Genomic DNA, 224,230 nt, shown 5'->3' on the forward strand with positions numbered 1-224,230 from the left:
TAGCCACCGAACGCACCTGCACCAAGCTGGCTCTCGTGAGTCGGGCCATCATTGTTCAGGCTGCTGTTGTACCAGCCGGTGTCGTGGAACTGAGACCAGCCCAGTTTACCACCTGCATACCAGGTATTATCTTTCGGAGCGGCCTGCGCTACGGTAGCGAAGCCAGCCAGTGCCACTGCAATCGCGATAGCTGTCTTTTTCATTTTTTGCGCCTCGTTATCATCCAAAATTCGCCATGAAAATCTCAATCGAGAATCACGGTTAAATCCTTCACCGGGGGGCGTGGTCAAATATAAATCTACCGATATCTTCGGCTTAGGCCGAGCACCCCTGGCGATGTAAAGTCTACAACGTAGCTGCAAACTTACAAGTGTGAAGTCCGTCAGGCATATGAAAAAAAAAGTTCCGTATACCGATTATTTAACAATTTCTGAACGAAATTTGTGCAATAAAATTAAGAAGAACCGCACCAGACAAGCCTTGCCGCCGTTTTGGACGATGGAACTAAAAGCGCATCTTAAGGTCGAAAAAAATTCCAGGAAAACTCTTAAATTTGCTCAGTGATACAAATTTGAGTGAATTTTTAGCCCTGAAAGTTGTCCTCTGCGGTAAGAATCCTGGCGAACCGGGCGCATGATAAAGCCGATCGCATTGCCTTCTTCTGCCGCTTCGGTGAGGCGAAAATGTTCCTGCTCCGTCAATTCGTCTGATAACCATCCAATCACCACGCTGTAATTCCCTGTACGTAATGCCCGGATCATCGACTCAACCGTATCGCAAGGAGAGAGTTGATTAATTTGCATGACCTTCGTCAGCGGCAGGCCTGCAGACTGAACCCATTCCCGGCTTAGTTTCTGCTGCGGCGTCAGCCAGAGCTGCCAGCGCGATTGCTGACCAAGCTGCTGCAAGAGCGGCAGTAACAGAAGTTGGGTCAACAGGGGCTGGTCTTCACGATAAACCACTTCACTGATAAGCCCTGTCGAAACACGCCCGACGGCGTTCTGTGCGACATCGCCAGCGGTAGAAGAGAAAGATGTTGAGCGATTTGCATAGCCTGAAGTGTACATAATCATTCCAGCCCTGTAGTTACTGTATGAATATACAGTAACCCCTGTATGCATAAAGATCAACCTCAATTTCGGAAAGCGACTCGCAAAATTCATTCATTCCTGGCGAACCTGAAAAAATCATCTTGCTCATCGGCAATAAGTTGCCTATTTTCCTGTTAACGGATCCGTTAGTAAGAAATGTCGTCGTTAATATCTGATTTTTAATGGAAATATCATGAAAAAGATATCTTATGAACGGATTTATAAATCCCAGGAATACCTCTCTCCATTAGGAGAAATTCATCATCGTGCGCTTTTTGGTGGCTATACCCTGGCCGTCGATGAGGCGGTGTTTGCCATGGTGTCAGACGGTGAGCTTTACCTTCGCGCCTGTGAGGAAAGTGCGAAGTACTATGTAAAAAACGGATCCTCCTTTTTGACCTTAATGAAACGCGGCCGGCCGATCCTTCTCAACTATTATCGTGTGGATGACGGTCTCTGGCAGGACAGGGAGCGGCTGCTTCAGCTTTCCTCTTACGCGCTTAATGCCGCGCGTAAAGAGCGCATACAACGCTACCAGCGAAACCGGCTAAAGGATCTGCCCAACCTGACTTTTCAGCTGGAAGTGCTGCTCTGTGAAGCCGGGATTACCAACGAAGATACCCTCCGGTCGCTGGGAGCCAGAACGAGCTGGCTAAAGCTGCGGGCAAAAAATAAAGCGCTCAGTATCAAAGTACTGTTTGCCCTGGAAGGGGCGATTGAAGGCCTGCATGAAGCGGCACTCCCGGCGGAAATTCGCCGGGAGCTGACGGAGTGGTTTAATGCGCTGCCTGAGCCACAGGAGAATCGCTCCTCCAGGTAGCGATTTGCTGTTGCAGTCGGCAAATTTCTGGCAGCAGAGCGATAAGCAGACCAATCTGCTGGAGAACCAGCGGCGCTTTGCTGTCGTTTCCTGGGTCAAGATGCGCAATCCGTTGAGCCAGTTCATCCAGCGCCTGCTGGACACGCGGTTGATCGGCTGGGCGGTGATGTAGCGCATCATCGACATAGCAGACAGCATCATCCAGCAAGGCAAGGATGCCCGGGTTTGTCAGTTTTTCGCGGTGGGCACCGAGCGTTGAGATATAGCTGGTGAAGGTATGGTTCAGGCACAGCAGGCGGAAAGCCGTTTCACGAATTTCTGCCGTGGCGCGCGGCTCCGTTGACATATTAGAGACTACGGAAGCCAGTTCAGCATCGCTGTTATGCGCATCACGTCGGGCAATGCGGTAAGCCAGACGGTTATCGCGTCCCTGGTGGTACTGTTCAAGAATGGCATCCAGATAGCGGCAGTTGGCATTCATCGCCCTGTCCAGGACGCGCGGCAAATTACGAAAACGCCAGTCGGGCCAGATAAAACTCACTGCCGCCCAGGCGATAGCACAGCCGAGCAGCGTATCGATCACGCGGGGCAGGGCAACTTCAAACCCTTCGCCCAGCAGATTAAAGCAGAGTAGCACCAGCAGGGTGATGAACATCGTCGCGTGGGCGTACTGCACATTACGAAAGGCGAAGAACAGCACCCCGGTGATTACGATGAGGATCAGCTGGCCTTCCACCGAGGGCACAAAATAGAGCACCGGTAGCCCGATTGCGACCCCCACCAGCGTGCCGATAATACGCAGCGCCAGGCGGTGTCGGGTGGCGTTATAGTTCGGCTGGCAGACGAACAGGCTGGTCAGCAGGATCCAGTACCCGTGGTGTAAACCGGTGATCTGGATAAAGGCGTAGCCCACGCACAGCACCAGCGACATGCGTACCGCATGGCGAAACAGGGCAGATTCCGGCGTAAAGTTTCGGCTTAGCCGGAGCCACATATCGCTAAAACTGTGCACGCTGTCATCCGCGAGCTGACTGTCCGCCTCATTGCCCGGCAGCGCCATGGCCTGTTCAGACTCAATCGTTGCCAGCTGAGCATCAATCGCCCGCAGGTTATTGAGCAAAAATCCCAACGCTTTAATGTGCTCCGGCGACGTTCCGCTGGCTCGCACGCGGTCAATTGCCGCATCAAGATGGCTGAACACGCGTTCAAAGCGTGGATCGTGTTGATAAGGCGTGCGCAGCAGAATGGAGCGCGCCAGCTGCTGGCACGCCTGGGACTGCATGGAAAGCAGACGCTGGAAGCGGAACATAACGTCGCTGTAGCGAAACTTCTCGCGCAGGGCCGCATACTGAACATGAGACGAGCTGGCGCGTTCATGAATATCCTGAGCGGCAAAGTAATAGTGCAGCGTTCTGCGCGTCCCTCGCTGGCCACGGTCGCCGCGAAGCCGGGTAAGCAGCGACGCTTTTGTCTGGTTAAGCGTGGCGACAAGCTGGCCGTTCGCCAGAGCCAGATCGTAGAGCGGAGCCTGGCTCTCCTCTTCGATATCCGGGTCAAACAGCCGGGATTTGAGCTCAAGATAGTGGGCCAACTGCTCGTAACTGCGGGCAAGGTTATCCTGCAGAGGACGAACCGGGAAGATCAGATGGCCGGTTAACGTCAGCAGGTTATACCAGATGGCCCCCAGCAACAGCAGTACAGGCTGCTGATACCATTGGTCGTAAAGTGACACCCCCAGCATGGTGTAGATGGCAATCAGCAGGGCGCCAAACGCGATGGTGGCATAGCGCTGCCCCAGCCCACCCAGCAAAATAAACCCGCTGGTGGAAAGCGTAAGGCCTAAAGCAAACAGCCACGGCCACGGGAACAGCAACTCCACGGACGCGGAGGCAATAAAAAAGCAGACAAGGGTGATGACCAGGTTGCGCAGACGCCCGGCAAGGCGATCGTCGAGATCCGCCAGCGCTCCCGCAACCACCCCCAGCGTGAGCGGAATGGTGAGCTTGACATCGTTCAGCCACCACGGCAGCGCAACCGTGCCGCAAAGTGCGATAAAAATCCTGACGTTATAGAGCCAGGAGCTGTTCCAGGTGTAACGGCGAAGCAGTGGGCTTAGCATAGACGCGGCCAGTCCTTAATCACTGAAAACGACGACGTGCATTCGCTTCACGCGCCGCCTGGGCCACTTCGACCGGAACTACCCTGCGCCCGACAGGCCACAGAGCGATGGCGGCGATCTTAAAGTTCGCGATCCCCACCGGAATACCAATGATTGTGATGCACTGCGCAATACCGGCAAAAATATGCATTACGCACAGCCACCAGCCGAAGAAAATCAGCCACAGAATGTTCAGCACGGTTCCGCCCGTGTTCATCAGCGCGCTTTTATTCTCCGGGTTCAGTTCGTCAACGTGAACCGCTTCATTCCCGTAAGGGATAAAGGAGAGTTTGGTGATTTCCCAGCAGGAGCGGGTCAGGGGAAGCGTAAAAATCAGGACGATGCTCACCAGGGTGGCAAAAAGCCAGGAAAGGGTGGTGGCAAAACCGCCCAGCACAAAATTCAACACATTCAGAACGGTACGCATAAACCCTCACTTCCTTTCGATAAAATTAACGCCCAATGATTGTAACGTTTTTTTAGGCTGGAGCACCTTAAAACTGGCAGTTAAACTATCAGGCAATCATCTCTTCGTGGATCCGGCTGGATATGGAACTGAAAGCAACTTCAATGGGCAAACGCCTGGCGCAACACCCTTACGACAAGGTTGTCCTCCTCAACGCGGGAGTAAAGGTCTCCGGTGAACGCCACGAATACCTCATTCCGTTCAATCAACTCCTGGCCATCCACTGCAAACGCGGGCTGGTATGGGGCGAACTGGAGTTTGTGCTCCCTGCAGATAAAGTCGTACGTCTTCACGGTACGGAGTGGGGCGAAACCCAGCGTTTTCATCATCATCTGAACCAGCTCTGGCAGCAGTGGAGTCACGATATGAGCGTGATAGCCGCACAGGTCCTGCAGCAGGTGCTGAGTGATATCGCGCAGAGTAATGCCCAACAAACGTGGCTGACCCGTCAGCAGACCGCCGGTCTGCAGCAAAAAATCAGGCAGGCGCTGACGGCGCTGCCGTTACCGGTGACGCGTCTCAATGAGTTTGATAATTGCCGTGACGCCTGGCGACAGTGTCAGGCCTGGCTGAGCGACGCAGACAAGAGCCGGCTGGCGCATAACCAGGCGTGGACTGACGAAATGCTCACCCGCTATGCCGATTTCTTCAGTACGGTGGAGTCGTCGCCGCTGAATCCTGCCCAGGCTCGCGCCGTGGTTAACGGCGAACAATCGCTGCTGGTGCTCGCGGGGGCCGGGAGCGGCAAAACGTCCGTACTGGTCGCGCGGGCGGGGTGGTTGCTGACAACGGGCGAGGCCGTCGCCGATCAGATCCTGCTGCTGGCGTTTGGTCGCAAGGCGGCGCAGGAGATGGACGAACGCATTCAGGAGCGTTTGCACACCCGGGATATTACCGCCCGAACCTTCCATGCCCTTGCCCTGCACATCATTCAGCAGGGCAGCAAAAAAGTCCCTTCCATCAGTAAACTGGAAAACGACACCCAGGCGCGTCAGGCCCTGTTTATTAAGGCGTGGCGGCAGCAGTGCAGCGAGAAAAAAGCGCAGGCGAAAGGGTGGCGACAATGGCTGGAAGACGAGCTCAACTGGGACGTGCCGGAAGGCAGTTTCTGGCAGGATGAAAAGCTGGCGCGACGGCTTGGCTCGCGTCTCGACCGCTGGGTGAGCCTGATGCGCATGCACGGTGGAACGCAGGCTGAGATGATTGAGAGTGCGCCGGAGGACATCCGCGCGCTTTTTTCAAAGCGGGTCAAACTGATGGCGCCGCTGCTGAAAGCCTGGAAAACGGCGCTGAAGGAGGAAAACGCCGTCGACTTCTCAGGCCTGATCCATCAGGCCATCATCATTCTGGAGAAGGGACGCTTTGTCAGCCCGTGGAAACATATTCTGGTTGATGAGTTCCAGGATATCTCTCCGCAGCGTGCCGCGCTGCTTTCGGCGTTACGGGCGCAAAATAAACATACCTCTCTGTTTGCCGTAGGGGATGACTGGCAGGCCATCTACCGCTTTAGCGGCGCGCAGCTTTCACTGACCACCGCGTTCCATCACTATTTTGGCGAAGGCGATCGCAGCGATCTGGATACTACCTACCGCTTTAACTCCCGAATTGGCGAAATTGCGAACCGCTTTATTCAGCAGAACCCCCATCAGCTGGCCAAGCCGCTTAATAGCCTGAGGGCGGGAGATAAAAAAGCCGTAACCCTGCTGGCGGAAGACCAGCTTGAGCCGCTGCTGGACAAACTCAGCGGCTACGCAAAGCCAGATGAACGTATTCTGGTACTGGCGCGTTATCACCATCTAAAACCTGCGGCGCTGGAGAAGGCGGCGACTCGCTGGCCGAAGCTGCAGCTTGATTTTATGACCATCCACGCAAGCAAAGGCCAGCAGGCCGATTACGTCATTGTGGTCGGGCTGAAAGAGGGGAGCGATGGGTTCCCGGCCCCTGCCCGTGAGTCGGTGATGGAAGAAGCATTACTGCCGGTACCGGAGGATTTCCCGGATGCCGAAGAGCGGCGTTTGCTGTACGTGGCGATCACCCGCGCGCGTCATCGCGTGTGGCTGCTGTTCAACAAAGAGGAGCCGTCAGTATTTGTCGATATTCTGAAGAGTATTGATGTGCCGGTGGCGCGCAAGCCGTAGCGGGATTGCCGGGTGGTGGCTTCGCCTGACCCGGCCGACAAAACTCGTTGGCCCGTGCAAGCGTAGCGCCGCCGGGCATAACGCTACTTCAGTCTCTCGGAAAGATAACGCTGATAATCCGGGATGAGAATTTCAACCGGCGAGTTGAACTGCGGTGATTCAATGATGAAATCCGCCGTCGACAGGTTTGTCGCCACCGGAATATTCCAGACGGTGGCAAGACGCAGCAGCGCTTTCACGTCCGGGTCATGCGGAACCGCATTCAGCGGATCCCAGAAGAAGATCAGAACATCAATTTTCCCCTCAGAAATCTGTGCGCCCACCTGCTGATCGCCACCCATCGGGCCGCTCAGCATGGCGTTCACCTCCAGACCCGTTTCGCGGTGGATAAGGTTACCGGTGGTGCCCGTCGCCGAGAGGGCGTGCTTTTCCAGCAAGGACTGATGGCGACGAACCCAGTTAAGCAGCATTTGTTTACAGTGATCGTGCGCAACCAGCGCAATGTGCTTGCGTGCCGGTAATGTGCGTGTTGTCAGTTCCATAATCATATCCATCAGGTTAACTGGCTACACGATGACGGGAACCGCCTGATGCTGCAAGAGAAAGGCGAAAAAAATGTGGCTTACGACGAAGGTTGTTGCTTCACCCACTGTAAAAAGCGGGCTCGCGTGTCGGGATCGGCCTGCTGAAACCAAAATTTCAGGCGTTGTTCTGTCAGCGTCTGGGATTGAGGGGGGATCACATCCAGCTCTGAGACGCCGGACAGCAGTGTACTGTCGTCAGCCATCATGGAGGCAAACCGGGGCAGCGAGGCGCGCTTACCCGCTTTGTTATAGGCTTGCGTTGCGGCCTCATAATCTGTGCCCGTCGATGACGACGTCAGCGCCAGAATATCCAGCTTCACCGGGATCGGGGTGGCATCGCCATCCACCAGTTCCACACGCGGCGAGGCGTCAAACGTCGCCGACTCTTTTTCTGTTTCCAGACGCGGCAACGTAAAGTTCACCTGGCTTACCTGCTGGGTGTTAAAGCTCATAATCAGCGGAGGAGAGAGGTACGTTCGTTGTTCATGATTAGCAAGGCGGATGGTTTTTTCCACCCGGAACACCACCTGATGAGGGCCGTTATCCAGTTCGATGCTGTCGGCACCGCGTAATAACGAACTGGAGACTTTTTTCCCGTCCAGCACCAGCAGGTCAATGTCAGAAGAAAGCCGCAGCGTGGTTGCAAAAACGCAAACCGGCATCACTAACGCAATCACAGCAGTGGCAAGGCCGGCTTTCATAGGGGCTCCTGTTTACGTTCGCTTACCGCGATAATGTATCTAAATTTGTCGATAATCATGTTTACTAACATATAGACATATTCTGGCCTTTTGCTCTCATACATCTGTATGGGATGGATGGTTGAGATGTGCGCTTTGACATACACTTGTTAAAAAGCCAGGAGGAAAAGCATGAAAGAGAATGATATTGCCGAGATTTTGACGTCCACACGCACCATTGCGCTGGTGGGGGCGAGCGATAAACCGGATCGTCCAAGCTATCGGGTAATGAAGTACCTTCTCGATCAGGGCTACCATGTTATCCCTGTGTCACCAAAAGTGGCCGGTAAGACCTTGCTGGGCCAGCCAGGATACGCCACGCTAAACGACGTACCGGAAAAGGTGGATATGGTGGATGTGTTCCGTAATTCCGAGGCTGCATGGGGCGTGGCGCAGGAGGCCATTGCCATCGGTGCGAAAACGCTGTGGATGCAGTTAGGCGTTATTAACGAACAGGCTGCGGTGCTGGCGCGCGAGGCGGGGCTGAAGGTAGTGATGGACCGCTGTCCGGCGATTGAAATCCCCCGGCTGGGGCTGACAAAGTCATAAAAAAAAGCCCGTTATCGGGCTTTTTTTACACGCTTAGTTCCGCAGGCGCGGAGCCTGTAACTGTTTGCGGATAGTCTGAGCCAGTTCATCCATCGTGGGTTGCTCCGGATGCTCATCCTGCAATTCACTGCTTAGCTGCGCCTCAGCAAGATAAGTATGGACGGGTTGTCCATCATCACCTTCCATCACCACATGGTACCAGGGTGCGGCGCGAAGCTCTGCGTTCACCGCCAGCTCATCCGCCGACGGTTCATCAAGGGAATACTCCGGGTCGATATCCACGACCACACCCAAATACCCGAGCAAAGTGTGGCGGACCTGCTGGCCGATACCGAATTTGCTGGCAATCATAGTCACCTCCCGGGAAACACTACTTACACTCTATGTGCGGGCAATATTTCTCTTTTCAAGTTACATGACGCGACAGGCAAACCCTTTCAGATACAGCCCTTCCGGGTAGGTAGCGATCACCGGGTGATCGGCTGCCTGACGGAACTGCTCTATAAATTGTACATCACGACCAGCATCTATTGCGGCATCGGCGATGATTTTCTGAAATAAATCTGTGGTCATCAGTCCAGAGCAGGAGAAGGTGAGCAGCACGCCGCCTGGGTTCAACAGCTGAATGGCCAGCATGTTGATATCTTTATAGCCGCGGCAGGCACCCATCAGCTGGCTTTTGTTCTCCACAAACTTGGGCGGATCCATCACGATAACGTCAAACTTCTCACCCTGATCGCGATATTTACGCAGCAGTTTGAAGACGTCGTCGCGAATGAATTCGGCTTTGCTCAGATCCAGCTTGTTCAGCTCGACGTTCTGTTTTGCCACATCCAGCGCTTCCTGAGACGTATCCACGCTCACCACCTGCGCGCAGCCGCCCATTAAAGCCGATACCGCAAAGCCGCCGGTGTAAGAGAAGCAGTTGAGCACGCGTTTGTCGGCAACGTACTGACGCGTGGCCAGACGGCTGTCACGCTGGTCGAGGTAATAGCCCGTTTTATGACCACCCTGAATATCCACCAGCAGCTTCATGCCGTGTTCTTCGATAGGCAGCAGGGCAGGCGGCAGTTCGCCGGTCACCGGACCCTGGGTCAGTTCCATTCCCTCTTTTTTACGCACAGCCACATCGCTGCGGTCATAGATGGCGCACTCCGGGAACAGAGACTGCAGGGCGCTTATCAGCGCGGCGCGCTGGTATTCCGCCCCAGCGCTCAGTAACTGCAGGACCAGGAAGTTACCGAAGCGGTCAATGGTCACGCCCGGCAGACCGTCGGACTCTCCGGCAATCAGGCGGTAGCTGTCCAGACCATCGCGTTTGGCCAGCCAGTCGCGCCACTGCTGCGCCTGCTGCAAACGACGCACGAAGAAGTCGATATCGATGGTTTCATCTTTGTCGAAGGTCCAGACGCGCGCGCGGATCTGGGAGGCTGGCGAGTAGGCGCCTCGTGCTAACCATTTCCCCTGATGGTCAACAATATCAATGGTTTCACCGAGGCTGGCTTTACCTTCCATACGGGCAACCGCGCCGGAAAAGACCCAGGGATGACGGCGCAGTAATGACTTCTCGCGCCCTTTGGCCAACACTAAACGTACACTCATAATTTGCTATTCTGTCGATTCAAGAAAATGGCCGCCATTTTCCCGAGTTCGCCGGGGAAATGCAACGCGCCAGACGGATAAGGAGAAGGAAGATGTCAAAAGTCTGCACTATCGCCTGGGTTCACGGCGTCGTTCAGGGCGTGGGCTTCCGCTACAGCACGCAGCGCGAGGCCGTTCAGCTTGGGCTAACGGGATATGCGCGAAACATGGATGATGGCAGCGTTGAGGTGGTCGCCTGTGGCGAGGCAGAGCAGGTTGAAAAACTGCTGGCGTGGCTGAAAGCGGGTGGGCCGCGCAGTGCCCGGGTTGATAAGGTCTTAACCGAACCGCATCAACCCGGCCGGGAATACATGAACTTCGGTATTCGCTACTAAATGCATTTCACCGGTTTAGGCAGGCCGGCAATTTTGGTGGCCTGTTTGGCCGGGCCTTTCGGGAACAGACGATACAGATAGCGGCTGTTGCCTTTCTCTTCACCGAATTTATTGGCCATGGCTTTAACCAGCATCCGGATAGCCGGAGAGGTATTGAATTCGAGATAGAACTCGCGCACAAAGCGCACCACTTCCCAGTGCTCAGGGGAGAGCGCGATCGCCTCTTTTTCTGCAATCACTTCCGCCAGCGCCTCGCTCCACTGGTGGCTGTCTTTCAGATAACCGTCGTTATCGGTTTCGATCTCTTTACCTTCAAAGCTCAACATAGTTATTCACGCATCAGTCAAAAACCGCCGCAGTGTACCAAAAAACAAAGCCCCGCATAAGCGGGGCTCGGTACACAACACTCTGGCTTAATCCCGGCTGGCGAAGCCCAGGATGCTCAGCAGGCTGACGAAGATGTTGTACAGCGACACATACAGGCTCACGGTGGCGCGGATGTAGTTGGTCTCACCGCCGTGAATGATGTTGCTGGTTTCATACAGGATCGCGCCGGATGACAGCAGGATAAACACCGCGCTAATCGCCAGGTGCAGGGCAGGGAGCTGCAGGAAGATGTTAGCCACCATACCAATCAGCACCACCACGATACCTGCCATCAGCATACCGCCGAGGAAGGACATGTCCTTGCGGGTGGTTAGCACGTAGGCGGAGCAGCAGAAGAACACCAGCGCGGTGCCGCCCAGCGCCATACCGATCACATCACCCATGCCGGCAGACAGGTATGCGTTCAGGATTGGCCCCAGGATATAACCCAGGAAGCCGGTAAAGGCGAACGCGGAAAGAATACCGACCGGTTTGTCAGCGGTTTTGTAGGTCAGGAACATCAGACCGTACATCCCCACCAGCGTCAGGATCAGCCCCGGAGACGGCAGCATCAGCACGGTGCTGGCGGTGGCGGTGATCGCCGAAAACGCCAGCGTCAGGCTGAGCATAAAGTACGTATTGCGCAGCACCTTGTGGGTGCTGAGTAGCGATGTGCGGTCGCGTGAGGAAGTAATTATACGATCCATGAGTCACTCTCTTATGACAGATGTAATTAACGGAAAGAATAGGAAACGGCGCGCCAGTCTCAAAGTGGTTTTACCCATCTTTACTCAGCAGGTTAGCGCCGGAGTTGGTTATTTCTTCTGCAAAAAGACGTTTCATCAGTATGAACAGCGGTTTGGCACAATTAATCAGATCAAGCTCTTATAGGTTACTGAAAAATATTGCCTTATTACCATAAGGCCGCTAAGAGTTATTTCCGGATCGTCACAAAACAGACAATAAGGCGAAGGAAATGAAACCACAAACACGCATTCACTTTACACTCTCTTTACTGGCGGCCGGGATCCTGTGCGCCAGCACGGCAACCTGGGCGGCTAACGTGCCGGCAGGAACGCAGCTGGCCGATAAGCAGGAACTGGTCAGGAATAACGGAAGTGAACCCGCTTCGCTCGACCCGCATAAAGTCGAAAGCGATGTCGAATTCAATATTATCAGCGATTTATTCGACGGGCTGGTCAGTGTCTCCCCGGCGGGTGAAATCCAGCCACGGCTGGCGGAAAAATGGGAGAACAAGGACAACACCGTCTGGACGTTCCATCTGCGTCCGGGCATCACCTGGAGCGACGGTACCGCCATCACCGCGGAAGATATCGTCTGGAGCTGGCAGCGACTGGTCGATCCAAAAACCGCCTCACCGTATGCCAGCTATCCCGGAAGCATGCTTATTGTCAACGGTAATGAAATTGCCGAAGGCAAAAAAGCGCCCGATACGCTGGGCGTGAAAGCCATCAATGACACCACGCTGGAAGTCACGCTTTCGCAGCCTAATGCTGCTTTCCTGGCGATGCTGGCACACCCGTCTCTGGTGCCGATAGATAAAGTCCTGGTGGGGCGTTTCGGCGATAAGTGGACCAAGCCCGAGCACATCGTCAGCAGCGGCGCCTATAAGCTGTCCTCATGGGTAGTTAACGAACGCATTGTGGCGGAGCGTAACCCGCGCTACTGGGATAATGCCCATACCGTGATCAACAAGGTGACATATCTGCCTATCACCTCCGAGGCGGCTGATGTGAACCGCTATAAAGCGGGAGAAATCGATATTGTCTACACGGTGCCAGTCAACCAGTTCGCCCAGCTTAAGAAAACGCTGGGCAGTCAGTTGGATGTCTCTCCGCAGCTTGCCACCTACTATTACGAATTCAACACCGCCCGTCCGCCGTTCAACGATGCGCGCGTGCGTAAGGCGCTCAATATGGCGCTCGATAAAGACATCATCGCAGATAAAGTGATGGGGCAGGGGCAGCGTCCGGCGTGGCTTATCAGCCAGCCGGACATTGGTGGCGTTAAGTTACAGAACCCGGATTACGCCAGCTGGCCGCGGGACAAACGAATTGCCGAGGCGAAAAAACTGCTCGAAGAGGCCGGGTATAACGCCAGCCATCCACTGAGTTTTAATCTGCTGTATAACACCTCTGAAACGCACCAGCGTATCGCGATTGCTGCCAGCTCAATGTGGAAGAAAAATCTCGGCGTCGAGGCGAAGCTGCAGAACCAGGAGTGGAAAACCATGCTCGATACCATGCACACCCATAACTTTGACGCGGTGCGCTACGCCTGGATTGCCGATTATGATGATGCCTCCACGTTCCTGAATAACTTCCGTACCGGGGATAGCCAAAACACCACGCAGTACAGCAATCCTGAGTACGATCAAGCGCTGGTGAATGCCGCGAAGTCGAAAACGGCACAAGAGCGCGGTAAGTTTTATCAACAGGCAGAGGATTTGCTGGGGCGTGATGTGCCGGCGATCCCTGTCTATCACTACGTTCGTACGCACCTGGTGAAGCCGTGGGTGGGGGGATTCACGCCGGATAAGCTCGGGTACTACTACACGAAAGATATGTACATCAAAAAACACTAAGGCAATCGCTGGATATTATGCTGGCAAAATGGCCAATATGTTGTCTATTCAACCGATTAAACGTAATTTGGCTATTTTTAAAGCGAACGAATGCGCGTGCTCTTTACAGCCTGCGGTGAGGTGTTTATAGTTCGCCTCAATTAGGAAGCGTGGCCGAGCGGTTGAAGGCACCGGTCTTGAAAACCGGCGACCCGAAAGGGTTCTAGAGTTCGAATCTCTACGCTTCCGCCAAATTCGAAAACCCTGCGATAGCAATATCGCAGGGTTTTTTGCTTTGGCTCTACACCTCCGCCATGCCACCCATGTTGTAGCCGATCGTCATCCCGGCGTCTGCCCTGTAGACGCTCGCTTTGACACACCAGGTTTGCTCGATATTTTCAGGGGTGAGCACTTCCGCAGGCGCGCCCGTGGCCGCGATACGCCCGGCCTTCAGAAGGATCAGCCGCTGGCAGTAGTTAGCCGCCAGATTGAGATCGTGCAGCGCCACCACCACCGTAAGAGGCAGTTGCGATATAAGTCGCATCAGCTCCAGCTGGTGCTGAATGTCCAGGTGGTTTGTCGGCTCATCAAGCAGCAACACCCGGGGCTGCTGTGCCAGCGCTCGCGCTATCTGGGTTCGCTGACGCTCCCCACCAGACAGTTGCTGCCACCGCCGCTGGCGTAATCCGCATAGCCGCATGAGGCTAATCGCCTCTTCCACCGCCACATCATCATCGCGAGTGCTTCTCTGAAACGCCTTCCGGTAAGGCGTACGTCCCAGCCGCACGATTTCCTCGACGGTCAGTTCTCCCTCAACGTCGGCATGTTGTGGGACGAAAGCTAACTGCCGCGCGCGCGTTTTTAACGGCATCACGCTAAGCGACGTGCCATTAAGCGCGACGCGTTCACTGTGGTGTGGAAACAGCCCGGCAAGACAGCGTAACAGCGTTGATTTGCCCGAGCCGTTTGGCCCTAACAGGCCGACAATCTGCCCGGATGACAGGTCGAGATCGATATCCTCAAGCACTGTCTGTGCTTGTCGGGTCACACTTAACCCGGAGACGGAAATATTCATGGATGCTCCTTCCGGTTTTGATAAAGCAGCGCCACAAAGACAGGTGCGCCCACCAGTGCCGTCACCACGCCGATGGGAAGCACCTGGTGCACAATCAGCGTGCGTGACACGACATCGGCCAGGATCATAAAGTGCGCGCCGATAAGAAACGTCAGCGGGATCGTGCGGCGATGGCCCGGACCGCTGAGCATGCGCGTCACATGAGGAATGACCAGACCCACAAATCCCACTGCGCCTATGGCACTGACCAGGGTTGCGGTGACGAACGCGCAGGTCAGCAACAGGATAATTCGTACGGCGGTCACCGGAATCCCGAGGGTGGTAGAGACCTCGTCTCCAAAGGTAAAGGTGTCCAGCGCCTGCGAAAAGAGGCATACCATCAGCAGGCCCGTCAACGTAACGGCCAGCGCCAGCAGCGCGTCTGGCCAGCGCACACCGCTCAGGCTGCCCATTAACCAGAACATAACGCTACGCGACTGCTCGGCATTGGCGGAGGTGCTGACGATATACGCGGTCATGGCGTTGAAGAGCTGTGTGCCCGCAATGCCTGCCAGCAAAATGCGCGACGGGCTTGCGCTCATGCCGTTTGTAATCAACATGATGAGCGCAAAAGCGGCGCAGGCGCCAACAAACGCACCGCTGCTCACGCCAATCACGCTCCCCCCGATACCGAGCAGCATCACGCAGACGGCCCCCAGCGAAGCGCCTGCTGAGATGCCCAGCAGATAGGGCTCCGCCAGGGGGGTGCGCAGTATTGACTGGAGCACCAGCCCGCACAGCGCCAGGCCGCCGCCGCTGCAAGCAGCCATTAATGCGCGGCTCATGCGGTACTGCCAGACGATGCCTTCCTCGGGTTGCGGCAGAACGTATGCAGTCAGCCCAAGACCATTGAGGATCGCTTTTCCGGTAACGGCATACGATACCGGCATATCGCCGATACTCGCGGCAAAGACCAGCATCAGCGGCAATGCCACGGCGCCTGCCGCCATTAACCCCTGCTGGCGGCGGGGAGAAGATACATGACTCATTATTCGCCCTGGAATGAAGCCAGCCGATCGCTGATAAGCTCAACCGCGTCGACGTTACGCAAAGAAGGGTTTAACGACATTGCGGGCACCACAATAATCTGATTATTCCTGACCGCCGGAATGTTTCTTGTCACCGGATCGCGTCGTAAAAAGGCCTCTTTTACCGCGGCGTCATCGGCAGGGTAGAGCCTGCGTGACATCTGAGCGATGACGATAACGTCTGGCTGCATTTGGGCAATATGTTCCCAGGTGACAGCGGGCCATTCATCATGCGAATCAATAACGTTCTTTAACCCCAGCGTGCGGCTGATCCAGCCAGGTGCGCCGTAATTCCCTGCCACCCAGGGATCGCCATTCAGGCGGCTGCTTGAAAACCAGAAGACAACCTTCAGGGGTTTTGCTGAGATGCGCGCCTGCGCTTTCTGAATCCGTTCTGTCAGCTCACGATTGAGCTGCTCGCCGCGCGCGGGAACATCAAAGATGGCGGCCAGGTCTGTGACTTCGTGTTTTATTTCTGCCAGTGAAAACGGCGTGCTCCGTGCTCCGTCAGCGTTTGAGGTTGCCGTCACCGTTTTGTCCGTGCAGTCGGCAGGGGAGATCCACGTCTTAATCCCCAGGGATGCAAACTGCTCGCGTGTTCCCACCTCGCCCTGCGGGCCAATATGCCAGTGATACTGAGCGAGGACGAGTTCCGGTTTTTGTCCCACCACGGCTTCAAAAGAGGGGGAGTTATCCGCAAGCCGGGGGAGTTTTTTTCCGGCATCAGCCAGCGAATCCGGGAGTTTGCCGAACCAGACTGAGGTTGCGGCGACAGATTTTTCCAGCCCCAGCGCGAGCAGCAATTCCGTTTCATGCTGACCCACGGTAACGACGCGCTGTGGCGCTTGTGTAAAGGTCTGCCTGACGCCGCAATTTTCAATCGTCAGCGGGTAAGTTGTTGCTGCAAACGTGGCTGGTGCCATGGCCAGCAGTACTGTCAGTAATAACCCTTTTTTCAGAAGCATAAAAATCAATCCCAAATTGTTATGTTATAACATAATACATATATTGTGATTGAGCGCAACACGCTGCCTGCCTGACATTTGCCGGTGCCTGTAATGAGAGGGAAACTTCATATTCAGATTAACGTCGCCGAAGTGAGTCATGACGCCAGAGGGCGGGGTGATGGTGAGCAAGTGTAACTTTATGCAATTTCACGCTTTACATCATGCTCAGAGATGTTTATAGTGCGCCTCACTTTGGAAGCGTGGCCGAGCGGTTGAAGGCACCGGTCTTGAAAACCGGCGACCCGAAAGGGTTCTAGAGTTCGAATCTCTACGCTTCCGCCAAATTCGAAAACCCTGCGATAGCACTATCGCAGGGTTTTTTCGTTTTACAGCCCAATCACCAGCTCAGCGGAATGACTTCTTGAGCAACACAGCGCCACATGCGGGTTCGGGGCGTTTTTCTCTGCCTCTGACTGTACGCTGTCCCGGTGATCCACCACGCCGTCAATCACCGGTGTCAGACACGCACCGCAGATCCCCATCTCGCAGGAGAGCGGTACGGCCACACCGTTTTCCTGCAGCACCTGGGCAATAGTTTTATCAGCGGGCACAGGCCAGCGCTCTCCGGTGGAGGCCAGTTTAACCGTGAAGATCTCGCCACTTTCAGCGCCGGTATCAGGCGCAGCGGGTTGAAACGCCTCGCTGTGGATCGTGGCGCCATCCCAGCCTTTCGCCGTCGCCACCTCACGTACTTTTTCCATAAACCCGGCCGGGCCACAGACCCAGGCGTGAAGACCCGCCGCGGCCACCGGGATATGCTCTGCCAGCAACGTGCGCGGGCTGGTGGTATGGATAACGCATTCGCCGTGCTTCAGCTGCGCCAGCTCGCGGGCGAAAGCCGCGCTTTCAGCGTGTTTGACATAATAGTGCAGAGTGAACGGGGTTCCGGCTGCTTCCAGCTGCAGGGCCATGGCATACAGTGGCGTAATCCCGATCCCCGCAGCCAGCAGCAACACCCGTTCGGCCTCCTGCAGGGCAAATAGATTGCGCGGCGCGGAGATCAGCAGCGTCTGACCGGGACGCAGCGTCTCATGAATATAGCGCGACCCGCCGCGCGAGGCGGTTTCCCGGCCCACGCAGATCAGATAGCCTTCACTCCCGCATGGGCCGGTCAGGGAATACTGACGTATAACCCCGCAGGGCAGATGCACGTCGATATGCGCACCGGGCTGCCACTCAGGCAGCGCTTCACCGTTTTCCGCCACCAGCCTGACGGCGAGGCTTTTGTTCCCCTGACGCCACAGCCCGTCGACGATAACGCTTAAGATATCACTCATGACAGCCCTCCATCAGACCAGGAAAAACGCGCCAAAACCCATCTTTTTCAGCCCCCGGCGATAGGCAATCGAGCTTTTATCCGCGGGAATATGGGCTTCAAGGGTCAGATCCAACGGCAAACTTTCCGGGCGCTGGGTCTCGACCATCAGGCGGTCTTCCTCAAAAATCCGCAGGTTAAAGGCATGCACCTCTTCCACCGGGATATGCAGGTCAAAGTTGCGCGCAATCGGGGCAAACATGCGGGTGACGCGTGACGAGACCGGCGACGCGGCGTTCATGATCACCAGCCGGGATTCACCCGGAAAATGGATCGTCAGGGTGGCGGTAAACGGCAAATGCATTTCAAAATGGCGCAGCCACTGGAAGCCTTCCGGCGCCTGCACATCAGCGCTGGCGGGATAATTGCTCACCGAACTCCAGTAGTCCGCTACAAAACCAAACGGTGTTTCCTGTGGCTGATAGGTCGGGACGAGCTGGTTATCCGGGTCCGCAAAGGTGCTGGTGTGGATCCACGCAAAATGCGCCACATCCAGAAATCCTTCCACCTGGCGGCCAGCGAAGCCATTTACCTCAAACGCCGGACAGTTGATCTGCTGAAAGCCGTCGTCATCCCAGTGCGGCATGGTGGGCAGCGGCATCGGGTTGTCGGGGTCAAACGCCAGACACGTCCAGATCAAGCCAAAGCGCTCCTCCACGGCGTAGTTAATCAGGTTCAGCTTCGCCGGTACCGGCTGGTCGGGGCTGGAGGGAATACGGTTGCAGCGGCCATCTTCCCCGAAGCGCAGGCCATGGTAGGGGCAGATAATCCCGTGCTCATCATGAAAGCCCAGCGTCAGCGGCACGCCGCGATGCGGACAAACGTCGCGGGCGACCACGACCTGGCCGTTCACGCGGTAGATAACCAGCGCTTCGTCCAGCAGGGTCGCCTTAACCGGCGCCGCGCCAATGTCGCAGGCGCGCGCAACCGGATGCCAGCACTTTGCCAGACGCAGCCAGTCCTCTGGCTCAAACGTGCAATGGGCGGGTGGTACAGGTGCTTTATTCATGTGTATTCCTCTTACGTTCAGCCTAATGGTCCGCCCTGAATGGTGTCGCACAAACCGTTGATAATGCGCTCCCCGGTCTCCTCTCTCAGCTCCTGATACCAGGCTCTGGTTAACGCCATATCTTTACCGTGCGTGACGTCACAGCGCTTGCGAGCCTTCAGCACCATGTCGCGTACCCGGTCACAGCGCAGGGCTTCGTACTGCCGCAGCGCCAGAGTAATGTTGTGGTTTTCGCGCAGACAATCACCCAGCACCACCGCATCCTCCAGCGCCGCGCAGCCGCCCTGGCCGATATCCGGCGTGGTGCTGTGCGCCGCATCGCCGAGCAGCGCCACGTGGCCGCGTACCAGGCTGTCGAAGGGCTCAATGTCGTGGATTTCTATGCGGTTGGTGGTATTCGGATCCAGCGCGGCGATCAGCTTCTGCACCGGCGGCGCCCAGCCGCGGAAGTAACCCGTGAGATCGGCTCTGAGGGTGGTGCGATCTTCCGCCAGACCGAGGGGAAGCGGGACATCAAAAAAGAAATAGAAGCGGCCACCGGAGACGGGCATCAGCGACACACGCTTGCCTTCTCCCACGAACGTGGTCCACTGGTGGGCGGGGGCAATCTCTTCATCAATCTTCACCAGTCCGTTCCAGTTAACGTAACCGGCGTAGCGGCGCTCGGGGGTATACCCCAGCACGTACGGGCGCACCGCCGAATGGCTGCCGTCGGCGGCAATCAGAAAATCGCCCGTCGCCGTGCTGCCGTCGGTAAATGTTACGCTGACGCCAGCATCATCTTCCCGGACGTGTTCGACGCGCTTGCCGAACTGCACCCGCTCGCGACCCCAGAAGTCCAGCATCTCGCGCTGCAGTTCAGCGCGCGAGACGGGGCAGGGGCGTCCCCCGGTGCGCTCCACCAGCGGGGCCAGGCTAAAGCGGGTCAACGTGTCGCCGCGCCGGTGATCCTTGTAGGCCATAAAGCGCATTGGCCCGCCGTATGTCTCAATGATGTCGCCCATGCCGAGGTGCTGCATGCATTTCACCCCGTTGGGCCAGATGGAGATGGCCGCGCCAACGGGTTTGATCTCTTTTACTGCTTCAAACACGGTACAGTCGATGCCCGCCTTTTCCAGCGCGACAGCGGCGCTCAGGCCACCAATGCCCGCACCAATGACGATTGCTTTCATGCTTCTCTCCTTTTGCCGGGTGTCATTAACATCAGCAATTTGCGTACCAGGCTGCAGAGTGCGGTAAAGGGCGTTGTGGGAGGGATGTTTGCACTGCTAAGGTGCGTTATCGCGGTGGGAATGCCTTTTTATGAATCAATAATTTCCGGTTTAGGGATCAGGAATCAACTGTTTCAGGCCTCAGGCAAGAGTGGCGTGTTTTGTGCAATGTTCAGGGACGATGATGACACGGGAGGAACCATGATAACGCTGGACGATTTTAATTACCGGAGTCACGAAGAGGTGCTTACGCTATTACACCCTTGCGTGGCCATTCCCGGCTGGGCCGAGGCGCTGGTCGCCGGGCGGCCTTATCCGAGCCGGGAGGTTTTGTTTAACGCGGCCCAGGCGCTGACGAAAAGCTGGGATGAACACGCGCTCACGCAGGCCCTGAGCGCGCATCCGCGCATCGGTGAGAAGCCCATGGGCACGCAGGCGGAGGCGGCGCTGTCGCGTCGGGAGCAGGGAGCGGTGAATCATGATGATGCCCGGCTTGCTGAGGCGTTACGGGCAGGCAATGCCCGCTACGAAAGCCGTTTCGGGCGCGTCTTTCTGATCCGCGCCAAAGGCCGCAGCGGGGAGGAGATCCTGCAGGCCCTGAACGCGCGGCTGGAAAACAGCGATGCGCAGGAGGTGCAGGCCGCACTGGATCAGCTGCGGGAAATTACCTTATTACGACTGGAAGGAGTCATTGGCGCATGAGCACGCTCAGTACACATATTCTGGATATCTCGACGGGCAAACCCGCGCAGGGGGTGACGGTACGTCTTGAACAGGACGCGGAGATCATCGCAACTGGCGTGACCAACGCGCAGGGCCGCATCACCGAATTTGTTCCCGTCCTGCCTGCGGGCCGCTATCGGCTGGTGGCCGAGACTGGCGCCTGGTTTAGCGAAACGGGGCGCGACACGCTCTATCCCTGCGCGCAGATTGATTTTCTTATAGGCGAAACGGCAGATGAGCACTTCCATCTGCCGTTTGTGATTGCCCCTGGCGGCTGGTCAACCTACCGCGGCAGCTGACCACACTGGCTCGCCGTTGACCCAGGTTTGGCTGATATTACGCTCGTCGCCCAGGGTCATCAGCACAAACAGTTGCTCGTAGATATCCTTGCAGCGCCCGCTACGCAGGCGCTGCAGCGGGGTGACGGCCGGGTCGATCACGATAAAATCGGCCTCTTTGCCTGGAGCGAAATTGCCAATTTTGTCATCCAGACGCAGGGCATGCGCGCCACCCAGCGTGGCATGATAAAAGGCCTCGCTGGCGCGCAGGCGATAGCTCTGCAACTGACCCACCTTGTAAGCTTCCCCCAGCGTGCGCAGCATACTGAAGGTGGTACCCGCGCCGACGTCGGTGCCGATACCCATCCGCACCTTGTGCTGCCAGCAGGCGGGTAACCGAAACAGCCCGCTGCCAAGAAACAGATTGGAAGTAGGACAAAACGCCACCGCCGATCCGGTGTCGTGCAGGCACTGCCACTCGCTGTGGTGCAGATGGATCCCGTGAGCAAACACGCTGCGCTCGCCGGTGAGGCCGTAGTGGTGATAGACATCCAGATAACGTTCATGCTCCGGCCACAGGTCATTAACCCAGGCCACTTCGTTCGGGTTTTCGCTCAGATGGGTCTGCAGCCAGGTGTCCGGAAACTCCTCTCTGAGTAAATGCACCGCCGCCAGCAGTTCCGGTGATGAGGTGGGCGCAAAGCGTGGCGTAATGGCATACCCCAGCCGTCCATGGTGGTGCCAGCGCTGGATTAGATCCCGCGTCTGCTGGTAGCTCTGTTGTGCCGTTTCGGTCAGGTAGTCCGGGGTGTGCCGGTCCATCATCACCTTCCCGGCGATCAGGCGCATATTCAGGCGCGATGCTTCGGTAAACAGCGCATCCACCGATTGCGGATGCAGTGTGCAAAACACCAGTGCGGTGGTAGTGCCGTGGCTCACCAGTTGATTTATGAAAAATTCTGCAATCTCTTTTGCGTAGCTCTCGTCGGCAAACTGGCTCTCCACCGGAAACGTATAGGTGGTCAGCCACTCCAGCAGTTGCTCGCCGAAGGCGCCGATCATCTCGGTCTGCGGGTAATGAACGTGGGTATCGATAAAGCCGGGCAGCAGCAGTTTGCCGCGCAGGTCGGTGTAACCCTTGTGCGGGTCAAGATATTGCTCTCCATCCTGCCAGGCCATGAGCGCCACGATTTTCCCGTGGTAAATAAACAGCAGGCCGTCCTCCTGGTAGCGCGCATGTTCGGCAATCAGGTCTGCGCTGTCGCAGACCCGGGCGATATCGAAAAATGCACCGCGTATCGCAGTCTGGTAATCCATCACGGCTCCTGTCTGATTGTTTGCGTGGCCTCGCGTGCCGTGAAGTGAGCGGCGGACGCCACTTCGCGCTCTTCGCGCGCCAGCCAGCGGTAGGTTACCCCGCCAAGGAACACGCCAATGAACCAGCTAAAGTTTGCCACCTCATGCAGCGCCGGGATGAAGCTTATCACCAGCCCGACGGCAACCGAGGGGATCAGCGCGCCGATGGCTTTCGGGTTAAAGCCGTTGCGGTACCAGTATTTCCCTTCTGGCGTGTCATCGAACAGGTCGTCCACGGATACCTTGCCACGCTTAATCAGGTAGAAATCGGCAATCAGGATACCGAACAGCGGACCGATAAACGCCCCCAGCACATCCAGGGTGTAATGAATAAGCTCCGGGGAGTTAAACAGGTTCCACGGGGTTAACAGGATCGAGCCGACGGCGGCAATCATTCCCCCGGTGCGGAAGCTGATTTTCTGCGGGGAACAGTTAGAGAAATCAAACGCCGGGGAGACGAAGTTGGCCACGATGTTAATCCCGATGGTGGCGGTGATCATGGTCAACAGACCAATCGCCACCGCCAGATCGTTGCCCACGCGGCTGACGGTTTCAATCGGGTCGGTGATCATGCGGCCAAACAGCGACTGGGTACCGGAGACAATCACCACGGTCACGATGGAGAACAGCAGGAAGTTAAACGGCAGGCCCCAGCGGTTGCCGCGGCGGATTTCCCCCATGCTTTTGCCGTAGCGGGAGAAATCACCAAAGTTGAGCAACGGGCCTGAGAAGTAGGAGACCACCAGCGCCGTGGCGGTGATCATCTGCCAGGTCTGCTCGCCTGCGCTCAGGGATTTGCTGGCGAGGGTAAAGGAGATCCCGTCGAATCCGGTCTTGTATACAATCCATCCTGCCAGCGCCAGCATCACCACATACACCGCCGGGCCGGCGATGTCGATAAAGCGCTTGATGGCATTCATGCCGTGCCAGAAGACCATTGCCTGCAATACCCACATAATGGCAAAGCAGACCCAGCCCAGGTGCGACAGTCCGAGGAACGCGCCGGTGGTGAGCGACGAGAGCGACGGCCAGAACTTCAGCGCCACCAGCATCAGGGCGTTAGCGGCCAGATAGGTCTGAATGCCGTACCACGCAAAGGCGATAAGCCCGCGGATCACCGCCGGAATGTTCGCCCCGAACACACCAAAGGCCTGACGGCTGATCACCGCATACGGCACGCCCGCCATCTGGCTCGGTTTCGCCACCAGGTTGGCACACAACTGCACAATGCAAATTCCCACCAGCAGGCAGAGCAACACCTGCCAGCTTGCCAGCCCGAGCGTAAAGAAGCTCGCGGCGACCACGTATCCCCCCATGCTGTGGACGTCGGACATCCAGAAAGAAAAGATGTTGTACCAGCTCCAGTTCTGGTCACGCGTCGGTGCCAAATCCTCATTGCAAAGCCGTGGGCTGTATACCGCACCGGAATCAGTGGCCGTACCGTGTTGCATATTTTGTCTGTTTGGCATGAAACCTGCTCCTGTGAATGAAAACCCGTTGAGTGGGAGTGCAGACGGTGTTGCAGGATCCAGGCCAAAATAATAAATCTTGTATGCAATATTTTATTTTTATGTATACGATTCGATAGCGAAAAGTAAAAAGTGGAGTGGTTAATGAACAACGTGAACAGTCTGCACGCCGCGCCAGACCTGCAAGACAAAGACGAATCCATCTTTCAGGCGCTGATGACCGCGATTGTCGAACATCAACTGCTGCCGGGAAGCAAATTGCCGGAAGAGGCGCTGGCGGAGGTCTTTGGCGTGAGTCGTACGGGCATCCGTAAGGTGCTGCAGCGACTCGCCGCTGTGCAAATGGTCACCTTAACGCCCAAACGTGGTGCACACGTTGCCAGCCCGACGGTCGAAGAGGCCCGGCAGATCTTCCGCACCCGCGCGCTACTGGAGGTCGCCAATCTACCGGACGTGCTGGCGCACTGTCAGCCGCCGCATCTGGCCGCGCTGGCGTCAATCATCCGTCAGGAGCAGCAGGCGCATGAGGCTTACGACGGCCCGGCGGCGATCCGCCACTCCGCAAATTTCCATATTCAGCTGCAGGCCATCTCCGGCAATCAGGTCCTGACGGAGATGGTGACCCGCCTGAGTCAGCGCTCCTCGTTGGTGATTGCCACCTGGGGTGCGCCGTGGCGTCAGGGGTGTCGCTGCAATGACCACGAACAGCTTGTGGAGCTGCTGCGTCAGAAAGCGCTGCAACCCCTCAGTGATGCCTTAATGCACCATTTTGAACACATCGTCGCCAGCCTCTGTTTCGAACGGGCAGGTGAATGCCTGCCCGATTTTGCCCGCCTGTTCGCCAGCCACAAGGAGTCGTAATGTCGTCTGTCCGTATACAAGTCATTAATCCCAATACCAGCCTCGCAATGACGGAAACCATCGGCGCGGCCGCCCGCGCGGTGGCTGCACCGGGCACGGAAATCCTCGCGGTCTGCCCCAGTGCGGGTGTGCCCTCAATCGAAGGCCATTTTGATGAAGCCATTGCCGCCGTGGGTGTCCTTGAGCAAGTCAAAAAAGGCAGAGAGCAGGGGGTGGAAGGGCACGTGATTGCCTGCTTTGGCGACCCAGGGCTGCTGGCCGCGCGCGAGCTGGCGCAAGGGCCGGTTGTCGGCATTGCCGAAGCCGCGATGCACATGGCCACGCTGGTGGCGACGCGCTTTTCCATCGTCACCACGCTGCCGCGCACGCTGATTATCGCCCGTCATCTGCTGCAGCAGTATGGCTTTCAGGATCATTGCGCGGCCCTGCACGCGATTGATCTCCCGGTGCTGGCGCTGGAAGACGGCAGCGGCCTGGCGCAGGAGAAGGTGCGCGCGCGCTGTATACAGGCCCTGAAAGAGGATGGCTGCGGCGCCATCGTGCTGGGCTGTGGCGGGATGGCAACGCTCGCCCAGGAGCTGACGCGCGAGCTGCACGTGCCGGTGATCGACGGCGTCAGTGCGGCGGTGAAGATGGTGGAATCGCTGGTGGCGCTGGGGCTGTCAACCAGCAAGCACGGGGATCTGGCCTTCCCGGAGAACAAACCCTTAAGCGGACATTTTCAGGCATTGAATCCATTTTAATTTTTGGGGGGTGGCAATGGGGCTTTTTGAAGAGGGTTATCCGCGGGATCTGCGTGGCTACGCAGGCAACCCGCCGCATGCGCAGTGGCCGAATCAGGCACGCATCGCCGTGCAGTTTGTGCTCAATTATGAAGAGGGGGCAGAAAACCACGTCCTGCACGGCGATGCCGGGTCGGAACAGTTTCTCTCGGACATCATTGGAGCGGCCAGCTATCCCGACAAACACATGTCCATGGACTCCCTGTACGAATACGGCAGCCGCGCCGGGTTCTGGCGAATTCATCATGAATTTCAGAAACGTGGCCTGCCGCTGACGGTCTTTGGCGTGGCGATGGCGCTGGCGCGTCACCCGGAGATTGTCGCGGCGATTAAGGCGGCGGATTACGACGTGGTCAGCCACGGCTGGCGCTGGATCCACTATCAGAACATGGATATCAACCAGGAGCGGGAACATCTGCACAAAGCGGTGCACGTGCTGACCGATCTGTTTGGCAAGCCGCCTACGGGCTGGTACACCGGGCGCGACAGCCCCAACACGCGCCAGCTGGTGGTCGAGCACGGCGGTTTTGACTACGACAGCGACTACTATGGCGACGACTTGCCCTTCTGGACGGAAGTGGCCTGCAGCGATGGCAGCCATAAACCGCACCTGATCGTGCCCTACACGCTGGACGCGAACGACATGCGCTTCGCCACCGCCCAGGGGTTTAATACCGCCGAGCAGTTTTATACTTATCTGAAAGACAGCTTTGACGTGCTGTATGAAGAGGGTGAAAGCGCGCCGAAGATGATGTCCATCGGCATGCACTGCCGCCTGCTGGGGCGTCCGGGCCGTTTTCGCGCGCTACAGCGGTTCCTTGATTATGTGCAGGAGCACGAGCGGGTGTGGGTTTGTACCCGCCAGCAGATTGCTGACCACTGGCGGGACGTGCATCCGTTTCAGAAATAGCGGTGTCGTATTGTGCCGGGTGTCGGCTGCGCCTTACCCGGCCTACAGCACCCGCAGGGTATACGGGACATTGCAGGCCCGGTAAGCGCAGCGCCACCGGGCAGGTTTTTCAGCGTTACACCATCACACTCACCTGTGCCGCAACAATGCGCCACCCGTAAGCAAACCGCACCCACGTCTGCTGCTGGCGGCCAATGCGTTCCGTCCCCTCGCGGGTAAATTCGGTGCTGCACACCGCGTAATCTTCTCCGAAGGTGGTGATCACGGTATTGCGCAACGTCCGCTGCAGCCCGGCGGAGGGGCGCGCCGCCCGAAAGGCGCGGATTTCATCAATGCCGTAGAGGTTTTCCCCCGCGCCCAGTCGCACCGTGTTTTTGTCGTGCCAGAACAACTCATCCAGCACCGCAATGTTGTTGCTCACCAGCGCATCTTCATAGCGATAAAACGCGGCCGTGACGTCCGCCATCACCCAGGGAAGGTTAATGTCGTCGTGATTCATCATTGTGCCATCTCCGCAGGACGGGCATCGGTTATCCCGCTCGCTTCCAGGACCCGCGCCACGCGCAGGCAGGCTTGTTCATTAAACGGTGCTGCGATGAGTTGCAGACCAATCGGTGCCCCCTGGGCGGTGCGTAGCGGAACGGTGGTGACGGGCAAACCCAGAAATGAAATCGGCTGCGTCAGCATCCCCATGCTGGCGCGCACCGGCAGTGGCTCGCCGTTAATCTCCATGGTCTGCTCGCCAATCGTCGTGGCGCTGCGCGGGGTTGCCGGGGCGATCAGCACGTCGGCCTGCTCAAACAGCGCTTTACAGGCCTGTCGGGCGTGGGCGCGAAAACGCTGGGCCTGAATATACCAGGCGGAAGGGATCATTGCCCCAGCCAGCAGGCGTTCGCGGGAGTGTGGTTCAAAACGCTCCGGTTCACGGCGAAGTGACGGCAGGTACTGGTTCCCCCCTTCGGAGGCGCTGATGATAAACGCGGCAGAGCGGGACAGCGCGGCTTCAGGGAACTGCAACTCCTCCTGGACGTCAAGAGCACGTGCCGCGCGCGCGACGGCTTCCCGGGCGTCGTCGTTACACCACGTGCTGAAATAGCCCCCGAGGACGGCGCAGCGCAAACCATCCAGACCGCGATCGAGCAAAGGCCGCGTCTGCTCGCGGGAGGACTCTGCCTGAAAAGGGTCGCTGGTGTCTCGCCCCTGTAGCGCATCGTACACGGACGCCAGATCGCACACCCGGCGGGCAAACGGCCCGATATGATCGAGACTGGCGACAAACGGGTGGCTGCCGGAGCGTGACAGGCGGCCAAAGGTCGGTTTTAAGCCATAAATTCCGCACAGGGACGCCGGGACGCGAATCGACCCGTTGGTGTCGGTACCCAGTGAAAAATGGACCAGCCCGGCGGCGACGGCGGCGGCAGAGCCACCGGAGGAGCCGCCTGCAATGCGCGTCAGATCGTGCGGATTACGCGTGGCGCCGTAGTGGCTGTTTTCCGTGGTAAAGCCGTAGGCATAGGCATCCATATTGACCATCCCGGACAACAGTCCTCCCGCGCTGCGTAGCTGGCGAACCGCAAAGCTGTCTGCGCTGGCAGCGGTTCGCTTGCTGAACAACTCGGCTCCGGCGAGGGTGGTGTGCCCGGCCACATCAAACAGGTTTTTTACCGCGTAAGGCACGCCCGCCAGCGGCGGCAGGGGGCGCTTTTCCCGGCGCAGGGTGTCGATATTTTCTGCCTCGGCCAGCATCCGCGCTTCGGTAACCGCCGTCCAGGCGTTGATCTGCGGGTTGATGCGCGCAATATCTTCCAGCGTCTGACGGGCGATCTCGCGGGCGCTTAACTCGCCTGCAGTCAGTGCCTGCTGGATCGCGCTGATACTCATCTCGTGTAGCCTCATGCTTTGTATACTCCTGCGATCTCCAGACGGTCATCAAGCGGCAGCGCCATCAGCGGGGCGGCCATGGCGGCAATGCGGCTAAACTGCTGCTGAAGCTCCGCGCGGCGGGCGTCATCCAGCTCAACGCCCAGCACGGCCTCCATCTGCGCCAGGTAGGCATGCCAGTCAGGTTGTTGTGTTGTCATGGTTTTCTCCTCAGTATCCGGCGGCGGCGCCGTTGCTGCGCGGGTCGAACGCGCCTTCAAACAGCCCGTTCGGGTGGCGGACAATCGCGCCCGCGTGGCCCATGGCTTCGCTAAAGTCCGGGAAGATCTCCACCTCGTGACCCAGCGCCTGCAGGCGTGCGATCGTTTCAGGGGAAAACCGACCTTCCACCTTTAAGGTGTCTGAGCTTTGTCCCCAGGTGCGCCCCAGCAGCCAGCGCGGACGGGAGATGCTCTCCTGCAGCGGCAGACCCTGCACCACATAGCGGGTAAAGAGCGTGGCCTGAGTTTGCGGCTGGCCGTCACCGCCCATGGAGCCGTAGACCATCACCCGTCCGTCGTTCAGACGCGCCGCGGCCGGGTTCAGGGTATGGAACGGCTGTTTGCCCGGCGCGAGAGCCAGAAGATGTGCGGGATCGAGGCTGAACGACGCCCCCCGGTTCTGCCAGACGATACCCGTATCCGGGAGCACCACCCCGCTGCCGAACTCGTGATAAATGCTCTGGATAAACGACACGGCCAGGCCGCTGTTATCCATCACCCCCATCCACACCGTATCGCCAGGGCCTTTGCCGGTGCCCCACGGCGCGGCATGGTTATCGTCAACCCGGTCGGCGAGCGCCTGAAGCGCCGCAGGATCCAGCAGGCTCTGGATATCGGTTTTCAGCTCGCGCGGGTCGGTGATGTGGGCATCGCGCAGGCCAAAGGCCAGTTTGGTGGCTTCCACAATGCGGTGCACTGTCCCGGCGTCGTCGGCATCGGCCATCGCCAGACGGTCGGTGATGCCGAGGATCGCCAGCGAGACCAGCCCCTGCGTCGGTGGGGCGAGGTTCCAGACCTCACCCTGCTGATGCGCTAATTTCAGCGGCGTGGTGCGCCGGGCGACATGCGCGTTCAAATCCGCCAGCGTAATGGGCAGGCCGAGCGTCTCCATCCCACGGGCCAGACGCGCCGCCAGCGGACCGCGATAAAAACTCTCCAGACCCTCTTCGGCAAGTTGCGTCAGCGTGGAGGCCAGCGCCGGTTGATAAAACCGGCTGCCGACCTCCGGTGGTTTGCCGTCTACCAGCCAGGTTTCTGCGAAGCCGGGCAGGTCTTTCAGTTCGTCGAATTTACTGGCGGTGGCAGTGGCCTGCGAGGCCGTGACCGGCGTGCCATTGCGGGCATAGTCAATGGCATCTGCCAGCAGGCGCGTCAGCGGCAGGGCGTTGCCCGTCAGCGCGTGTGAGACTTTAAGCGCCTCCGCCCAGCCACTGACGGTACCCGCCACGGTCAGCGCCGCACGGGGGCCGCGGTGGGGGATGTGCGCCAGATCGCCATAGGCGGCAAGCGTCGCCAGCGATCCCGCCGCGCCGCTGGCATCGATGGCAATCGGTTCGCCGCCGGGGGGCACGATAAGCCAGAAGCCATCGCCGCCCAGGCCATTCATATGGGGATAGACCACGGCAATGGTGGCCGCTGCCGCGACCATCGCTTCAATCGCGCTACCGCCATCGCGCAGCACAGACAGCGCGCTCTGGCTGGCAAGATGATGGGAGGCAACCGCCATTCCGTGTACGGAGACATTACTTTGCATGAACAGTCCTCATAACCCTGAAAGTCACAAGGCGCTGCAAAAGCTGTTCCAGGTATGAAAGAAAAGTTTCATGTCATCCCGGCTGATAAGCTGGCATGCTTAATGAATAGAGAGCGAGAGATGAAACAAACGTTACAGAGGCGTTATGGAACAGCTTGATGAACGACTGAAAGCACAATACGCGTCACTGTCGCCGCAGGAGCAGCGGGTGGCGGATTTTATTTTCGATCACTTCGACGACCTGATCAGCTACAACAGCGCCGAGCTGGCACAGCTGAGCGGGGTGTCGAAAGCCACGGTGAGCCGCCTGTTTAAGCGTCTGGGCTATGAGAAGTATAAGGACATGCGCGATGAGCTGCGTACCCTGCGCCAGAGCGGTATGCCGCTGACGGACAACCGCGACGCGGTGCAGGGCAATACGCTGCTGGCGCGTCACTATAAGCAGGAGATGGCTAACCTGACCCAGTGGGTGAATGCCCTGGATGCCCGGCAGTTTGCCGACGCGATGGCGTGCATGGTTAAGGCGAAGCGCATCGTCATTATAGGGATGCGTAATGCCTATCCCGCGGCGCTGCACCTGCGTCAGCAGCTATTGCAGGCGCGCGGGCAGGTGCTGGTGTTGCCGCAGCCCGGTCAGAGCCTGAACGAAGAGCTGGTGGATCTCACCCCTGACGATCTGGTGGTGATGATGGCCTTTCGTCGCCGACCGCGCATTATCCGCCCGCTGCTGCAGCAGCTTCAGAGCAGTGGTATTCCGGTGCTGCTGATGTGCGAGCCGCAGGCGCACAGCCTGTTTCCGCTGGCGAGCTGGCAGCTCTGCGCTCCGCTGGACAGCGTCTCAGCCTATGACAGCTACGCCTCGGTCAATAGCCTGATCAACCTGCTGGCAAACGCCTTCCTGCATGAAATCCTCGATAAAGGCCGTCCGCGCATTCATGAGATCGCCACCCTGTATCAGCACCTGGACGAGCTCGAACAACGATAATGGGGCATCGGTGTGGTGCTTTGCATTGAAATGGTGCAGTGAGGCGGGGCGAAAAAGAGACAGCTTTTTCGCCCCGCCTTTGTTTTATCAGGCTTTACAACAAAATCCCGCGTTTCGCTTTATCTGGCACATTAGTTGCAAAATCCAATTCAAAGAATCTTTTGTTTCATGTTAACGTTACGGGGAAGCACCATGAAAAAATTGTTGATTGCACTGGCCGGGGCCATCTGTCTGCTCACTAACCTGTCGGCAAAGGCGGACCAGCTTCAAAATATTGAAAAACGCGGCACCATTCGCATTGCCGTGCCGCAGGATTTCCCGCCGTTTGGCTCGGTCGGAACCGATCTGCAGCCGCAGGGCTATGACATCGATATGGCGCGTTATCTGGCCAAACAGATGAAGGTCAAGCTGCAACTGGTCCCGGTGACCAGCGCCAACCGCGTGCCGTATCTGCAAACCGACAAAGTTGACCTTGTCATTTCAAGCCTCGGTAAGAATGCGGAACGTGAAAAGGTGATCGATTTCAGCCGCGCCTATGCGCCGTTCTTCCTCGGGGTGTTTGGCCCGAAAGGCGCAGAGCTGAAAGATGCCGCCGCCCTGAGCGGTAAAACCATCGGCGTGACGCGTGGCGCGGTCGAGGACATGGTGCTGACCAGCCTGGCGCCGAAAGACGCAGACGTAAAACGCTATGAGGACAACAACACCACGCTGTCGGCGTATCTTTCCGGACAGGTGCAGTATGTGGCCACCGGCAACCTCGTGGTGGCGGCCATCTCACGCCAGAACGCGGAGAAAGCCCCGGTGCCGAGCTTTATGCTGAAAGATTCTCCGTGCTTTATCGGGCTGAAGAAAAATGAACCGGCGCTGAAGGCGAAAGTGGATGCACTGATTGAACAGGGTATTAAAGACGGCACCCTGAACGGCTTCTCTGAGCAGTGGCTCAAGGCGCCGCTGCCGGCAAGCCTTGGCGTGTAAGGCAATGACAGAGCAACTCCATTTCTCTGAGCTCTGGCCGCACTGGCCGGCGCTGCTGGCCGGGCTGTGGGTCACCATCCAATTGACGGTGATGGCGACCCTGGGCGGTCTGACGATTGGTATTTTCGGGGCGGCCATTCGCAGCGTGCGGGCGACATGGTTTAGCCGGATCTGGGGCGGTTACGTGGAGATTATCCGTAACACGCCGTTTGTGGTGCAGCTGTTTTTTATCGTCTTTGGCCTGCCCAATATGGGGCTGAAGATGACGGCGGGTGAGGCGGCACTGCTGGCGATGGTGATCAATCTGGGCGCGTACAGCACGGAGATTGTCCGGGCGGGCATTCAGGTAACACCCAAAGGGCAGTGGGAGGCCGGACGCGTGCTGGGGCTGACCCGCACCCAGACCTTCATTCGCGTGGTGTTACCGCCTGCGCTACAGCGTATTTATCCGGCGCTGGTGAGCCAGTGCATTATCGTGATGCTCGGCTCGTCGGTGGTGTCGCAGGTCTCGTATGAAGAGCTGACCTTTGCCGCCAACCTGATCCAGTCCAGAACGTTTCTGAGCTTTGAGGTTTATCTGGTGACAACCGGGATTTACTTAGCGCTGTCGATTACCCTGCGTCAGCTGATGATGGCGGCAGGACGCAAATGGCTGGGGGTACAGGCATGATGACCACCTTTACCGACTGGGACATTATTCGCAACCTGCTGCTGGCCGGGCGCTGGACGATACTGCTGTCGCTGGTGGCGTTTGTCGGCGGCGCGGTGGTGACCCTGCCGCTGCTGCTGCTGCGCCTCACCGGCGGACGACTGATCATGCGCCTGATCCGCGGCTATATCGAACTGTTTCAGGGTACACCGCTGCTGATGCAGCTATTTCTGGCGTTCTTCGGCGTGGCGCTGTTCGGCATCGATGTCTCGCCATGGACCGCCGCATCGCTGGCCCTCACGTTCTACACCAGCGCGTTTTTGCTTGATATCTGGTTTGGCAGCATTCGCGCGCTGCCCAAAGGGCAGTGGGAAGCGTCGCGCTGTCTGGGGCTGACCTTTGGCCAGACGCTTTATCGGGTGGTCGCGCCGCAGGCGTTGCGGATTGCGATTGCGCCGACGGTCGGTTTTGCCGTCCAGGTGATTAAGGGCACGGCGCTGGCGTCAATCATCGGCTTTATCGAGCTGACCAAAGCCGGGACGATGCTCACCAATGTCACTTATCAACCGTTTAAGGTCTTTGCGCTGGTGGCGCTGGGCTACTTCATTCTGTGTTATCCGCTGTCGCGTTACAGCCGTTATCTGGAGACTAAATTCAATGCCTCTCATCACCATTAATCAGGTGCAGAAGTACTACGGCGATAACCATGTCCTGAAGGGGGTCGATCTCGATATCGACATGGGCCAGGTGATTTCGATTATCGGGCGCAGCGGATCCGGCAAAAGCACCCTGCTGCGCTGCATCAACGGTCTGGAAGGGTATCAGGACGGCAGCATCAAGCTTGGCGGCATGACCATTACCGACCGGGATTCCCAGGCGCGTGAAATCAGCCGCTCGGTCGGGATGGTGTTCCAGAACTTTAACCTGTTCCCGCACATGACGGCGCTGGAAAACGTGATGCTCGCCCCGCGTCGGGTGCTGAAGAAAAGCGCCGCCGAATGCCGGGCGCTGGCGCAGCAGATGCTGGAGAAAGTCGGCCTCGGCGATCGTCTGGATTACTACCCGTCGAGTCTCTCCGGCGGCCAGCAGCAGCGCGTGGCAATTGCCCGTGCGCTGGCGATGTCGCCAAAAGTCTTACTTTGTGACGAGATCACCTCCGCGCTCGACCCGGAACTGGTGGGCGAAGTGCTTAAGGTGCTGGAGCAGCTGGCAGCAGAAGGGATGACCCTGATTCTCGTGACCCATGAAATGAATTTTGCCCGCGAAGTGGGCGACCGCGTGGTGTTTATGCACCAGGGGAAAGTCTGGGAGCAGGGCGACAGCAAAACGCTTTTCGCTAACCCGCAGACCACCGAACTGAAGCAGTTCATCTCCTCCGTGCGCGGCCTCAACTGATAAGGACTTAACAATGGATATCGCTCAATTTCCGCAACTTAATCCGCCGCAGCGTCTGCTGATGGGGCCGGGGCCGATCAACGCCGATCCGCGCGTGCTGCGCGCCATGTCGAGCCAGCTGATTGGTCAGTACGACCCGGCGATGACCCACTACATGAACGAAGTAATGGCGCTCTATCGCGGGGTGTTCCGCACCGAAAACCGCTGGACGATGCTGGTGGACGGCACCTCCCGCGCGGGCATTGAGGCGATTCTGGTGTCGGCCATTCGCCCGGGCGATAAAGTGCTGGTGCCAGTGTTTGGCCGCTTCGGCCATCTGCTGTGCGAAATCGCCCGCCGCTGCCGGGCGGAAGTGCATACCATCGAGGTGCCGTGGGGCGAGGTGTTTACCCCGGATCAGGTGGAGGATGCCATCAAACGTATTCGTCCCCGTCTGCTGCTGACCGTGCAGGGGGATACCTCCACCACCATGCTGCAGCCGCTGGCCGAGCTCGGCGCGATTTGCCGCCGTTATGACGTGCTGTTTTACACCGACGCCACCGCGTCGCTGGGGGGGAACGCGCTGGAAACCGATGCCTGGGGGCTGGATGCCGTCTCCGCTGGCATGCAGAAATGCCTTGGCGGCCCGTCCGGCACGTCACCGATCACCCTGAGCCCACGCATGGAAGAGGCGATCCGCCGCCGCAAATGCGTCGAGGAGGGGATCCGCACCGACGCCCATCGCGACGGCGACGAGGAGATGATCTACTCCAACTATTTCGATCTCGGCATGGTGATGGATTACTGGGGGCCGGAGCGGCTGAACCATCACACTGAAGCCACCACCGCGCTGTTTGGCGCCCGCGAATGCGCGCGGCTGATCCTCCAGGAAGGGCTGGACAACGGCATCGCCCGGCACAAGCTGCACGGCGATGCGCTGCTGAAAGGCATTCAGGCGATGGGGCTGGAGACCTTTGGCGATCTGAAGCACAAGATGAACAACGTGCTGGGCGTGGTGATCCCGCAGGGCGTTAACGGCGATCAGGTGCGTAAGCTGATGCTGGAAGATTTCGGTATCGAAATTGGCACCTCGTTTGGCCCGCTGCACGGCAAGGTATGGCGCATTGGCACCATGGGTTATAACGCCCGTAAAGACTGCGTAATGACCACCCTGAGCGCGCTGGAGTCGGTGCTGAACTACCTTAAATTTACCACCCCCCAGGGGGCGGCGATGCAGGCCGCGTGGGATCATTATCGCCGCGAGACGTCACAATGAGCCCGGCGGCAGAGCGGGTGATGGGCCGTGCCGATGCGCTGGCCGCCATCAGCGAAACCCCGGACGGCCTGACGCGGGTTTATCTTTCCACGCAGCATCTGCAGGCCAACCAGCTGGTCGGGCAGTGGATGAGCCAGGCGGGCATGACCGTCTGGCAGGATAGCGTCGGGAATATTTGCGGGCGCTATGAGGCGCAGCTGGAGGGCGCACCGGCGATACTGCTTGGCTCGCATCTGGATACCGTGCGCAATGCCGGGCGCTACGACGGCATGCTCGGCGTGCTCACCGCCATTGAAGTGGTGGACAGCCTGCATCAGCAGGGCGTGCGCCTGGCGCAGGCCATCGAGATTGTTGGCTTCTGCGACGAAGAGGGGACCCGCTTCGGCATCACGCTGTTAGGCAGTCGCGGCCTGACGGGCACCTGGCCGGAGAATTGGCTTGATACCTGTGATGCCAGTGGCATAAGCGTGGCGCAGGCGATGGTGCAGGCGGGGCTGGATCCCGCAAGGGTAGCGCTTGCCGCGCGACATCAGGACGATTTCAGCGCCTGTCTGGAGCTGCATATTGAACAGGGGCCGTGCCTGGAGCAGGAGGGGCTGGCACTGGGGGTGGTAGAAGCCATTAACGGCGCGCGGCGTCTGAACTGTCTCTTTACCGGCGAAGCCGGGCATGCCGGAACCGTGCCGATGGCTCACCGTAAAGATGCCCTGGCCGCAGCTGCCGAATGGATGGTGCAGGTTGAAAACACCACCCGACAGCGCGGCGGCAATCTGGTTGCCACGGTGGGGGCGTTACGCTGCCTGCCCGGCGCGGTCAATGTGATTCCCGGCGAGGTGGCGCTATCGCTGGATATTCGCGGCCCGCAGGATGCCCCGCTGGACGCACTGCTCACTGAACTGCTCATTCAGGCGGAAGAGATCGCAGCCCGACGTGGGCTCAGTTTCAGCGCCGAGGAGTTTTACCGGATCGCCGCCACGCCCTGCGATGCCAGACTGCAATCGCTGTTAGGGGAGGCTGTGACATCGGTTCAGGGCCGCACGCTATCGCTGCCGAGCGGTGCCGGGCACGACACCATTGCGCTGGCAGAACGCTGGCCGGTGGGGATGTTATTTGTGCGCTGCAAGGGGGGCATCAGCCACCATCCGGCGGAGTCGGTGATGGCTGAGGATGTTGCCATGGCGATTGAGGCGTTTGGGCGGGCGGTGAGGACGCTGGCTGACGGTGGCGCGCGTTAAGCCACCGAACGCACCGCATCTTCGATATCAGCGCTCACCCGTACATCCTGGTCATCAAAAACCATGCAGTGATGGTCGTCAAACGCCACGTCTATCTTCTGCCAGGGCGCGAACTTCACGTCGCCCGGCAGCAAGATCTTCACGTTGTCATGGCCATAGCATTGCCCAAACAGGTAAGTATTGTTTCCCAGTCGCTCCACCACTTCACAGTTAAATTCCAGCCGCGTGCCGCGGTAAAGGTCGGTGGTTAAATGTTCCGGGCGGATGCCCAGCGTGACCTGACTTTCCGGCTGCAGCGGTGTGGTGGTTATCGCGAGCGTGAGCGACTTCTGTTGCGATAGCCTGACGGTAAGCTTACCTGGCTGCCAGGCTTCAACGGTCGCCGGCAGAAAGTTCATCTTCGGAGAACCGATAAACCCGGCGACAAACTTATTTGCCGGTTTGTAATAGAGATCCATCGGGGCGCCCATCTGCTCAACCTTGCCATAGTTCATGACCACGATCTTGTCGGCCAGGGTCATCGCTTCGATCTGGTCGTGCGTGACGTACACCATGGTGGTTTTCAGCTCCTGATGCAGGCGGGCAAGGTGCAGACGCATCTCGACGCGCAGTTCGGCGTCCAGGTTAGAGAGCGGTTCATCAAACATAAAGACGCGCGGGTTACGCACGATGGCGCGGCCTATTGCCACGCGCTGGCGCTGCCCGCCCGAAAGCTGTTTAGGTTTGCGGTCCAGCAGATGGGAGAGCTGCAGCGTTTTTGCCACCATCTCCACCTGGTGACGGATCTGTTCTTTTGGGACCTTATTCACTTTCAGCCCGTATCCCATGTTTTCGGCGACCGTCATGTGCGGATAGAGCGCGTAGGACTGAAACACCATGGCCACGCCGCGGTGGGAAGGCGCGACGTCATTCATGACCTCATTACCGATTAAGACTTCACCTTCGCTAATCTCCTCCAGACCGGCAATCATGCGCAGCATGGTCGATTTACCGCAGCCGGAAGGGCCAACAAAGACGGCGAATTCCCCGTCTTCAATTTCAAGATTCACGTTGTGCAAGGTGACGGTGTCGCCAAAGCGCTTGGTGACATTCCTTAACTGTATGTTTGACATCAGTGTTCCCCGAGTAAACCGCTGCCTATGTTTTACGTATAACAATCAGGTTCAACATAGCTGGACGGTGCAATTTGTCTGTATTGACTATAACTTCCAGTATTCATGCGCCCTATACAGATTTTCCATTAATGTTATGACGATCACACAACTTACAGTTTTTTGTAGAGTTATCATGATGTGAAGGGTAGCGTATACCAAACCAAAGATATTTGATGTCATACGTGCAGCATCTGATTTTGCTGAATTTTAGATGAGGCAGATAAGGCGTTAAATGTCATAACAACCATAAAATTGTTATACCTTCACATGAGGTTTGTAATGAAAAAGAACCTACTTGCCGCTCTGATCCTCTCTACGCTCTCGGTGCAGATACATGCCACCACGCAGCTTAACGTCTGGGAAGACATCAAGAAGTCATCCGGTATAAAAGAGGCGGTGGCTGACTTTGAAAAACAGTACGACGTTAAGGTTAACGTCCAGGAAACCCCTTACGCCCAGCAGTTGGAAAAACTGCGTCTGGACGGCCCGGCGGGCATTGGCCCGGACGTGCTGGTGATCCCTAACGATCAGCTGGGCGGCGCCGTAGTGCAAGGGTTGCTGACCCCCCTGAATCTGGAGGCTAAGCAGACCGAACAGTACACCCCGGCCTCAATCAATGCCTTCAAAATGGATAATGCCCTCTACGGCGTACCGAAAGCGGTCGAGACGCTGGTGCTGATCTACAACAAAGACCTTATCGACAAGCCCCTCAATTCGCTGCAGGACTGGTATGACTTTTCGAAACAGCAGCGCGCGAAAAACCAGTACGGCCTGCTCGCCAAGTTCGACCAGATTTACTACAGCTGGGGGGCAATTTCCCCGATGGGCGGCTACATCTTCGGTCATAACGACAAGGGCGGCTATAACGCCAGCGACGTTGGCCTGAACAAGCCGGGCGCGGTAGAGGCCGTGACGTACCTTAAAAAATTCTACGCCGACGGGATCTTCCCGGCCGGGATAGTCGGTGACAACGGTCTGAACGCCATTGACTCCCTGTTCACCGAGAAGAAAGCGGCAGCCGTGATCAATGGGCCGTGGGCATTCCAGCCGTATGAAGCGGCAGGGATCAACTACGGCGTTGCGCCGCTGCCAACGCTGCCCGACGGCAAGCCTATGAGTTCTTTCCTTGGCGTGAAAGGCTACGTTGTCTCCACGTGGAGCAAAGACAAAGCCCTGGCGCAGAAATTTATCGAATTCATCAACCAGCCGCAGTATGTGAAAACGCGCTACATCGCCACGCGTGAAATCCCGCCGCTTACCGCGATGATCGACGATCCGATTATCAAAAACGACGAAAAAGCGAGTGCCGTCGCGGTACAGTCGGCGCGCGCAACTGCCATGCCGGGCATCCCTGAAATGGGTGAAGTCTGGGGGCCAGCCAACGCCGCGCTGGAGTTGAGCCTGACCGGCAAACAGGATCCTAAAGCCGCGCTGGATAGCGCAGAAAAACAGGTCCAGATGCAGATCGAAGCCATGCAGGCCAGCAACCAGTAATTTTCTGCCGTCGCAAAACGGGAGGACTCTCTCCCGTTTTTTTGAAAGGAGTTGTCTGTGAGTATCATCCCGGAAAATTTTGCCAGACCGCACGGGGCCGGGCGCCATGCCTGGACCGGCCTGCTGCTGGCGTTCATCCCCGGCTTCGGCCAGTTTTACCATCGTCAGTGGCTGAAAGGGATCATCTTCCTGGTACTGCTGGTCAGTTTTCTCGGCGTATTTGCCGATTTTCTGCGCGAAGGGCTATGGGGGCTGGTGACGCTGGGCGAGGAGGTGCCGCGGGACAACTCCATCTTCCTGCTGGCTGAGGGGATCATCAGCGTGCTGATCGCCGCGTTTGGCGTGATGGTCTGGTACCTGTCGATGCGTGATGCGTGGGTGAATGGCAGAAAACGCGATGCGGGACTTGCGCTTAACAGCGTGCGCAAGCAGTACCAGATGTTGCTGAGCGACGGCTTCCCGTATCTGATGATTACGCCCGGCTTTATCCTGCTGGTGTTTGTAGTGGTTTTCCCGATCCTGTTCGGCTTTGCCATTGCCTTTACCAACTACAACCTCTACCACACGCCGCCGGCTAAGCTGGTGGACTGGGTTGGGTTTAAGAACTTCATCAATATCTTCACGCTCTCCATCTGGCGTTCGACCTTCTTCGACGTGCTGCAGTGGACGGTGGTCTGGACCCTGCTCGCTACCACGCTGCAATGTTCAGTAGGCGTGCTGCTGGCCATTCTGGTGAACCAGAAAGATCTGCGCTTTAAGCCGCTGATCCGCACCATCTTCATTCTGCCCTGGGCGGTGCCGGGCTTTGTCACCATCCTGGTGTTTGCCGGAATGTTTAACGACTCCTTTGGGGTGATCAACAACGCCATTCTGGCCTTCTTCGGCATCGCGCCAAAAGCCTGGATGACCGATCCGTTCTGGACCAAAACGGCGCTAATTATGATGCAGACCTGGCTCGGCTTCCCGTTTGTTTTCGCCATGACCACCGGCGTGCTGCAGGCCATCCCGGACGATCTGTACGAAGCGGCGACCATGGACGGTGCCAGCAGCGCGACTAAGTTGCGTACCATCACGCTGCCGCTGGTGCTTTACTCGATTGCGCCGATTCTGATCACTCAATACACCTTCAACTTCAATAATTTCAACATCATCTACCTGTTTAATAACGGCGGACCGGCGGTGGTAGGGTCGAATGCGGGTGGGACGGATATCCTGGTGTCGTGGATCTACAAACTGACGATGTCCTCTTCGCAATATGCGATTGCGGCGACCATCACTATCCTGCTGTCGATCTTTGTCGTCGGGCTGGCGCTGTGGCAGTTCCGCGCCACGAAATCGTTCAAAAATGACGACATGGCGTAAGGAACGGAACAATGGCTCAATCACAAAGTATTAAACGTGAGAAGTGGGTTCGCCTCTCGCTCTCCTGGCTGGTTATCGTGCTGGTCTCGATAATCATCATTTACCCGCTGGTGTGGACGGTCGGTGCGTCGTTTAACGCGGGTAATAGCCTGCTGAGCTCGTCGATTATTCCAGAGAACTTCTCGGTACAGCACTATGCCGACCTGTTCAACGGCCAGGTGAACTACATGACCTGGTACTGGAACTCAATGAAAATCAGCTTCCTGACCATGGTACTGACCTTAATCAGCGTCAGCTTTACCGCCTACGCGTTTTCGCGCTTTCGCTTTAAGGGGCGCCAGAACGGTCTGATGCTGTTCCTGCTGCTGCAGATGATCCCCCAGTTCTCGGCGCTGATTGCCATCTTCGTGCTGTCGCAGTTGCTGGGCCTTATCAATAGTCATCTGGCGCTGGTGCTGATCTACGTGGGCGGCATGATCCCGATGAACACTTACCTGATGAAAGGCTACCTCGATGCCATCCCGAAAGATCTGGATGAATCCGCGCGCATGGACGGGGCCAGTCATTTCCGGATTTTCATCGAAATTATCATGCCGCTTTCGAAGCCGATTGTGGCGGTGGTGGCGCTGTTCTCCTTCACCGGGCCGCTGGGGGATTTCATCCTCTCCAGCACCATTTTGCGCACCCCGGACAAATACACCTTACCCATCGGGCTTTATAACCTGGTGGCGCAAAAAATGGGTGCCAGCTACACCACCTACGCGGCAGGCGCGGTCCTGATTGCGGTGCCGGTGGCGATCCTCTACCTGGCGTTACAAAAATACTTCGTCTCCGGCCTGACCTCCGGGAGTACCAAAGGATAACCATGAAAAGACTCAAACCCGCTTTGCTCGCCGTTTGCCTCTCATGTGGCCTTGCCGCGAGTGCTTTTGCTGCCGACGCGGTGAAAACGCGTCCGTTTAACGCCATGCCTGCAGATTTTATTAAGGGGGCGGATATTTCGACCCTACTGGAAGCCGAACAACACGGCGCGAAATTCTATAACCAGAACGGCCAGCAGCAGGATGCGATTGCGATCCTGAAGGCCAACGGCGTGAACTATGTACGCCTGCGCCTTTGGGTTGATCCACAGGATGCGAGCGGCAAGACCTATGGCGGTGGCAGTAACAACCTGGAAAACACGATTGCGCTGGCGAAGCGCGTGAAGGCGCAGGGCCTGAAGCTGCTGCTCGATTTCCACTACAGCGATTTCTGGACCGATCCGGGCAAACAGTTCAAGCCGAAAGCCTGGGAGAAGATGGACTACCCGCAGCTTAAAACGGCGATCCATGACTACACCCGCGACACCATCGCCCGCTTTAAGAAAGAGGGCGTCCTGCCGGACATGGTGCAGATCGGTAACGAAATCAACGGCGGCATGCTGTGGCCGGAAGGCAAAAGCTGGGGGCAGGGCGGCGGCGAGTTTGACCGTCTGGCCGGACTGCTCAACGCCGCCATTAGCGGGCTAAAAGAGAATCTGACCGGCGGCGAGCAGGTGAAAATCATGCTGCACCTGGCCGAAGGCACTAAAAATGACACCTTCCGCTGGTGGTTTGACGAAATCGCGAAGCGCGACGTGCCATTCGATATCATCGGCCTGTCAATGTACACCTACTGGAACGGCCCGATTAGCGCGCTGAAGGCCAATATGGATGACATCAGCAAGCGCTATAACAAAGACGTGATTGTGGTGGAAGCGGCATACGGCTATACGCTGGACAACTGCGATAACGCTGAGAACAGCTTCCAGGCGAAAGAAGAAAAAGACGGCGGCTATCCGGGTACCGTTCAGGGCCAGTACGATTATATTCACGATTTAATGCAGTCCGTTATTGATGTTCCGGACCACCGTGGCAAAGGCATCTTTTATTGGGAGCCGACCTGGATTGCCGTACCGGGCACCACGTGGGCGACCAAAGCCGGCATGAAATATATCCATGACGAATGGAAAGAGGGGAATGCCCGCGAGAATCAGGCGTTATTTGATTGCCAGGGAAAAGTGCTGCCATCAATAACGGTATTTAAATAATTTTTATCTTCATTCAGGACGTTTTTAATATGAATAAATTTGCGCCTTTAAGCCCAAAGGTCGCGGCGTTATTGCATGGCGCCGACTATAACCCGGAGCAATGGGAGAATTATCCCGGTATTATTGAAAAAGATATTGCCATGATGCAGCAGGCAAAATGTAATGTGATGTCGGTGGGCATATTTAGCTGGGCAAAGCTGGAGCCGCGTGAAGGGGAATTTGATTTTGCGTGGCTGGATAATATTATTGAAAAACTGTATGCGGCAGGTATTCATATTTTCCTTGCTACGCCAAGCGGCGCGCGTCCGGCGTGGATGTCGCAAAAATACCCTGAGGTGCTGCGCGTCGGGCGCAACCGGGTGCCCGCGCTGCACGGAGGCCGACATAACCACTGCATGTCATCGCCAGTGTACCGTGAGAAGACATTCACCATTAACCGCCTGCTGGCGGAGCGTTATTCACACCATCCGGCGGTGCTGGGCTGGCACATCTCTAATGAATACGGCGGCGAATGTCATTGTCACCTGTGTCAGGCACGTTTTCGCGACTGGCTGAAGGCGCGCTATAAAACCCTGGACGCGCTGAACCACGCGTGGTGGAGCACCTTCTGGAGCCACACCTACACCGACTGGTCGCAGATAGAGTCCCCTGCGCCGCAGGGAGAAGTGTCGATTCACGGCCTCAACCTCGACTGGCGTCGCTTCAATACCGCACAGGTGACCGATTTCTGCCGCCATGAAGTGGCCCCGCTAAAAGTAGCGAATGCGGAACTGCCGGTAACCACCAACTTTATGGAGTATTTCTACGACTACGACTACTGGCAGCTTGCGAAGGCGATCGACTTTATCTCCTGGGACAGCTACCCGATGTGGCACAGGGAGAAAGACGAAACGGCGCTCGCCTGCTACACCGCCATGTATCACGACATGATGCGTAGCCTGAAGGGCGGTAAGCCCTTCGTGCTGATGGAGTCGACGCCGAGCACCACCAACTGGCAGCCAACCAGCAAGCTGAAAAAGCCGGGGATGCATATTCTCTCGTCGATGCAGGCGGTGGCGCACGGAGCGGATTCGGTGCAGTACTTCCAGTGGCGTAAAAGCCGCGGGTCGGTGGAGAAATTCCACGGCGCGGTTATCGACCACGTGGGTCATCTGGATACCCGCGTCGGGCGTGAAGTGACGCGTCTGGGCGAGATGCTGGCACGCCTGCCGGAGGTCGCAGGTTGCCGTACCGAGGCCCGGGTGGCGATTGTCTTCGACCAGCAAAACCGCTGGGCGCTGGATGATGCCGAAGGTCCGCGCAATATGGGAATGGAGTACGAAAAAACCGTCAACGAGCACTATCGTCCGTTCTGGGAAAAAGGCATTGCGGTGGATGTCATTGACGCTGACGGCGATCTGAGCGACTACGCGCTGGTGGTGGCCCCCATGCTTTATATGGTACGCGAAGGGTTTGCCGAGCGGGCAGAAGCCTTTGTGGCTAATGGCGGGCATCTGGTGACGACCTACTGGACCGGCGTGGTGGATGAGACCGATCTCTGTCATCTGGGCGGTTTCCCTGGCCCGCTGCGCAAGCTTCTGGGCATCTGGGCGGAAGAGATCGAGTGCCTGGGCGAGGGGGAGCGCAACCTGATTCAGGGGCTGGCAGGCAACGCGGCAGGTTTGCAGGGGCCGTATCAGGTGCGGCATTTATGCGAGCTGATCCACGCTGAGTCCGCACAGGTGCTGGCGACCTACCGCGATGATTTCTACGCAGGTCGCCCTGCGGTAACGGTCAACCGCGTCGGTAAAGGCAAGGCGTGGCATGTCGCTTCACGTAACGATCTGCCGTTCCAGCGCGATTTCTTTGCCGGGATTATCAACGAGCTGGCACTACCGCGCGCCATCGAGGGTGAACTCCCGCCGGGCGTGGTTGCCACGGCACGCACGGATGGCGAAACCACCTGGGTGTTTGTGCAGAACTACACGGCACAGCAGCAATACATCACGCTGCCACAGGGGTATACCGACTGCATGACAGACGCCGCTGCTGCGGGCGATACCGCTCTGCTGCCCTGGGACTGTCGTGTGCTCAGGCGTAAAGCGTAATTGATTTTCTCCCTCTCCCTGTGGGCTGAGGGTTCCCCACAAAATAATGCCTGCACGGAGGACCCCCTCTCCCTTGAGGGAGAGGGTTGGGGTGAGGGGGAACATATGGCTGTAGAGGTCATTCCGTTCACTTTATGTTCCTTGCTACTCTGTAACGGCATGACTTGTGAACGTGCCAGGGCGGCTCAGTCGCCACCGCCCTGGCGACCCGGGCTCCCGGCGGTAAATCGCCGCTTCGCGGTGCCCTCGGCTTATTCCTTCCGGCTTATCGGGGACGGGCGGAGGTAACATCCCTGTAAATCCGCCCTCTCGGCGCATCCCTGCGCCTCGCCCCGGCCTGCAGGAAACGCCTCAGCAATTTACAGCCGGACCAGGGCATCGCTGTAAGTTATTCATTTTCCTGAAGCAACATTCATCGCTTTCGGTAAAAAAATACTGGGGATCCCTCAACCCACAGGGGGAGGGCTGGGGTGAGGGCATCAGACCGCACCGTCCGGGCAAAAAGGCACAGAACGCCTGCTCCACGAGCAGGCATTTTTTTATCTGCATATAATGAGGCGTATTATGGACAGTCAAATTACCCAGCGTTTAATTCCCGCGTTTGGCGGCGACGATAATATCGAACACGTCGAAGCCTGTATTACCCGCCTGCGCGTGACGGTAAAAGATTTAAATAAAATTGACTCTGAGGCGTTACAGAATGAAGGGGCGCTGGGGGTAATTATTATTGGCCAGCAGGTGCATGCCATATTTGGCAGGCAGTCTGATGCCTTACGTCAGTTATTAGATGAACATTTTAATCAATAAATAAAAAAAGGGATAGCCAAAATAATGGCTATCCCGAAACAGGCGAATAAACTGCCAGTTGTTGGAGATACAATAACGATTAACGCATTTTAGAAATAAATATTACCACCAGGCTTCAACCTGCACGCCGAAGTTCCAGGTATTACTGGCGGTGCCGTCTTCGAAGGATTTCCCATGTTCGGAATCATTCAGGTAGGAGGCAAACACCCGTAGCTCGGGACGTGACATAAAATCAGGTCCGTCCGCCAGACCTAAGGCGATCGTGTACTTCTCACCGCTCTGCTTGTAGTTTGAACCGTCGGTATAGGTATCTTTCTGGTAGAACCCGCCCACTTCACCAATCAGACGCACATATTCGGTGAACTGATACTGCGCGCGGCCCACCAGCGAAATCAGGCGCGATTTATCGGTATACTGCGTGGTGTCATCCGCCGAACCCCAGGTCAGGACGTGGTTAAAGGAGAGCTTGTCGGTAATGGGAATTAAGCCGGTATTAATCACGCGGTAGCCGCTGGCATCGTTCACATAGTTCCACATGTCGTACCAGCCGCCCCCCTGGGAAACCATGTTCTGCGCCAGACCTTTGTTGGCATACTGCAGCACCAGCTTGTTATAGCCGCCCAGCATGTCCTGGCTGATCTCTCCGGTTACCATCACGCCGTTGTCGGCCTCGTACAGCCCGCCATACTCTTTCTGTTTGTTGGTCGGGTTTGGCATGGCATAGTCAATACCCACTTCCGTCCACGCGCCTGCCCACGGTTTCCAGCCCGCATAGCGGAGATCGATATAATTGATGTTCACGTCGTTATCACCGTCAACGCGGTAGTCCACGTCGTTGGCATCGCCGCGGATCCAGGCCACGGAGACCGCGCCAGGGCCGAGCGTATAGTTTTCAATACCTGCACCGGATCCCGAGATGTTCCAGTATTTGGTGTCAATGATGTGCAGATCATGACGCTGGTAATAGCGCTTCCCACCCCAGATAACCGCATTCGGATCGCCCGGGATCAACCCCTTGATCTGCAGGTTAAGCTGACGCAGGCCAAACTGAGCGTCGTCGCCAAAGGTGGTTTCGTTATCGTTAGAGCCGTCAGACACCATGCTCACCATGCTGTCGAGATAAAAGCTCACGTCGTTCTTTTTGTAGACCTCAGAGCCCAGTTCCAGCTCGCCGTAGGTATCGGCTTCGTTACCCAGACGGCCAATTTTGTTCTTCTGCCACTCCTCCATCCCACCATCCCGTGAGACGCCCACGCCGGAGCGAAGATAGCCATGAAAATCAATCGGTACTGAAGACGCAGCAAACAGCGATGGAGACGCTAACGCGGCAGCCAGCGCAACGGATACAGAGCGGATCGTCGTGTTCATTGTTACCCTCTTATTGTTTTGTAATACGTTCACAAATCCGCTGTCATAAAATGCCTAAACCTTCTGGCTGGCAATTGAACGATTCTAAATGTGTGATTAACTGCAAATAAAATAGACAATTTTGTTACGAGTGATGAGCTGTGCCACAAATTATGGCATTGTGAACGTAATACTTTTTGATGGTGTTATGTCTGCGAGGTGAGGGCAGTGAGCGTTTTTTTACAGCGCCCCTGTTACAATCATCGCATAACAACATAAGGAACCGGACCATGAAGTCGAAAAGCGCAACGTTAGAGGACGTCGCACGCCATGCAGGCGTCTCCTATCAGACCGTGTCCAGGGTACTGAATAAATCTGCCAATGTATCCGAGGCCACGCGCCACAAGGTTGAGAAATCCATAGAGTTATTGCGGTATGTGCCGAATCGCCTGGCCCAGCAACTGGTAGGCAAGCAGAGCCAGACCGTCGGGCTGGTGACCATTTCACTGGCTCTGCACGCGCCTTCTCAGGTGGCGGCAGCGGTAAAACGCTATGCAAACGTGGAGGGATACCAGGTACTGATCTCGATGATAGATGAGAACGTCAACCAAAGTATTCAGGACTCTATCAACGAACTGAAGTCCCAGCTGGTGAGCAAGGTGATCATTAACGTGCCTCTGGAGGCCGAAGAGGCGCAGAAAATCGCCACCGACAACGACGATATCGTCTGTCTTTTCCTGGATGTCGACCCGTACAGTTCTGTGTTTAACGTTTCGTTTAACCCGGCGGATGGGACCCGCGCCAGCGTTAAATACCTTTACGAGCTGGGCCATCGCGACATCGCCCTGCTGGCGGGGCCGGAGTCCTCTGTGTCGGCACAGTTGAGGCTAAAAAGCTGGATCGAAACCCTGAAGGGTTACGGGCTGGAGCCCGCTTCGGTGATCCGCGGCAACTGGGATGCGCAGAGCGGGTATGCCGGTGCGCTGCAGATGTTGCGCGAAACGCCGCAGTTTTCCGCCGTACTGGTGGCCAACGACCAGATGGCGCTGGGCGTACTGAGCGCCTTCCACCAGCAGCAGATTTCCATTCCTGGCGAGAAGTCGGTGATTGGCTACGATGATACCTACGAAAGCTCGTTCTTCTACCCGGCGCTGACGACGGTCTCACTGGATTTAGATCTGCAGGGCAAAGAGGCGGTGCGCCGCATTCTGGACAGCGGCGAAGAGAGTGCCCTGCGCATGTCTTCGATTTTACCTGCCCGTCTGGTGGTGCGACAGTCCACCGGGCCGAAAGGGGAGAAGGGAAAAAACCTCCAGGCGCTGGCTCAGCAGCTGCGCGAGATTGCGCATCAACTGGGTGATGTGTAGCGGAATGAGCACCTCAATCACAGGAAAGAGGTGCTCGTAAGATTACTCCAGCCCCAGCGTATACTGGGCGATTTTGAAGTAGATAATCAGCCCGGTACCGTCGATAAGCGTCGCGATAAACGGCGCGGAGACGACGGCCGGGTCAATGCCGCAGCGCTTGAGTACCATGGGAATAACGGACGAGACTATGGCACTCCACAGCGTAATGCACACCAGCGTCAGGCTGACGATAAGGGTAATTTCCAGCCCAATCCCCATCATCCATGCGCGGATGCACCCGGCAATACCGAGCGTGACGGCAATCATCAGTGAGGTGGTCATCTCTTTGCAAAGTACGCGACCAACATCGCGCAGATGCACTTCACCCAGCGCCATGGCGCGCACCAGCGTGGAGGTGATCTGCGTTCCGCTGTTCCCGCCGGTGCCAATCAGCAGCGGGATAAAAAATGCCAGCGCAATGGCGGACTCCAGCGCCTCTTCAAAGTGCTGGATCACCGAGCTGGTGTAGGCTTCCGCGACAAACAGCAGCAGCAGCCAGACGGAGCGTTTTTTCCACAGGCTGAAGGCGCTGGTCTCCAGATAGGGCTTTTCCAGCGGCAGCGTGGCCCCCTGGCGCTGGGCATCTTCGGTGACATCGTCTTCCAGCAGGTGAGCCATTTCTCGCTCGGTGAGGCAGCCAACCAGCTTGCCGTGGGTGACAACAGGCAACACATCCGCACCGCTGTGGGCCAGCAGTCCGGCGACATCGGCCCGCTCATCTTCCGGTTTGACCTGCAGAAATTGCGACAGCATCAGCGATTTTACCGGCTGTACGGTATCGGTGGTTTGCAGTAATTTGCGTACCGCAATCATGCCTGCCAGGCGACCCTGATCTTCAATGAAAATATGCGACGGAATATCATCGTCTTTTAATTTTTCGAAAAACTGCTCGCGCGCCAGCGCCACGCATAATGAAATATCGAGGACAATAAAATCGGTATTCATATATTGCGCGATAGCGCTGTCATTGAATACCGGGTTCTGGTTGTGAATAGCGTAAGACATAGTGAATTCCCTTTGAATAAAAAATCTCTCAGGGGCGAGCAAGACAGGGCATGTCGAAGAGGAGATCCCCACGTCCTGGGTTCAGCACTGTACACCGTATCCCGTAAGGGAAGTTATACTGACAAAGCCTTGATTCGACAGTGCCTGTTTTACCCTGTGCGGGTTCTCTCGAACCTGCCAGAGCGATAACGTGTATTTGTACAGGAGCCTCGCCATAACGAGATCGTTGTAAACCAGCGGGATAATACGCTTATTTTATTTTCCCGCTCTGGAATTTAAAAAATGTTTAGGGAATGTTTATGTATTCATTATTCATGACGCGTTGAGCCTTTATTTAAACTTGCTCGACTTTAATGGGAGGGTAAATATTCACGAGGAGAGCAAGGTGGCGTGGTTTGACAATCTGCTCAATCATTTTGCGCATTATCCGACGCATCTCTTTGCGCTGCTCTTCGTGCTGGCTTTGAGTAAATCCACGGTGCTGATCTCCTCCGTGCTGCCGCCCGCCTCCGTGATGTTGCTGACTGGGATCACCGTCAGCCAGGCGAGCCTGCATCCGGCGTTGACGTGGCTGGCGGTGGTAATGGGGGCCACGCTCGGTTCGCTGCTGAACTATCATATCGGTCAGTTGATGGGGCATACGCGGCTGGTGACGCGCATTACCTCAAAACATGCCGATACATTTTTGCGGGTGCAGCATCAGCTACAGAAAAACGGCGTGCTGGTGCTCTTCACCGCCCGTTTTCTGGCGGTACTGCGCTATATCGTGCCGCTGGCGGCGGGCATGCTCAGGCTCAACCGGGTGAAGGTTTACGCGGTCAGCCTGTTTTCTGCCGCCGTCTGGGCGGCGCTGTATGTCGGCATTGTCACCGGCATCAGCGCCTTTTAAGTTACAAACTTCCCATTCCGCCGTCCACCAGCAGTTCCGTTCCTACCGTATAGCTGGATTCGTCGGAGGCCAGATAGAGCGCGGCTTTTGCCAGCTCCGTCGTCGAGCCCATTCTGCCCAGCGGCACAAGCTTGATGATCTCCGCCATCATCGCGTTAAGCGTTTCTTCGCTTAAGCCCGTTTTCGTAAAGGCCGGGGTTTCTACCGGGCCGGGGCTCAGACCGTTAACGCGAATGCCGCGTGGTAACAGCTCTGCCGACAGTGTGCGTGCCAGCGACAGCAGAGCGGCCTTGCTCGCGGCATACACGCTGCTGGTGGGCAGGCCGATGCGCGCGCTTACGGAGCCGCACAGGATCACTGAGGACGGATTATTCAGCAGCGGCAGCAGCGCCTGAATTAAAAAGAACGGTCCCTTCAGGTTGATGCCCATCAGACGATCCCAGGCCTCTTCCTGCCACGCTTCCAGCGGTGCGTGCGTCACGTCGCCGGCGTTGAGAAACACCGCGTCCAGGCGTGGCCAGCGGGCGGCAAGCGTCTCCGCCAGCGCTTTTTGCGAAGCAATATCTCCCGCATCGGTCGGGATCACCCAGGCCTTATCGCCCAGAATGCGCTCTGCTTCGGCGAGCGTTTCCGGGTTACGACCGGTGACGGCGACATGCGCCCCTTCGGCGAGAAACACCTGCGCAGTGGCAAGGCCAATGCCGCTGGTTCCGCCGGTAATCAGCGTATATTTACCTGCTAAACGACCCATGTTCTTCTCCTGAAATGTCTCTGGAGAAAGCACTATAGAAACGTTAGTATCGAAAGGAAACCAGGTACCAATTGGATACTAATGCGGCAAGAGGTGTGCTATGGCGGAATTGCTCGATATACGTTGTGAAAAAAATTCTGAGGTTTATGTCTGCCCGATGACGCAGTTTGTGAACCTGATTTCCGGGAAGTGGGCGATCCCTGTTCTTTATCGCCTGATTATCCTCAATGCGCCGGTACGCTTTGGCGATCTGCTCCGCGCTACCGCCCCCATCACGCAAAAAGAACTCACGAAGCAGCTCAGGCTGTTCGAACAGCGCGGGCTGGTGTCGCGCACGGTTTACCCGGAGATCCCACCGCGCGTGGAGTACCAGATAACGGGGCTGGGGTTGACCCTGCAAGGGGCGCTCTCGCCGCTGGCCGCCTGGATGAGTGAGTACGGCGACCAGCTTGAGCGTTAGCCTACTGTTTTACATAGCGCGGCGCCGGAATGCCGGTGCGGGCGCTGTTAAAAAGCTCCAGACGTGCCGTTTCGTAGCGATCCCACAGGCTGGCATCATGCATTGGCGGAATGGTAATCAGCTCGCCCTGATCCAGACCCGCCAGCGAAGCATCCACCATATCGTCAGTGGTCATCACCGAGCCTTCCGGCAGATCGTTCACCGTCACGCCGGAATGCTGCCAGATTTCTGTTGCCGTTGCGGCGGGTAACACGGCCTGAATACGCAGGTTGCTGTCGGCAAACTCCTCCTGTAACCCACGGGTAAAGCTGAGCACCCAGGCTTTGGTGGCGCTGTACAGCGCGCTGCCTGCACGCACGTGCAGGGACAACACCGAGGCGATATTGATAAGCGTACCGTGGTTATTCTGCGCCAGGCGCGGCAGGATCGCATAGGTCAGGCGCATCAGCGCCGTGGTATTGAGGGTGTTAATGGCCTGATGCTGGGCCACATAGCCCGCGAGGAACGGCGCCATCTGCGCGGTGCCGGCGTTGTTAACCAGCGCATCAATGGCGGTATTGCTACGCAGTTCGTCTTCTACCGCGCGGATCCCGGTTTCATCGGTGAGATCGGCCACCAGAATATCGACGGTCACGCCATAGCGCGCGCGCAGGTCGGCGGCGAGGGTTTGCAGCCGATCCTCGCGGCGGGCGACCAGGACCAGGTTAGCGCCGCGCGCGGCAAGGCGATCGGCATAGACGGCACCAATCCCGGAAGAGGCACCCGTAATCAGGGCGGTAGTGATTTGCGTAGTCATCGTATGTTACCTCAAAGCAAAGTGGGTTATTTGGTTTCAATATGAAACTGAATTCACTGTCTGCTATTTGGTTTTATAATGCAACTATATTGGTGGTCATTTTGTGCTTTTGCCGTCGGGAACGATCAGGAGGGGAGTTTGGCCACGATCTCTTCAGGCGTAAGTTCGCGGCCATCGTCGGCAATAAGCAGCAGTTTACGCAGCGGTTTGCGCTGTTCGCTATCAACGAGAACGGTGCCGCATTCGTTTTCCGCGAACAAAAATTCATTGCCCCACTGGGACAGGGCAACCAGCACCGTCTGGAGTGCGCGTCCCTTGTCGGTCAGAACGTATTCCTGCCAGGCGCTGCCGTCGGAGGCGGGCTGGAGCCGGAGGATGCCTTCATCGACCAGCAGTTTTAGCCGCGCGGTCAGCATGTTTTTCGCGATACCGAGGCTTTTCTGGAACTCGCCGAAGCGTTTAATCCCACGCAATGCGTCGCGAACAATCAGCAGCGACCACCAGTCGCCGATGATATCCAGCGAACGGGCGACAGGGCAGGTACTCTCTTCAAGACGGGTGCGTTTCACAGGCAAATCTCCGGGCGTATGTAGTTTTATTATAAAACTAATCTGCTCACCGGGTAAGCGTGTTATTCATCAGTTTGAGAAATGCTTCCCGGAAAATTGTCACGGATCTGTCACACTGAACGCGACATTTTAAAACGAGTGAGGAATTAGGGATGAGAAAAGCACTACTCGCGGTGGCCGTAGCCGGTCTCTTTTCAGCAGCCTCCGGGGTGCAGGCGCAAGAGACGCCGGAAGGGTATCAGCTGGAGCAAGTTTTAATTATGAGCCGTCACAACCTGCGCGCACCGCTCGCCAATAACGGCAGCGTGCTGGAGCAGTCCACGCCAAAGCAATGGCCTGAATGGGAAGTGCCGGGCGGTCAGCTCACCACCAAAGGTGGCGTGCTGGAGGTTTACATGGGGCACTACATGCGCGAGTGGCTGGCCCAGCAGGGGATGGTGAAGACGGGAGAATGTCCACCGGCGGAGAGCGTTTATGCTTACGCCAACAGCCTGCAGCGCACCGTAGCCACCGCGCAGTTCTTCATTACCGGGGCTTTCCCGGGCTGCGACGTGCCTGTGCACCATCAGGACAAAATGGGCACCATGGACCCAACCTTTAACCCGGTGATTACCGATAACTCACTGGAATTCCGCGAAAAAGCGCTCAAGGCGATGGAGTCCGAGCGGCAGAAAATGCAGCTTGCTGAAAGCTACCGGCTGCTGGAGCAGATGACGAACTACGCCGATTCGCCGTCGTGCAAAGAGAAAAAAGTCTGTTCACTGGCAGACGCGAAAGATACCTTCAGCGCCGACTACGAAAAAGAACCGGGCGTTTCCGGGCCGCTGAAAGTGGGCAACTCGCTGGTGGATGCGTTCACGCTGCAGTATTACGAAGGTTTCCCGGCCGACCAGGTGGCCTGGGGAGAGATCAAAACCGACCAGCAGTGGCGCGTATTGTCGAAGCTGAAAAACGGATATCAGGACTCGCTGTTTACCTCAACCGAGGTGGCGCAAAACGTCGCCAAACCGCTGGTGAAGTATATCGATAAAGCCCTGGTGACCGATCAGGCAAAAGCGCCGAAAATCACCCTGCTGGTGGGGCATGACTCCAACATTGCCTCTCTGCTGACGGCGCTGGACTTCAAGCCGTACCAGCTGCATGACCAGCAGGAGCGCACCCCAATCGGCGGCAAAATTGTCTTCCAGCGCTGGCACGACAAAAACGCCAACCGCGAGCTGATGAAAATTGAGTATGTGTATCAGAGCTCAGAGCAGCTGCGTAACGCCAGCGTGCTGTCGCTGCAGTCTCCGGCGCAGCGCGTGACGCTGGAACTGAAGGGGTGTCCGGTGGATGCGAACGGTTTTTGCCCGATCGATAAATTTAATACGGTGATGAACGACGCGGCGAAATAAGATAATCCCCCCGCGCAGGCGGGGGGAAACGCTCAGACGTTTTTACGTTCGATGGTTTGCTCACCCCAGAAGAGCGAGTCTTTGTCCGTTTTTTCGAAGGCGCGTACCAGCACTTCATCATTGCCTTCTTCCCAAATCTGCTCTGCCAGTTTTTCGTCGTATTTCGCGACTTCAAAAATGGCTTCGGCGATCTCCGGAGAGGTATTGCGTAAACTTGCCCATTCGCCCACGTGGTGAGCTTTGGATTCTTGAGTTGGCATGCTTGTCCTCCTGTTGAGTTAGCCGTTCAGTTTTTTGGCCAGACCCGCGACGTATTCACCCTGATAGCGGGCGATAGCGAGCTCTTCGTTGCTCGGCTGTCGGGATCCATCGCCACCGGCAATGGTGGTTGCACCGTAAGGTGTGCCGCCACGTACCTGAGAGACATCAAACAGTTCCTGCGCGCCATAGCCAATCGGTACAATCACCATCCCATGATGAGCAAGGGTAGTCCAGGTTGAGGTAATCGTCTGTTCCTGGCCTCCGCCGGTCCCGGTGGAGCTGAACACGCTGGCGAGTTTGCCGTACAGCGCGCCAGAGGCCCACAGCCCGCCCGTCTGATCGAGGAAGGTGCGCATCTGGCCTGACATATTGCCAAAACGGGTGGGGGTGCCGAAGATAATGGCGTCGTAATCCGCCAGTTCCTGAGGCGTGGCGACCGGCGCATTCTGGGTTTTTCCTCCGGCTTTGGCGAACGCTTCTGCCTGCATGGTTTCCGGTACGCGTTTTACCACAACCTCCACGCCGTCCACTTTGTTTGCACCTTCTGCTACCGCGTGAGCCATGGTTTCAATGTGTCCATACATGGAATAATAGAGCACCAGAACTTTAGCCATTTTGCATCACTCCTCGTTTGTTTTTTCTGACAGCGAATCGCTGCGTTCATTTAAAGATATGACATCACAGCCAGACTGCAAAAATGAACGGCATTTCTTTGATTTATAACAATATGCTGACCATCGCGGCTTGTAGCAAAATGAAACATTTTTACCGCCGGCGATTTTTGAAATGATAAGAAAGGCTTATGAATGACCGCTGCGTTTTCTCACCCAAAAGACTGAGATCTTGTTGCAGAATATTAACTACAGCTTGCCGGATACCCTCAGTCCACTAAGCTTAGTTTCACGCGGCACAGATAAAGGCGCTGTCCTTTAGCCGCGAGGTGAAAGAATCCTCTTTTACTGAATGCAATATGATGTCTAATGTTTCACATACTGGAGGTTAGAGATGGCAAACCATCGTGGTGGTTCAGGTAATTTCGCCGAAGATCGTGAAAGAGCATCAGAAGCAGGCCGTAAAGGTGGCCAGCATAGCGGGGGTAATTTTAAAAATGACCCTCAGCGCGCATCTGAGGCTGGCAAAAAAGGGGGTAAAAACAGCCATGGCGGCAATAAGTAAGTCGCCGGGTTGAAAGACCTCTGCCGCCGGGTTCTCCCGGCGGTTTTTTTATTTCTGTAACATTGAACTGCAATCAAAGGCATCGCACACTAGTCCCATCATTCTACGTTCTGGTGCCTCATGTCTGTTTCTCGTTTTACTTTCTCCGTCAAACCTCAGGAAGCGATCCTCATTCTGATCACCATGTTCTGGGGCGGAACCTTTCTCGCCGTCCAGTATGCGGTCACCCTGAGCGATCCGTTCTTCTTTGTCGGCCTGCGTTTTGCGACGGCAGCGATTGCCGTGGGGTTGATCTCGTTGAAAACCCTGCGCGGACTGACCCTGCAGGAGTTCAAGGCCGGGGTGGCGATTGGCGTGGCGATTGCCATGGGGTATAGCCTGCAGACGTGGGGGTTACAGTCAATCTCCAGCAGTAAATCGGCCTTTATCACCGCCATGTATGTGCCGCTGGTGCCGTTACTGCAATGGCTGTGTCTGGGACGCCTGCCGGGTGTGATGTCCTGCATTGGTATTGTGCTGGCGTTCATCGGCCTGATTTTGCTGGCCAGGCCGGAAAATAACCTGCTGGCAATGGGGCCGGGCGAGATCATTACCCTGGTGGGAGCCATTGCGATTGCCGCGGAAATTATCCTCATTAGCGCCTGGGCCGGGAAGGTCGACGTTAAGCGCGTCACGGTGGTACAGCTTGCCACAGCGTCGCTGGTGGCGTTCGCGACGATGGTTCCGGCAGGGGAGTCGGTTCCGCCGATGTCTGCCGGGCTGGTGGTGGTGGCACTGGGACTGGGTATTTTCAGCGCCATTATTCAGGTGACCATGAACTGGGCACAGCGCAGCGTGTCGCCGACGCGGGCGACGGTGATCTACACCGGGGAGCCGGTCTGGGCGGGGATTTTTGGACGCATTGCCGGAGAACGCTTACCGCTGCTGGCGCTGGTCGGCGCGGCGTTTATCGTTGTTGGGGTGCTGGTGAGTGAGCTAAAGCTCAAAAAAAGACGTAAGGCGATTGCCGGGTAAGCGCAGCGTCACCCGGCAAGTAAGGGGCCTTTATATCAGGTGGAGGGGGTGATGGCTTCCCCTTGCGCTTCATCCCCTTTCCGGCGGCTCAGCAGGGCATTAAGCAGGATCGCCCCAAAGGTCGCCGTACCAATCCCGCCAACCGTAAACCCGCCCAGCGTCAGGGCAAAATCACCTGCACCCAGCACCAGCGTGACCGCCACCATAATCAGGTTACTGTTCTGGCTGAGATCGACGCGATGCTGTACCCAGATGCGCGCTCCCGCCACGGCAATCAACCCGAACACCACAATCGATGCGCCGCCGATGACCGGCGAGGGAATGGTGTGGATCAGCGCACCAAATTTTGGTGAGAAGCCGAGCAGCATCGCCATGACCGCCGCCGCCACGAACACCAGCGTGGAGTAGACTTTCGTTACCGCCATCACGCCAATGTTCTCGGCGTAGGTGGTGACACCGCTGCCGCCCACCGACCCGGAGAGCATCGTCGCCAGGCCATCCCCGACAAACGCGCGCCCCATATACGGATCCATACTGCGCCCGGTCATGCCCGCCACGGCCTTCAGATGCCCTAAGTTCTCCGCCACCAGGATCACCGCGACAGGGGCGATAAGCATCATGGCCTGCGTGTTAAAGGTTGGCGACGTGATCTGCGGCAGACCGAACCAGGCAGCCTGATGGAGCAGGGTAAAGTCGACAGGCTTGCCGAAACCAAAGACATTGGCCAGCAGGGCGTAGATCAGACAGGCCACAATCAGCCCGACCAGAATCAGCAGACGCTGGACCATGCCGCGGGTGAATACCGCCACCAGACCGATACACAGCACGGTGATCACCGCTATCCAGCTCTCAAACGGCGAGCCGGAGACACTCTTCACGGCAATTGGCGCCAGGTTCAGGCCAATCGCCATCACCACCGCGCCGGTAACCACTGGCGGCATCATTCGCTCGATCCACCGCGTTCCGATCTTCATCACCACGACGCCAATCAGGGTATAGACCAGACCACAGGCGATAATGCCGCCGAGGGCGACGCTGAGGTTGGGGTTGATCCCCTGACCGTTAAACCCGGTGGTGGCGATGACCACGCCGACAAAGGCGGCGCTGGAGCCCAGATAGCTGGGCACGCGCCCGCCGGTGACAAAAAAGAACAGCAGGGTGCCAATACCCGACATCAGAATGGAAAGATTGGGGTCAAGGCCCATCAGCATCGGCATCAGCACCGTTGCACCAAACATGGCAACCGCGTGCTGGACGCCCATCACCAGGGTTTGCCCGAGCGGGAGCCGTTCATCCGGCGCGACCACGCCAGGTTCTGTAGAGGTCGATTTCAACTGCCAGTGGGGAAATCCGAACATTGCCATGAGCTGCTTCCTTAAGAAGGGTTAACAGGCGGGTCGCATAAGCGCGTGGTAGCCGCGGTCAAACCACACCAGCCCCTGCGGGGCGGGGTGGCGGATAATGGACACGATGTCGCAAAACAGAATGTCGTGGGTGCCGACGCTGACCACCTGGCTGATACGGCAATCAAACGAGGCCAGCGCCTCCTCCAGGCGCGGGCAGCCCGTCTCGCCCGTCTGCCAGCGGGCAGCGGCGAAGCGATCTTCCATCGGCGTTTTGCCGCCAAACAGGTTTGAGAGTGGCTCCTGTCCGGCGCTCAGGGTGTTGACGCACAGGGTGCGGTTTTCGCTAAACGTCGGCCAGACGGACGCGCCGCGGTTAAGACATACCAATAGCGTCGGGGGCGAGTCGGTGACGCTGCATACGGCGCTGGCGGTGAAGCCCGCTCTGCCAGCAGGGCCGTCGGTGGTGATGATATTGACCGCCGCGCCCACACAGGCCATGGCATCGCGAAAGGTTTGTTTATCGGGTGTCGTCATGATGGCTCCTTACGCCAGCCCGCAGGCGTCTTCAAAGGCCAGGCGCGGCAGACGGCCGTAGAGTTTGCCCACATCGCCATAGCCGATATTGATCAGCAGATTGCTTTTCAGCAGCGTGCCGGTGAAAAAGGCCTCGTCGACTTTTTGCCGGTCAAAACCGGACATCGGGCCGGTGTCCAGCCCCAGGGCGCGACAGGCAAAGATGAGATAAGCGGCCTGCATGGAGCTGTTGCGAAAGGCGGTCTCTTCAGCGTGCGCGGGGCTGGTGGTAAACCAGCTCTTCGCATCCCCGTGCGGGAACAGTTCAGGCAGACGCTCATAAAATTCCGTGTCCCACGCCACAATCGCGGTGACCGGTGCGGTGAGGGTTTTCTCCAGGTTGCCGCTGGAGAGTGCGGGGCGCAGCTTCTCTTTACCCTCTGCGCTGCGCACAAACACAATACGGGCCGGGGAACAGTTAGCGGAGGTAGGCCCCCATTTCATCAGGTCGTAGATCTCGCGCAGCGTCTCGTCGCTGACCGGTATGTCCAGCCAGCCGTTGTGGGTGCGTGCGCCGGTGAACAGTGAATCCAGCGCGGCAGAGGTAATGGCTTCGCTCATCGAAACTCCTTATAAAGCGGGTTCATGGCTGTGCAGCAGGCTGGCAAGCCCGTTCAGCAACAGGGTATTAAACGTTTCCGGCTCGGTGACGTTGCAGGCATGGCCGCCCTGGCGCATCACCACGCTGTGGCTGTGCGGGAGCGCCGCCTGCAGCTCAGACGAGCAGACAGAGGGCACCAGCAGGTCATCGGCGGAACAGATAAGGTGCACCGGGCAGGCGATGCGGGCGGCATGGCGACTAAAATCGGCCTTTTTCAGCGCGTTCAGCCTGCGCAGCAGATTGTTTTTGCCCTGAAAGTGCGCCAGCGCCAGTGCCTCTTCTGCTTCCAGACGCGGTGCGCGGGCGGCCATCCAGTCTGCCGGATAGAGAAACAGCGGCTGCGCCTCTACCCACGCCTGCGCGCCACCGGCATGCAGCAGCCGTTCGCGGATCTGAAAGCAGCGTCGGGTATGGGCATTCAGCGTCAGCCAGCCGTTGACGCACACCAGCGCTTTGAGCGCATCGGGGGTGTCGAGCGCCAGTTGCAGGCCGATCAGCGCCCCCAGCGCATGGCCGACCACACAGTAGCGGGTGATGCCGACCGCGGTCAGCGCCTGTGCCAGCTCACCGGCCATCTGCCCCAGGGTGTACTCTTCCGGCAGGGTGTCAGGGTTATTGCCGGTGCCACGCTGGTCGTAACAGACCACCTGATACTCCTGTTCCAGCGCGGCTAGCTGGGGTAACCAGTAGCTGCCGCCCCCGCCGAGTCCGGCAATCAGCACCACGACGGGCGCGCCGTCAAACGGGGGCGGTGAGACGGAGAGCTTCATGGCAGCCTCACTTTCCAATGTGCGCAACGGTGGCGATTTCAACCAGCGCGTCCGGCTTTACCAGCCCGCACTGAATGCAGAAGCGGGCCGGCTTATCGCCGGGGAAGAACTCCGCATAGATCTCGTTAATCGCGGCGTAGTTTTTCCAGTCGGTGATAAAGATGCTGTTGAACGTCACATCCTCCATCGTGCCACCTGCGGTTTCGATCACGGTCTTGATCGTCTCCAGCACGTGGCGCGTTTGCGCCTTTGGGTCGTTGATAAACACCACGTTGTTGTCTTTATCAAACGGCAGGGTGCCAGAGACGTACACCACGCCATCGGCGAGCGTGCCGGGGACAAACGGCGCAATCGGCGTGCTGGTGCCCGGTGGAATAATCACGGATTTCGGCATCGTATGTCTCCTCAGGCGATACGGGCGAGCGGCGGATTCAGGGCGTCGCAAAAATCGGCGACGTTACTGACCCAGCCAAAAAAGGTTTCGATATTGAACAGCGCCGCTTTCTGGGCAAATTCCGGCCCCGCCTGATGAGTGGCGTCTTCCAGTACCACGCCGAAATACTCGAGGAAGAAGCCGTCGCGCAGGGTCGACTCCACGCAGACATTGGTAGCAATGCCGGTAAAGACCAGATGACGAATGCCCCGGCTGCGCAGCAGGCTGTCGAGCGGCGTGTTGAAAAAGCCGCTGTAGCGCGGTTTGGGCAGCACGATATCGCCTGCTTCCGGCACCAGTTCATCCACCAGCTGATAATCCCAGCCACCTTTAGCCAGCAGCTTGCCCTGCAGTTCGGGCCGTTTGCGCATGGTTTTCAGGGCGTTCGATTTGTGAAAATTGGGCGAGCCGGGGCCACCGGCTTCCACGTATTGATCGTCCCAGCCGTTCTGAAACCAGATGATGAGCATCCCGGCGGCGCGTGCGGCGGCGACGGCGGTTTTGATGTTCTCAATCACCGGCCGGGTGGCGGAGACGTCAAACCCCGCCAGATCCAGATAACCGCCGGGGCTGGCGTAGGCGTTTTGCATATCCACCACAATCAGCGCGCTCTGCGGTGCAGAAAAGGTGATGGCTTCCGGACGGGCATTAAGGGTTGTCATTACGCCACCTCCTTGGTGATGGCGGTAATGTGGGCGCGGCACTGCATCAGCGGCTGAATGCGCTCGCCGAAGGTCTCCACACCGGTGAGGAAATCGTCGAAGGTCAGCAGAACGCCTTCCGCGCCGGGAACGGCGGCCACTTCGTCGAGCATTCTGGCAACGCTGGCATACGAGCCGACGAGCGTGCCCATGTTGATATTGACGGCAGAGGTCGGGTCGGCCATCTGGCGCACGTTGGTGTCCGCGCCGGAACGGGTATCTTTCTGGCTCTGTTCGGTGAGCCAGCTCAGGGCCTCGTCGTCGGCCCCGTCCTTATAACGCTCCCATTTGGCGCGCGCGGCCTCATCGGTTTCGTCGGCAATGACCATAAACAGCACGTAAGAGCCCACATCACGGCCGGTTTTGTCGGCGGCCTCTTTCATGCGTGCGGCGGTTGGGGCGAAGGCGGCGGGGGTGTTGACGCCTTTACCGAAACAGAAATTGAAGTCGGCGTATTTTGCCGAGAACGCCATTCCCGCGTCGCTCTGCCCGGCGCAGATCACCTTCATTGGCGCAGAAGGCTGCGGGCTGACGCGACAGTCATTCATGGTGAAGTAGTCACCTTTGAAATCGCTCTTGCCGGTACCCCACAGATCGCGCAGCACCTGCACGTATTCGGTAAGGTACTCATAGCGGCGCGAGAAGTACTCATCTCCCGGCCAGAGCCCCATCTGGTCGTACTCCGGCTTTTGCCAGCCGGTGACCAGATTGACGCCAAAGCGTCCCCCGGAGATGGAGTCGATAGTGGAGGCCATCCGCGCGACAATGGCTGGCGGCAGGGTGAGCGTGGCGGCGGTGGCGTAGATCTGAATCCGTGACGTCACCGCCGCCAGGCCCGCCATCAGGGTGAAGGATTCCAGATTGTGATCCCAGAATTCGGTTTTGCCGCCAAAGCCGCGCAGCTTGATCATCGAAAGTGCAAAGTCGAAATGGTAGTGCTCCGCTTTTTGCACGATGGCTTTGTTCAGCTCAAAGGTCGGCATGTATTGCGGAGCAGTGGTCGAGATAAGCCAGCCGTTGTTGCCAATGGGTACAAATACGCCAATTTTCATCACGAACCTCTCTTCACTACGTTGCAGGTGAACAGGGTTTTGCAAAGGGAGTGCCAGTTTTCAAAATGGCTTTGTTATTAATGTGTTAATCAATGGTTGATGAATTGAATGTGACAAAAGTGGACTAAATGGTCAAAAACATTGCACACAAAACAGGCATTCATGCGCGATGGGAGTGCAGAATGTCGTGGCGAGGCGGGGGTTTTGCTATGCTGTTGGCAACGCAGAATAAGGAGAGCGGGATGACACAAGGCGCAGTGAAAACAGCAGGTAAACGTTCGCAGGCGGTGAGCGCCAAAAAGCACGCCATCCTCAGTGCGGCGCTGGAGACCTTTTCACAGTTCGGCATTCACGGCACGCGCCTGGAACAGGTGGCGGAGCAGGCCGGGGTGTCCAAAACCAATCTGCTCTACTATTACCCGTCGAAAGAGGCGCTGTATGTGGCAGTAATGCAGCAGATCCTGGATATCTGGCTGGCGCCGCTAAAGGCCTTTCGTCAGGAGTTCGCCCCGCTGGTGGCGATCAAAGAGTACATCCGCCTGAAGCTGGAGGTGTCCCGTGATTATCCGCAGGCATCCCGGCTGTTCTGTCTGGAGATGCTGCAGGGCGCGCCGCTGCTGAAGGCAGAGCTGACGGGGGATTTAAAACAGCTGGTGGACGATAAATCCGCGATCATCGCCGGGTGGGTCGCCAGCGGCAAACTGGCACCTGTCGATCCGCAGCATCTGATCTTTATGATTTGGGCCGCCACCCAGCACTACGCTGACTTTGCGGCCCAGGTTGAAGCGGTAACCGGAAAGACGCTTCAGGACGAAGCGTTTTTCCAGAGCACCCTCGAAAACGTGCAGCGGATGATTATTGAAGGGATCCGCGTGCGCTAGTTTCCCTCACCCTAACCCTCTCCCACGGGGAGAGGGGACTGTTCTGTGCTGTCTTTTCTCCCTCGCCCCTATGGGGTGAGGGGACAGCTTAAGTTGCCCTCTTCACACTGCATCAGCGAGGCCAGAAACGCCTCGCGTTCCACGGTTTTCTCCGTCAGGCACTGACTAATGATCATAGGCTGCACGCTGCCTCCCTCGGTACCAGAACCGATAAAATTGCAATCCGCATCGCGTAGGGCGATCCACGCCTGCTGCGCCTTTTTCAGCAGGTCACGCTGTGGGGCCGCCGCACGCTTAATGGCGGACTGATAAGTCTGGTTGAGCTTTTTATCAGCGGCCTGGTACTGCTGCGCGCTACAGGTGTTCAGTTCAAGCTGCGTAGTGGCGTTGTCGCACTCGTCGGCCAGCGCGCTGGCGCTCAGCAGCAGGGCGGCGCCTGCGAGAAATACTCTTTTCATCATCCCCTCCGTGTAAAAAAGCCGGATGCGCTGTGCTTATCCGGCCTAAGGTGAAGTTGTAGCCCCGGTTAGCGTAGCGTCACCGGGGAGAGTGTACACGATTACCCGATTGTCATCAGGCTGGCGTTACCGCCCGCTGCCGCGGTGTTGACGCTGAGCGAACGCTCCACGTACAGGCGCTCCAGCAGCAGGTTGGTTTCACCGCGGGCGAAGCCCTGCACCGAAACAATCGCCCCGCTGCGGGCCGCAACCTGCTCGCACAGTTCGCGCAGCTGATCGGAATCACCGTGGTAGATAACCGCGTCAAACGGCTGCGCAAGCAGGGCATCAGGCTTCGCAAAGTGAATGCGGGCAGACACCGCTTTCGGCAGTTGCTTCGCCAGATCGCGGTGCAGACCGTCTTCCGGCCACAACACTTCACAACCTGTTGCCATCGCGGCGGCCAGCTGAACCAGCGCATCCTGTTCGTTATCCGCCACGCACAGCACGCGTTCACGCGGCATCAGCGTCCAGGTGTTGCGTTCGCCGGTAGGACCCGGCAGCAGACGCTGCGTGCCAGCCTGCGCCAGCTCGCCGTACTGCTGTGCGACAGTGCGCAGCTCAGGACGTTTTTCCGCCCAGGTGATGAGTGCTTCCAGCGGCTGCGTCAGCACGGTTTTCAGCTGGACATCCACCGGATAGTCCGCGTCCTGGCGTGCCAGCGTCACGCCCAGCGCGCGCTCAGGACGGTTCGCCAGCAGACGGTACAGATAGAGCGGGCCACCCGCTTTAGGACCGGTGCCGGAGAGCCCCTCGCCGCCGAACGGCTGCACGCCCACGACCGCGCCAACCATGTTGCGGTTGACGTACAGGTTGCCCACTTTGGCGCTGCCGGTGACCTGGGCGATGGTTTCGTCGATACGGGTATGCACGCCGAGCGTCAGGCCATAGCCGGAGGCGTTGATCTGCTCAATCAATGCATTCAGGTTGTTACGGTTGTAACGCACCACGTGCAGGACCGGGCCGAAGACCTCTTTTTTCAGCTCGTCGAAGCTTGCCAGCTCGATAAGCGTAGGCGGCACAAAGGTGCCGGTCTGCCACTCGCGGGCATCTTCGCTGTTCTCGCGCACGGCCTGGAACACCGGACGGCCTTTGGCACGCATGGCCTGAATGTGGTTTTCAATATTCGCTTTGGCTTCCGCGTCGATCACCGGCCCGATATCGGTGGTGAGGCGGCCCGGGTTGCCCATGCGGCACTCGGCCATGGCACCACGCAGCATCTTCAGCGTGTGGTCGGCCACGTCGTCCTGCAGGCACAACACGCGCAGGGCGGAGCAGCGCTGACCCGCGCTGTCAAAGGCGGAGGCCAGCACGTCTACCACTACCTGCTCGGTGAGAGCAGAGGAGTCGACAATCATGGCGTTCATGCCGCCGGTTTCCGCGATGAGCGGCGTTGGGCGGCCCTGGGCATCCAGACGGGTGGCGATGTTACGCTGCAGCAGGGAGGCCACTTCGGTCGAGCCGGTAAACATCACGCCGCGCACGCGGTTATCCGCAGTGAGCTTCGCACCCACTGTTTCACCCCGCCCAGGCAGCAGCTGCACCACGCCCGCCGGTACGCCCGCTTCCAGCAGGATGTTAATCCCCTGAGCGGCAATCAGCGGGGTTTGCTCCGCCGGTTTGGCCAGCACGCTGTTGCCTGCGGCAAGCGCGGCGGCAATCTGGCCGGTGAAGATCGCCAGCGGGAAGTTCCACGGGCTGATACAGACCACAGGACCAAGCGGGCGGTGCGTTTCGTTATCGAAATCATCGCGTACCTGGCCTGCGTAGTAGTGCAGGAAGTCGACGGCTTCACGGACTTCGGCGATGGCGTTGCTGAAAGTTTTCCCCGCTTCGCGCACCAGGATACCAATGAGCGACTGCATCTGATCTTCCATCAGCACCGCGGCGCGTTCCAGAATGGCGGCACGTTCTTGCGGCGGGGTGGCGAACCAGATTGGCGCGTTGTTTACCGCGCTCTCCAGCGCCTGCTCCACTTCCGCTTCCGTGGCTTCACGCACGTAGCCGACAATATCTTTTGGCTCTGCCGGGTTGATCACCGGCTGCATCTCGCCGTCTGCGACCGGCTGTTCCAGCATCGGTTTGGCCTGCCATTTCTGCAGCGCGCTGTTGAGCAGGGCAGAAGAGAGGGACGCCAGACGGTGTTCGTTGGCGAGATCCAGACCCGCCGAGTTGATGCGGCCTTTGCCGTACAGCTCGCGCGGCAGGGCAATCTTCGGATGCGGCAGACCAATCTGGCCTTCCTGAGCCGCCATTTTCTCAACGGCCTGCACCGGATCGGCAACCAGTTCGTCCAGCGGCAGGGTGGTATCGGCAATGCGGTTAACGAAGGAGGTGTTCGCCCCGTTCTCCAGCAGACGACGCACCAGGTACGCCAGCAGGGTTTCATGGGTACCGACCGGAGCATAAATACGGCACGGACGGTTCAGCTTGCCCTCTGCCACTTTACCGGTGACCTGCTCGTAGAGCGGTTCACCCATGCCGTGCAGGCACTGGAATTCGTACTGGCCCGGATAGTAGTTCTGCCCGGCCAGGGTATAGATCGCCGCCAGGGTATGAGCATTGTGGGTAGCGAACTGCGGGTAGATCAGGTTCGGTACGCCGAGCAGTTTTTTCGCACAGGCGAGGTAAGAGACGTCGGTGTAAACCTTGCGGGTGTAAACCGGGTAGCCTTCCAGACCTTCCATCTGGGCACGTTTGATCTCGCTGTCCCAGTAAGCGCCTTTTACCAGTCGGATCATCAGGCGACGACGGCTGCGGCTGGCCAGATCAATCAGGTAATCAATAACGAACGGGCAGCGTTTCTGGTAGGCCTGAATAACAAAGCCAATTCCGTTCCAGCCTGCCAGTTCTGGCTCAAAGCACAGTTTTTCCAGCAGATCGAGCGAGATCTCCAGACGGTCTGCCTCTTCGGCGTCGATGTTGATGCCAATGTCATACTGGCGCGCCAGCAGGGTCAGGGATTTCAGGCGCGGGTAGAGCTCTTCCATCACCCGGTCGTACTGCGCGCGGCTGTAGCGCGGGTGCAGGGCGGAGAGCTTGATTGAGATGCCCGGACCTTCATAAATACCGCGGCCGTTGGACGCTTTACCGATGGCGTGGATCGCCTGCTGGTAAGAGACCATGTAGGCCTGCGCGTCGGCAGCGGTCAGGGCCGCTTCACCCAGCATGTCGTAAGAGTAGCGGAACCCTTTATCTTCCAGCTTGCGGGCGTTGGCCAGCGCTTCGGCGATGGTTTCACCGGTAACAAACTGCTCGCCCATCAGGCGCATCGCCATATCCACGCCTTTGCGGATCAGCGGTTCGCCGCTCTTGCCGATAATACGGTTCAGGGAGCGGGAGAGGTTCGCTTCGTTGTGGGTCGAGACCAGCTTGCCGGTAAACAGCAGACCCCAGGTGGCGGCGTTAACGAACAGCGACGGGCTGCGGCCAATGTGTGACTGCCAGTTGCCGTTGCTGATTTTGTCGCGGATCAGCGCATCGCGGGTGGCTTTGTCAGGGATACGCAGCAGTGCTTCTGCCAGACACATCAGCGCCACGCCTTCCTGGGAGGAGAGGGAAAACTCCTGCAGCAGGCTCTGCACCATACCGGCACGGCCGCTGGCGGTTTTCTGGTTACGCAGTTTGTCGGCCAGCTGATACGCCAGGCTGTGCGCCTGCGCGGCGACGGCTTCCGGCAGGCGAGCCTGCTCCAGCAGCATTGGCACGGCGTCCGTTTCAGCACGGCGGTACGCACCGGTAATGGCGGCGCGGCTGACTGACTGCGGCAGGATCTGCTCCGCGAACTCCAGGAACGGCTGATGATTCTCGTCGCCAGCAACCGGCGCGTCTTCGCTCTCATTGGCGGCACCTGCCAGCAGGGCGGGCAGCTCGGGCAGACCTTCGTCGCTCTCAAGCCGTTCGAGATAGTTAAAAATTGCCTGCTTGATTAGCCAGTGCGGCGTGCGGTCAATGCGGGTTGCTGCGGTCTTAATCCGTTCGCGGGTTGCGTCATCCAGCTTAACCCCCATGGTGGTCATGCCCATGCCAAAACTCCTGTTGTTCTTTGATCGTGTTCGGTGGTTAGCCTGAAATATCCACCATGTTGCAACTTTGTGCAACCGTGTTAAATGTGACCCGGCTAGCAAGCTGAAAAATGAATGGATTGTTAACGAATGGTTAGCTGGAAAAAAGCGCTGGCTTCTGCATACGAAGCCTGTTTTTATGCGGTACTTAACACTTTTAAAAGGTGCAACCCGTATAAATGTGAGCAAGTGCAACCTATAGGAAAGACATATAAAACCGGGGATGAATTTGATGTAAATGCAGTGTTAAATCGTTTGTGTGCGAGCACTGCTTACGGCAGGATACGCGCGGCCAACAGAAACACAGATACCCATCACCCCGTTCCGGTGATGACATAACAAGGCAACCCGGACGGTTGTCGCTCGACTTTTGGAGAATTTGAATGGCAATGAGCACACCGATGCTGGTGACATTTCTCGTTTATATTTTTGGCATGATCCTGATAGGGTTTTTGGCATGGCGTTCTACAAAGAACTTTGACGACTACATTCTGGGTGGCCGCAGTTTAGGCCCAATGGTGACTGCGCTTTCTGCGGGGGCATCGGACATGAGTGGCTGGCTGCTGATGGGGCTGCCGGGGGCGATTTTCATCTCCGGCATCTCTGAAAGCTGGATCGCCATTGGCCTGACTCTCGGGGCGTGGATTAACTGGAAGCTGGTAGCAGGCCGTCTGCGCGTGCATACCGAAGTGAACAACAACGCCCTGACGCTGCCGGATTATTTCACCGGCCGTTTCGAAGATAACAGCCGCATTCTGCGCATTATCTCGGCGGTGGTGATCCTGCTGTTCTTCACTATCTATTGTGCCTCCGGTATTGTGGCCGGTGCGCGTCTGTTCGAAAGCACCTTCGGCATGAGCTACGAAACCGCCCTGTGGGCCGGTGCGGCGGCTACCATCCTCTACACCTTCGTGGGTGGGTTCCTGGCGGTAAGCTGGACCGACACCGTGCAGGCGAGCCTGATGATTTTCGCCCTGATCCTGACCCCGGTGATTGTGATCTTCACCGTTGGTGGTTTTGGCGAGTCGCTGGAAGTGATCAAGCAGAAGAGCATTGAAAACGTCGATATGCTCAAAGGGCTGAACTTTGTCGCCATCGTCTCCCTGATGGGCTGGGGTCTGGGCTATTTCGGTCAGCCGCATATCCTGGCGCGCTTTATGGCGGCCGACTCTCACCACACCATCGTTCATGCGCGTCGCATCAGTATGACGTGGATGATCCTCTGCCTGGCAGGGGCGTGCGCGGTGGGCTTCTTTGGCATTGCATACTTCAACAACAACCCGGCGCAGGCGGGAGCGGTAAACCAGAACGCCGAGCGTGTGTTTATCGAGCTGGCGCAGGTGCTGTTTAACCCATGGATTGCCGGTATTCTGCTCTCCGCTATTCTGGCGGCGGTGATGTCCACCCTGAGCTGCCAGCTGCTGGTCTGCTCCAGTGCGATCACCGAAGACCTCTACAAGGCATTCCTGCGTAAAGGCGCAAGCCAGAAAGAGCTGGTGTGGGTAGGGCGCTTCATGGTGCTGGTGGTGGCGCTGGTGGCCATTGCGCTGGCGTCGAACCCGGAAAACCGCGTGCTGGGTCTGGTGAGCTACGCGTGGGCGGGCTTTGGTGCGGCGTTTGGTCCGGTGGTGCTGTTCTCCGTGATGTGGTCGCGTATGACCCGTAACGGCGCGCTGGCGGGGATGATTATCGGTGCGGTCACGGTTATCGTCTGGAAACAGTTCGCGTGGCTGGGCCTGTACGAAATTATCCCGGGCTTCATCTTCGGCAGTCTCGGTATTGTGGTCTTTAGCCTGCTGGGTAAAGCGCCGTCTGCCTCCATGCAGAAACGCTTTGCGGAAGCGGATGCCCATTACCACACTGCGCCGCCGACGAAGCTCCAGGCTGAGTAATTTTTCTTCCTGCACACTGTAAGCCGGGTGAGCGTCAGCGCCACCCGGCTTTTTTCTTGCCAAAATCCGTAATTTACGGTGATATCGCTGCACTTATAACAATGAGGATAGCGAAGCATGACAATCAAAACAGGGTTACTGGCAGCGGCATTCCTGATGCTGGCTGGCTGTACTGCACCGTCGCAGCATATGGCGACTGACACCTGCAAAGTGGATAACCAGATGCAGCAGACCACGCTTTATTTCGGCTTAAATCGTCCGGCCGGGGCGCAGATCACCCCCGACGAGTGGCAGCAGTTTGTTGACCGGGACGTGACGCCGCGTTTTCGTGACGGCTTAACGGTGTTTGATGCGCGCGGACAGTGGCTGGGCAACGACGGTAAAGTGGCGCGTGAGCCGAGCAAGGCGTTGATGCTGATCCACGGAAAAGATGCGCAGAGCGAGAAGAACATTGAGGCGTTACGCGGGATCTATAAATCCCGCTTTGCGCAGGAGTCGGTGATGCGGGTCGATCAGCCGGTGTGTGTGCAGTTTTAATGAAAACGGCGGGATAACCCGCCGTTGTTGTATCGTAGGCCGGGATCGCTGTGCGCCACCCGGCATCACATCACAGCACCAGGCCCGCAAAGCTCGCCGACAGCAAACTCACCAGCGTCGCGCCATACACCAGACGCAGACCAAACCGCGACACCACGTTGCCCTGCTGCTCGTTCAGGCCCTTGATTGCACCTGCGACAATACCGATAGAGGCGAAGTTGGCGAACGACACCAGGAACACGGATAAAATCCCCAGCCCGCGCGGTGACATCTGATGCGCAATTTTTTGCAGCTCAATCATCGCCACAAATTCATTCGCTACCAGCTTAGTTGCCATAATACTGCCGGCATTTAAGGCATCGCTCAGCGGAATACCCACCAGCCACGCCAGCGGATAAAACACATAGCCCAGGATCTGCTGGAAGCTCATGCCAAATACGCTGGAGAAGAGGGCGTTAATGGCGCTAATAAGCGCAATAAAGCCAATCAGCATCGCCAGAATAATCATCGCCACTTTAAAACCGGCCAGAATATACTCGCCCAGCATTTCGAAGAAGCTCTGGGATTCATGCAGTTTTTCGAGCTTAATATCCGGCTCCGCTTCCGGGCGAACCGGGTTGATGACGGAGAGAATAATAAAGGTGCTGAACATGTTCAGAATGAGCGCCGCCACCACAAATTTAGCGTCGAGCATGGTCATATAGGCACCGACAATCGACAGGGAGACGGTCGACATGGCCGTGGCCGCCATGGTGAACAGACGACGTGACGAGAGATCGCCCAGTACGCCCTTGTAGGCAATAAAGTTTTCAGACTGTCCGAGGATCAGCGAACTCACCGCGTTAAAGGATTCCAGCTTGCCCATGCCGTTCAGTTTTGACAGCAGCGTGCCAATCAGCCGAATAAAAATCGGCAAAATGCGCCAGTGCTGAAGAATACCAATGAGTGCGGAGATAAAAATAATCGGGCAAAGCACGCCGAGGAAAATGAACGCCAGCCCTTTTTCACCCATTCCGCCAAAGACGAAATTGGTCCCTTCGCCGGCAAATTTCAGCAGTGATTCAAAGAAACCGGAGACGTATTTAATCAGGAATAACCCGCTTTCGGCGTGCAGGAAAAAGAACGCCAGCGCAATTTCAATAACGATCAGCTGTAAAACAAAGCGAATGCGAATTTTTCGGCGGTCAAAACTTACCAGCCAGGCAAGCGCAAGAATAATCACCAGCGCCAGCAGGAAATGGACAATCTTAAACATGGTTTATTTTCGGTTAGTTTGCGAGGCGGATATTTAGCCACAGCGCTGATTAACCGTAAATGGGCATTTTCGTTATACCTTATAAACCGGAACGTCACGAGCGCAACTATTACCCCGCGATGCGTTTACAACTCGTCATCAAAAACCACACATTTCGCTTGTTTTTCTTATCGCCGTAATGATAATCACTATCACAAGAATTTACCTTTCTTTGCATCAGTTGACCGCGATAAACATTAAAGGTGTCTGCATGTTTGTTCCATTTCTCATTATGTTACGCGAAGGCCTGGAAGCGGCCCTCATTGTTAGCCTCATCGCCAGTTATCTGAAGCGAACCCAGCGCGGACGCTGGATTGGGGTGATGTGGATAGGGGTTTTCCTCGCCGCTGCGCTCTGTCTGGGCCTGGGCATTCTGATCAATGAAACCACCGGTGAATTCCCGCAGAAAGAGCAGGAGCTGTTCGAAGGTATCGTTGCGGTGATAGCGGTGGTGATCCTCACCTGGATGGTGTTCTGGATGCGTAAAGTCTCGCGTAACGTGAAGGTGCAGCTGGAGCAGGCGGTAGATAATGCCCTGCAGAAGGGAAATCATCACGGCTGGGCGCTGATCATGATGGTTTTTTTCGCCGTGGCGCGTGAAGGTCTGGAATCCGTATTCTTCCTGCTGGCTGCCTTTCAGCAGGATGTGGGGATCTGGCCACCGCTGGGGGCGATGCTGGGGCTGGCAACGGCCGTGGTGCTGGGTTTCCTGCTCTACTGGGGCGGCATTCGCCTGAACCTGGGGGCCTTCTTTAAATGGACCAGCCTGTTCATTTTGCTGGTGGCCGCAGGGCTGGCGGCAGGGGCGATCCGCGCTTTCCATGAGGCGGGTCTGTGGAACCACTTCCAGGATGTGGCGTTCGATCTTAGCAATGTTCTTTCTACCCATTCACTGACCGGCACGCTGCTCGAAGGGATCTTCGGCTATCAGGAAACGCCAAGCGTCAGTGAAGTGGCGATGTACTTTATCTATCTTATTCCGGCGCTGGCGCTGTTCTTTATGCCATCGCGCCCCAGTGCTCAGCCGTCGCGTACTGCGCCCTGATGTGCTTACTGTAGTTACAACATACTTTTAAAAGGGAAGGGTCATGGCAATTCAATTTCGTCGTAGTGCGTTACAGGTTGGTGTGGCAGCGCTTGTTGCTTCTGCCTTCGCCGCTCAGGCTGCTGATATTCCACAGGTCAAGGTGACGGTGAATGATAAGCAGTGTGAGCCGATGACCATTACGGTCAACAGCGGTAAGACACAATTTATTATTCAGAACCACAGCCAGAAAGCGCTGGAGTGGGAAATTCTCAAAGGCGTGATGGTCGTGGAAGAGCGCGAAAATATCGCGCCGGGCTTTAGCCAGAAAATGACGGCTAACCTGCAGCCGGGTGAATATGACATGACCTGCGGTCTGCTGACCAACCCGAAAGGTAAGCTCATCGTTAAGGGGAATGCCACAGCGGATGCCGCGAAAGGCACGGCCCTGCTGAGCCTGGGCGATGCCATCACCGCTTATAAAGCGTACGTCGTCAAAGAGACGGCAGACCTGGCGGCGGGAACCAAAGCCTTTACGGATGCGGTGAAAGCGGGCGATATCGACAAAGCGAAATCCCTGTATGCGCCCACCCGTCAGCACTACGAGCGCATTGAGCCGATTGCGGAGCTGTTCTCCGATCTTGATGGCAGTATTGATGCCCGTGAAGACGATTACGAGCAGAAAGCGGCCGATCCAAAATTCACCGGCTTCCACCGTCTGGAGAAAGCCCTGTTTGGCGATAACTCCACCAAAGGGATGGAGAAGTATGCCGATCAGCTCAACAGCGACGTGCTGGAGCTGCAAAAGCGCATCAGCGAGCTGGCCTTCCCGCCATCTAAAGTGGTGGGCGGTGCGGCCGGACTGATTGAAGAAGTGGCCGCCAGCAAAATCAGCGGTGAAGAAGATCGCTACAGCCACACTGATCTGTGGGATTTCCAGGCGAACGTCGATGGCGCGCAGAAAATTGTTAACCTGCTGCGCCCACAGCTGCAGAAAGAGAATAGCGAGCTGCTGGCAAAAGTGGATGCCAACTTTAAGAAAGTCGACACCATTCTGGCGAAGTACCGCACCAAAGACGGGTTTGAAACCTACGACAAACTGACCGACGCCGACCGTAACGCGCTGAAAGGCCCGATTACCACCCTGGCGGAAGATCTCTCCCTGCTGCGTGGCGTACTGGGTCTGGACTAAGCACGATGAACAAGCATGACGAATACGACGTGGCAGAACCGTCACGTCGTCGGTTGTTGAAAGGGGTAGGGGCGCTGGGGGGCGCATTTGCCCTGGCCGGAGGGTGTCCGGTGGCGCATGCGGTAAAACCGCAAAGTGCGCCCGGTACGCTGTCACCGGATGCCCGTATGGAGACGCAGCCTTTCTATGGCGAACATCAGGCGGGCATTCTGACACCACAGCAGGCCTCCATGATGCTGGTGGCCTTTGATTCGCTGGCAAGTGATAAAGCTGACCTGGAGCGCCTGTTTCGCCTGCTGACCACGCGCATCGCGTTTTTGACTGCAGGGGGACCGGCGCCAGAAACGCCAAATCCACGACTGCCGCCTATGGACTCGGGGATCTTAGGGTCGTTCATCGCCCCGGATAATCTGACCATTACGGTGTCGCTGGGCGAATCGCTGTTTGATGAACGTTACGGGCTGGCAAAACAGAAGCCGAAAGCGCTGCAAAAAATGACGCGTTTCCCGAATGATTCTCTGGATGCTGCTCTCTGCCACGGCGATCTGCTCCTGCAGATTTGCGCTAACACGCAGGACACGGTGATCCACGCTCTGCGGGATATCATCAAACACACGCCTGATCTGTTGAGCGTGCGCTGGAAGCGGGAAGGGTTTATCTCTGACCATGCTGCCCGCAGCAAAGGCAAAGAGACGCCGGTGAACCTGCTGGGCTTTAAGGATGGCACCGCCAACCCGGACAGCAGCAACGGCGCGCTAATGAAAGAGGTCGTCTGGGTCACAGCCGATCAGGGTGAGCCTGCCTGGGCCGTCGGCGGGAGCTATCAGGCGGTGCGGGTGATTCAGTTCCATGTGGAATTCTGGGATCGCACGCCGCTTAAAGAGCAGCAGACGATCTTTGGCCGTGACAAGCAGAGCGGGGCGCCGCTTGGCATGAAGCACGAGCATGATGTGCCGGATTACGCCAGCGATCCTAATGGCGATACCATTGCGCTGGACAGCCATATCCGGCTGGCGAATCCGCGCACCAAAGAGACGCAGTCAAGCCTGATGATGCGCCGGGGCTATAGCTACTCGCTGGGGGTGACCAATTCCGGTCAGCTGGATATGGGGCTGCTGTTTGTCTGCTATCAGCACGATCTGGAGAAGGGCTTCCTCACCGTGCAGAAGCGGTTAAACGGCGAAGCGCTGGAAGAGTACGTTAAACCTATCGGCGGCGGCTATTTCTTCGCGCTGCCAGGCGTGCGCGATTCAAACGCCTGGCTCGCGCAAGGGCTGATAGAAGCCTGATAATTGTCCCTGCGATAGTTCGTGGGGACATTATTTTTTCATATGACTATCCCTCTGTTATATTTCTGTAATATTCCTGTATGAGACTGTTTTCAACTGCAGGAGCAGTCTTAAAAGTTGCATTCAGGTAAAATAAATGTTGCATTTATGATAATCCCTGATGTACTTAAGATAAGACAGCGGTAGTTCCCGGCAGTGATGCTGAATCACTATGGAGATCGCGAATGGTATCGTCCTGTACTGGACAAGGTAAACACAACAACCGCAGTACCCGGCGCGGAGGCTCAGACTCCGGCAGCGATTTCCTCACCACTAAATTCTCCCCTTCTATTCAGAAACCAGATTCTACCGACGTGCAGAATGGTGCGCGTAGCTATTCTGTATCGTCATCCGGCAAGGCAAGCAATGGCTTACAAGGAAGCCAACCCTCTGATGTTCGTGCGCATAATCGTGCCGAAACTGGCGCGTGTGATGAATACCAACAACTCAAGGTGCTATCCATGGGAAGACAAAAAGCAGTGATCAAAGCTCGTCGCGAAGCAAAACGTGTGCTGAGACGGGATTCACGTAGTCATAAACAGCGTGAAGAAGAATCGGTCACCTCGCTTGTGCAGATGAGTGGCGTAGAAGCAATTGGCATGGCGCGGGACAGCCGTGATAATTCCCCAATTGTGGCGCGCAATGAGGCTCAGGCGCACTACCTGAATGCTATCGAGAGTAAACAGCTCATCTTTGCAACCGGTGAAGCCGGATGCGGGAAAACCTGGATCAGTGCAGCCAAAGCAGCGGAGGCCCTGATCCATAAGGACGTGGAGAGAATTATTGTTACCCGTCCGGTACTGCAAGCTGATGAAGATCTCGGCTTCTTACCCGGTGACATATCGGAGAAGTTTGCCCCTTACTTCAGGCCCGTTTATGACGTGCTGGTGAAGCGACTGGGTGCATCCTTTATGCAGTACTGCCTGCGACCAGAGATTGGCAAGGTGGAAATCGCGCCGTTCGCCTATATGCGCGGACGTACATTTGAAAATGCGGTCGTCATTCTTGACGAGGCTCAGAACGTGACCGCTGCGCAAATGAAGATGTTCTTAACGCGCCTCGGGGAGAACGTGACGGTTATCGTCAATGGCGATATTACCCAGTGTGACCTGCCATCCGGCGTGAAATCCGGCTTGAGCGACGCCATGTCACGTTTTGAGGAAGACGACATGATTGGGGTAGTACGCTTTACCAAAGAAGATTGTGTGCGGTCGGCGCTGTGCCAGCGCACGCTGGAAGTCTATTCCGACTGACGGTAAAACATCGCCGTTTTACCGCTCACCTGTCATCCCTTCCCGGCGTAATGCCGGGAAGCTTCTTTTATTTCTTCTCACGACTCGCGTCTGGTTGTCTTTTAAAAGATTGCCTGTCTTGCGGAATTCATCATGTCGGTTATTCATTTTTGACGCTGGTTTTTTATCACGCTCAGCGAAATGTGATGTGTATTTATAATATCCACAAAGTACCCATGAATATCATGATCGCGCTAATTGTTCGCTCAAATTTAAACGTGAATGTTGTCACATAATGTTACTAAGATGTGAAAATTAAGTTGGTGTATTGCGTCTAATTCTCTATGTTTCGTACTGATTCAAACAACATTCTAACAAGAAAATCCCATGGGGAACCGTTTCCCTGGAACATCACGTTGAGGGTCATACATGAACGAACTGGTTGGTGCAATTAACGGTGTTATCTGGAGCCCGGCGTTAATATTTTTATGTCTGGGTGTCGGCCTCTATTTCTCATTACGTAGTCGTTTTTTGCAGTTACGTCATATAAAACATATGATTACCTTGATGTTCCAGGGGCGTCCTACCGATGCTGGCGTATCGTCGTTCCAGGCACTGACGATGACGCTGGCAGGGCGTGTAGGGACCGGGAACATTGCTGGCGTCGCCACCGCTATTACCTTCGGTGGACCGGGCGCACTTTTCTGGATGTGGATTGTGGCGTTTTTGGGGGCCAGCTCTGCGTTTGTGGAATCTACGTTGGGCCAGGTTTATAAAGAAAAAATCAACGGTGAATATCGTGGCGGTCCTGCCTTTTATATTGAAAAAGGATTAGGCGTTAAATGGTATGCATGGTTATTTGCCGTCGTCACCATTTTCTCCTGCGGTTTATTACTGCCAGGGGTACAAGCAAACTCGATTGGTGCCAGCCTGGATATTGCATTTGGGCTTGATCCAAATGTCACGGCAGCATTACTTGCCGTACTGTTAAGTTTTATTATTTTTGGTGGTGTAAAAAGGATCGCCAGTTTTAGCAGTATGGTCGTTCCGTTTATGGCGCTCGGCTATATTATTGTGGCTTGCGTTATTATCGCCATTAATATTACCGAGCTTCCTGGTGTGATTCTGTTGATCTGGAAAAGCGCTTTTGGTCTGGAAGCTGGTTTTGGTGCCATTCTTGGTCAGGCTATCATGTGGGGCGTTAAGCGCGGGGTCTATTCCAATGAGGCGGCGCAAGGTACCGGGCCGCATGCGTCATCTGCGGCGGCAGTGAGCCATCCGGTGAAGCAGGGGCTGGTTCAGGCTTTCTCGGTCTATATCGACACGCTGTTTGTCTGCTCGGCGACCGGGTTTATGCTGTTGATCACCGGTCTGTATAACGTGCAGGGCATTGACGGTGCTGCACTCTATACCGGTATTTCCGGCGTGGCAGCAGGGCCTGGCTATGTGCAGACGGCAATGGAAAGTATGATGCCAGGCTTTGGTAATTACTTTGTTGCTGTTGCGTTGTTCTTCTTTGCCTTCACGACCATTATTGCTTACTACTATATTGCTGAAACTAATATCGCCTTCATCAACCGTAAAATTCACCGTCCATGGCTGACATTCGTGCTCAAATTATGCCTGATGGCTTCAACGGTATATGGCACAGTTCGTACGGCGGATCTGGCATGGGGGCTGGGGGATATTGGGGTAGGGCTGATGGCATGGCTTAACATTATTGCCATTGTGCTTTTACATAAAAAAGCGTTTGCCAGCCTTAAGGATTATGAAATTCAGAATGCGCAGGGGGTGGATCCGCACTTTGACCCGATTCGCCTGGGGATTAAAAATGCGGATTACTGGCTGGAAGAGCGTAAAGATGAACCTGCTGCGAATCCAGAACAGACGACTTCTGTCGTGAGAGAGCAGAACGCAGGGAAACTGAACAATTAATCGTGGTAGCCCGTATTAATTTACGGGCCCATGGGTCTTGTAGGCCGGGTAAGCGTTAGCGCCACCCGGCGAATAAGGCGACTACGTTGCTGAACTGTCTTTGTCGAACCCCGGTCGGGGATTCTCATCCCCCCCTTTCGGAGACTATAAAAGAAAAAAGCCCGTACTTTCGCACGAGCTCTTGTCTTAAATATGGCGGTGAGGGGGGGATTCGAACCCCCGATACGTTGCCGTATACACACTTTCCAGGCGTGCTCCTTCAGCCACTCGGACACCTCACCATATTGTTTTGCTGCCTGACCGCTTGGGGGGCAACGGGGCGCTACTATAGGGAGTTGCGCTAAAACGGTCAAGCAGATTTTCAGCTTTAGTGCGTGTTCGGTTAAGCCTTAATCAGCTTTGGTCACAGCACGGGCACTTAACGCTGTGAATCGAGCGCTTCACTGTTTTTCACCACTTCCTGCGCCTTACCGTAGCTCTCGATCAGCAGCTGGTACGCCGGGAAAATGTGCGTGTAGACTTCTGCCCACTCGGCCGCATCTTCACGGTTCCATGTCCGCTGGATCTCAGAGGCAACAGCCGCCGTATCCATTGGCACCACGCCCGCCTGCACCACACGGGCCAGGGTGATCTCCTGCGCCATTTTGCTGTAAGTACCGGACGCATCAATCACCGCAAAGACTTTATAGCCATCCGCCACTGCGCTAATCGACGGAAAAGCCATGCAGACGCTGGTGATGGTACCGGCGATAATCAACGTCTTACGTCCGGTGGCTTTAACCGCGGCCACAAATTCCGGGTTATCCCAGGCGTTGATCTCCCCTTTACGTGCCACATACTGTGCATGCGGCGCGTTGGCATGAATTTCCGGGATGAGCGGACCGTTCGGGCCCTGCGGGACGGAAGCGGTGGTGATCACCGGGATGTTCGCAAGCGTCGCGATTTTCGCCAGAGCCGCCGCACGGGCACGCAGCTCAGGCATCGGCATATCGCCGACGGTCTGGAACAGGCCACTCTGGTGGTCGATAAGCAACATCACCGCATCGTTCACATCAATGACCGGACGTGCTCCATTAAAGTTGGCAGGTGTAGACATGTTCATCTCCTTTATTACGGTTAGATCTGGCCGAAACGGCCGGAGTTGAAATCACGAATGGCTTCATTGATTTCGGTTTTACTGTTCATCACGAACGGGCCGTAGCCCACAATCGGTTCATTCAGCGGCGCACCGGCCATCAGCAGTACTTTGGCATCGCTGCTGGCTTCCAGGTGTAACCTGTTACCTTCCTGACTCATGACCACCAGTTGTGCTTCTCCCGCGTGAGCCGTACCGTTCACCGTGACATGGCCTTCCAGCACCACCAGCGCCGTGCTCCAGCCCTCTGGCTGACTGAGTGTGACGTGGCTGCCCTGGTTGAGGGCAATGTCCCACACGTTCAGCGGCGAGAAGGTATGCGCCGGGCCGCTAACATCGTCGTAGTGACCAGCGATAACCCGCAGCGAGCCGCTGTTGTCGGGCAGCGTCACCACCGGGATATCGGCTTTGGTAATGCTCTGATAGCCCGGCGTGGCCATTTTGTCTTTCGCCAGCAGGTTGACCCAAAGCTGCATCATCTTGAGTTCTCCGCCTTTGTGCGCGAACGCGCTGGAGTGGAACTCTTCATGCAGAATGCCTGCACCGGCTGTCATCCACTGCACGTCGCCCGGACCAATGACGCCGCCTCTGCCGGTGGAGTCGCGATGCTCCACTTCGCCGGAATAGACAATGGTGACCGTTTCAAAACCACGATGCGGATGCTCGCCCACCCCGCGTTTTGTGCCGTCCGCCGGGAAGGTATGTGGGCCTGCGTAGTCCAGCAGTAAGAACGGGCTCAGCGACTCGCCGTGTGTCTGATAAGAAAACATCGAACGCACCGGGAAACCATTGCCAACCCAGTGTTGACGGGGGGCGGTATAGACGCCTGTTACGTTTTTCATGATGAACTCCTGATGTTCTGTTGATGTAATTAGCTTATATTCAGAGTTAATGTTCCGGTAGAGAGTGAAAATGGCATTCACTGTTCTGAAAATAGAACGATGAGGATTTATGCAGGATCTCAATGACTTTGTGTGGTTTGTGAAAGTGGTCGACTACGGTGGTTTTGCTGCAGCAGGGCGGGCACTCGATCTGCCTAAGTCCAGGCTGAGCCGCCGTATTGCGCAGCTTGAAGAGCGGCTCGGCGTGCGGTTAATTCAACGTACAACGCGACAATTTACGGTAACGGAGGTCGGGCAGACGTTCTATCAACACTGCAAAGCCATGATGGTTGAAGCGGAAGCAGCGGAAGAAGCCGTGGCCGCGCTGCAGGCGGAACCGCGCGGTATCGTCAGGCTCACCTGTCCTGTCACGTTGTTGCATGTGCATGTCGGCCCGATGCTGGCGCGGTTTATGGTGCGCTATCCCGGGATCAACCTTCAGCTGGAAGCAACGAACCGGCGGGTCGATCTGGTGGGGGAAGGTGTGGATGTGGCGATCCGCGTGCGTCCCCGTCCGTTTGATGACAGCGATCTGGTATTACGGGTGCTTGCCGACCGGGGACATTGCCTGGTCGCGGGCCCGGCCTTGATTGAACGCCTGGGAAAACCGTTGATGCCGTCAGAACTCAGCGCCTGGCCCGGGTTGAGTATGGGCGAGGGTAAGCATATCCATAAATGGCAATTATGCGGCCCGGAAGGCGCGAAAGCAGAAATCCATTTTTCCCCGCGCCTGATTACCACCGACATGCTGGCGCTGCGTGAAGCGGCCATGGCGGGCATCGGTGTGGTGCAACTGCCGATATTGATGGTGAAAGATCAGCTGGCATCAGGAGAGCTGATTCGGGTGCTGGAGGCGTGGGAGCCAAAAAGAGAAGTGATTCATGCGGTTTATCCATCAAGACGCGGATTACTGCCGTCCGTCAGGGCGCTGGTGGATTTTCTTACAGAAGAGTACGCACGGATGGTTGAAGAGTAGTTTTTTGTAGGTCGGGTAAGCGCAGCGCCACCCGACATAAAGAGCGCAGGGGGCTCAAGGTTCTCATCCCGCCGCAAGCGAGCAACATGCGAAAAAAAAGCCCGCATTTTCATGCGAGCTCTTCTTTAAATATGGCGGTGAGGGGGGGATTCGAACCCCCGATACGTTGCCGTATACACACTTTCCAGGCGTGCTCCTTCAGCCACTCGGACACCTCACCATATTGTCATCCCGTTGTTGTCGGGACGGGCGCTAATGTAAGGAAAAGCCGAACAGCCGTCAACACACTTTTTCAGTAAATTAGCGCATTTAGACAAACTTCAAACAACATGATTCTTAAATGTGCTGAAAGCGCCTTTTTTATCGGCAACGCGGTCCGGCGATAAATTTGTTATGCTGGCAATCCAGTTGAAAATGAAAATAAAACAGCGCAAAAAAGGCAGGAATGAGTATGGATATTATCTTCTATCACCCCACTTTTGATACGGCTTACTGGATTAAGGCACTTTCGGCAGCGTTACCGGGGGCGCGCGTGCGTGAATGGAAGCGCGGTGATAACGAACATGCAGACTACGCGCTGGTGTGGCATCCCCCGGTCGAGATGCTCCAGGGGCGCAAGCTGAAGGCCGTTTTTGCCCTCGGCGCCGGTGTGGATTCCATTCTGAGCAAACTGAAAGCGCACCCTGAAATGCTGCCGGAGGAAATCCCCCTGTTCCGCCTGGAAGATACCGGCATGGGCCAGCAAATGCAGGAATATGCCGTGAGTCAGGTGCTGCACTGGTTCCGACGTTTTGACGATTATCAGGCCTTAAAACTGCAATCCCGCTGGGAGCCGCTGCCAGAATATCAACGTGAAGAGTTTACCATCGGTATTCTCGGGGCGGGCGTGCTCGGCTCAAAAGTGGCCGAAGCGCTGGCACCGTGGGGCTTCCCGCTGCGCTGCTGGAGCCGCAGCCGCAAGAACTATCCTGGCGTTGAGAGTTTTGCCGGAACAGATGAACTCCCGGCGTTTCTGAAGGGGACGCGCGTACTGATCAATCTGCTGCCGAATACGGCGGAAACGGTCGGCATTATTAATAGCGCGCTTATGAATCAGCTGGCGGATCAGAGTTACGTTATGAATCTGGCGCGCGGGGTTCATCTGGTGGAAGCCGATCTCCTCAAAGCTCTTGAGGGTGGCAAGGTGAAAGGCGCGATGCTGGATGTGTACAGCCGCGAGCCGTTGCCGGCAGAGAGCCCGCTGTGGGCACATCCGCGCGTGGCGATGACCCCACACGTCGCCGCCGTGACGCGTCCGGCAGAGGCGGTGGCCTATATTACGCACACCATCAGTGAGATAGAGCAGGGCAACGCGGTGACCGGGCAGGTCGACAGAACGCGCGGCTACTGAGTGAAACCCGGCGTTAGCCGGGTTTTTGCTAATAATCGCAGCAGATAACTGCTATCCTTTGGAAAAACCGCAGAGGAGAGAGAGATGTATCCCGTTGACCTGCATATGCACACCGTCGCCAGCACCCACGCGTATAGCAACCTCCATGATTACATTGCACAAGCGAAGCTCAAGGGCATCAGGCTTTTTGCGATCACCGATCATGGCCCGGATATGGCGGATGCGCCGCACTACTGGCATTTTGTGAATATGCGGATCTGGCCACGCCTGGTGGACGGTATTGGGATACTGCGCGGCATTGAGGCGAACATTAAAAATACCGACGGTGAGATCGACTGCACCGGCCCGATGCTGACATCTCTTGACCTTATTCTCGCCGGTTTCCATGAACCTGTCTTTGCGCCTCAGGATAAAGAAACCAATACCGCAGCGATGATTGCCACCATTGCCAGCGGCAACGTGCATATTATTAGCCACCCCGGCAACCCGAAGTACCCAATCGATATTCAGGCTGTCGCGCAGGCGGCAGCGAAGCATCACGTGGCGCTGGAGATTAACAACTCCTCCTTCGTGCACTCGCGTAAGGGCAGTGAAGCGAACTGCCGCGAAGTGGCGGCCGCAGTGCGTGATGCCGGAGGCATGGTGGCGCTGGGTTCAGATTCCCATACTGCGTTCACACTGGGTGATTTCAGCGAGTGCCTGAAAGTGCTGAATGATGTTAACTTCCCGGAAGCGCAAATCCTGAACGTGACCCCTCGTCGCATGCTCGATTTCCTTGAGTCACGCGGAATGGAACCGATTGCCGAATTTGCCGATCTTTAATTGTGTAATGGAATAAAAAAATGAATGAGTTTTCCATCCTTTGCCGCGTGCTGGGTACGCTGTACTACCGCCAGCCTCAAGACCCGCTGCTGGTCCCGCTCTTTACATTAATTCGTGAAGGGAAACTGGCGCAGAACTGGCCGCTGGAACAGGATGATTTACTGGAGCGACTGCAGAAAAGCTGCGACATGCAGCAAATCTCCACAGATTACAACGCGCTGTTTGTGGGGGAAGAGTGCCGTGTTTCACCTTACCGCTCTGCCTGGCAGGAAGGGGCAACGGAAGCGGAAGTGCGCGCTTTTCTTTCAGAGCGCGGCATGCCGCTGACCGACACGCCTGCCGATCATATCGGTACGCTGCTGCTGGCCGCATCCTGGATTGAGGACCACGCCGGTGACGATGAGAACGAAGCCATCGAAACCTTGTTCGAAATGTACCTGCTGCCGTGGGTCGGGACATTCCTTGGGAAAGTTGAAGCGCATGCCACCTCGCCATTCTGGAGAACGCTGGCTCCCCTGACGCGTGACGCCATCGCTGCAATGTGGGATGAGCTGGAAGAAGAGAATGAAGAGTGATCACGGTCACATTAGTTCTGCAACGCAACGCATCATCTTGCATATAATGTGCTTCTGATCTCATTTCCATGGCGCGCTTCTGCTAAGATGCGCGCCATGAACATATTACTTTGTATCGCACTCACAACAGGTATCCTCTCCGGGCTTTGGGGATGGGTGGCCGTCTCTCTCGGACTGCTCAGCTGGGCTGGATTTCTTGGCTGCACGGCCTACTTCGCCTGCCCGCAGGGCGGGATCAAAGGGCTTTTTATCTCTGGCTGCACGCTGATGAGCGGCGTTATCTGGGCGCTGGTTATCATGAAGGGCAGCGCGCTCGCTCCGCATCTGGAAATCCTCGGCTATATCATGACGGGCGTGGTCGCCTTTTTGATGTGCGTTCAGGCAAAGCATCTGTTGCTGTCGTTTGTACCCGGCACCTTTATGGGGGCGTGTGCCACCTTTGCGGGGCAGGGTGACTGGAAGCTGGTGGTCCCCTCGCTGGCGCTGGGGTTGCTGTTTGGCTATGCCATGAAGAACAGTGGTCTGTGGCTGGCGGCACGACGAGAAAAAGCGCAAAACGTGCCAGCGGTGAGTGAATAAAAAAAGGCGAGATAACTATCTCGCCTTTTTTATGCGCGTCCTGTCAGGATTCCGGAGGAACCGACATATCGCGGTATTTCACCAGTACCGGGTTTTGCACGTCTGCTTTGTTTTGCAGATCCCACAGCCCGCGGTCGATACCATCATTTATCAGGAAGATAACTCCGGTTTCAATGGCTGACATCAGGCACATCATCACCGGCTCGTTAGAGGTATAACCGATTTCACCCTCCAGCAGACGCTGATAGTCAATGAAGCGGAACACCCCGGCCTGCACTTCATAAGAGAGTATGGTTTTGCTGGTGGTTACCGAAGAGAGCACTTCCCCGGTACTGACGTTAACGACACGCAGGTTAACGGCAATTTGGTCGAGCTGATACTGCGTATCTGCACCGATACCGAAATAACGTGCGCCAGCACCGCCAGATTTCACGTTACTTTCGTAACCGATAATCGACCCTTCAATCATAACATTCGCCGCAGCCAGAGATTGCAGCGGCATGCGGTTATTATCTGCAACGGTACCATTCTCCTGCGCCGCACGAATAATTTTTCGTTCATTTAACAGGTTTTGCAGCCCCTGACGTTCCAGTGGAATAAACCAGCGCGAATCTTTCAGCGCGGTCACCAGCATGGCGGTGGCGCTTTGCGGTACGGCCGTAGAGAAGTTACTTGCCGGGTAAGGTTTAAATTGCCCGGTTTCATCCTGAATGTTGTAGACGGAGACAAATATTTTACCTGTCGGGGCAGGCAAATGGGTTAAATCACGATAACTTTGAGCCCGAGGCATTAATGTCGGTTTTGCAGCTTCTTTAGGTGGAGCAGTTAAACAACCGCTCAATAAGCACACTGCAACAAGTATCAGGAAGCGCTGCATGATCGTTGTCCTTATTTTGGGGTTGTTCAAAAGTCAGTCGAGTTATTTTGTAAACCGGAAACCTGAATGGTTGAGGTTTTTCCGGTTTTACGATCGGTAACGTTCAACTGGAGCTGCCCGTCCCTGTTGGCGATATCGACAATGAAGTCATTGGTCACCATGCGGCCGGGTTTGCCGGTGTTGATATTGGTCAGCAAACCGCCCAGAATTTGCGACTGGATCGCCTGGGTGAAGTTGTCCAGTGCAGATGGCGTATCCACGCTAAAATCCTTGAAGCTGGGATCTTTATAAGAATTTTGCGCCTGGGCTTCATTCAACATGAACGCCCCATTATTCGGGTTACCACCAAAGTTGGGATTACGGAACTGGAATGTCATATTCCCGGCCCAGCTTAATGGGGTGATGAGCATTATCGAAACAACTGCATATGCAATACGCATGACAGCCTCCGGATATAGGTTCGCTAGAACTCGTCTTTTGCTAAATCTCTTGTGCTTAATAGCGCTTTGTCTATTTGCATGCGATTAATAGCGTCTTCTGATTGCGCCAGCGCCAAGGCTACGTTTTTATCGAAGTCTATTTTGGTGGGAAATAAAAATGTTTGATAAATAACGAACTGATTAGCCGTTATTGTTATCCAACTTCCCCATCGTGCACTGGGCCGCTCGTTGATTGTTATATTTCCAGGATACGTACTGTCCCATTTATCACTGAAGGCACGATAAAAATTGTGTCCGACAGAAGAGACGGTATGGTCCGTTAACAATCCGGGAACTTCGACCTCGACGGCCTTCAGGTTCCCGGCAGCGAGCAGAAAGCCCGCTGCGGCAATCCAACTCATGGTGCGTTTCATGTGATTAACGCCTGAGGTTATCGTTTGCCCATGAAACCGCCTGAGTTCGGTTTTTAACAGCTATCTTCTTGAAAAGATTATAAAGGTGCGTCTTTACCGTATTTTCGCTGATAAATAACGAACGGGCGATTTCAATATTTGAAGCACCAATGCGCAATTTGTTCAGGATCTCTTTCTCGCGGTGCGTTAGCAGTGCTGACTCTGAACTGTTGTAGCGGTAATTTCCGGAGTGCGTGATAAGGTAGCTGGCCAGCTTTTGCGAAAAATAACATTCTCCTCGCAAGATACCTTGCAGGCCTTCTACCACCCGATTCTCTTCTTCAGTGACGTAGAACACGCCATTGATATGCGGCCAACTTTCAATGTCCCGGAAAGGATACTCGTCAGGCGTATTCAATAATAACACGCGGATGTTATTGTTTTTCCTGCTCAAAGTATCTTGCCAGTAATGGATGAGCTTTTTATCCGCTTCCATCATATCGAAAAGAATAATGCAGCCAGGTACAATATCATCGAAAGAACGTTGAATATTATGCAATTTCCCGTTCAGTGATAAAGATTGCTTTAAATGTTGTAATAAAGCGGTCGCCTGCAAAGAAGGTTTTGTGATCAACAGTAATGTATGACCATGTAAACTATGGACTTCATTATACATGATGAAACCCCACTTTTTTATGACACCTGGCAGTTGTCCTCCTGCGAAAAGAGGACACCAGAAGTACTGACAGATGTTGCGCTGCTGTGTGTAGAATCAAACCATAACCTCCACAGGGGAGGAAAATATAAAACGATTTTCGTACATCTAATTTCAATCTAGCTTTTACGAAGTTTAAAGCAAGTGTTAAACGTGTAACAAGATGTAAAAATCAATATTAATTTATGAATTCGTACCTTCTTGAAAGCCTTTAATTGATGAAAAAGTTGTACAGCTAAATAATGATGCACAGATTTTAAAAATCATACAAATATTTCTATGTGTCTGATTTTAATGTTTTTATGTTATTCTTTTTCAGAAATTTTAAAGTATTAGTTTCAAAAAAAATCTAACCTACGGAATGCATGCCGCTTCGCCTTAAGAAATCGCGTCTTGTGTCACACGTTAACGTTAATGTCATCCTGTCGTTACGTTTAACCCTTCCTCTCTCGCGTTGGAACAGCCGCTGCGATGTTTCACCCATTTGCGATGGATAAGGCTTTATAAAAATTAAATGGCTTCACTTATCGCTATTTTTGTTCAGGAATTACTACTTTGAGGTGACCTGAAAAATAAAAATAAGCCGCGCGGGTGAGATATTTAACGTGTTTCGGCAGACATACTCTTCACCGTAACGACGCGTTAACAAAATATGCGTTGTTCTAACCTGAAGTCTTTTAAATCAGCCAGGTCCAGGGTGGCAACATGAAAAACACATCGTTATTTATGATGTTTACATTACTGGGAGCGCCTGGGGTTGTCACCGCGGCGAGTTCAGATTTGGCTACCTCTGAATATAACTTTGCGGTAAATGAATTAAGCCGTACATCATTAAATCAGGCAGCCATTATTGGTCAACAGGGTGTACTTAATGACGCTCAGGTGCGCCAGGACGGTTCAAAATTATTGTCCATCGTTTCCCAGGATGGGTCAGGTAACAGGGCGCGGGTTGATCAATCAGGGACTTATAATATTGCGTATATTGCTCAGAGCGGCTTTGCGAATGATGCAGATATTACGCAGGACGGATTTGGTAATAGTGCGAAAATTATCCAGAAAGGGTCGGGTAATAGGGCAAGCATCACGCAGTACGGTACACAGAAAAACGCAGTTGTAGTGCAAAAACAGTCGCAAATGGCAATTCGCGTTATTCAACGTTAGTTATTCGCGGCGACTTTAATCAATCCGATGGGGGTTTTACCATGAAATTTATCAAAGTGGCAGCTCTTGCAGCAATCGTCGTTTCTGGTAGTGCTATGGCCGGTCTCATTGATCAAGGTGGCTGGGGCCATGGACACGGTCATGGCCATGGTCAAGGCGGTAATGGCCCAAATTCAACCCTGAATATTTACCAGAACGGTGGCGGTAACTCAGCTGTCGCCTTGCAGACCAATGCCAGAGATTCAACGCTGTCTATTAGCCAGAGCGGTGGCGGTAATGGCGCAGATGTTGGACAAGGTTCTGACGACAGCACCATCTCTCTGACTCAGAATGGTTTTGCCAACAGCGCAACGCTTGATCAATGGAACAGTCACGACTCTACAATGAATGTGAGCCAGTACGGTGGATTTAACGGCGCAATGGTTGATCAGACTGCGTCTAATTCTACGGTCAATGTTACCCAGATTGGTTTTGGTAACCACGCTGCAGCTTATCAGTATTAATACTGAAATCTGTGCTACAAAAAAACAGGGCCTCAGCCCTGTTTTTTTTCGGGAGTGCATCATGAATACCTTAATTCTCCTTGCCGCGCTTTCCAGTCAAATAACGTTTAACACATCGCAGCAGGGCGATATGACCACCATTATTCCCCAGGTTACGCTGACAACGTCGTGTGATTGTCAGGTACAAATCGTGGCTGAACGGGAAGGGCAGAGTGGCCAAAGTACATCACGCCAGCAAAACAGGCTTTTTATCCCCGCTAATCAGACGATAGATTTAATGCGGCTGAGTTTAAATATTGGTACGGGGGATACGGTGAACATTATTGTCACCGTCTCTGATGGTAAATCGCTTCATTTATCACAGCAGTGGTCACCGCCGGAGAAGAGGCTTTAATCATTCATAAAATCAATGATTTGCCAATGTGGCAGGCCTTCACCGTTGAGCTATGCTGATATCAGGAACTGAGCAACTAAGTTCCGGAACGTGAAACTACGTTTGCTTTAATGGAGCGCTTTTACCCCTCAAGGACGATTTTCATTGAGGAGTACATACACGTGACCAAATATATCGCTCAATTCGCTTCTGGTTTTAGTCTGCTCGTTTCTCTTTTTGTAACCCCGGTTTTTGCGGCGACGGTTGTTGAGGGTGGGGTCATTCATTTTCGCGGCGCGATTGTCGCCGACCCCTGTGAGGTGACTGCACAAACGCGGCAGTTTGCGTTGTCATGCCCGGAAAATAACCGGATTCATACGCGCATGGTCAGTTATGAAGATGCACTTAATGGACATGTGACCGATACCAGCCTCGCCACCCTCAGCATGAAGTACCTCAATCCTGAAAAAACGCTCGCGGTGGTACAAATTCAGTACCGCTGATGTTTGCTCTTCCGCTTTACGGCGGAAGAGGTTTTTCCCGATAGTTTTTTCTCTCGGGTACCTCTGCGATACACTTAAGAAAATGGCGGGAAGCAGAGGGTATTTATGAAACCGCAAATTGACGTTATTCATGGCGATATCACGACGATGCACGTTGATGTGATCGTCAATGCAGCCAATCCGTCACTGATGGGCGGCGGTGGCGTGGATGGCGCTATCCACCGGGCTGCCGGACCGCAACTGCTGGAAGCCTGCAAGACTGTGCGTCAGCAACAGGGGGAGTGCCCACCGGGTCATGCCGTTATTACGCTTGCGGGCGATCTTCCCGCGAAAGCGGTGATTCATGCCGTGGGGCCAATATGGCATGGCGGCGATCGGCATGAGGCGAGTATCCTCGAAGAGGCCTACCGAAACTGCCTGCGTCTGGCCGCTGATAATGGCTATAAAACCATGGCGTTTCCGGCCATCAGCACCGGAGTCTATGGCTATCCGAAAGCTGCCGCAGCGACGATTGCGGTAGACACCGTGTATCGTTACCTGTCGCTTAAACCGATGCCCGAAAAAGTGACATTTGTCTGTTTCGATGAGGAGACACTGCATCTTTATCAGCGGCTGTTGACCCAGCGCGGACAGGAATTAGAGACCTGAAACACACGCGGCGCACTGAGTGCGCCGCGTTTTTTTATGATGCTCTTACCTGCGGTTTTCCGGAGAAAAGGAAACGCAGAAGCGGTATCCGCAGATGGATTTCGTAAAGCACGATGGCGATTCCAATCACAAAGACCAGCCCGGTAAAGAAGCCCAGCGTGTTGGAGGCGATATGCGGTGTGATATAGGCCCCGAAGAACAACGTCAGGGGATGGTGCACCAGATAGATAAACAGCGAAGCATTGACGAAATAGGTCACGCGGCTGGACTTAAAATTAAGCAGCCGGTGGCCCAGCGCAAAGACCACATTCACCATCCACAGGCCCAGCAGCATGGTAATGACGCTCTCGGTTTCATACATCCACGCATCGCCGCTGCCGTAGCGCTGATTTAACAGATAGGCCGCAAACGCGATGGCGGCACCAAAAGCACACCACGGTGAGGGCGTCGTAAACAGCGACTTAAGCTTCGGATAAATAAAGGCCAGCGCCCCGATTAAAAAGAAGGGGATGTAGAACAGCGACTGCATCACCACAAAATTGAATAATCCGTCGCTCAGAATCGGCGGATAGACAATAAACAGCGTCCGTCGCACTGCCGCATAGGCGATGCCCAGCAGCAAAAAGAGCAGCGACAGTTTTCCCAGGGTGATACTGGCGAAAAAGGCGTTAGCTTTGTCGCTTAAATGGCGGCGAAAGCGGCTAAAAATCAACACGCTGACCGTGGTAAGGACCACCAGCACCAGCAGGAACCAGAGGTGGGACACCAGCTCCCAAACCAGGGTGTTGTATTTTTCGTACAGCGACAGGTTAGGCCAGTTCTCCGCCTTACCCTTTACGTACTGCAACATGATGAACTGCGGCAGCGTCAGCAGAGGAATGGCGGTGAGCATCGGAATGCCGACGCGCTCCACGCGCACTTTCCACCAGCGCTTGATGGGGTAGCGCAGAAACAGCATATAAGAGAAATAACCTGAAATGACAAAAAACACCTGCATGCGGAAGGCGTGAATAAAGTCATTAAACAGCGTCAGCCACCAGGAGGGCATTTGACTATTAACATGCCAGGTGTGGCTGGAGTAAATCAGTGAAATGTGGAAGGGGATCCCTAATAGCATCAGCCATGCCCGGATCGAGTCGAGGAAGTATTCACGTTCTACAGGTGTTGTGCTCATATAACTTTGTGCATTCTCAGACTTTTCGCCTTATCCCTAAGACTCATAATGGTTACATTCGAAGCCAACCCTACACCAAGACCGACACCCTGTCTCCAGGATAAGCACGCAAAGTGAAAAGCGGGTTCTTTCATTTGCTTAATCCCTGAGCCAGCGAGCTGAACAAAGCGGTGATAATGTTGTCGGATTGCCTGAGTTTCCATTAAAATGGATCGGATCGATATAAGCACACAAAGGGGGAAGTGCTTACTTATTATGAAACATAAACCACAGATGATGAAAATGCGTTGGTTGGGTGCTGCAGTGGTGTTATCCCTGTATACCTCATCGGCACTGGCCTTTAACATCGACGATGTCGCAAAGCAGGCAAAATCGATGGCAGGCAAGAGCTACGAAGCGCCGAAAAGTAACTTGCCCTCCGTTTTCCGCGACATGAAATATGCGGACTATCAGCAGATCCAGTTCAATCACGATAAAGCGTACTGGAACAATATTAAGACCCCGTTCAAGCTTGAGTTTTATCATCAGGGTATGTACTTCGACACCCCTGTTGCCATCAATGAAGTGACGGCAACGGCGGTACGTAAAATCAAATACAGCCCGGATTACTTCAATTTTGGCGATGTGCAGCACGACAAAGATACGGTTAAAGATCTGGGCTTTGCAGGCTTCAAGGTGCTTTACCCGATCAACAGCAAAGATAAAAACGACGAAATCGTCAGCATGCTCGGCGCCAGCTACTTCCGCGTTATTGGCGCGGGACAGGTGTACGGGCTTTCTGCGCGCGGCCTGGCTATTGATACCGCGCTGCCATCAGGTGAAGAATTCCCACGTTTCCGCGAGTTCTGGATCGAACGTCCAAAACCAACGGATAAACGTCTGACTATCTACGCACTGCTGGATTCCCCGCGTGCAACGGGCGCGTACCGCTTTGTGATCATGCCTGGGCGTGACACGGTGGTTGACGTGCAATCTAAAGTCTACCTGCGCGACAAAGTGGGTAAACTGGGCGTTGCGCCGCTGACCAGTATGTTCCTGTTTGGGCCGAACCAGCCGTCACCGGCGACCAACTTCCGTCCTGAACTGCACGATTCCAACGGCCTGTCTATTCATGCCGGTAACGGTGAGTGGATCTGGCGTCCGCTGAACAACCCGAAACATTTGGCTGTCAGCAGCTTTGCGATGGAAAACCCGCAAGGTTTCGGCCTTCTGCAGCGTGGCCGTCAGTTCTCTCGCTTTGAAGATCTGGATGACCGCTACGACCTGCGTCCAAGCGCGTGGGTGACCCCGAAAGGTGACTGGGGCAAAGGGAAGGTTGAACTGGTTGAAATCCCAACCAATGATGAAACCAACGATAACATCGTCGCTTACTGGACGCCGGATCAGCTGCCGGAAGCCGGGAAAGAGATGAACTTCAAATACACGATCACCTTTAGCCGTGACGAAGACAAACTGCATGCGCCGGATAACGCGTATGTCATGCAGACTCGCCGTTCAACGGGTGACGTGAAACAGTCTAATCTTATCCGTCAGCCTGACGGTACCGTCGCTTTCGTGGTGGACTTCACCGGCCAGGACATGAAGAAACTGGCGCCAGATACTGCCGTGACCGCCCAGGCCAGCATCGGTGATAACGGTGAGATCGTTGAGAACACCGTACGTTACAACCCGGTAACGAAAGGGTGGCGTCTGACCCTGCGCGTGAAAGTGAAAGATCCGAAACAGACCACTGAAATGCGCGCTGCGCTGGTCAGTAACGATCAGCCGCTGAGTGAAACCTGGAGCTATCAGCTACCTGCCAATGAATAATACATCTGAATATATTGATGCCATGCCGCTGACGGATATCGAAAAAGCGGCACTGCCTGAGAGCGACATCCGCGCGGTACATGCCGCGCTGGATGGGGAACATCGTCAGTTTTCACGTGATGACGATTCTCCGCTGGGGTCAGTGAAGGCACGTCTGGAGCAGGCATGGCCGGACTCGCTGGCAGAAGGGCAGTTGATTAAAGACGACGAAGGACGCGATCAGCTTCAGGCGATGCCGAAAGCAACGCGTTCTTCCATGTTCCCCGACCCCTGGCGTACCAACCCGGTTGGCCGCTTCTGGGATCGCCTGCGCGGGCGTGACGTGACGCCACGCTATCTGTCGCGTCTGACAAAAGAAGAACAGGCCTCCGAACAGAAATGGCGTACCGTGGGGACGATCCGTCGCTACATTCTTCTGCTGCTGACGCTGGCGCAGACGGTTGTCGCAACCTGGTACATGAAGACGATTCTGCCTTACCAGGGCTGGGCGCTGATCAACCCGGCAGACATGATGGGCCAGGATATCTGGGTCTCCTTCATGCAACTGCTGCCGTATATCCTGCAAAGTGGCATTCTTCTGCTGTTCGCCGTTCTCTTCTGCTGGGTCTCGGCCGGTTTCTGGACCGCGCTGATGGGCTTCCTGCAGCTGCTGATGGGACGAGACAAATACAGCATTTCGGCGTCTACGGTCGGGGATGAACCCCTGAATCCTGAGCACCGTACGGCACTGATTATGCCTATCTGTAACGAAGACGTTGACCGCGTATTCGCGGGGCTGCGCGCAACCTGGGAGTCCGTTAAGGCGACCGGTAACGCCGCCCATTTCGACGTCTATATCCTGAGCGACAGCTACAATCCGGACATCTGCGTTGCCGAGCAAAAAGCCTGGATGGAGCTGATTGCAGAAGTACAGGGCGAAGGTCAGATCTTCTACCGTCGCCGCCGTCGTCGTGTGAAGCGTAAAAGCGGCAACATTGATGACTTCTGCCGTCGCTGGGGTAACCAGTACAGCTACATGGTGGTGCTGGACGCCGACTCGGTGATGAGCGGTGATTGTCTGAGCGGTCTGGTGCGTCTGATGGAAGCTAACCCGAACGCGGGTATCATCCAGTCTTCGCCAAAAGCGTCCGGCATGGACACGCTTTACGCGCGTTGCCAGCAGTTTGCCACCCGTGTTTACGGGCCGCTGTTTACTGCCGGTCTGCACTTCTGGCAGTTGGGTGAGTCCCACTACTGGGGTCACAACGCCATTATCCGCGTGAAGCCGTTTATTGAGCACTGTGCGCTGGCACCGCTGCCGGGCGAAGGTTCGTTTGCCGGCTCGATTCTGTCGCACGACTTCGTCGAAGCGGCGCTGATGCGTCGTGCAGGGTGGGGCGTCTGGATTGCCTACGATCTGCCTGGATCCTATGAAGAACTGCCGCCGAACCTGCTGGACGAACTTAAGCGTGACCGCCGCTGGTGTCACGGGAACCTGATGAACTTCCGTCTGTTCCTCGTGAAAGGGATGCACCCGGTTCACCGTGCGGTGTTCCTGACCGGCGTGATGTCTTATCTCTCTGCGCCGCTGTGGTTTATGTTCCTGGCGCTCTCCACGGCTCTGCAGGTGGTGCATGCGCTGACGGAGCCGCAGTACTTCCTGCAACCGCGTCAGCTGTTCCCGGTGTGGCCACAGTGGCGTCCGGAGCTGGCGATAGCGCTGTTTGCCTCCACCATGGTGCTGCTGTTCCTGCCGAAGCTGCTCAGTATCATTCTGATCTGGTGCAAAGGCTCGAAGGAGTATGGCGGTTTCTGGCGGGTAACGGTTTCACTGCTACTGGAAGTGCTGTTCTCCGTGCTGCTGGCACCGGTGCGTATGCTGTTCCATACCGTGTTTGTGGTCAGCGCGTTCCTGGGCTGGGAAGTGGTCTGGAACTCACCGCAGCGTGATGATGACTCCACGCCGTGGGGTGAAGCCTTTATGCGTCATAGCTCGCAGCTGCTGCTGGGGCTGGTGTGGGCTGCTGGGATGGCATGGCTGGATCTGCGCTTCCTGTTCTGGCTGGCGCCGATTGTCTTCTCGCTGATCCTGTCGCCGTTTGTGTCGGTCATTTCAAGCCGCTCAACGGTTGGCCTGCGTACCAAACGCTGGAAGCTGTTCCTGATCCCGGAAGAGTATTCGCCGCCGCAGGTGCTGGTGGATACTGACACCTATCTGGAGCAGAACCGCCGTCGTACGCTGGATGATGGCTTTATGCACGCGGTGTTTAACCCGTCGTTTAACGCCCTGGCAACGGCAATGGCTACCGCGCGTCACCGTGCCAGTAAGGTGCTGGAGATTGCCCGCGATCGTCACGTTGAACAGGCGCTGAACGAGACGCCAGAGAAACTTAACCGCGACCGCCGTCTGGTGCTGTTAAGCGATCCGGTGACTATGTCGCGTCTGCACTACCGTGTGTGGTCTTCCCCGGAGCGCTACTCCTCGTGGGTGAACTACTACAACGATCTGAAGCTTAACCCGCTGGCGCTGAAGGCGAAGTAAGTGGCAACGTAGGGCGGGTAAGCAATGTGCCACCCGCCAGATAAAATACCGGCTTAAACGCCGGTATTTTTTTAGAGGTAACGGATGAAAATAATCATCGTCGTCATGATGGCATGTCTGCTGAGCGGCTGCGGCAGCATCATCAGTCGCACCATTCCGGGGCAGGGCCACGGGAATCAGTACTATCCGGGCGTGAAATGGGATGTCCGGGATTCCGCATGGCGCTACCTGACGGTGCTCGATCTGCCGTTCTCGCTGATTTTCGATACGCTGTTGTTGCCCATCGATGCCAGCCACGGCCCCTATGAGTAACGGGAATTAACGCTCGTCCCATTCGTCAGCTGCGGTTTGACCTTCTTCCGTATCCAGCGGTGGCTCGAGCTGAAATTCACCCTCATCCCACTCGTGCAGGGTGTTCTCTTCCAGCCACTCCTGACGCAACTCAATTTCGTCATAGTCACCATCAAAGACGGCCTGAGCGCCTTCACCGCTCAGGATCGGCAAACATTCGCCTTCTTCACCTTCGTCAGCAAAGAATTCGGCCTGCCACATAATATCTCCGTCCTGAAGGACATACTTTTGGATGTTGAGTTGTTGCACGTCCGCATCTTCTTCATCAACGCCGGGGTTATCGGCGAGGAACTCTTCACGAGCGGCATCAATAGCTTCTTCCAGCGTGGCGTACATGGTCATTGGTGTCTCCCTGTTTTCCAGAAGGTTTCAGGGAAAGAATAGCTGAATATCTGATTCTGCAAGTATGAATACGAAAATAAGCCGTCACGTATTTGTCTTATTCCGCCACCGGCCGTAATGTCCGGGATAAACTGAACCACGAGTAAACCGCATTAAACAGTACTACGCCCGCCGTGACGATAAACACGGCGCGAAAACCGAAGCTGGCGGAGATCCCGGCCCCCACCAGCGGGCCGGTAACGTTGCCGATGTCGCGAAATGACTGGTTGTAGCTAAAGATACGCCCGGCGATCTGGTTCGTGGAGTTGTAAACCAGCAGGGTCTGAACGGCTGGCAGTAACGCCCCGTCGGCGGCACCCAGCAAAAAGCGCAGAACGCCCAGCTGCCAGGGTGATTGCACCATCGACATGGGAATGAGCAGCAGCACGGAGATCACCAGCGCACAAATCAGGATCTTTTCCGGGCCGACGCGGTCTCCCAGTTTCCCTAACCTCGGGGCGCTAAGCAGCGCCGCCACGCCGGGTACGGAGGCAATCAACCCGCTGATAAACGCAATGTTGCTCACGTTACCTGCCAGATCGCGAACGTACAGCGTCAGAATAGGGGCAATCGAACCGGTCGCGACCTGAATAATCAGGGTCGTCACGAACAGGCTCAGTACCAGTCTGGGGTTTTTGAGTGAAGCCAGCACATCCCGTGCGTGGAGCATCTCTTTTTTGGCGACGGGGGTGAAGTTTTCACGAATGCAGATCAGCGTAACGATAAAGCAGAGGAACAACACGCTGGCAGTAATGAAAAATACCGGGCGCAGGCCATAGCTGTCCGCCAGCAAGCCGCCCGCCAGAGGTCCCAGCAAGGCGCCGCTGACGCCTCCGGTTGAGAGCGTCCCGAGCGCCCAGCCGCTTTTATGACGCGGGATCTGGGTGGCGATCAGCGCATTCGCGTTGGGAATAAATCCTCCCAGCAGGCCAAGTAGTGCGCGCAAAATCAGAAACTGCCAGACGTTCTGCGCCACACCCATTAACGCCATGATGATGGCCATTCCCAGCGCCGAGCGCAGCAGCATGATTTTACGCCCTTTACGGTCGGCAAGGCCGCCCCAGAACGGCGAAGCAATGGCGGAGAAGAGGAAAGTAATGCTGAACACCAGACCAGACCACATATTGAGCGCACTGTGGCCCGTCACGCCCAGTTGTTCAACGTACAGGGGCAGAAAGGGCATCACGAGGCTAAACGCCGCGCCGGTAAGAAAACAGCCAAGCCAGGCAACCGTAAGGTTACGTTTCCAGTTTATGGGGGCATCTGAGGGTGACATAACAATCCGAATAATGAGGTGCAGCGCACCGTAAGGCATGAAGTAATAAGCCTGCTAATTATGCGCCTGGGTTATGATTGCCGCAATGAGGGAGAGCTTTTAAAGCTAAAACAGGGAGCGGCCCAAAGGGCCGCAGGGGGAATTAATAGCGGGACGGCGTACCTTCTGGCCGCGTTTTAAAGCGGCGGTGCAGCCACATGTACTGCTCCGGTGCGAGCATAATGCATTTCTCGACAATGCCGTTCATCCAGCGTGCGGTGGTTTCAGCATCATCCAGTGGAGGCGCCAGTTCGGGCTCCAGCATAATCAATTCGTAACCCGAACCATCCGGTTTGCGGCGCGGAACAAAAGGGACGATGGCGGCTTTGGACATGCGTGCCAGCATCCAGGTGCCCGTGGTGGTGGCCGCCTCTTCAACGGCAAAGAACGGAACAAATACGCTGGATTGCGGGCCGTAGTCGTGATCGGGGGCATACCAGACTACTTCACCTGATTTGAGGGCGCGGATCATACCCTTCAGATCCTTACGGTCGATCATGCTTTTGTTGGACCGCATACGGCCATTGGTCTGGATCAGATCAATAACCGGGTTGTCGTTTGGACGATAAACCCCAATGCCGGGCGCCTGCATACCGAACATACGGGCGCCGATTTCCAGGGTCAGAAAGTGTACGCCAATCAGCAGCACGCCCGTCTGATTCGCCTGCAGCGAATGTACCGGCTCCATCCCCGTACCGGCAACGACGCTCCAGCGTGCCATGCGTTTGTCCGGCCAGAACCACGCCATTCCTGTTTCCATCAGCCCCATGCCGACAGACTCAAAATTCCTGGTCACCATGTCATGACGTTCAGCCTCGCTCATGTCCGGAAAGCACAGTTCAAGGTTGCGGTAGGCAATTCTGGCGCGACGCTTCATAAACATTTGCGCAAGACGACCCAGGTTTTTGCCCAGACGGAAAATAACCGGGTAGGGGAGTTGGACCAGAAGCCATAAAAAGCCAATGCCAAGCCAGGTCAACCAATAGCGAGGATGCAAAAGGGTGACGGTAAATTTCGGTAATTGGGTCATGTCGGTCCTGTTTTCTAACGTCCTGAAGGTCTTAGTGTCTCATTTTTTACTACATAGCCAAAATGTCTGATGTCGAAACGCGCGCTAATGCAGCAAATGTTATGACGCATAGTTCAGGCTGACAGAAATGTAGCGTAAATTGTGTGGATGTAAATTGTTATTGTTTGCTATATCATGCCGACCGATTTTCCTTTCTCAATAACGATTGCAGGACTTGTACACCATGCCAGTGTTACACAACCGCGTATCGAATGAGATGTTGAAAGCGCGTATGTTGGCTGAAACCGAACCGCGCACGACCATCTCATTCTATAAATACTTCACGATCAACGATCCGCAAGCGACCCGCGATGAGCTCTATAAAGCCTTCACCGCGCTGAACGTCTTTGGGCGCGTCTATCTGGCGCGTGAAGGTATCAACGCCCAGATCAGCATCCCGGAAAGCAACGTGAGCGCCTTCCGCGATTTTCTTTACGGCTTCGATCCGGCGCTGAACGGCTTACGCCTGAACATCGCCCTGGACGATGACGGTAAATCATTCTGGGTGCTGCGTATGAAAGTGCGTGAGCGCATCGTGGCAGACGGCATTGACGACCCGGCCTTCAACCCGGCCGACGTGGGGGAATACCTGAAGGCGGCGGAAGTCAATGCGATGCTTGATGACCCTGACGCGGTATTCATCGATATGCGTAACCACTACGAATATGAAGTGGGCCATTTCGAGAACGCAATGGAAATCCCGGCCGACACCTTCCGCGAGCAACTGCCGAAAGCGGTTGAGATGATGCAGGAACATAAAGATAAGAAAATCGTTATGTACTGCACCGGCGGTATTCGCTGCGAAAAAGCCAGCGCGTGGATGAAACATAACGGATTTAATAAGGTCTGGCATATCGAAGGCGGTATCATCGAGTATGCCCGCCGTGCCCGTGAGCAGGGGTTACCGGTGCGTTTTATCGGTAAAAACTTTGTCTTTGACGAGCGAATGGGTGAGCGTATTTCAGAAGACGTGATTGCCCATTGCCACCAGTGCGGCGCACCGTGCGATACCCACACCAACTGCAAAAATGACGGTTGTCATCTGCTGTTTATTCAGTGCCCGGCGTGCGCAGAGAAATTTAACGGCTGCTGTAGCGAACTGTGCAGTGAAGAGAGCATGCTGCCGGAAGAGGAGCAGCGCCGCCGTCGTGCGGGACGTGAAAACGGCAATAAGATTTTTAATAAATCCCGTGGCCGCCTGAATACCAAACTGGGTATTCCTGACCCGGAATGATAATGACGCCCGGCAACGTCAAACCCTGCCGGGCGTGTTTATTATGCCTTCTGCTGAACACCTTCAACGGAAATAATCAGTTCTACGTCCTGAGACGCCGGACCCAAATCCGTGGTGATATTAAAATCTTTCAGATGAATTTTCCCTGCGGCTTCAAAACCTGCGCGTTTGCCACCCCACGGATCGTCACCCTGGCCGAGTAATTTGGCTTCCAGGGTCACCGGTTTCGTGACGCCATTGAGCGTGAGATTACCGGTAATATTCAGCTTCTCACCTTCTTTCTTCACCTCGGTCGACGTAAAGGTCGCCTGTGGGAATTTTGATACATTCAGGAATTCCGCACTACGCAAATGTTTATCGCGCTCTGCATGGTTGGTGTCGACGCTATTCGTATTAATGGTCACATTGACCTTATCGGCGGCAGGATTTTTATCGTCAAAGGTGAATGTGCCGTCAAAATCTTTAAAGGTACCGTACAGCCAGCTATAACCGAGGTGCTGAATACGGAAATTGACGAAAGCATGCTGGCCTTCTTTATCAATTTTATAATCAGCCGCCACGGCAGAACCGGTGGTGAATAACAGAGAACCTAATGCGATACCCAGCAGGTGTTTTTTCATTTTATGCTCCAGAGTCAACTGACGAACGGCCAAGCATGCGCTTTAACGTATCGTCTTTATCGATGAAATGGTGTTTAAGGGCGGCAAGCCCGTGCAGGACAGACAGGATCACCACGCTCCACGCGAGCCAGAGATGCACCACGCCTGCGGTATCGGCCTGAACCCCTGCGTCAGAGAGCGTGGCCGGAACCTCAAACAGGCCAAAGACGTTAATCGGCTTGCCGTCTGCAGTGGAAATGAGATACCCGCTAATCAGAATGGCGAACAGCAGGATATAGAGCGTAACGTGCGCGGCAACCGCGCTGACACGCGTTAATTTACTGTGGGTTTTGGGCGCGGCGGGCGGCGGGGAAATGTGACGCCAGATCACGCGAATAACCAACGTCATCATCAGCAGGATGCCGATGCTTTTATGCAGTTCTGGTGCCTGGTGATACCAGCCATCGTAATAACTGAGCGTCACCATCCACAGACCCAGTCCGAACATTGCATAAACGGTAAGAGCAACTATCCAGTGTAAACACATGGATATTATTCCGTAGCGCTGAGAGGAGTTACGCAATTGCATCAGAATGACCATTCGAAGAAAAACAGAATAGTAAAAATGAACGGGAATAAATGATATTGCAACTGAAATAATTGAATATAGATTTTTATTTTATTTATTTCAGCGGTTTTGAAAATGATCCGCAAATGTAATTCAATCACTTCGTGCAAGGCGCAATAAGCAGCAAGCAAAAGATTAAGCTAACCTAAAGTAATGTCAGTAATTGTCAGCTTCACTTTTCAGTAAAATACAATGTAAATAATATCAATGAGTGCCAGCAGCACCCATAATAAAATATAGAGCATAAAATGCTCACGAATGTTATTGATAAGAAAGCCAACGATCCTGCGCATAATGTCCCGTTTTCAGTCTGGAAAACGGGTTCCGGACGTCCGAAACCCGCGGCGGATTATCTGCTAAAACGCGAAAGTGAGAAGGGGGTGAGATCAAACTGCGGTGCGATCCCCTGGGCAAACTGCGCAGCGATTTCGCCCAGCACGGAGGCGAACTTGAAGCCATGACCGCTGAGGCCGGTGATGAGTAGCGTGTTGTCATGCCCCGGCAGGGTATCAATGATGAAGTCTTCGTCCGGCGTGTTGTCGTAGGTGCAGGCAGCACCATACAGTAAACCGCCTACGCCCGGCAGGATATTGCGCAGGAAGGTAAACGCTTCGGATCCATCCTGTGGGTATGCGCCGAACGGTTTACGCTCTTCAGGGGAGGAGATCGCCTGCCCGCCATTGTGTTTTCCGATTTTGAGCGCGTCTTTCTCAGACGGGAAGCCGTAAAACTGATCGCCGCTCGGTAACTCCCCGGTAAATGCCGGGAATTTATTCTGTGCGCTGTAACGGCCATCCGACTGGAACCAGGAGAAGACCTTGCGCACCGGCTGAACAGGCAGATCGGGCAGCAGACGTGTGACCCAGGTGCCTGCGCTAATCAGCAGACGGGACGCTGAATATTCTCCGTCCGCAGTGGTGACCGTAACGCCGTCAGCGTGATGAGTGAGGGATTCCACCGGGCAGTTGAAGAGCTGAGCGCAGCCCGCTTTTTCCGCAAGATCGATCCAGGTTTTGATGGCCGTTTCACTGTGCAAGACCCCGGAGTTGGCCTCAAACAGGCCGATATAATCGTCCGGGACGGCAATCTCTGGCCAACGGGCCATGATGCCTGCCGCGTCCAGCTTCTCCACATCAAGATTAAACGCTTTCGCACTCCGTTCAACGTTGGCCAGAAAATCAGAGCGGGCAGGGCCCAGGTTGATGATGCCCGTGCGTTCGAAAATGCGTTCTTCCGTCAGCTTCGCCAGTTCATCCCATAGCGTCTGGGCGCGAAGCACCAGCGGAACATAGCGCTCGCCTTCACCATAGGCGTGGCGAATAAGCCGGGTGTCGCCATGATGGCTGCCCTCTGCATGGGGAGGACGGTGGGCATCGATCATCAGGACCTTCAGACCCGCTTGCGTTGCGTAATAACCGGCGGCAGACCCCACGGATCCGCTACCAATAATGATTAAGTCGTATCTCATATCCATCTCTCGAACTCACGCTTTGTTAGCAGAGTAATTAACTATGCGGGCTGACACAAGGGAGAAATAAATAAGGCACCCGGAGGGTGCCTGTTGAGCGAAGAATAGGTATAAACCTAGTGCCGTTTATACTCATTTTCCTGATAGTCGCCAGATTCTATTTTGGCAATACCTGCCTCTAAAATAGAAATAAACTGACGGGCGACGTCTGTTGTAAGCCACAGCGTCTGTCCAACTTCCGCTTCTTCACGGTTGAGTTGATTCGGGGTCTGGTAGTGCAAACGCAGCATCAGCGCATCGTAGCTATCTACGGTACTGATATCCCAGCCAACAAGCGGATGGGTCTGGATGACTTCGCTATTCTTTTCCATTATAACCCCCTTAATGCGTGTTAGAAGACAACGGCTCCGAGGTTCAATGCATGTTTTTCTGAAAGCATCTTCAGTATACAAGTAATAAGGGTTCGCAAGGGAAAAATAAACAGTTGGCAACACATTTTTCTGCTTTTTAGGATTGTTCGAACAATAAAACACCACCTTGTTCACGATTTTTAAATTTGTTGCCGAATTAATTTGAACGAACCGGATTTCAGACGAAAAAAAGCCGGGGCGACCCGGCAAAAAAGAACAATGAGGGAGCAAGATTAATCTGTGATGAACCAGTCGTCGGCGCTTTCCCAGGTTTCCTGCAGGATTTCGCTGATACGGTCTTTATCTTCTTTCGCGCCGCCAATGACGGAGAGGTTGTTTGCCGCCGCATAACGAACCGTTACGGCACCAGCGTTGTCAGGGAAAGTACTGTTAATACGGCGGGATAATTCACCGGCCAGCGCATCAAGCGCGCCAGCAGGCAGAACGGTTGTTTTGGCTATGGTGACTTCAATACGCATAAATGCCCCCTGTGTAATATACTGTTTATTTATACAGGTATATTATGGGTTTGACAACAAGGGGCACTGTTTTTTTAGCGTTTTACCGTCCAGTTGACGGTTTCACCGGCAAGGAATGGGATGAGCGTGTCATCCGTCAGCGGAATGGCCTCGTCCACGCGGCTCTCTTTACGCTCCAGTTCAATGTACGTTTCGTTGACCGGCAGCCCGTAGAAGCGTGGTCCATTGAGCGAGCAGAACGCTTCAAAATGCTGCAGGGCATTCATCTCTTCAAACACGGTGGCGTAGCTGGCGAGTGCGGTAGGGGCGTTAAAGCAGCCTGCGCAACCGCAGCTGGCCTCTTTGCGGTGGCGTGCATGAGGCGCGGAGTCCGTGCCGAGGAAGGCGCGGGAGAAACCGCTGGCAACGAGTTCACGCAGCGCCTGCTGATGAACGTTACGCTTCAGGATAGGCAGGCAATAGAGATGCGGACGAACGCCGCCAACCAGCATGTGGTTGCGGTTAAACATCAGGTGCTGTGGCGTGATGGTGGCGGCAATCAGTTCATTGCCATCGCGGACATACTCTGCGGCATCTTTGGTGGTGATGTGTTCAAACACCACTTTAAGCGCAGGAAGACGCTGGCGCAGCGGCTCCATTACGGTTTCGATAAAGCGGGCTTCACGGTCGAAGATATCAATGTCGGCGTGGGTCACTTCACCGTGTACCAGCAGCGGCATGCCCAGTTTTTGCATGCGTTCCAGAACCGGCATGATGGCGTCAATACTGGTGACACCGTGGCTGGAGTTGGTGGTAGCGTTAGCCGGGTAGAGTTTCGCCGCGGTGAACACGCCTTCGTTAAAGCCGCGTTCCACTTCATTCGGATCGAGGGTGTCGGTCAGATAGCAGGTCATCAGCGGGGTGAAATCATGTCCTGCCGGCACGGCATCAAGAATGCGCTGGCGATAAGCCATAGCGGCATCAACGGTGGTGACTGGTGGAACCAGGTTAGGCATGACAATCGCGCGGCCATAAATTTCGCTGGTATACGGTACGACGGTTTTCAGCATATCGCCATCACGCAGATGGATATGCCAGTCGTCAGGGCGGCGGATTTTAAGAACCTGGGGTTGTGCAGTCATGGAAGCTCCGGCTTGTCAGGAATCAGTCATTAGGATGGCTGTTTTTGCCGGACACAAATCATAAGCGGAAACGTTTTCGTTTGCACACTTTTCCGTAAAAAAAAGGGCGCTTTTGCGCCCCTTCAGGTTAATCGGTGAATGGAATAACGATCTCTCCCGGTTTCACCTCGATGCCTTTGGCATATTTTTTCGCCAGCGCCTCACCCTTGCTCTTGTCTTCACTTAAGACATAGGCCGGCTGCTGGTTAAAGTAGTTGCGCAGGGACTGGTTCAGGTAGGGCATCAGGGTCTGCATCACCGGTTTCATCTTGTCCGGCGTGACGTCCGCGTCTACCACTTCCATCTCCTGCAGGAAGATGGCCCCTTTCTCTTTGTTAAAGACCGGCAGCGCCTTGAGCTTCAGCTTAATGTTGGCTTTCTGGTTACCGAAGAGAGAGGTCATAACGAGATTGGCATCCCCGGCGAGAGTGACTTTATTCGGCTCTTCGCGCCCAATCTGGCTGGTGAGGTTGCTGAGGACGATATGCGCATCGGCAAGCCCCGGCACACCAATGTCTTTTGAAAAGTTATTATGTTTTTCCAGCGCCTGATTAATTTCCTGCTCACTGACGGTGTATTGCGTAAGCTGGTTACAACCTACCAGCAGGCCGCTGACAATGAATGCGGCGGCAGTGACAATTTTTTTCATAGTGTTCCTCAACGAAAAATCGGCGCTACTGTCCTGTTACGCCAGTATGTCAGGGTGAAATAGCGGAAACCAGCAGAAAAAACTGATAATGGCGCCGGGAGAGGCCCCGCCGCAGGGAATATTATGCCCCAGGTTCGAGCATGCCGCTCGCGCTGCGCTTCTGGCTGAATTGCCACCACAGTGCAAGGAGCGTCATAAAGCCGACCACGCCGAGCATGACCCAGGGCAGTTCCGGCTGGCTTAGGGCTTTTCCGGCATCGAACAGCCAGCCGCCGCCGGCGTAACCCAATGCACCGCCAAAGGCCAGCCCCAGGCGGCTGAACCCCATATAGCTGCCGCGAGCGCGCGCGTCGGCAAGCGAGGCGCTCAGCGTTTCACGAGCCGGTTCGGCAATAATGGAGCCGATATAGAAGGTGCAAATCAGCGTAAACAGTTGCTGGAGCGAGTTCACCAGCCCGATGGGCATCATGCTGAGCGTCATCAATAACAGCCCGGCCATCAGGCGATGCTCCAGGCGAAAACGCCGTTCGCTCCAGCGGGCGATCGGGTAGAGCAGGGTCAGAGAGAGGCAGGCTTCTATGGCGTACATCCATTTCACGGCGGCCGGGGTGCCCGCAATGTCGTTTACCATGATCGGCAGCATCAGCATGACCTGAACGGCCAGCATGTAATACCCCGTCAGGGTCAGCACGTACGTAACAAAGCGTTTGTCTCGCAGCACGCGGCCAAGACCTTCGCGTACCGGGGCTTTGACCGTCGACAGTTTCCATGCCGGCAGAAACAGGGCATTAAAGAGCGCGCACAGAATAAAGAGCAGCGCACCCGCCGCGCAGACCAGACGGAAGTCATACTGCAACAGCCAGCTTCCCAGCAGGGCGCCAATCACCGCCCCGGCACTGTCCTGCATCATCAAAATTGAGAAGAAGCGTCCCCGGTGCTGCGGACGAATGAGTTTAACCACCAGCGCGGTGCGCGGCGGGTCAAACAGGGTGCCACCGATACCGGAGAGGAAGCAGGAAAACCACAGCAGCCACGGCTCCTGGGCAATTGCCATGGTGGCGAAGCCTGCCGCGCGTAGCAGCATGCCCGTCACGATCATCGGTTTGGCACCAAAGCGGTCGGCGATGGCGCCACCAAACACGCCCAGACCCTGCTGGACAAACTGGCGTAACCCGAGCGCGATACCGACCATCAGTGCCGCCCAGCCCATTTGATCGACAAAGCGGATCGAGATGAGGGGAAACACAACAAAAAAGCCGAGCACGACCAGCATGTTATCGACTAGCAGGAAATATTTACCCAGGCTCCTGGCCTGTGATACGCGGGACATTTTCCCTCCAGGGAAAACAGGATGGTGAGCACGCTAACATTCTGCGGTGTCGCCACGTTTTTTCCCACCCCCGCGCGTGACAATATTTTTTTATCAAAAGAGCGCTTTGATAGAGAGTTCTCATCGAAAAATGTGAAAAGAGGTCAAAATGGTATGTCACTGTTTTCACAGACGGCACAGGCGCAGGTATAGTAAAGCTAATGGGTAAGCAGAAGTGACGGGAAGGAGTGGTATCGATGTTTGGCTATCGCAGTAATGTGCCAAAAGTGCGTCTGACAACGGACAGGCTGGTTGTTCGTCTGGTGCACGAGCGTGATGCCTGGCGTCTGGCGGATTATTACGCCGAGAATCGCCAGTTTTTAAAACCCTGGGAACCCGTTCGGGATGAGAGCCACTGCTACCCTTCCGGCTGGCAGGCGCGCCTCAGCATGATTGCAGAATTCCACAAGCAGGGAAGCGCGTTCTATTTCGCGCTGCTGGATCCGGAGGAAAAAGAGATCATCGGCATTGCCAACTTTTCCAACGTGGTGCGCGGATCGTTTCACGCCTGCTACCTCGGCTACTCCATCGGCCAGAAATGGCAAGGGCAGGGGCTGATGTATGAGGCGCTAACGGTGGCGATCCGTTATATGCAGCGCACTCAACATATCCATCGCATTATGGCGAACTACATGCCACACAATCAGCGCAGCGGTAATTTGCTCGCGCGGTTGGGGTTTGAGAAAGAGGGGTACGCCAAAGATTATCTGCTGATAGACGGAGAGTGGCGCGACCACGTACTGACAGCATTAACCACCCGGGACTGGACGGCAGGCCGCTAAGGAGAAGAGATGAAATATCAGTTAAGCGCAACAGAAGCGCGTGTGATTGGCTGCCTGCTGGAAAAACAGGTCACCACGCCGGAACAGTATCCGCTCTCCGTCAATGCCGTGACGATGGCGTGTAACCAGAAAACCAACCGTGAGCCGGTGATGAATCTCGGCGAACATGAGGTGCAGGATATTCTCGATGAGCTGGTTAAACGCCATTACCTGCGCACGGTCAGCGGTTTCGGTAACCGCGTGACCAAGTACGAGCAGCGGTTTTGCAATTCTGAGTTCGGCGATCTGAAGCTGAGTGCCGCCGAGGTGGCGGTGATCACCACGCTGTTACTGCGCGGCGCGCAAACACCCGGTGAACTGCGCACCCGGGCCTCCCGCATGCATGAGTTCGCCGATATGCAGGAGGTTGAGCAGACCCTGGATGGGCTTGCCACCCGCGAGGATGGCCCTTACGTGGTACGTCTGGCGCGTGAGCCGGGGAAACGTGAAAGCCGCTATATGCACCTGTTTAGCGGTGAGGTTGATACGTCAACGGTGTTAGCAGATTCGGCTGCCCCCGCCGCGCATGACAGCCTCGCAGCACGCGTAGAGGCGCTGGAGGAAGAGGTGGCCGGGCTGAAACAACGCCTGGATGCATTGCTGGCACATTTAGGAGACTGACGGTGAAAAAATTACGCGTTGGCGTGGTAGGGCTGGGCGGTATTGCGCAAAAGGCCTGGCTGCCTGTGCTGGGGGCCGCGACGGACTGGACGCTGCAAGGGGCGTGGTCACCTACCCGCGAGAAGGCCGAGCGGATCTGCGAAACCTGGCGCATGCCGTATGCGGCATCGCTTCAGGATCTGGCGCGCGACTGCGATGCGGTCTTTGTGCACACCTCTACCGCCACCCATTATCAGGTGGTCAGCGAATTACTGAATGCCGGGGTCCACGTTTGTGTGGATAAACCCCTGGCGGAAAACATTCAGGATGCCGAACGGCTGATTGAACTCGCTGCGCGCAAAAAACTGACGCTGATGGTGGGCTTCAATCGCCGTTTTGCGCCGCTTTACCAGCAGTTGAAGGCCAAGTCTGGTGGGCTCGCGTCCCTGCGAATGGACAAGCATCGTACCGACAGCGTCGGACCGAACGATCTGCGCTTTACCCTTCTGGATGATTACCTGCACGTAGTAGATACGGCGCTCTGGCTAACCAACGGGCAAGCCCAGCTTAAAAGCGGCACCCTGTTGACCAACGATCAGGGCCAGATGGTTTACGCTGAGCACCATTTTGCTCTTGAGCATCTGCAGGTCACCACCAGCATGCATCGCCGGGCCGGCAGTCAGCGGGAGTCTGTGCAGGCGGTCACGGATGGTGCCCTGTATGACATTACCGACATGCGCGAATGGCGCGAAGAGAAAGGCAGCGGCGTGGTCACGCTACCGGCGCCTGGCTGGCAAAGCACCCTTGAGCAGCGCGGCTTTGACGGATGCGCCCGCCACTTTATCGCCTGTGTGCAAAATCAGACGGTTCCGGAAACATCCGGTGAGCAGGCCATCATGGCACAACGCATTGTTGAGCGGCTCTGGCGAGAGGCCATGAGCGAATAATTCTCTGTAACATCTGCCGATAGTAATTCCCTTAAATCCGGGTAGACTAAGCGCCGTTTGTTGGTTTCAATGGGTGGCGCTTTCGCTTACCCGTCCTGGAAATCCGTAGGGTTGTGGGAATTCTCATTAATGAACTTATTAAAATCGCTGGCGGCAGTCAGCTCGATGACCATGTTTTCCCGCGTGCTGGGTTTTGCGCGCGATGCGATTGTGGCAAGAGTATTTGGTGCAGGGATGGCAACGGACGCCTTTTTCGTCGCGTTCAAATTGCCGAATTTATTGCGTCGCATTTTTGCCGAGGGGGCATTTTCCCAGGCATTCGTTCCTATCCTGGCGGAATATAAAAGCAAGCAGGGTGAAGACGCTACGCGCGTGTTTGTCGCTTACGTTTCAGGCCTCCTGACGCTGGCCCTGGCGATCGTAACGGTGCTCGGGATGCTGGCTGCGCCCTGGGTGATTATGGTGACGGCACCCGGCTTTGCGGACTCGGCAGATAAATTTGCCCTGACCACTCAACTGCTGCGTATTACCTTTCCTTATATCCTGCTGATCTCCCTGGCCTCGCTGGTGGGGGCAATCCTCAATACCTGGAACCGTTTTTCCGTTCCGGCCTTTGCGCCAACCTTCCTTAACATCAGCATGATTGGCTTTGCGCTGTTCGCCGCGCCCCATTTCAACCCGCCGGTGCTGGCGCTGGCCTGGGCGGTGACGGCGGGCGGCGTGTTGCAACTGGCGTATCAGCTGCCGCATCTAAAGAAAATCGGCATGCTGGTTCTGCCGCGAATTAATTTCCGTGACGCCGGTGCGATGCGCGTGATTAAGCAGATGGGGCCTGCCATTCTCGGGGTTTCGGTTAGCCAGATCTCGCTTATCATCAACACTATCTTCGCCTCTTTCCTCAAATCCGGTTCCGTTTCGTGGATGTACTACGCGGACCGTTTGATGGAGTTTCCCTCCGGGGTGTTGGGGGTGGCGCTGGGGACCATTCTCCTGCCGTCGCTGTCGAAAAGTTTTGCCAGCGGAAACCATGACGAATATTGCCGTCTGATGGACTGGGGGCTGCGTCTCTGCTTCCTGCTGGCGCTGCCGAGTGCGGTAGCGCTGGGGATCCTCGCGCAGCCGCTGACCGTTTCCCTGTTCCAGTACGGCAAATTCACCGCTTTTGACGCGTCGATGACGCAGCAGGCGCTGATTGCCTATTCGGTGGGGCTGATGGGGCTGATCGTCGTTAAAGTGCTGGCACCAGGGTTCTACTCGCGCCAGGACATCAAAACGCCGGTGAAAATTGCCATTGTGACGCTGATTATGACTCAGCTGATGAACCTGGCCTTTATTGGCCCGCTGAAGCACGCCGGTCTAGCCTTGTCTATTGGTCTTGCGGCCTGTCTCAACGCCGGGCTGTTGTACTGGCAGTTGCGTAAGCAGGATATCTTCACGCCGCAGCCGGGCTGGAAAAGCTTCTTTGTGCGTCTGATCGTTGCGGTGCTGGTTATGGCTGCGGCGTTGCTTGGCATGCTGCATGTCATGCCGGAATGGTCGCAGGGCACCATGCTTCACCGTCTGATGCGGCTGATGGCCGTTGTGGGTGTTGGGGTTGTGGCCTACTTTGCGACGCTCGCGGTGCTGGGCTTCAAAGTGAAAGAGTTTGCCCGCCGTACTGCATAAACGCCAAAAGGGGAGTTCACCTTAGGGTGCTCCCCGCTGCCTGATTTGTCGCCAGGGCTTCAAATCGAAATCTTTTTCCCGCCCGTGACACGTGCCGTTGATGTTTGACCATCCGCACCGTACAGCCCGGGCTCTTTATGCGGCTTTAACACCTCAAGCGCTTGCTGATTACGCTCAATCTGGCCTTCCAGCAGCCAGCCGTTGTGCTGATTGAGATGGCGCAGATGCTGGGTTTTTTCTGTAATGGTCTGCCAGCGTTCTACAATATCGTCATTCGCACTGCGCTTAGGATCTTGCTCAGCGCGACGCTGTTGTTCCAGATAATCCAGCGTCGCCAGAAGCGAACTTTTATCTTCCGTAATACGCTGCAACGCGCTGCCGTTGATCTGACCGGAAGAGAGGTGCTGTTGCTCCGCGTCCATGACCGTTTTCAGGTCGTTCAGGACAACCGTCATTTGATCCAGTATTTCTGACAGTCGACTCATACGGTTAGTTACTCTGTAAGAAACTCTGTGCTTCCTGAATCAGGGCGTCAGCAATTTTGCTGGTATCCATCTTCAGCTCACCATTACGAATAGCCGTTTTCAGCGCTTCCACGCGTTCCATATTGATATCGCTGCTGCCTGGCTGCATCAGTTTTGCCTGAGCATCGCTCAGGGTGACGCTGGTGCTGTTGGACGTTGACGGTTTTTCCACACGCGTTTTCTGCGGCGTGGCGTCATTCGTTTCGCGAGGCTGTACAGCGCTTACCGGCTTCAGGGCTGATGTACGATCAATGCTCATAGTGTTGTCCTCATCGAGGGTTCGCGGCGTTGGCGCCTGACATCATCATTAGTTGATTATTTATCGGCAGTCGCAGCGATTTCTTTAAAAAGATTATAGGTTAATCAGAATATTCCCATCAGAATCGACGGTTCCGCTAACCACCTGGCCTGAGGACATCCTGACGCGGGCATTTTGCGCCACCGCGGCATTGTTTAATGCCTTCCCTTCACTGTTTATCTGAAAACCATCGCCGTTGGCCACCACCATCACCTGCTGACCCGCTTTAACCCGCCATGCCTGACGCAGCATGGAGAGCTGTATCGGCTGGCCTGGCGCGACATCACGCAGGCTGACGGCATCCTGTGCCTGGTTAATGTCAAGCATGGTGCGCGGCGGAAGCTGATCCAGACGACCGCGTTTCAGAGTCACGCTGCTGGCGTGCAACATGCTGCCGCGAGCAATGGGAACGGCGGCCACAACATAATTGCCCGTCGCCTGTACCGCAACCTGTAAATAGCGTTTTTCACCCGGACAGCGCGCCAGCACGTTCACGTTCCCCCACAGTTTTGTGGTGCCCGTTACGCTGAACGACGGCTGCTCACAGGAGGGATAGAGATTAGGTGGCGTGCGCACGGTGACGTTGACTTCATCGCTAAAGCCCGCCAGTTGCTGAGCAAAGAAAGCCGTCAGTTGATCCTGTACTTCAGCCTGTACCAGGGGGCTGAAAAGCAGGGCCGTAGCCACCAGGCCGCGTTTTAACGTTTGCATCGCACATTCCACCGTTACCCGAATTGAGAGGATTCTACCTGCAGTGGTTTTGCATCAACGGAATAAATAGCGACGCATTTTGCGCTTATTCCGTCGATAGGGGTGACGGGGTGAGATTTAAGCTGTGAACTGAAATTTTGCCATCAGCGGAGGAGACATGCTCGATAAACTCGACGCCGCGTTACGTTTTCAGCAGGAAGCGCTCAATTTACGCGCCCAGCGGCAGGAGATTTTAGCCGCCAATATTGCCAACGCCGATACGCCAGGGTATCAGGCGCGCGATATTGATTTTTCCAGTGAGCTTAAAAAAGTGATGGAGCGTGGACGTGCAGAAGGGAGCGGTGTCGCGCTCGCTCTGACCTCCTCACGCCATATTCCTGCTCAGGCGATGACGGCGCCCACGACCGATTTACTTTATCGCATTCCCGACCAGCCTTCACTCGACGGTAACACCGTGGATATGGACCGGGAGCGTACGCAGTTTGCCGATAACAGCCTGAAATACCAGATGGGCCTGACCGTACTCGGCGGACAGATCAAAGGCATGATGAACGTCCTGCAGGGGGGCAACGGATAAATGGCCTTGCTGAATATTTTCGATATCGCCGGCTCGGCGTTAACCGCGCAGTCCAAGCGCCTGAACGTGGCTGCCAGTAACCTGGCGAACGCCGACAGCGTGACCGGACCTGACGGACAGCCTTATCGTGCAAAGCAGGTGGTGTTCCAGGTGGATGCTGCACCAGGCGCGGCGACGGGCGGGGTGAAAGTCTCTGACGTGGTGGAAAGCCAGGCACCGGACAAGCTGGTATATGAGCCCGGCAACCCGCTGGCGGATGCGAATGGCTACGTGAAAATGCCAAACGTGGATGTGGTGGGGGAGATGGTGAACTCCATGTCCGCCTCACGTAGCTACCAGGCAAACGTCGAAGTGCTTAATACCGTGAAGAGCATGATGCTCAAAACCCTCACTCTCGGCCAGTAAAGGAGACATGCATGTCCATCGCCGTTAATGTGAATGATCCAACGAACTCGGGCGTCAGTGGCGCCAAAAGTTCGACGGGTTCCAGCTCCCTGACGGGAAGTAACGCCTCCGATCTGCAAAGCAGCTTTCTGACGCTGCTGGTGGCACAGCTGAAGAACCAGGATCCCACCAACCCCATGCAGAACAACGAACTGACCACGCAGCTTGCGCAAATCAGTACCGTCAGCGGCATTGAGAAACTCAATACCACCCTCGGCTCTGTTTCCGGGCAAATTGATAACAGCCAGTCCCTGCAGGCTGCGAGCCTGATTGGTCACGGGGTGATGATCCCGGGCACCACGATCCTGGCGGGCACCAGCACCACCGAAGGCAACACGACCACCACCACCACGCCGTTTGGCGTTGAGCTGCAGCAGGCGGCCGACAAAGTCACCGCGACGATCACCGACGCTACCGGCGCCGTGGTTCGCACGATTGATATCGGCGAACTGAAGGCGGGCGTTCATACCTTTACCTGGGATGGCAGCCTGGCCGACGGCACCAAAGCGCCAAACGGTTCTTACAAAGTGGCAATCAGTGCCAGCAATGGCTCTACCCAGCTGGTGGCTCAGCCGCTGCAGTTTGCGCTGGTCCAGGGCGTCATTAAAGGTAGCGATGGCAACAAACTGGATTTGGGTACTTCTGGTACCACCACACTCGACGAAGTTCGGCAGATTATCTAAGCCTTAACACTTATCAGGAGTAAGTCATGGCCTTTTCTCAAGCGGTCAGCGGCCTGAATGCTGCGGCCACCAACCTGGATGTCATTGGCAACAACATCGCCAACTCCGCGACCTATGGTTTTAAATCCGGTTCTGCTTCATTTGCAGATATGTTTGCCGGTTCCAAAGTGGGTCTGGGGGTAAAAGTTGCAGGCATTACCCAGGACTTTACCGACGGCACCACCACCAATACCGGTCGTGGCCTGGACGTTGCCATCAGCCAGAACGGTTTCTTCCGTATGGTCGATGCTAACGGCTCGGTGTTCTACAGCCGTAACGGCCAGTTCAAGCTGGACGAAAACCGTAACCTGGTGAACATGCAGGGGATGCAATTAACCGGTTATCCGGTTGCCGGGACGCCATCAACGGTTCAGACCGGTGCGAACCCACAGCCTATTAATATCCCGACCACGCTGATGGCCGCGAAGGCCACCACCACGGCTTCCCAGCAGATTAACCTCAACTCCACCGATACCGCACCGACCACCGCCTTTGATCCGGCCAACCCGGATACTTACAACAAAAAAGGTACGGTCACCGTCTTTGACAGTCAGGGTAATGCGCACAACATGAACCTGTTTTACGTCAAAGATGCGACCCCGGCTAACTCCTGGAAAGTGTATGCCCAGGACGGTAGCGTGGCAGGCAGCACGGCCTCTCTCGCCACGACGCTGACCTTCAACAACAACGGTACGCTGATCGGCGGTGGCAACATCAACCTGACTACCGCGACCATTCCTGGTGCCACGCCTGCGACCTTCGCCATGAGTTTTGCGAACTCCATGCAGCAGAACACCGGTGCGAACAACATCGTTGGAACCAGCCAGAATGGTTTTAAACCGGGCGACCTGGTGAGCTACCAGATCAACGACGACGGCACCGTGGTCGGTAACTACTCCAACGAACAGACCCAGGTTCTGGGCCAGATCGTGCTGGCAAACTTCGCCAACAACGAAGGTCTGAAGTCTGAAGGTGACAACGTCTGGTCTGCCACGCAGTCCTCCGGCGTCGCGCTGCTGGGTACCGCGGGTTCTGGTAACTTCGGTACGCTGACCAACGGTGCGCTGGAAGCCTCTAACGTCGACCTGAGTAAAGAGCTGGTGAACATGATTGTCGCGCAACGTAACTATCAGTCGAACGCGCAGACCATCAAGACCCAGGATCAGATCCTCAACACGCTGGTTAACCTGCGTTAAGCGGCTAACAGGAAAGCGCAATGGATCACGCAATATATACCGCGATGGGCGCGGCAAGTCAGACGCTCAATCAGCAGGCCGTTACCGCCAGCAACCTGGCGAACGCCTCTACGCCGGGGTTCCGCGCACAGCTCAATGCGCTGCGTGCGGTGCCGGTAGAAGGGTTGTCCCTGCCGACGCGTACGCTGGTGACCGCCTCCACGCCGGGTGCAGACATGACGCCAGGGCAGATGGATTACACCGCCCGTCCGCTGGACGTTGCTCTGCAGCAGGACGGCTGGCTGGCCGTGCAAACGGCAGACGGCGGCGAAGGCTATACCCGCAACGGTAATATCCAGGTCAGTGCCACGGGCCAGTTGACGATTCAGGGGCACCCGGTAATGGGTGAAGCGGGTCCGTTGACGGTGCCGGAAGGCTCAGAGCTGACCATCGCCGCAGACGGTACCATCTCCGCCTTGAACCCGGGCGACCCGGCCAATACCGTTGCGCCCGTCGGGCGTCTGAAGCTGGTCAAAGCGGATGGCAAAGAGGTGCAGCGTGGTGATGACGGTATGTTCCGTCTGACCCAGGCGGCTCAGGCCACCCGTGGCGCCACGCTTCAGGCCGACCCGACCATTCGCGTGATGTCCGGTGTTCTGGAAGGCAGCAACGTCAAGCCGGTCGAGGCCATGACCGACATGATCGCCAGCGCCCGTCGTTTTGAAATGCAGATGAAGATTATCAGCAGCGTTGATGAAAACGCGGGCAAAGCTAACCAACTTCTGGCTATGAGTTAACAGGACTCCCTATGATCAGTTCTTTATGGATCGCGAAAACTGGCCTGGACGCGCAGCAAACCAATATGGATGTGATTGCCAACAACCTGGCAAACGTCAGCACCAATGGTTTCAAGCGTCAGCGTGCCGTTTTCGAAGATTTGCTTTACCAAACCATTCGTCAGCCGGGTGCACAGTCCTCTGAGCAAACCACGCTGCCGTCAGGTTTGCAGATCGGTACCGGTGTTCGTCCGGTCGCCACCGAGCGTCTGCACAGCCAGGGCAACCTGTCTCAGACCAACAACAGCAAAGACGTCGCCATTAAAGGCCAGGGTTTCTTCCAGGTGCAGTTGCCTGACGGGACCTCTGCCTATACCCGTGACGGCTCGTTCCAGGTCGATCAGAACGGCCAGCTGGTCACGGCCGGTGGTTTCCAGGTTCAGCCTGCTATCACGATCCCGGCGAATGCCCTGAGCATCACCATCGGGCGTGACGGCGTAGTGAGCGTCACCCAGCAGGGACAGGCCGCGCCTGTTCAGGTGGGGCAGCTCAACCTGACCACCTTCATGAACGATACCGGTCTGGAAAGCATTGGCGAGAACCTCTACACCGAAACGCAATCCTCCGGTACGCCGAATGAGAGCACCCCGGGCCTTAACGGGGCAGGGCTGCTGTATCAGGGTTATGTGGAAACCTCGAACGTGAACGTGGCGGAAGAGCTGGTGAATATGATCCAGGTCCAGCGCGCGTATGAAATTAACAGTAAAGCAGTGTCGACGACCGACCAGATGCTGCAGAAACTGACGCAACTCTAAGGTGCAGCCCGGTGCGGTGAACGCCGCACCGGCTCCCTGTTTTCGAAGATGAAGGCAATGCAAAAAAACGCGGCGTTTCGTTATCCGATTCTGACTGTTCTGGCCGTCACCCTTAGCGGATGTGCCTGGATCCCGTCTAAACCATTGGTCCAGGGTGCGACGACCGCCCAACCCGTTCCTGGCCCTGCGCCAGTGGTGAACGGCTCCATTTTCCAGACCGCGCAGCCGATCAACTATGGTTATCAGCCGCTGTTTGAAGACCGTCGCCCGCGTAACGTCGGCGATACCCTGACCATTGTGCTGCAGGAGAACGTCAGCGCGAGCAAGAGCTCGTCGGCGAATGCCAGCCGCGATGGCAAAACCAATTTTGGCTTCGATACCGTACCGCGCTATCTGCAGGGACTCTTCGGCAATGCACGTGCGGATGTTGAGGCGTCTGGCGGCAATACCTTTAACGGTAAAGGTGGCGCGAACGCCAGCAATACCTTCAGCGGCACGCTGACGGTAACGGTTGACCAGGTGCTGGTTAACGGCAATTTACATGTGGTGGGTGAAAAACAGATCGCCATTAACCAGGGCACTGAGTTCATTCGCTTCTCCGGTGTGGTTAACCCTCGCACCATCAGCGGCACCAACACCGTTCCGTCCACCCAGGTGGCGGATGCGCGCATTGAGTACGTCGGTAACGGCTACATCAACGAAGCGCAAAATATGGGCTGGCTGCAGCGCTTCTTCCTTAATTTATCGCCGATGTAAGCGAGGTGACCCATGTTTAAATCGATCTTCGCCGTGGCGCTGATGCTGGTGGCAACATTTGCCCAGGCTGACCGCATTCGCGATCTCACCAGTGTTCAGGGCGTGCGTGAAAACTCCCTCATTGGCTATGGTCTGGTGGTTGGCCTGGATGGCACGGGTGACCAGACCACCCAGACGCCATTCACCACCCAGAGCTTGAACAACATGCTGTCCCAGCTCGGTATCACCGTACCGGCGGGCACCAACATGCAGTTGAAAAACGTGGCGGCGGTCATGGTAACCGCTTCCTACCCGGCGTTTGCGCGTCAGGGGCAGACCATCGATGTGGTGGTTTCCTCCATGGGTAACGCCAAAAGCCTGCGCGGCGGTACGCTGCTGATGACTCCGCTGAAAGGGGTGGATAGCCAGGTTTATGCCCTGGCGCAGGGTAACATTCTGGTGGGCGGCGCGGGGGCCTCTGCAGGCGGCAGCAGCGTGCAGGTCAACCAGCTGAACGGCGGGCGTATCACTAACGGTGCAATCATTGAGCGTGAACTGCCGACCCAGTTCGGCGCGGGGAATACCATCAACTTGCAGCTGAACAACGAAGATTTCACCATGGCGCAGCAGATCGCCGACACCATCAACCGCAGCCGCGGCTATGGCAGTGCGACGGCGCTGGACGCCCGTACCGTGCAGATCCGCACCTCAACGGGCGGCAGCAACCAGGTGCGCATGCTGGCCGATATCCAGAACATGGAAGTGAACGTCCCTGTTCAGGATGCCAAAGTGATCATCAACTCCCGTACCGGTTCAGTGGTGATGAACCGTGAAGTGTCGCTGGACAGCTGCGCCGTGGCGCAGGGTAACCTCTCGGTAACGGTCAACCGCTCCGCCAACGTCAGCCAGCCGGATACCCCGTTTGGTGGTGGGCAGACGGTGGTAACGCCGCAAACCCAGATCGATTTGCGTCAGAGCGGGGGCTCGCTGCAGAGCGTACGCTCCAGTGCCAACCTCAACAGCGTGGTGCGTGCCCTGAATGCCCTGGGGGCTACGCCGATGGATCTGATGTCTATTCTGCAATCCATGCAAAGTGCGGGCTGTCTGCGCGCCAAACTGGAAATCATCTGATGCTGACCGATAGCAAACTGTTGACCAGCGCGGCCTGGGATGCCCAGTCGCTTAACGAACTGAAAACCCAGGCAGGCAAAGACCCGGCGGCGAATATCCGCCCGGTCGCCCGCCAGGTGGAGGGGATGTTTGTACAGATGATGCTGAAGAGCATGCGTGAAACTCTGCCTAAAGACGGCATGTTCAGCAGTGATTCAACGCGCCTGTATACCAGCATGTATGACCAACAGATTGCGCAGCAGATGACCGCCGGTAAAGGGTTCGGTCTGGCTGACATGATAGTCAAACAGACCGAAGCCGCGCAGGGGATCCAGCCGAAGGATGAGCCGCAGCAGGTGCCGATGAAGTTCGACCTGCAAACGGTGACCAGCTATCAGAACCAGGCGCTGACGCAAATGGTGCGTAAAGCGATACCGAAGGCGACGGTGAGCAGCGATGAGCCGCTCTCCGGCGACAGCAAAGACTTCCTGGCACAGCTTTCGCTGCCGGCCCGACTTGCCAGTGAACAGAGTGGGGTGCCACATCACCTGATTCTGGCGCAGGCCGCGCTGGAATCGGGCTGGGGTCAGCGCCAGATCCGTAAGGAAAACGGCGAGCCGAGCTTCAACATCTTTGGCGTGAAGGCGAATGCCAGCTGGAAGGGGCCGACAACGGAGATCACCACCACCGAATATGAAAACGGTGCGGCGGTGAAGATCAAAGCAAAATTCCGCGTTTACAGCTCTTATCTGGAAGCGTTGTCCGATTATGTAGGCCTGTTGAGCCGCAACCCGCGTTATGCCGCCGTTACGCAGGCGGCTACGCCTGAGCAGGGTGCGCAGGCCCTGCAAAATGCGGGCTATGCCACCGATCCGAACTATGCGCGTAAGCTCACCAGCATGATTCAGCAGCTTAAATCGATGGGCGAGAAAGTCAGCAAAGCCTATAGCACAGATATCGAAAATCTGTTCTGAAATTTCTCAAGTCCCGGTGGAGGCTGCCGATAACTTTCATCAGGACTCGTGTCTGAACGAATAAAAGGAACCTCCATGTCCAGTTTGATTAACAGCGCCATGAGTGGCCTCAGTGCTGCTCAGGCGGCACTCAATACCGTCAGTAATAACATTTCAAGCTATAACGTGGCAGGTTACACCCGCCAGACGACCGTGCTGGGTGCGTCTAACAGCACGCTGACCGGCGGTGGCTGGGTGGGCAACGGGGTGTATGTGTCTGGTGTGCAGCGTGAATATGATGCTTTCATCACCAACCAACTGCGCGCCGCGCAAACGCAGAGTAGCGGTCTGACGACGCGCTATCAGCAGATGTCAAAAATTGACGATGTGCTCTCTGATTCCACCAACTCACTTTCGACGACGCTTCAGGATTTCTTTAAAAGCCTGCAAACGCTGGTGAGCAACGCGGAGGACCCGGCCGCAAGACAGACGGTGCTGGGAAAAGCGGATGGTCTGGTCAATCAGTTTAAAACGAACGACCAGTATCTTCGCGATCAGGATTCTCAGGTTAATACCGCCATCGCTTCAAGCGTTGAGCAGATCAACAACTACGCAAAACAGATTGCGAATCTGAACGATCAGATTTCACGTCTTACCGGCGTAGGGGCAGGTTCATCGCCAAATGATCTGCTGGATCAGCGCGATCAACTGGTGAGTGAGCTGAACCAAATTGTGGGTGTTGAAGTGGCTGTTCAGGACGGTGGCACCTATAACGTCTCCTTTGGCAACGGTTACAGCCTGGTGCAGGGGAGCAAAGCAAACCAGTTAGCTGCGGTGAAATCCAGCGCCGATCCGACCCGGACGACTATCGCCTACAGCGATGAGGTGTCCGGCAACGTCGAAATTCCCGAGAAAATGATCACCACCGGTTCTCTGGGGGGCTTGTTTACGTTCCGCTCAGAAGATCTGGATAAAGCGCGCAACAACCTCAATCAGCTGGCACTGGCCTTTGCGGACGCGATGAATAAGCAGCATGAAGCCGGGTTTGATGCCAATGGCGATGCCGGTGGCAAGCTGTTCGACTTTGGTTCGCCAGCCGTGGTAACCAACAGTCGCAATACCGGTACGGCCGCAATGACGGCCACTGTGGCAGACAGCACCAAAGTGCAGGCAACCGATTATAAGCTGCAGTTTAACGGCACCGACTGGACTATTACCCGTTCGGATAAAACCAGCTTCACCATGGCCCCGGACGCAAGTGGCAATCTCTCCTTTGATGGCCTGAGCGTCAACGTGACCGGTAGCGCGAACGCCAAAGACAGTTTCATCGTCAAGCCTGTTTCTGATGTCATCGTCAATATGGAGCTCAAGTTCAAAGATGAGTCCAAACTGGCTATGGCATCCGCAAGTAACGGCGGCGAGAGCGACAACCGCAATGGCCAAAAACTGCTCGATCTGCAAAACAGTAAGGTTGTTGGCGGCAATAAGACTTTCAACGATGCCTATGCTTCCCTTGTCAGTACGGTCGGCAGCTCAACCGCCGCGCTGAAAACCAGCAGCGAAACGAAAGCGAATGTGGCGACGCAACTGACTAAGCAGCAGCAGTCCATCTCTGGGGTAAACCTCGACGAAGAGTATGGCAACCTGCAGCGCTATCAGCAGTATTACCTTGCCAATGCGCAGGTGTTACAAACTGCCAGCACGCTTTTTGATGCAATTATCAATATTCGTTAAGGCTGAGGTGAAAAATGCGTATTAGCACCCAGATGATGTACGACCAGAATATGCGGGGAATCACCGATTCCCAGAGCAAGTGGCTGAGCTACGGTGAGCAAATGTCCACCGGCAAGCGTGTTAACCGTCCGTCGGACGATCCTATTGCGGCGTCGCAGGCGGTTGTGCTGTCACAATCTCAATCCCAGAATAGCCAGTTTGCCCTGGCGAGAACGTTCGCCACGCAAAAAGTCTCTCTGGAAGATAACGTGCTGAGCCAGGTTAACGCGGCAATTACCAGTGCGAAAGAGAAACTCGTCAACGCAGGAAATGGCACGTTAAGTGATGACGATCGTCTGTCACTGGCGAGCGACTTGCAGGGTATCCGCGATCAGCTGATGAACCTGGCAAACTCAGCGGATGGTAATGGCCGGTATATTTTTGCTGGCTATAAGACTGAAGCGCCACCGTTTGATTCCGTTACCGGTGATTACAACGGCGGAACACAGGCCATCTCTCAGCAGGTTGATACCGCCCGTAATATGGTGATTAGCCACACTGGTCAGCAGATCTTCGAAAGTATTACCAGTAACGCCAAAGAACTGCCTGGCGGCGGTTATGGCGAGACGAATATGTTCAAGATCCTCGACTCGGCCATTTCTGCGCTCAAGGTTCCTGTTGATAACGACTCTGCGGCGGCGGAAGTGCAGAACAAAGCGATTTCTGATGCACAGATCGGCATCACCAATACCCAGAACAATGTCCTTACCGTCGTGGCGGATGTGGGTACCAAGATGAACGAACTGGAAAAACTCGATAACCTGGGCGATGACCGTGCGCTGGGGCAGACTCAGCAGATGAGCGATCTGGTGGATGTTGACTGGAACAGTGCCATTTCTTCTTACATTATGCAGCAGGCTGCCTTGCAGGCGTCCTATAAAGCGTTTAGCGATATGCAGGGTATGTCGCTGTTCCAGTTGAACAAATAACATCTTTACCTCTTAGAACATGTCTTGAAACTGGGCATGTTTTGACTGCCCAATCCGTCTGGATTGGGCATTTTTTTTAGGCGATGTCTGCCTGCACAGAGCTGACGCGAGCGCTCTCAATCAGGCGAATGACCAGCGCAATGACGCCGCATACCGTCGCAAGCGCGACCACCCCGGTCCATCCCGCCAGCGTATAGATATTACTGCCCAGCGCAGAGCCCAGTGCCATGCCGATGAAGATTACCGTAAAGAGCAGGGCGTTCAGGCGTCCACGGGCCTGCGGCTCAAGGCTATACACCAGATTCTGATGCGCCACCAGGCTTGACTGCAGACCCAGATCGAACCCGACGGCGGAGAGGGCAATCAGGATGAGCTGTCCATGAAGGCCCAGCGCGGGCATCAGGAACATCAGGGCAAATGAGACGGTCACGAGAAGCGCACCGAGCTGCGTGACTTTTCCGGCGCCCAGCTTATCGGCCAGACCTCCCGCCAGCGGGGCGGCTAACGCACCTGCAGCACCCGCAATACCAAATCCCCCCGCGACCGCACTTCCTAAGTGATAACGTTCCAGCAGCATCACTGCCAGCGTGGACCAGAAGGCGCTAAAGGCAATCGACAGAAAACCCTGAGCCAGCGCCGCGCGGCGCAGAGCCGGATAACGACGCCACAGGTGTTCCATAGAACGCAGCAGCGCCGGATAGCTCAGGGTGGAGTGGATGGCAAACCGCGGGAGTACGGCCCACATCACAACGCCGATAAACGCAATGCTTGCGGCGGCCAGCTGGTACATGACGCGCCAGCCAAAAGCTTCACCCACCACGCCGCTGACGGTTCGGGAGAGCAGAATACCCAGCAACAGGCCGGTCATCACCGTACCGACGGTTTTCCCCTGTTTGCCTTCCGGTGCAAGGATTGCCGCGGCAGGGACGATATCCTGCGCCATGGTGGCGGCCATGCCAATAAGCAGACTTGCCAGCAGCAGGGAGTGGATCTGTCCGGTCAGGCTACAGCCAAGCAGAAATAGCGCCAGGGCTGCACTTTTTATCAGGATCAGTGTTCTGCGGTCGTGGCGGTCGCCGAGCGGCAGCAGGAACAGGATCCCCAGAGCATATCCTGCCTGGGTAAGCGTCGGGACCATGCCCATTCCTTCAATACTCAGATGCAGGTCAGCGCCCATCAGCGGCAGCAGAGGCTGAGCATAATAGATGGATGCCACACTGAAGCCCGCACCGAGCGCCAGCATTAAGATGACCCAGCGGCTTACGGCATGGGCGGCGGATGTTGTGTTCATAAGATGTTCCTCATTCATCGTGTGTGGCTATTTTTTATCAGCATGCCTTGCAGCGGTAGCGGGCCCGGTGGTAAAACGCTTATACGTTTAGCGTATAGGCAAAGAGATGATTAAAAGAATTGAGCGTATAGACAGGGTGGAGTTAATGCGCACGTTTGTTCGTATTGTTGAGGCCGGATCCCTCTCTGCGGCGGCACGGCAGCTGGCAACCACCCAGGCCACGGTGAGCCGACGGTTGCAGTCGCTTGAGACGATGCTCGGTGTGCGCCTGATATTGCGCACTACCCACACGACGCGTCTGACGGATGACGGCGAGCGCTGCTATCAGCACGCCCGTCGGGTGATTGACAGCTGGCTGGCGCTGGAAGATGAGGTAGGGCAGACAGAAGACGAACCGGTAGGCGTCCTGCGGGTACGCGCCCCGCACGCGTTTGGTCAGGATCAGCTCCTGAAACCGTTAACCGAATTTCTGCAGCGTTATCCGCAGCTTTCTATTGAGTGGATGCTCAACGACCGGTCGGCTGACTTCCTCGGCGACAACCTTGACTGTGCGATTCGGGTGGGCGTCGAGGTTGACCCGGCGACCGTGTCCGTGCTGCTGGCTGAGGTGCCGCGCTCAGTGGTGGCTTCTCCGGCATTGCTGGCCCGTTTTCCGGCGGTTAACACCCCGGAAGATTTGCAGCAGCTTCCCTGGATAGCCATCAGCTCTTTCTACCAGCGCCATGTGGAGCTTTTTCACGATGCCTCGCCAGCCACCGCTCGCGTGGCGATTACTCCCCGCCTCAGTACCGACAGTCTGTATGTCGCACGTAATACGGCTCTCACCGGGCTTGGCGTGGCGGTGGTATCAAGCTGGACAGTGCAGGAGGATATTCGGGAAGGGCGGCTGGTGCATTTACTGCCCGAGTGGCAGCCGGCGGCGTTACCGGTGCATCTGGTTTACCCCTGGTCCCGTTACTATCCGGCGCGCTTGCGGCGTTTTCTGGAGTTGATGCGGCAGATCATGCCGGAGGTCACTGGAATGAGAAAGCCGCTACAGCAGCCATAAAAAAGCCGACCCGAAGGTCGGCTTTCACACTTAGCGTGCGTTATTCAACTGACTGCGGACGGGTTGCTGGTGCAGTAGCCTTGTGCGTAGCACTGTGACCACCGGCAGCACCTTTACCTTCGAAGTTGAACTCCGGGCGAACCCAGTCGCTGTGACGCGGTGCTTCAGGCTCATACTCAGGCGCAGGGGCGCGAGTCATCGGTGCTGTGGCAACGTGCGCAGGCGCGACGGCAACCTTCACCGGCTCGGGTTTCACTTCCGGCGCTTTCGCTTCTTCAACAACAGGTTCAACCTGAATCTCAACGTCCTGCACAACCTCTTCGGTCGTGGTTTCAACGATGGTCTCAGCGGTTTCTTCCACTGCGGCTACAGGTTCAGCCTCTTCAGCGACTTCTTCAGCCACCACGGCATCTTCTTCGGCAATAAGCTGCGGCGCGGCATCAACCGGCGCAGCAATCACTTCTGGATGGGTGGTTTCGACGTCCACAGCGTGAGGTGCTTCAGTTTCAACAACCTGTGGTTCAACCACGGTTGCCGCTTCCGTTACAACCTCTTCTACCGCTGCTACTGGTGCAATCACCTCTTCGGTCACTGCCTGTTCTTCAACAGCCTGTTCCGGGCGAGCAACAGGGTAGCGGATCCAGACTTTACCGGATGCCATTTCAGGTGACGCGCACGCCACGGTCATTGGCATTGGGGACTGCGTTGGGTAACGCTCGTCACGGTAGCGACGACGACGCTGACCGCTCACGCGCAGATGACGCGGAGAACGGCGCGAGCGACGCGGCATACCCGCGTTGTCACGGTTTTCACCGTTTTCATCCTGCTCTACCTGATTTTCCACGACGGCCGGGAGGTCAACTTTCGCAACCTGCGTGCCCGTTGTGGTTTCTGTCACTTCGGCTGCGACAGCTGCGGTTTCTTCTGCCTGAACAGCACCGACGCGCACTTTCTGAGTCAGCTGACGCTGCTTACGACGTGGCATTACCTGAGTACGTTCTTCCTGCTCGGTCTCCTGCTGCTCAGCAGGCTCTTCGCGATTCAGGTTTTTAACGTCCTGCTGCGCCTGGCGTTTTTCGTCGTTACGGCGACGGTTACGCTCACGGCGAGGCTGCTGCTCGTCGCGCTGTTTGCTCTTCTCGGACTCATCGCCCGCCTGCTGGCGAATTTCACGATCTTCAACGTTCTGCTGTTGTTTCTCGCGACGGTTGCGACGGTTGTCTTCGCGTTGCTCACGGCCTTCATTGTTGTCCGAACGGTTGTCACGACGCTCGTTACGGTCGCTGCGGTCATTACGATCGCGGCGGTTGTTCTGACGCTTACGACGGTCCTGCTGACGCTCAGGTTTAGCCGCTTTAGGTTCTTCTTTCGGCTGCTCTGGCTGAACTTCTTCACCTGCGAACATTTTCTTCAGCGCGCCAAAGAAACGGCTCAGCAGACCCGGTTGTGCTGGCTCGGCTTTTGCCGCCACTGCCGGTTTTTGTGCCGCAGGTTTAGCCGCTGGTTTTTCCAGGGCACTTTCTGGCGGAGCTTCTGGCATGATGAAGGTCGCTAACGCAGGCTGCTCTGGCAGTTTACGCTCGGCTGGCTCTTCATCAGATGGCAGCGCCATCTCTTCTTCATGCAACTTCGGCAGCAGGTAGCTGAGCGTGCTGGTCTCTTCGCCTTTACGGACACGCTGCACGTGATAGTGCGGCGTTTCCATCTGGTCGTTTGGCACGATGATGCAGCGAACGCCGCCCTGGCGCGCTTCAATGGCACTCACCGCGGCACGTTTTTCGTTCAGCAGGTAGGAGGCAATTGGCACCGGAACAATGGCGTGAACCTCTTTGGTGTTCTCTTTCAGCGCTTCTTCTTCAATCAGACGCAGAATAGAGAGAGACAGAGATTCGTTATCACGAACGGTCCCGGTACCGGAGCAGCGCGGGCAAACGTGATGGCTGGATTCGCCCAGAGACGGGCTCAGGCGCTGGCGGGACATCTCCAGCAGGCCAAAGCGTGAAATATGGCTAATCTGGATACGCGCACGATCCTGGCGCACCGCTTCGCGCAGACGGTTTTCAACCGCACGCTGGTGACGAACAGGGGTCATGTCGATAAAGTCGATAACAATCAGGCCACCCAGGTCGCGCAGGCGGAGCTGGCGGGCGATTTCATCAGCGGCTTCAAGGTTGGTGTTGAAGGCGGTCTCTTCGATATCGCCGCCGCGCGTCGCACGTGCGGAGTTGATGTCGATAGCGGTCAGCGCTTCTGTGGTATCGATAACGATAGAACCGCCGGATGGCAGACGCACTTCACGCTGGAAGGCGGACTCAATCTGGGATTCAATCTGATAGTGGCTGAACAGCGGGATTTCACCGGTGTACAGTTTGATTTTGCTGGTGAAGTCCGGACGACCCAGTGCGGCGATGTGCTGGCGAGCCAGCTCAAGCACTTTCGGATTGTCGATGAGAATTTCACCGATATCCTGACGCAGATAATCGCGGAAGGCACGTACAATAACATTACTTTCCTGGTGGATCAGGAACGGAGCAGGGCGGCTTTCTGCTGCTTTCTGGATAGCTTCCCAGTGCTTCAGACGGAAGCTTAAGTCCCACTGCAGCGCTTCGGCAGATTTGCCCACACCGGCGGTACGCACGATAAGACCCATGCCATCCGGCAGTTCAAGACTGGCCAGCGCTTCTTTCAGTTCGGTACGGTCATCGCCTTCGATACGTCGAGAGATACCACCCGCACGCGGGTTGTTTGGCATCAGCACCAGATAACTTCCTGCCAGGCTGATAAAGGTTGTCAGTGCGGCACCTTTGTTGCCGCGCTCTTCTTTATCAATCTGAACAATCACTTCCTGACCTTCACGCAGAACATCTTTGATATTCGGACGGCCATGAGCGTTGTAGTTAGCAGGGAAATATTCGCGGGCGATTTCTTTCAGAGGGAGGAAACCATGACGCTCAGCACCGTAATCGACAAATGCAGCCTCAAGGCTTGGTTCAATGCGGGTGATTTTACCTTTGTAAATGTTCGCTTTTTTCTGTTCGTGTCCAGGACTTTCGATATCCAGATCGTACAGGCGCTGCCCATCCACAAGGGCGACACGCAACTCTTCTTGCTGAGTTGCGTTGATTAACATTCTTTTCATCGTAACTTACTCGTTATTCTTACATTGACGACAAAGCTGCGGGCAAGGTGACGCTTTCCGGGGTATGAACCGATGGCCTCGTGTCTATTCACGTCGCCAACCTCACGGTTGTCGCTCGCTTAAGAGGCGCAGAGTGTCGGTTGCCTGTGTTTCATACGGAAACACAGCGCAATTATCAGGGGAATTGCCTGGGTAGAACTCTCCAGAGAACAATCCTTATACCGGGAAGTACTGCAACCCGCAGCCCGCTAACTGCCTGAAAGATCAATACGTCTTACGCCATTGCTGCGTGGATGATCGGTCAGACAAAATTGGTCATTCCGTCGACATCCTTACAAAACCCGGATTTAACGCGGAAAACGGCTTCATTATTCCACTGCTCGCCGGGTTATAGCAAGATGACTTTTACCAATTATCACCCGGTTACTCACAGTTTCTACACTTCAGGATGGTGATTGGTTTAATAACCACCAAATCGATTGCGCGAAACCGGGGCAGGCCGGATAAAAGTAAATATAAGCATAGAAAAATGAGTGGCGCTAATGCCTGACGATATTTAGAATCGCCAACCATGAAAACAGAGACTCCAGCCGTAAAAATGGTTGCTATCGCCGATGATGAAGCGGGGCAACGTATCGATAACTTTTTGCGCACCCAGCTGAAAGGGGTACCAAAAAGCATGATTTACCGCATCCTGCGTAAGGGCGAGGTGCGGGTTAACAAAAAACGCGTGAAACCTGAGTATAAGCTCGAAGCCGGTGACGAAGTGCGTATCCCGCCGGTGCGTGTTGCCGAACGTGAAGAAGAGGTCGTGTCGCCTAAGCTGCAGAAGGTGGCTGCCCTGAGTGATGTGATCCTGTATGAAGATGATCATATCCTGGTGCTGAATAAACCGTCGGGTACGGCGGTACACGGCGGCAGCGGTCTCAGCTTCGGCGTGATTGAAGGGCTGCGCGCGCTGCGCCCGGAAGCCCGTTTCCTCGAACTGGTTCACCGTCTCGATCGTGACACCTCTGGCGTGCTGCTGGTCGCCAAAAAACGTTCAGCCCTGCGCTCGTTGCACGAGCAGTTGCGCGAAAAAGGGATGCAGAAAGATTATCTGGCGCTGGTGCGCGGTCAGTGGCAGTCCCACGTGAAAGTGGTGCAGGCCCCGCTGTTGAAAAATATTTTGCAAAGCGGTGAGCGAATTGTTCGCGTCAGCCAGGAAGGTAAACCGTCTGAGACGCGCTTTAAAGTAGAAGAGCGCTATGAGTTTGCCACCCTGGTGCGCTGTAGCCCGGTGACGGGCCGAACCCATCAGATTCGCGTGCATACCCAGTTTGCGGGCCATCCGATTGCGTTTGACGATCGCTATGGCGACAGGGAATTTGATAAGCAACTGGCGGGGACGGGGCTGTCGCGTCTGTTCCTGCATGCGGCAGCGCTGAAGTTTACCCATCCAAATACCGGCGAGACTATACGTATTGAAGCGCCGCTGGATGAGCAGTTGAAACGCTGCCTGAAAGTTCTGCGCGGCTAAGGTAAAAGTTAAACGGCAACGGAGTTGCCGTTTTTAATGTTTGCACCCTCTCCCTGTGGGTGAGGGCATCAGGCCGCAAAAAGTCACGCCGTCAGCGGATTACACGCTTCGCGTCTTAACATCTGGCACATCGCAATCAGCGGTAAGCCCACCAGCGTGTTCGGATCACGCCCCTCCAGCTTTTCGAAGAGCGCAATCCCAAGACCTTCACTTTTAAAACTGCCGGCGCAGTTGAGAGGCCGTTCACGACGCACATAATCAGTGATTTCTTGCTCGCTCAGGTGTCGGAAGTGAACATCAAACGGTTCGCATTCGGTCTGCAGGTGGCCCACGGCGGAGTTGTAGAGCGCGAGGCCGGTATAAAAGGTAACAATATTGCCGCGCGCCTGCATAAGCTGTTTACAGGCATTCTCTTCGGTGTGTGGCTTACCGGTGATGACACCATCCAGCACGCAAACCTGATCGGAGCCTATAATCAAATGCGAAGGGTATTGTGCGGCAAGCGATTGTGCTTTCTCTTTCGCCAGACGCGTCACTAAATGACGCGGCGACTCGCCAGGTTGTGGCGTCTCGTCAACGTCCGGCGCGGCACACACAAACGGGATCCCGAGCTTTTCCAGCAACATTCGGCGGTAGGGAGAAGTGGAAGCGAGAACGAGATTTGGCATATTTTTATCACCAGATATAGCGTATCGATGCCAGCCATTTTAAACTACAGGCCGCAATGTGTGCGAATAATTGGCAAAAGGCAGCCCTGGTTGCCTTTTTCTTTGACTATATGCCGTTACAAAGTTAATATGCGCGCCCTATGCAAAAGGTAAAATTACCCCTGACTCTTGATCCGGTTCGTACGGCTCAAAAACGCCTCGATTACGAAGGTATCTATACTTCCGATCAGGCTGAGCGTATTGCCGAATCCGTAGTCAGTGTGGACAGTGATGTGGAATGCTCCATGTCGTTCGCTATCGATAACCAGCGTCTTGCCGTTTTAACCGGTGATGCAAAGGTGACGGTAACGCTCGAATGTCAGCGTTGCGGGAAACCGTTCACACAGCACGTTCACACAACGTATTGTTTCAGTCCGGTTCGTTCTGACGAACAGGCTGAGGCACTCCCGGAAGCGTATGAGCCGATTGAGGTTAACGAATTCGGTGAAATCGATCTTCTGGCTCTGGTTGAAGATGAAATCATCCTCACCTTGCCAGTGGTTCCGGTGCATGATTCTGAACACTGTGAAGTGTCCGAGGCGGACATGGTCTTTGGGGAACTGCCTGATGAAGCGCAAAAACCAAACCCATTTGCCGTATTAGCCAGCTTAAAGCGTAAGTAATTGAGGAGTAAGGTCCATGGCCGTACAACAGAATAAACCAACCCGTTCCAAACGTGGCATGCGTCGTTCCCATGACGCGCTGACTGCAGTTACCAGCCTGTCTGTAGACAAGACTTCTGGTGAGAAACACCTGCGTCACCACATCACTGCTGACGGTTTCTACCGCGGCCGCAAGGTTATCACTAAGTAATCACGCGTTTGCGTGATTAGGCTTAGTGAGGAACTCCCCGTGCAAACGGGGAATTTACCGAACCAGGCTGCGACGATACCTTGACACGTCTAACCCTGGCGTTAGATGTCATGGGAGGAGATTTTGGGCCTTCCGTGACAGTGCCTGCAGCATTGCAGGCACTGAATTCTAATTCGCAACTCACACTTCTTTTAGTCGGCAATCCCGACACAATCACGCCATTACTTGCAAAAGCTGACTTCGAACAACGTTCACGTCTGCAGATTATTCCTGCGCAGTCAGTTATTGCCAGTGATGCCCGGCCATCGCAGGCGATTCGCAATAGCCGTGGCAGCTCTATGCGAATGGCGCTGGAGCTGGTAAAAGAAGGACGTGCGCAGGCCTGCGTCAGCGCGGGAAATACCGGCGCGCTGATGGGGCTGTCGAAATTACTGCTCAAGCCTATTGAGGGCATTGAGCGTCCTGCGCTGGTGACGGTACTCCCGCATCAGCAAAAGGGCAAAACGGTGGTGCTCGATCTGGGCGCTAACGTCGATTGTGATAGTACAATGCTGGCTCAGTTTGCCGTGATGGGGTCGGTGTTGGCAGAAGAAGTGGTCGGGATCAAGACTCCCCGTGTTGCGTTACTGAACATAGGTGAAGAAGAGACCAAAGGCCTGGACAGCATTCGTGAGGCTGCCGAATTGCTTAAACAGGTTCCCTCCATCAACTATATTGGTTATCTCGAAGCCAATGAGTTGCTGACGGGGAAAACGGATGTTCTGGTGTGTGATGGCTTCACTGGAAACGTGACGTTGAAGACCATGGAAGGGGTTGTGCGAATGTTCCTTTCTCTCCTCAAATCGCAGGGCGAAGGTAAAAAAAGCGCCTGGTGGCTGATTTTATTAAAGCGTTGGTTACAAAAAAGCCTGACGCGGCGATTCAGTCACCTCAACCCCGACCAGTATAATGGCGCCTGTCTGTTAGGATTGCGCGGCATTGTGATCAAGAGTCACGGTGCCGCCAATCAGCGAGCATTTACTGTCGCCATTGAACAGGCAGTGCAGGCGGTGCAGCGACAAGTCCCTCAGCGGATTGCCGCTCGCCTGGAATCTGTATTAGCTAAAAGTGACTGAGCGTACATGTATACGAAGATTATTGGTACCGGCAGCTATCTGCCAACACAAGTGCGAACCAACGCCGATCTGGAAAAAATGGTAGATACGTCTGACGAGTGGATTGTCACGCGCACAGGTATCCGTGAACGTCGTATCGCCGCGCCAGACGAAACCGTGTCCACCATGGGTTACGAAGCCGCACAGCGTGCTATCGAGATGGCGGGCATCGATAAAGATCAGATTGGTTTGATCGTGGTTGCCACAACATCGGCCACGCATGCTTTCCCAAGCGCAGCGTGCCAGGTGCAGAATATGCTCGGTATTAAAGGCTGCCCGGCGTTTGACGTTGCCGCAGCCTGCGCAGGTTTCACCTATGCATTGAGCGTTGCCGATCAGTATGTAAAATCCGGCGCGGTGAAGTATGCGCTGGTGATCGGAGCTGACGTGTTGGCGCGTACCTGCGATCCAACCGATCGCGGAACGATCATTATTTTTGGCGATGGCGCGGGTGCCGTACTGCTGGGTCAGTCTGAAGAGCCGGGCATCATCTCCACGCATCTGCATGCTGACGGTAGCTATGGCGAACTGTTAACGCTGCCTAATGCCGACCGTGTGAATCCGGACAGCTCTATCTACCTGACCATGGCAGGTAACGAAGTGTTTAAGGTCGCGGTGACGGAACTGGCCCACATTGTTGATGAAACGCTGGAGGCGAATGGCCTTGAGCGCACCGCACTCGACTGGCTGGTGCCGCATCAGGCGAACCTGCGTATTATCAGTGCAACCGCGAAAAAGCTGGGCATGTCGATGGATAACGTTGTGGTGACGCTCGATCGCCACGGCAATACCTCTGCGGCGTCAGTACCGTGCGCCTTTGATGAAGCGGTACGTGACGGACGAATCAAACGGGGCCAGTTGGTCTTGCTTGAAGCCTTCGGTGGCGGGTTCACCTGGGGTTCCGCGCTGGTTCGTTTCTAGGATAAGGATTAAAAGATGACGCAATTTGCTTTTGTGTTTCCGGGTCAGGGCTCTCAAACCGTTGGGATGTTGTCTGAAATGGCAGCAAACTATCCGGTAATCGAAGAGACTTTCCGTGAAGCTTCCGATGCGCTGGGTTATGATTTATGGGCGCTGACCCAACAAGGTCCGGCCGAAGAGCTGAACAAAACCTGGCAGACTCAGCCAGCACTGCTGACCGCTTCCGTTGCGCTGTGGCGCGTCTGGCAGCAGAAGGGCGGTAAAGCGCCAGCCCTGCTCGCGGGCCATAGCCTGGGTGAATACTCTGCACTGGTCTGTGCCGGTGTGATCGCCTTTGCTGACGCGGTACGCCTGGTAGAACTGCGTGGTAAATTCATGCAGGAAGCGGTGCCAGAAGGCACGGGCGGCATGTCTGCTATTATCGGTCTCGACGATGCTTCCATCGCAAAAGCGTGTGAAGAATCAGCAGAAGGTCAGGTGGTTTCACCGGTTAACTTCAACTCGCCAGGCCAGGTGGTTATCGCCGGTCATAAAGAAGCGGTTGAACGTGCAGGTGCAGCCTGTAAAGCCGCGGGGGCGAAACGTGCGCTGCCGCTGCCAGTGAGTGTTCCGTCCCACTGTGCGCTGATGAAACCTGCTGCTGACAAGCTGGCGGTTGAACTGGAAAAAATTACCTTTAACGCACCGACGATTTCCGTTGTGAACAACGTTGATGTGAAATGTGAAACCACGCCGGAGGCTATCCGTGATGCGCTGGTTCGCCAGCTTTATAGCCCGGTACAGTGGACCAAAACCGTTGAGTTTATGGCCTCTCAGGGCGTTGAGCACCTGTACGAAGTCGGCCCAGGGAAAGTCCTGACTGGTTTGACAAAACGTATTGTTGACACCCTGACTGCCTCGGCGATTAACGAGCCGGAAGCCATTGAAGCGGCACTCTCGCAATAAAAGAGGAATACCATGAGTTTTGAAGGAAAAATTGCCCTGGTCACTGGCGCAAGCCGCGGTATCGGGCGTGCAATTGCTGAAACACTGGCCGCGCGCGGCGCGAAAGTGATTGGTACAGCAACCAGCGAGAATGGCGCGAAGGCCATCAGCGACTATCTGGGTGCGAACGGTAAAGGTCTGGTACTGAATGTGACCGAACCTGCATCTATCGAATCTGTTCTGGAAAATATTCGCGCAGAGTTTGGCGAAGTGGATATTCTGGTCAATAATGCCGGGATCACTCGCGATAACCTGTTGATGCGAATGAAAGACGACGAGTGGAACGATATTATCGAAACCAACCTGTCATCTGTATTCCGTCTGTCAAAAGCGGTAATGCGCGCTATGATGAAAAAGCGTCATGGTCGTATTATCACTGTCGGTTCTGTGGTTGGTACCATGGGAAATGCTGGTCAGGCTAACTACGCTGCGGCGAAAGCAGGTCTGATTGGTTTCAGTAAGTCGCTGGCGCGTGAAGTCGCGTCCCGCGGGATTACTGTAAACGTTGTTGCTCCGGGCTTTATTGAAACGGACATGACGCGTGCGCTGACTGATGAGCAGCGTGCGGGTACGCTGGCAGCTGTTCCTGCGGGCCGCTTAGGCGACCCTAAAGAAATTGCCAGCGCGGTTGCATTTTTAGCCTCTGACGAAGCGGGTTACATCACTGGTGAAACCCTCCACGTCAACGGCGGGATGTATATGGTTTAATCACGATCGAAAATATTTGCGTTATTGGGGGGATTGGCCTCAAAATAACGTAAAATCGTGGTAAGACCTGCCGGGATTTAGTTGCAAATTTTTCAACATTTTATACACTACGAAAACCATCGCGAAAGCGAGTTTTGATAGGAAATTTAAGAGTATGAGCACTATCGAAGAACGCGTTAAGAAAATTATCGGCGAACAGCTGGGCGTTAAGCAGGAAGAAGTTGTGAACTCCGCTTCCTTCGTTGAAGACCTGGGCGCAGATTCTCTTGACACCGTTGAGCTGGTAATGGCTCTGGAAGAAGAGTTTGATACTGAGATTCCGGACGAAGAAGCTGAGAAGATCACCACCGTTCAGGCTGCCATTGATTACATCAACGGCCACCAGGCGTAAGTGAACATCTCCAGGCGGTCATTCGACCGCCTGAGTTTTATCTTTTTTAGTCCCACGAATCTCTTTTTTTATCCCTCCCTGGAGGACAAACGTGTCTAAGCGTCGTGTAGTTGTGACCGGACTTGGCATGTTGTCTCCTGTCGGCAATACCGTAGAGTCCACCTGGAAAGCTCTCCTTGCCGGTCAGAGCGGCATCAGCCTAATCGACCATTTCGATACTAGCGCCTATGCAACGAAATTTGCTGGCTTAGTAAAGGATTTTAACTGTGAAGAGATCATCTCGCGCAAAGAACAGCGCAAGATGGATGCCTTCATTCAATATGGAATTGTCGCTGGCGTTCAGGCCATGCAGGATTCTGGCCTTGAAATTACGGAAGAGAACGCAACCCGTATCGGTGCCGCTATTGGCTCCGGGATTGGCGGTCTTGGTCTGATCGAGGAAAACCATTCATCTCTCATGAATGGCGGACCGCGTAAAATCAGCCCGTTCTTCGTTCCGTCCACGATTGTTAATATGGTGGCGGGTCACCTGACCATCATGTTCGGTCTGCGTGGGCCAAGCATTTCTATCGCGACCGCATGTACCTCTGGCGTGCATAACATCGGCCAGGCCGCGCGTATGATTGCGTACGGCGATGCAGATGCTATGGTGGCGGGCGGTGCTGAAAAAGCCAGTACCCCGCTTGGCGTGGGTGGCTTTGGTGCTGCGCGCGCGCTGTCTACCCGCAACGATAATCCTCAGGCGGCAAGCCGTCCTTGGGACAAAGACCGTGACGGTTTCGTGCTGGGCGATGGTGCAGGTATGCTCGTTCTGGAAGAGTACGAACATGCGAAAAAACGTGGCGCGAAAATTTATGCTGAAGTCGTTGGCTTTGGTATGAGCAGCGATGCCTATCACATGACGTCACCGCCAGAAAATGGTGCAGGCGCCGCGCTGGCCATGGAAAACGCGATTCGCGATGCGGGTATTACCCCAGCGCAAATCGGCTACGTTAACGCACACGGTACCTCTACCCCTGCGGGCGATAAAGCAGAAGCTCAGGCTGTTAAGTCTATCTTCGGTGAATCTGCCAGCCGCGTACTGGTCAGTTCCACAAAATCCATGACCGGTCACCTGTTGGGTGCGGCGGGGGCAGTAGAGTCTATTTACTCTATTCTTGCGCTGCGCGACCAGGCTGTTCCGCCAACCATCAACCTGGATAACCCGGATGAAGGTTGCGATCTGGACTTCGTTCCTCACGAAGCGCGCCAGGTGAGTGGAATGGAGTACACCCTGTGTAACTCCTTCGGCTTTGGCGGTACTAACGGTTCTCTGATCTTCAAAAAGATCTGAGTCTGCGTACCCTATGGCTGTGAAAAAAGGTCCGCTTGTCGGGCCTTTTTTATTCAGGCTAATCTTCTTGTCGGCTGCACGACATCCTGCCAGACTAAACGCCCACGCATAAGGAGCCACCATGTTTTTAATCAATGGCCTTGAGCAAGAATCTCTGCCTGCCAGCGACAGGGCGACTCAGTTTGGTGATGGCTGCTTTACCACGGCGCGCATTGCGGATGGCGACGTGTGTCTGCTGGATGCGCATATACGTCGTCTGCAAACGGCCTGCAAAACGTTACTGATCCCCTTTACGCAATGGGACACGTTGCGCCAGGAAATGCGCCAGCTTGCGTCCGGAAAGCCCAGTGGGGTACTCAAGGCCATTATCAGCCGCGGCAGCGGTGGACGGGGTTATAGCGGTGCCAGTTGCCAACATCCCACCCGGATCCTGTCGGTTTCTGCGTATCCTGCCCAGTATACGCGCTGGCGTGAAGAGGGCGTTACCCTGACCCTCAGCCCGGTACGTCTGGGAAGAAACCCCATGCTTGCCGGGATAAAACATCTCAATCGTCTTGAGCAGGTGCTAATCCGTACTCATCTTGAGCAGACGGCAGCCGATGAAGCGCTGGTTCTTGACAGCGAAGGGTTCATTACGGAATGCTGTGCGGCTAATTTATTCTGGCGGCAGGGCAACACTGTTTTCACGCCTTCGCTGGAACAGGCGGGAGTCAACGGTATTATGCGTCAGTTTTGTGTGCAGCAGCTGGCACGCTCTGACTTTCACGTTGTCGAAGTTAACGCACGCGAAGAGGCGTTGCAGGCAGCAGATGAAATCGTTATTTGCAACGCGCTGATGCCGGTTATACCTGTCCGCGCTTATGGTCAAATTTGCTTGCCATCGCGCGAGCTGTTCTCTTTTTTAGCCCCGATATGTGAGCAAACCAGATAGTCATGAAGAAAATGTTGCGCTTTGTCCTCCTTCTAATCGTTGCGCTGGGTATCGCTGGCGGCGCGGGAATGTGGAAAGTTCGCCAGCTGGCGGACAGTAAGATCCTGATTAAGGACGAAACGATCTTTACCCTGAAAGCGGGAACCGGGCGACTGGCGCTCGGTGAACAGCTTTATGGCGATAAAATCATTAATCGTCCACGCGTGTTCCAGTGGTTATTGCGTGTGGAACCTGAGCTGTCTCATTTTAAAGCTGGCACCTATCGTTTCACGCCCGGGATGACCGTCAGAGAGATGCTGCAGTTGCTGGAAAGCGGCAAAGAAGCGCAGTTCCCGCTGCGGTTTGTTGAAGGGATGCGCCTTAGCGATTACCTCAAACAGCTGCGTGATGCGCCGTATATTAAACACACGCTAAAAGATGACAGTTACCAGACGGTTGCCGCGGTACTTGAATTTGAACATCCCGAGTGGGTTGAAGGCTGGTTCTGGCCGGACACCTGGATGTATACAGCCGGAACAACCGATGTGGCGATCCTGAAGCGTGCGCACAAAAAAATGGTCGCGGCGGTGGAGTCTGCGTGGGAAGGGCGCGCCGATGGCCTGCCGTATAAAGATCAAAACCAGTTTGTCACCATGGCCTCAATTATTGAGAAAGAGACCGCGGTGGCTTCAGAGCGCGACCAGGTGGCGTCGGTCTTTATCAACCGACTGCGCATTGGCATGCGTCTGCAAACTGACCCTACCGTGATTTACGGAATGGGTGAGAACTACAGCGGCAAGATTTCACGAAAAGATCTGGAGACGCCGACGGCGTATAATACCTACGTTATTAGCGGCCTGCCGCCAGGCCCGATTGCCACGCCGAGCGAAGCCTCGCTTAAGGCGGCCGCGCATCCGGCAAAAACACCGTATCTCTACTTTGTGGCTGATGGAAAAGGGGGGCATACCTTTAACACCAACCTTGCCAGCCATAATCGCTCCGTTCAGGATTATCTGAAGGCACTTAAGGAAAAAAATGCGCAGTAAATACATTGTCATTGAGGGACTCGAAGGAGCCGGTAAAACCACAGCCCGCAACGTGGTAATCGAAACGCTGAAAACGCTCGGCGTTGCGGACATGGTGTTTACCCGTGAACCCGGCGGTACGCAGCTGGCTGAAAAGCTGCGCAGCCTGGTGCTGGATATCAAATCCGTGGGCGATGAAGTTATCACTGACAAAGCCGAAGTGCTGATGTTCTATGCCGCTCGCGTGCAGTTGGTAGAGACGGTCATCAAACCGGCTCTGGCCGCTGGCAAGTGGGTCATTGGCGACCGTCACGATCTGTCGACTCAGGCGTATCAGGGCGGGGGACGCGGAATTGACCAGACAATGCTGGCAACGTTGCGTGATGCAGTATTAGGGGATTTCCGCCCCGATCTGACGCTGTATCTGGATGTAACGCCGGAAGTGGGCCTGAAGCGCGCGCGCGCGCGCGGCGAGCTGGATCGCATTGAGCAAGAGTCGCTCGACTTCTTTAATCGCACCCGCGCGCGTTATCTTGAACTCGCCAGTCAGGACAGTTCCATTCGCACCATTGATGCGACGCAGTCCCTGGAAGAGGTGACCCGTTCCATCGAGGAAACTGTCAAACACTGGCTACAGGAGCAACAGGCATGAAATGGTACCCATGGTTGCGCCCGCACTTTGAACAGCTGATCGCCAGCTATCAGGCCGGACGGGGGCATCATGCGTTACTGATTCAGGCATTGCCGGGCATGGGTGAAGATGCATTGATCTACGCCATCACCCGTTTTCTGATGTGCCAGCAGCCAGAAGGTCACAAAAGCTGCGGTAAATGCCGCGGCTGCCAGCTGATGCAGGCGGGCACACATCCTGACTATTACACGCTGGAGCCTGAGAAGGGCAAAAGTGCGCTCGGTATCGATGCCGTGCGTGAAGTCAGTGAAAAATTATACGAGCACGCACGACTGGGTGGCGCAAAAGTCGTCTGGCTGAAAGACGCGGCGTTGCTTACCGAGGCGGCGGCAAACGCGCTGCTTAAAACGCTGGAGGAGCCACCGGAAAAAACGTGGTTCTTCCTGTCATGCCGCGATCCGGGTCGATTACTGGCGACGTTACGCAGTCGGTGTCGGCTTCATCACCTTGCGACTCCCCAGGAATCGTGGGCGCTGAGCTGGCTGGAGCGTGAGGTGACAACGTCACAGGATAGCGCGTTGTCCGCATTGCGCCTCAGCAGCGGCGCACCTGCCGCGGCGCTGGCTCTGCTGCAGGCGGACGTCTGGTCGCAACGAGAAGCGCTTTGCCGCGCCGTTGCCTCTGCGCTGGAGAGCGGTGACTGGTTGAGCGTACTGCCTGCACTTAGCAGCGATCAGGCTGCCGAGCGTCTGCACTGGTTGGCTGCCTTACTTCTGGATGCCCTCAAGATCCAGCAGGGGGCCACGCTGCTGACCAATCCCGATGTCTGGCCACTGGTAAACACGCTGGCGAATCGTCTGCCAGGCGCCACGTTGCGTGCGATCCTGCACGATACTTGCCAGAGCCGCGAACAACTTTTAACGGTAACCGGTCTTAATCGCGAGCTTGTACTGACCGACCAGTTACTGCGTATCGAACATTACCTGCAACCAGGCGTTACTCCGCCTGTTTCCCATCTCTGAGAGAGACATTATGTTTTTAGTCGACTCACACTGCCATCTCGATGGCCTGGATTATCAATCCCTGCATAAAGACGTGGACGACGTGCTGGCAAAAGCCGCCGCCCGCGATGTGAAATTTTGCCTTGCGGTGGCTACCACGCTGCCGGGCTATCGCACCATGCGTGAGCTGGTGGGCGTTCGCCCTAATGTGGTCTTTTCCTGTGGCGTGCATCCGCTCAATCAGGATGAAGCATACGACGTTGAGGAGTTACGTCGTCTGGCGGCCGAAGAGGGCGTGGTAGCGATGGGGGAAACCGGGCTGGACTATTACTACACGCCGGAGACCATGGCGCGTCAGCAGGAGTCCTTCCGCCATCACATTCGCATTGGCCGTGAGCTTAACAAACCGGTTATCGTTCATACCCGCGATGCCCGCGCCGATACCCTGGCGATCCTCAGGGAAGAAAACGTGACGGATTGCGGTGGCGTACTACACTGTTTCACAGAAGACAGAGAAACGGCGGGAAAACTGCTTGATTTAGGGTTTTATATCTCGTTTTCCGGGATCGTGACGTTCCGTAACGCTGAGCAGCTTCGCGATGCTGCGCGTTATGTTCCGCTCGATCGTATTCTGGTGGAAACAGACTCTCCTTATCTGGCTCCGGTACCGCATCGCGGTAAAGAAAACCAGCCAGCAATGACGAGAGACGTGGCTGAATACATGGCCGTTCTGAAGGGCGTCAGTATCGAAGAGCTGGCCCGCGTCACGACGGAAAACTTCTCTACACTGTTCCATATTGACCCCGCCCGCCTGCAATCTGTTTGATACACCTGTTTTTTTTAGGCTCGTAATTAATAGTTAAAACGAGTAAAGTTCACCGCCTCATTTGGGGCGGTGATGGTGTTTTTAGACACATCCAGAAATGCTTTTTGTAAATAACTGAAAGTTTTTCGACCGTCTTAAGCTGAAACGTGATAGCCGTCAAACAAACTCAGAGGGAATTATTTTACTCTGTGTAATAAATAAAGGGCGCTTAGATGTCCTGTCCACGGCACGGTACTCCCCCCGGGCCAATGCGTGAAAGCGTAAAAAAAGCACAAATACTCAGGAGCACTCTCAATTATGTTTAAGAATGCATTTGCTAACCTGCAAAAGGTCGGTAAATCGCTGATGCTGCCAGTATCCGTACTGCCTATCGCAGGTATCCTGCTGGGTGTCGGTTCTGCAAACTTCAGCTGGCTGCCAGCCGTAGTGTCCCACGTAATGGCCGAAGCAGGCGGTTCTGTCTTTGCTAACATGCCGCTGATCTTCGCTATCGGTGTTGCTCTGGGCTTCACCAATAACGACGGCGTTTCTGCGCTGGCTTCTGTGGTTGCCTACGGCATCATGGTGAAAACCATGGCTGTGGTTGCACCGCTGGTTCTGCATTTACCTGCTGAAGAGATCGCAGCGAAACACCTGGCGGATACCGGTGTTCTGGGCGGTATCATCTCCGGTGCGATTGCAGCGTATATGTTTAACCGCTTCTATCGCATCAAGCTGCCTGAGTATCTGGGCTTCTTCGCGGGCAAGCGTTTCGTTCCGATCATCTCTGGTCTGGCAGCGATTTTCACGGGTGTGATCCTGTCCTTCATCTGGCCACCTATCGGTACGGCAATCCAGACCTTCTCTCAGTGGGCTGCTTATCAGAACCCGGTAGTGGCGTTTGGTATCTACGGCTTCATCGAGCGTTGCCTGGTGCCATTTGGTCTGCACCACATCTGGAACGTTCCATTCCAGATGCAGATTGGTGAATTCACCAACGCAGCAGGTCAGGTGTTCCACGGTGATATCCCACGTTACATGGCGGGTGACCCAACTGCAGGTAAACTGTCTGGTGGCTTCCTGTTCAAAATGTATGGTCTGCCAGCCGCGGCAATTGCAATCTGGCACTCTGCTAAACCAGAGAACCGTGCAAAAGTGGGCGGTATCATGATCTCCGCAGCGCTGACCTCGTTCCTGACCGGTATCACCGAGCCGATCGAGTTCTCCTTCATGTTCGTTGCGCCGATCCTGTACGTTATCCACGCGATTCTGGCGGGTCTGGCGTTCCCAATCTGTATCCTGCTGGGTATGCGTGACGGTACGTCCTTCTCACACGGCCTGATCGACTTCATCGTTCTGTCCGGTAACAGCAGCAAACTGTGGCTGTTCCCAATCGTGGGTGCGTGCTACGCCGTTGTTTACTACACCATCTTCCGCGTGCTGATCAAAGCACTGGACCTGAAAACGCCAGGTCGTGAAGATGCAACAGAAGACAGCAAAGCAGGCGCGACCAGCGAGATGGCTCCGGCACTGGTTGCAGCATTCGGCGGTAAAGAGAACATCACTAACCTGGACGCGTGTATCACTCGTCTGCGTGTGAGCGTTGCCGATGTTGCGAAAGTAGACCAGCCGGGTCTGAAAAAACTGGGCGCAGCGGGTGTGGTTGTTGCAGGTTCTGGTGTTCAGGCAATCTTCGGTACCAAATCCGATAACCTGAAAACCGAAATGGATGAATACATCCGCAACAGCTAAGCTGTGACCTGGGGAGACTAAGGCAGCCGAATGGCTGCCTTTTTTATGCCTGCAGTTTTGTTATGCCGGGTAGCGGCTGAACATTCAGAAGTCGTAGCTCGCGCTTACAGAGACGTTCAGCGGCGCGCCATATACCACATAAGAGCCGACGTAGTCGTAATACTCTTTGTCGAACAGGTTGTTGACGTTAGCCTGGACAGCAAAATCTTTAGTAACCTGATACCGGCTGAACAGGTTAACCAGCGCGTAGCTGCCTTGTTCTGCCCGTGATCGGCCTGCCGGGCCGCCATCTACATCGTTCCAGACTTTATTCTGCCAGTTCACTCCGCCGCCCACTGCCAGTGCAGGTAGCATGGGCAGTTGATAACGGGTAAAGAGCTTCATTGTGGTACGAGGCTGATCGGAACTTACCGCGTTGCCGCGCTTGTCTTCAGCAATGTAGCGGGTTGCGCCGAAGGTCAGCTGCCAGTTATCGGTCAGGGCGCCGTTTAGCTCGAACTCGATCCCTTTACTGACGACCCCATCCAGAGATTCATAAATTGACTCGCCGCTGGGCATGTAGGTGTAGGTATTATTCGCCACATTATCCTGCTCAATGCGGAAGAGGGCGAGCGAGGTGGTCAGGCGGGTACTAAACCAGTCTGCTTTCACCCCGGCTTCATAGCTTTTCCCCGTTGTCGGGTCCAGGTAGCGGCCGCTGGCGTCACGTTTGTCCTGAGGCTGGAAGATGGAGGTATAGCTGACGTAGGTTGACCAGTCTTCATTGATATCATAAACAAAGCCCGCATATGGCGTTACATCATCCTTACTGCTTTCCAGGCGGGTGTCCGGGGAGCCCGCCGGGTTATAGCGAATGTTGTAATGGGTATAACGCGCACCGAGGATCAGAGATAGCGGATCGGCAAGCGAGAAGCGGGCTGAGGTATAGGCTGAAGACTGGCGGATATCATCCTGACTGTAAAGCTTCCAGGGGGTCCACTGCGGATCGGCGATATTCCCGTTCCAGTTTTTGAAGTTACCCACGTCAACCATGCCGTACAGCGCGTCCGGCATGGTGTTGTCATAGTGGTTACGCTGGCGGCTGAAGCTACCGCCAAACATCATCTCATGCTGGCGACCGAAAAGATCGAAACCGCCGCGCAGGAAGGCATCCACCGCATCCTGCTTACGTTCACCGCGGTTCCAGCCGCCATATCCGACCATACCCGCACCGGTCTCTTTATCCGGGTAGCCGGACATATACATCAGTTTGCTGTCGAAGTTGGTGTCGGCATGCATGCCGTTGATGTGGGCTTCCCAGCCGTTGTCGAAGCGTTGGGTGAGGTTGGCGAAAATACGGGTGTTGTCTTTATCTGAATAAGCCCAGTCTGGTGCAACGGTCTGGCTGCGGTTGTAATGGGTTTTGCTGCCATCGCTGTACCAGGTTGGCAGGCCGCCCCAGGTTGGGTTATCGGTATCGCTTTCCTGATATTCATAGCCCACAGACAGGGTGGTGCTGTCAGTCACGTCCGCATCGACCACGCCATAGAGGAACTTTTTGCGGTAGTGGTAGTTATCAACAAAACTGTCGTTGTCCTGATAACCCGTAATAAGACGACCGCGCACGTTACCCGACTCTACCAGCGGAGCCTGCAGATCCAGCACGTAGCGTTGTTTGTCCCAGCTACCGTAACTGGCGGAGACATTGCCTTTAAATTCATTGCTGTCTGCATGCTTACGTACCATGTTGACGTAGGCGGCGGGATTTCCCGTGCCGGACATCAGGCCGGTTGCGCCGCGTACCACTTCAATACGATCGTAAATGGCGGTATCGGCGGCGGTGTCGCCAAAGTTCCATACTTCGCTGATGGAGGTTGGCAGATCATCATACGCATAGTTACTGACAAAGAAGCCGCGCGAGTAAAATACCGTCCGGTCGCTGTCCTGTACCTGCGCGGTGACGCCGGTGGTGTTAGTTAACACCTGACCGAGGGATTGCAGATTCTGATCTGCCATACGCTGCTGGCTAATGACGCTGACGGACTGCGGAATATCGCGGGGAACCAGTAACAGTTTCGTCCCCGTGGTGGTGGTCTTAACGCTGTAGTCCGTATCCTGACTGCTGGACGGGTCCTGTGCGTTATCAAAACCGCCCTCGACAACCACGGTATCTTCGGTCGCTGAGGCGGCGAAACTGACGGCTGGCATCAATGCCATAGCAATACAGGCAGCCAGCAACGAAGGCGTGGCGGCTGGCTGCGGTTGCCCATCCCTGGTGTGATAAATGAAAGACATCATCAAACCCTTAATGAATGGTGAAAGGTGAGTGCGACAGTCCCGCGAGTGCGGGCTGACGTCGTTTTCTATGTTAAAAATGCGCATGAAAATGCAAATGCGAAATATACGCATTGTGATTAGCACTGTAAACAGATGTGTCAAAAGGAAATGAAATTATGTTTCAGGTGGTGAAGCGTCGAGAGCGGTTACTCTTCAGTCAGCTGAAACGCTTTCAGGAAAGAAATCCGGGGAGAAGGTTGAAAGGACAGGAGAAAGTCGCTCATACTCTTCCATTGTGCCACACACTCATGCAGAGATTGTGTTAATAGCGGACGCACCACGCCAGATTAAACTACAAAGGAACAGGTCATGGCTGAAGAAACCATTTTCAGTAAAATTATCCGCCGCGAAATCCCTTCGGATATCGTTTATCAGGATGAGCTGGTGACGGCTTTCAGAGATATTTCTCCTCAGGCTCCGACTCATATCCTTATCATTCCAAATATTCTGATTCCCACCGTCAATGACGTAAAAGCCGAGCATGAAGTGGCGTTAGGCCGTATGCTGACGGTAGCCGCGAAAATCGCCGAGCAGGAGGGGATTGCTGAAGACGGTTACCGCTTGATCATGAACTGTAATCGCCATGGTGGTCAGGAAGTTTATCATATTCATATGCATCTTCTGGGTGGGCGTCCTCTGGGACCGATGCTGTCACATAAAGGTCTTTGACATGTTAAAAGGGCGTATTGCAGCGCTGGCAATGACATTGGTAATGGTGGGATGCAGCACGCGCCCGGCCATTCCCGTCAGTGATGAACAGACGCTGGTGATGGAGTCCTCGGTACTTGCCGCGGGCATCACCGCAGAACAACCTACGTTGACCATCAGTGAAATTAAATCTTCTGCGTCCTCTACGCTCTTTAACGAAAGACACGAACCGGTGACGGTGCACTACCGTTTCTTCTGGTATGACGTACGGGGTCTTGAAATGCACCCGCTGGAAGCGCCGCGCAGCGTGACCATTCCGGCAGGATCGTCGGTAACGCTCTATGGTAGCGCCAACTATCTGGGTGCGCATAAGGTGAGACTTTATCTTTATCTGTAAGAGGTGAACCTTGATTAAAAATATGAGCCGTTATGCGCTCGTGACAGCTTTTGCACTGTTCCTTGCAGGATGTGTGACGCGAACCGAACAGCCTGCGCCGGTGGACGAGGCAAAACCGGGTACGGAGCAGCCGACACAGCCAACGCAACCGCAGCCAACCGTGCCGTCTGTACCGACGATCCCGTCGCAGCCTGGCCCGATTGAACATCCGGACCAGACCTCCCAGCCAACGCCGCGCGTGCGTCATTATGACTGGAACGGTGCGATGCAGCCGATGGTGGGCAAAATGCTGCAGGCGCAGGGCGTAACGGCAGGCAGCGTACTGCTGGTGGATAGCGTAAATAACCGGACTAACGGTTCACTCAATGCCGGGGAAGCGACAGAAACCCTGCGCAATGCACTGGCCAATAACGGCAAGTTTACGCTGGTTTCCGCACAGCAGCTGGCAGTAGCCAAACAGCAGCTTGGTCTGTCGCCACAGGACAGCCTCGGTACGCGCAGTAAGGCGATGGGGATTGCCCGTAACGTTGGTGCGCAGTATGTGCTGTACTCTAATGCCACCGGTAACGTGAATACGCCAGCCCTGCAGATGCAGCTGATGCTGGTTCAGACAGGCGAGATTATCTGGTCAGGTAAAGGTGCGGTTACGCAACTCTGACTGCACGCGTGAAGCGATCCTCACGCGTTATTTTCCGCAGTATCGTCTTATCGCGCCGCAGGCCCACTCCGGGCTTGGCGGCGCGAGTTGCATTCTGGAACAGGGCGAGCAGCGTCTGGTGTTGCGTCATCACCACGATCCCTTAGCCCCCGTTTCCCATTTTCGCCGTCAGTTTCGTGCCCTGAAGCGTCTACCGGCTGATCTCGTGCCAGCCCCGCGCTTTTTCAGACAGGGCTGGATGGCGGTAGAGTATCTGGCAGGGGAGATCCGGCATACGCTGCCCGACAGCGCAACGCTTGCGACGACGCTCTGTCAGTTGCACCATCAGCCGTGTCTGGGGTGGCGAGTCACGCTGCTCCCTTTGCTGGAACAATACTGGCAGCGAGCCTCACCGGACAGACGTACCCCACGGTGGCTTGCGCAGCTTAAACGGTTACGCAGTGCGGGAGAGCCTCAGCCGCTTCGGCTGTCGCCATTACACATGGATGTTCATGCCGGAAATATTGTGCATACGTCCACCGGCATCAGGCTTATCGACTGGGAGTATGCCGGCGATGGGGATGTGGCACTGGAGCTGGCGGCCGTCTGGGTGGAAGATGATACAGCGCGCCAAAGACTGATCGGCGATTACGCCCGCATTGCGCATCTGGACGCGGGACAGCTGGCGCGTCAGGTCAGACGCTGGCGACCCTGGGTCGTCATGCTGATGGCGGGCTGGTTTGAAATGCGTTTTCAGCAGTCCGGCGAGAAACAATTTATTGCGCTGGCAGATGATGCCTGGCGCCAGTTACACATTAAAGGATAAGAGAGGTTGCTGTGGGTCCAGTCATGTTGGATGTAGAAGGGTTTGAACTGGATGCGGAGGAGCGTGAAATTCTGGCGCACCCGCTGGTGGGGGGGCTCATCCTGTTTACCCGCAACTATCACGATCCGGCGCAGTTGCGTGAGCTGGTTCGCCAGATCCGCGCGGCGTCGCGTAATCATCTGGTCGTGGCCGTCGATCAGGAAGGCGGGCGCGTGCAGCGTTTCCGTGAGGGCTTCACCCGTCTGCCCGCGGCCCAGTCTTTCGCGGCGCTGCTCGGCACCGAAGAGGGCGGAAATCTGGCCCAGGAGGCCGGCTGGCTGATGGCCAGCGAGATGATTGCCATGGATATCGACATCAGTTTTGCCCCGGTGCTGGACGTAGGGCATATCAGTGCGGCAATTGGCGAGCGCTCTTACCATAGCGATCCCCGTATTGCACTGGAGATGGCCACCCGCTTTATCGACGGCATGCACGATGCAGGAATGAAAACCACCGGTAAACACTTCCCGGGGCACGGCGCCGTGACGGCGGATTCGCATAAAGAGACTCCGCGTGATCCGCGCCCGGAGGCGGAAATTCGTGCCAAAGATATGTCGGTGTTCCGCTCGCTGATTAGCGATAACAAGCTGGATGCCATTATGCCTGCGCATGTGATTTACAGTGACGTCGACCCGCGCCCGGCGAGCGGTTCTCCGCACTGGTTAAAAAACGTGCTGCGTCAGGAGCTCGGTTTCAACGGCGTGATCTTCTCCGACGATTTGTCGATGGAAGGGGCGGCGATCATGGGCAGCTACGCGGAGCGTGGGCAGGCGTCGCTCGACGCAGGTTGCGATATGATCCTCGTCTGCAATAATCGTAAAGGCGCAGTCAGCGTGCTGGATAACCTGTCGCCGATCAATGCAGAGCGTGTTACACATTTGTATCATAAAGGTTCATTTAGCCGTCAGGAGCTGATGGATTCGGCACGCTGGAAAGCGGTTAACGCCCGGCTTGAAGCACTGAATGAGCGCTGGCAGGCACATAAAGCCAGCCTGTAAATCCTCCCGGAAGGCGTAGCGTGGTGAGAAGACGATGATCATCTATTTACACGGTTTTGACTCAAACAGTCCTGGTAATCATGAGAAGGTACTGCAACTGCAGTTTATCGATCCGGATGTACGGCTGATCAGCTACAGCACGCGCCATCCGAAACATGACATGCAGCATCTGCTCAAAGAAGTGGACAAGATGCTGCAGCTCAACATCGACGATCGCCCGCTGATTTGCGGCGTGGGGCTGGGTGGCTACTGGGCGGAGCGGATTGGATTCCTGTGCGATATTCGCCAGGTGGTATTCAATCCTAACCTGTTCCCGAACGAGAACATGGAAGGCAAGATTGACCGCCCAGAAGAGTATGTCGATATTGCCACCAAGTGCGTCAGCAATTTCCGTGAAAAGAACCGCGACCGCTGTCTGGTGATCCTTTCGCGTAATGATGAGGCTCTCAACAGCCACCGTGCGGCTGAGCTGTTGCATCACTACTATGAAATTGTCTGGGACGAAGAACAGACCCACAAGTTCAAGAACATCTCCCCGCATCTGCAGCGCATCAAAGCCTTCAAAACACTGGGCTAAGATACTGCATAAGATCTCCCAGGCCCGGCCGCGAAAGCGTGCCGGGCTTTCTTTTTTCACAGAATTGTCTACTTTTAAGCCACCAAAACTTGATGCACATCAATTTTGGTATGACCAATGCGCCTGACGTGGTATTCTCAATGCACCTGAATGGTTTCAGTGCTGTAACCTGTTGTTAATTAAGGGTTATTCTTATAACTTTTAATTAACAATTGGTTAATAATTTGAGGGGGTCACGTTGACTACGCCATTGAAAAAGATAGTGATTGTAGGCGGTGGTGCTGGCGGGCTGGAGCTGGCGACACAGTTGGGTAAGAAGCTGGGTCGCGGCAAAAAAGCCAAAATCACGCTGGTGGATCGTAACCACAGCCACCTGTGGAAACCGTTGCTGCACGAAGTGGCGACCGGTTCACTGGATGAGGGCGTTGACGCGCTGAGCTATCTGGCGCACGCACGTAACCACCATTTCCAGTTCCAGCTGGGTTCCGTGGTGGATATCAACCGTGAGAGCAAAACCATTACCCTGGCCGAGCTGCGTGACGAAAAAGGGGAGTTGCTGGTCCCGGAGCGCAAGCTTGCCTATGACACACTGGTCATGGCGCTGGGCAGTACCTCCAACGATTTCAACACCCCGGGTGTGAAAGAGCACTGCATTTTCCTGGATAACCCACACCAGGCGCGTCGTTTCCACCAGGAAATGCTGAACCTGTTCCTGAAGTACACCAATAACATGGGTGCGAATGGTAAGGTGAATATCGCCATTGTAGGCGGTGGCGCAACGGGCGTTGAACTCTCCGCTGAGCTGCACAATGCGGTAAAACAGCTGCACAGCTACGGGTACAAAGGGTTAACCAATGAAGCGCTGAACGTAACGCTGGTTGAGGCAGGTGAGCGTATTCTGCCTGCGCTGCCTCCGCGTATTTCTGGCGCGGCGCATAACGAACTGACCAAACTGGGCGTACGTGTTCTCACCCAGACGATGGTGACCAGCGCAGACGAAGGTGGCCTGCACACCAAGGATGGCGAGTACATCAAAGCGGATCTGATGGTCTGGGCGGCGGGTATCAAAGCACCTGATTTCATGAAAGACATTGGCGGGCTGGAAACCAACCGTATCAATCAGCTGGTGACCGAGCCGACGCTGCAAACCACGCGCGATCCAGAGATTTTCGCGATTGGTGACTGTGCGTCATGCGCGCGTCCAGAAGGCGGTTTCGTGCCTCCTCGCGCCCAGGCAGCGCATCAGATGGCAAGCCTGGTGCTGCACAATATTCTGGCACAGCGCAAAGGCAAGCCAATGAAGGCCTACGTCTACAAAGACCACGGCTCTCTGGTTTCGTTGTCAAACTTCTCAACCGTAGGCAGCCTGATGGGGAACCTGATGCGCGGCTCGATGATGGTAGAAGGGCGCATCGCACGCTTTGTCTATATCTCCCTGTACCGTATGCACCAGATTGCGCTGCACGGCTACTTCAAAACCGGCCTGATGATGCTGGTAGGGCGAATCAACCGCGTGATCCGTCCACGTCTGAAGCTGCACTAATTTTTCTCTCCCTCCGGGCCCTCCGGAGGGATTTTTTAGCATATCATGCTGCTCATCACAGATTGAGTGATTAAGAGTTCTCCTAAACGCCCAGTCACTCTCCTGAAAGCCACTTTTTTGAGCCTTTGTCTTATTGGCGAAGCGTAGCCTGCATTGCAAAATTGTTACCAATAGCAACAAAGGAGGAAGTCCCGTGAATAAATCAATGTTGGCGGGTATAGGGATTGGCGTCGCTGCTGCGTTAGGTGTGGCTGCCGTTGCCAGTCTCAACGTACTGAATCGCGGCCCACAGTATGCGCAGGTGGTTTCTGCAACCCCGATTAAAGAAACAGTTAAAACGCCTCGTCAGGAGTGCCGTAACGTCTCTGTCACCCATCGTCGTCCGGTTCAGGATGAAAACCGTATTGCCGGCTCTGTGCTGGGCGCGGTAGCAGGCGGGGTGATTGGTCACCAGTTTGGTGGCGGCCGTGGTAAAGATGTGGCAACCGTGGTCGGTGCGCTGGGTGGCGGCTATGCCGGTAACCAGGTGCAGGGCGCAATGCAGGATAACGATACGTACACCACGACACAGCAGCGCTGTAAAACCGTCTATGACAAGTCGGAAAAAATGCTGGGTTATGACGTGACGTACAAAATTGGTGACCAGCAGGGCAAAATCCGTATGGACAGAGACCCTGGCACACAAATTCCGCTGGATGGAAATGGCCAGCTGGTACTGAATAACAAAGCGTAAAAAAGATGTTCTCTGAACTTAGCTCCTCAAGCGCTCAGGCTGAGGAGCTTTTTTTTAGCCCTGCATTTTAAGCAGTTCAGGCCACAGTCGCAGGGTGGTCTCGGTGATATGCTGCAGTTTTTCCAGCGTCGCCCCTTCTCGGGCGCTAATCGACATCCCCTGTAAAATACAGCTCAGGTATTGTGCTAATTCCTGAGGGCGGCAATGCGCCGGAATTTCACCACGCTGCTGGCGCTGGGCCAGGAAGGTGCTGAGCGTCTCCTCCTGCATGGCATGACGCGATTTCACCGTGTTGGCGATCTCTTTCGAGGAGGCCGCAAGCGTCGCGGAGGTGTTAATCATAAAACAGCCCGCGGGCGTCTCTTTGCTGGTGAAGCAGGTGGCGATGGCGGTGAAATAGTCATGAAGTGCCTGCTCAACCGTTTTCTCTTCACAAAACAGCTGTGCTTCGTATCGCGATGCGAAGCGAGAGATGTATCGGTCCAGTACCGCCCTGAACAACCCCTCTTTATTCGTGAATTCCGCATACAGCGTCGGCGCTTTGGCTCCGGTGGCTTCTACCAGATCGGAAAGCGAAGTCGCTTCATACCCATGTTGCCAGAAGAGAGTCATGGCCTTATCAAGCGCTGCATCCCTGTCGAACACTTTTGGTCGGCCACGGCTTTTCTTCGCACAACTCGTGACATCGGTTGTCATTTGCCGTTGGTCCTCTGTTGGTTTGTTGAATAACCATTATAAAAATAAACGCATTTAACCACCAGTGCTGTTTTCTGAAAAATAAATTAATCATATGGGCATGAAAAATAACGGAATTAAAATTAATTTAATGGTCGTTATAAAAACATGTTGACGTGTGAGCTGGATCACATCTATCATTTACCTATCGATCGTTAACTAAATAGCTAACGACCTCAAAATTCATCTGCCAAAGGTAAAAATCATGAAAAACGTAAAAACCCTCATCGCCGCTGCTGTTCTTAGCTCACTCTCTTTCGCAAGCTTTGCTGCTGTGGAAGTCCAGTCAACGCCTGCTGACCAGCATAAAGTAGGGACCATCTCTGCCAGCGCCGGGACTAACCTGGGTTCACTGGAAGACCAGCTGGCGCAAAAAGCGGATGAGATGGGTGCGAAATCGTTCCGCATTACCTCTGTAACCGGTCCTAACACCCTTCACGGTACCGCTGTTATTTACAAATAAGCCTGGCTAAACCCTCATTTATGCCACTGCTAAAAAAACGCCCTGCATGTGCAGGGCGTTTTTGCGTTTGGGTTTACATCGACTGCTGGGCGACACCATGATGTCGTGTGACGTCAGTCGGCATGCCCGAACGTGCTTCCATTGCCCGCTCCATCACAATGCCATCCGTCCTTGCATCGGTTTTAAAACTCACCATCGCCGCATTCAGGTTGATTGGCAGCGTCTGAGGATCGTCATCAATGTTTTTCGATAAAGGCTGGTGAATTTCAACCAGTCGCACGCCGCCTGGCTCCTCAGAGACCTTGATCGGGGTATTAATGATGTTCACTTTGGTGCCCGGCGTAACCAGGTTGAAGAGCGTTTTGATATCGTCATCGCGCAGACGAATACAGCCGGAGCTGACGCGCATGCCAATACCAAAGTCCGCGTTCGTTCCATGTAACAGGTACACGCCGCCATAGGCCGCGAGGCGGATGGCATGGTGGCCCATTGGGTTATCCGGGCCGGCCGGTACAACGGCGGGCAGATCGATCCCCTGCGCTTTATAGCGGGCACGAATATTGGCCGTTGGCGTCCAGGTTGGGTTTGCACGCTTGTCTGATACGGTGGTAACCATCGTCGGGGTCAGCGTGTCGCCGCCCAACTGGCCAATACCAATAGGGTATACGGTCACCTCATTTTTACCGGGCGGGTAATAGTAAAGACGCAGTTCGGCAAGGTTTATCACGATCCCCTCGCGCGGCGCATCCGGCAAAATCGTCTGCAGCGGGATGGTTAACACGCTGCCAGCGCGCGGGACATAAGGGTCAACGCCGGGGTTGGCCTGCAGTAAGGCCAGAAAGCCGACGTTATATTTTTTGGCAATCGCCTCTAGCGATCCACCATTGTTTTCAACCACATGAAAACGGTTTTCCCCAACCACCTTACTGCCTGCAGGCGGGAGTGGCCAGGTGTTTGCGCGAGCGGGAAGTGCAACCGCGACCGTTGCGGCCAGCGCTAACACGGTTATCCAGCGAGTGAAACGCGAAGAGGTCATCATCACTATAATCCATATAAATGACAGGGTGATTGTTTTATAACGGTTAGTGATAATTATGGCGAAGGGGTCTGTCGGGAAGATCGGGTGAAGTGAAAAGAGTTTGTAAATTGTTACCCCCGGTAGCATGGCGCAACCGGGGGCAGAGCAGATTATGCGATCGCGTTCTCTTCCAGCTGGCGCATAAAGTTGCGTACCCAGTCCATACGGGTTTTACGCTCCGTCAGCTCCTGCGTAAATTTCAGCCGCGTTGGCCCATCCAGGCGGAAATGCTGCGGCTGCTTTTGCAGTAAACCGATGAGCCACGTAGGGTTAACGTGGTTTTTCTCGGCAAACTCAATCACGCCGCCTTTCTCGTTGCCCTCAAGCTTACGGATGCCCAGCTTCTGCGCCTGCTGACGCAGCCGCGCGATATCCAGCAAGTTGCGTGCGGCATCCGGGAGCAGGCCAAAGCGGTCAATAAGCTCGACTTTGATCTCTTCCAGCTCGTTCTCATTTTTCGCACTGGCGATACGTTTGTAGAACGACAGGCGGGTGTTCACATCCGGAATGAAATCGTCCGGCAGCAGAGACGGCATGCGTAGCTCAACTTCGGTTTGCTGGCTGGTGAGATCTTCCAGCGACGGTTCGCGTCCGGCCTTAAGGGCATCGACCGCGTTTTCCAGCAGCTCCATGTAGAGCGAGAAACCGATGGTTTCCATCGAGCCACTTTGATCTTCACCCAACAGCTCACCCGCACCGCGGATCTCCAGGTCGTGCGTCGCCAGTGCAAAGCCAGCGCCCAGATCTTCCAGCGAGGCAATCGCTTCCAGACGTTTTTGCGCATCGGTGGTCATCGCTTTTGGATGCGGCGTCAGCAGCCATGCATAGGCCTGATGGTGCGAACGCCCGACGCGGCCACGCAGCTGATGAAGCTGTGCCAGACCGAAATGATCCGCGCGTTCAATGATGATGGTGTTGGCCGTCGGGATATCGATCCCGGTCTCAATGATGGTGGTACACACCAGCACGTTAAAGCGCTGGTGGTGGAAGTCGTTCATCACCCGTTCCAGTTCGCGTTCGCGCATTTGCCCGTGACCGATGGCAATACGCGCTTCCGGCACCATCTCTGCCAGCCGGTCTGCCGCTTTCTGGATATTTTCCACGTCGTTGTAGAGGTAATAGACCTGACCGCCGCGCAGCACCTCACGCAGAATGGCCTCACGCACTACCAGATTGTCGTACTCTCGCACAAAGGTTTTTACGGCCAGACGACGCGCCGGCGGCGTGGCGATAATTGACAGATCGCGCATGCCGCTCATCGCCATGTTCAGGGTTCGCGGGATTGGCGTCGCGGTCAGGGTCAGGATATCGACGTCGGCACGCATCGCTTTAATACGCTCTTTATGGCGTACCCCGAAACGGTGCTCTTCATCAACAATCAGCAGCCCCAGATCTTTCCACTTCACGTCGCTCTGCAGCAGTTTGTGGGTGCCGATCAGAATATCGATCTTACCCTCGCTGGCCTGCTCCAGGATTTGCGTTTGCTCTTTGGTACTGCGAAAACGTGACAGCATCTCGATGCGTACCGGCCAGTTGGCAAAGCGGTCGCGGAAGTTATCGAAGTGCTGCTGAGCGAGCAGGGTGGTGGGTACCAGCACCGCCACCTGCTTGTTATTCTCAACGGCGAGGAACGCCGCGCGCATGGCTACTTCGGTTTTCCCGAAGCCGACATCGCCACAGACCAGCCTGTCCATTGCCAGCGGCTGACACATGTCGCTTAACACGGCATTGATGGCCTGAGCCTGGTCCGGCGTGGTTTCAAACGGGAAGCTGTCGCAGAACAGCTGGTACTGCTCTTTATCATGCTTAAAGGCAAAGCCCTCTTTGGCCGCACGCTGGGCATAGATATCCAGCAGCTCGGCCGCCACATCACGCACTTTTTCCGCCGCTTTCTGCCGCGCGCGCGCCCAGGCGTCACCGCCCAGTTTATGCAATGGTGCATTCTCTTCTGCACCCCCGGCGTAGCGGCTGATCAGATGCAGGGATGAGACCGGCACGTAGAGTTTGGCGTCGTTGGCGTAGGTCAGCATCAGGTATTCACCTTTGATGCCACCGGCCTCCAGCGTCGTCATCCCCTGATAACGACCCACGCCATGTTCAAGGTGCACAATCGGCTGGCCCGGATGGAGTTCCGCCAGGTTGCGGATCAGCGTATCCGGGTTAATGGTGCGACGGCTGTCCTGACGGCGGCGCGCAACACGTTCACCCAGCAGGTCGCTTTCACAGATTAATGCCACGTTGTTGAGGGTATCGATAAACCCGTGCTCGGCGGCACCGATCATCAGATAACGCCCCGTCCCCGTGGCTTCGCTCAGGCGCAAAATGCGTTTCGGAGCAACTTTAATCCGCCCCAGCAGTTCGCCCAGCGCTTCACGGCGGCCTTCACTCTCAACGGAGAAGACAACCGGGCCGGTAAAGGCATCGAGGAACTTGCGCAGACTCTCCAGCGGGGATTTCTGCTGTGCCTGAACGGCTAAATCTGGCAGCTTCTGGAATGCAAGGTTGGTGTTGGCAGCTTTATCGGCAAGCGTATCGGTTTTCAGCTGTACGCGCGGCCAGCGCTTGAGTTCGGCGTTGAGCTCGTCGGTGCGCAGCCACAGCGCTTCAGGCGGCAGCAGCGGACGCATTGGGTCTACGCCCCGGTTTTCAAAGCGCGCGCGGGTTTCGCTCTCAAAGCGGCTGGCGCTGGCGTCGATATCACCGGTGTTGACAATCAACGTGTTCGCCGGGAAGTAGCTGAACAGGGCGGGCAATGGCTCGTTAAAGAACAGCGGCTGCCAATATTCGATCCCGGCAGGAAGCGTACCTTTGCTGACCTGCTGATAGATATGCTCAGCGTCGCGCTTAACGTCGAACTTGTCGCGCCACTGGCTGCGGAACAGCTCGATAGCGGTTTTGTCCGTCGGGAATTCATGGGCGGGTAATAAATTGATGGCTTCTACTTCTTCCAGCGTGCGCTGCGTGTCGGCGTCGAATACGCGCAGGCTGTCGATCTCATCGTCGAAGAAGTCCAGTCGATACGGCTGGTCGCTGCCCATCGGGTACAGGTCGAGCAACGCACCGCGCGTGGCGTATTCCCCGTGCTCCATAACCTGATCGACATGACGGTATCCGGCGCTGTCCAGTTGCGCGCGCAGATCGTCCCGGGACAGGCGCTGACCTTTTTTCATCACCAGCGCATGGCCGTGCAAATAGCTGTGAGGACAGACGCGCTGCATCAGGGTGTTGACCGGAACGATCAGCACGCCGCGCTGCATGGTCGGTAACTGATAGAGGGTCGACAGGCGCGAGGAGATGATCTCCTGATGCGGGGAGAAGCTGTCATACGGCAGCGTTTCCCAGTCGGCCAGACTGAAGACCAGGTTATCGGTGAACTGGCGAATTTCATCATGCAGTCGCAGCGCATTTTGCATATCCGGGGCGACCAGCACCACCGGACCAGGATGTCGCTCAGCGATTTCTGCCACCAGCGTGGCGCACGCAGCGCCAGTGAGTTCGCCCAGCTGGCGCTGGTCGCCCGCTTTAACAGGCAGGGAATAACGATAGTGTTCAGGCATGGCTATGTCAGAGTCTCTTGTGGATATACCAACAGTATTGGGGCATATCACTGATACGCAATGTCTTTATTATCCTCGATCGTTTTGCATAAGCAAATCTGAACTGCAACGCGGGAAGATTCGCCCCCGGACGGGGGGCGAGGGCGGTATTATCGGGTTGCCGGAGACAGTGCGCTCGCGGAAGGGGGAGAGAAGAACAGATCGCCAAACAGTGCCGTCGATATTTTGCGTACGCCAAGTCCGGCGAGGGTGCAGATCAGCAGGCTGGCAAATGGGTAGACCAGGATCAAGGCAAGCTCGGCCCAGACCGGCCAGTAGGCAGCATTCATCTCACCGATCAGGAACAGGCTGAAGGCCTCTATAAGGATGCGGTGCGTGGTGTAGATAGCGATGGTGTTTGAGCCGATAACGTTAAGCAGGTTGCTGGGATGAACGGCATAACGCTGCTCGAGGCTATAGAAAAGCTTCATGATCAGCACGATCGACAGCAGGGAAAGCAGCAGCGGAACGTTAGCAAACCACAGTACCACGGAGACCGCAGCAAAAGCGGCCAGCGCCAGCCAGGTACGACGCAGGTTCAGCCCCTTCATCCAGGCCATCAGCTCTGCGCCATACCACGCGCCAAGGCTGTAGTAGATCATATTGCGTACCACGCTGTTCATTCCCCACCACGGCAGCGGCAGGAAATTGATCGTGATGCTGGCCAGTGCCAGCAGCCCCAGTACGGGCAGCTTCCAGCGGCTAAGCAGTTTACATAGCGTGAAATAGACCACCAGGGCGTACAGATACCACAGGCTGGTGCTGGCAGTGAGCATCCCCCACGCAAACCCGGAAAGTGAATCGGCATACGCGGCGTTCGAGGAGGTGGCCAGCTCACGTTCAGGTGCCAACCAGGCATTGAGGTGGCTCAGCGCCTGCCATTGCAATACGCCCCACAGCGCAAGGACCCAGACAATGCTCCAGATCCGTTTGTCAAAACTGGTGCGCCAGTTCACCTCGTCAATATAACGACGGATCAGATAACCGGATATGAAGAAAAATACCGGCATACGGAAGGGCGCGAGATAAAGGTTAAAATAGACCCAGCATTTGGCGAGAAGACCGGACAACGGATGTTGTAGCCCCGTCAGATGGGGATAAAATGTGATAACCGAATGATAGATTACCACCAGGCAGATACACAGCCCCTTTATCTGGTTAATCCATAATGCTTTTTGCTTCATTGTTCGCAACTACCTTATTGCCATAAACGAACGAACAATTGTTGGTAAACGCAGCCGGGATGTAACGGGAAACAGTCTGTATCAGGAAGTTTTTCGGAAAAGGTGGAGGGTGTAGCGCCATAATTCGAAGAGTAGCATTCTGATTTATCTGAATTTTTCAGAAAAATGATTACCAAAGCTTACTGTTTCAGTCATTTACGCTTAACGGATTCGCTTATATACTCGTGGGTCTGCTATCAGCAAACAGACGGACTTCATGTATCAACCTGTCGCACTCTTCATAGGCTTACGCTACATGCGTGGGCGCGCCGCGGACCGTTTCGGTCGCTTTGTCTCCTGGCTTTCGACTATTGGCATTACGCTTGGCGTGATGGCACTGGTGACGGTGCTTTCCGTCATGAACGGCTTTGAGCGCGAGCTGCAAAACAACATCCTGGGGCTGATGCCGCAGGCCATTCTCTCTTCAACCAACGGTTCCGTTAACCCGCAACAACTGCCGGAAAGTGCGGCGAAGTTACAGGGTGTCACGCGCGTTGCGCCGGTGACAACGGGTGATGTCGTCCTGCAAAGCGCCCGCAGCGTGGCGGTGGGCGTCATGCTGGGGATTGACCCGGCGCAAAAAGATCCGCTCACGCCGTATCTGGTCAACGTGAAGCAAAGCGATCTGGAAGCGGGAAAATACAACGTCATCCTCGGCGAGCAGCTTGCCGGGCAGCTTGGCGTGAACCGTGGCGACCAGCTGCGCGTGATGGTGCCGTCTGCCAGCCAGTTTACGCCGATGGGACGTTTGCCCAGCCAGCGTCTGTTCACGGTTATTGGCACGTTTGCCGCCAACAGCGAAGTTGACGGCTACCAGATGCTCATGAATATCCAGGATGCTTCGCGTCTGATGCGTTATCCGGTGGGCAACATTACCGGCTGGCGTCTGTGGCTCGACGCACCGCTGAAGGTCGATACCCTCAGCCAGCAAACCTTGCCGGAAGGCACAAAATGGCAGGACTGGCGCGAGCGTAAAGGCGAACTGTTCCAGGCTGTGCGTATGGAAAAAAATATGATGGGCCTGCTGCTGAGCCTGATCGTCGCGGTCGCGGCGTTTAACATCATCACCTCGCTTGGTCTGATGGTAATGGAAAAGCAGGGCGAAGTTGCCATCCTGCAAACCCAGGGGCTGACGCCGCGCCAGATTATGGCCGTCTTTATGGTGCAGGGGGCCAGCGCCGGGATCATTGGCGCGTTACTCGGGGCCGTTCTCGGGGCGCTGCTGGCCAGTCAGTTGAATAACTTAATGCCGATCATCGGCGCGCTGCTTGATGGCGCGGCGCTGCCGGTTGCTATCGAACCGCTGCAGGTGGTCGGTATTGCGCTGGCCGCGATGGCCATTGCGCTGCTTTCTACGCTCTATCCTTCCTGGCGCGCTGCCGCCACTCAACCCGCTGAGGCTTTACGTTATGAATAAGATCCTGTTGCAATGCGACAACCTGTCCAAACGCTATCAGGAAGGCTCTGTACAGACTGATGTGCTGCACAATGTGAGCTTCAGCGTGGGCGAAGGCGAGATGATGGCGATTGTCGGCAGCTCCGGTTCCGGCAAAAGTACCTTATTACACCTGCTGGGCGGGCTGGATACGCCGACCAGTGGCGACGTAATTTTCTCAGGCCAGCCGATGAGCAAAATGTCTTCTGCGGCAAAAGCGGAGCTGCGTAACCGTGAGCTGGGCTTTATCTACCAGTTCCACCATCTGCTGCCGGATTTCACGGCGCTGGAAAACGTGGCGATGCCTTTGCTGATTGGTAAAAAGAAACCGGCAGAAATTAATGCCCGTGCCAGCGACATGCTGAAAGCCGTAGGCCTGGGGCATCGCGGTGACCACCGCCCGTCTGAGCTGTCCGGTGGCGAGCGTCAGCGTGTGGCAATTGCCCGTGCGCTGGTGAACAACCCGCGTCTGGTGCTGGCGGATGAACCAACCGGCAACCTGGATGCGCGCAATGCTGACAGTATTTTCCAGCTTCTGGGTGAGCTGAATGCCTCACAGGGGACGGCGTTTCTGGTGGTGACCCACGATTTGCAGCTGGCAAAACGGATGGGACGCCAGCTTGAGATGCGTGACGGTCATCTGAACGCTGAACTGACTCTGATGGGAGCGGAGTAATGGCCTCACCGTTATCGTTACTCATCGGGCTACGCTTCAGCCGCGGCCGTCGTCGCGGCGGGATGGTCTCCCTTATCTCGGTGATCTCCACCATCGGTATTGCGCTCGGCGTGGCGGTATTGATTGTGGGATTAAGCGCCATGAACGGTTTTGAGCGTGAGCTGAATAACCGTATTCTGGCCGTTGTGCCGCACGGCGAAATTGAACCGGTTAATCAGCCGTGGAACAACTGGCGTGATGCCCTCAGCAAAGTGGAAAACGTGCCGGGCATTGCCGCCGCTGCACCTTACATCAACTTTACAGGGCTGGTGGAAAGCGGTGTTAACCTGCGCGCCATCCAGGTGAAAGGGGTGAACCCGGCGCAGGAGGCGCGTCTGAGCGCGCTGCCGAAGTATGTGCAGAACGGCGCGTGGGCAAACTTTAAGGCCGGTGAGCAACAGATCATCATGGGCAAAGGTGTGGCCGACGCGCTGAAAGTGAAGCAGGGCGACTGGGTGTCGATCATGATCCCAAACGCCAGCGCTGACCATAAATTGCAGCAGCCTAAGCGCGTGCGTCTGCACGTCACCGGGATCCTGCAACTGAGCGGTCAACTCGATCACAGCTTTGCAATGGTACCGCTGGAAGACGCACGTCAGTATCTGGACATGGGCGACAGCGTGACGGGCATCGCCATTAAGGTCAACGACGTCTTCAATGCCAATAAACTGGTACGTGATGCGGGCAGCGTGACCAATAACTATGTCTACATCAAAAGCTGGATCGGCACTTACGGGTATATGTATCGTGATATCCAGATGATCCGCGCCATCATGTATCTGGCGATGGTGCTGGTGATTGGTGTGGCGTGCTTTAATATCGTCTCGACGCTGGTTATGGCGGTCAAAGACAAGAGTGGCGACATCGCGGTTCTGCGTACCCTTGGGGCAAAGGACGGTCTTATTCGCGCCATCTTTGTCTGGTATGGTCTGCTGGCGGGGCTGTTCGGCAGCCTGTGCGGGGTGGTGATTGGCGTCGTGGTGTCGTTACAGCTCACGCCAATCATCAACGGAATTGAGAAGCTGATCGGCCACCAGTTCCTGTCGGGTGATATCTATTTTATTGACTTCCTGCCGTCTGAATTGCACTGGCTGGACGTTATTTATGTGCTGGTTACAGCACTTTTACTGAGTCTGCTGGCAAGCTGGTATCCGGCGCGTCGCGCAAGCCGAATTGATCCGGCGAGGGTATTAAGTGGCCAGTAATTACGTCATGATCTAGCGGCTTACGGGCCGCCAGGTTAAAAGAGGAATGCATTATGTATTACGGATTTGATATTGGCGGCACCAAAATTGCGCTCGGCGCGTTTGATAACGATCTCAAACTGCAGTGGGAAACCCGCGTTCCCACGCCGCGCGAAAGCTACGATGAATTTTTAACCGCCATTGCCGCGCTGGTGGCGCAAGCGGATGAACGCTTTGGCGTGAAAGGCAGCGTCGGCATCGGCATTCCAGGCATGCCTGAAACCGACGACGGCACGCTGTATGCCGCCAACGTCCCTGCTGCCAGCGGCAAACCGCTGCGCGCCGATCTCTCTGCTCTCCTTGAACGCGACGTGCGTTTAGATAACGATGCCAACTGCTTTGCGCTCTCTGAAGCCTGGGATGATGAATTCCGTCACTATCCGCTGGTGATGGGGTTGATCCTTGGCACCGGCGTTGGCGGGGGAATTGTTATTAATGGCAAACCGATCACCGGGCGCAGCTATATCACGGGAGAGTTTGGTCATATCCGTTTACCGGTAGATGCGCTTGAGGTCGTGGGACGCGATTTCCCGCTTACCCGCTGCGGCTGTGGTCAGCATGGCTGTATTGAGAACTACCTGTCAGGTCGTGGGTTTGCATGGCTTTACGAACACTTCTATCATCAGAAACTCGAAGCCCCTCAAATCATTACCCTGTGGGAGCAAGGCGATGCGCAGGCGCGAGAGCACGTTGAACGTTATCTCGATCTGCTGGCGGTGTGTCTGGGGAATATCCTCACCATCGTCGATCCGGATCTGCTGGTGATTGGGGGCGGGTTATCAAACTTTACCGCGATAACGGAACACCTGTCCGGGCGTCTGCCCCGACATTTATTGCCAGTCGCCCGCGTGCCGCGTATTGAACGTGCGCGACACGGGGACGCAGGAGGCATGCGCGGAGCCGCATTCCTTCATCTCACCGACTAGTTTACGAGGTTACTATGCTGTCGCGTCGCCAGGGTCGACTCAGCCGTTTTCGCAAAAATAAACGCCGCTTACGTGAGCGCTTGCGCCAGCGGATCTTTTTCAGAGACAGAATGATGCCAGAAGCGATGGATAAACCCAGAGTGGTGGTGCTGACCGGGGCGGGGATCTCTGCCGAGTCCGGTATTCGAACCTTCCGTGCTGCGGACGGGTTGTGGGAAGAGCACCGTGTGGAGGATGTGGCGACACCAGAAGGCTTCGCCCGTGACCCGGATCTTGTGCAGGCATTTTACAATGCCCGCCGTCGTCAGCTTCAGCAGCCAGAAATAGCGCCTAATCCGGCGCACCTGGCGCTGGCGAAGCTGGAGGAGGCGCTGGGTGACCGTTTTCTGCTGGTTACGCAGAACATTGATAACCTGCACGAGCGAGCCGGTAACAAAAACATCATCCACATGCACGGCGAGCTACTGAAGGTGCGCTGTGCCTGGAGCGGCCAGGTGCTGGACTGGAAAGAGGACGTGCTGCCTGAGGATAAATGTCACTGCTGCCAGTTCCCTTCGCGTCTGCGTCCCCATGTGGTCTGGTTTGGTGAAATGCCGCTGGGGATGGATGAGATTTACAGCGCGCTGGCCATGGCGGATGTGTTTATCGCCATCGGTACCTCAGGGCATGTCTATCCGGCGGCGGGGTTTGTTCACGAAGCGCGTCTGCACGGTGCGCATACCGTAGAGCTCAACCTCGAACCCAGCCAGGTGGGAAGCGAGTTTGAAGAGAAGCACTATGGGCTGGCAAGCGAGGTCGTACCCGAGTTCGTCGACAAGCTGCTCAAAGGTCTGTAATAGCGACAGTATGAAAAGGCACCCATTCAGCGGGTGCTTTTTTTAATAAACTCGTCCGCTGAAATTACCATTAATGATGTTCACTAAACCACAATATAAGCCCTGTTAATTAGTGTGGATGCTATTATTTTGTGCATTCAATCAAAATAGTGCTTAATAATGCTCGTTATCGTGGTGTAGAAAGAGGATGCTAATAAATATAACGTCGATAAGGAGGATGGGATATGTACGGATTTATTGCGAGACAACCCATTTTTAACCCGGATATGAATACGGTAGCTTATGAACTGCTTTTCAGGGATGGGATGGCAAACCGTTTTCCGGATGTATCGGCAGAATATGCAACATCCAGAATGATATCCGACCATTTTTTATCTGTACCGTCTCAGCGTATCGCCGGGACACAGACCTTGTTTATCAACTTTCCATCCAGAATGGTCATCGACCGCAGCGGTGAAGCGCTGGACAAGGAGAGCGTGGTCATTGAGATCCTTGAAGATGCGGTTCCCGGCGAGGCGTTATTGCAGGCTGTGAAAGAGATGAATGCGCACGGATATCGCTTTGCGCTTGATGATTTTACCCTCGCGCCGGAATGGGATCGCTTTTTACCCTATATTTCTGTACTTAAATTTGATGTCAGAAATTATACCTTAGCGCAAATTCAGGATTACCTGAATACTCGCAAAAACCTGACCCACCATATAAAGTATCTCGCTGAAAAAGTTGAGACTAAAGAGGAATTCAAACGCTATCGTGATGCCGGTTTTTCGCTTTTTCAGGGTTACTTTTTCTGTCGCCCTGAAGTGATTAAATATAAACGCTTATCACAAAATCAACTGGCGATTTTCCGCCTGCAGATGGAAGTGGGGCGGAATAAACCTGATTTTCGGATCATCGAGTCGTTAATAAAAACCGATCTCACCTTGTCCTATAAAATCATGCGTTATATGAAACACACGGCGTTTAAACACGTCGGTGCCTGCAATTTTAGCAAGTTAACGCTCAGCGAAGTCCTCAGGTATCTGGGGGAAAATCAGCTGCGACGCTTTGTTGCGGTGGTGGTGCTGGCCAGTGCCGGCAACGACACCGTCGACGAGCTGTATCCTCTGAGCATGATGCGGGGCAAATTCTGTGAGCTGATTGCAGAGAAGATGCCTGCGCCGGGGCTGGCGGAAAACGCGTTTATGTGTGGCCTGTTCTCTCTGCTCGATACCTTGCTTGAATTGCCAATGGCGGAGTTGATGAAGCAAATAGCGGTGCCGCAGGCTGTCAGCCAGGCCCTGTGTCATCAGGAAGGCGTGTTAGCCGATATGGTGGCGCTGTGCCGCCACTATGAACAGCAGGAGTGGGAGGAGGCGGCCAGGATAGCGAACGGTCTTGGGCTGTCGGATGACGACGTTGTCGATGCCATGAGAATGGCGACGATCTGGGCAGGGGAAAATGCGGCGGGTTAAGGCCCCTCACGGCGTGGCGACGTGAGGAGCCAGACTGCGGCCCTTATCGGCCGGCTTTTAATTTCTGATAATACTCTTCATACAGACGGCTCGCATCGCCGACATCGTTTTGCCATTCACCTTTGCTGATGGTGTCGGCATCCGGGTAGAGGGATTTATCATTCGCCACTTCAGGCTTCAGCAGCTTGCGGGCGGCCAGGTTTGGCGTCGGGTAGCCAATGGTCTCGGCAACCTGCTTCGCCACGTCCGGGCGCAGCAGGAAGTTAATGAGCTTCAGGGCACCGTCAACGTTTTTCGCATTCGCAGGAATAGCCAGGCTGTCCATCCAGAAGATACCGCCTTCTTTCGGCCAGACGACCTCCAGCGGCGTACCGGCCTGACGCGCAACCCATGCAGAGCCGTTCCACACCATGCCGAGATTTACTTCCCCTTCCATATACGGATTCGCCGGGTTATCGGAGTTGAACGCCGCCACGTTAGGCATCAGTTTTTTCAGCTCGTTATAGGCCGCTTCAATCTCTTTCGGGTCCGTTGTGTTGCCCGAGTAACCCAGCTTGCGCAGCGCCACCTGGAACACTTCACGGGCATCGTCGGTTAAGAGCAGGCTGCCTTTGTATTCAGGCTTCCACAGATCGGCCCACTGGGTCACGGTTTTAGGATCGATTGCTTCGCTGTTAACGCCGATGGCGGTCGCACCCCAGATGTACGGAATGGAGTAGTCGTTGTTCGGATCGAACGGTTTGTTGAGCATCTGCGGATCGAGGTTGTTGAAGTTGGTCAGCTTCGACTTGTCAATCTTCTGGATCATGCCCTCTTTGCGCATCTTGTCGACGAAGTAGGTCGATGGCACCACCAGATCGTACGCGCCGTCCTTGTACGTTTTAAGCTTGGCGTACATGGTTTCATTGGACTCGTAGGTAGAGTAGATGACCTTAATGCCCGTCTCTTTGGTGAACTGCTCCAGCAGACCCGGCGGCACATACTCAGTCCAGTTATAGAAGTAGAGCGTTTTGCTGTCATCAGCGTGCGCGACGCCCATTCCGAGCACCAGTGCCGCAGCGGCAAGCATTTTTTTCATTTCATTGTCCCCTGAGATTTTGTTTTATCACGAGCAATAATCTGGCTGGCAATCACCAGTACCAGAGAGAACACTAACAGTATGGTCGCCAGCGCGTTCACCTCAGGCGAGACGCCGACTTTCACCATCGAATAGATTTTCAACGGCAGAATTTCATAGCTCGGCCCGGTCACAAAAGAGGAGACCACAACGTCATCCATCGACAGGGTGAAGCTGAGCAGCCACCCGGCCGCGACGGCGGGCATCGCCAGCGGCAGGATAATTTTGCGCAAAATGGTCATCTCGCTGGCGCCGAGATCTTTCGCGGCCTCCAGCATACGCACATCAAAGCCTTTCAGGCGTGCATAGACCGTCACCACCACAAATGGCAGGCAGAAGGTGATGTGGGAAAACAGCAGCGACCAGAAGCCGAGCTGGACACCCAGCAGCATAAACAGTACCAGCAGAGAAATCGCCATGACGATATCCGGTGACATCATCACCACAAACAGCATGCCGCTGACGAACGGTTTACCGCGAAAGCGGTAGCGATACAGTGCCACGGCGGTGAGTGAACCAATCAGCGTGGCGAACGTTGCTGAAAAAATCGCCATGGTTAATGAGTGCTGCGCGGCCTGGAGCAGGCTGTCGTTGTTCATCAGCAGGCTGTACCAGTTAGTGGTAAAGCCCTGCCAGTTGATCCCGAAGCGTGAACTGTTAAACGAGTTCACGATCAAAATGATAATCGGAATATACAGGTAAGCGTAAATGGCGGTCATAAAACCGCCGCGAAGCAGTCGACCGATCATTCGAGTTCCACCTTCTTATTCAGCAGCCGTGAAGCGCGCCAGTAAACCAGCAGCATCAGACCCATCACCACCGTCAGCGTAATGCTGGTGGCGGAGCCGAACGGCCAGTCGCGAATGTTAAGGAACTGGCTCTTAATCACGTTTCCGATCAGCAGGTTTTTCGCACCGCCCATCAGGTCAGAGACGTAGAACAAGCCCATCGCCGGAAGCATCACCAGCAGACAGCCCGCGATAATGCCGGGCATCGTCAGCGGAATGATAATGCGGAAAAAGGTCTGCAGCTTATTCGCCCCCAGATCTTTGGCCGCTTCCAGCAGCGGTTTATCCAGCTTCTCAATGCTGGAGTAGAGCGGCATCACCATAAACGGCAGCAGGATATAGACCAGACCAATAATCACCGCACCCGGGGTAAACATAATGCGGATTGGCGTATCAATCACCCCCAGCCACAGCAGAAACTCGTTCAGATAGCCTTTGGTGCTGAGGAAAATTTTCAGCCCGTAGATGCGAATTAAGGAGTTGGTCCAGAAAGGCACAATCAGTAAAAAGAGCAGCAGCGGGCGGATTTTTTGCGGCAGACGCGCCAGGAACCACGCGAAGGGATACCCCAGCACCAGGCAGGCAACGGTGGCGATCAGCGCCATATTCAATGAGTGCAGCAGCACATCAAAGTAGAGCGGATCGAGCAAACGTGAGTAGTTATCCAGCGTAAAGACCAGCGCCACAAAGTGGGCATCGTCGCGGGTCAAAAAGCTGGTGGCGATGATCATCAGGTTGGGTAAAAAGACAAACAACACAAGCCAACCGACGATCGTGGCAATCACCACATTCTGGAATTTACTTGTGTTCTTCATCAGCCAGCACAACCTCCCAGCTTTCTACCCAGTTAATCACCATTTTTTGATCGAGCGAATGATCAAAGTCCGGGTCGTCCTCGTTAAAGAACTCGCTAACCATCACCATCTTACCGTTTTCCAGTTCGACAACGGATTCCAGCGTCATCCCCTTGTAATTACGCTCGCGGATATAGCCGATCAATCCTTCGGCTTGCGCATTGCCGTGGATCTCCTCGACGCGCAGATCTTCCGGGCGTAACAGCACGTTGAGCTTTTGTCCCTTCTCAACGGCAAAGTTAACGGTGATATTGCACTCGCGGCCTTCGACATTCGCCCGAACGCGCTGCTCATCCAGACGCTCGACAACCGTGGCGTTGAAGATATTGATCTCGCCAATGAAGCTGGCCACAAACAGGTTTTTCGGCTCTTCGTAGATTTCGCGCGGCGTGCCGTCCTGCTCGATTTTGCCATCACGCATCACCACGATACGGTCGGACATGGTGAGTGCTTCTTCCTGGTCATGCGTCACAAAGACGAAGGTAATGCCGAGCTTACGCTGCAGGGCCTTAAGCTCGTTCTGCATCTGCTTGCGCAGTTTGTAGTCCAGCGCGGAGAGGGACTCATCCAGCAGAAGCAGACGCGGTTTGTTGACCACCGCACGGGCGATGGCCACACGTTGCTGTTGACCACCAGACAGCTGATGCGGTTTGCGTTGAGCAAACTCCTCCAGCTGTACCATCCGTAGCGCCTCGGTCACGCGCGGCGGGATCTCGCTGGCCGGTGTTTTTTGCATCCGCAGACCAAACGCAACGTTTTCAAACACGGTCATGTGCGGGAACAAAGCATAGCTTTGAAAGACGGTGTTAACGTGACGATCTTCAGCGGGGACCTGGGTAATGTCCTGCTTTTCAAGGTGGATATGGCCGCTATCGACGCTTTCCAGCCCGGCGATAAGGCGCAGTACGGTTGTCTTGCCGCAGCCAGAAGGGCCAAGCAGCGTGAGGAACTCACCATCATTGATGGTCAGATTGAGGTCGGAAATGACATCTTTACCATCAAAACTTTTACGAATTCGTTCCAGTTGCACCAGCGGTGAACGTGAACGGGATTGAGTATTCAATTTTTGCGCTGTCCCATATAGACGCTCCGGGCAGCAGACCGAAGCGGGGTTTGTGTGTAACCACCTTGGTGACTCGTAATGAGGGCGGACATTCTACGGCAAACCACTGTAATCGCCAATCCTTGTCACTGATTCATAAGCTACATTTACTGACGTACACGATATAAACGGAAAATATTCTCGTTTGCGGGATAAAAGTGACCTGACGCAATATTTGCGTTTTGATGCTTATTGATAATGTTGTCACAAAAAGTGAGGGTGACTGCATGGATAAATTACTTGAGCGTTTTTTACAGTACGTTTCGCTGGATACCCAATCTAAACCGGGTGTCCGCCAGGTGCCAAGCACCGAAGGCCAGTGGAAGTTATTAAACCTGCTCAAAGAGCAGCTTGAGGCCATGGGGCTGGTCAATGTCACCCTGAGCGAAAAAGGCACTGTGATGGGAACGCTGCCTGCCAACGTCCCCGGTGATATTCCGGCGATTGGCTTTATCTCCCATGTCGACACCTCTCCGGATTTTAGCGGTAAACATGTTAATCCGCAGATTGTGGAAAACTACCGTGGCGGTGACATTGCGCTGGGAATAGGTGACGAAGTGCTTTCGCCGGTAATGTTCCCGGTGCTGCACCAGCTCCTCGGGCAGACGCTGATCACCACGGATGGCAAAACGCTGCTGGGGGCAGATGACAAAGCGGGTATCGCGGAGATCATGACGGCACTGGCGGTGCTGAAAGGAAAAAATATTCCGCACGGTGATATCCGTGTGGCCTTTACGCCGGACGAAGAGGTGGGCAAGGGGGCGAAACATTTCGATGTCGAGGCCTTTAACGCGCAGTGGGCCTATACCGTGGACGGCGGTGGCGTGGGCGAACTGGAATTTGAAAACTTCAATGCCGCGTCCGTGACCATCAAAATTGTGGGTAATAATGTGCATCCCGGCTCCGCCAAAGGTGTGATGGTGAATGCGCTGTCGCTGGCGTCCCGTATTCATGCGGAAGTCCCGGCGAATGAGAGCCCGGAGCAGACCGAAGGTTATGAAGGTTTTTATCACCTGACCAGCATCAAAGGCACGGTGGACAGCGCGCAGATGCACTACATCGTGCGTGACTTTGACCGTAAAGCGTTCGAAGCACGCAAGCGTAAGATGATGGAAATCGCGAAGAAGGTGGGTAAGGGGCTACACCCGGACTGCTATATTGAGCTGATTATTGAAGACAGCTACTACAATATGCGCGAGAAGGTTATGGAGCATCCGCATATCCTGGATATCGCCCAGCAGGCCATGCGCGACTGCGATATTGAACCGGTGCTGAAGCCGATTCGCGGCGGCACCGACGGTTCGCAACTGTCCTTCATGGGATTGCCGTGCCCGAATCTCTTTACCGGGGGATACAACTATCATGGTAAGCATGAGTTTGTGACGCTGGAAGGGATGGAAAAAGCGGTGAAGGTGATTGTGCGGATTGCGGAGTTAACCGCGAAGCGCTAAGACATCGCCCGGTGGCGCTGCGCTTACCGGGCCTACAGGAACAGGTAGGCCGGGTAAGGCGTAGCCGCCACCCGGCATCTGGAAAAGGAGTGCCCATGTCAAACTACCGTCGCCATTACGTCCCCGGCGGCACCTGGTTTTTTACCGTCAACCTGCAAAACCGGCAGAGCGATTTACTTACCCGCCATATTGATAGCCTCCGCCAGGCCACCTCATCGGTGAAACGATCAAAGCCCTTTACGATTAATGGCTGGGTGATCCTTCCTGAACATATGCACTGTATCTGGACCTTGCCGGAAGGTGACAGCGATTTTTCCGGGCGCTGGCGTGACATCAAAAAAACGTTCTCACGAAACATTGAAATGCGCCACATCTGGCAGGCGCGTTTCTGGGAACATACCATCCGCAACGACAATGATTACCGCCGACATATGGATTACATCTACCTCAACCCAGTAAAACATGGGTACGTTGGTAAGGTCGTCGACTGGCCGTTTTCAACGTTTCATCGGGATGTACGGGAAGGGTTGTATCCGGCGGATTGGGCCGCGGAGATTGTGGATTTTGCGGCGGGGGAGTGGAAGTAAAAACGCCGGGTAAGCGCAGCGCCACCCGGCAATACATTACAACTCAGTCCTCAAAGAACCAATACCCGCTGTTGACCAGCGCGGCAAGCATGGCGAGGAAAGAGGGATCTTCCAGGGCGTCGCCAAAGGTATCGGCAGTCAGTACCAGATGGCTGGCGATGGCTTCCAGCGCCGGGCGATGCGGAGAATCCAGCTTCTCGCCGTTGACGAAGACATCTTCACCGATGCGCAGCACGCGTAACCCACCCAGGCGAACCAGCTTGTCACCCTGCTGCAGCGCATCATAAATCTCGTCGGCCTGGTACGGCGGCTCCGGAGGTGCCACATCCAGCTCGTGACGTGACTGGCTGATAAATTCACCAAACCACTGTCTGAAATGTTCCGGCTCGTTGATCAGATCCAGCATCATGCCGCGCAGCTTATCCAGTTCTGCTGGCAGAATGTCTGCCGGATGCTCGCGGGAAGGCACATCCGGATCGCTGTAGCGATGGCTGCCCAGCTCGCGTTGCAGAACGTAATCGGCAAAACCGCTGATCATCTCACGACCACTTGGCGCGCGGAATCCGACAGAATAGTTGAGGGAGTTTTCCAGCGAGTAGCCTTCATGCGGGAATCCTGGCGGAATATAAAGAATATCTCCCGGCTCCAGCTCTTCGTCGATGATCCCGTCAAACGGATCCACCTGAAGCAGGTCAGGATGCGGGCAGTGCTGTTTCATCGGCACTTTTTCACCCACGCGCCAGCGACGGCGGCCGGTCCCCTGAATGATAAACACATCGTACTGATCCAGATGTGGGCCAACGCCGCCCCCTGGCACGGAGAAGGAGATCATCAGATCGTCCATTCGCCAGTCGGGCAGGGCGCGGAATGGGCGCATTAAGGCTGCCGTCGGCTCGTGCCAGTGGTTGACCGCCTGCACCAGTAATGACCAGTTATTTTCACCGAGGTGATCGTAGCTTTCGAAAGGACCATGGCTGACCTGCCATTTTCCATCCTGGTGGCTCACCAGGCGGCTGTCGACTTCGTTTTCCATGGCCAGGCCAGCCAGTTCATCAGGCGAGATAGGGTCGACAAAATTGCTGAACCCGCGCTTAAGAACTACCGGGCGTTTCTGCCAGTAGCGTTCAATAAACTCGGGCCAGTTCAGTGCTAAGTGATAATCCATATTTTTTTATTCCGCAGGCTCTTACTGAGTCGGATTATAACGGAAGCGCAGAAGCCTGGGTGCGAGATCCGCGCATTTTTCACATAACGGGCTAACTATCGTTCGATGTGGGCTGCTGACGGCCGAAAATCACTTCCATTCTGGCACCGCCAAGTAAACTTTCACCGGTTTCGATTTTGCCGTCGTACTGGTCGACAATCTCGCGTGCGACGGACAACCCCACCCCCTGGCCGGGACGCAATGTATCCGCACGCTGACCGCGATCAAATACCACGTCACGTTTGTTTCGCGGGATCCCCGGGCCATCGTCCTCAACAATGATGTGCAGCTCGTTGTCCGTCTGACGGGCGGAAACCTCCACGAACTCCAGACAATATTTACAGGCGTTATCGAGCAGGTTACCCATCACCTCCATGAAATCATTCTTTTCGCCGACGAAACTGATTTCAGGAGAGATATCGAGACTGATGTTCACCCCTTTACGCTGATACACCTTATTCAGCGCAGAGGTCAGGTTATCCAGCAGTGGTGCCACGGGGTGCAGCTCCCGGCTCAGCAGGGCGCTGCCGGAACGCATGCTGGCGCGATGAAGATAGTAGCCAATTTGCTGCGAAATACGACTGATCTGCTCAAGCATCACCGGCTCGGCATCATCAACGCTCATTCTGGAGCTGCGCATGGATCGCAGGGTGCTTTGCATGACGGCTAGCGGGGTCTTCAGGCTGTGAGTGAGGTCAGTCAACGTGGTGCGGTATTTATCGTAGCGCTCGCGTTCACTTTTCAGCAGGCGGTTAAGGTTACGCACCAGACTTGTTAGCTCACGCGTTGTCTCAGGATTAAGCTTCTCGCGATGATGCTCCTCCAGCTCGCGAACCTCTTTCGCCAGCGATTCAATCGGGCGCAAACTCCACCAGGCGGCAATCCACAGCAGCGGTATGACCAGCAGCAGATTGGCAGCCAGCACGTAGACGAACCAGCCCCAGACCCGATAAGAGCGTTTAAGCTCGACGGGGATGGTATCCACCACCACGATGGTCAGCTGCGGCATGTCAGGCGTGGCGGGATAGAGGTTGATGGCGACGGAGTGGGTCATTTCTGTTTCGGCGTCATCGGCGCGGATCTCATTCAGCTTTTTTTGCAGAGAGCGATCTTCGCGCAGCAGGCTGCTGGTGGTATTCAGATCGGCTTCAATTTCATGAAATCCGTTGGTTTTAAGCCATTCCGGGCGGATGCTTTTCACCAGCCAGGGAACATCACGCTGTGCCCACAGCAGTTTCCCTTTTTCATTGTAAATCAGCGCCAGCGTGGGACTCTGCTGGTTAAGATTCTCCGGCATTTCGACGCTGATCTGGTTGTTTTCCCACTTTGCGAGGGTATAAAACAGGTTGCTCTCACCGCGCAGCAGACGAAAGGTCGTTTTATCAAAGCTGACGCTGTAACCAACCAGCGCCACCATGCCGTAAGAAAGCGACAGCACCAGCACAACAGCGGCTGTGGCCAGCAAAAAACGAACCCGCAGTGAAAGGGGCATAATGTGCCGCATTAGTCGTTTCATTTAGCGTAATTCGAACAGGTAGCCCTGACCGCGCACGGTTGTGATCACATCATGCGGATACTGCGCCTGAATCTTCTTACGCAAACGGCCCATCAGCACATCAATGGTGTGACTCTCACGCAGTTCGGCATCCGGGTAAAGCTGGAGCATTAAGGAGTCTTTGCTCACCACTTTACCGTTGTTACGGATCAGCGTTTCCATGATGGTGTATTCGAAGGCCGTCAGTTTGATGACTTCATTGTTGATTGAGAATTCCCGCCGGGAGAGATCCACCTGGAAAGGTGGAAGGGAAATCACCTGGGAGGCGAGCCCGCTGTTGCGGCGTAACAGGGCCTGCATGCGTGCCGCCACTTCTTCAATATGAAACGGTTTGGTGACGTAATCATCGGCACCGGCACTGAGCACTTCCACTTTGTCCTGCCAGCCTTCACGCGCGGTCAGCACCAGGACAGGAAGGGAGACATCGTGGCTGCGCCAGCGGCGAATCAATGACAGTCCGTCTTCGTCAGGTAACCCGAGATCAACGATGGCGATATCCGGCAGGTGTTCATTGAGATAATAATCGGCTTCTTTTGCATCTTCCGCATCATCCACCTGATGTCCCATCTCCTGAAGCTGAACCTTCAGGTGATGACGTAGCAATGCGTTATCCTCAACAACCAGTACGCGCATCATCTTTCTCCCAGAATTAATAGTATGAATAGTTTAACGCTGATTATGTTGTTGTGGGGATAAACATTGAGTAAACCGGGGAAAAAGCAGCCCCCTTTTCGGGCGAAAAGGGGGCGGGGGAGATTACTTCAGCTCGTCGACCATGGTGATGGCGCGGCCAATGTAATTCGCTGGTGTCATCTCTTTCAGGCGGGTTTTCTCCGCTTCCGGCAATGCGAGGCTATCGATAAACTGTTTCATACCTTCCGCATCGACACGTTTACCGCGGGTCAGCTCTTTCAGTTTTTCATACGGTTTTTCGATGCCGTAACGACGCATTACGGTCTGGATCGGTTCGGCCAGCACTTCCCAGTTGTGGTCGAGCTCGTCCAGCAGACGATCGCGGTTCACTTCCAGCTTGCTCACCCCTTTCAGGGTGGACTGATAGGCGATCAGCGCATAGCCAATCCCCACGCCCAGGTTACGCAGCACGGTGGAGTCGGTCAGGTCGCGCTGCCAGCGGGAAACCGGCAGTTTGCTCGCCATATGCTGCAACACGGCGTTGGCCAGACCCAGGTTGCCTTCGGAGTTTTCGAAGTCAATCGGGTTCACTTTGTGCGGCATGGTTGAAGAGCCGATTTCACCGGCGATGGTCTTCTGCTTGAAGTGGTTCAGCGCGATATAACCCCACACGTCACGGTCGAAGTCGATCAGAATGGTGTTGAAGCGGGCGATACAGTCGAACAGTTCGGCGATATAGTCGTGCGGCTCAATCTGAGTGGTGTACGGGTTCCACTGAATTCCCAGGGAGGTCACGAACTCTTCACTGAACTGATGCCAGTCCACTTCCGGGTAAGCGGCGATATGGGCGTTGTAGTTACCTACCGCGCCATTGATTTTACCAAGGATCTCAACCTGTTCCAGCTGACGATACTGACGCTCCATACGGTATGCCACGTTAGCCATCTCTTTACCCATCGTGGATGGCGTAGCGGGCTGACCGTGGGTACGGGAGAGCAGGGGAATGTCGCGGTATTCCACAGACAACGCTTTCACCGCGTCAATGATTTTACGCCAGTAAGGCAGAACCACCTCTTTGCGCGCGGTAGAGAGCATCAATGCGTGAGACAGGTTATTGATGTCTTCAGAAGTACAGGCGAAGTGAATGAATTCAGACACCGCGAGCAGCGCCGGAACGCTTGCCACTTTCTCTTTCAGGAAGTACTCAACCGCTTTTACGTCGTGGTTGGTGGTACGTTCAATGGTCTTGATGCGAGCAGCATCTTCTTCATTGAAGTCAGCAACGATTTTATCAAGGTAATCGTTTGCCTGGGCGTCAAAAGCAGGAACTTCCTTGATTGCTGCCTGGGCGGCCAGCTTTTGCAGCCAGCGTACTTCAACCTGAACACGGAACTTCAGCAGGCCATATTCGCTGAAGATCCCGCGCAGCGCGCTGACTTTATCGCCGTAGCGTCCATCGACAGGGGATACGGCGGTCAGTGAGGATAATTCCATAATTCGCAACTCCGGGAGGTTAACAATGAGCAAGAATTTGTTTTGCCTGAGTCGTCAGGCGATTACGAGAAAACATTAACTGCAGGCGGCCACCGCCAACCTGATGCCACAGCACGGCGGCACGGATACCGGCCAGCAGCGAGGCGCGTACTTTTGCCTGGACCTGCGGGCTTTGCAGTACGGCAGGTGAACCGGTGACCTGGATACGCGGGCCCAGCGGACTGATAACATCAACATAAATACCGGCCATGGCGCTCAACAGCGTTTCAGACTGCAGATCAAAATGGTCGAGCTGACGCTGCAAGCCGGCAATGCGGTCACCCAACGTATTCAGCGCGCCTTTCGCTGCGCTGAGTTTACGTTCCAGCACCATCAGGCTTAATGTATAACGGGTAAGCTCCGCGTTTAATCCCTGACGGCTGCTGGCATTAAGCACGCCAAGCAAGGTTTCAAGACCGAGACGAAGATTGGTTTCGCTGCCACCGAAGACACCCAGGGTTGAACCGGGGTTGAGATCGATAACGCTGTTGAGCGAAACGTGCAGCGCGTCAGCGTCACAATGACCCTGATGCGCCAGCTGTTGCACCAGACGGGCTGACTGGCAAATTCCTGCCAGTGCCAGGGTGATGTCATAATAGTTCTTCGCCACACGTTCTCCTTTATGTGTGCAATCGGGTTAAACGGCCGGCAGCGGCAGGCGCTGTTCTATGATCCCACCACCCAGGCAGATATCACCGCTGTAGAAGACGGCGGACTGGCCCGGCGTGACGGCTGCAACTGGCTCGTCAAAACGCACGTCAATGCGATCGTCATCCAGCGCGGTAATGGTGCAGGGGATATCCGTCTGACGGTAGCGTGTTTTTACCGTGCAGCGCAGGGTACCTTTGAGCGGTTCACGGTCGACCCAGTGCAACTGTTGCGCGATCAGGCCAACGGACATCAGACGCGGATGGTCGTGCCCCTGAGCGACGATCAGAATATTGTTTTCGACATCTTTGTCGACCACGTACCACGGATCTTCGCTACCGTCTTTGGTACCGCCGATACCCAGGCCTTTACGCTGGCCGAGGGTGTGGTACATCAGCCCCTGATGCTGGCCAATTTCGTCACCATCGACGGTGACAATTTTGCCCGGCTGCGCAGGCAGGTAGCGACCAAGGAAATCGCGGAATTTGCGCTCGCCAATAAAGCAGATACCGGTGGAGTCTTTTTTCTTCGCGGTGATCAGATCCAGCTCTTCAGCGATTTTACGGACTTCTGGCTTTTCCAGCTCGCCAACCGGGAACAGGCTTTGTGCAATCTGTTCATGGCTTAGCGTATAAAGGAAATAGCTCTGATCTTTATTACCGTCCAGACCGCGCAGCAGCTGGCTTTTGCCGTTCACATCGGCGCGACGCACGTAGTGACCGGTCGCAATATAGTCTGCGCCCAGATCTTCCGCCGCGAATTCGAGGAAGGCTTTAAATTTGATCTCTTTGTTGCACAGAATATCCGGGTTTGGGGTACGGCCCGCTTTGTACTCTTCCAGGAAAAGCTCAAACACGTTATCCCAGTATTCTGCGGCAAAGTTAACGGTGTGCAGTTCAATGCCGAGCTTGTCGCACACGGCCTGCGCATCGGCGAGATCCGCAGCGGCAGTGCAATATTCCTCGCCATCATCTTCCTCCCAGTTCTTCATGAACAGGCCCTCCACCTTATAGCCCTGTTGTTGCAACAGGTAGGCGGAAACGGAGGAATCGACACCGCCGGACATGCCGACGATCACTTTTTTCTGGCTGTTATCTGACATGGAATACTCACGACATTGAACTTCAAGGCGGCGTATTCTATCACGCCCCCCCACCATTGACACCCTCTGTAAACGGCCAGTTAAATTCTGCGATGACCTCCAGCGGCAAGCGTGCGCCTGACTGCCAGCAGCGAATGCTTTCGGCAACCAGCGGCGAGCGCAGGTTTGGCGCGTTCAGGATCTCGTCGGCGGTGACCCACAGGCAGCGATCGATATCGTCGTCGTGCGGCTCAGTGGCGCACGTTTCGCTAAGCTCGACGGCAAATAAAAAACGCAGGAAGGGCGTTTTATCAGGCGCAATCCACTGATGCATACGAATGAAGTGCTGAGGCTCCGCGCGGATGCCCGTCTCTTCCCAGAGTTCACGTTTTGCGGCCTGTAATAAGGTTTCATTGGCTTCCAGATGCCCGGCTGGCTGATTCCACAGCGCTTTGCCGTTAATGCTCTCTTCTACAACCAGGAATTTCCCCTGCGCGTGAACCACACAGGCGACCGTGACATGAGGTTTAAACATATTGACTCCTTAAGGGGCAACGTCCCGCCATTCACCGTTAGCCAGGGAATCCAGGGTGTAACTGCCCATGGCATAGCGAATCAGGCGCAGGGTAGGGAAGCCCACGTGGGCGGTCATGCGCCGAACCTGACGGTTGCGGCCTTCATAAAGGGTGATTTTGAGCCAGCTGGTGGGAATAGATTTGCGCTCGCGAATGGGCGGGTTGCGCGGCCACAGCCACTCCGGTTCATTCACACGTTCAATACCTGCGGGCAGGGTGGGGCCATCGTTTAACGTCACGCCGTTGCGGAGTGCGGCGAGCGCCTCTTCATCCGGCTCACCTTCCACCTGCACAAAGTAAATTTTGCCGGTGCGTTTTCCGGGCTGCGTGAGTTTTGCCTGTAGGGCTCCGTCATTGGTTAAGACCAGCAGACCTTCGCTATCGCGATCCAGACGACCCGCGGCATAAACGCCCTGAACAGGAATGTAATCCTTTAACGTGCTGCGCCCGGCTTCGTCGGTAAACTGCGGCAACACATCGTAGGGTTTATTGAACAAAATAACCCGCTTTGGCTGGCTTTCTTGCGGTCTTCTGGCGGCTTGTCGTGAGCTGAATCGCTCAACCCGGTGTTTTGTAAAAGAAGTTTTCTTCATGGTATTTTCAGGCGTTATCAATTGCCGCATTATAGCCTAATAACGAAGACCTTTCATGGCGCAGGACAATCAGGTACTATCGAAGGGCTCATTACAATTTATTAACATAAGATCAGTAACAACCAGAAGCGCTCGAAGGAGAGGTTAATGGAAAGCAAAGTAGTTGTTCCGGCGGAAGGTAAAAAGATCACCCTGCAAAACGGCAAGATTAACGTTCCTCACAATCCGATCATTCCATTCATCGAAGGTGATGGTATCGGTGTAGACGTTACCCCGGCAATGCTGAAAGTGGTTGATGCCGCTGTTGAGAAAGCCTACAAAGGCGAGCGTAAAATTTCCTGGATGGAAATTTACACCGGTGAAAAATCTACTCAAGTTTATGGCCAGGACGTTTGGCTGCCAGCAGAAACGCTGGACCTGATCCGCGACTACCGCGTTGCTATCAAAGGCCCACTGACGACGCCAGTTGGTGGCGGTATCCGTTCCCTGAACGTGGCACTGCGTCAGGAGCTGGACCTGTACGTGTGTCTGCGTCCGGTTCGTTACTATCAGGGCACCCCAAGCCCGGTTAAGCACCCTGAGCTGACCGATATGGTTATCTTCCGCGAAAACTCAGAAGACATCTACGCGGGTATCGAATGGAAAGCTGACTCTGCTGACGCAGAAAAAGTAATCAAATTCCTGCGCGAAGAGATGGGCGTGAAGAAAATTCGCTTCCCTGAGCATTGCGGTATCGGCATCAAGCCGTGCTCCGAAGAAGGGACCAAACGTCTGGTGCGCGCAGCAATTGAATACGCGATCACCAACGACCGTGACTCTGTGACCCTGGTTCACAAAGGCAACATCATGAAGTTCACCGAAGGCGCGTTCAAAGACTGGGGTTACCAGTTGGCGCAAGAAGAGTTCGGCGGTGAGCTGATCGACGGCGGCCCATGGCAGAAGATCAAGAACCCGAACACCGGCAAAGAGATCATCATTAAAGATGTTATCGCCGATGCGTTCCTGCAGCAGATCCTGCTGCGTCCAGCGGAATACGACGTGATCGCCTGTATGAACCTGAACGGTGACTACATCTCCGACGCCCTGGCTGCACAGGTTGGCGGTATCGGTATCGCCCCTGGCGCGAACATCGGTGACGAATGCGCCCTGTTCGAAGCAACCCACGGTACTGCACCAAAATACGCAGGCCAGGACAAAGTGAACCCAGGCTCTATCATCCTGTCCGCAGAGATGATGCTGCGTCATATGGAATGGTTCGAAGCCGCAGACCTGATCGTTAAAGGTATGGAAGGCGCGATTAACGCGAAAACCGTAACTTACGACTTCGAACGTCTGATGGAAGGCGCTAAGCTGCTGAAATGTTCAGAGTTTGGGGACGCGATTATCGCGAATATGTAATCTATTAGCTGGGTTATACAACAACGGGAGCCGATTGGTTCCCGTTTTTATTATTATTTTTCGGATGGTTATCAAGAGCTTATCAAAACCCTTTTTTAAGCAGATGTTATTTCCAGTTCTCTCTGTATCTGCCACAACAATTTACGGTAGGGTATATTCTCTACCGTAAATATATCAACTGTATGCGCATTTTACTTCCTCATGTATCAAAAATAAACAATCCCGAATTTCATTTCCTTAAAATACTTTATCCAGGAATGACTGGTTCGTGTCAGTAGCCTTAGTCAATATATAAAAATAAACATTTTGTTGTGCAATTAAAACTTTTGCATGTGTATTTATATGCTGGTAACACAATTTTATCTCTGTATATTTAAGAGAAATTATTGGAGGAACTATGCATAAATTTAATCTAGCAGCTGCTTTTCTTTTTTTTGGCGCTTTTACCATGCCAGTATTTGCCAGTAATTCAATGTCTATAAATTATGCTGCAGGCAAAGAGAGTGGGGCCGAAAAGATGCATGGCATGAATGTGATATTTAAACACGATATTAGTAATTTTGCACTGGTCGCATCAGGTACTTATATACAGAATACCAGCGGTTCCGGGAACTCTTATTTGAAAAACAAATACGCATCAATTATGCCGGGGCTCGCTATTAATATCACACAAGATATAAATTTTTATGGACTTGCTGGTATTTCTTGTGGTTCAAAAATGAAACCTGATCAAAGTCATGAGATTTATGGGGCAGCTTTTGGTACTGGTTTGTTTTACAACTTAACAAACAATATTCAATTAAATACAGGATATGAATTGGGTCTTGTTGATAACAAAGAAATAGATACTTTCATCATTGGGATAGGATATTTGTTCTGACTTTCAAGGTGAATGAAATGATATCAAAAAAAATAATAAGAATATATGTTATTACTGATAACTATTTTTTATATTACGGCATCAGGGAACTCATTTACGATTCTAAAGTATTTGAATCTTACACATATAACGTTGAGCAAACCGCTAAGCTTCCAGCTCTTATTTTTTATCATAAGTATCATACTCAAGATATAATCATTACAGATAATTTCTTACATTGTTACGCAGTTTCAAAATATAGACCGGAAAAAACGTTAATTTTGCCATGTAATTATGATTTGGATAAATATATAGAGTGTTTTAATGATTTAACAAATCAAGATTATCTTCACAATGCACTTTATTTTAAAAAGTTATCATCGAAAGAGACCCTGCTGTTAACTTTATTTTCTGAGGGAGCAACAGATGACAAAATTGCTATTATGCTTAACATAACAAAAAAGACAATCAGCTCTCATAGGCGTAATATTTTGCAAAAATTAAACCTGAAGAATAGGCATGAATTGTATATGTATGCTTTGGCAACAAAAGAAGGGTTGTATGAACACGTATAACATAATATCTATTTTAACGATAATGGTATTGATTCCATTTTCAATTTATTGTTTTTATGCTAATTATCGCATCAATGAAAACAAAAGAATTGCATCAGAAACAACACCATTATGGCGAAAGATATTTCTGCCTCCTAAATGATTAATATTTTAATGGTAAGTTTTTGATGTTTAGAAGCTTTCCTCTGTGAATGTTAATATATCCACCATCATTCAAATCTTTTAAAACTTTATTTAAGGAACTACGAGAAATTGAGCTTCTGGACAAAATGAACTTGAACACTGAAATTTGAGATCTTTCATTCTCTGGTAATTCCCATATGGCTTCTAAATTGTTTTTTATAATATCGTAGGCATTTTTTGATGAAAATCTCTGGTCTCTTTTGAAAAAGTTTAAAGTGATTTCACAAGTCATTAAGAAAAAATGTTTCCACAAGTTATTACTATCAGCCAAACAATCCAATTCCACAGTTGAAATTGCTGTGAAAGTTGCATCCGTTGAAGCTCGAAAGTAATGGTAATCATCCTTTTCGAACATAAAGATTATCCCTAGAATATAAGGCGCATATACAGTGAAAATTAGAATATCGTCTGCTTTTCTATAAATGTCTACTCTACCTTCAGTGAGAAAGTATACATGTGGTTTATTATTAAGCATGAAGTTTATTCGTTGTCCATTTGACGCATAAATGCGCATAAACTTGTTAGATCCTTCAACAATCTCTAAGATATGGTTAAACATGGTGTGAAGCCTCAGCTACTATTTTCATTCTTAAAGTTTGATGTTAGGTAATCATATAACCTTTTTAGAAGATGGCAAGTTTAAATTTAAATATGTGTTTGTGTAATTATACATAATTTAATTTTTTATAGGCCAGATCATCAAAAGTAAGTGCTGAGTTCTTAAGATTTTATCAACCTATCATTGTTAATAGTCGATTCGAAGATGGCTTTATGTTATTTGAGCGTGATTTTTAGAGTTAATCATTTATATGGAAATTTATTTCTATATAGGAATGATATACGACTCTTTACCTTTTATCGGTATTGCGCAAAACAACTCATTAATTCTATATGGATTGATGCTTGGCACTTAAAAAATCATCTCTTTTTTAAGTTGGGCTGAGTATTAACACGGGGGCTCGATATGTTGTTTCTATTGTTATGCATAGCTTTATTGATATTAATAGTAGCTGTTTTTTATTTTATTCGGTTGAATAAAAAAAGTATGGATGTAACTCAATTTATAGATTTGCTTTATAAAGATGATGAAGAGAAATGAATATTTAAATGAGGTTGAGTAAGTGTTAAGCAAAACTCAAAAAAATTTCTTGTGGATGATTGCAGAAAAAACAATCGGCGTAGTGGGCCTTTTCTTTATAAATGCTTTGGTGGCTAAATACCTGGGGCCTGTGGTAATTGGGCAAATAGCAATTGCAACTGCAATTTTTCAAATTGTTCAGGTTGTAGGGGTGTTTGGCAGCGATAGTATATTCTATAAAAGGATAAGCACAAACTTGATTGGCGGCATACAATTAATGATGCCTGTATTTGTGTTGAGAAGTATAATATTTATCTTTTTGGCAAGTATTTGCATAATTTTTTTAAATATGAGAATGGATTTAACAGGTATGACATTAGTGCTGTCAATCTGTTTGGCGTATTATTTTTATACTATTGATACTTACACAAGTTTTAACGAGTCACTACTGAACTCAAGAATTAATGCTATTGCAAACGTAGTTGGCCTTATTTTCGGCTTAGTAGCCAGGGCATTAATGGTTAGATATAAAGTGCCGATTATCTATTTTGGATTGCCTCTAATAATAATAAGTGCCATTCCTTATTTTCTAAAATCATATGTATTTAGAAAACAATATAAAAGGATGGTAACAATTAAGTATAGTGTACTAAAAAAAAGATTATTCCATCTGAGTTATGCGGGAAGCATTCTTGTTATTCCTTCAATCATTTCATCAATCTATCCAAGGTTGAATGTGCTTATAATCTCTTTTTTATATGGTAATCGTGATGTCGGTATTTATTCAGTTTCTCAAAGCATTGCAACGAGTTGGAGTTTCATTTTATTATCGTTGTTGACGTCTTGTCTTCCATCTGTATTTCGAGAGAAAAATAATCAAAAAATAATTAAATTAGGTGCCAGGTTACATTTAAATATCATTTTGTTGTCTATTCCGGTAATGTTGGTGATTACATTTTTAGTAAATTTCGCAATTCTCTATCTATACGGGGAATCCTATAAGGAGTCAATAACACCCTGCATTTTGTTATGTTTCTCAACATTATTGTCTACACTTGGCATGGCTTCATCAAAAATAATAATTAAGTTTTCTGGGTATAGGTTTTTATTATGGAAGACTATATTTATTTTGGTTTTAAGTCTGGTGCTTTCTTATTCCTTTTCTATCAGGTTCGGATTGATTGGTGCTGCATCAGCGGTTATCATTACTGAAGTTTTTTCTCTGACAGTTTTTAACTATTTGTTTATGCAGGGATTTATATTATCAGTCCACATCGAGATGTTTAAAATTATTTATGGGTATTTTCGGGGGTTATTTGGAATGAAAAAATCAGATGGAAGCTAAATAAAGGCAGCCTCAAAACTGAGCTAAATAAAAAATGCTTCTAAGATTTATTCTTAATGGCGCGCTGTTTAATGACAAATAAAAGCGTCCTCGAAATACATGAAACAGACTCATTTCATAGGTTTCAGGACGCTTTACAGTGAGTAATGGTCAGATGAAACGAGCGTTCTCCGCCCATTTTTTTGGGAATCCCAGCGCGCATAACGCCGGCTCAATACTCATTACTTCGGCATCTGCAATGTTATGAATTATAAAGGGGTCATCCTGAAGAAAGTTATGAATATTGCTGATGTTATCCCCCTGAAAAAGAATGAAGCCGCCAGCACCATTGCTGAGCGGGCCGGCAAAAAGAATCACTCCTTCATCAAACCCCCTCAGCAGCCATTGTTTATGTGCGTCAAGATGATCGGAAATCGCATCAGGTTGTGTCAGGTAAGTCAGCGTGACGGCGTGCAACATGGTTTATTCCTTAGCGGCAGAAACGGTATTAATGGCTTGTGGTATTAAAGAGAAAGCACGGGATAGTTCTCTGAGCTTTACTTCCTCCCCTTTAGATGCGCCTTCAGCCCGGACAAACACAACATTTGAAATGCCCAGGAAGCCCAGAAACTTACGCAGAAATTGCTCCTGAAAGTCCATTTCTTCAAATGCCGTACCGGCATAAAAACCACCCCGGGCTGAGGCTATGATGACTCTTTTTTCCCCCGCAAGACCAACAGGGCCTGTTGGGGTGTAGCTGAAGGTTTTCCCTGGCTGCGCGATTCTGTCCATCCAGGCTTTTAATTGGCTGGGAACAGAAAAGTTGTACATTGGCGCTCCGATAACAATTACGTCGCTTTCAAGAAACTCAAAGACCATAGCATTTGATAATTCTCGCTCAGAGTCCAGACGCGTTGTAGTTGCGGGTCGTCCGGTAACAGGCCTGAATTCTGCAGCGATTTCCCCGGTGAGATGGCTGATTTCGTCTTTTACAAGATCCCGGTAAGTCAGTTGATTCCCCTGACTGGTTGCCATCAGTTGTTTCACTGTTTCAGCCGACAACTGTCGGGTTACTGAAAATTCATAATTGATACTTGAATCAAGATGGAGAATTTTCATTGCATATCGTCCTGTTGTGTAAGGGTCAGTGAATACTCTGCGCAGCATTTACAATCAGTGCTGCAACCTCTTTGGGATGAGAAATCATGGATAGATGATCTGAGTGAATTCGTGTGATATGTGCGCCTGCTTCACGGGCAAAATTTGCCTGTACTAACGGGTTCAGCGCGTTATCGTTTTCTGTGATGAGATACCAGGAGGGTTTCTCTCTCCAGGCTGCCGCGTTCACTTTTTCGTTAAAAGCGGCAGCGGCGATAGGCTGTTGCACCGCAGAAATCAGAAGGCTCTGTTTCATGCTTAGCTCATTAGCCATAACCTGATGAAACAACTGTGGCTTATCAAGCCAGATGAGGCCGTTTTTATCGGCTTCCATACCTTTCATGGGGGCATTGAAGTGCGCAAGTGCGTCAGAAACAGACTGATTGCTGTCCGGAACAAGGGCGGACAAATAGACGAGCCCCTTTACGTTAGTCGCATTACCAGCCTGGGTGATCACCGCCCCTGCCCATGAATGGCCAACGAGCAGTACGTTACCATTTTGACGCTCAAGTACACGCTCTGTTGCAGCCACATCCTCTCGTAAGGATGTCAGGGGATTCTGAACAGCAGTAACGTGGTAGCCCCGGTCCTGCAGGAGAGCGATGACGGCTGACCAGTTCGATCCGTCAGCAAAGGCACCGTGAACCAGCACGATATTTTTTACACCCGAATCCTGTGCCAGAAGCGGCGGGTTGCTCATAAATAAAAGACACAAAGCAAATACTCCTTTTCGCAGCGCGACCGACATTAAATTTTGCTTACGCATAACTATATTTCCCGTATTTCTCAGTTTCAGGCAGTGTAATCATGCTGACAGGGGGTATGAAGTGTCATTAATGACAGGTAACATGCGAAATAAGACATTCTTCGGCACTGGGGTTAAAATGCGAGTTGCGTTACTTGCGCTTCCGGGCAACATGCGTTCGGCGCTGGCAGGGCTGGCTGATATGTTTTGGCTGGCGAATCAGGTGATCAGGCTAAACCCTACAGTGAGCCCTGAACTATCCAGGGCTGATCCATTTTTTGACGTCAGGACGATTACCGCGGATGGGCAGCCCGTCAGGGACGTTCAGGGACGAATCATCGAAAGTGATGGCTCATTTAATGAACCTGACAACTTCGAGCTGATCATTGCCAGCGGTATGCAGTTGGATGAGCAAAGATTTACGGCTGACAAAGCAGCTGTATCGAATGCGGCCGAGTGGTTGAAAGTTAAATATTCAGAGGGAAGCTGTATTGCCTCAGCATGTGCGGGCGGTTTTGTGCTGGGAGAGGCGGGTTTGCTCAACGGACGGGTCTGCACCACTACGTGGTGGTTATATCCAACTTTCGCTGAACGCTATCCACTTGCAAAACCCATATGGGGAAAAACCCTGGCAGAACAAGACAATGTGATAACCGCGGGCGGCCCGCTTTCATGGGTCGACCTGGTTATATACCTCGTACGCAATCATGCTGGTAATGAGCTGGCAAAATTGACAGCTGACATGGCCGTTGCTGACAGCCAGCCTTTGTCACAGCAAATTTATGCGCCCGCAGGTTTTCTCAACTCAAGACATCCTCTACTGACTAAAGCAGAGAGTCTGCTTCGTTATCAGAACCCTGCAATGACGGTAAAGCAACTTGCTGCAGCTCTGAATATGACGACCCGCACGCTGAACCGTAAAATGAAAACGCTCATCCAGGAAAGTCCGAAAGACTTCATTACGCGGGTTCGTATTGAAACTGCATCTGTGCTTCTTGAAAGCCCAGGAAAGACTATTTCACAGATCGCAAATATTTGCGGATATAGCGATGAAACTGCTTTCCGGCGCGCTTTTAGCGCCATGATGGGGATGTCCCCCGGAAGTTTCAGAAAGCGGCTTTTGACAACGAACCCTTCAAATTCTGGCTGCGAATGAGCGGCTATTGTTGGCTTATCAAGGGCGTGACTGAGCTGATGATTGGCTGACCATCCGTCAATATCATGTCGTCCTCTGAATATAAATGTGTGGCGCGGACAGATTCACACTCGAAAGCGAATGTTGTGAAAGTTCAGTTTTTTTTCGGATTGTCCTGATGCTACTCGCAGTCAATAAGCCTGACGGTTGACGAATGGTTGGCTTGTTTGATTTTACCTACTGTTGGTATGGAAAAGATATCCGGCATGACGTTAGCAGTCATAAATACTTTGGGAATGGACGCAACTGTTCGTATTATGTCCCTGAAAGATTTAATCAGGAGAAATTGATATGGAAGAGGTTATTTATGTTATCGATGATGATGATGCATATCGGTCGTTTGTTGTTCAGTTCTTAACAGCCGCGGGCTATCAGACATTTGACTTCAGTAATGCCGAAGAATTTTTATCCTCTCCCATCGTTGATCATCCTTCATGCTTAATCCTTGAATTAAACCTTCCGCGTATGAATGGCTTTGACGTGATGGATGCACTCAAAGCGCGTGGATGCGCTATACCGGTACTCATTCTGACGAAGAGCGGCTCAATCCCTTCCTGCGTTCGGGCAATGAAAGCAGGCGCCCGGGATTTTTTGACCAAACCGGTCGAACCTGAACAACTTTTGCGCGTGGTGAATGAGGTATTGATCGACGCGACAAACCATTTTCTGGAACAGCAACGGTTATTTGAACTGTGCAAAAATTACCAGGCGTTGACGCGACGTGAGAAACAGATTTTTGAGCTGGCAATTAATGGCTTGCAAAATAAACAAATCGCATCGGAACTGGGCATAACAGAAATTACGGTGAAGGTACATCGACGCAGGGTGATGGATAAAATGCAGGTTCGTACGTTAGCGGATCTGGTACATGCTGCCGGCACGTTGCAAATCGGTAAATCCCGATGTCCACCCCGCAGGCTTTATTGATAACGCGGCGATCGTCACCGGACAGTTTATATCACCCTGACATTCATTCAGATTATTGTCCCCCTGGGGTGTTGAATTTTGCTACTCTATGAGAGGTAACGCCTCTCAACCGGGGCGGTCTACGATAATGGAATGAATTGATTATGAGTGAAAATGATACTATCCCAAAGAAGTCTACAAGCCAGATTAACAAAGCGGTATTCTTCACATCTGCTTTGTTAATTTTCCTTCTTGTCGCCTTTGCCGCAGTATTCCCGGATCTGGCCGACAAAAAATTCAAACTCCTGCAGCAACAGATATTCACCAATGCCAGCTGGTTCTACATTCTTGCTGTCGCCCTGATTTTACTGAGTGTTACTTTCCTCGGTCTTTCGCGTTACGGTGATATCAAACTGGGGCCGGATCATGCCCAGCCTGATTTCAGCTACCATTCCTGGTTTGCGATGCTGTTTTCGGCAGGGATGGGGATCGGCCTGATGTTCTTTGGCGTTGCCGAACCGGTAATGCATTACCTTTCGCCACCCGTCGGCACCCCTGAAACCGTAGCCGCAGCGAAAGAAGCCATGCGCCTGACGTTCTTCCACTGGGGACTGCATGCATGGGCCATCTATGCCATAGTGGCGCTGATTCTGGCATTCTTCAGCTACCGTCACGGTTTGCCATTAACGCTGCGTTCCGCACTCTATCCCATCATCGGCGATCGCATCTACGGTCCTGTCGGCCATGCAGTCGATATTTTTGCGGTGATAGGGACGGTCTTTGGCGTTGCCACATCGCTGGGTTACGGTGTTTTGCAGGTTAATGCCGGTCTGAACCACCTTTTTGGGGTGCCCATCAATGAAACGGTGCAGGTCATTCTGATTGTGGTGATTACGGGGTTAGCGACGATTTCAGTGGTGTCCGGTCTGGACAAGGGAATACGTATCCTCTCTGAACTCAATCTGGGTCTGGCTGTTTTACTTCTGGCGCTTGTGCTGTGTCTTGGACCAACCGTACTTTTACTGAAATCTTTTGTCGAAAATACCGGCGGTTATCTTTCGGAATTAGTGAGTAAAACCTTTAACCTTTACGCCTACGAACCGAAATCAAGCAACTGGCTTGGTGGCTGGACGCTGTTGTACTGGGGATGGTGGCTTTCCTGGTCGCCGTTTGTCGGTATGTTCATCGCGCGCGTATCCCGTGGCAGGACAATTCGTGAGTTTGTTACGGGCGTGCTGTTTGTTCCCGCAGGTTTTACCCTCATGTGGATGACGGTGTTTGGTAACAGCGCCATTTATCTCATCATGAATCAGGGAGCAACAGACCTGGCAAATACCGTCCAGCAGGATGTCGCGCTGGCCCTGTTTAATTTCCTTGAACATTTCCCGTTTTCCTCAGTGTTGTCATTTATTGCAATGGCGATGGTCATTGTCTTCTTTGTCACCTCGGCTGACTCCGGGGCGATGGTTGTGGATACGCTGGCATCGGGTGGCGTCGCTAGCACGCCTGTATGGCAGCGAATTTTCTGGGCCTCGCTCATGGGGATTGTGGCCATTGCATTGCTGATTGCGGGTGGGCTGAGCGCGCTGCAAACCGTGACAATAGCGAGCGCATTACCGTTCTCCGTGATCTTATTGATCTCAATATACGGACTGTTAAAAGCCCTGCGTCGGGATTTGACCAAACGTGAAAGTCTGAGCATGGCGACGATTGCGCCGACTGCCGCACGTAACCCTATTCCGTGGCAGAGAAGGTTGCGCAATATTGCCTATCTGCCGAAACGTTCTCTGGTGAAACGGTTTATGGACGACGTTATCCAGCCTGCCATGACGTTGGTTCAGGAAGAACTGAACAAGCAGGGGACGTTGAGTCATATCAATGATGCGGCTGACGATCGTCTCCGGCTTGAAGTTGATTTAGGCAATGAGCTGAACTTTATTTATGAAGTGAGGCTACGTGGCTATAATTCGCCAACTTTTGCTCTTGCCGCTATGGATAATGACGAGCAACAGGCAGAGCAACACCGCTATTATCGCGCTGAAGTATATCTGAAAGAGGGCGGTCAGAACTATGATGTGATGGGCTGGAATCAGGAACAGCTTATCAATGACATACTGGACCAGTACGAAAAACATCTGCACTTCCTGCACCTGGTTCGTTAATACAAAAATGCCGTCCGATGGGACGGCATTTATTTTGCCACTGACTGTGTGAGACAGCCTTATGTTAGCCACTGTACTTATCGTTATTGTTGCGTTAATCCATCTCTATATTCTGGTGCTGGAGATGTTCCTGTGGAACACCAAAACCGGGCACAAGGCTTTCAATCTCACGCCCGATTTTGCGCGTGAAACCCGCGTACTGGCTGCGAATCAGGGGCTGTATAACGGTTTTCTGGCGGCGGGTCTGCTCTGGGGACTCTGGCTCGGAGAGCGCGGTGTCCCTGTGACCGTCTTTTTCCTGAGCTGCGTGCTACTTGCCGGAATTTTTGGCGCAGCGACTGCCAGTCGAAAAATCCTCTATGTTCAGGCTATGCCGGCTCTCGCTGCCTTACTTGCGCTGCTTATCTAATACTTTGGTCAACGTAATGCGTCCGCTATACTCGGTGCATCACCCGCTAAATGACAGACGAGAGACTGTTTATGAACAACGATATTCCGCTTAAATATTATGACATCGTCGATGAGTATTCGACGGAAACCGCTGAGCCAGTCAGTGAGTCAGAGCATGACGCGCTAGCGTACTATTTCCAGCTGCTGCTGACGCGGTTAACGAACAACGAGGAAATCAGCGAGGAAGCCCAGCAGGAAATGGCCAGTGAGGCGGGGATCCGCACGGTACGCATCGACGATATTGCGAATTTCCTTAATCAGTGGGGGAACGAGTAGCCCGCAAGGGCATTCTCATCGTAAGTTTCTTCGCCAGTTCACTGCGTGTCAGTGATTTTGAGAAGTACCACCCCTGGATCAGAGCGTCAGGATACCTGTCCGCAATAAAATGATACTGGGTTTCACTTTCCACCCCTTCGAAAACGAGCGTTTTGTTGAGCCTGGCAAGCGCATCGCAAAAAATAGCAAAAATATTCTGCTTATAATGTTCATTGATACCGTCCACCAGCGACTTATCGATTTTGATTTCGTCATATTCCAGCAGAGAGAGTCGGTCCAGGTTTGAGTTTTTCACGCCGAAATCGTCTATCGATATTCTCACCCCACGTTTTTTCAGCTCCAGACAAAATCCTTCCAGAATATCCGCACTGGATACCGCTTTTTCTGAAAGTTCCACTTTTATCAAAGACAGGGGGATGTGATTAAATGCACATTCACGACGTAACGTCTGGATAAACTGCCCATCTTCAATCTCTGTTCGCCCAACGTTCAGCGAAATCATCAGCTGATGTTTAATGGCAAGCGGTGCGATCTCAGACAGCGATTTTTCAATAATATTAATATAATACTGTCGGTACAGCCCAATTTTCTTAATTAAAGGAATAAACAGTTCCGGGGAGACATCGGTGCGATGATAATCGCGCCATCTCGACAGCACTTCTACCCCGACAATGCTTTTATCCTGGATACGTATAATCGGCTGGTAGTTAACGCTGATAGAATTGTTTTTTACCGCCTTAACCAGCGTTCGCTCCAGTGAGAAGCGATCTTCGTAAATGCGCATGAAAAACAACGAGATTGCGGTCCAGATAAAACACAGAATAGTCGTCAGAAGAATAAACACCACAATGGGGAGCGAAGCCAGGCCCGCGTCGTAATGCTTCACCGTAACGCATATGTCCCATCGCGTGCTGCACTGCGTCAGGGTCAGGGTAAAAAACGCTGAATCTGGCCAGTGGTGTTTTATGACATCTGGCTTAACCGAGAAAAATGTTCGGTCGAAATCTTTCGTCGTGGTACTCAGCGCATAGTTTGCCGTAACCGGCGTGAATTTATCGTAGGCATAACGCGAGGTGAAAATAATCACATTATTATAGATTGCCGCGTTGCCAGTGAAAAAATCCTTTCTCGAAAACTGCGCTAACAGAAAGCCTCTTGGTGTTTTATGGAGTTCTGTCGGTAGAGGGACTGGAGTGGCGAGCTTACCCCAAAAGGCAGTACAGACGACTTGCCCATTTTCAACAAAACCGATATCGGAAAAATAGGGGCTGTCGAGTTTTAGCTTTCTGTAGCGATCAAGGCTGGTTTGATTGCAGCCTCGGGTTGTTACCTCTTTAAGGGCCAGCGCGATGCTTTCGGATAATCCTTCGGAATAGTGCAAAAGCGTCTGGGCGATCTCACGCTGTTTATCCTTCTGCTGGCTGATGATAACCGCATTCACCGCATACAGAGACAGAATGACCAGAATCGTTGATACGATAGCAACGGCAATGATTTTTTTCATTTTCCGGTTATCCTGTCAGCTCCCTGATGGGGTGAATCTTAACACAGCCGGGGCAGGGTACAAGCCTGGTACTCACGGGAGAGAGCGGCAGGCGCCAGGGGATCTCCGTAATAACCCTGACGCAAATTTTAGTGAAGCAAAATAATAACCGCTTCTTATTGTGCGCTTAAGTGCAATTTATTTTCCTCTTATCCTGACCTTTGTTACAGTGACACGAGTTGTCAGCCAGGGATGTCAGGCGTGATAAGGTGGAAAAGCTCGTGCATGTGAAAAATACTTTTTACACAACAACCATTACTGTCATCATTGTCTCGTTGATCATCTCGTTGTCGCTTGCGGTCCAAATTACCACGTCCAGACAGCAGTCAATTCAGCAAATTAATACCGGCGTTGCTAACCTGAGCCATACCCTGGATGTTTATACTGAGGGGATCATGCGTCAAAGCGAAATGCTGATCACCACCATTTCAGACATGATCGACATTTATGGTATGACCCCGGAACAGGCGACCAATATTCAACGGATAATAGAAAATCAGGATAATCTTCTTAGCCAGATTAACAATGTGGTTATTTACGATGTCAATGGTGACATCTTTACGGCATTGTACGGACGTTTTTCCGGGCCGCGAAAAGGGGCTGACAGATCGTTTTTTATCTATCACAAGGAAAATAAAAGTCAGCAGATTTTTATTGGCCAGCCGGTCGTGAGCAGAACGAACGGGAAATGGGTGATTACGATCAGTCGACGGCTTGAAACGCAGACCGGAGACTTTAACGGCGTTGTCGTGGTGACGCTTGGAATCGAAAATTTTCTGGCACTCTACGGGCAGATTAATATTGGCCATGCTGGTGTCATTGGCCTCACGACACAATCCGGCGTGTTGCTGGTTCGTTATCCGTTTAAAAATAACTACATTGGCGCGATTGTTTCAGACTCACCCCTGTTCAGAGAATACCTGAAGGTACAAAATTCAGGGATTGCCAGCTCGGTTTCGCGGTTTGATAAAGTCGAACGCATTTTCGCTTTTGAGAAAAACAAACGTTACGGATTGGTTACCACCGTTGCAGTGAGTAAAGAAGAAGCACTTGCAGCCTGGCGTAAGCAGGCCATTCAGCTCGCCGTACTCATTCTTATTTTTACCGTGGCGCTTATCGTCGCGTCTTATTTCCTCTATTCGGATCTGTCCAGAAAAACCAGAGATAACAAAGAGCTCAAGATAATAGCCTCTGAAGATGCGCTGACGGGGCTTTTCAACCGCCGCACGTTTGATGAAAAAATTCTGTCTGAAATCGCCACGTGTGCGGATAACGACACGCCAATTTCTATCCTCATTGTCGATGTCGATTATTTCAAAAAATACAATGATAACTACGGTCACCCAGAAGGAGACCGATGCCTTACCCTACTGGGGAATAGCCTCAGAGAGAGCCTCACCCGCAACAACCAGCTTGTGGCGCGTTATGGCGGCGAAGAGTTTGCGCTGATCCTGCCAGACGCCGATATTCAGGAAGCCATCCGCCTGGCCCAGACGATCATCCGCAATGTATTTTCACTGCATATTGAGCATGCCTTTAGCCCCTTTGGACGGGTAACGGTCAGCGTCGGGGTGTCAACCGCACGTGCCGTTTACATTGCAGGCAGCCAGCAGAACATTATTATTGCGGCTGACCAGGCGCTCTATCAGGCAAAACGCGCAGGACGCAACCGCTATGCCTTTATCGCCGTGTAAGCGGGCAAAAAAATGCCCACTAAAGCGTGGGCAAAAATACTGGAAGCAATGTGAGCAATGTCGTACTGAATACCTGAGCGTTTAACTCAACTATTCAGTGTTGAGAAAGATAATCTTTCTCATCTTAAGTTGCAACCCCACATTTCGTGTGGTGCAGTTTTGGATACTAAATGCGCACTCTCTCGCTGTGATACTAATCACAAATTTCCTTTCCCGGATCCTGTGCTATCCTTTTTGTGTCGTTGATTTAATGACAAAAACCATACAGAGAGGAAAGTTATGGGAATTTTATCCTGGATTATCTTTGGGCTTATTGCGGGTATTCTGGCGAAGTGGATCATGCCGGGCAAAGATGGCGGTGGTTTTATCGTTACCGTGATACTGGGTATTGTCGGCGCGGTCGTCGGCGGCTGGATCAGTACGCTGTTCGGGTTTGGCAAAGTTGACGGTTTCAACTTCGGCAGTTTTGCTGTCGCCGTGATCGGCGCGCTGGTTGTTCTGTTTATCTACAGAAAAATCAAAAGCTAAGTTTGATAAGCGTTAAAAAAGGCTGCCAGATGGCGGCCTTTTTACGTTGCGGTGTTACCACCAGCCAAATTGCGTGCCAGCAACGGCGACGATGGCGACGAGCAGCATAATGAGGGTGGTTTTTCTCATTTATGCTCCCGGAGCCGCGTAACCACCGACAAAAAACCATGCTAAAAAAACCACCGCCGTTATAAAAATAACGACCGGGAAGAGGATCCCTATTCTCATGCCATCACCTGTTTTGGTTTTCAGAATGCCGTAGAGTGTACGGGGTTAATCCAAAACGTGAAAGCGCGTTTTGCCTTTACCCTTTTTATCCTGATACATCGCAACATCCGCGACGCGTAATGCGCTGTCCGGATCCATCCTGGCAGGATCAACTTCGACAACTCCCAGGCTTGCACCCGGGTACACAATACTCACACTGCCCAACCCGTATTGGCCGGCAATCCGGTCGCGAAGCCGTGCCCTGAGCTGGTTAATCTGGCCATCGACAGCCTGATTTTCCGCTTTACTCAGGCAGGCTACCAGGAACTCATCGCCCCCCAGGCGGCCGATAATCTCGTCTTCGGTCTTTTCATCTGACAGACGTTTGCCGACTTCAATGAGGAATTGATCGCCTGCTTCATGCCCGTACTGGTCGTTAATCCGTTTAAAATCATCCAGATCGATAAAAGCGATAATTACGTTGCGTTTAAGGTGGCGGCCTAAAGAAAACAGGGTATTGAGATCTTCAAAGATGGCGCGGCGGTTGGGTAAACCGGTGAGAACGTCGGTAAAGGAATAGGCGATGAGCGCTGCATTCGCTTCTCGAAGTTGAGAAAGCAACGACTCTTTCTGAATATACTGGGCAATCAGCCCGGCAAAGAGTTTTAGCACGTGTTCGCCGCGTTCACTGAGCAGCTTCTTTTCCGTGCTGGTCGCACAGAGCGTGCCGTACAGGGAACCATCCGCCAGGTGAACCGGCACGCTCATGTACGTGGTAATACCGAGCGCTTTCGCGGCATCGCAATCCGCCCAGCGTTCAGGAACCTCGTTACTGAAAATGGTGTCACTGTCCAGCGCACGTTTGCACAATGTATCGCCCCAGGGCACGCTTAGTCCCTCCGGGATCTGCATCTGCTTACTGTTTCGGGCATACAAAATATGCTGAAGACGGGCATTGATATCGACCTTCGTCAGGTAGGTCGACTCCATTTCGGTCACAAGTTCCAGCATCTCCAGCAACTGGCGAACGAGACTTTCAAGGGATTGTTCCGTGGTGAGCGTTTCTGACACTCGGGCCAGGATGATATCTGACATGACGTAGGTTGACTCCCATGCACAAGACGTCTGCATCTGCATGTTATGCTGAAAATTTCGACTTCAGCCATAGTAAAACATGAATGGTGAGAATTTTATATATCCACCAGAAGCAGGCAGGGGAGAAAAAGGCCCCGTTGTTGAGACCGGGGCAAAGACATCTTGATTACGGAATGATGTTCTCTGGTCATAAGGAGAACACGCCTCACTATAGTGTTGAAAAGTGCAGTTAAAATGGAGAAATGATGGAGAAAGCGACGGCGACCCGTTACCCTTATCTTCTGATGATGTAAAAAGGATCAACACGATGAGATTTCTGCTTTTGGCTCTCGCGCTACCCCTGGCGGCCTGTACCACAAAAACGTCTCCACCTGTTGCCCCACCGCCGCCGCATAGGGTGGGGATGGCTAACCCTGCCTCTGTCTATTGTCTGGAAAAAGGAGGAGAGCAGATCCCAATCCAGAGCCCGCAGGGCGTGCGTACGGAGTGTAAATTGCCCGGTGGCGAAGTCATCGACGAATGGGAGCTCTACCGCCGCGATCATCCGCAACCCGCCAGGTGACAGCAGGACAAAGATTGCGATACACTTCTCTTTAGGATTATTCTTAGCCAGTTTCTGGCCACCGTTATCGTGAGAGAAGTATGTTTCAGCTTAAACCGGGCAGCATGGCGTTGATCATTGGTGCCCGCACGGCCTCAGGCCGTCGCAATGTGGGTAAATCCGTTGAGTTGTTTGGCCTTTGCCAGCCCGGCCAGCGCTTCGTTAACCCGGTCAATGGCGTGATGACGCAGCTGCCTGCGACAGCGGATCGCGCGCTCTGGCTGGTGACGGGCGATGTCTACGCCTTTGATAATCAGCACGGTTTTGCGTTTGTGCGCGCCGAACATCTGCTGCCGCTCACGCCGGATGAGGCACCGCAAACCTCCGATGCGCTGACGGCCAGCTAATCACAGATGGCGCAGCCAGTCGGCTAAGACCATTGCGTGATTCTGTTCGGTATTTTTCGCGGCGTAGAGAAGGGTTAAGGTTTGCTGTCTGGCGAGGGTTGCAAGACGCAATCCTTCGTCTTTATGCTGCGCCAGCTCTTCCCGATACGCCTGGCTGAAGGCAGCGAAATCAATGGCTTCACTGTGAAAGGCCTTACGTAACCCGTCAGAAGGTGTGAGCGCCTTGCACCATTCATTATGCACAAGGTCTGCTTTTTTCACCCCTCGCGGCCACAGTCTGTCCACCAGCACCCGATAACCATCCTCCGGGGCTGCCTGTTCATAGACGCGCTTGCACTGAATCATCATTTCCCCCTCCCAATTTAAGGTATTGTGATTATTGCAGAAGATCGGTAGTCTGAGGTTCCTTATGTTATCTGATAATACTCTGGCATAAGGAACCTTTCATGGAACACCTCCCGGTTAAAACGACGCTGCGCATTGCGCTGGTTGGCGATTACAATCCCGATGTGATTGCGCACCAGGCGATCCCGCTGGCCATTGATGATGCTGCTGCAGTACTGGATCTCACCGCTGATTACGACTGGCTAGCGACGACGGAGCTGACCAGCCCTGAAGACCTGGTGGGTTACGATGCCATCTGGCTGGTTCCTGCAAGCCCCTACAAAAACACCGAAGCCGCATTTATCGCTGCACGCTACGCGCGCGAAAACAGCATTCCGTTTCTCGGCACCTGCGGCGGTTTTCAGCATGCATTGATTGAGTATGCGCGTAATGTGCTCGGCTGGAGCGATGCGGCGCACGCCGAAACGGATACCGAAGGCTCAATGGTGATTGCGCCGCTGACCTGCTCGCTGGTGGAAAAAACCGATGCGATTGAACTGCGTAACAACACGCTTATTGCGAAAGCCTACGGCAAGCCGGAAATCGAAGAGGGATATCACTGCAACTACGGCGTATCGCCGGAATTTGCGCAGGAACTGGAGAGCGGTGATATGCGCGTGACGGGCTGGGACGAGCAGGGGGAAATCCGTGCCGCAGAGCTGGTTACCCATCCATTCTTCGTGATTACCTTATTCCAGCACGAGCGTGCAGCGCTGGCGGGGCGTCCGGTGGTGTTGGTACAGGCGATGCTGCGTGCGGCAAGGGGATAAATAACAGGCAGACCGTCAGGTCTGCCACTGTTTTTAGCGTGGCGTGATCTCCCGGTCTCGCCCGGCAAGCATGCCGCAGATGGCCATCACCACCGAGGCCAGCGCGCAGGCCAGAAGGGGGATCTGCCAGTCACCGGCGGTATCGTGAATTTTCCCCATCAGCGGAGGCCCGCAGGCGGCCAGCAGATAACCAATCGACTGCGCCATACCGGACAGTGCCGCCGCCTGATGAGCAGAGCTGGCGCGCAGGCCGATGAACGTCAGACCGAGGATCATCGTTGCTCCGGTGCCAAAGCCAAACACCAGCGTCCACACGACCGCCAAATCCGGTGCAAACCAGAAACCGGCCGCACTCACTGCGCACATCAGGGCTACGGCGCCGGCGATCCCGCGTTGATCGTTCAGGCGATGCAGGATCAGCGGTACGGCAAGGCCCGGAATGGCCGTGGCCAGCTGTAAGAGTCCGTGCATGGAGCCCGCCTGCGCTTCGCTGTAGCCGTGGCTGAGTAATATCGCGGGCAACCAGCCGATGATGACGTAGTAAATCAGCGAGTTAATGCCGAGAAAGAGCGTCACCTGCCAGGCGAGGGCAGAACGCCATATGGCGCGGTTGTGCAGCGCCCCTGCACCGGTCACCGTGGCGACCTGCTTCTGGCGCCACTGCGGCAGCCAGAGCAGCAGCGCCAGCAGGGGAAAGATCATCAGCATCAGCAGCGCGCCATGCCAGCCTGCGGCTCCCTGGGCGAGAGGAACAATCAGCGCCGAACCGAGCGCCGCCGAAACGCCCATCGTCAGGGAATAGGCCCCGGTAAGGCGGGCAACCTGGCCGGGAAAGTCGCGTTTGATTAAGCCCGGTAACAGCACATTCCCGAGCGCGATCCCGCAACCTATCACCGCCGTACCGGTAAACAGCAGGGCCGCGGAGGGCAGAGAGCGCACGACAATCCCGGCGCAGATCAGCAGCAGGGCGAGGAACAGGCTGCGCTCCATGCCGATACGCCGTGCTACGCCCGCGGCAAGCGGCGAGACAAGGGCAAACGCTAATAGTGGCAGGGTGGTTAGCAGGCCGGTTTGCGCGGTGGTTAATCCATATTCAAGGCGAATGGTATCGAGCAGCGGCGCTGCTCCGGTAAAGGTGACGCGAAGCGTCGTGGCAATCATCAGAATGCCGGCGATCAGCAGCGCGCCTTTGCGAGTAGCAGTAGTCATTGTTTTCTCATACGTTCAGGCGAGCGCACACAATACCGATTTTCGCCGTGGTTGAAATCAGGCTAAAATGACAGTTTATCGCTAATATCGGACAACCTGATGAACGGTCTGGGACTCGACGGCTACGATCCCGATAGCCAATTCGATGCGGCGGTCGCGTTTCGCATCCGCGTGGTAGCGCAGGAGCAATATATTCCGCTCCATCAGCACCGCAAAGGGCAGCTGATTCTGGCGCTGGGTGGGGCAATCACCTGTGAGGTAGAAAATGCCATGCTGATGGTACCGCCCCAGTATGCCGTGTGGATCCCCGGGCAGATGCCCCACAGCAACAGGGCCACGCCAGGCGCGCAGCTCTGCTTTTTGTTTATTGAACCTGGTGCCGTCAGTCTGCCGGACCGGTGCTGTACCCTGAAAATATCGCCGCTGGTGCGGGAGCTGATTCTGTCGCTGGCGGGAAAAACGCGTGAGCAACTGCCGCTTGCCACCACCTCGCGTCTGGTGGATGTGCTGTTTGATGAACTGCCGCTCCAGCGACAGGAACATTTACAGCTGCCCGTTTCCCCTCATCCTAAAATTCGGTTGATGAGCGAAAAGATGGCGGAAGAGCCCGCCGCGTGGCAGACGCTGGCGCAATGGGCGAACCACTTTGCCATGAGTGAGCGCAACCTGGCACGGCTGGTGGTCAAAGAGACGGGCTTAAGCTTTCGCCGCTGGCGCCATCAGCTGCAGTTAATTGTGGCGTTGCAGCTGCTGATTGGCGGGAAGTCAGTTCAGCAGGTGGCGCAGTCACTTGGTTATGACTCCACCACCGCCTTTATTACGATGTTTAAAAAGGGGCTGGGGCAAACGCCTGCGCGCTATATTGCCAGCCTGACTACGACTTCCCAATAAACAGCGAAACCAGCCCGGCGGCAATGAGCGGGCCCACCGGAACGCCGCGAAAGAGCGCCACGCCAAGCACCGTTCCCACCAGCAGGCCAGCCACCAGCGAGGGCTGGCTGCTCATCAACGTGACGCCGCGACCACCCAGCCATGACACGAAAATCCCCACCGCGATAGCCACCAGTGATTTCCAGTTAACAAACGAGTGCAGCAGCGTTGAGGCCGGAAGCGTGCCGCTGGCAATGGGGGCCATCACCCCAATGGTCAAAATGATTATCCCGATCGTCAGGCCTTGTTTTTCTATCCACGGGAAAAAAGTGTTTAACGGGGTGACGCGCACAATGATCAACACCAGGATCGAGATGGCGACGGTGGTGTTATGGCTGATAAAGCCGAGTGCAGCGAGTGCCAGAAGAATGAGCAGAGTAGGGTCAAACATGAGGAGTCCTTGCCAGAATAGTAAGCCTGCTTACTTTACGCGGAAAAACGGCTGACGACAGTGTTTTAAAAAAAATAGGGGATTGTCATATCCGTGTCATTTGCAGGGGATAAAACGGCATCAGGCATCGCAAAGGGTCGCTAAGATGAACGATCACATGTTTGTTGAAACGCTGATTATCTCCTCATCGTTTTTCGCTATTGCGGTGATTTTGATCGCATCAGTTCTGTTTCTGGAAAAGAGAGGCTGACAGAGGTGTCAGCCATCACGGTCACGCTTTACGAAACGTCACCAGTTCAGGGCGGGCAATGCGCAGATAATCCTGGGTATCCATGATCACGGATTTTTCCAGCAGACCGGCATTGAACGCGATTTCGTCAAAACGCTCGAACAGGAGCGGGTCGGCGACCAGCGTCAGATCCGGATGGAAGCTAAACGGTGGGATAGCGCCAAACACGCAGGCGGTCAAATGATCGACTTCGGCCGGGCTTGCGAGAGAGGCTTTTAAGCCGCCGAAATGGCTGGCAAGCTGGCTCAGGTCGGCCTGCTGGTCAGCGGCCAGGATCGCCAGAACGTGTTTTTTTACGCCGTTTCCCTTCACTTTGCAGACCAGCGCTTTTGCGCCTTGCCCCAGATCGGTTCCGCGGATTTCGCTTACCGCTTCGCATTTTCCTACGGCCTCGTGCTCCATCACGCGAAAGCGCGCACCTTGCTGCGTTAACAGCGAAATGAGTTGCTGGTGGGTAGCCGTACCCTTAACCTCATCAGACATAGTCAGTTTACCTGTTATCTGCCAATACGCAGTTTCCAACAGTAGCACAGATCTTTTTGCGAAGGGGATGGACGAAAGGTAAAGAAAACAGCCAGCGTGTCGCTGGCTGTGTGGTCAGGCATTGCTGGTGGCCGATTGCTTGTGGAACAGCTCCCGGAACACCGGATAAATATCATCCTGATCACGGATGTGTTGCATGGCGAAGTTATCGAACATCGATTGCAGATGTTCATATTCTCGCCACAGCGTCTGGTGAGCACGACGCGTGATTTCGATATAGCTGTAGTAACGCACCACCGGCAAAATTTTCTTCGCCAGAATGTCGTGACACAGCGGCGAATCATCCGCCCAGTTGTCGCCATCCGACGCCTGCGCGGCATAGATGTTCCACTGAGCCGGATCGTAACGCTCTTTCACCACCTCATCCATCAGCTTCAGGGCGCTCGATACGATGGTGCCGCCGGTCTCCTGCGAGTAGAAGAACTCATGTTCATCCACCTCTTTGGCCTGGGTGTGGTGGCGGATATAAACCACTTCCACGTTCTTATAGGTTCTGCTCAGGAACAGATAGAGCAGAATGTAAAAACGCTTCGCCATATCCTTAGTGGCCTGGTCCATTGAACCGGAGACGTCCATCAGACAGAACATGACAGCCTGGCTCGAAGGCTCCGGCCGTTTTTCGTAGTTTTTATAGCGCAGGTCGAAGGTATCGATAAACGGTACCCGCTCAATCTTCGCCCTCAGCTCGGCAATCTCTTTACGCAGGCGCTCCTCTTCCAGCAGTTGCGCCGGTTCTGTGTTTTCTACCACCTTCAGGCTGCTTTCCAGTTCGCGCAGCTCCCGCCGTTTACCGGCCGTCATGGCCGTGCGCCGCGCCAGCGAGTTCTGCAGCGAACGAACGACGCTGATATTGGCCGGTACGCCGTTCGCGGTATAACCCGCGCGATGGGTTTTGTATTCGTTAAGCTGACGGTGCTGGTTCTTTTTCAGATTAGGCAGCGCCAGATCCTCAAAGAGCAGGTCGAGATACTCATCTTTTGAGATCTGAAAGACGAATTCATCCTGACCTTCACCATCCTGACTGGCCTGTCCTTGACCGCTTCCTGAACCACCGCCGCCTCCTTGTGGGCGCTCGATTCTGTCGTTCTGAACGAAGTGGTCATTACCTGGGTGTACGCGATGGCGCAGGCCGCCACGCCCCTGATGAAACATCGGTTCGCTGATGTCATCGGTGGGGATGGAGACAGACTCGCCGCTGTCGACGTCGGTTACCGAGCGTTTGTTGATGGCCTCGGAGATCGACTGTTTAATTTGCGCTTTGTAACGGCGCAAGAAGCGCTGGCGATTCACCATGCTCTTGTTTTTGCCGTTCAGACGCCGGTCAATAAACCAGGTCATATACCCCCCGTACTGCATTTGCCAACTTGCATTTTGTCGGCCCGGTGAGCGTTAAACGCCACCGGGCACTTGTTTTAAGACGATTTCCGTACGCGCAGATACCATTCGCACAGCAAACGAACCTGTTTGCGGGTGTAGCCTTTTTCCATCATACGGTCGACAAAATCGTCGTGTTTTTTCTGCTCGTCAGTTGAGGTTTTGGTGTTAAACGAAATGACGGGTAACAGCTCCTCGGTATTTGAGAACATTTTCTTCTCGATGACCGTGCGCAGTTTCTCGTAGCTGGTCCAGTTCGGATTACGACCGTTGTTATGCGCTCTGGCACGCAGTACGAAGTTCACAATTTCGTTACGGAAGTCTTTCGGGTTACTGATCCCGGCAGGCTTCTCAATTTTTTCCAGCTCCGCATTCAGGGACTCACGGTCAAACAGCTGTCCGGTATCCGGGTCGCGGTACTCCTGATCCTGGATCCAGAAGTCAGCATAGGTGACGTAACGGTCAAAGATGTTCTGGCCGTATTCTGAATAGGATTCCAGGTAGGCCGTCTGGATCTCTTTGCCAATGAACTCGGCATATTTCGGGATCAGATAACCTTTCAGGAACTCAAGGTAACGTTCCGCCTGCTCCTGTGGGAACTGCTCGCGTTCAATCTGCTGCTCCAGAACATAGAACAGGTGGACCGGGTTGGCCGCCACTTCCGCATGGTCGAAGTTAAACACGCGGGAGAGGATCTTAAACGCGAAACGCGTGGACAGACCGTTCATGCCCTCGTCGACACCCGCGTAATCGCGGTACTCCTGATAAGACTTCGCTTTCGGGTCGGTATCTTTCAGGCTTTCCCCGTCATACACGCGCATTTTGGAGTAGATGCTGGAGTTTTCCGGCTCTTTCAGACGCGACAGGATGGAGAAGCGCGACAGCGTTTCCAGCGTGCCCGGTGCGCATGGGGCATGCATTAGCTCACTGTGGTTAAGCAGTTTTTCGTAAATTTTGATCTCTTCGGAGATCCGCAGGCAATAAGGCACTTTGACGATGTACACACGGTCAAGGAACGCCTCATTGTTTTTGTTATTTCGGAAGGAGACCCACTCGGATTCGTTCGAGTGCGCCAGGATGATGCCGTTGAACGGCAGGGCAGAGATACCTTCCGTCCCGTTGTAGTTCCCCTCCTGGGTGGCCGTCAGCAGCGGATGCAGCACTTTAATGGGTGCTTTAAACATCTCGACGAATTCCATAATGCCCTGGTTCGCCCGGCACAGTGCGCCGGAGTAGCCGTAGGCATCCGGGTCATTCTGGGCGTAGTTTTCCAGCTTACGGATATCGACTTTACCGACCAGCGCCGAGATGTCCTGGTTGTTCTCATCACCCGGTTCCGTTTTGGCGATGGCGATCTGCTCCAGAATGGATGGCCACACTTTCACGACGCGGAATTTGGTGATATCGCCACCAAACTCATGCAGGCGTTTCGCCGCCCACGGCGACATGATGGTGCCGAGATAACGACGCGGAATGCCGTACTCTTTATCCAGAATTTGCGCATCTTCCTGCGGGTTAAACAGGCACAGCGGATGGTCGTTCACCGGGCTGCGTTCACCGTTGGCGCTCAGCACATAGATAGGCACGCGCTGCATCAGCGATTTCAGCCGTTCAGCCAGCGACGATTTACCGCCACCCACCGGGCCGAGTAAATAGAGGATCTGTTTCTTCTCTTCCAGACCCTGAGCAGCATGCTTCAGGTAGGAGACGATTTGCTCGATGGCATCTTCCATGCCATAGAACTCTTCAAACGCCGGGTATCGGGCGACCACCCGATTCGAAAAGAGACGGGAAAGCCGTGGTTCCTGGGCAGTATCAACCATGTTTGGCTCACCAATAGCCATCAATAGCCGTTCTGCCGCGTTGGCATAGGCACTGCGATCTTGCCGACAGATGGTAAGAAACTCCTGCAGTGTGAACTCTTCGTCCTTGGCAGCTTCATAGCGCTGGCGATAGTGATCGAATATATTCATGGCATGCCGTCCTTTCGTTTTTTAGCACAGGATAAGAGCCGTTCGTATGAGTAGTGGAGGCTCCCGGAAGAGAATCTCTCGCACCTCACTGCCAGAGCAGCAACCTGTGTGCCAGGTCAGACGCTAAGAACCGCGGGGCGTGCAGGAAAACTCTTCTTAAATTAAAGCGTAGATGGCATTTGCAAAACTTGCATGCTGATAAAATCTAATTTCAATGACATATCAATAACTCATCCAAAAATATCCATTGCCGTTATATGTCATACGGGCATTTTTCACCCTGCGGTCACAGAAGTGAAAACGGCCTGTCATCTGAAAAATGAAAAATAACGGGTTAATCAAACTGATTAGCAGGCAAAAAATTTGGGGAAGTACGGGTCTGGCGGTTACACTTCTCCCGCTGATTATTTGACTACAGGAAAGAATGGATTGTGACCAAACTCAAACTTCTGGCATTGGGCATACTCGCCGCGACCGCAGTTAGCACCGCACAGGCGGAAAGCCAGTGGACGGTAGGTGCGGGCGTTGGCGTCATTAACAGCCCGTATAAACAGTATGATCGTGATGTTTATCCCGTTCCGGTTGTCACCTATGAAGGCGATAACTTCTGGTTCCGTGGACTCGGCGGCGGCTACTATCTGTGGAACGATACGGCCGATAAGCTCTCCATTATGGCCTACTACGATCCGACGCACTTCAAACCGGGTGACAGCGACAGCCACGCCCTGCGTCGACTCGACAAGCGTAAGAGCACCATGATGGCGGGTCTCTCTTATGTGCATAACACCGAGTATGGCTTCCTGCGTACCGCGCTGGCGGGAGACACGCTGGATAACAGCAACGGCTTTATCTGGGATCTGGCGTGGCTCTATCGCTACACGAACGGTGCGTTAACGCTGACGCCAGGTATTGGTGTGCAGTACAACAGTGAGAACTACAACGACTACTACTATGGCGTTTCTAAGAATGAATCCCGTCGTAGCGGTCTGAAGAGCTACAGCGCAGATGATGGTTGGGATCCGTACCTGGAGCTGACCGCGAGCTACAACTTCCTGGGTGACTGGAACGTATACGGTACTGGCCGTTACGAGCGTCTGAGCGACGAAGTGAAAGACAGCCCAATGGTCGACAAGTCCTGGGCGGGTATTTTCTCTGTCGGTGTGACCTACAAGTTCTGATTGTGCATCAAAACAGTGCAATCTTTGCATTATAACGGGGCGCTTGCGCCCCGTTTGCATTGTGCTGGTGCGGTCATAACCATACCGCGTCAAAGGCTTAGCGCTTCACAATGCGAATAGTCTGCCCTAAGCGAGACGGTTTTTCTTCGCTGGCTTTTTGCGCCGTAGTGACGCAGGCCGTTTCAACGCAGACAAACGTTTTGTAACCGTCATCGGGCACGTCGGCCATGCTCACTGAGAGTGCCGGACCTGGGTTCCAGCCCACCACGTTGCTGTGATGATGGTGAATCACTTCGATGCCACGGTTGAGGGCACTGTCGTGGATCACGTTGCACGCTTCCGGATGCAGGTAAACGCGGTCGGTACGGTCAGGGAAGGTCTGCACGCTGTCGCTGAGTTTCCCTTCTTTTGCATTGTCCACTTTGTCGATATAGGTATCGCCAAGGCCGCTCACTTTTACCGCGCTGATATCACCCACGTTGAAGTAGGTGTGCAAGGCAGAGGTCGTTTCAAACTCGCCGTGCGCTTCCAGCTCAATCTCGCAGGTTTTACCCAGCTTGAAGCGGGCGTACAGGGTAAACTCGTGCGGCCACAGCGCACGGGTCTCGTCATTGGCCTGAAGCTCAAAGGTCAGCACGGCACCGTTATCATCTTCGTTATGCGCTTTCAGGGTCCACTGCTGGTTGCGGGCAAAACCATGAGAAGGCAGTCCCTGCTGCGCTGACGGCCCAAACCATGGCCAGCAGACAGGCACGCCGCCGCGGATCGCCGCTCCTTTTTTGAAAGAGGTCGCATCGCTCAGCCACAGCACTTCCGTTTCACCTTCCGGTTTCCAGGAGAGCAGGTGGGCGCCGTTCAGCGCAACGGAGGCTTTCACACGCGGGTGGTCAACGACGATAACATCAGCGCCATCAATCTGGCGACGGGAGAGCACAGGGGTAAGTTGTTCGACTACCGGAAGTGCAAAAATTTTATTAATCATTAAGCAATCCTCTGTCTTATAAATAAAAAAGGCGACCGAAGTCGCCTTTTTGGATCAAGCACTCATTCCAGTTTATTTGGAGATGTGAGCGATCAGGTCCAGTACTTTGTTAGAGTAGCCAGTTTCGTTGTCGTACCAGGATACCAGTTTAACGAAGTTGTCGTTCAGTGCGATACCTGCTTTAGCATCGAACACGGAAGTGCATACTTCGCCGTTGAAATCGGTAGATACAACGTCGTCTTCGGTGTAACCCAGAACGCCTTTCATTGGGCCTTCGGAAGCAGCTTTGATTGCTTTCTTGATGTCTTCGTAAGAAGCAGCTTTTTCCAGACGAACGGTCAGGTCAACAACGGATACGTTAGGAGTTGGAACGCGGAAAGCCATACCAGTCAGTTTGCCATTCAGTTCTGGCAGTACTTTACCTACCGCTTTAGCAGCACCGGTAGAGGATGGGATGATGTTCTGAGCCGCGCCACGGCCGCCACGCCAGTCTTTGTGAGACGGGCCGTCAACGGTTTTCTGAGTAGCGGTGGTCGCGTGAACGGTAGTCATCAGACCTTCGATGATGCCGAAGTTGTCGTTGATAACTTTTGCCAGCGGTGCCAGGCAGTTGGTGGTGCAGGATGCGTTAGAAACGATATCCTGGCCAGCGTAAGTTTCGAAGTTAGCACCACGAACGAACATTGGGGTGTTGTCTTTGGAAGGACCAGTCAGAACAACTTTTTTCGCACCCGCGGTAATGTGTTTACGCGCAGTTTCGTCGGTCAGGAAGATACCGGTTGCTTCAGCAACAACGTCAACACCGATTTCGTTCCATTTCAGGTTAGCTGGGTCTTTCTCAGCAGTAACGCGGATGGTTTTGCCATTAACAACCAGGTGGCCGTCTTTCACTTCAACGGTGCCGTCGAAACGACCGTGAGTTGAGTCGTACTTCAGCATGTACGCCATGTATTCAGCGTCCAGGAGATCGTTGATACCAACGATTTCGATGTCAGAACGTTTCTGAGCAGCACGGAAAACAATACGGCCGATACGGCCAAAACCGTTGATACCTACTTTGATAGTCATATATTCCACCAGCTATTTGTTAGTGAATAAAAGGTTGCCTGTAAAATTACAAAAACCTTACGCAGCGTCAAGCGGAATCGTGTCAATCATTGCGACAAATCAATCCTGTGACTAACGTTTGTGCGACTGACTCGCCTCACTTTCCCTTTGAGCTAGCAACCACATGGGGGCTGCGCCCGGAATTTTAAAGGCCTCGCAGGATAAATATGTGAGCATGATCACAATTGCCTGACCGCCTTTTCGCGACACATAAGTTTAGATCAAAAGTGCACGCAAGGGTGTTAATGTTTTGTTAGAATCCGGGTTAAAAGGTGTCTGTTTCTACAGCGAGATGTAAGCATATGTCGAACCAACGTAACCCTGACGATTTGAAAAAAAACCTCACAGAAATGCAGTTTTACGTGACGCAGAATCACGGCACGGAGCCGCCATTTACCGGGCGTTTACTGCATAACAAACGCGATGGCGTATACCATTGCCTGGTCTGTGACGCCCCGCTGTTCAATTCACAAACGAAATACGATTCTGGCTGCGGCTGGCCGAGCTTTTACGAGCCGGTGAGTGATGACGCGATCCGCTACTTAACTGACTCGTCGCACGGGATGGTGCGTACCGAAATTCGCTGCGGCAACTGCGATGCGCACCTGGGGCATGTCTTCCCGGATGGCCCTCAGCCAACGGGCGAGCGTTTCTGCGTTAACTCAGCTTCTCTGAGCTTTAGCGACGATGAAAACGGCGACCAGATTAAAGGTTGAAAAAACGATTCAGCAAATTATTCCTTTGAAAGGGAGAGATCGTGAATATTGATGACATGATTAACGGTATGACGCCGGAGGTTTATCAGCGTCTGGTCACCGCCGTTGAGCTGGGGAAATGGCCTGATGGCGTTGCCTTAACCCCGGAGCAAAAAGAGAACAGCCTGCAGCTGGTCATGCTGTGGCAGGCGCGCAACAATACCGATGCGCAGCACATGACAATCGATACCAACGGCCAGATGGTGATGAAGAGCAAGCGTGAACTGAAGGAAGAGTTTGGTATCACGCCAAAGCCGATTGCGACGATGAAAATACAATAACGGTGTAGGTTGATGTCCTCACTCAACCCTCTCCTTGTGGGAGAGGGTTTTATTGCCTCACTACTTGTGCGAGATCCCGAGCGACTCCGCCAGCTGCTTCGCTAACTGGTTATTATCATCCGCCCCATACTCCCAGAACATTGCGCCTGCCAGACCTTTCTCTTTGATATAGTCCGCTTTGATAGCGACGGAACGTGGATTCTCATACGAGAGGGCAAACAGATCCTTCCCGTCGGCGCCCTTCACGGAAAGCCACGGCACTTTCGCCTGGTCGTCCCAGTGTTCGGTAAAGCGCTTTTGCGGGTCGTTTAGCAGTTTCTTCACGATATCGTTGTACTTCACGTAGGTATCTTTGGTCAGGTCATAACCAAGTGATCGGAACAACCCGATCTCCTGAGGGCCGAAGTAAGGCTGTGTCACCGGATTGTTTTGCGCATCGGGCTTACTCCAGTCAATGCCCGGTTCCACAGCGCGTTTTGGCACGCGCCCATAGAAACCAATCCCAAGGTTCATCTGCTGTGGCTTCAGCCCCGCGGCCAGATAATTGTTCACCACAAAATCGACGCTGTATTTATCTGCTGCCGCCACGGTCGGCCAGGCGCTGGAGTCATACAGGTTCGCGTTAAAATACTGAGTGCCGTACGCCATGTCGTAGGTCATCAGGTTGATATAGTCGAGAAGGGGAGCAATGGCTTTCACATCGACCCAGCTTTTCGGACTTTCCGCATTGGCCCCAACCGCAATCGTGACCAGTTTTTTCTGCCCGAAGGCGGCACGCAGCTCTTTCAGCAGGAAGGTGAAGTTATCCCGGTCTGCAGGCGTGCTTGCGACCAGCCCCCATGCGCCGTTTACCGGGTACTCCCAGTCAAGGTCGATCCCGTCCAGACCGTATTTCTCAACAATCTCCTGCGCCGAGCGGATAAACACCGCGCGGCTCTCTTTGGTGGCTGCTGCGCCCGAGAAACCACGGGCACCCCAGCCCCCGACGGAAAGCAGAACGTTTAAATTCGGGTTTTGTTTACGAAGCTGTGGGATAAGCGCCAGATCGGACGCCACTTTCGGAGATAACCAGATCTGATGCAGCTTCGCCGGATCTTTCAATGCGGCGTTGGTTTCGTCTTTTTCGTTATTGTAGATAAGGCCAAACGAATAGTTCAGGTGGGTGATCTGGCGGACATCAAGCGTATTGATATCGCCGCCGGGTCCGGCAGTAACATCACCACCGCCGTTAAAGTAGCCCACGGACATCAGGGGAGTAGCGTAAGCAACTGACGCGCAAAGCAAGGGTAAAGCTGCCAGCAATGGCAAACGTTTCATAGGTGTTCCTCTTTGACAGAATAAAAATAACCACGCCACAGAAAAAGCGTGGCGAAAAAACAGCCTGAAAAGCATAGCATTGCCGCTTCGCTGGTGATGCGAGGGAGTTCACTTTATGGGGATCGGAGTGGAAATACCGGGAAAGGCGAAGCCGCCCCCCCGGCATAAAAGACTACGCCTGTGTCTCCAGCCAGTCTGCCAGCGTATACAGCGTCGCGCCTTCAGCGGCCATATCCATAAACGCCTGCGCGCTGTCCTGCGGTTGAATGTTCACCCCGCGACAGCCGTCGGTGATGACGCTGACCGTATAACCCAACTGGAGCGCGTCCAGCACGGTAAACTTCACGCAGTAGTCCGTTGCCAGACCCAGCACAATCAGCTCGGTGATTTCGTGGTGACGTAACCACGCGTCCAGCGCCGTTTTCTGACGATGTCCGTTATCGAAAAAGGCGCTGTAGCTGTCAATAGCCGGGTTTTCACCTTTATGAAACACCGCGTCGATGGCTTTCTGATTCAGCAGCGGATGTAGCGCGGCGCCTTCCGTTTGCTGCACGCAGTGATCGGGCCAGAAGGTTTGCGCCAGACCGTCGAGCTCACCCTGGCTGAAGGGTTCAACGCCGTGCTGGCTGGCAAAACTGCCATGGTTGGCCGGATGCCAGTCCTGGCTTGCGACAACGGCTTCACCGCGCGATTTACACCAGTCAATCAGGGTATTGGCCACGTCGACCGTGCTGTCACCTTCTGCGACGGCCAGTGCGCCGCCCGCGCAGAAATCATTTTGCAAATCGACCAGTAACAGGGCGCGTTGCTTCATGAGGCCTCCTTATTCGTCCGGGGTCAGTTCGCCGCGCAGGTTTTGCATCATGGCGCTGCGAATGGAGTGGATGTCCAGATCCTGACTCAGTAAATAATGAAGTTTAGTCAGTGTGGCCTCGACGGTCATATCGAATCCGCTGATCACCCCCGCATGCGCCAGAGCGTTACCGGTGGCATAGCCGCCCATATTGACCTTGCCGGACATACATTGCGTCAGGTTAACCACCACAATCCCGCGCTCGCTCGCTTCCTGCAGCTCTTTCAGGAATTCACTGTTCTGCGGCGCGTTACCCACACCGTAGGAGCGCAAAATCAGCGCTTTTACCGGCTGGCGCAGGAAGTTACGCACCACATCAGCAGAGATGCCCGGATAAATGGTTACCACACCGATCGGCTGCGGAGTGATCGGGTGAACGATCAGCTCGCCTGAGGTGGTCGGCGCAGGCGGCGTGCCCAGACGACGAATATGAATACCCGCTTCCAGCAGCGGTTGCAGGTTTGGTGAGGCGAAGGCGTCAAACCCATCGGCGTGCGCTTTGGTGGTACGGTTGCCACGATACAGACGGTTGTTGAAGAACAGCGAGACCTCGTTAATCGGGTAGTTCGCCGCCACGTAGAGGGAGTTAAGCAGGTTAATCTGTCCATCCGAGCGCAGTTCCGCCAGCGGAATTTGCGAGCCGGTGACAATCACCGGTTTGCTCAGGTTTTCCAGCATGAAGGAGAGCGCCGAGGCGGTAAAGGCCATGGTGTCGGTACCATGCAGGATCACAAAGCCGTCGTACTGGTCGTAATGGGCTTTGATGTCATCCGCGATATGCTGCCAGTCTTCCGGCGTCATGTCGGAGGAGTCCATCAGCGGCTCGTACTCGTGGATGGTAAAGTCAGGCATTTCCGGGCGGTGGAATTCCGGCATCAGGGCAAGCTGACGTTGAAGATGACCGGACACAGGAATATAGCCGTTTTCAGAGCGCTGCATCCCGATGGTACCGCCAGTGTAGGCTACATAAATCGATTTCTTCTGCATGGTAGTGATTTCTTGTTCTTCAAAAGAAAAAAATCCCCTCTTCACCGGAAGAGGGGACGGGGTTTAACGTACGTTTGCGCAGGTCAGGCAAAACGCGTAACGACTTTGTGGATCATTAAACGCCGCGAGCTTATCGCTTTCCGCTTTCATCGCTTTAGCGGCCGTGGCGACAGGCGCTGGCAGATAAGCCTGCAGCGCTTCCGGCAACATGGCGCGCACGGAGACGGACATGCTGTCCATCACCATATCGAAGAACGACGGCTCATCCTGATAGTATTCAACATGCCACTGTTTGAGCTTCGCCAGTTCGGCGGCTTTCTTCACCGCGTCATCAAAGTCACCCAGGCTGTCGACCAGGCCGTTGCTCTTCGCATCCTGCCCTGTCCAGACGTGGCCCTGAGCAATCTCGTCGATCTGCTGCGGCGTCTTCTTACGCGAGTCAGCGACCAGCGTGATAAAGCGCTTGTAGCCATTCTCAATGCTGAGCTGCATCATCTCGGACACTTCAGGTGGCAGGGATTTGGTTACCGACACATCCGCCAGCGGTGAAGTGGCCACACCATCCGTATGCACACCCAGGTAATCCAGGCTGTTCTCTACCGTGTTGATCACCCCGAAGATGCCAATTGATCCGGTCAGGGTGCTTGGGTTAGCGACGATGTAGTTAGCCGGGGTTGAGATCCAGTAACCGCCGGAAGCCGCCATGCCGCCCATGGAAACCACCACCGGTTTACCTGCTGCACGCGCAGCGGCCAGCTCGGCGCGGATCACTTCAGAGGCGCTGACGCTGCCCCCCGGGCTGTTCACACGCAGCACAATTGCTTTCACTTTCGGGTCAAGACGCGCGTCACGGATCTGCGACGCGGTGGTATCACCGCCGACGTTCCCCGGTGTCTCCTGACCGTCCATAATTGCACCATTGGCAAAGACGACCGCAACGCTGTCACCGCTCTCATCCGGTTTTTTCGCCGCGTAATCGTACATGCTGATCGCGCTGTAATTTTTATCCTCTTTGCTCCAGCCGAACTGTTTGCTCAGGGACTTTTCGATCTCCGCGCTGGTTCCCAGGGCATCGACCAGCTTGTTATCAAGCGCATATTTCGCGGTATCGCCGTCAACCTTGCGCAAGCCGTCCAGCACGCCCTGGGCACCAGGGAAGACCTGTGCAGGGGTAATCTGGCGGTTACTGGCAACCGTGGTCAGGTAGTTCTGCCACAGCTCACCAATCCAGCGGCTGTCCGCTTCACGGGCGGCAGGGGACATGTCATCACGGATGAATGGCTCAACGGCAGATTTATACGTACCGACGCGGAACACGTGGGTGGTGACCTTCAGCTTGTCGAGCAGAGATTTGTAGTAAAGCCCGTTCGTGGCAAAGCCGTGCAGGTCGACCGTACCCTGAGGTGAAAGCCAGATTTTATTGGCAAAGCTCGCCAGATAATATTGCCCCTGGCTGTAGCTGTCGCCTATTGCGATCACCGGTTTACCGCTGTCACGGAATTCACGCAGGGCTTTGCCGATGTACTGCATGGAAGGCTGGTCGGCCCCGGCAAAATCTTTCAGATCCAGCACGATACCCGTAATGTTGCGATCATCTTTTGCCTGACGAATGGTATCGACAATATCGAACAGGGAGTTTTCCTGCAGGCGGTCCGAGGTAGCGCCGAACAGCTGACGACCAATCACTCCCAGACGATTGCTGGTGGAAGGCTTATCGACAATCACGCCGGTGATGTCGAGCAGCAGCGCGCCGCGCGTCGAATGCTGTGACTGGTTTGCGTTACTGATGTGCATCCAGATGCCCGCGCAAACCAGCACCAGGAGGATGAACACGAGGTTCATCACCAGGTTGCGGACGAAATTGAGCAGTCGCCACGTCCATTTAAAGAAACCGGCAAAGATTCGCCAAAGGGTTCGCATGTATTCTCCCTAACCAGAAAATGACTGTTTCCGTCGCCACTGGACGGTAATGTTGGGTTATCGTAATGACCCAACCGCCACTTGTCAGCAGGAATCGCCTGCCAGGCTGTAACAAAATCTGCCGTCGTGTTAATTTTGTGAGTAAATTTCAAGAAAGGAGTTAACCAATGGACGCACTTGAACTGCTTGTTAACCGCCGTAGCGCGTCACGTCTGGCGGAACCTGCGCCAGCGGGTGAGCAGCTGGAGAACATTCTGCGTGCCGGTATGCGTGCGCCGGATCACGGCACACTTCAGCCGTGGCACTTCTTTATTATTGAAGGTGAAGGCCGCGAGCGCTTCAGCCAGCTGCTGGAGCAGGGGGCGGTTGCCGCCGGTCAGGATGAGAAAGGGATCGATAAAGCCCGTAACGCGCCGTTCCGTGCACCGATGATTATCGCCGTCGTGGCGAAGTGTCAGGCGGAGCATAAAGTGCCGGTCTGGGAGCAGGAGATGTCGGCGGGATGCGCGGTGATGGCGATGCAGATGGCCGCTGTTGCACAAGGCTTCAACGGTATCTGGCGTACCGGGCCACTGACTGAAAGCCCGGCGGTGCGCGACGGACTCAACTGCGGCGAGCATGACAAAATCGTCGGTTTCCTCTATCTCGGCACCCCTCAGCTTAAAGCCTCCAGCACCATTAGCGTGCCGGACACCACGCCTTTCGTCAGCCGTTTCTGATAACGCGCGCTAAACTGTCTGGATTCTGAGCATCTGCCGCAGAATTCAGACAGTCATACTTACCTCTTTAAGGAATGAGCGCTACCATAGCGCGATTGCATTGACAGGAGATGTCCATGAGCGAGCAAACCATTCGTTTAACGCAATACAGCCACGGAGCCGGTTGCGGTTGTAAAATTTCCCCCAAAGTGCTGGAAACCATCCTGCACAGCGAACAGGCGAAGTTTGTCGACCCGAACCTGCTTGTTGGCAACGAAACGCGTGACGATGCAGCGGTTTATGACTTGGGTAACGGCACCAGCATTATCAGTACCACTGACTTCTTTATGCCGATTGTCGATAACCCGTTCGATTTCGGGCGCATCGCAGCGACCAACGCCATCAGCGATATCTTCGCGATGGGCGGTAAACCGATTATGGCGATTGCGATTCTGGGCTGGCCGATCAACACCCTGGCGCCAGAAATAGCCCGCCAGGTGATTGAGGGCGGACGCTTTGCCTGCCAGCAGGCGGGGATTGCCCTGGCCGGTGGTCACTCTATTGATGCGCCGGAGCCGATCTTCGGTCTGGCGGTCACGGGCGTGGTGCCTACCGAGCGCGTCAAACGCAACAGCACCGCGCAGGCGGGTTGCAAGCTGTTCCTCACCAAGCCGCTGGGCATTGGCGTGCTGACCACCGCCGAGAAAAAATCCCTGCTGAAACCGGAACACAAAGGTCTGGCAACGGAAGTGATGTGCCAGATGAACCTGGCCGGTGCCGCTTTCGCCAATATCGACGGCGTGAAGGCGATGACAGACGTCACCGGTTTTGGCCTGTTGGGGCATCTCTCTGAAGTGTGCCAGGGCGCGGGTGTGCAGGCGCAGGTCTCGTATCAGGACGTGCCGAAGCTGCCAGGCGTGGAAGCGTACATTGCCCAGGGCGCCGTGCCGGGCGGTACTCAGCGTAACTTTGCCAGCTATGGTCATCTGATGGGCGAAATGCCTGAAGAGTGGCGTAACCTGCTGTGCGATCCGCAAACCTCGGGTGGTCTGCTGCTGGCAGTCACGCCGGAGTCAGAAGCCGAGGTGCAGGCAACGGCCGCCGAGTTTGGTATTACCCTGACGGCGATCGGCGAACTGGTGACCGCGCGCGGTGGCCGACCGATGATTGAGATCCGTTAATTCGATGCGGTTGTTTATTGCCGAAAAGCCGAGTCTGGCTCGTGCCATCGCCGATGTGCTGCCGAAGCCGCATCGCAAAGGCGACGGCTTCATTGAATGCGGTAACGGGCAGGTGGTCACCTGGTGCATTGGTCACCTGCTTGAGCAGGCACAGCCAGACGTCTACGACAGCCGCTATGCCCGCTGGAACCTCAACGATCTGCCTATCGTGCCGGAAAAATGGCGCCTGCAACCGCGCCCCTCCGTCACCAAACAGCTCAACGTCATTAAGCGCTTTCTGCATGAAGCGTCTGAAGTTGTCCACGCCGGTGACCCGGACAGGGAAGGACAACTGCTGGTGGATGAAGTGCTGGACTATCTGGAGCTGGCGCCGGAAAAACGCCAGCAGGTGCAGCGCTGCCTGATTAACGACCTCAACCCGCAGGCGGTGGAGCGGGCGATTTCGCGTCTGCGCGCCAACAGCGAGTTTATCCCGCTGTGCGTGTCCGCGCTGGCCCGTGCGCGCGCAGACTGGCTGTACGGGATCAACATGACCCGCGCCTACACGATCCTTGGGCGGAATGCCGGCTATCAGGGGGTACTCTCCGTAGGCCGCGTGCAAACGCCGGTGCTGGGGCTGGTGGTGCGCCGTGATGAAGAAATTGAAAACTTCGTCGCCAAAGATTTTTTCGAAGTGAAAGCGCACATCGTCACCCCGAAAGAGGAGCGTTTTACCGCCGTCTGGCAGCCGAGCGATGCCTGCGAATCGTATCAGGATGAAGAGGGCCGTCTGCTGCACCGTCCGCTGGCGGAGCACGTGGTCAACCGGATCACCGGTCAACCTGCCATCGTCACCAGCTATAACGATAAACGGGAATCCGAACCCGCACCGCTGCCGTTTTCACTTTCTGCCCTGCAGATTGAGGCCGCGAAGCGCTTTGGCCTGAGCGCGCAGAACGTGCTGGATATCTGCCAGAAGCTCTACGAAACCCACAAGCTCATCACCTATCCGCGTTCAGACAGCCGTTACCTGCCTGAAGAACACTTTGCCGGACGCCACGCGGTGATGAACGCCATCGGCGTGCATGCGCCGGATCTGCTGCCGCAGCCGGTCGTCAACCCGGATACCCATAACCGCTGCTGGGACGATAAAAAAGTCGATGCCCACCATGCGATCATCCCGACGGCGCGGGCCAGCAACGTCAACCTGGCGGAGAACGAAGCGAAGGTCTATAACCTGATCGCGCGTCAGTATCTGATGCAGTTCTGCCCGGACGCGGTGTTCCGCAAGTGCGTCATTGAGCTGGAGATCGCCAAAGGCAAATTTATTGCCAAAGCGCGTTTTCTGGCGGAAGCGGGCTGGCGTACGCTGCTTGGCAACAAAGAGCGTGACGAAGAGAACGACGGTACTCCGCTGCCGGTGGTGGCTAAAGACGACGAGCTGCTGTGTGAGAAAGGGGAAGTGGTAGAGCGCCAGACGCAGCCACCACGCCATTTCACCGATGCGACGCTACTCTCCGCCATGACCGGGATTGCCCGTTTTGTGCAGGACAAAGAGCTGAAAAAGATCCTGCGCGCCACTGACGGGCTGGGAACCGAAGCGACCCGCGCGGGGATCATCGAACTGCTGTTCAAGCGCGGCTTCCTGGAGAAAAAAGGGCGTTATATTCACTCTACCGAGCCGGGCAGGGCATTAATCCACTCCCTGCCGGAGCTGGCCGCCCGGCCGGATATGACGGCGCACTGGGAATCGGTGCTGACGCAAATCAGCGAGAAACAGTGCCGTTATCAGGACTTTATGCAGCCGCTGGTGGGGACGCTGTACCAGCTGATCGATCAGGCACGCAGCACGCCGGTGAAGCGGTTCAGAGGAATGGTGGCACCGGGTGGTGGTGCGAAGAAACCGTTTAAAAAGAAAAAGAGCGCGGCCTGATACCCTCGTTTTTCTCCCTCTCCCTGTGGGAGAGGGCACCCGGCCGCACGATAAACCTTAAATCACACCCTGCCCAATCATCGCGTCCGCCACCTTCACGAACCCGGCGATATTCGCACCACGCACGTAGTTGGTTTGCGAGGCCTCACCGCCGTACTCTACGCAGGCGTGGTGAATATCCAGCATGATGTGGTGCAGACGGGCATCCACTTTCTCCGCTTTCCAGCCCAGACGCGCGGCGTTTTGCGCCATCTCCAGACCGGACGTTGCCACGCCGCCGGCGTTGGCGGCTTTGCCCGGTGCAAACAGTACGCCTGCTTCCAGGAACAGATCGGTCGCCTCGATGGTGGTTGGCATATTCGCCCCTTCGGCTACCGCTTTTACGCCATTGCTGATTAAGGTGCGGGCGGCTTCAACGTCCAGTTCGTTCTGGGTTGCACACGGCAGGGCGATATCCACCGGCACGCCCCACGGTTGTTTACCCTCAAGATAGGTCAGACCAAACTCGCGGGCATAATCGGCCACGCGGCCATCGCGGCTGGCTTTAATTTCACACAGACGCGCCAGTTTCTCAGCCGTGAAGCCGGCTTCATCCACGACGGTACCGCTGGAATCAGACGCGGTGACCACGCGGGCACCAAACTGCATTGCTTTTTCGATGGCATATTGCGCCACGTTGCCGGAGCCGGAGACCGCCACGCGCATGCCTTCGAAGCCTAAGCCGTGGCGTTTCAGCATCGCTTCGGTGAAATAGACCAGACCGTAGCCGGTCGCTTCCGGGCGGATCAGGCTGCCGCCGAAGGAGAGTCCTTTGCCGGTAAAGACGCAGGCGCTGTTGTTTGAGAGCTTTTTCATCATTCCGGCCATAAAGCCCACTTCACGCCCGCCCACGCCGATATCACCGGCAGGGACGTCGGTGTCCGGGCCAAGGTGGCGATAAAGCTCGGTGATCAGCGCCTGGCAGAAACGCATCACTTCGCCTTCGCTTTTGCCTTTCGGGTCAAAATCACTGCCGCCTTTACCGCCGCCCATCGGCAGGGTAGTGAGCGCGTTTTTAAAGGTCTGCTCAAAGCCAAGGAATTTCAAAATCGACAGGTTCACTGAAGGGTGGAAGCGCATCCCGCCCTTAAACGGCCCGATAGCCGAGTTAAACTGCACGCGCCACGCGCGGTTGACCTGCACCTGATTGCGGTCGTCCACCCACGCCACGCGGAACTGGATCACGCGCTCAGGTTCGACGAGGCGCTCAAGCAAAGACATCTGACGATAACGTGGGTTTTGTTCCAGGAAGGGCCACAGGGTGGTCATTACTTCACGTACGGCCTGCGCAAACTCGCTCTGATGCGGGTCGCGCTGCTGAACATGGGTGAGAAAACTTTCCAGAGTGCATGTCTGATCCATAGATATAAGAACCTCTTATGATAATTTCCGTATGTGTCTTATACGATTTGTGTTGTTTTTTTGACTATACCACCCGTACCGCTTTGCGAAGCAAGCAGAAATTTATGTCGAAAGGGAAATTAATGACCTGTGCGGCGTCATAACCAAAAGCGATGACGAGATAAATTAAAGGTTCCGCGATGATTAACCGTTATAGTCATTATCAGGACACAACAGGAAGAGAAGTCTATGAACCGTTACGTGATGACCGCGTTATGTTTGATGCTGAGCGCTGGCGCGCAGGCTGACCGCATTCGTCCGGATGTGGAAGTGAACGTACCGCCGGAGGTCTTTAGCTCCAGCGGCCAGAGAGCGCAGCCCTGTAACCAGTGCTGCATCTATCAGGACCAGAACTACTCAGAAGGGGCGGTGGTGAAAGCGGACGGTATCCTGCTGCAGTGCCAGCGCGATGAACGCACCATCAGCACGAACCCGCTGGTCTGGCGTCGCGTAAAAGAATAAAGGCTTCCAGCAGCGGAATATCCGCCGGGGCTAAGGGGTAGTCAAACGCCTCTTCAGGCGTACACCACACCAGGGCGCTGTGGTAGTGCGCCGTTAGTTCACCGCTGAAGTGGGGCACGTGCCAGGCGTGTAAATGGATTATCCGCTGTGACACTTCCCGCTGGTGGCTTGCCACGTAGTACGATGGTTGCGCGTGGATCCCCAACTCTTCCTGCAGCTCGCGGATCAGCGCTTCGGGCTGCGTTTCTCCGGCTTCCACCTTTCCACCGGCAAACTCCCACAGGCCTGGCTGATCGGCATGCATGGGGCGCTGCGCCAGTAAAATTTTATTGTCTTTTTCGATGATTGCCGCAACGACATCGAGTGTTTTCAGCATGGTCGTCAATACTTGATAGCGAAAAACACCATATTATCGTGCCCTTTCCAGGAGTCCAGTCATCAGGAGAATCACGTGAAAGAGACATCCACCTGGGTTGCCCCGGTTGAATCCCTTCCCGCCAGCCTCAAACCTATTGCCGCCATGCAGAAAAAACACTTTGGCGCAGTGCTTAACCCCACGCGCTGGTGGGGACGTATGCCGCGCCTGTTCTGGCTGGTGGCGCTGTTTGTCGGGTTTCTGGAGCGACGCAACGCCCGCCTGACGCCGGTGCTGCGCTCGCTGCTGATGACGCGGGTATCCCAGCTCTGTCACTGTGCATTTTGCATTGATGCCAACAGCCTGCGCCTGGCCGAACGCGCGGGCGCGCTGGATAAAGTGCAGGCCGTAAGCCAGTGGCGTGACGCCGCGCTTTTCAATGAGCAGGAGCGCGCGGCGCTGGCCTACGCGGAGGCCGTCACCGCCACGCCGCCGCAGGTGGATGAGGCGCTCAAAAGCGAGCTCAAACGCCTTTTTACCGATGAGACGATTAGCGAAATGACGGCGCTGATTGCGTTTCAAAACCTTTCGGCCCGCTTTAATGCCGCCCTTGATATCCCGGCGCAGGGACTGTGCGACACGTTTAAAGGAAAGCCGCATGCTTGATCGACATATTCATCCCCGGGTAAAGCCCGCCCTTAACCGGCTGGCCTCCTGGCTGGATAAACCCGGCATCACGCCCGATGGCTTAACGTTAACCGGATTTGCCGCAGGCGTGCTGACGCTACCGTTTCTGGCGCTTGGCTGGTATCCGGCGGCCCTGGTCGCCATTGTGGCTAATCGCCTGCTGGATGGCCTGGACGGCGCACTGGCACGCCGCAGAGGGCTGACGGATGCGGGCGGGTTTCTGGATATCGCGCTCGATTTTCTGTTCTACGCGCTGGTGCCGTTTGGTTTTGCCCTCGCGGCCCCCGCTGAGAATGCGCTGGCCGCGGCCTGGCTACTGTTCGCCTTTATCGGAACCGGCAGCAGCTTTCTGGCCTTTGCCGCTCTGGCGGCGAAACACAATATCGATAACCCCGGCTATGCGCACAAGTCGTTTTACTATATCGGCGGATTAACGGAAGGGACGGAGACCATCGTGCTGTTTGTGTTGTGCTGCCTGTTTCCGGCGCACTTCACGCTTCTCGCGTGGGTATTTGGCGCGTTGTGCTGGCTGACCACCACAACGCGCATCTGGAGCGGGTATCTGACGCTGCGTTCACTCACGCCCTAGCGCGAACTGTCGGGTCCGCGCTCGCCAGACGACACCGGGTTTTGCGGGTGGCTGCTCCATTCGTACCAGCCACCGTCATAGACGGAGATGTTTTTCCAGCCCATCGCGCGGGCATACATAAAGCCCTCAGAGGCTCGCCAGCCGGTACCGCAATAAAAGGCCACGTGCTGTTCCGGCAGGATGTTCCAGCTTTTCCACATGGCGGCGATGTCATCGGCGCTGCGCATGGTGCCGTCCGGGTTATGGAAATCTTCCATATGGGTGGCATCGCTTCCGGCATGACCCCAGCGGGCACCGGCAATTTCACCTTTGGGTTTGATGTAGCTGTAGCCGCTGGTTTCGCCAGTAAACTCCGGCCACGAGCGAATGCTGACCAGCGAGGCATCCTGGCGATGCAGCATCCCGCGCGCCTGCGCCATATCGATCATCAGCTGTGGCTGACCGGGGAGCGGCGCGCCGAAATCGGGAGCGGGTTTGACATCAGCAGGCATCCCTCTTTCCACCGGCAGGTTGGCCTCTGACCACGCTTTCCAGCCACCATCAAGAATACGCACGTCCTTCACGCCCGCGTAGAGCATAATTTGCGCCACGCGGGCGGCGGCATAGACATCGCGACCATACAGAATGACGGTGGTATCGTGACGGATCCCGTGTTTTGCCAGCATCGCTTTCAGTTTGTCGTCAGAAACCTTATTCCACAGCGGCTCGCTTTCCACTTCGTTGGTATCAATATAATCCGCGCCGGGAATGTGGTTCAGTAGATAGAACTTCGGCGCACCCCAGGCGGCTTCAATCACTTTCCAGTCACCGGCCGGGGCGGCTGCCACCGGTTTGCCCTGCGAAAGCTGATAAATCCACTGCGGGTAAACGAGCTGTTCAAAGTGCGGCAGGCGCTGCAGACGCTCAGGGGACTGCAGGGCATCACTGAGAACGGAAACCCGGGGATAACCGGCTTTCTTCAGGCGGGCGCTCACCGCCTGGTTGTCAGCGTCACTGCCGTAGAGGGCGATAGTCGTTGTGGGGGTAAGCTGATGCTGTTTTGCCCAGCGGCCAATCTGGTCGTCGCTCATCGCGCTCAGCCAGGTGGCAGAGAGGTTAAGCGCAGCGGGCTCGTGCCCGGAGGGGGCGCTCAGCGTTTGCGGCCAGCCGTTATAAAACGCACTGGCACGGGTATCGATCGCCGCGCCGTGCTGTTCCTGAAGCTGAGCCAGTGTGAGCGAATGGGGCATATCAGCGGCCATGCAAGAGAGTGAGGCGAGGCCGCAAAGCAGGGCCAGCGCGGTCAGTTGAGAAACACGTTTCATCGAATAACCTGACGTCAGTAAAAGAGGGGGGCATTGTCGTCTCTCCTGAAAGGTAAAACATTGCGTTAGCACATTATTGCCAGCGAGAAATCTCAATCACCTCGCCACCCGGCGGAATATCTTCATCGTCATGCGTGACCAGCACCACCGGGATATTGCGTGCGCGCAGGGCATCAAACACCCATGTCCGAAAGGAGGACCGCAGTGATTTATCAAGGCGGCTAAACGGTTCGTCCAGCAACAACGCCTGTGGCTCGGCAAGCAGAGCCCGCAGCAGGCTCACCCTGGCACGCTCCCCGCCGGACAGCGTGGCCGGATCGCTGACATAGTGGCGATTTAGCCCGGCTGAATCCAGGGTCTGTTGCACCCTTTCCCGGCGTGCGCGTCCGGTTATTCGCGCCGGTAACGCCAGCAGCAGATTTTGCCCGACGCTGTACTGGTCAAACAGCAGTGCGTCCTGAAAGAGAATACCGATCCCGCGTTGCTCGACAGGCAGCCCGTCACAGCGGCGATCGTCAAGCCACAGCTCGCCCTGCGCCTGAAAGTCGTCAGACAGTGCCCCAACCATCCATGAGAACAGGGTCGATTTCCCGCTGCCGGACGGCCCCATCAGGGTGACGATTTCACCGCGAGGGACATAAAAGTTAACTTCACGGAACAGCGGCGCAATGGTGAGATTGTTGACCTTCAGCATTAACGTAATCCTCGTCGATAATGGCCTGCGAGCCGGGATAACAGTGCGGCAACGCCGAAGACGGCCCCTGTCACCAACAGAAGCCACAGCGCCCGGTTAGCCAGAATCGGGATGCTGCCGCCGCTGCTGAGCGCCACGGTTTCGGTGGTAAGGGTGCTGAAACGCCCCGCGCCGAGCCAGAGTGTTGGCATGTATTGCGCCATGCTGACCGAAAATCCGGTTGCAAACGCCAGCAGCGCGGGGCGCAACAGCAGGGGACATTTGATCAGGCAGAAGACTTTTGTCCGCCGCCAGCCAAGCGTTCTGGCCGTGAGGAGAAGCCGCGGATCGATGCGCCGCCAGGCGGGTTGCAGTATCAGCAGCATCCACGGCAACACCCACAGCAGATGACTCCAGAGCACGGCGGCGTACTGCCCGTCGATACCCAGCCATAACGCCACCCTGTATTGCCCGGAAACCAACGGCAGCGCAGGAAGGGCGAGAGGGAGCCAGACCCACAGCGCACCACGCCGCGGCCCCCATTCCAGCCAGAGCAGTATCATGATCAGGCCTATCAGGCTGGCAAGCAGGCCGAACGATAAACTGGCACGCACGGCGCTAACATCATCCCACTGGGCCAGCATCAGCAGCACTCCGGCGCAAAGCATGCCGCATGCGGGGAGGATTCCGCTGAGCATACGGGCGGGCGGCGCGAGGGGGAACGTGCGTCGCACACCTGTCAGCGCAGGCAACGTGCGACGCCACGCCTTCCAGATACCGAACCCCAGCGCCGAAAGCACGGCCAGCAGCGCGAGCATCAGCAGGCAGAGCAG

The 224,230-nt window shown here is 54.8% G+C and carries 230 protein-coding genes, 4 tRNA genes, 1 pseudogene and 1 riboswitch (2 of these 236 cut by a window edge); of the genes and pseudogenes, 126 read left to right on the forward strand and 109 right to left on the reverse strand.

Annotated elements, in window-relative coordinates:
• Both ompA and sulA read right to left on the reverse strand, forming a co-directional pair.
• Positions 1-203: the beginning of a porin OmpA gene (gene ompA / locus ACOTZF_RS00735; protein WP_028027914.1), read on the reverse strand. 853 nt of this gene lie to the left of the window's left edge; 203 of the gene's 1,056 nt are visible here — the first part of the coding sequence; the start codon lies at positions 201-203; its stop codon lies off the left edge, out of view.
• 354 nt (positions 204-557) lie between these two features.
• On the reverse strand, positions 558-1,067 hold the full coding sequence (sulA, locus tag ACOTZF_RS00740; protein WP_013097256.1) for an SOS-induced cell division inhibitor SulA: 510 nt from the start codon (positions 1,065-1,067) through the stop codon (positions 558-560).
• A gap of 217 nt (positions 1,068-1,284) precedes the next feature.
• On the opposite strand from sulA, the gene ACOTZF_RS00745 reads away from it, so the two are divergent.
• Complete coding sequence (locus ACOTZF_RS00745; RefSeq protein WP_038985580.1) at positions 1,285-1,911, forward strand: TfoX/Sxy family DNA transformation protein; 627 nt, start codon at positions 1,285-1,287, stop codon at positions 1,909-1,911.
• On the opposite strand, the gene yccS is transcribed toward ACOTZF_RS00745, so the two are convergent.
• Both yccS and ACOTZF_RS00755 read right to left on the reverse strand, forming a co-directional pair.
• Positions 1,868-4,030 (reverse strand): YccS family putative transporter, encoded by a 2,163-nt coding sequence (gene yccS, locus ACOTZF_RS00750; protein ID WP_014831317.1) that lies wholly within the window; start codon positions 4,028-4,030, stop codon positions 1,868-1,870. The two genes, ACOTZF_RS00745 and yccS, sit on opposite strands and share 44 nt — an antisense overlap.
• 19 nt (positions 4,031-4,049) lie before the next feature.
• Entirely contained in the window at positions 4,050-4,496 is a 447-nt protein-coding gene (locus ACOTZF_RS00755) for a YccF domain-containing protein (protein WP_013097253.1), read from the reverse strand.
• A gap of 122 nt (positions 4,497-4,618) precedes the next feature.
• Here ACOTZF_RS00755 and helD point away from each other — a divergent pair, with 122 nt between their 5' ends.
• Positions 4,619-6,673: a DNA helicase IV gene (gene helD / locus ACOTZF_RS00760; protein WP_038985577.1), complete on the forward strand. Its 2,055-nt coding sequence runs from the start codon at positions 4,619-4,621 to the stop codon at positions 6,671-6,673.
• A gap of 83 nt (positions 6,674-6,756) precedes the next feature.
• On the opposite strand, the gene mgsA is transcribed toward helD, so the two are convergent.
• Entirely contained in the window at positions 6,757-7,215 is a 459-nt protein-coding gene (gene mgsA, locus ACOTZF_RS00765; RefSeq protein WP_013097251.1) for a methylglyoxal synthase, read from the reverse strand.
• An 80-nt stretch (positions 7,216-7,295) separates the two neighbouring features.
• Positions 7,296-7,958, reverse strand: coding sequence for a curli synthesis inhibitor (gene csgI / locus ACOTZF_RS00770; protein WP_023619904.1), 663 nt, complete (start codon positions 7,956-7,958; stop codon positions 7,296-7,298).
• 171 nt (positions 7,959-8,129) lie between these two features.
• Here csgI and ACOTZF_RS00775 point away from each other — a divergent pair, with 171 nt between their 5' ends.
• Complete coding sequence (locus tag ACOTZF_RS00775) at positions 8,130-8,546, forward strand: CoA-binding protein (RefSeq protein WP_020689684.1); 417 nt, start codon at positions 8,130-8,132, stop codon at positions 8,544-8,546.
• A gap of 33 nt (positions 8,547-8,579) precedes the next feature.
• Here ACOTZF_RS00775 and hspQ read toward each other — a convergent pair whose 3' ends face one another.
• Positions 8,580-8,897 carry a heat shock protein HspQ gene (hspQ, locus tag ACOTZF_RS00780; protein WP_013097248.1) on the reverse strand — a complete coding sequence of 106 codons (318 nt, stop codon included), beginning with the start codon at positions 8,895-8,897 and terminating at the stop codon, positions 8,580-8,582.
• A 60-nt stretch (positions 8,898-8,957) separates the two neighbouring features.
• Positions 8,958-10,148, reverse strand: a complete 1,191-nt coding sequence (gene rlmI / locus ACOTZF_RS00785; protein WP_013097247.1) for a 23S rRNA (cytosine(1962)-C(5))-methyltransferase RlmI — start codon at positions 10,146-10,148, stop codon at positions 8,958-8,960.
• 92 nt (positions 10,149-10,240) lie between these two features.
• Between rlmI and yccX the strand changes: the two genes are divergently transcribed.
• Entirely contained in the window at positions 10,241-10,522 is a 282-nt protein-coding gene (gene yccX / locus ACOTZF_RS00790; RefSeq protein WP_013097246.1) for an acylphosphatase, read from the forward strand.
• Here the strand turns inward: yccX and tusE are convergent.
• Entirely contained in the window at positions 10,519-10,848 is a 330-nt protein-coding gene (tusE, locus tag ACOTZF_RS00795; protein WP_013097245.1) for a sulfurtransferase TusE, read from the reverse strand. The two genes, yccX and tusE, sit on opposite strands and share 4 nt — an antisense overlap.
• A gap of 87 nt (positions 10,849-10,935) precedes the next feature.
• On the reverse strand, positions 10,936-11,595 hold the full coding sequence (gene yccA / locus ACOTZF_RS00800; protein ID WP_013097244.1) for an FtsH protease modulator YccA: 660 nt from the start codon (positions 11,593-11,595) through the stop codon (positions 10,936-10,938).
• A gap of 269 nt (positions 11,596-11,864) precedes the next feature.
• Here yccA and ACOTZF_RS00805 point away from each other — a divergent pair, with 269 nt between their 5' ends.
• Positions 11,865-13,493 (forward strand): ABC transporter substrate-binding protein, encoded by a 1,629-nt coding sequence (locus ACOTZF_RS00805; RefSeq protein ID WP_045295746.1) that lies wholly within the window; start codon positions 11,865-11,867, stop codon positions 13,491-13,493.
• Positions 13,494-13,636: 143 nt separating this feature from the next.
• A tRNA-Ser gene (locus ACOTZF_RS00810) sits at positions 13,637-13,724 on the forward strand.
• Positions 13,725-13,773: 49 nt separating this feature from the next.
• On the opposite strand, the gene ACOTZF_RS00815 is transcribed toward ACOTZF_RS00810, so the two are convergent.
• Genes ACOTZF_RS00815 through ACOTZF_RS00825 form a run of 3 tightly spaced genes read right to left on the reverse strand, consistent with a single transcriptional unit; the run spans position 13,774 to position 16,579 of the window.
• Positions 13,774-14,547 (reverse strand): ABC transporter ATP-binding protein, encoded by a 774-nt coding sequence (locus ACOTZF_RS00815; protein ID WP_045295747.1) that lies wholly within the window; start codon positions 14,545-14,547, stop codon positions 13,774-13,776.
• Entirely contained in the window at positions 14,544-15,575 is a 1,032-nt protein-coding gene (locus ACOTZF_RS00820; protein ID WP_129318134.1) for a FecCD family ABC transporter permease, read from the reverse strand. The genes ACOTZF_RS00815 and ACOTZF_RS00820 overlap by 4 nt, the downstream gene beginning before the upstream one ends.
• Positions 15,575-16,579 (reverse strand): ABC transporter substrate-binding protein, encoded by a 1,005-nt coding sequence (locus ACOTZF_RS00825; protein WP_045295749.1) that lies wholly within the window; start codon positions 16,577-16,579, stop codon positions 15,575-15,577. The genes ACOTZF_RS00820 and ACOTZF_RS00825 overlap by 1 nt, the downstream gene beginning before the upstream one ends.
• A gap of 236 nt (positions 16,580-16,815) precedes the next feature.
• Here ACOTZF_RS00825 and ACOTZF_RS00830 point away from each other — a divergent pair.
• Positions 16,816-16,903, forward strand: a tRNA-Ser gene (locus ACOTZF_RS00830).
• 44 nt (positions 16,904-16,947) lie between these two features.
• On the opposite strand, the gene ACOTZF_RS00835 is transcribed toward ACOTZF_RS00830, so the two are convergent.
• From ACOTZF_RS00835 to hpxO, 3 genes are read right to left on the reverse strand one after another with little or no spacing between them, the layout of a single operon-like run.
• Entirely contained in the window at positions 16,948-17,898 is a 951-nt protein-coding gene (locus ACOTZF_RS00835; RefSeq protein WP_061772039.1) for a PDR/VanB family oxidoreductase, read from the reverse strand.
• Between the two features lie 12 nt (positions 17,899-17,910).
• A complete protein-coding gene (gene hpxD / locus ACOTZF_RS00840) occupies positions 17,911-18,945 on the reverse strand; it encodes a molybdenum cofactor-independent xanthine hydroxylase subunit HpxD (protein WP_038985564.1) in 1,035 nt (344 codons plus the stop codon).
• A gap of 17 nt (positions 18,946-18,962) precedes the next feature.
• A complete protein-coding gene (gene hpxO / locus ACOTZF_RS00845) occupies positions 18,963-20,117 on the reverse strand; it encodes an FAD-dependent urate hydroxylase HpxO (RefSeq protein WP_129318135.1) in 1,155 nt (384 codons plus the stop codon).
• A gap of 240 nt (positions 20,118-20,357) precedes the next feature.
• Between hpxO and uraD the strand changes: the two genes are divergently transcribed.
• Both uraD and uraH read left to right on the forward strand, forming a co-directional pair.
• Positions 20,358-20,858, forward strand: a complete 501-nt coding sequence (uraD, locus tag ACOTZF_RS00850) for a 2-oxo-4-hydroxy-4-carboxy-5-ureidoimidazoline decarboxylase (protein ID WP_058651231.1) — start codon at positions 20,358-20,360, stop codon at positions 20,856-20,858.
• A complete protein-coding gene (uraH, locus tag ACOTZF_RS00855) occupies positions 20,855-21,178 on the forward strand; it encodes a hydroxyisourate hydrolase (protein WP_013097234.1) in 324 nt (107 codons plus the stop codon). Before uraD ends, uraH begins: the two co-directional genes overlap by 4 nt.
• Here uraH and guaD read toward each other — a convergent pair.
• On the reverse strand, positions 21,158-22,474 hold the full coding sequence (guaD, locus tag ACOTZF_RS00860; protein WP_058651232.1) for a guanine deaminase: 1,317 nt from the start codon (positions 22,472-22,474) through the stop codon (positions 21,158-21,160). The two genes, uraH and guaD, sit on opposite strands and share 21 nt — an antisense overlap.
• Entirely contained in the window at positions 22,474-23,982 is a 1,509-nt protein-coding gene (locus tag ACOTZF_RS00865) for an NCS1 family nucleobase:cation symporter-1 (protein ID WP_129252593.1), read from the reverse strand. Before ACOTZF_RS00865 ends, guaD begins: the two co-directional genes overlap by 1 nt.
• 144 nt (positions 23,983-24,126) lie before the next feature.
• Between ACOTZF_RS00865 and ACOTZF_RS00870 the strand changes: the two genes are divergently transcribed.
• The 3 genes and pseudogenes from ACOTZF_RS00870 to puuE all read left to right on the forward strand — a co-directional run bounded on the left by ACOTZF_RS00870 (position 24,127) and on the right by puuE (position 26,535).
• Positions 24,127-24,843 (forward strand): GntR family transcriptional regulator, encoded by a 717-nt coding sequence (locus tag ACOTZF_RS00870; protein WP_013097231.1) that lies wholly within the window; start codon positions 24,127-24,129, stop codon positions 24,841-24,843.
• A pseudogene (hpxA, locus tag ACOTZF_RS00875) lies at positions 24,843-25,718 on the forward strand (allantoin racemase). The gene ACOTZF_RS00870 and the pseudogene hpxA overlap by 1 nt, the downstream one beginning before the upstream one ends.
• Positions 25,636-26,535 (forward strand): allantoinase PuuE, encoded by a 900-nt coding sequence (puuE, locus tag ACOTZF_RS00880; protein ID WP_224787885.1) that lies wholly within the window; start codon positions 25,636-25,638, stop codon positions 26,533-26,535. Before hpxA ends, puuE begins: the two are co-directional and overlap by 83 nt.
• Positions 26,536-26,650: 115 nt before the next feature.
• Here puuE and hpxZ read toward each other — a convergent pair whose 3' ends face one another.
• Genes hpxZ through hpxW form a run of 4 tightly spaced genes read right to left on the reverse strand, consistent with a single transcriptional unit; the run spans position 26,651 to position 30,210 of the window.
• Positions 26,651-27,037: an oxalurate catabolism protein HpxZ gene (hpxZ, locus tag ACOTZF_RS00885; RefSeq protein ID WP_047351978.1), complete on the reverse strand. Its 387-nt coding sequence runs from the start codon at positions 27,035-27,037 to the stop codon at positions 26,651-26,653.
• Positions 27,034-28,431, reverse strand: a complete 1,398-nt coding sequence (locus ACOTZF_RS00890) for an AtzE family amidohydrolase (protein WP_129252597.1) — start codon at positions 28,429-28,431, stop codon at positions 27,034-27,036. The genes hpxZ and ACOTZF_RS00890 overlap by 4 nt, the downstream gene beginning before the upstream one ends.
• A complete protein-coding gene (gene hpxX, locus ACOTZF_RS00895) occupies positions 28,428-28,616 on the reverse strand; it encodes an oxalurate catabolism protein HpxX (RefSeq protein WP_045902785.1) in 189 nt (62 codons plus the stop codon). Before hpxX ends, ACOTZF_RS00890 begins: the two co-directional genes overlap by 4 nt.
• A gap of 10 nt (positions 28,617-28,626) precedes the next feature.
• On the reverse strand, positions 28,627-30,210 hold the full coding sequence (hpxW, locus tag ACOTZF_RS00900; RefSeq protein ID WP_348563284.1) for an oxamate amidohydrolase: 1,584 nt from the start codon (positions 30,208-30,210) through the stop codon (positions 28,627-28,629).
• Positions 30,211-30,355: 145 nt separating this feature from the next.
• On the opposite strand from hpxW, the gene hpxU reads away from it, so the two are divergent.
• The 7 genes from hpxU (at position 30,356) to hpxK (ending at position 36,704) form a co-directional block, all read left to right on the forward strand.
• Positions 30,356-31,195: a MurR/RpiR family transcriptional regulator HpxU gene (gene hpxU / locus ACOTZF_RS00905; RefSeq protein ID WP_421636040.1), complete on the forward strand. Its 840-nt coding sequence runs from the start codon at positions 30,356-30,358 to the stop codon at positions 31,193-31,195.
• A 192-nt stretch (positions 31,196-31,387) separates the two neighbouring features.
• A complete protein-coding gene (locus ACOTZF_RS00910) occupies positions 31,388-32,170 on the forward strand; it encodes a transporter substrate-binding domain-containing protein (RefSeq protein ID WP_129252602.1) in 783 nt (260 codons plus the stop codon).
• A 4-nt stretch (positions 32,171-32,174) separates the two neighbouring features.
• Positions 32,175-32,840, forward strand: coding sequence for an amino acid ABC transporter permease (locus ACOTZF_RS00915; protein ID WP_038985547.1), 666 nt, complete (start codon positions 32,175-32,177; stop codon positions 32,838-32,840).
• Positions 32,840-33,496, forward strand: coding sequence for an amino acid ABC transporter permease (locus tag ACOTZF_RS00920; RefSeq protein ID WP_038985602.1), 657 nt, complete (start codon positions 32,840-32,842; stop codon positions 33,494-33,496). The genes ACOTZF_RS00915 and ACOTZF_RS00920 overlap by 1 nt, the downstream gene beginning before the upstream one ends.
• Complete coding sequence (locus ACOTZF_RS00925; RefSeq protein ID WP_013097221.1) at positions 33,477-34,214, forward strand: amino acid ABC transporter ATP-binding protein; 738 nt, start codon at positions 33,477-33,479, stop codon at positions 34,212-34,214. Before ACOTZF_RS00920 ends, ACOTZF_RS00925 begins: the two co-directional genes overlap by 20 nt.
• Positions 34,215-34,227: 13 nt before the next feature.
• Complete coding sequence (locus tag ACOTZF_RS00930; RefSeq protein WP_038419062.1) at positions 34,228-35,469, forward strand: pyridoxal-phosphate-dependent aminotransferase family protein; 1,242 nt, start codon at positions 34,228-34,230, stop codon at positions 35,467-35,469.
• On the forward strand, positions 35,466-36,704 hold the full coding sequence (gene hpxK, locus ACOTZF_RS00935; RefSeq protein WP_129252604.1) for an allantoate amidohydrolase: 1,239 nt from the start codon (positions 35,466-35,468) through the stop codon (positions 36,702-36,704). The genes ACOTZF_RS00930 and hpxK overlap by 4 nt, the downstream gene beginning before the upstream one ends.
• Here hpxK and ACOTZF_RS00940 read toward each other — a convergent pair.
• Entirely contained in the window at positions 36,701-37,816 is a 1,116-nt protein-coding gene (locus ACOTZF_RS00940; RefSeq protein ID WP_038985543.1) for an ABC transporter ATP-binding protein, read from the reverse strand. The two genes, hpxK and ACOTZF_RS00940, sit on opposite strands and share 4 nt — an antisense overlap.
• 321 nt (positions 37,817-38,137) lie before the next feature.
• On the opposite strand from ACOTZF_RS00940, the gene ACOTZF_RS00945 reads away from it, so the two are divergent.
• The 6 genes from ACOTZF_RS00945 (at position 38,138) to ACOTZF_RS00970 (ending at position 45,676) form a co-directional block, all read left to right on the forward strand.
• Positions 38,138-39,352, forward strand: coding sequence for an extracellular solute-binding protein (locus tag ACOTZF_RS00945; protein WP_038985541.1), 1,215 nt, complete (start codon positions 38,138-38,140; stop codon positions 39,350-39,352).
• A gap of 57 nt (positions 39,353-39,409) precedes the next feature.
• The gene (locus ACOTZF_RS00950; protein ID WP_029883250.1) at positions 39,410-40,714 is read left to right on the forward strand and encodes a carbohydrate ABC transporter permease; all 1,305 of its coding nucleotides are present in this window, start codon (positions 39,410-39,412) and stop codon (positions 40,712-40,714) included.
• Positions 40,715-40,725: 11 nt separating this feature from the next.
• Positions 40,726-41,577: a sugar ABC transporter permease gene (locus tag ACOTZF_RS00955; RefSeq protein ID WP_129252608.1), complete on the forward strand. Its 852-nt coding sequence runs from the start codon at positions 40,726-40,728 to the stop codon at positions 41,575-41,577.
• Positions 41,578-41,579: 2 nt separating this feature from the next.
• A complete protein-coding gene (locus ACOTZF_RS00960) occupies positions 41,580-42,782 on the forward strand; it encodes a glycoside hydrolase family 53 protein (RefSeq protein ID WP_108453596.1) in 1,203 nt (400 codons plus the stop codon).
• A gap of 29 nt (positions 42,783-42,811) precedes the next feature.
• A complete protein-coding gene (locus ACOTZF_RS00965) occupies positions 42,812-44,869 on the forward strand; it encodes a beta-galactosidase (RefSeq protein WP_129252610.1) in 2,058 nt (685 codons plus the stop codon).
• A gap of 564 nt (positions 44,870-45,433) precedes the next feature.
• Positions 45,434-45,676, forward strand: a complete 243-nt coding sequence (locus ACOTZF_RS00970; protein WP_129252612.1) for a PTS transporter subunit EIIB — start codon at positions 45,434-45,436, stop codon at positions 45,674-45,676.
• 102 nt (positions 45,677-45,778) lie between these two features.
• Here the strand turns inward: ACOTZF_RS00970 and ACOTZF_RS00975 are convergent, their stop codons facing one another.
• Positions 45,779-47,044, reverse strand: coding sequence for a maltoporin (locus tag ACOTZF_RS00975; RefSeq protein WP_013097211.1), 1,266 nt, complete (start codon positions 47,042-47,044; stop codon positions 45,779-45,781).
• A gap of 269 nt (positions 47,045-47,313) precedes the next feature.
• Between ACOTZF_RS00975 and ACOTZF_RS00980 the strand changes: the two genes are divergently transcribed.
• Positions 47,314-48,390, forward strand: coding sequence for a LacI family DNA-binding transcriptional regulator (locus ACOTZF_RS00980; RefSeq protein WP_038419069.1), 1,077 nt, complete (start codon positions 47,314-47,316; stop codon positions 48,388-48,390).
• A gap of 42 nt (positions 48,391-48,432) precedes the next feature.
• Here the strand turns inward: ACOTZF_RS00980 and ACOTZF_RS00985 are convergent, their stop codons facing one another.
• On the reverse strand, positions 48,433-49,434 hold the full coding sequence (locus ACOTZF_RS00985) for a magnesium transporter (protein WP_129252614.1): 1,002 nt from the start codon (positions 49,432-49,434) through the stop codon (positions 48,433-48,435).
• Positions 49,435-49,493: 59 nt separating this feature from the next.
• Positions 49,494-49,663, reverse strand: a riboswitch (M-box (ykoK) riboswitch).
• A gap of 156 nt (positions 49,664-49,819) precedes the next feature.
• Here ACOTZF_RS00985 and ACOTZF_RS00990 point away from each other — a divergent pair.
• Positions 49,820-50,323: a DedA family protein gene (locus ACOTZF_RS00990; RefSeq protein ID WP_023620983.1), complete on the forward strand. Its 504-nt coding sequence runs from the start codon at positions 49,820-49,822 to the stop codon at positions 50,321-50,323.
• A 1-nt stretch (position 50,324) separates the two neighbouring features.
• Here ACOTZF_RS00990 and ACOTZF_RS00995 read toward each other — a convergent pair whose 3' ends face one another.
• A complete protein-coding gene (locus ACOTZF_RS00995; protein ID WP_013097207.1) occupies positions 50,325-51,074 on the reverse strand; it encodes an SDR family oxidoreductase in 750 nt (249 codons plus the stop codon).
• Positions 51,075-51,174: 100 nt separating this feature from the next.
• On the opposite strand from ACOTZF_RS00995, the gene ACOTZF_RS01000 reads away from it, so the two are divergent.
• A complete protein-coding gene (locus tag ACOTZF_RS01000) occupies positions 51,175-51,534 on the forward strand; it encodes a winged helix-turn-helix transcriptional regulator (protein ID WP_013097206.1) in 360 nt (119 codons plus the stop codon).
• Between the two features lies 1 nt (position 51,535).
• On the opposite strand, the gene ACOTZF_RS01005 is transcribed toward ACOTZF_RS01000, so the two are convergent.
• On the reverse strand, positions 51,536-52,330 hold the full coding sequence (locus ACOTZF_RS01005; protein ID WP_129252616.1) for an SDR family NAD(P)-dependent oxidoreductase: 795 nt from the start codon (positions 52,328-52,330) through the stop codon (positions 51,536-51,538).
• A 125-nt stretch (positions 52,331-52,455) separates the two neighbouring features.
• Complete coding sequence (locus ACOTZF_RS01010) at positions 52,456-52,899, reverse strand: winged helix-turn-helix transcriptional regulator (protein WP_013097204.1); 444 nt, start codon at positions 52,897-52,899, stop codon at positions 52,456-52,458.
• Between the two features lie 152 nt (positions 52,900-53,051).
• On the opposite strand from ACOTZF_RS01010, the gene agp reads away from it, so the two are divergent.
• Complete coding sequence (gene agp / locus ACOTZF_RS01015; RefSeq protein WP_045295768.1) at positions 53,052-54,293, forward strand: bifunctional glucose-1-phosphatase/inositol phosphatase; 1,242 nt, start codon at positions 53,052-53,054, stop codon at positions 54,291-54,293.
• A gap of 32 nt (positions 54,294-54,325) precedes the next feature.
• Here the strand turns inward: agp and ACOTZF_RS01020 are convergent, their stop codons facing one another.
• Both ACOTZF_RS01020 and wrbA read right to left on the reverse strand, forming a co-directional pair.
• Complete coding sequence (locus ACOTZF_RS01020) at positions 54,326-54,553, reverse strand: YccJ family protein (RefSeq protein ID WP_008499832.1); 228 nt, start codon at positions 54,551-54,553, stop codon at positions 54,326-54,328.
• A gap of 18 nt (positions 54,554-54,571) precedes the next feature.
• Entirely contained in the window at positions 54,572-55,168 is a 597-nt protein-coding gene (gene wrbA / locus ACOTZF_RS01025) for an NAD(P)H:quinone oxidoreductase (RefSeq protein WP_013097202.1), read from the reverse strand.
• Between the two features lie 391 nt (positions 55,169-55,559).
• Between wrbA and ACOTZF_RS01030 the strand changes: the two genes are divergently transcribed.
• Both ACOTZF_RS01030 and ACOTZF_RS01035 read left to right on the forward strand, forming a co-directional pair.
• Positions 55,560-55,730 (forward strand): general stress protein, encoded by a 171-nt coding sequence (locus tag ACOTZF_RS01030; protein WP_013097201.1) that lies wholly within the window; start codon positions 55,560-55,562, stop codon positions 55,728-55,730.
• 120 nt (positions 55,731-55,850) lie between these two features.
• Positions 55,851-56,744, forward strand: coding sequence for a DMT family transporter (locus ACOTZF_RS01035; protein ID WP_045295769.1), 894 nt, complete (start codon positions 55,851-55,853; stop codon positions 56,742-56,744).
• A gap of 35 nt (positions 56,745-56,779) precedes the next feature.
• On the opposite strand, the gene rutG is transcribed toward ACOTZF_RS01035, so the two are convergent.
• The 7 genes from rutG to rutA are packed head-to-tail and all read right to left on the reverse strand — an operon-like array spanning position 56,780 to position 62,220.
• Positions 56,780-58,108: a pyrimidine utilization transport protein G gene (gene rutG, locus ACOTZF_RS01040; protein WP_038419077.1), complete on the reverse strand. Its 1,329-nt coding sequence runs from the start codon at positions 58,106-58,108 to the stop codon at positions 56,780-56,782.
• Between the two features lie 21 nt (positions 58,109-58,129).
• Positions 58,130-58,624 (reverse strand): NADH-dependent FMN reductase RutF, encoded by a 495-nt coding sequence (rutF, locus tag ACOTZF_RS01045; RefSeq protein ID WP_013097198.1) that lies wholly within the window; start codon positions 58,622-58,624, stop codon positions 58,130-58,132.
• Between the two features lie 9 nt (positions 58,625-58,633).
• Entirely contained in the window at positions 58,634-59,224 is a 591-nt protein-coding gene (locus ACOTZF_RS01050) for a malonic semialdehyde reductase (protein ID WP_013097197.1), read from the reverse strand.
• A 9-nt stretch (positions 59,225-59,233) separates the two neighbouring features.
• A complete protein-coding gene (gene rutD / locus ACOTZF_RS01055; RefSeq protein WP_038419080.1) occupies positions 59,234-60,034 on the reverse strand; it encodes a pyrimidine utilization protein D in 801 nt (266 codons plus the stop codon).
• 7 nt (positions 60,035-60,041) lie between these two features.
• Positions 60,042-60,428, reverse strand: coding sequence for a pyrimidine utilization protein C (gene rutC / locus ACOTZF_RS01060; RefSeq protein WP_013097195.1), 387 nt, complete (start codon positions 60,426-60,428; stop codon positions 60,042-60,044).
• Between the two features lie 11 nt (positions 60,429-60,439).
• Positions 60,440-61,129, reverse strand: a complete 690-nt coding sequence (gene rutB / locus ACOTZF_RS01065) for a pyrimidine utilization protein B (RefSeq protein WP_013097194.1) — start codon at positions 61,127-61,129, stop codon at positions 60,440-60,442.
• Positions 61,129-62,220, reverse strand: coding sequence for a pyrimidine utilization protein A (gene rutA, locus ACOTZF_RS01070; RefSeq protein ID WP_029882763.1), 1,092 nt, complete (start codon positions 62,218-62,220; stop codon positions 61,129-61,131). The genes rutB and rutA overlap by 1 nt, the downstream gene beginning before the upstream one ends.
• A 242-nt stretch (positions 62,221-62,462) precedes the next feature.
• Here rutA and rutR point away from each other — a divergent pair, with 242 nt between their 5' ends.
• The gene (gene rutR / locus ACOTZF_RS01075) at positions 62,463-63,101 is read left to right on the forward strand and encodes an HTH-type transcriptional regulator RutR (protein WP_013097192.1); all 639 of its coding nucleotides are present in this window, start codon (positions 62,463-62,465) and stop codon (positions 63,099-63,101) included.
• A 68-nt stretch (positions 63,102-63,169) separates the two neighbouring features.
• Here rutR and ACOTZF_RS01080 read toward each other — a convergent pair whose 3' ends face one another.
• The gene (locus tag ACOTZF_RS01080) at positions 63,170-63,559 is read right to left on the reverse strand and encodes a lysozyme inhibitor LprI family protein (RefSeq protein ID WP_029882762.1); all 390 of its coding nucleotides are present in this window, start codon (positions 63,557-63,559) and stop codon (positions 63,170-63,172) included.
• A 101-nt stretch (positions 63,560-63,660) separates the two neighbouring features.
• Positions 63,661-67,623, reverse strand: coding sequence for a trifunctional transcriptional regulator/proline dehydrogenase/L-glutamate gamma-semialdehyde dehydrogenase (gene putA / locus ACOTZF_RS01085; protein ID WP_045295770.1), 3,963 nt, complete (start codon positions 67,621-67,623; stop codon positions 63,661-63,663).
• 422 nt (positions 67,624-68,045) lie between these two features.
• Here putA and putP point away from each other — a divergent pair, with 422 nt between their 5' ends.
• On the forward strand, positions 68,046-69,554 hold the full coding sequence (putP, locus tag ACOTZF_RS01090) for a sodium/proline symporter PutP (protein ID WP_029882760.1): 1,509 nt from the start codon (positions 68,046-68,048) through the stop codon (positions 69,552-69,554).
• Positions 69,555-69,671: 117 nt separating this feature from the next.
• Positions 69,672-70,091: a DUF3574 domain-containing protein gene (locus tag ACOTZF_RS01095; protein ID WP_095440289.1), complete on the forward strand. Its 420-nt coding sequence runs from the start codon at positions 69,672-69,674 to the stop codon at positions 70,089-70,091.
• Positions 70,092-70,161: 70 nt separating this feature from the next.
• Here ACOTZF_RS01095 and ACOTZF_RS01100 read toward each other — a convergent pair whose 3' ends face one another.
• A complete protein-coding gene (locus ACOTZF_RS01100) occupies positions 70,162-71,346 on the reverse strand; it encodes a NupC/NupG family nucleoside CNT transporter (protein WP_020689647.1) in 1,185 nt (394 codons plus the stop codon).
• Positions 71,347-71,596: 250 nt separating this feature from the next.
• Here ACOTZF_RS01100 and efeU point away from each other — a divergent pair, with 250 nt between their 5' ends.
• The 5 genes from efeU (at position 71,597) to ACOTZF_RS01125 (ending at position 78,096) form a co-directional block, all read left to right on the forward strand.
• On the forward strand, positions 71,597-72,430 hold the full coding sequence (gene efeU, locus ACOTZF_RS01105; protein WP_013097186.1) for an iron uptake transporter permease EfeU: 834 nt from the start codon (positions 71,597-71,599) through the stop codon (positions 72,428-72,430).
• Positions 72,431-72,473: 43 nt separating this feature from the next.
• Positions 72,474-73,601, forward strand: a complete 1,128-nt coding sequence (gene efeO / locus ACOTZF_RS01110) for an iron uptake system protein EfeO (RefSeq protein ID WP_045902810.1) — start codon at positions 72,474-72,476, stop codon at positions 73,599-73,601.
• Between the two features lie 5 nt (positions 73,602-73,606).
• On the forward strand, positions 73,607-74,890 hold the full coding sequence (gene efeB / locus ACOTZF_RS01115) for an iron uptake transporter deferrochelatase/peroxidase subunit (RefSeq protein ID WP_038419084.1): 1,284 nt from the start codon (positions 73,607-73,609) through the stop codon (positions 74,888-74,890).
• A gap of 500 nt (positions 74,891-75,390) precedes the next feature.
• On the forward strand, positions 75,391-76,182 hold the full coding sequence (gene phoH / locus ACOTZF_RS01120; RefSeq protein WP_013097183.1) for a phosphate starvation-inducible protein PhoH: 792 nt from the start codon (positions 75,391-75,393) through the stop codon (positions 76,180-76,182).
• Positions 76,183-76,590: 408 nt separating this feature from the next.
• Positions 76,591-78,096 (forward strand): alanine/glycine:cation symporter family protein, encoded by a 1,506-nt coding sequence (locus tag ACOTZF_RS01125; protein ID WP_038419085.1) that lies wholly within the window; start codon positions 76,591-76,593, stop codon positions 78,094-78,096.
• Between the two features lie 193 nt (positions 78,097-78,289).
• Here the strand turns inward: ACOTZF_RS01125 and ACOTZF_RS01130 are convergent.
• The 3 genes from ACOTZF_RS01130 to ACOTZF_RS01140 form a co-directional block, all read right to left on the reverse strand.
• Positions 78,290-78,377, reverse strand: a tRNA-Ser gene (locus tag ACOTZF_RS01130).
• Between the two features lie 137 nt (positions 78,378-78,514).
• Positions 78,515-79,192, reverse strand: a complete 678-nt coding sequence (locus tag ACOTZF_RS01135) for an isochorismatase family protein (RefSeq protein WP_020689641.1) — start codon at positions 79,190-79,192, stop codon at positions 78,515-78,517.
• A 20-nt stretch (positions 79,193-79,212) separates the two neighbouring features.
• Positions 79,213-80,073: a pirin family protein gene (locus tag ACOTZF_RS01140; protein ID WP_129252621.1), complete on the reverse strand. Its 861-nt coding sequence runs from the start codon at positions 80,071-80,073 to the stop codon at positions 79,213-79,215.
• A 109-nt stretch (positions 80,074-80,182) separates the two neighbouring features.
• Here ACOTZF_RS01140 and ACOTZF_RS01145 point away from each other — a divergent pair, with 109 nt between their 5' ends.
• Positions 80,183-81,088, forward strand: coding sequence for a LysR family transcriptional regulator (locus ACOTZF_RS01145; RefSeq protein WP_129252623.1), 906 nt, complete (start codon positions 80,183-80,185; stop codon positions 81,086-81,088).
• Positions 81,089-81,220: 132 nt separating this feature from the next.
• Here ACOTZF_RS01145 and ACOTZF_RS01150 read toward each other — a convergent pair.
• Positions 81,221-81,308: transfer RNA gene (locus ACOTZF_RS01150), tRNA-Ser, on the reverse strand.
• 231 nt (positions 81,309-81,539) lie between these two features.
• Between ACOTZF_RS01150 and ghrA the strand changes: the two genes are divergently transcribed.
• The 4 genes from ghrA (at position 81,540) to ACOTZF_RS01170 (ending at position 84,454) form a co-directional block, all read left to right on the forward strand.
• Entirely contained in the window at positions 81,540-82,478 is a 939-nt protein-coding gene (gene ghrA / locus ACOTZF_RS01155) for a glyoxylate/hydroxypyruvate reductase GhrA (RefSeq protein ID WP_062934257.1), read from the forward strand.
• 84 nt (positions 82,479-82,562) lie between these two features.
• A complete protein-coding gene (locus tag ACOTZF_RS01160) occupies positions 82,563-83,300 on the forward strand; it encodes a phosphatase (RefSeq protein ID WP_040019375.1) in 738 nt (245 codons plus the stop codon).
• Between the two features lie 20 nt (positions 83,301-83,320).
• On the forward strand, positions 83,321-83,875 hold the full coding sequence (locus ACOTZF_RS01165) for a TorD/DmsD family molecular chaperone (protein WP_013097176.1): 555 nt from the start codon (positions 83,321-83,323) through the stop codon (positions 83,873-83,875).
• A gap of 96 nt (positions 83,876-83,971) precedes the next feature.
• Entirely contained in the window at positions 83,972-84,454 is a 483-nt protein-coding gene (locus ACOTZF_RS01170) for a DUF1097 domain-containing protein (protein WP_072200468.1), read from the forward strand.
• A 43-nt stretch (positions 84,455-84,497) separates the two neighbouring features.
• Here the strand turns inward: ACOTZF_RS01170 and csgG are convergent, their stop codons facing one another.
• From csgG to csgD, 4 genes are read right to left on the reverse strand one after another with little or no spacing between them, the layout of a single operon-like run.
• Positions 84,498-85,331, reverse strand: a complete 834-nt coding sequence (gene csgG / locus ACOTZF_RS01175; RefSeq protein ID WP_028027948.1) for a curli production assembly/transport protein CsgG — start codon at positions 85,329-85,331, stop codon at positions 84,498-84,500.
• Between the two features lie 26 nt (positions 85,332-85,357).
• Positions 85,358-85,771 carry a curli production assembly/transport protein CsgF gene (csgF, locus tag ACOTZF_RS01180; protein ID WP_013097173.1) on the reverse strand — a complete coding sequence of 138 codons (414 nt, stop codon included), beginning with the start codon at positions 85,769-85,771 and terminating at the stop codon, positions 85,358-85,360.
• Positions 85,772-85,794: 23 nt separating this feature from the next.
• The gene (gene csgE, locus ACOTZF_RS01185; RefSeq protein ID WP_023620196.1) at positions 85,795-86,184 is read right to left on the reverse strand and encodes a curli production assembly/transport protein CsgE; all 390 of its coding nucleotides are present in this window, start codon (positions 86,182-86,184) and stop codon (positions 85,795-85,797) included.
• A 4-nt stretch (positions 86,185-86,188) separates the two neighbouring features.
• Complete coding sequence (gene csgD, locus ACOTZF_RS01190; RefSeq protein WP_129252626.1) at positions 86,189-86,839, reverse strand: biofilm master transcriptional regulator CsgD; 651 nt, start codon at positions 86,837-86,839, stop codon at positions 86,189-86,191.
• A 744-nt stretch (positions 86,840-87,583) separates the two neighbouring features.
• On the opposite strand from csgD, the gene csgB reads away from it, so the two are divergent.
• The 5 genes from csgB to ymdB all read left to right on the forward strand — a co-directional run bounded on the left by csgB (position 87,584) and on the right by ymdB (position 90,066).
• A complete protein-coding gene (csgB, locus tag ACOTZF_RS01195) occupies positions 87,584-88,039 on the forward strand; it encodes a curli minor subunit CsgB (protein WP_045295773.1) in 456 nt (151 codons plus the stop codon).
• A 41-nt stretch (positions 88,040-88,080) separates the two neighbouring features.
• The gene (gene csgA / locus ACOTZF_RS01200; RefSeq protein WP_023620194.1) at positions 88,081-88,542 is read left to right on the forward strand and encodes a curli major subunit CsgA; all 462 of its coding nucleotides are present in this window, start codon (positions 88,081-88,083) and stop codon (positions 88,540-88,542) included.
• Between the two features lie 61 nt (positions 88,543-88,603).
• Complete coding sequence (gene csgC / locus ACOTZF_RS01205) at positions 88,604-88,936, forward strand: curli assembly chaperone CsgC (RefSeq protein ID WP_057072653.1); 333 nt, start codon at positions 88,604-88,606, stop codon at positions 88,934-88,936.
• Positions 88,937-89,097: 161 nt separating this feature from the next.
• On the forward strand, positions 89,098-89,418 hold the full coding sequence (locus tag ACOTZF_RS01210) for a type 1 fimbrial protein (RefSeq protein WP_057072656.1): 321 nt from the start codon (positions 89,098-89,100) through the stop codon (positions 89,416-89,418).
• Between the two features lie 105 nt (positions 89,419-89,523).
• The gene (gene ymdB / locus ACOTZF_RS01215; RefSeq protein WP_045295774.1) at positions 89,524-90,066 is read left to right on the forward strand and encodes an O-acetyl-ADP-ribose deacetylase; all 543 of its coding nucleotides are present in this window, start codon (positions 89,524-89,526) and stop codon (positions 90,064-90,066) included.
• A 34-nt stretch (positions 90,067-90,100) separates the two neighbouring features.
• On the opposite strand, the gene mdoC is transcribed toward ymdB, so the two are convergent.
• Positions 90,101-91,240, reverse strand: coding sequence for a glucans biosynthesis protein MdoC (gene mdoC / locus ACOTZF_RS01220; RefSeq protein ID WP_013097165.1), 1,140 nt, complete (start codon positions 91,238-91,240; stop codon positions 90,101-90,103).
• 255 nt (positions 91,241-91,495) lie between these two features.
• Between mdoC and mdoG the strand changes: the two genes are divergently transcribed.
• From mdoG to ACOTZF_RS01235, 3 genes are all read left to right on the forward strand, one after another.
• Positions 91,496-93,049 (forward strand): glucans biosynthesis protein MdoG, encoded by a 1,554-nt coding sequence (gene mdoG, locus ACOTZF_RS01225; protein ID WP_020689627.1) that lies wholly within the window; start codon positions 91,496-91,498, stop codon positions 93,047-93,049.
• Positions 93,042-95,570 (forward strand): glucans biosynthesis glucosyltransferase MdoH, encoded by a 2,529-nt coding sequence (mdoH, locus tag ACOTZF_RS01230; protein WP_129318176.1) that lies wholly within the window; start codon positions 93,042-93,044, stop codon positions 95,568-95,570. Before mdoG ends, mdoH begins: the two co-directional genes overlap by 8 nt.
• Before the next feature lie 84 nt (positions 95,571-95,654).
• Positions 95,655-95,882 (forward strand): YceK/YidQ family lipoprotein, encoded by a 228-nt coding sequence (locus ACOTZF_RS01235; protein ID WP_013097162.1) that lies wholly within the window; start codon positions 95,655-95,657, stop codon positions 95,880-95,882.
• Positions 95,883-95,888: 6 nt separating this feature from the next.
• Here ACOTZF_RS01235 and ACOTZF_RS01240 read toward each other — a convergent pair whose 3' ends face one another.
• The 3 genes from ACOTZF_RS01240 to ACOTZF_RS01250 all read right to left on the reverse strand — a co-directional run bounded on the left by ACOTZF_RS01240 (position 95,889) and on the right by ACOTZF_RS01250 (position 98,647).
• Positions 95,889-96,263, reverse strand: coding sequence for a MysB family protein (locus tag ACOTZF_RS01240; RefSeq protein WP_014831418.1), 375 nt, complete (start codon positions 96,261-96,263; stop codon positions 95,889-95,891).
• 97 nt (positions 96,264-96,360) lie between these two features.
• Entirely contained in the window at positions 96,361-97,578 is a 1,218-nt protein-coding gene (gene mdtG, locus ACOTZF_RS01245; protein ID WP_028027946.1) for a multidrug efflux MFS transporter MdtG, read from the reverse strand.
• A gap of 142 nt (positions 97,579-97,720) precedes the next feature.
• Positions 97,721-98,647 (reverse strand): Kdo(2)-lipid IV(A) acyltransferase, encoded by a 927-nt coding sequence (locus ACOTZF_RS01250; RefSeq protein WP_029881949.1) that lies wholly within the window; start codon positions 98,645-98,647, stop codon positions 97,721-97,723.
• Positions 98,648-98,870: 223 nt separating this feature from the next.
• Between ACOTZF_RS01250 and ACOTZF_RS01255 the strand changes: the two genes are divergently transcribed.
• Complete coding sequence (locus tag ACOTZF_RS01255; protein ID WP_013097157.1) at positions 98,871-99,920, forward strand: rhodanese-related sulfurtransferase; 1,050 nt, start codon at positions 98,871-98,873, stop codon at positions 99,918-99,920.
• A gap of 41 nt (positions 99,921-99,961) precedes the next feature.
• Here the strand turns inward: ACOTZF_RS01255 and ACOTZF_RS01260 are convergent, their stop codons facing one another.
• The 9 genes from ACOTZF_RS01260 to mdtH form a co-directional block, all read right to left on the reverse strand.
• Positions 99,962-100,540, reverse strand: coding sequence for a YceI family protein (locus ACOTZF_RS01260; protein ID WP_013097156.1), 579 nt, complete (start codon positions 100,538-100,540; stop codon positions 99,962-99,964).
• Position 100,541: 1 nt separating this feature from the next.
• Positions 100,542-101,108, reverse strand: a complete 567-nt coding sequence (locus tag ACOTZF_RS01265) for a cytochrome b (protein ID WP_028027945.1) — start codon at positions 101,106-101,108, stop codon at positions 100,542-100,544.
• A 218-nt stretch (positions 101,109-101,326) separates the two neighbouring features.
• On the reverse strand, positions 101,327-101,440 hold the full coding sequence (locus ACOTZF_RS01270) for a YceO family protein (RefSeq protein ID WP_020689623.1): 114 nt from the start codon (positions 101,438-101,440) through the stop codon (positions 101,327-101,329).
• Positions 101,441-101,496: 56 nt separating this feature from the next.
• Entirely contained in the window at positions 101,497-102,615 is a 1,119-nt protein-coding gene (solA, locus tag ACOTZF_RS01275) for an N-methyl-L-tryptophan oxidase (RefSeq protein ID WP_129252632.1), read from the reverse strand.
• 116 nt (positions 102,616-102,731) lie between these two features.
• A complete protein-coding gene (gene bssS, locus ACOTZF_RS01280) occupies positions 102,732-102,986 on the reverse strand; it encodes a biofilm formation regulator BssS (protein WP_008500827.1) in 255 nt (84 codons plus the stop codon).
• Positions 102,987-103,258: 272 nt separating this feature from the next.
• The gene (gene dinI / locus ACOTZF_RS01285) at positions 103,259-103,504 is read right to left on the reverse strand and encodes a DNA damage-inducible protein I (RefSeq protein WP_013097151.1); all 246 of its coding nucleotides are present in this window, start codon (positions 103,502-103,504) and stop codon (positions 103,259-103,261) included.
• A gap of 74 nt (positions 103,505-103,578) precedes the next feature.
• Positions 103,579-104,625: a dihydroorotase gene (gene pyrC / locus ACOTZF_RS01290; RefSeq protein ID WP_058680544.1), complete on the reverse strand. Its 1,047-nt coding sequence runs from the start codon at positions 104,623-104,625 to the stop codon at positions 103,579-103,581.
• Positions 104,626-104,752: 127 nt separating this feature from the next.
• Positions 104,753-105,313, reverse strand: coding sequence for a lipoprotein (locus ACOTZF_RS01295; RefSeq protein WP_129317773.1), 561 nt, complete (start codon positions 105,311-105,313; stop codon positions 104,753-104,755).
• 121 nt (positions 105,314-105,434) lie between these two features.
• Positions 105,435-106,643 (reverse strand): multidrug efflux MFS transporter MdtH, encoded by a 1,209-nt coding sequence (gene mdtH / locus ACOTZF_RS01300; RefSeq protein WP_023620180.1) that lies wholly within the window; start codon positions 106,641-106,643, stop codon positions 105,435-105,437.
• Positions 106,644-106,879: 236 nt separating this feature from the next.
• On the opposite strand from mdtH, the gene rimJ reads away from it, so the two are divergent.
• From rimJ to murJ, 4 genes are all read left to right on the forward strand, one after another.
• On the forward strand, positions 106,880-107,464 hold the full coding sequence (rimJ, locus tag ACOTZF_RS01305) for a ribosomal protein S5-alanine N-acetyltransferase (RefSeq protein ID WP_013097146.1): 585 nt from the start codon (positions 106,880-106,882) through the stop codon (positions 107,462-107,464).
• Between the two features lie 9 nt (positions 107,465-107,473).
• A complete protein-coding gene (locus ACOTZF_RS01310) occupies positions 107,474-108,124 on the forward strand; it encodes a YceH family protein (RefSeq protein WP_013097145.1) in 651 nt (216 codons plus the stop codon).
• A gap of 2 nt (positions 108,125-108,126) precedes the next feature.
• Positions 108,127-109,050: a Gfo/Idh/MocA family protein gene (locus tag ACOTZF_RS01315; RefSeq protein WP_129317772.1), complete on the forward strand. Its 924-nt coding sequence runs from the start codon at positions 108,127-108,129 to the stop codon at positions 109,048-109,050.
• A gap of 129 nt (positions 109,051-109,179) precedes the next feature.
• Entirely contained in the window at positions 109,180-110,715 is a 1,536-nt protein-coding gene (gene murJ, locus ACOTZF_RS01320; RefSeq protein ID WP_129252636.1) for a murein biosynthesis integral membrane protein MurJ, read from the forward strand.
• Between the two features lie 59 nt (positions 110,716-110,774).
• Here the strand turns inward: murJ and flgN are convergent, their stop codons facing one another.
• The 3 genes from flgN to flgA all read right to left on the reverse strand — a co-directional run bounded on the left by flgN (position 110,775) and on the right by flgA (position 112,248).
• Positions 110,775-111,200, reverse strand: a complete 426-nt coding sequence (gene flgN, locus ACOTZF_RS01325) for a flagella biosynthesis chaperone FlgN (RefSeq protein WP_028027944.1) — start codon at positions 111,198-111,200, stop codon at positions 110,775-110,777.
• Positions 111,201-111,204: 4 nt separating this feature from the next.
• Positions 111,205-111,498 carry a flagellar biosynthesis anti-sigma factor FlgM gene (gene flgM / locus ACOTZF_RS01330; protein ID WP_013097141.1) on the reverse strand — a complete coding sequence of 98 codons (294 nt, stop codon included), beginning with the start codon at positions 111,496-111,498 and terminating at the stop codon, positions 111,205-111,207.
• A 93-nt stretch (positions 111,499-111,591) separates the two neighbouring features.
• Positions 111,592-112,248: a flagellar basal body P-ring formation chaperone FlgA gene (gene flgA / locus ACOTZF_RS01335; protein WP_013097140.1), complete on the reverse strand. Its 657-nt coding sequence runs from the start codon at positions 112,246-112,248 to the stop codon at positions 111,592-111,594.
• A 157-nt stretch (positions 112,249-112,405) separates the two neighbouring features.
• Between flgA and flgB the strand changes: the two genes are divergently transcribed.
• From flgB to flgL, 11 genes are all read left to right on the forward strand, one after another.
• Positions 112,406-112,825 carry a flagellar basal body rod protein FlgB gene (gene flgB, locus ACOTZF_RS01340; RefSeq protein ID WP_013097139.1) on the forward strand — a complete coding sequence of 140 codons (420 nt, stop codon included), beginning with the start codon at positions 112,406-112,408 and terminating at the stop codon, positions 112,823-112,825.
• Positions 112,826-113,230 carry a flagellar basal body rod protein FlgC gene (gene flgC / locus ACOTZF_RS01345; RefSeq protein ID WP_013097138.1) on the forward strand — a complete coding sequence of 135 codons (405 nt, stop codon included), beginning with the start codon at positions 112,826-112,828 and terminating at the stop codon, positions 113,228-113,230.
• Positions 113,231-113,241: 11 nt separating this feature from the next.
• Entirely contained in the window at positions 113,242-113,952 is a 711-nt protein-coding gene (gene flgD, locus ACOTZF_RS01350) for a flagellar hook assembly protein FlgD (RefSeq protein WP_013097137.1), read from the forward strand.
• A 26-nt stretch (positions 113,953-113,978) separates the two neighbouring features.
• Positions 113,979-115,187, forward strand: coding sequence for a flagellar hook protein FlgE (gene flgE / locus ACOTZF_RS01355; RefSeq protein ID WP_013097136.1), 1,209 nt, complete (start codon positions 113,979-113,981; stop codon positions 115,185-115,187).
• Between the two features lie 20 nt (positions 115,188-115,207).
• Positions 115,208-115,963: a flagellar basal body rod protein FlgF gene (locus ACOTZF_RS01360; protein ID WP_013097135.1), complete on the forward strand. Its 756-nt coding sequence runs from the start codon at positions 115,208-115,210 to the stop codon at positions 115,961-115,963.
• Between the two features lie 11 nt (positions 115,964-115,974).
• The gene (gene flgG / locus ACOTZF_RS01365; protein WP_008500810.1) at positions 115,975-116,757 is read left to right on the forward strand and encodes a flagellar basal-body rod protein FlgG; all 783 of its coding nucleotides are present in this window, start codon (positions 115,975-115,977) and stop codon (positions 116,755-116,757) included.
• Positions 116,758-116,814: 57 nt separating this feature from the next.
• On the forward strand, positions 116,815-117,513 hold the full coding sequence (gene flgH, locus ACOTZF_RS01370; RefSeq protein ID WP_003857987.1) for a flagellar basal body L-ring protein FlgH: 699 nt from the start codon (positions 116,815-116,817) through the stop codon (positions 117,511-117,513).
• A gap of 12 nt (positions 117,514-117,525) precedes the next feature.
• Positions 117,526-118,623 (forward strand): flagellar basal body P-ring protein FlgI, encoded by a 1,098-nt coding sequence (locus ACOTZF_RS01375; protein WP_013097134.1) that lies wholly within the window; start codon positions 117,526-117,528, stop codon positions 118,621-118,623.
• Positions 118,623-119,576, forward strand: coding sequence for a flagellar assembly peptidoglycan hydrolase FlgJ (gene flgJ / locus ACOTZF_RS01380; protein WP_129252639.1), 954 nt, complete (start codon positions 118,623-118,625; stop codon positions 119,574-119,576). Before ACOTZF_RS01375 ends, flgJ begins: the two co-directional genes overlap by 1 nt.
• 75 nt (positions 119,577-119,651) lie before the next feature.
• Positions 119,652-121,289 (forward strand): flagellar hook-associated protein FlgK, encoded by a 1,638-nt coding sequence (gene flgK / locus ACOTZF_RS01385; protein WP_062934265.1) that lies wholly within the window; start codon positions 119,652-119,654, stop codon positions 121,287-121,289.
• A 14-nt stretch (positions 121,290-121,303) separates the two neighbouring features.
• A complete protein-coding gene (gene flgL / locus ACOTZF_RS01390) occupies positions 121,304-122,257 on the forward strand; it encodes a flagellar hook-associated protein FlgL (RefSeq protein ID WP_013097131.1) in 954 nt (317 codons plus the stop codon).
• 76 nt (positions 122,258-122,333) lie between these two features.
• On the opposite strand, the gene ACOTZF_RS01395 is transcribed toward flgL, so the two are convergent.
• The gene (locus tag ACOTZF_RS01395) at positions 122,334-123,548 is read right to left on the reverse strand and encodes an MFS transporter (protein WP_108453567.1); all 1,215 of its coding nucleotides are present in this window, start codon (positions 123,546-123,548) and stop codon (positions 122,334-122,336) included.
• A 145-nt stretch (positions 123,549-123,693) separates the two neighbouring features.
• Between ACOTZF_RS01395 and ACOTZF_RS01400 the strand changes: the two genes are divergently transcribed.
• Positions 123,694-124,596: a LysR family transcriptional regulator gene (locus tag ACOTZF_RS01400; protein ID WP_013097129.1), complete on the forward strand. Its 903-nt coding sequence runs from the start codon at positions 123,694-123,696 to the stop codon at positions 124,594-124,596.
• A 40-nt stretch (positions 124,597-124,636) separates the two neighbouring features.
• Here ACOTZF_RS01400 and rne read toward each other — a convergent pair whose 3' ends face one another.
• On the reverse strand, positions 124,637-127,735 hold the full coding sequence (rne, locus tag ACOTZF_RS01405) for a ribonuclease E (RefSeq protein ID WP_129317770.1): 3,099 nt from the start codon (positions 127,733-127,735) through the stop codon (positions 124,637-124,639).
• Between the two features lie 571 nt (positions 127,736-128,306).
• Between rne and rluC the strand changes: the two genes are divergently transcribed.
• Complete coding sequence (gene rluC, locus ACOTZF_RS01410) at positions 128,307-129,254, forward strand: 23S rRNA pseudouridine(955/2504/2580) synthase RluC (protein ID WP_028028073.1); 948 nt, start codon at positions 128,307-128,309, stop codon at positions 129,252-129,254.
• 83 nt (positions 129,255-129,337) lie between these two features.
• On the opposite strand, the gene ACOTZF_RS01415 is transcribed toward rluC, so the two are convergent.
• Positions 129,338-129,922 carry a Maf family protein gene (locus ACOTZF_RS01415; protein WP_129252645.1) on the reverse strand — a complete coding sequence of 195 codons (585 nt, stop codon included), beginning with the start codon at positions 129,920-129,922 and terminating at the stop codon, positions 129,338-129,340.
• Between the two features lie 140 nt (positions 129,923-130,062).
• Here ACOTZF_RS01415 and yceD point away from each other — a divergent pair, with 140 nt between their 5' ends.
• The 14 genes from yceD to ptsG all read left to right on the forward strand — a co-directional run bounded on the left by yceD (position 130,063) and on the right by ptsG (position 142,389).
• Positions 130,063-130,584, forward strand: a complete 522-nt coding sequence (gene yceD, locus ACOTZF_RS01420; RefSeq protein WP_013097124.1) for a 23S rRNA accumulation protein YceD — start codon at positions 130,063-130,065, stop codon at positions 130,582-130,584.
• Positions 130,585-130,600: 16 nt separating this feature from the next.
• The gene (gene rpmF / locus ACOTZF_RS01425; RefSeq protein ID WP_003857964.1) at positions 130,601-130,774 is read left to right on the forward strand and encodes a 50S ribosomal protein L32; all 174 of its coding nucleotides are present in this window, start codon (positions 130,601-130,603) and stop codon (positions 130,772-130,774) included.
• An 80-nt stretch (positions 130,775-130,854) separates the two neighbouring features.
• Positions 130,855-131,889 carry a phosphate acyltransferase PlsX gene (plsX, locus tag ACOTZF_RS01430; protein WP_060578773.1) on the forward strand — a complete coding sequence of 345 codons (1,035 nt, stop codon included), beginning with the start codon at positions 130,855-130,857 and terminating at the stop codon, positions 131,887-131,889.
• Between the two features lie 6 nt (positions 131,890-131,895).
• Positions 131,896-132,849: a beta-ketoacyl-ACP synthase III gene (locus ACOTZF_RS01435; RefSeq protein ID WP_013097122.1), complete on the forward strand. Its 954-nt coding sequence runs from the start codon at positions 131,896-131,898 to the stop codon at positions 132,847-132,849.
• 15 nt (positions 132,850-132,864) lie between these two features.
• Complete coding sequence (gene fabD / locus ACOTZF_RS01440; RefSeq protein WP_014831447.1) at positions 132,865-133,794, forward strand: ACP S-malonyltransferase; 930 nt, start codon at positions 132,865-132,867, stop codon at positions 133,792-133,794.
• Between the two features lie 12 nt (positions 133,795-133,806).
• Entirely contained in the window at positions 133,807-134,541 is a 735-nt protein-coding gene (gene fabG / locus ACOTZF_RS01445) for a 3-oxoacyl-ACP reductase FabG (protein ID WP_013097120.1), read from the forward strand.
• A 154-nt stretch (positions 134,542-134,695) separates the two neighbouring features.
• Positions 134,696-134,932 (forward strand): acyl carrier protein, encoded by a 237-nt coding sequence (gene acpP / locus ACOTZF_RS01450; protein ID WP_003857954.1) that lies wholly within the window; start codon positions 134,696-134,698, stop codon positions 134,930-134,932.
• Between the two features lie 91 nt (positions 134,933-135,023).
• On the forward strand, positions 135,024-136,265 hold the full coding sequence (gene fabF, locus ACOTZF_RS01455) for a beta-ketoacyl-ACP synthase II (protein WP_028028098.1): 1,242 nt from the start codon (positions 135,024-135,026) through the stop codon (positions 136,263-136,265).
• 121 nt (positions 136,266-136,386) lie between these two features.
• Positions 136,387-137,196 carry an aminodeoxychorismate lyase gene (gene pabC, locus ACOTZF_RS01460; protein ID WP_038979807.1) on the forward strand — a complete coding sequence of 270 codons (810 nt, stop codon included), beginning with the start codon at positions 136,387-136,389 and terminating at the stop codon, positions 137,194-137,196.
• Positions 137,197-137,198: 2 nt separating this feature from the next.
• On the forward strand, positions 137,199-138,221 hold the full coding sequence (gene yceG / locus ACOTZF_RS01465; protein WP_038979809.1) for a cell division protein YceG: 1,023 nt from the start codon (positions 137,199-137,201) through the stop codon (positions 138,219-138,221).
• The gene (tmk, locus tag ACOTZF_RS01470; RefSeq protein WP_013097116.1) at positions 138,211-138,852 is read left to right on the forward strand and encodes a dTMP kinase; all 642 of its coding nucleotides are present in this window, start codon (positions 138,211-138,213) and stop codon (positions 138,850-138,852) included. The genes yceG and tmk overlap by 11 nt, the downstream gene beginning before the upstream one ends.
• Positions 138,849-139,853 carry a DNA polymerase III subunit delta' gene (gene holB / locus ACOTZF_RS01475; protein WP_038979811.1) on the forward strand — a complete coding sequence of 335 codons (1,005 nt, stop codon included), beginning with the start codon at positions 138,849-138,851 and terminating at the stop codon, positions 139,851-139,853. Before tmk ends, holB begins: the two co-directional genes overlap by 4 nt.
• Before the next feature lie 10 nt (positions 139,854-139,863).
• The gene (locus ACOTZF_RS01480; protein ID WP_020689599.1) at positions 139,864-140,658 is read left to right on the forward strand and encodes a metal-dependent hydrolase; all 795 of its coding nucleotides are present in this window, start codon (positions 139,864-139,866) and stop codon (positions 140,656-140,658) included.
• A gap of 297 nt (positions 140,659-140,955) precedes the next feature.
• Positions 140,956-142,389 (forward strand): PTS glucose transporter subunit IIBC, encoded by a 1,434-nt coding sequence (gene ptsG, locus ACOTZF_RS01485; RefSeq protein WP_013097113.1) that lies wholly within the window; start codon positions 140,956-140,958, stop codon positions 142,387-142,389.
• 84 nt (positions 142,390-142,473) lie between these two features.
• Here ptsG and fhuE read toward each other — a convergent pair whose 3' ends face one another.
• On the reverse strand, positions 142,474-144,663 hold the full coding sequence (fhuE, locus tag ACOTZF_RS01490) for a ferric-rhodotorulic acid/ferric-coprogen receptor FhuE (RefSeq protein WP_038979814.1): 2,190 nt from the start codon (positions 144,661-144,663) through the stop codon (positions 142,474-142,476).
• A gap of 351 nt (positions 144,664-145,014) precedes the next feature.
• Between fhuE and hinT the strand changes: the two genes are divergently transcribed.
• From hinT to ACOTZF_RS01530, 8 genes are all read left to right on the forward strand, one after another.
• The gene (hinT, locus tag ACOTZF_RS01495) at positions 145,015-145,374 is read left to right on the forward strand and encodes a purine nucleoside phosphoramidase (RefSeq protein ID WP_013097111.1); all 360 of its coding nucleotides are present in this window, start codon (positions 145,015-145,017) and stop codon (positions 145,372-145,374) included.
• A gap of 1 nt (position 145,375) precedes the next feature.
• Positions 145,376-145,750 (forward strand): YcfL family protein, encoded by a 375-nt coding sequence (locus tag ACOTZF_RS01500; protein ID WP_023621894.1) that lies wholly within the window; start codon positions 145,376-145,378, stop codon positions 145,748-145,750.
• Positions 145,751-145,760: 10 nt separating this feature from the next.
• Positions 145,761-146,408 carry a penicillin-binding protein activator LpoB gene (lpoB, locus tag ACOTZF_RS01505; protein WP_013097109.1) on the forward strand — a complete coding sequence of 216 codons (648 nt, stop codon included), beginning with the start codon at positions 145,761-145,763 and terminating at the stop codon, positions 146,406-146,408.
• Positions 146,389-147,213: a thiamine kinase gene (gene thiK / locus ACOTZF_RS01510; protein ID WP_038979817.1), complete on the forward strand. Its 825-nt coding sequence runs from the start codon at positions 146,389-146,391 to the stop codon at positions 147,211-147,213. The genes lpoB and thiK overlap by 20 nt, the downstream gene beginning before the upstream one ends.
• An 11-nt stretch (positions 147,214-147,224) precedes the next feature.
• A complete protein-coding gene (gene nagZ / locus ACOTZF_RS01515; protein WP_038979819.1) occupies positions 147,225-148,250 on the forward strand; it encodes a beta-N-acetylhexosaminidase in 1,026 nt (341 codons plus the stop codon).
• Positions 148,251-148,284: 34 nt separating this feature from the next.
• Positions 148,285-148,827 (forward strand): alpha/beta hydrolase YcfP, encoded by a 543-nt coding sequence (ycfP, locus tag ACOTZF_RS01520; RefSeq protein ID WP_013097106.1) that lies wholly within the window; start codon positions 148,285-148,287, stop codon positions 148,825-148,827.
• Between the two features lie 238 nt (positions 148,828-149,065).
• The gene (locus ACOTZF_RS01525) at positions 149,066-150,370 is read left to right on the forward strand and encodes an NAD(P)/FAD-dependent oxidoreductase (RefSeq protein WP_013097105.1); all 1,305 of its coding nucleotides are present in this window, start codon (positions 149,066-149,068) and stop codon (positions 150,368-150,370) included.
• A gap of 193 nt (positions 150,371-150,563) precedes the next feature.
• On the forward strand, positions 150,564-151,103 hold the full coding sequence (locus ACOTZF_RS01530; protein WP_013097104.1) for a glycine zipper 2TM domain-containing protein: 540 nt from the start codon (positions 150,564-150,566) through the stop codon (positions 151,101-151,103).
• Between the two features lie 54 nt (positions 151,104-151,157).
• Here the strand turns inward: ACOTZF_RS01530 and ACOTZF_RS01535 are convergent, their stop codons facing one another.
• Positions 151,158-151,799 (reverse strand): TetR/AcrR family transcriptional regulator, encoded by a 642-nt coding sequence (locus ACOTZF_RS01535; protein ID WP_038979824.1) that lies wholly within the window; start codon positions 151,797-151,799, stop codon positions 151,158-151,160.
• Positions 151,800-152,043: 244 nt separating this feature from the next.
• Between ACOTZF_RS01535 and bhsA the strand changes: the two genes are divergently transcribed.
• The gene (gene bhsA / locus ACOTZF_RS01540; RefSeq protein ID WP_013097102.1) at positions 152,044-152,301 is read left to right on the forward strand and encodes a multiple stress resistance protein BhsA; all 258 of its coding nucleotides are present in this window, start codon (positions 152,044-152,046) and stop codon (positions 152,299-152,301) included.
• 73 nt (positions 152,302-152,374) lie between these two features.
• Here bhsA and ldtC read toward each other — a convergent pair whose 3' ends face one another.
• The 3 genes from ldtC to ACOTZF_RS01555 all read right to left on the reverse strand — a co-directional run bounded on the left by ldtC (position 152,375) and on the right by ACOTZF_RS01555 (position 158,159).
• Positions 152,375-153,340: a L,D-transpeptidase LdtC gene (gene ldtC / locus ACOTZF_RS01545; protein WP_020689587.1), complete on the reverse strand. Its 966-nt coding sequence runs from the start codon at positions 153,338-153,340 to the stop codon at positions 152,375-152,377.
• Positions 153,341-153,489: 149 nt separating this feature from the next.
• A complete protein-coding gene (mfd, locus tag ACOTZF_RS01550; protein ID WP_129252648.1) occupies positions 153,490-156,936 on the reverse strand; it encodes a transcription-repair coupling factor in 3,447 nt (1,148 codons plus the stop codon).
• A gap of 149 nt (positions 156,937-157,085) precedes the next feature.
• Entirely contained in the window at positions 157,086-158,159 is a 1,074-nt protein-coding gene (locus ACOTZF_RS01555; RefSeq protein ID WP_013097099.1) for an acyltransferase family protein, read from the reverse strand.
• A gap of 256 nt (positions 158,160-158,415) precedes the next feature.
• Between ACOTZF_RS01555 and lolC the strand changes: the two genes are divergently transcribed.
• The 6 genes from lolC to ACOTZF_RS01585 all read left to right on the forward strand — a co-directional run bounded on the left by lolC (position 158,416) and on the right by ACOTZF_RS01585 (position 164,808).
• The gene (lolC, locus tag ACOTZF_RS01560; protein ID WP_013097098.1) at positions 158,416-159,615 is read left to right on the forward strand and encodes a lipoprotein-releasing ABC transporter permease subunit LolC; all 1,200 of its coding nucleotides are present in this window, start codon (positions 158,416-158,418) and stop codon (positions 159,613-159,615) included.
• The gene (lolD, locus tag ACOTZF_RS01565; RefSeq protein WP_013097097.1) at positions 159,608-160,309 is read left to right on the forward strand and encodes a lipoprotein-releasing ABC transporter ATP-binding protein LolD; all 702 of its coding nucleotides are present in this window, start codon (positions 159,608-159,610) and stop codon (positions 160,307-160,309) included. Before lolC ends, lolD begins: the two co-directional genes overlap by 8 nt.
• On the forward strand, positions 160,309-161,553 hold the full coding sequence (gene lolE, locus ACOTZF_RS01570) for a lipoprotein-releasing ABC transporter permease subunit LolE (RefSeq protein ID WP_013097096.1): 1,245 nt from the start codon (positions 160,309-160,311) through the stop codon (positions 161,551-161,553). Before lolD ends, lolE begins: the two co-directional genes overlap by 1 nt.
• A gap of 53 nt (positions 161,554-161,606) precedes the next feature.
• Positions 161,607-162,518 carry an N-acetylglucosamine kinase gene (gene nagK / locus ACOTZF_RS01575; protein ID WP_038979828.1) on the forward strand — a complete coding sequence of 304 codons (912 nt, stop codon included), beginning with the start codon at positions 161,607-161,609 and terminating at the stop codon, positions 162,516-162,518.
• Positions 162,519-162,532: 14 nt separating this feature from the next.
• The gene (gene cobB / locus ACOTZF_RS01580; protein WP_029881967.1) at positions 162,533-163,354 is read left to right on the forward strand and encodes a Sir2 family NAD+-dependent deacetylase; all 822 of its coding nucleotides are present in this window, start codon (positions 162,533-162,535) and stop codon (positions 163,352-163,354) included.
• A gap of 224 nt (positions 163,355-163,578) precedes the next feature.
• The gene (locus tag ACOTZF_RS01585) at positions 163,579-164,808 is read left to right on the forward strand and encodes an EAL and HDOD domain-containing protein (protein ID WP_038979829.1); all 1,230 of its coding nucleotides are present in this window, start codon (positions 163,579-163,581) and stop codon (positions 164,806-164,808) included.
• A gap of 43 nt (positions 164,809-164,851) precedes the next feature.
• Here ACOTZF_RS01585 and potD read toward each other — a convergent pair whose 3' ends face one another.
• The 4 genes from potD to potA are packed head-to-tail and all read right to left on the reverse strand — an operon-like array spanning position 164,852 to position 168,630.
• Positions 164,852-165,886 carry a spermidine/putrescine ABC transporter substrate-binding protein PotD gene (gene potD / locus ACOTZF_RS01590; protein ID WP_013097092.1) on the reverse strand — a complete coding sequence of 345 codons (1,035 nt, stop codon included), beginning with the start codon at positions 165,884-165,886 and terminating at the stop codon, positions 164,852-164,854.
• Positions 165,883-166,674: a spermidine/putrescine ABC transporter permease PotC gene (gene potC, locus ACOTZF_RS01595; protein ID WP_013097091.1), complete on the reverse strand. Its 792-nt coding sequence runs from the start codon at positions 166,672-166,674 to the stop codon at positions 165,883-165,885. Before potC ends, potD begins: the two co-directional genes overlap by 4 nt.
• Positions 166,671-167,528: a spermidine/putrescine ABC transporter permease PotB gene (potB, locus tag ACOTZF_RS01600; RefSeq protein WP_040019558.1), complete on the reverse strand. Its 858-nt coding sequence runs from the start codon at positions 167,526-167,528 to the stop codon at positions 166,671-166,673. The genes potC and potB overlap by 4 nt, the downstream gene beginning before the upstream one ends.
• Positions 167,512-168,630 (reverse strand): spermidine/putrescine ABC transporter ATP-binding protein PotA, encoded by a 1,119-nt coding sequence (gene potA, locus ACOTZF_RS01605; RefSeq protein WP_029881970.1) that lies wholly within the window; start codon positions 168,628-168,630, stop codon positions 167,512-167,514. Before potA ends, potB begins: the two co-directional genes overlap by 17 nt.
• 266 nt (positions 168,631-168,896) lie before the next feature.
• On the opposite strand from potA, the gene pepT reads away from it, so the two are divergent.
• Positions 168,897-170,120, forward strand: coding sequence for a peptidase T (gene pepT / locus ACOTZF_RS01610; RefSeq protein ID WP_013097087.1), 1,224 nt, complete (start codon positions 168,897-168,899; stop codon positions 170,118-170,120).
• Positions 170,121-170,215: 95 nt separating this feature from the next.
• Positions 170,216-170,707: an REP-associated tyrosine transposase gene (locus ACOTZF_RS01615; protein WP_038979836.1), complete on the forward strand. Its 492-nt coding sequence runs from the start codon at positions 170,216-170,218 to the stop codon at positions 170,705-170,707.
• A gap of 43 nt (positions 170,708-170,750) precedes the next feature.
• Here ACOTZF_RS01615 and ACOTZF_RS01620 read toward each other — a convergent pair whose 3' ends face one another.
• From ACOTZF_RS01620 to rluE, 8 genes are all read right to left on the reverse strand, one after another.
• On the reverse strand, positions 170,751-171,872 hold the full coding sequence (locus ACOTZF_RS01620) for a cupin domain-containing protein (RefSeq protein WP_014831472.1): 1,122 nt from the start codon (positions 171,870-171,872) through the stop codon (positions 170,751-170,753).
• A 91-nt stretch (positions 171,873-171,963) separates the two neighbouring features.
• Positions 171,964-173,427, reverse strand: coding sequence for a two-component system sensor histidine kinase PhoQ (phoQ, locus tag ACOTZF_RS01625; protein WP_029881973.1), 1,464 nt, complete (start codon positions 173,425-173,427; stop codon positions 171,964-171,966).
• Complete coding sequence (gene phoP, locus ACOTZF_RS01630; protein ID WP_013097083.1) at positions 173,428-174,099, reverse strand: two-component system response regulator PhoP; 672 nt, start codon at positions 174,097-174,099, stop codon at positions 173,428-173,430. It abuts the gene before it with no gap.
• A gap of 123 nt (positions 174,100-174,222) precedes the next feature.
• Entirely contained in the window at positions 174,223-175,593 is a 1,371-nt protein-coding gene (purB, locus tag ACOTZF_RS01635; RefSeq protein WP_129252739.1) for an adenylosuccinate lyase, read from the reverse strand.
• Between the two features lie 19 nt (positions 175,594-175,612).
• A complete protein-coding gene (hflD, locus tag ACOTZF_RS01640; protein WP_013097081.1) occupies positions 175,613-176,242 on the reverse strand; it encodes a high frequency lysogenization protein HflD in 630 nt (209 codons plus the stop codon).
• A 27-nt stretch (positions 176,243-176,269) separates the two neighbouring features.
• Positions 176,270-177,382 carry a tRNA 2-thiouridine(34) synthase MnmA gene (gene mnmA / locus ACOTZF_RS01645; RefSeq protein ID WP_013097080.1) on the reverse strand — a complete coding sequence of 371 codons (1,113 nt, stop codon included), beginning with the start codon at positions 177,380-177,382 and terminating at the stop codon, positions 176,270-176,272.
• A gap of 40 nt (positions 177,383-177,422) precedes the next feature.
• Positions 177,423-177,896, reverse strand: coding sequence for an NUDIX hydrolase (locus ACOTZF_RS01650; RefSeq protein ID WP_029881976.1), 474 nt, complete (start codon positions 177,894-177,896; stop codon positions 177,423-177,425).
• A 9-nt stretch (positions 177,897-177,905) separates the two neighbouring features.
• Complete coding sequence (gene rluE, locus ACOTZF_RS01655) at positions 177,906-178,559, reverse strand: 23S rRNA pseudouridine(2457) synthase RluE (RefSeq protein ID WP_029881977.1); 654 nt, start codon at positions 178,557-178,559, stop codon at positions 177,906-177,908.
• Between the two features lie 117 nt (positions 178,560-178,676).
• Between rluE and icd the strand changes: the two genes are divergently transcribed.
• From icd to ACOTZF_RS01670, 3 genes are all read left to right on the forward strand, one after another.
• Positions 178,677-179,927 (forward strand): NADP-dependent isocitrate dehydrogenase, encoded by a 1,251-nt coding sequence (icd, locus tag ACOTZF_RS01660; RefSeq protein WP_013097077.1) that lies wholly within the window; start codon positions 178,677-178,679, stop codon positions 179,925-179,927.
• A 397-nt stretch (positions 179,928-180,324) separates the two neighbouring features.
• On the forward strand, positions 180,325-180,807 hold the full coding sequence (locus ACOTZF_RS01665; RefSeq protein WP_129317766.1) for an outer membrane beta-barrel protein: 483 nt from the start codon (positions 180,325-180,327) through the stop codon (positions 180,805-180,807).
• Positions 180,808-180,824: 17 nt separating this feature from the next.
• Positions 180,825-181,361, forward strand: a complete 537-nt coding sequence (locus tag ACOTZF_RS01670; RefSeq protein WP_048971511.1) for a helix-turn-helix transcriptional regulator — start codon at positions 180,825-180,827, stop codon at positions 181,359-181,361.
• 142 nt (positions 181,362-181,503) lie between these two features.
• On the opposite strand, the gene ACOTZF_RS01675 is transcribed toward ACOTZF_RS01670, so the two are convergent.
• The gene (locus ACOTZF_RS01675; RefSeq protein ID WP_029881980.1) at positions 181,504-182,103 is read right to left on the reverse strand and encodes a helix-turn-helix domain-containing protein; all 600 of its coding nucleotides are present in this window, start codon (positions 182,101-182,103) and stop codon (positions 181,504-181,506) included.
• 562 nt (positions 182,104-182,665) lie between these two features.
• Here ACOTZF_RS01675 and ACOTZF_RS01680 point away from each other — a divergent pair.
• Positions 182,666-183,967, forward strand: a complete 1,302-nt coding sequence (locus ACOTZF_RS01680) for an oligosaccharide flippase family protein (RefSeq protein ID WP_230135111.1) — start codon at positions 182,666-182,668, stop codon at positions 183,965-183,967.
• A 150-nt stretch (positions 183,968-184,117) separates the two neighbouring features.
• Here the strand turns inward: ACOTZF_RS01680 and ACOTZF_RS01685 are convergent, their stop codons facing one another.
• The 3 genes from ACOTZF_RS01685 to ACOTZF_RS01695 are packed head-to-tail and all read right to left on the reverse strand — an operon-like array spanning position 184,118 to position 185,870.
• The gene (locus ACOTZF_RS01685; protein ID WP_029881982.1) at positions 184,118-184,426 is read right to left on the reverse strand and encodes a YciI family protein; all 309 of its coding nucleotides are present in this window, start codon (positions 184,424-184,426) and stop codon (positions 184,118-184,120) included.
• 3 nt (positions 184,427-184,429) lie between these two features.
• On the reverse strand, positions 184,430-185,065 hold the full coding sequence (locus ACOTZF_RS01690; RefSeq protein WP_129252757.1) for an FMN-dependent NADH-azoreductase: 636 nt from the start codon (positions 185,063-185,065) through the stop codon (positions 184,430-184,432).
• 25 nt (positions 185,066-185,090) lie between these two features.
• Positions 185,091-185,870 (reverse strand): alpha/beta hydrolase, encoded by a 780-nt coding sequence (locus ACOTZF_RS01695; RefSeq protein ID WP_058651469.1) that lies wholly within the window; start codon positions 185,868-185,870, stop codon positions 185,091-185,093.
• Between the two features lie 70 nt (positions 185,871-185,940).
• Here ACOTZF_RS01695 and ACOTZF_RS01700 point away from each other — a divergent pair, with 70 nt between their 5' ends.
• The 5 genes from ACOTZF_RS01700 to ACOTZF_RS01720 all read left to right on the forward strand — a co-directional run bounded on the left by ACOTZF_RS01700 (position 185,941) and on the right by ACOTZF_RS01720 (position 190,838).
• A complete protein-coding gene (locus ACOTZF_RS01700) occupies positions 185,941-187,005 on the forward strand; it encodes a GlxA family transcriptional regulator (protein WP_348563285.1) in 1,065 nt (354 codons plus the stop codon).
• A 330-nt stretch (positions 187,006-187,335) separates the two neighbouring features.
• Positions 187,336-187,971, forward strand: coding sequence for a response regulator transcription factor (locus ACOTZF_RS01705; RefSeq protein ID WP_029881986.1), 636 nt, complete (start codon positions 187,336-187,338; stop codon positions 187,969-187,971).
• A 143-nt stretch (positions 187,972-188,114) separates the two neighbouring features.
• Positions 188,115-190,112 carry a BCCT family transporter gene (locus tag ACOTZF_RS01710; protein WP_058651470.1) on the forward strand — a complete coding sequence of 666 codons (1,998 nt, stop codon included), beginning with the start codon at positions 188,115-188,117 and terminating at the stop codon, positions 190,110-190,112.
• 61 nt (positions 190,113-190,173) lie between these two features.
• Positions 190,174-190,521 (forward strand): DUF1304 domain-containing protein, encoded by a 348-nt coding sequence (locus tag ACOTZF_RS01715; RefSeq protein WP_029881988.1) that lies wholly within the window; start codon positions 190,174-190,176, stop codon positions 190,519-190,521.
• A 71-nt stretch (positions 190,522-190,592) separates the two neighbouring features.
• Positions 190,593-190,838, forward strand: coding sequence for a YmjA family protein (locus tag ACOTZF_RS01720; protein ID WP_013097073.1), 246 nt, complete (start codon positions 190,593-190,595; stop codon positions 190,836-190,838).
• On the opposite strand, the gene ACOTZF_RS01725 is transcribed toward ACOTZF_RS01720, so the two are convergent.
• Positions 190,816-192,342: an EAL domain-containing protein gene (locus ACOTZF_RS01725; protein WP_058651471.1), complete on the reverse strand. Its 1,527-nt coding sequence runs from the start codon at positions 192,340-192,342 to the stop codon at positions 190,816-190,818. The two genes, ACOTZF_RS01720 and ACOTZF_RS01725, sit on opposite strands and share 23 nt — an antisense overlap.
• A gap of 248 nt (positions 192,343-192,590) precedes the next feature.
• Here ACOTZF_RS01725 and ACOTZF_RS01730 point away from each other — a divergent pair, with 248 nt between their 5' ends.
• On the forward strand, positions 192,591-194,075 hold the full coding sequence (locus tag ACOTZF_RS01730; RefSeq protein WP_412059306.1) for a sensor domain-containing diguanylate cyclase: 1,485 nt from the start codon (positions 192,591-192,593) through the stop codon (positions 194,073-194,075).
• A gap of 279 nt (positions 194,076-194,354) precedes the next feature.
• Positions 194,355-194,603, forward strand: coding sequence for a GlsB/YeaQ/YmgE family stress response membrane protein (locus ACOTZF_RS01735; protein WP_008500746.1), 249 nt, complete (start codon positions 194,355-194,357; stop codon positions 194,601-194,603).
• A gap of 54 nt (positions 194,604-194,657) precedes the next feature.
• On the opposite strand, the gene yoaJ is transcribed toward ACOTZF_RS01735, so the two are convergent.
• From yoaJ to ACOTZF_RS01750, 3 genes are read right to left on the reverse strand one after another with little or no spacing between them, the layout of a single operon-like run.
• The gene (gene yoaJ, locus ACOTZF_RS01740) at positions 194,658-194,732 is read right to left on the reverse strand and encodes a protein YoaJ (RefSeq protein WP_071830143.1); all 75 of its coding nucleotides are present in this window, start codon (positions 194,730-194,732) and stop codon (positions 194,658-194,660) included.
• On the reverse strand, positions 194,733-194,831 hold the full coding sequence (locus tag ACOTZF_RS01745; protein ID WP_014883431.1) for a YoaK family small membrane protein: 99 nt from the start codon (positions 194,829-194,831) through the stop codon (positions 194,733-194,735).
• Between the two features lie 45 nt (positions 194,832-194,876).
• A complete protein-coding gene (locus ACOTZF_RS01750) occupies positions 194,877-195,905 on the reverse strand; it encodes a sensor domain-containing diguanylate cyclase (protein ID WP_129252759.1) in 1,029 nt (342 codons plus the stop codon).
• A gap of 307 nt (positions 195,906-196,212) precedes the next feature.
• On the opposite strand from ACOTZF_RS01750, the gene ACOTZF_RS01755 reads away from it, so the two are divergent.
• Together ACOTZF_RS01755 and ACOTZF_RS01760 are read left to right on the forward strand one after the other, a co-directional pair.
• A complete protein-coding gene (locus tag ACOTZF_RS01755; RefSeq protein WP_038979863.1) occupies positions 196,213-196,467 on the forward strand; it encodes a DUF333 domain-containing protein in 255 nt (84 codons plus the stop codon).
• 80 nt (positions 196,468-196,547) lie between these two features.
• Positions 196,548-196,853, forward strand: a complete 306-nt coding sequence (locus tag ACOTZF_RS01760) for a periplasmic protein (RefSeq protein WP_038979865.1) — start codon at positions 196,548-196,550, stop codon at positions 196,851-196,853.
• Here ACOTZF_RS01760 and ACOTZF_RS01765 read toward each other — a convergent pair whose 3' ends face one another.
• Entirely contained in the window at positions 196,854-197,198 is a 345-nt protein-coding gene (locus ACOTZF_RS01765) for a DUF488 domain-containing protein (RefSeq protein ID WP_072036483.1), read from the reverse strand.
• Between the two features lie 101 nt (positions 197,199-197,299).
• On the opposite strand from ACOTZF_RS01765, the gene ACOTZF_RS01770 reads away from it, so the two are divergent.
• Positions 197,300-198,007: a CTP synthase C-terminal region-related (seleno)protein gene (locus tag ACOTZF_RS01770; RefSeq protein WP_014831497.1), complete on the forward strand. Its 708-nt coding sequence runs from the start codon at positions 197,300-197,302 to the stop codon at positions 198,005-198,007.
• 33 nt (positions 198,008-198,040) lie between these two features.
• Here ACOTZF_RS01770 and ACOTZF_RS01775 read toward each other — a convergent pair whose 3' ends face one another.
• Positions 198,041-199,216: a CynX/NimT family MFS transporter gene (locus tag ACOTZF_RS01775; protein ID WP_058681433.1), complete on the reverse strand. Its 1,176-nt coding sequence runs from the start codon at positions 199,214-199,216 to the stop codon at positions 198,041-198,043.
• A gap of 99 nt (positions 199,217-199,315) precedes the next feature.
• Between ACOTZF_RS01775 and ACOTZF_RS01780 the strand changes: the two genes are divergently transcribed.
• On the forward strand, positions 199,316-200,107 hold the full coding sequence (locus tag ACOTZF_RS01780) for an AraC family transcriptional regulator (RefSeq protein ID WP_038979869.1): 792 nt from the start codon (positions 199,316-199,318) through the stop codon (positions 200,105-200,107).
• Here ACOTZF_RS01780 and ACOTZF_RS01785 read toward each other — a convergent pair.
• Positions 200,091-200,537 carry a DUF441 domain-containing protein gene (locus ACOTZF_RS01785; protein WP_008500737.1) on the reverse strand — a complete coding sequence of 149 codons (447 nt, stop codon included), beginning with the start codon at positions 200,535-200,537 and terminating at the stop codon, positions 200,091-200,093. The two genes, ACOTZF_RS01780 and ACOTZF_RS01785, sit on opposite strands and share 17 nt — an antisense overlap.
• A 145-nt stretch (positions 200,538-200,682) precedes the next feature.
• On the opposite strand from ACOTZF_RS01785, the gene yoaI reads away from it, so the two are divergent.
• Positions 200,683-200,787: a small membrane protein YoaI gene (gene yoaI / locus ACOTZF_RS01790; RefSeq protein WP_020690334.1), complete on the forward strand. Its 105-nt coding sequence runs from the start codon at positions 200,683-200,685 to the stop codon at positions 200,785-200,787.
• A 21-nt stretch (positions 200,788-200,808) separates the two neighbouring features.
• On the opposite strand, the gene ACOTZF_RS01795 is transcribed toward yoaI, so the two are convergent.
• From ACOTZF_RS01795 to yeaG, 3 genes are all read right to left on the reverse strand, one after another.
• The gene (locus ACOTZF_RS01795; RefSeq protein WP_013097062.1) at positions 200,809-201,309 is read right to left on the reverse strand and encodes a YbaK/prolyl-tRNA synthetase associated domain-containing protein; all 501 of its coding nucleotides are present in this window, start codon (positions 201,307-201,309) and stop codon (positions 200,809-200,811) included.
• Between the two features lie 114 nt (positions 201,310-201,423).
• Positions 201,424-202,707, reverse strand: a complete 1,284-nt coding sequence (locus ACOTZF_RS01800; RefSeq protein ID WP_057071578.1) for a YeaH/YhbH family protein — start codon at positions 202,705-202,707, stop codon at positions 201,424-201,426.
• A 74-nt stretch (positions 202,708-202,781) separates the two neighbouring features.
• The gene (yeaG, locus tag ACOTZF_RS01805; protein WP_013097060.1) at positions 202,782-204,716 is read right to left on the reverse strand and encodes a protein kinase YeaG; all 1,935 of its coding nucleotides are present in this window, start codon (positions 204,714-204,716) and stop codon (positions 202,782-202,784) included.
• Positions 204,717-205,147: 431 nt separating this feature from the next.
• Between yeaG and ACOTZF_RS01810 the strand changes: the two genes are divergently transcribed.
• Positions 205,148-205,894: a MipA/OmpV family protein gene (locus tag ACOTZF_RS01810; protein ID WP_129317764.1), complete on the forward strand. Its 747-nt coding sequence runs from the start codon at positions 205,148-205,150 to the stop codon at positions 205,892-205,894.
• Between the two features lie 97 nt (positions 205,895-205,991).
• On the opposite strand, the gene ACOTZF_RS01815 is transcribed toward ACOTZF_RS01810, so the two are convergent.
• Together ACOTZF_RS01815 and gapA are read right to left on the reverse strand one after the other, a co-directional pair.
• Positions 205,992-206,876, reverse strand: coding sequence for a D-hexose-6-phosphate mutarotase (locus ACOTZF_RS01815; protein ID WP_129252761.1), 885 nt, complete (start codon positions 206,874-206,876; stop codon positions 205,992-205,994).
• A gap of 72 nt (positions 206,877-206,948) precedes the next feature.
• A complete protein-coding gene (gene gapA / locus ACOTZF_RS01820; protein ID WP_013097053.1) occupies positions 206,949-207,944 on the reverse strand; it encodes a glyceraldehyde-3-phosphate dehydrogenase in 996 nt (331 codons plus the stop codon).
• 341 nt (positions 207,945-208,285) lie between these two features.
• Here gapA and msrB point away from each other — a divergent pair, with 341 nt between their 5' ends.
• Positions 208,286-208,699, forward strand: coding sequence for a peptide-methionine (R)-S-oxide reductase MsrB (gene msrB / locus ACOTZF_RS01825; RefSeq protein WP_013097052.1), 414 nt, complete (start codon positions 208,286-208,288; stop codon positions 208,697-208,699).
• A 41-nt stretch (positions 208,700-208,740) separates the two neighbouring features.
• Entirely contained in the window at positions 208,741-209,019 is a 279-nt protein-coding gene (locus ACOTZF_RS01830) for a YeaC family protein (protein WP_013097051.1), read from the forward strand.
• 60 nt (positions 209,020-209,079) lie between these two features.
• Here ACOTZF_RS01830 and ACOTZF_RS01835 read toward each other — a convergent pair whose 3' ends face one another.
• From ACOTZF_RS01835 to sppA, 4 genes are all read right to left on the reverse strand, one after another.
• Positions 209,080-210,336 (reverse strand): glycoside hydrolase family 18 protein, encoded by a 1,257-nt coding sequence (locus ACOTZF_RS01835; protein WP_058661054.1) that lies wholly within the window; start codon positions 210,334-210,336, stop codon positions 209,080-209,082.
• 172 nt (positions 210,337-210,508) lie between these two features.
• Positions 210,509-211,150 (reverse strand): bifunctional nicotinamidase/pyrazinamidase, encoded by a 642-nt coding sequence (pncA, locus tag ACOTZF_RS01840; protein WP_013097049.1) that lies wholly within the window; start codon positions 211,148-211,150, stop codon positions 210,509-210,511.
• A gap of 9 nt (positions 211,151-211,159) precedes the next feature.
• Positions 211,160-212,176 carry an asparaginase gene (gene ansA, locus ACOTZF_RS01845; protein WP_095427205.1) on the reverse strand — a complete coding sequence of 339 codons (1,017 nt, stop codon included), beginning with the start codon at positions 212,174-212,176 and terminating at the stop codon, positions 211,160-211,162.
• Positions 212,177-212,239: 63 nt separating this feature from the next.
• The gene (gene sppA / locus ACOTZF_RS01850) at positions 212,240-214,096 is read right to left on the reverse strand and encodes a signal peptide peptidase SppA (RefSeq protein ID WP_020690337.1); all 1,857 of its coding nucleotides are present in this window, start codon (positions 214,094-214,096) and stop codon (positions 212,240-212,242) included.
• A gap of 167 nt (positions 214,097-214,263) precedes the next feature.
• Between sppA and ACOTZF_RS01855 the strand changes: the two genes are divergently transcribed.
• The 3 genes from ACOTZF_RS01855 to ACOTZF_RS01865 all read left to right on the forward strand — a co-directional run bounded on the left by ACOTZF_RS01855 (position 214,264) and on the right by ACOTZF_RS01865 (position 217,887).
• Positions 214,264-214,815 (forward strand): NAD(P)H nitroreductase, encoded by a 552-nt coding sequence (locus ACOTZF_RS01855; RefSeq protein WP_013097046.1) that lies wholly within the window; start codon positions 214,264-214,266, stop codon positions 214,813-214,815.
• 116 nt (positions 214,816-214,931) lie between these two features.
• Positions 214,932-215,975: a selenide, water dikinase SelD gene (selD, locus tag ACOTZF_RS01860; protein WP_129252767.1), complete on the forward strand. Its 1,044-nt coding sequence runs from the start codon at positions 214,932-214,934 to the stop codon at positions 215,973-215,975.
• Positions 215,976-215,979: 4 nt separating this feature from the next.
• Entirely contained in the window at positions 215,980-217,887 is a 1,908-nt protein-coding gene (locus tag ACOTZF_RS01865) for a DNA topoisomerase III (RefSeq protein WP_062934285.1), read from the forward strand.
• Between the two features lie 57 nt (positions 217,888-217,944).
• Here ACOTZF_RS01865 and gdhA read toward each other — a convergent pair whose 3' ends face one another.
• Entirely contained in the window at positions 217,945-219,288 is a 1,344-nt protein-coding gene (gene gdhA / locus ACOTZF_RS01870) for an NADP-specific glutamate dehydrogenase (RefSeq protein ID WP_013097043.1), read from the reverse strand.
• Positions 219,289-219,516: 228 nt separating this feature from the next.
• On the opposite strand from gdhA, the gene ACOTZF_RS01875 reads away from it, so the two are divergent.
• Positions 219,517-219,789 (forward strand): YnjH family protein, encoded by a 273-nt coding sequence (locus ACOTZF_RS01875; protein ID WP_013097042.1) that lies wholly within the window; start codon positions 219,517-219,519, stop codon positions 219,787-219,789.
• Here the strand turns inward: ACOTZF_RS01875 and ACOTZF_RS01880 are convergent.
• Complete coding sequence (locus ACOTZF_RS01880; RefSeq protein WP_058684499.1) at positions 219,749-220,165, reverse strand: pyrimidine (deoxy)nucleoside triphosphate diphosphatase; 417 nt, start codon at positions 220,163-220,165, stop codon at positions 219,749-219,751. The genes ACOTZF_RS01875 and ACOTZF_RS01880 overlap by 41 nt on opposite strands.
• Positions 220,166-220,240: 75 nt before the next feature.
• Between ACOTZF_RS01880 and ACOTZF_RS01885 the strand changes: the two genes are divergently transcribed.
• A complete protein-coding gene (locus ACOTZF_RS01885; protein ID WP_057071569.1) occupies positions 220,241-220,810 on the forward strand; it encodes a carboxymuconolactone decarboxylase family protein in 570 nt (189 codons plus the stop codon).
• Positions 220,803-221,420 carry a CDP-alcohol phosphatidyltransferase family protein gene (locus tag ACOTZF_RS01890; RefSeq protein ID WP_029881998.1) on the forward strand — a complete coding sequence of 206 codons (618 nt, stop codon included), beginning with the start codon at positions 220,803-220,805 and terminating at the stop codon, positions 221,418-221,420. The genes ACOTZF_RS01885 and ACOTZF_RS01890 overlap by 8 nt, the downstream gene beginning before the upstream one ends.
• Here the strand turns inward: ACOTZF_RS01890 and ACOTZF_RS01895 are convergent.
• The 3 genes from ACOTZF_RS01895 to ACOTZF_RS01905 all read right to left on the reverse strand — a co-directional run.
• Complete coding sequence (locus ACOTZF_RS01895) at positions 221,417-222,724, reverse strand: sulfurtransferase (protein ID WP_129252769.1); 1,308 nt, start codon at positions 222,722-222,724, stop codon at positions 221,417-221,419. The two genes, ACOTZF_RS01890 and ACOTZF_RS01895, sit on opposite strands and share 4 nt — an antisense overlap.
• Positions 222,725-222,797: 73 nt before the next feature.
• The gene (locus ACOTZF_RS01900; RefSeq protein WP_129252771.1) at positions 222,798-223,418 is read right to left on the reverse strand and encodes an ATP-binding cassette domain-containing protein; all 621 of its coding nucleotides are present in this window, start codon (positions 223,416-223,418) and stop codon (positions 222,798-222,800) included.
• Positions 223,418-224,230, reverse strand: partial view of a thiamine ABC transporter permease gene (locus ACOTZF_RS01905; protein ID WP_129252773.1) — the 3' portion only. 717 nt of this gene lie beyond the right edge of the window; the window shows 813 of its 1,530 coding nt (coding positions 718-1,530); its start codon lies off the right edge, out of view; it ends in the stop codon at positions 223,418-223,420. Before ACOTZF_RS01905 ends, ACOTZF_RS01900 begins: the two co-directional genes overlap by 1 nt.

Origin of the sequence: Enterobacter cloacae complex sp. SHL021, from assembly GCF_049237765.1 — a bacterium.
GTDB classification, from domain to species: Bacteria; Pseudomonadota; Gammaproteobacteria; order Enterobacterales; family Enterobacteriaceae; genus Enterobacter; species Enterobacter cloacae.

Excerpts from the sequence above, each read along its gene's own strand:
- purB (WP_129252739.1), bottom strand. The coding sequence starts at position 175,593 with ATGGAATTATCCTCACTGACCGCCGTATCCCCTGTCGATGGACGCTAC.
- ACOTZF_RS01000 (WP_013097206.1), top strand. The coding sequence starts at position 51,175 with ATGGCGGAATTGCTCGATATACGTTGTGAAAAAAATTCTGAGGTTTAT.
- ACOTZF_RS01715 (WP_029881988.1), top strand. The coding sequence starts at position 190,174 with ATGTTAGCCACTGTACTTATCGTTATTGTTGCGTTAATCCATCTCTAT.
- ACOTZF_RS01555 (WP_013097099.1), bottom strand. The coding sequence starts at position 158,159 with ATGAAGCAAAAAGCATTATGGATTAACCAGATAAAGGGGCTGTGTATC.
- hpxO (WP_129318135.1), bottom strand. The coding sequence starts at position 20,117 with ATGAAAGCAATCGTCATTGGTGCGGGCATTGGTGGCCTGAGCGCCGCT.
- ACOTZF_RS00930 (WP_038419062.1), top strand. The coding sequence starts at position 34,228 with ATGGATATCGCTCAATTTCCGCAACTTAATCCGCCGCAGCGTCTGCTG.
- ACOTZF_RS01795 (WP_013097062.1), bottom strand. The coding sequence starts at position 201,309 with ATGTCTGATGAGGTTAAGGGTACGGCTACCCACCAGCAACTCATTTCG.
- csgF (WP_013097173.1), bottom strand. The coding sequence starts at position 85,771 with ATGCGTATTGCATATGCAGTTGTTTCGATAATGCTCATCACCCCATTA.
- ACOTZF_RS01135 (WP_020689641.1), bottom strand. The coding sequence starts at position 79,192 with ATGTCTACACCTGCCAACTTTAATGGAGCACGTCCGGTCATTGATGTG.
- ACOTZF_RS01250 (WP_029881949.1), bottom strand. The coding sequence starts at position 98,647 with ATGACCCAATTACCGAAATTTACCGTCACCCTTTTGCATCCTCGCTAT.
- dinI (WP_013097151.1), bottom strand. The coding sequence starts at position 103,504 with ATGCGTATTGAAGTCACCATAGCCAAAACAACCGTTCTGCCTGCTGGC.
- ACOTZF_RS01815 (WP_129252761.1), bottom strand. The coding sequence starts at position 206,876 with ATGATTAATAAAATTTTTGCACTTCCGGTAGTCGAACAACTTACCCCT.
- ACOTZF_RS01665 (WP_129317766.1), top strand. The coding sequence starts at position 180,325 with ATGCATAAATTTAATCTAGCAGCTGCTTTTCTTTTTTTTGGCGCTTTT.
- ACOTZF_RS01725 (WP_058651471.1), bottom strand. The coding sequence starts at position 192,342 with ATGAAAAAAATCATTGCCGTTGCTATCGTATCAACGATTCTGGTCATT.
- ACOTZF_RS01005 (WP_129252616.1), bottom strand. The coding sequence starts at position 52,330 with ATGACTACGCAAATCACTACCGCCCTGATTACGGGTGCCTCTTCCGGG.
- ACOTZF_RS01400 (WP_013097129.1), top strand. The coding sequence starts at position 123,694 with ATGCGCACGTTTGTTCGTATTGTTGAGGCCGGATCCCTCTCTGCGGCG.
- ACOTZF_RS00955 (WP_129252608.1), top strand. The coding sequence starts at position 40,726 with ATGGCTCAATCACAAAGTATTAAACGTGAGAAGTGGGTTCGCCTCTCG.
- guaD (WP_058651232.1), bottom strand. The coding sequence starts at position 22,474 with ATGGATTACCAGACTGCGATACGCGGTGCATTTTTCGATATCGCCCGG.
- solA (WP_129252632.1), bottom strand. The coding sequence starts at position 102,615 with ATGAGATACGACTTAATCATTATTGGTAGCGGATCCGTGGGGTCTGCC.
- phoP (WP_013097083.1), bottom strand. The coding sequence starts at position 174,099 with ATGCGCGTACTGGTTGTTGAGGATAACGCATTGCTACGTCATCACCTG.
- csgB (WP_045295773.1), top strand. The coding sequence starts at position 87,584 with ATGAAAAACACATCGTTATTTATGATGTTTACATTACTGGGAGCGCCT.
- ymdB (WP_045295774.1), top strand. The coding sequence starts at position 89,524 with ATGAAACCGCAAATTGACGTTATTCATGGCGATATCACGACGATGCAC.
- flgG (WP_008500810.1), top strand. The coding sequence starts at position 115,975 with ATGATCAGTTCTTTATGGATCGCGAAAACTGGCCTGGACGCGCAGCAA.
- ACOTZF_RS00910 (WP_129252602.1), top strand. The coding sequence starts at position 31,388 with ATGAAAAAATTGTTGATTGCACTGGCCGGGGCCATCTGTCTGCTCACT.
- flgA (WP_013097140.1), bottom strand. The coding sequence starts at position 112,248 with ATGCAAACGTTAAAACGCGGCCTGGTGGCTACGGCCCTGCTTTTCAGC.
- ACOTZF_RS01145 (WP_129252623.1), top strand. The coding sequence starts at position 80,183 with ATGCAGGATCTCAATGACTTTGTGTGGTTTGTGAAAGTGGTCGACTAC.
- ACOTZF_RS01675 (WP_029881980.1), bottom strand. The coding sequence starts at position 182,103 with ATGTTTAACCATATCTTAGAGATTGTTGAAGGATCTAACAAGTTTATG.
- ACOTZF_RS01890 (WP_029881998.1), top strand. The coding sequence starts at position 220,803 with ATGCTTGATCGACATATTCATCCCCGGGTAAAGCCCGCCCTTAACCGG.
- uraH (WP_013097234.1), top strand. The coding sequence starts at position 20,855 with ATGAGCACGCTCAGTACACATATTCTGGATATCTCGACGGGCAAACCC.
- csgE (WP_023620196.1), bottom strand. The coding sequence starts at position 86,184 with ATGAAACGCACCATGAGTTGGATTGCCGCAGCGGGCTTTCTGCTCGCT.
- csgD (WP_129252626.1), bottom strand. The coding sequence starts at position 86,839 with ATGTATAATGAAGTCCATAGTTTACATGGTCATACATTACTGTTGATC.
- pncA (WP_013097049.1), bottom strand. The coding sequence starts at position 211,150 with ATGAAGCAACGCGCCCTGTTACTGGTCGATTTGCAAAATGATTTCTGC.
- rimJ (WP_013097146.1), top strand. The coding sequence starts at position 106,880 with ATGTTTGGCTATCGCAGTAATGTGCCAAAAGTGCGTCTGACAACGGAC.
- mfd (WP_129252648.1), bottom strand. The coding sequence starts at position 156,936 with ATGCCTGAACACTATCGTTATTCCCTGCCTGTTAAAGCGGGCGACCAG.
- msrB (WP_013097052.1), top strand. The coding sequence starts at position 208,286 with ATGTCGAACCAACGTAACCCTGACGATTTGAAAAAAAACCTCACAGAA.
- ACOTZF_RS01535 (WP_038979824.1), bottom strand. The coding sequence starts at position 151,799 with ATGACAACCGATGTCACGAGTTGTGCGAAGAAAAGCCGTGGCCGACCA.
- yeaG (WP_013097060.1), bottom strand. The coding sequence starts at position 204,716 with ATGAATATATTCGATCACTATCGCCAGCGCTATGAAGCTGCCAAGGAC.
- hpxU (WP_421636040.1), top strand. The coding sequence starts at position 30,356 with ATGGAACAGCTTGATGAACGACTGAAAGCACAATACGCGTCACTGTCG.
- pabC (WP_038979807.1), top strand. The coding sequence starts at position 136,387 with ATGTTTTTAATCAATGGCCTTGAGCAAGAATCTCTGCCTGCCAGCGAC.
- uraD (WP_058651231.1), top strand. The coding sequence starts at position 20,358 with ATGATAACGCTGGACGATTTTAATTACCGGAGTCACGAAGAGGTGCTT.
- ACOTZF_RS01375 (WP_013097134.1), top strand. The coding sequence starts at position 117,526 with ATGTTTAAATCGATCTTCGCCGTGGCGCTGATGCTGGTGGCAACATTT.
- flgC (WP_013097138.1), top strand. The coding sequence starts at position 112,826 with ATGGCCTTGCTGAATATTTTCGATATCGCCGGCTCGGCGTTAACCGCG.
- ACOTZF_RS00940 (WP_038985543.1), bottom strand. The coding sequence starts at position 37,816 with ATGTCAAACATACAGTTAAGGAATGTCACCAAGCGCTTTGGCGACACC.
- rluC (WP_028028073.1), top strand. The coding sequence starts at position 128,307 with ATGAAAACAGAGACTCCAGCCGTAAAAATGGTTGCTATCGCCGATGAT.
- ACOTZF_RS01755 (WP_038979863.1), top strand. The coding sequence starts at position 196,213 with ATGAGATTTCTGCTTTTGGCTCTCGCGCTACCCCTGGCGGCCTGTACC.
- mdoH (WP_129318176.1), top strand. The coding sequence starts at position 93,042 with ATGAATAATACATCTGAATATATTGATGCCATGCCGCTGACGGATATC.
- rutA (WP_029882763.1), bottom strand. The coding sequence starts at position 62,220 with ATGAAAATTGGCGTATTTGTACCCATTGGCAACAACGGCTGGCTTATC.
- ACOTZF_RS01615 (WP_038979836.1), top strand. The coding sequence starts at position 170,216 with ATGTCAAACTACCGTCGCCATTACGTCCCCGGCGGCACCTGGTTTTTT.
- rpmF (WP_003857964.1), top strand. The coding sequence starts at position 130,601 with ATGGCCGTACAACAGAATAAACCAACCCGTTCCAAACGTGGCATGCGT.
- ACOTZF_RS01785 (WP_008500737.1), bottom strand. The coding sequence starts at position 200,537 with ATGTTTGACCCTACTCTGCTCATTCTTCTGGCACTCGCTGCACTCGGC.
- ACOTZF_RS00985 (WP_129252614.1), bottom strand. The coding sequence starts at position 49,434 with ATGTCTTACGCTATTCACAACCAGAACCCGGTATTCAATGACAGCGCT.
- ACOTZF_RS01395 (WP_108453567.1), bottom strand. The coding sequence starts at position 123,548 with ATGAACACAACATCCGCCGCCCATGCCGTAAGCCGCTGGGTCATCTTA.
- ACOTZF_RS01895 (WP_129252769.1), bottom strand. The coding sequence starts at position 222,724 with ATGAAACGTGTTTCTCAACTGACCGCGCTGGCCCTGCTTTGCGGCCTC.
- ACOTZF_RS00960 (WP_108453596.1), top strand. The coding sequence starts at position 41,580 with ATGAAAAGACTCAAACCCGCTTTGCTCGCCGTTTGCCTCTCATGTGGC.
- ACOTZF_RS00970 (WP_129252612.1), top strand. The coding sequence starts at position 45,434 with ATGGACAGTCAAATTACCCAGCGTTTAATTCCCGCGTTTGGCGGCGAC.
- ACOTZF_RS00965 (WP_129252610.1), top strand. The coding sequence starts at position 42,812 with ATGAATAAATTTGCGCCTTTAAGCCCAAAGGTCGCGGCGTTATTGCAT.
- csgG (WP_028027948.1), bottom strand. The coding sequence starts at position 85,331 with ATGCAGCGCTTCCTGATACTTGTTGCAGTGTGCTTATTGAGCGGTTGT.
- ACOTZF_RS01170 (WP_072200468.1), top strand. The coding sequence starts at position 83,972 with ATGAACATATTACTTTGTATCGCACTCACAACAGGTATCCTCTCCGGG.
- cobB (WP_029881967.1), top strand. The coding sequence starts at position 162,533 with ATGCTGTCGCGTCGCCAGGGTCGACTCAGCCGTTTTCGCAAAAATAAA.
- ACOTZF_RS01270 (WP_020689623.1), bottom strand. The coding sequence starts at position 101,440 with ATGCGCAGGATCGTTGGCTTTCTTATCAATAACATTCGTGAGCATTTT.
- ACOTZF_RS01760 (WP_038979865.1), top strand. The coding sequence starts at position 196,548 with ATGTTTCAGCTTAAACCGGGCAGCATGGCGTTGATCATTGGTGCCCGC.
- ACOTZF_RS01265 (WP_028027945.1), bottom strand. The coding sequence starts at position 101,108 with ATGCAATTGCGTAACTCCTCTCAGCGCTACGGAATAATATCCATGTGT.
- ACOTZF_RS00815 (WP_045295747.1), bottom strand. The coding sequence starts at position 14,547 with ATGAATATTTCCGTCTCCGGGTTAAGTGTGACCCGACAAGCACAGACA.
- helD (WP_038985577.1), top strand. The coding sequence starts at position 4,619 with ATGGAACTGAAAGCAACTTCAATGGGCAAACGCCTGGCGCAACACCCT.
- ACOTZF_RS01650 (WP_029881976.1), bottom strand. The coding sequence starts at position 177,896 with ATGTTTAAACCTCATGTCACGGTCGCCTGTGTGGTTCACGCGCAGGGG.
- flgH (WP_003857987.1), top strand. The coding sequence starts at position 116,815 with ATGCAAAAAAACGCGGCGTTTCGTTATCCGATTCTGACTGTTCTGGCC.
- ACOTZF_RS01125 (WP_038419085.1), top strand. The coding sequence starts at position 76,591 with ATGAACGAACTGGTTGGTGCAATTAACGGTGTTATCTGGAGCCCGGCG.
- ACOTZF_RS00980 (WP_038419069.1), top strand. The coding sequence starts at position 47,314 with ATGAAGTCGAAAAGCGCAACGTTAGAGGACGTCGCACGCCATGCAGGC.
- hinT (WP_013097111.1), top strand. The coding sequence starts at position 145,015 with ATGGCTGAAGAAACCATTTTCAGTAAAATTATCCGCCGCGAAATCCCT.
- rutG (WP_038419077.1), bottom strand. The coding sequence starts at position 58,108 with ATGGCAATGTTCGGATTTCCCCACTGGCAGTTGAAATCGACCTCTACA.
- holB (WP_038979811.1), top strand. The coding sequence starts at position 138,849 with ATGAAATGGTACCCATGGTTGCGCCCGCACTTTGAACAGCTGATCGCC.
- ycfP (WP_013097106.1), top strand. The coding sequence starts at position 148,285 with ATGATCATCTATTTACACGGTTTTGACTCAAACAGTCCTGGTAATCAT.
- ACOTZF_RS01100 (WP_020689647.1), bottom strand. The coding sequence starts at position 71,346 with ATGTTTAAGATTGTCCATTTCCTGCTGGCGCTGGTGATTATTCTTGCG.
- tusE (WP_013097245.1), bottom strand. The coding sequence starts at position 10,848 with ATGTTGAGCTTTGAAGGTAAAGAGATCGAAACCGATAACGACGGTTAT.
- ACOTZF_RS00920 (WP_038985602.1), top strand. The coding sequence starts at position 32,840 with ATGACCACCTTTACCGACTGGGACATTATTCGCAACCTGCTGCTGGCC.
- fabD (WP_014831447.1), top strand. The coding sequence starts at position 132,865 with ATGACGCAATTTGCTTTTGTGTTTCCGGGTCAGGGCTCTCAAACCGTT.
- hpxW (WP_348563284.1), bottom strand. The coding sequence starts at position 30,210 with ATGCAAAGTAATGTCTCCGTACACGGAATGGCGGTTGCCTCCCATCAT.
- ACOTZF_RS01480 (WP_020689599.1), top strand. The coding sequence starts at position 139,864 with ATGTTTTTAGTCGACTCACACTGCCATCTCGATGGCCTGGATTATCAA.
- yccA (WP_013097244.1), bottom strand. The coding sequence starts at position 11,595 with ATGGATCGTATAATTACTTCCTCACGCGACCGCACATCGCTACTCAGC.
- rutD (WP_038419080.1), bottom strand. The coding sequence starts at position 60,034 with ATGAAGCTCTCCGTCTCACCGCCCCCGTTTGACGGCGCGCCCGTCGTG.
- ACOTZF_RS00835 (WP_061772039.1), bottom strand. The coding sequence starts at position 17,898 with ATGAGTGATATCTTAAGCGTTATCGTCGACGGGCTGTGGCGTCAGGGG.
- flgM (WP_013097141.1), bottom strand. The coding sequence starts at position 111,498 with ATGAGCATTGATCGTACATCAGCCCTGAAGCCGGTAAGCGCTGTACAG.
- ACOTZF_RS00945 (WP_038985541.1), top strand. The coding sequence starts at position 38,138 with ATGAAAAAGAACCTACTTGCCGCTCTGATCCTCTCTACGCTCTCGGTG.
- csgI (WP_023619904.1), bottom strand. The coding sequence starts at position 7,958 with ATGAAAGCCGGCCTTGCCACTGCTGTGATTGCGTTAGTGATGCCGGTT.
- ACOTZF_RS01880 (WP_058684499.1), bottom strand. The coding sequence starts at position 220,165 with ATGCTGAAAACACTCGATGTCGTTGCGGCAATCATCGAAAAAGACAAT.
- ACOTZF_RS01705 (WP_029881986.1), top strand. The coding sequence starts at position 187,336 with ATGGAAGAGGTTATTTATGTTATCGATGATGATGATGCATATCGGTCG.
- ACOTZF_RS00805 (WP_045295746.1), top strand. The coding sequence starts at position 11,865 with ATGAAACCACAAACACGCATTCACTTTACACTCTCTTTACTGGCGGCC.
- ACOTZF_RS01780 (WP_038979869.1), top strand. The coding sequence starts at position 199,316 with ATGAACGGTCTGGGACTCGACGGCTACGATCCCGATAGCCAATTCGAT.
- ACOTZF_RS01260 (WP_013097156.1), bottom strand. The coding sequence starts at position 100,540 with ATGAAAAAACACCTGCTGGGTATCGCATTAGGTTCTCTGTTATTCACC.
- ACOTZF_RS01415 (WP_129252645.1), bottom strand. The coding sequence starts at position 129,922 with ATGCCAAATCTCGTTCTCGCTTCCACTTCTCCCTACCGCCGAATGTTG.
- ACOTZF_RS01720 (WP_013097073.1), top strand. The coding sequence starts at position 190,593 with ATGAACAACGATATTCCGCTTAAATATTATGACATCGTCGATGAGTAT.
- phoH (WP_013097183.1), top strand. The coding sequence starts at position 75,391 with ATGGGAAGACAAAAAGCAGTGATCAAAGCTCGTCGCGAAGCAAAACGT.
- ldtC (WP_020689587.1), bottom strand. The coding sequence starts at position 153,340 with ATGATGACCTCTTCGCGTTTCACTCGCTGGATAACCGTGTTAGCGCTG.
- ACOTZF_RS01775 (WP_058681433.1), bottom strand. The coding sequence starts at position 199,216 with ATGACTACTGCTACTCGCAAAGGCGCGCTGCTGATCGCCGGCATTCTG.
- ACOTZF_RS01750 (WP_129252759.1), bottom strand. The coding sequence starts at position 195,905 with ATGTCAGATATCATCCTGGCCCGAGTGTCAGAAACGCTCACCACGGAA.
- ACOTZF_RS00995 (WP_013097207.1), bottom strand. The coding sequence starts at position 51,074 with ATGGGTCGTTTAGCAGGTAAATATACGCTGATTACCGGCGGAACCAGC.
- yccS (WP_014831317.1), bottom strand. The coding sequence starts at position 4,030 with ATGCTAAGCCCACTGCTTCGCCGTTACACCTGGAACAGCTCCTGGCTC.
- ghrA (WP_062934257.1), top strand. The coding sequence starts at position 81,540 with ATGGATATTATCTTCTATCACCCCACTTTTGATACGGCTTACTGGATT.
- ACOTZF_RS01900 (WP_129252771.1), bottom strand. The coding sequence starts at position 223,418 with ATGCTGAAGGTCAACAATCTCACCATTGCGCCGCTGTTCCGTGAAGTT.
- ACOTZF_RS01235 (WP_013097162.1), top strand. The coding sequence starts at position 95,655 with ATGAAAATAATCATCGTCGTCATGATGGCATGTCTGCTGAGCGGCTGC.
- ACOTZF_RS01030 (WP_013097201.1), top strand. The coding sequence starts at position 55,560 with ATGGCAAACCATCGTGGTGGTTCAGGTAATTTCGCCGAAGATCGTGAA.
- bssS (WP_008500827.1), bottom strand. The coding sequence starts at position 102,986 with ATGGAAAAGAATAGCGAAGTCATCCAGACCCATCCGCTTGTTGGCTGG.
- putP (WP_029882760.1), top strand. The coding sequence starts at position 68,046 with ATGGCAATGAGCACACCGATGCTGGTGACATTTCTCGTTTATATTTTT.
- fhuE (WP_038979814.1), bottom strand. The coding sequence starts at position 144,663 with ATGTCTTTCATTTATCACACCAGGGATGGGCAACCGCAGCCAGCCGCC.
- rutC (WP_013097195.1), bottom strand. The coding sequence starts at position 60,428 with ATGCCGAAATCCGTGATTATTCCACCGGGCACCAGCACGCCGATTGCG.
- efeO (WP_045902810.1), top strand. The coding sequence starts at position 72,474 with ATGGCAATTCAATTTCGTCGTAGTGCGTTACAGGTTGGTGTGGCAGCG.
- ACOTZF_RS01160 (WP_040019375.1), top strand. The coding sequence starts at position 82,563 with ATGTATCCCGTTGACCTGCATATGCACACCGTCGCCAGCACCCACGCG.
- ACOTZF_RS01240 (WP_014831418.1), bottom strand. The coding sequence starts at position 96,263 with ATGACCATGTACGCCACGCTGGAAGAAGCTATTGATGCCGCTCGTGAA.
- selD (WP_129252767.1), top strand. The coding sequence starts at position 214,932 with ATGAGCGAGCAAACCATTCGTTTAACGCAATACAGCCACGGAGCCGGT.
- ACOTZF_RS00975 (WP_013097211.1), bottom strand. The coding sequence starts at position 47,044 with ATGAACACGACGATCCGCTCTGTATCCGTTGCGCTGGCTGCCGCGTTA.
- ACOTZF_RS00870 (WP_013097231.1), top strand. The coding sequence starts at position 24,127 with ATGAACAACGTGAACAGTCTGCACGCCGCGCCAGACCTGCAAGACAAA.
- ACOTZF_RS01295 (WP_129317773.1), bottom strand. The coding sequence starts at position 105,313 with ATGAAAAAAATTGTCACTGCCGCCGCATTCATTGTCAGCGGCCTGCTG.
- potD (WP_013097092.1), bottom strand. The coding sequence starts at position 165,886 with ATGAAAAAAATGCTTGCCGCTGCGGCACTGGTGCTCGGAATGGGCGTC.
- rluE (WP_029881977.1), bottom strand. The coding sequence starts at position 178,559 with ATGCGGCAATTGATAACGCCTGAAAATACCATGAAGAAAACTTCTTTT.
- bhsA (WP_013097102.1), top strand. The coding sequence starts at position 152,044 with ATGAAAAACGTAAAAACCCTCATCGCCGCTGCTGTTCTTAGCTCACTC.
- ACOTZF_RS00890 (WP_129252597.1), bottom strand. The coding sequence starts at position 28,431 with ATGAGGCTACACGAGATGAGTATCAGCGCGATCCAGCAGGCACTGACT.
- nagK (WP_038979828.1), top strand. The coding sequence starts at position 161,607 with ATGTATTACGGATTTGATATTGGCGGCACCAAAATTGCGCTCGGCGCG.
- ACOTZF_RS01695 (WP_058651469.1), bottom strand. The coding sequence starts at position 185,870 with ATGCGTAAGCAAAATTTAATGTCGGTCGCGCTGCGAAAAGGAGTATTT.
- potC (WP_013097091.1), bottom strand. The coding sequence starts at position 166,674 with ATGATCGGTCGACTGCTTCGCGGCGGTTTTATGACCGCCATTTACGCT.
- ACOTZF_RS01585 (WP_038979829.1), top strand. The coding sequence starts at position 163,579 with ATGTACGGATTTATTGCGAGACAACCCATTTTTAACCCGGATATGAAT.
- rutB (WP_013097194.1), bottom strand. The coding sequence starts at position 61,129 with ATGACAACCCTTAATGCCCGTCCGGAAGCCATCACCTTTTCTGCACCG.
- ptsG (WP_013097113.1), top strand. The coding sequence starts at position 140,956 with ATGTTTAAGAATGCATTTGCTAACCTGCAAAAGGTCGGTAAATCGCTG.
- tmk (WP_013097116.1), top strand. The coding sequence starts at position 138,211 with ATGCGCAGTAAATACATTGTCATTGAGGGACTCGAAGGAGCCGGTAAA.
- ACOTZF_RS01710 (WP_058651470.1), top strand. The coding sequence starts at position 188,115 with ATGAGTGAAAATGATACTATCCCAAAGAAGTCTACAAGCCAGATTAAC.
- lolE (WP_013097096.1), top strand. The coding sequence starts at position 160,309 with ATGGCCTCACCGTTATCGTTACTCATCGGGCTACGCTTCAGCCGCGGC.
- ACOTZF_RS01800 (WP_057071578.1), bottom strand. The coding sequence starts at position 202,707 with ATGACCTGGTTTATTGACCGGCGTCTGAACGGCAAAAACAAGAGCATG.
- yceG (WP_038979809.1), top strand. The coding sequence starts at position 137,199 with ATGAAGAAAATGTTGCGCTTTGTCCTCCTTCTAATCGTTGCGCTGGGT.
- mdtH (WP_023620180.1), bottom strand. The coding sequence starts at position 106,643 with ATGTCCCGCGTATCACAGGCCAGGAGCCTGGGTAAATATTTCCTGCTA.
- ACOTZF_RS01255 (WP_013097157.1), top strand. The coding sequence starts at position 98,871 with ATGCCAGTGTTACACAACCGCGTATCGAATGAGATGTTGAAAGCGCGT.
- flgJ (WP_129252639.1), top strand. The coding sequence starts at position 118,623 with ATGCTGACCGATAGCAAACTGTTGACCAGCGCGGCCTGGGATGCCCAG.
- hpxZ (WP_047351978.1), bottom strand. The coding sequence starts at position 27,037 with ATGATGAATCACGACGACATTAACCTTCCCTGGGTGATGGCGGACGTC.
- flgL (WP_013097131.1), top strand. The coding sequence starts at position 121,304 with ATGCGTATTAGCACCCAGATGATGTACGACCAGAATATGCGGGGAATC.
- mdoC (WP_013097165.1), bottom strand. The coding sequence starts at position 91,240 with ATGAGCACAACACCTGTAGAACGTGAATACTTCCTCGACTCGATCCGG.
- lolC (WP_013097098.1), top strand. The coding sequence starts at position 158,416 with ATGTATCAACCTGTCGCACTCTTCATAGGCTTACGCTACATGCGTGGG.
- ACOTZF_RS01875 (WP_013097042.1), top strand. The coding sequence starts at position 219,517 with ATGAACCGTTACGTGATGACCGCGTTATGTTTGATGCTGAGCGCTGGC.
- gdhA (WP_013097043.1), bottom strand. The coding sequence starts at position 219,288 with ATGGATCAGACATGCACTCTGGAAAGTTTTCTCACCCATGTTCAGCAG.
- hpxD (WP_038985564.1), bottom strand. The coding sequence starts at position 18,945 with ATGAATAAAGCACCTGTACCACCCGCCCATTGCACGTTTGAGCCAGAG.
- ACOTZF_RS01685 (WP_029881982.1), bottom strand. The coding sequence starts at position 184,426 with ATGTTGCACGCCGTCACGCTGACTTACCTGACACAACCTGATGCGATT.
- ACOTZF_RS01360 (WP_013097135.1), top strand. The coding sequence starts at position 115,208 with ATGGATCACGCAATATATACCGCGATGGGCGCGGCAAGTCAGACGCTC.
- ACOTZF_RS01670 (WP_048971511.1), top strand. The coding sequence starts at position 180,825 with ATGATATCAAAAAAAATAATAAGAATATATGTTATTACTGATAACTAT.
- ACOTZF_RS00825 (WP_045295749.1), bottom strand. The coding sequence starts at position 16,579 with ATGCTTCTGAAAAAAGGGTTATTACTGACAGTACTGCTGGCCATGGCA.
- ACOTZF_RS01700 (WP_348563285.1), top strand. The coding sequence starts at position 185,941 with ATGACAGGTAACATGCGAAATAAGACATTCTTCGGCACTGGGGTTAAA.
- sulA (WP_013097256.1), bottom strand. The coding sequence starts at position 1,067 with ATGTACACTTCAGGCTATGCAAATCGCTCAACATCTTTCTCTTCTACC.
- flgD (WP_013097137.1), top strand. The coding sequence starts at position 113,242 with ATGTCCATCGCCGTTAATGTGAATGATCCAACGAACTCGGGCGTCAGT.
- gapA (WP_013097053.1), bottom strand. The coding sequence starts at position 207,944 with ATGACTATCAAAGTAGGTATCAACGGTTTTGGCCGTATCGGCCGTATT.
- potB (WP_040019558.1), bottom strand. The coding sequence starts at position 167,528 with ATGAAGAACACAAGTAAATTCCAGAATGTGGTGATTGCCACGATCGTC.
- ACOTZF_RS00915 (WP_038985547.1), top strand. The coding sequence starts at position 32,175 with ATGACAGAGCAACTCCATTTCTCTGAGCTCTGGCCGCACTGGCCGGCG.
- rlmI (WP_013097247.1), bottom strand. The coding sequence starts at position 10,148 with ATGAGTGTACGTTTAGTGTTGGCCAAAGGGCGCGAGAAGTCATTACTG.
- rutR (WP_013097192.1), top strand. The coding sequence starts at position 62,463 with ATGACACAAGGCGCAGTGAAAACAGCAGGTAAACGTTCGCAGGCGGTG.
- ACOTZF_RS01770 (WP_014831497.1), top strand. The coding sequence starts at position 197,300 with ATGGAACACCTCCCGGTTAAAACGACGCTGCGCATTGCGCTGGTTGGC.
- csgA (WP_023620194.1), top strand. The coding sequence starts at position 88,081 with ATGAAATTTATCAAAGTGGCAGCTCTTGCAGCAATCGTCGTTTCTGGT.
- ACOTZF_RS00775 (WP_020689684.1), top strand. The coding sequence starts at position 8,130 with ATGAAAGAGAATGATATTGCCGAGATTTTGACGTCCACACGCACCATT.
- ACOTZF_RS01310 (WP_013097145.1), top strand. The coding sequence starts at position 107,474 with ATGAAATATCAGTTAAGCGCAACAGAAGCGCGTGTGATTGGCTGCCTG.
- ACOTZF_RS01435 (WP_013097122.1), top strand. The coding sequence starts at position 131,896 with ATGTATACGAAGATTATTGGTACCGGCAGCTATCTGCCAACACAAGTG.
- efeB (WP_038419084.1), top strand. The coding sequence starts at position 73,607 with ATGAACAAGCATGACGAATACGACGTGGCAGAACCGTCACGTCGTCGG.
- icd (WP_013097077.1), top strand. The coding sequence starts at position 178,677 with ATGGAAAGCAAAGTAGTTGTTCCGGCGGAAGGTAAAAAGATCACCCTG.
- murJ (WP_129252636.1), top strand. The coding sequence starts at position 109,180 with ATGAACTTATTAAAATCGCTGGCGGCAGTCAGCTCGATGACCATGTTT.
- ACOTZF_RS01855 (WP_013097046.1), top strand. The coding sequence starts at position 214,264 with ATGGACGCACTTGAACTGCTTGTTAACCGCCGTAGCGCGTCACGTCTG.
- ACOTZF_RS01735 (WP_008500746.1), top strand. The coding sequence starts at position 194,355 with ATGGGAATTTTATCCTGGATTATCTTTGGGCTTATTGCGGGTATTCTG.
- ACOTZF_RS01500 (WP_023621894.1), top strand. The coding sequence starts at position 145,376 with ATGTTAAAAGGGCGTATTGCAGCGCTGGCAATGACATTGGTAATGGTG.
- ACOTZF_RS01865 (WP_062934285.1), top strand. The coding sequence starts at position 215,980 with ATGCGGTTGTTTATTGCCGAAAAGCCGAGTCTGGCTCGTGCCATCGCC.
- mnmA (WP_013097080.1), bottom strand. The coding sequence starts at position 177,382 with ATGTCAGATAACAGCCAGAAAAAAGTGATCGTCGGCATGTCCGGCGGT.
- rutF (WP_013097198.1), bottom strand. The coding sequence starts at position 58,624 with ATGACGACACCCGATAAACAAACCTTTCGCGATGCCATGGCCTGTGTG.
- ACOTZF_RS01050 (WP_013097197.1), bottom strand. The coding sequence starts at position 59,224 with ATGAGCGAAGCCATTACCTCTGCCGCGCTGGATTCACTGTTCACCGGC.
- wrbA (WP_013097202.1), bottom strand. The coding sequence starts at position 55,168 with ATGGCTAAAGTTCTGGTGCTCTATTATTCCATGTATGGACACATTGAA.
- pyrC (WP_058680544.1), bottom strand. The coding sequence starts at position 104,625 with ATGACTGCACAACCCCAGGTTCTTAAAATCCGCCGCCCTGACGACTGG.
- ACOTZF_RS01765 (WP_072036483.1), bottom strand. The coding sequence starts at position 197,198 with ATGATTCAGTGCAAGCGCGTCTATGAACAGGCAGCCCCGGAGGATGGT.
- ACOTZF_RS00865 (WP_129252593.1), bottom strand. The coding sequence starts at position 23,982 with ATGCCAAACAGACAAAATATGCAACACGGTACGGCCACTGATTCCGGT.
- ACOTZF_RS01140 (WP_129252621.1), bottom strand. The coding sequence starts at position 80,073 with ATGAAAAACGTAACAGGCGTCTATACCGCCCCCCGTCAACACTGGGTT.
- ACOTZF_RS01020 (WP_008499832.1), bottom strand. The coding sequence starts at position 54,553 with ATGCCAACTCAAGAATCCAAAGCTCACCACGTGGGCGAATGGGCAAGT.
- hpxX (WP_045902785.1), bottom strand. The coding sequence starts at position 28,616 with ATGACAACACAACAACCTGACTGGCATGCCTACCTGGCGCAGATGGAG.
- ACOTZF_RS01035 (WP_045295769.1), top strand. The coding sequence starts at position 55,851 with ATGTCTGTTTCTCGTTTTACTTTCTCCGTCAAACCTCAGGAAGCGATC.
- pepT (WP_013097087.1), top strand. The coding sequence starts at position 168,897 with ATGGATAAATTACTTGAGCGTTTTTTACAGTACGTTTCGCTGGATACC.
- flgB (WP_013097139.1), top strand. The coding sequence starts at position 112,406 with ATGCTCGATAAACTCGACGCCGCGTTACGTTTTCAGCAGGAAGCGCTC.
- agp (WP_045295768.1), top strand. The coding sequence starts at position 53,052 with ATGAGAAAAGCACTACTCGCGGTGGCCGTAGCCGGTCTCTTTTCAGCA.
- phoQ (WP_029881973.1), bottom strand. The coding sequence starts at position 173,427 with ATGAAACGACTAATGCGGCACATTATGCCCCTTTCACTGCGGGTTCGT.
- yoaI (WP_020690334.1), top strand. The coding sequence starts at position 200,683 with ATGAACGATCACATGTTTGTTGAAACGCTGATTATCTCCTCATCGTTT.
- ACOTZF_RS01080 (WP_029882762.1), bottom strand. The coding sequence starts at position 63,559 with ATGAAAAGAGTATTTCTCGCAGGCGCCGCCCTGCTGCTGAGCGCCAGC.
- ACOTZF_RS01620 (WP_014831472.1), bottom strand. The coding sequence starts at position 171,872 with ATGGATTATCACTTAGCACTGAACTGGCCCGAGTTTATTGAACGCTAC.
- sppA (WP_020690337.1), bottom strand. The coding sequence starts at position 214,096 with ATGCGAACCCTTTGGCGAATCTTTGCCGGTTTCTTTAAATGGACGTGG.
- ACOTZF_RS01835 (WP_058661054.1), bottom strand. The coding sequence starts at position 210,336 with ATGAAACGTTTGCCATTGCTGGCAGCTTTACCCTTGCTTTGCGCGTCA.
- csgC (WP_057072653.1), top strand. The coding sequence starts at position 88,604 with ATGAATACCTTAATTCTCCTTGCCGCGCTTTCCAGTCAAATAACGTTT.
- ACOTZF_RS01690 (WP_129252757.1), bottom strand. The coding sequence starts at position 185,065 with ATGAAAATTCTCCATCTTGATTCAAGTATCAATTATGAATTTTCAGTA.
- ACOTZF_RS01745 (WP_014883431.1), bottom strand. The coding sequence starts at position 194,831 with ATGAGAATAGGGATCCTCTTCCCGGTCGTTATTTTTATAACGGCGGTG.
- lolD (WP_013097097.1), top strand. The coding sequence starts at position 159,608 with ATGAATAAGATCCTGTTGCAATGCGACAACCTGTCCAAACGCTATCAG.
- efeU (WP_013097186.1), top strand. The coding sequence starts at position 71,597 with ATGTTTGTTCCATTTCTCATTATGTTACGCGAAGGCCTGGAAGCGGCC.
- ACOTZF_RS00820 (WP_129318134.1), bottom strand. The coding sequence starts at position 15,575 with ATGAGTCATGTATCTTCTCCCCGCCGCCAGCAGGGGTTAATGGCGGCA.
- yccX (WP_013097246.1), top strand. The coding sequence starts at position 10,241 with ATGTCAAAAGTCTGCACTATCGCCTGGGTTCACGGCGTCGTTCAGGGC.
- flgN (WP_028027944.1), bottom strand. The coding sequence starts at position 111,200 with ATGAGTCGACTGTCAGAAATACTGGATCAAATGACGGTTGTCCTGAAC.
- ACOTZF_RS00745 (WP_038985580.1), top strand. The coding sequence starts at position 1,285 with ATGAAAAAGATATCTTATGAACGGATTTATAAATCCCAGGAATACCTC.
- yceD (WP_013097124.1), top strand. The coding sequence starts at position 130,063 with ATGCAAAAGGTAAAATTACCCCTGACTCTTGATCCGGTTCGTACGGCT.
- flgE (WP_013097136.1), top strand. The coding sequence starts at position 113,979 with ATGGCCTTTTCTCAAGCGGTCAGCGGCCTGAATGCTGCGGCCACCAAC.
- ACOTZF_RS00925 (WP_013097221.1), top strand. The coding sequence starts at position 33,477 with ATGCCTCTCATCACCATTAATCAGGTGCAGAAGTACTACGGCGATAAC.
- mgsA (WP_013097251.1), bottom strand. The coding sequence starts at position 7,215 with ATGGAACTGACAACACGCACATTACCGGCACGCAAGCACATTGCGCTG.
- flgK (WP_062934265.1), top strand. The coding sequence starts at position 119,652 with ATGTCCAGTTTGATTAACAGCGCCATGAGTGGCCTCAGTGCTGCTCAG.
- mdtG (WP_028027946.1), bottom strand. The coding sequence starts at position 97,578 with ATGTCACCCTCAGATGCCCCCATAAACTGGAAACGTAACCTTACGGTT.
- fabG (WP_013097120.1), top strand. The coding sequence starts at position 133,807 with ATGAGTTTTGAAGGAAAAATTGCCCTGGTCACTGGCGCAAGCCGCGGT.
- ACOTZF_RS01095 (WP_095440289.1), top strand. The coding sequence starts at position 69,672 with ATGACAATCAAAACAGGGTTACTGGCAGCGGCATTCCTGATGCTGGCT.
- acpP (WP_003857954.1), top strand. The coding sequence starts at position 134,696 with ATGAGCACTATCGAAGAACGCGTTAAGAAAATTATCGGCGAACAGCTG.
- rne (WP_129317770.1), bottom strand. The coding sequence starts at position 127,735 with ATGAAAAGAATGTTAATCAACGCAACTCAGCAAGAAGAGTTGCGTGTC.
- ACOTZF_RS00755 (WP_013097253.1), bottom strand. The coding sequence starts at position 4,496 with ATGCGTACCGTTCTGAATGTGTTGAATTTTGTGCTGGGCGGTTTTGCC.
- mdoG (WP_020689627.1), top strand. The coding sequence starts at position 91,496 with ATGAAACATAAACCACAGATGATGAAAATGCGTTGGTTGGGTGCTGCA.
- ACOTZF_RS01165 (WP_013097176.1), top strand. The coding sequence starts at position 83,321 with ATGAATGAGTTTTCCATCCTTTGCCGCGTGCTGGGTACGCTGTACTAC.
- ansA (WP_095427205.1), bottom strand. The coding sequence starts at position 212,176 with ATGCAGAAGAAATCGATTTATGTAGCCTACACTGGCGGTACCATCGGG.
- hpxK (WP_129252604.1), top strand. The coding sequence starts at position 35,466 with ATGAGCCCGGCGGCAGAGCGGGTGATGGGCCGTGCCGATGCGCTGGCC.
- hspQ (WP_013097248.1), bottom strand. The coding sequence starts at position 8,897 with ATGATTGCCAGCAAATTCGGTATCGGCCAGCAGGTCCGCCACACTTTG.
- putA (WP_045295770.1), bottom strand. The coding sequence starts at position 67,623 with ATGGGCATGACCACCATGGGGGTTAAGCTGGATGACGCAACCCGCGAA.